This is a genomic window from Paraglaciecola sp. 2405UD69-4 (assembly GCF_047525415.1).
GTDB lineage: Bacteria > Pseudomonadota > Gammaproteobacteria > Enterobacterales > Alteromonadaceae > Paraglaciecola.
On record NZ_JBLIXM010000002.1, the window covers coordinates 461,371 to 692,056 of the forward strand.

At 39.7% G+C, this 230,686-nt stretch carries 184 protein-coding genes and 9 tRNA genes (2 of these 193 running past the window's edge); 81 read left to right on the top strand and 112 right to left on the bottom strand.

Going from position 1 to position 230,686, the window contains the following annotated elements; translation table 11 throughout:
* Positions 1-1,660 carry the 3' portion of a diguanylate cyclase gene (locus ACMUMK_RS08530; protein ID WP_414700707.1) on the top strand. 38 nt of this gene lie to the left of the window's left edge, so the window shows 1,660 of its 1,698 coding nt (coding positions 39-1,698); its start codon lies beyond the left edge, outside the window; the stop codon is at positions 1,658-1,660.
* A 99-nt stretch (positions 1,661-1,759) separates the two neighbouring features.
* A complete protein-coding gene (locus ACMUMK_RS08535) occupies positions 1,760-2,503 on the top strand; it encodes a hypothetical protein (RefSeq protein ID WP_414700708.1) in 744 nt (247 codons plus the stop codon).
* 127 nt (positions 2,504-2,630) lie between these two features.
* On the opposite strand, the gene ACMUMK_RS08540 is transcribed toward ACMUMK_RS08535, so the two are convergent.
* Both ACMUMK_RS08540 and ACMUMK_RS08545 read right to left on the bottom strand, forming a co-directional pair.
* The gene (locus ACMUMK_RS08540) at positions 2,631-4,334 is read right to left on the bottom strand and encodes a protein adenylyltransferase SelO (protein WP_414700709.1); all 1,704 of its coding nucleotides are present in this window, start codon (positions 4,332-4,334) and stop codon (positions 2,631-2,633) included.
* Between the two features lie 71 nt (positions 4,335-4,405).
* Complete coding sequence (locus tag ACMUMK_RS08545; protein ID WP_414700710.1) at positions 4,406-4,966, bottom strand: phosphoribosyltransferase; 561 nt, start codon at positions 4,964-4,966, stop codon at positions 4,406-4,408.
* Positions 4,967-5,049: 83 nt separating this feature from the next.
* On the opposite strand from ACMUMK_RS08545, the gene ACMUMK_RS08550 reads away from it, so the two are divergent.
* Positions 5,050-5,619 (top strand): phosphoribosyltransferase, encoded by a 570-nt coding sequence (locus ACMUMK_RS08550; protein ID WP_414700711.1) that lies wholly within the window; start codon positions 5,050-5,052, stop codon positions 5,617-5,619.
* A gap of 115 nt (positions 5,620-5,734) precedes the next feature.
* Here ACMUMK_RS08550 and ACMUMK_RS08555 read toward each other — a convergent pair whose 3' ends face one another.
* The 6 genes from ACMUMK_RS08555 to dld all read right to left on the bottom strand — a co-directional run bounded on the left by ACMUMK_RS08555 (position 5,735) and on the right by dld (position 16,710).
* Positions 5,735-6,217: an Lrp/AsnC ligand binding domain-containing protein gene (locus ACMUMK_RS08555; RefSeq protein WP_414700712.1), complete on the bottom strand. Its 483-nt coding sequence runs from the start codon at positions 6,215-6,217 to the stop codon at positions 5,735-5,737.
* Between the two features lies 1 nt (position 6,218).
* Positions 6,219-10,025, bottom strand: a complete 3,807-nt coding sequence (putA, locus tag ACMUMK_RS08560; RefSeq protein WP_414700713.1) for a bifunctional proline dehydrogenase/L-glutamate gamma-semialdehyde dehydrogenase PutA — start codon at positions 10,023-10,025, stop codon at positions 6,219-6,221.
* A gap of 563 nt (positions 10,026-10,588) precedes the next feature.
* Positions 10,589-11,725: a molecular chaperone DnaJ gene (dnaJ, locus tag ACMUMK_RS08565; protein ID WP_414700714.1), complete on the bottom strand. Its 1,137-nt coding sequence runs from the start codon at positions 11,723-11,725 to the stop codon at positions 10,589-10,591.
* Positions 11,726-11,894: 169 nt separating this feature from the next.
* The gene (dnaK, locus tag ACMUMK_RS08570) at positions 11,895-13,826 is read right to left on the bottom strand and encodes a molecular chaperone DnaK (protein WP_414700715.1); all 1,932 of its coding nucleotides are present in this window, start codon (positions 13,824-13,826) and stop codon (positions 11,895-11,897) included.
* A 155-nt stretch (positions 13,827-13,981) separates the two neighbouring features.
* Positions 13,982-14,599 (bottom strand): nucleotide exchange factor GrpE, encoded by a 618-nt coding sequence (grpE, locus tag ACMUMK_RS08575; protein ID WP_414700716.1) that lies wholly within the window; start codon positions 14,597-14,599, stop codon positions 13,982-13,984.
* A 407-nt stretch (positions 14,600-15,006) separates the two neighbouring features.
* Positions 15,007-16,710 (bottom strand): D-lactate dehydrogenase, encoded by a 1,704-nt coding sequence (gene dld / locus ACMUMK_RS08580; RefSeq protein WP_414700717.1) that lies wholly within the window; start codon positions 16,708-16,710, stop codon positions 15,007-15,009.
* Between the two features lie 525 nt (positions 16,711-17,235).
* On the opposite strand from dld, the gene ACMUMK_RS08585 reads away from it, so the two are divergent.
* The gene (locus ACMUMK_RS08585; protein WP_414700718.1) at positions 17,236-18,138 is read left to right on the top strand and encodes an alpha/beta hydrolase family esterase; all 903 of its coding nucleotides are present in this window, start codon (positions 17,236-17,238) and stop codon (positions 18,136-18,138) included.
* Between the two features lie 68 nt (positions 18,139-18,206).
* Positions 18,207-19,991 (top strand): cation:proton antiporter, encoded by a 1,785-nt coding sequence (locus ACMUMK_RS08590; RefSeq protein WP_414700719.1) that lies wholly within the window; start codon positions 18,207-18,209, stop codon positions 19,989-19,991.
* A 6-nt stretch (positions 19,992-19,997) separates the two neighbouring features.
* On the opposite strand, the gene ACMUMK_RS08595 is transcribed toward ACMUMK_RS08590, so the two are convergent.
* From ACMUMK_RS08595 to topA, 3 genes are all read right to left on the bottom strand, one after another.
* Positions 19,998-20,699, bottom strand: coding sequence for a hypothetical protein (locus ACMUMK_RS08595; RefSeq protein ID WP_414700720.1), 702 nt, complete (start codon positions 20,697-20,699; stop codon positions 19,998-20,000).
* Positions 20,700-20,784: 85 nt separating this feature from the next.
* Positions 20,785-21,354 carry a DUF2058 domain-containing protein gene (locus tag ACMUMK_RS08600; RefSeq protein WP_414700721.1) on the bottom strand — a complete coding sequence of 190 codons (570 nt, stop codon included), beginning with the start codon at positions 21,352-21,354 and terminating at the stop codon, positions 20,785-20,787.
* A gap of 81 nt (positions 21,355-21,435) precedes the next feature.
* A complete protein-coding gene (gene topA / locus ACMUMK_RS08605; RefSeq protein WP_414700722.1) occupies positions 21,436-24,078 on the bottom strand; it encodes a type I DNA topoisomerase in 2,643 nt (880 codons plus the stop codon).
* A gap of 289 nt (positions 24,079-24,367) precedes the next feature.
* Here topA and astB point away from each other — a divergent pair, with 289 nt between their 5' ends.
* On the top strand, positions 24,368-25,708 hold the full coding sequence (gene astB / locus ACMUMK_RS08610; protein WP_414700723.1) for an N-succinylarginine dihydrolase: 1,341 nt from the start codon (positions 24,368-24,370) through the stop codon (positions 25,706-25,708).
* Positions 25,709-25,790: 82 nt separating this feature from the next.
* On the opposite strand, the gene ACMUMK_RS08615 is transcribed toward astB, so the two are convergent.
* Positions 25,791-27,977 carry an Ig-like domain-containing protein gene (locus ACMUMK_RS08615; RefSeq protein ID WP_414700724.1) on the bottom strand — a complete coding sequence of 729 codons (2,187 nt, stop codon included), beginning with the start codon at positions 27,975-27,977 and terminating at the stop codon, positions 25,791-25,793.
* 190 nt (positions 27,978-28,167) lie between these two features.
* Here ACMUMK_RS08615 and ACMUMK_RS08620 point away from each other — a divergent pair, with 190 nt between their 5' ends.
* The gene (locus ACMUMK_RS08620) at positions 28,168-29,541 is read left to right on the top strand and encodes a dicarboxylate/amino acid:cation symporter (RefSeq protein ID WP_414700725.1); all 1,374 of its coding nucleotides are present in this window, start codon (positions 28,168-28,170) and stop codon (positions 29,539-29,541) included.
* A 48-nt stretch (positions 29,542-29,589) separates the two neighbouring features.
* Here the strand turns inward: ACMUMK_RS08620 and ACMUMK_RS08625 are convergent, their stop codons facing one another.
* From ACMUMK_RS08625 to dnaQ, 8 genes are all read right to left on the bottom strand, one after another.
* The gene (locus ACMUMK_RS08625; protein WP_414700726.1) at positions 29,590-30,825 is read right to left on the bottom strand and encodes a lipoprotein-releasing ABC transporter permease subunit; all 1,236 of its coding nucleotides are present in this window, start codon (positions 30,823-30,825) and stop codon (positions 29,590-29,592) included.
* Positions 30,825-31,517: a lipoprotein-releasing ABC transporter ATP-binding protein LolD gene (gene lolD / locus ACMUMK_RS08630; protein WP_414700727.1), complete on the bottom strand. Its 693-nt coding sequence runs from the start codon at positions 31,515-31,517 to the stop codon at positions 30,825-30,827. Before lolD ends, ACMUMK_RS08625 begins: the two co-directional genes overlap by 1 nt.
* A 15-nt stretch (positions 31,518-31,532) precedes the next feature.
* Complete coding sequence (locus ACMUMK_RS08635; RefSeq protein ID WP_414700728.1) at positions 31,533-32,597, bottom strand: CNNM domain-containing protein; 1,065 nt, start codon at positions 32,595-32,597, stop codon at positions 31,533-31,535.
* Between the two features lie 169 nt (positions 32,598-32,766).
* Positions 32,767-32,843, bottom strand: a tRNA-Asp gene (locus tag ACMUMK_RS08640).
* A 29-nt stretch (positions 32,844-32,872) separates the two neighbouring features.
* Positions 32,873-32,949 (bottom strand) — tRNA-Asp (locus ACMUMK_RS08645).
* 72 nt (positions 32,950-33,021) lie between these two features.
* Positions 33,022-33,098: transfer RNA gene (locus ACMUMK_RS08650), tRNA-Asp, on the bottom strand.
* A gap of 189 nt (positions 33,099-33,287) precedes the next feature.
* Positions 33,288-34,808 (bottom strand): TIGR03503 family protein, encoded by a 1,521-nt coding sequence (locus ACMUMK_RS08655; protein ID WP_414700729.1) that lies wholly within the window; start codon positions 34,806-34,808, stop codon positions 33,288-33,290.
* Positions 34,809-34,836: 28 nt separating this feature from the next.
* On the bottom strand, positions 34,837-35,544 hold the full coding sequence (gene dnaQ, locus ACMUMK_RS08660; RefSeq protein WP_414700730.1) for a DNA polymerase III subunit epsilon: 708 nt from the start codon (positions 35,542-35,544) through the stop codon (positions 34,837-34,839).
* A gap of 112 nt (positions 35,545-35,656) precedes the next feature.
* Between dnaQ and rnhA the strand changes: the two genes are divergently transcribed.
* Positions 35,657-36,118, top strand: a complete 462-nt coding sequence (gene rnhA, locus ACMUMK_RS08665) for a ribonuclease HI (RefSeq protein WP_414700731.1) — start codon at positions 35,657-35,659, stop codon at positions 36,116-36,118.
* Positions 36,119-36,151: 33 nt separating this feature from the next.
* Here rnhA and ACMUMK_RS08670 read toward each other — a convergent pair whose 3' ends face one another.
* From ACMUMK_RS08670 to ACMUMK_RS08745, 16 genes are all read right to left on the bottom strand, one after another.
* Complete coding sequence (locus tag ACMUMK_RS08670; RefSeq protein WP_414700732.1) at positions 36,152-36,505, bottom strand: VOC family protein; 354 nt, start codon at positions 36,503-36,505, stop codon at positions 36,152-36,154.
* 131 nt (positions 36,506-36,636) lie between these two features.
* The gene (locus ACMUMK_RS08675) at positions 36,637-38,682 is read right to left on the bottom strand and encodes a methyl-accepting chemotaxis protein (protein ID WP_414700733.1); all 2,046 of its coding nucleotides are present in this window, start codon (positions 38,680-38,682) and stop codon (positions 36,637-36,639) included.
* Positions 38,683-38,897: 215 nt separating this feature from the next.
* Positions 38,898-40,124 (bottom strand): alginate export family protein, encoded by a 1,227-nt coding sequence (locus ACMUMK_RS08680; protein WP_414700734.1) that lies wholly within the window; start codon positions 40,122-40,124, stop codon positions 38,898-38,900.
* Positions 40,125-40,248: 124 nt separating this feature from the next.
* Positions 40,249-41,109: an ABC transporter ATP-binding protein gene (locus tag ACMUMK_RS08685; protein ID WP_414700735.1), complete on the bottom strand. Its 861-nt coding sequence runs from the start codon at positions 41,107-41,109 to the stop codon at positions 40,249-40,251.
* 35 nt (positions 41,110-41,144) lie between these two features.
* The gene (locus ACMUMK_RS08690) at positions 41,145-42,110 is read right to left on the bottom strand and encodes an ABC transporter permease (RefSeq protein ID WP_414701392.1); all 966 of its coding nucleotides are present in this window, start codon (positions 42,108-42,110) and stop codon (positions 41,145-41,147) included.
* A gap of 74 nt (positions 42,111-42,184) precedes the next feature.
* Entirely contained in the window at positions 42,185-43,606 is a 1,422-nt protein-coding gene (locus ACMUMK_RS08695; RefSeq protein ID WP_414700736.1) for a CmpA/NrtA family ABC transporter substrate-binding protein, read from the bottom strand.
* Positions 43,607-43,943: 337 nt separating this feature from the next.
* Complete coding sequence (locus ACMUMK_RS08700; RefSeq protein ID WP_414700737.1) at positions 43,944-45,650, bottom strand: protein kinase domain-containing protein; 1,707 nt, start codon at positions 45,648-45,650, stop codon at positions 43,944-43,946.
* Positions 45,651-45,744: 94 nt separating this feature from the next.
* Positions 45,745-47,211, bottom strand: coding sequence for a NarK family nitrate/nitrite MFS transporter (locus ACMUMK_RS08705; protein WP_414700738.1), 1,467 nt, complete (start codon positions 47,209-47,211; stop codon positions 45,745-45,747).
* Between the two features lie 293 nt (positions 47,212-47,504).
* Positions 47,505-48,602 (bottom strand): CmpA/NrtA family ABC transporter substrate-binding protein, encoded by a 1,098-nt coding sequence (locus ACMUMK_RS08710; protein WP_414700739.1) that lies wholly within the window; start codon positions 48,600-48,602, stop codon positions 47,505-47,507.
* A gap of 15 nt (positions 48,603-48,617) precedes the next feature.
* Positions 48,618-49,235, bottom strand: a complete 618-nt coding sequence (locus ACMUMK_RS08715; protein ID WP_414700740.1) for an ANTAR domain-containing response regulator — start codon at positions 49,233-49,235, stop codon at positions 48,618-48,620.
* Positions 49,236-49,588: 353 nt separating this feature from the next.
* On the bottom strand, positions 49,589-50,251 hold the full coding sequence (locus tag ACMUMK_RS08720) for an SDR family oxidoreductase (protein ID WP_414700741.1): 663 nt from the start codon (positions 50,249-50,251) through the stop codon (positions 49,589-49,591).
* A gap of 3 nt (positions 50,252-50,254) precedes the next feature.
* Positions 50,255-51,016 carry a 3-deoxy-manno-octulosonate cytidylyltransferase gene (kdsB, locus tag ACMUMK_RS08725; protein WP_414700742.1) on the bottom strand — a complete coding sequence of 254 codons (762 nt, stop codon included), beginning with the start codon at positions 51,014-51,016 and terminating at the stop codon, positions 50,255-50,257.
* A 47-nt stretch (positions 51,017-51,063) separates the two neighbouring features.
* Complete coding sequence (locus ACMUMK_RS08730; protein WP_414700743.1) at positions 51,064-51,261, bottom strand: Trm112 family protein; 198 nt, start codon at positions 51,259-51,261, stop codon at positions 51,064-51,066.
* Between the two features lie 10 nt (positions 51,262-51,271).
* Positions 51,272-52,282, bottom strand: coding sequence for a tetraacyldisaccharide 4'-kinase (gene lpxK / locus ACMUMK_RS08735; RefSeq protein WP_414700744.1), 1,011 nt, complete (start codon positions 52,280-52,282; stop codon positions 51,272-51,274).
* Entirely contained in the window at positions 52,279-54,051 is a 1,773-nt protein-coding gene (msbA, locus tag ACMUMK_RS08740) for a lipid A export permease/ATP-binding protein MsbA (protein WP_414700745.1), read from the bottom strand. The genes lpxK and msbA overlap by 4 nt, the downstream gene beginning before the upstream one ends.
* A 235-nt stretch (positions 54,052-54,286) precedes the next feature.
* Entirely contained in the window at positions 54,287-56,554 is a 2,268-nt protein-coding gene (locus ACMUMK_RS08745) for a DNA internalization-related competence protein ComEC/Rec2 (RefSeq protein WP_414700746.1), read from the bottom strand.
* A 51-nt stretch (positions 56,555-56,605) separates the two neighbouring features.
* On the opposite strand from ACMUMK_RS08745, the gene ACMUMK_RS08750 reads away from it, so the two are divergent.
* Positions 56,606-57,136 (top strand): DUF2062 domain-containing protein, encoded by a 531-nt coding sequence (locus ACMUMK_RS08750; RefSeq protein WP_414701393.1) that lies wholly within the window; start codon positions 56,606-56,608, stop codon positions 57,134-57,136.
* Positions 57,137-57,195: 59 nt separating this feature from the next.
* Here the strand turns inward: ACMUMK_RS08750 and ACMUMK_RS08755 are convergent, their stop codons facing one another.
* The 4 genes from ACMUMK_RS08755 to ACMUMK_RS08770 form a co-directional block, all read right to left on the bottom strand.
* The gene (locus ACMUMK_RS08755) at positions 57,196-58,491 is read right to left on the bottom strand and encodes an ATP-binding protein (RefSeq protein ID WP_414700747.1); all 1,296 of its coding nucleotides are present in this window, start codon (positions 58,489-58,491) and stop codon (positions 57,196-57,198) included.
* Positions 58,492-58,497: 6 nt separating this feature from the next.
* Positions 58,498-59,076 (bottom strand): chemotaxis protein CheC, encoded by a 579-nt coding sequence (locus tag ACMUMK_RS08760; RefSeq protein ID WP_414700748.1) that lies wholly within the window; start codon positions 59,074-59,076, stop codon positions 58,498-58,500.
* Positions 59,073-59,438 carry a response regulator gene (locus ACMUMK_RS08765; protein WP_414700749.1) on the bottom strand — a complete coding sequence of 122 codons (366 nt, stop codon included), beginning with the start codon at positions 59,436-59,438 and terminating at the stop codon, positions 59,073-59,075. The genes ACMUMK_RS08760 and ACMUMK_RS08765 overlap by 4 nt, the downstream gene beginning before the upstream one ends.
* A 391-nt stretch (positions 59,439-59,829) precedes the next feature.
* Positions 59,830-60,921, bottom strand: a complete 1,092-nt coding sequence (locus tag ACMUMK_RS08770; protein WP_414700750.1) for a M20 family metallopeptidase — start codon at positions 60,919-60,921, stop codon at positions 59,830-59,832.
* A 421-nt stretch (positions 60,922-61,342) separates the two neighbouring features.
* On the opposite strand from ACMUMK_RS08770, the gene ACMUMK_RS08775 reads away from it, so the two are divergent.
* The 3 genes from ACMUMK_RS08775 (at position 61,343) to ACMUMK_RS08785 (ending at position 66,487) form a co-directional block, all read left to right on the top strand.
* On the top strand, positions 61,343-62,275 hold the full coding sequence (locus ACMUMK_RS08775; protein WP_414700751.1) for an ATP-grasp domain-containing protein: 933 nt from the start codon (positions 61,343-61,345) through the stop codon (positions 62,273-62,275).
* Complete coding sequence (locus ACMUMK_RS08780) at positions 62,275-63,726, top strand: ATP-grasp domain-containing protein (RefSeq protein ID WP_414700752.1); 1,452 nt, start codon at positions 62,275-62,277, stop codon at positions 63,724-63,726. The genes ACMUMK_RS08775 and ACMUMK_RS08780 overlap by 1 nt, the downstream gene beginning before the upstream one ends.
* A 91-nt stretch (positions 63,727-63,817) precedes the next feature.
* Entirely contained in the window at positions 63,818-66,487 is a 2,670-nt protein-coding gene (locus tag ACMUMK_RS08785; protein WP_414700753.1) for a M14 family zinc carboxypeptidase, read from the top strand.
* Between the two features lie 101 nt (positions 66,488-66,588).
* Here the strand turns inward: ACMUMK_RS08785 and ACMUMK_RS08790 are convergent, their stop codons facing one another.
* The gene (locus ACMUMK_RS08790; RefSeq protein WP_414700754.1) at positions 66,589-67,989 is read right to left on the bottom strand and encodes an amidohydrolase family protein; all 1,401 of its coding nucleotides are present in this window, start codon (positions 67,987-67,989) and stop codon (positions 66,589-66,591) included.
* 532 nt (positions 67,990-68,521) lie between these two features.
* On the opposite strand from ACMUMK_RS08790, the gene ACMUMK_RS08795 reads away from it, so the two are divergent.
* The 4 genes from ACMUMK_RS08795 to ACMUMK_RS08810 all read left to right on the top strand — a co-directional run bounded on the left by ACMUMK_RS08795 (position 68,522) and on the right by ACMUMK_RS08810 (position 72,289).
* Complete coding sequence (locus ACMUMK_RS08795) at positions 68,522-69,568, top strand: ABC transporter substrate-binding protein (RefSeq protein WP_414700755.1); 1,047 nt, start codon at positions 68,522-68,524, stop codon at positions 69,566-69,568.
* A 2-nt stretch (positions 69,569-69,570) separates the two neighbouring features.
* Entirely contained in the window at positions 69,571-70,377 is an 807-nt protein-coding gene (locus ACMUMK_RS08800; RefSeq protein ID WP_414700756.1) for an ABC transporter ATP-binding protein, read from the top strand.
* Entirely contained in the window at positions 70,370-71,149 is a 780-nt protein-coding gene (locus tag ACMUMK_RS08805; RefSeq protein ID WP_414700757.1) for an ABC transporter permease, read from the top strand. Before ACMUMK_RS08800 ends, ACMUMK_RS08805 begins: the two co-directional genes overlap by 8 nt.
* A gap of 126 nt (positions 71,150-71,275) precedes the next feature.
* Complete coding sequence (locus ACMUMK_RS08810) at positions 71,276-72,289, top strand: isopenicillin N synthase family dioxygenase (RefSeq protein WP_414700758.1); 1,014 nt, start codon at positions 71,276-71,278, stop codon at positions 72,287-72,289.
* 49 nt (positions 72,290-72,338) lie between these two features.
* On the opposite strand, the gene ACMUMK_RS08815 is transcribed toward ACMUMK_RS08810, so the two are convergent.
* Complete coding sequence (locus tag ACMUMK_RS08815; RefSeq protein ID WP_414700759.1) at positions 72,339-73,178, bottom strand: GntR family transcriptional regulator; 840 nt, start codon at positions 73,176-73,178, stop codon at positions 72,339-72,341.
* A gap of 394 nt (positions 73,179-73,572) precedes the next feature.
* On the opposite strand from ACMUMK_RS08815, the gene ACMUMK_RS08820 reads away from it, so the two are divergent.
* The 8 genes from ACMUMK_RS08820 to ACMUMK_RS08855 all read left to right on the top strand — a co-directional run bounded on the left by ACMUMK_RS08820 (position 73,573) and on the right by ACMUMK_RS08855 (position 84,713).
* Complete coding sequence (locus ACMUMK_RS08820) at positions 73,573-76,527, top strand: TonB-dependent receptor (RefSeq protein WP_414700760.1); 2,955 nt, start codon at positions 73,573-73,575, stop codon at positions 76,525-76,527.
* Between the two features lie 261 nt (positions 76,528-76,788).
* Positions 76,789-77,886: a polysaccharide lyase family 7 protein gene (locus tag ACMUMK_RS08825; RefSeq protein ID WP_414700761.1), complete on the top strand. Its 1,098-nt coding sequence runs from the start codon at positions 76,789-76,791 to the stop codon at positions 77,884-77,886.
* A gap of 138 nt (positions 77,887-78,024) precedes the next feature.
* Positions 78,025-80,307, top strand: coding sequence for a polysaccharide lyase 6 family protein (locus ACMUMK_RS08830; RefSeq protein WP_414700762.1), 2,283 nt, complete (start codon positions 78,025-78,027; stop codon positions 80,305-80,307).
* Positions 80,308-80,424: 117 nt separating this feature from the next.
* Complete coding sequence (locus tag ACMUMK_RS08835) at positions 80,425-81,189, top strand: SDR family NAD(P)-dependent oxidoreductase (protein WP_414700763.1); 765 nt, start codon at positions 80,425-80,427, stop codon at positions 81,187-81,189.
* 74 nt (positions 81,190-81,263) lie between these two features.
* Positions 81,264-81,698: an RbsD/FucU domain-containing protein gene (locus ACMUMK_RS08840; RefSeq protein WP_414700764.1), complete on the top strand. Its 435-nt coding sequence runs from the start codon at positions 81,264-81,266 to the stop codon at positions 81,696-81,698.
* Between the two features lie 86 nt (positions 81,699-81,784).
* On the top strand, positions 81,785-83,023 hold the full coding sequence (locus tag ACMUMK_RS08845; protein ID WP_414700765.1) for an Nramp family divalent metal transporter: 1,239 nt from the start codon (positions 81,785-81,787) through the stop codon (positions 83,021-83,023).
* A gap of 14 nt (positions 83,024-83,037) precedes the next feature.
* Positions 83,038-83,526, top strand: coding sequence for a gluconokinase (locus tag ACMUMK_RS08850; RefSeq protein WP_414700766.1), 489 nt, complete (start codon positions 83,038-83,040; stop codon positions 83,524-83,526).
* Positions 83,527-83,630: 104 nt separating this feature from the next.
* The gene (locus tag ACMUMK_RS08855) at positions 83,631-84,713 is read left to right on the top strand and encodes a polysaccharide lyase family 7 protein (protein ID WP_414700767.1); all 1,083 of its coding nucleotides are present in this window, start codon (positions 83,631-83,633) and stop codon (positions 84,711-84,713) included.
* Positions 84,714-84,824: 111 nt separating this feature from the next.
* On the opposite strand, the gene ACMUMK_RS08860 is transcribed toward ACMUMK_RS08855, so the two are convergent.
* Both ACMUMK_RS08860 and ACMUMK_RS08865 read right to left on the bottom strand, forming a co-directional pair.
* Positions 84,825-85,901 (bottom strand): class I mannose-6-phosphate isomerase, encoded by a 1,077-nt coding sequence (locus ACMUMK_RS08860; RefSeq protein ID WP_414700768.1) that lies wholly within the window; start codon positions 85,899-85,901, stop codon positions 84,825-84,827.
* 112 nt (positions 85,902-86,013) lie between these two features.
* Positions 86,014-87,255, bottom strand: coding sequence for an Nramp family divalent metal transporter (locus tag ACMUMK_RS08865; protein ID WP_414700769.1), 1,242 nt, complete (start codon positions 87,253-87,255; stop codon positions 86,014-86,016).
* A gap of 745 nt (positions 87,256-88,000) precedes the next feature.
* On the opposite strand from ACMUMK_RS08865, the gene ACMUMK_RS08870 reads away from it, so the two are divergent.
* The 3 genes from ACMUMK_RS08870 (at position 88,001) to ACMUMK_RS08880 (ending at position 96,198) form a co-directional block, all read left to right on the top strand.
* Positions 88,001-91,045 (top strand): TonB-dependent receptor, encoded by a 3,045-nt coding sequence (locus ACMUMK_RS08870; RefSeq protein ID WP_414700770.1) that lies wholly within the window; start codon positions 88,001-88,003, stop codon positions 91,043-91,045.
* A 265-nt stretch (positions 91,046-91,310) separates the two neighbouring features.
* Positions 91,311-93,557: a heparinase II/III family protein gene (locus tag ACMUMK_RS08875; RefSeq protein WP_414700771.1), complete on the top strand. Its 2,247-nt coding sequence runs from the start codon at positions 91,311-91,313 to the stop codon at positions 93,555-93,557.
* A 277-nt stretch (positions 93,558-93,834) separates the two neighbouring features.
* Entirely contained in the window at positions 93,835-96,198 is a 2,364-nt protein-coding gene (locus ACMUMK_RS08880) for a TonB-dependent receptor (protein WP_414700772.1), read from the top strand.
* Positions 96,199-96,266: 68 nt separating this feature from the next.
* On the opposite strand, the gene ACMUMK_RS08885 is transcribed toward ACMUMK_RS08880, so the two are convergent.
* Both ACMUMK_RS08885 and ACMUMK_RS08890 read right to left on the bottom strand, forming a co-directional pair.
* Positions 96,267-99,311, bottom strand: a complete 3,045-nt coding sequence (locus tag ACMUMK_RS08885; RefSeq protein ID WP_414700773.1) for an efflux RND transporter permease subunit — start codon at positions 99,309-99,311, stop codon at positions 96,267-96,269.
* On the bottom strand, positions 99,311-100,357 hold the full coding sequence (locus tag ACMUMK_RS08890; protein WP_414700774.1) for an efflux RND transporter periplasmic adaptor subunit: 1,047 nt from the start codon (positions 100,355-100,357) through the stop codon (positions 99,311-99,313). The genes ACMUMK_RS08885 and ACMUMK_RS08890 overlap by 1 nt, the downstream gene beginning before the upstream one ends.
* Positions 100,358-100,494: 137 nt before the next feature.
* Between ACMUMK_RS08890 and ACMUMK_RS08895 the strand changes: the two genes are divergently transcribed.
* Positions 100,495-101,064 (top strand): TetR/AcrR family transcriptional regulator, encoded by a 570-nt coding sequence (locus tag ACMUMK_RS08895; RefSeq protein WP_414700775.1) that lies wholly within the window; start codon positions 100,495-100,497, stop codon positions 101,062-101,064.
* Between the two features lie 188 nt (positions 101,065-101,252).
* Positions 101,253-102,119: an MYG1 family protein gene (locus tag ACMUMK_RS08900; protein ID WP_414700776.1), complete on the top strand. Its 867-nt coding sequence runs from the start codon at positions 101,253-101,255 to the stop codon at positions 102,117-102,119.
* Between the two features lie 72 nt (positions 102,120-102,191).
* On the opposite strand, the gene ACMUMK_RS08905 is transcribed toward ACMUMK_RS08900, so the two are convergent.
* The 7 genes from ACMUMK_RS08905 to ACMUMK_RS08935 form a co-directional block, all read right to left on the bottom strand.
* Entirely contained in the window at positions 102,192-103,889 is a 1,698-nt protein-coding gene (locus ACMUMK_RS08905; RefSeq protein ID WP_414700777.1) for an alkaline phosphatase D family protein, read from the bottom strand.
* Between the two features lie 110 nt (positions 103,890-103,999).
* On the bottom strand, positions 104,000-104,419 hold the full coding sequence (locus ACMUMK_RS08910; RefSeq protein WP_414700778.1) for a DUF1801 domain-containing protein: 420 nt from the start codon (positions 104,417-104,419) through the stop codon (positions 104,000-104,002).
* Positions 104,412-105,038, bottom strand: coding sequence for a PolC-type DNA polymerase III (locus tag ACMUMK_RS08915; RefSeq protein WP_414700779.1), 627 nt, complete (start codon positions 105,036-105,038; stop codon positions 104,412-104,414). Before ACMUMK_RS08915 ends, ACMUMK_RS08910 begins: the two co-directional genes overlap by 8 nt.
* A 30-nt stretch (positions 105,039-105,068) precedes the next feature.
* Positions 105,069-107,342 (bottom strand): diguanylate cyclase, encoded by a 2,274-nt coding sequence (locus ACMUMK_RS08920; protein WP_414700780.1) that lies wholly within the window; start codon positions 107,340-107,342, stop codon positions 105,069-105,071.
* Between the two features lie 276 nt (positions 107,343-107,618).
* Entirely contained in the window at positions 107,619-109,007 is a 1,389-nt protein-coding gene (locus ACMUMK_RS08925; RefSeq protein WP_414700781.1) for an MFS transporter, read from the bottom strand.
* Between the two features lie 187 nt (positions 109,008-109,194).
* Positions 109,195-109,668, bottom strand: coding sequence for a DUF6491 family protein (locus ACMUMK_RS08930; protein WP_414700782.1), 474 nt, complete (start codon positions 109,666-109,668; stop codon positions 109,195-109,197).
* 147 nt (positions 109,669-109,815) lie between these two features.
* On the bottom strand, positions 109,816-110,067 hold the full coding sequence (locus ACMUMK_RS08935; RefSeq protein WP_414700783.1) for a YdcH family protein: 252 nt from the start codon (positions 110,065-110,067) through the stop codon (positions 109,816-109,818).
* Between the two features lie 292 nt (positions 110,068-110,359).
* Here ACMUMK_RS08935 and ACMUMK_RS08940 point away from each other — a divergent pair, with 292 nt between their 5' ends.
* From ACMUMK_RS08940 to ACMUMK_RS08950, 3 genes are read left to right on the top strand one after another with little or no spacing between them, the layout of a single operon-like run.
* Positions 110,360-112,879 carry a DUF1592 domain-containing protein gene (locus ACMUMK_RS08940; RefSeq protein WP_414700784.1) on the top strand — a complete coding sequence of 840 codons (2,520 nt, stop codon included), beginning with the start codon at positions 110,360-110,362 and terminating at the stop codon, positions 112,877-112,879.
* Positions 112,848-114,218, top strand: coding sequence for a DUF1552 domain-containing protein (locus tag ACMUMK_RS08945; RefSeq protein WP_414700785.1), 1,371 nt, complete (start codon positions 112,848-112,850; stop codon positions 114,216-114,218). The genes ACMUMK_RS08940 and ACMUMK_RS08945 overlap by 32 nt, the downstream gene beginning before the upstream one ends.
* A gap of 10 nt (positions 114,219-114,228) precedes the next feature.
* On the top strand, positions 114,229-115,341 hold the full coding sequence (locus ACMUMK_RS08950; RefSeq protein ID WP_414700786.1) for an ankyrin repeat domain-containing protein: 1,113 nt from the start codon (positions 114,229-114,231) through the stop codon (positions 115,339-115,341).
* A 41-nt stretch (positions 115,342-115,382) separates the two neighbouring features.
* Here ACMUMK_RS08950 and ACMUMK_RS08955 read toward each other — a convergent pair whose 3' ends face one another.
* The 5 genes from ACMUMK_RS08955 to ACMUMK_RS08975 all read right to left on the bottom strand — a co-directional run bounded on the left by ACMUMK_RS08955 (position 115,383) and on the right by ACMUMK_RS08975 (position 121,790).
* Positions 115,383-116,285: a chemotaxis protein gene (locus tag ACMUMK_RS08955; RefSeq protein WP_414700787.1), complete on the bottom strand. Its 903-nt coding sequence runs from the start codon at positions 116,283-116,285 to the stop codon at positions 115,383-115,385.
* 178 nt (positions 116,286-116,463) lie between these two features.
* The gene (locus ACMUMK_RS08960; protein ID WP_414700788.1) at positions 116,464-118,326 is read right to left on the bottom strand and encodes a methyltransferase domain-containing protein; all 1,863 of its coding nucleotides are present in this window, start codon (positions 118,324-118,326) and stop codon (positions 116,464-116,466) included.
* A 128-nt stretch (positions 118,327-118,454) separates the two neighbouring features.
* Positions 118,455-120,068, bottom strand: coding sequence for an FAD-binding domain-containing protein (locus ACMUMK_RS08965; protein ID WP_414700789.1), 1,614 nt, complete (start codon positions 120,066-120,068; stop codon positions 118,455-118,457).
* Positions 120,069-120,262: 194 nt separating this feature from the next.
* Positions 120,263-121,366, bottom strand: a complete 1,104-nt coding sequence (locus ACMUMK_RS08970; protein ID WP_414700790.1) for a metalloprotease — start codon at positions 121,364-121,366, stop codon at positions 120,263-120,265.
* Positions 121,367-121,424: 58 nt separating this feature from the next.
* Positions 121,425-121,790, bottom strand: a complete 366-nt coding sequence (locus ACMUMK_RS08975) for a tetratricopeptide repeat protein (RefSeq protein WP_414701394.1) — start codon at positions 121,788-121,790, stop codon at positions 121,425-121,427.
* A gap of 391 nt (positions 121,791-122,181) precedes the next feature.
* Between ACMUMK_RS08975 and ACMUMK_RS08980 the strand changes: the two genes are divergently transcribed.
* Positions 122,182-122,652, top strand: a complete 471-nt coding sequence (locus tag ACMUMK_RS08980) for an FKBP-type peptidyl-prolyl cis-trans isomerase (RefSeq protein ID WP_414700791.1) — start codon at positions 122,182-122,184, stop codon at positions 122,650-122,652.
* 227 nt (positions 122,653-122,879) lie between these two features.
* A complete protein-coding gene (locus ACMUMK_RS08985) occupies positions 122,880-123,416 on the top strand; it encodes a DUF4136 domain-containing protein (RefSeq protein ID WP_414700792.1) in 537 nt (178 codons plus the stop codon).
* 267 nt (positions 123,417-123,683) lie between these two features.
* Here the strand turns inward: ACMUMK_RS08985 and ACMUMK_RS08990 are convergent.
* The 7 genes from ACMUMK_RS08990 to uvrY all read right to left on the bottom strand — a co-directional run bounded on the left by ACMUMK_RS08990 (position 123,684) and on the right by uvrY (position 127,547).
* Positions 123,684-123,770 (bottom strand) — tRNA-Leu (locus ACMUMK_RS08990).
* 109 nt (positions 123,771-123,879) lie between these two features.
* A tRNA-Leu gene (locus ACMUMK_RS08995) sits at positions 123,880-123,966 on the bottom strand.
* 49 nt (positions 123,967-124,015) lie between these two features.
* Positions 124,016-124,089: transfer RNA gene (locus ACMUMK_RS09000), tRNA-Cys, on the bottom strand.
* A 58-nt stretch (positions 124,090-124,147) separates the two neighbouring features.
* Positions 124,148-124,222, bottom strand: a tRNA-Gly gene (locus ACMUMK_RS09005).
* A 193-nt stretch (positions 124,223-124,415) separates the two neighbouring features.
* Positions 124,416-124,979 (bottom strand): CDP-diacylglycerol--glycerol-3-phosphate 3-phosphatidyltransferase, encoded by a 564-nt coding sequence (gene pgsA, locus ACMUMK_RS09010; protein ID WP_414700793.1) that lies wholly within the window; start codon positions 124,977-124,979, stop codon positions 124,416-124,418.
* A gap of 83 nt (positions 124,980-125,062) precedes the next feature.
* Positions 125,063-126,889, bottom strand: a complete 1,827-nt coding sequence (uvrC, locus tag ACMUMK_RS09015; RefSeq protein ID WP_414700794.1) for an excinuclease ABC subunit UvrC — start codon at positions 126,887-126,889, stop codon at positions 125,063-125,065.
* Between the two features lie 13 nt (positions 126,890-126,902).
* A complete protein-coding gene (gene uvrY / locus ACMUMK_RS09020; RefSeq protein WP_414700795.1) occupies positions 126,903-127,547 on the bottom strand; it encodes a UvrY/SirA/GacA family response regulator transcription factor in 645 nt (214 codons plus the stop codon).
* A 560-nt stretch (positions 127,548-128,107) separates the two neighbouring features.
* On the opposite strand from uvrY, the gene ACMUMK_RS09025 reads away from it, so the two are divergent.
* The 9 genes from ACMUMK_RS09025 to ACMUMK_RS09065 all read left to right on the top strand — a co-directional run bounded on the left by ACMUMK_RS09025 (position 128,108) and on the right by ACMUMK_RS09065 (position 138,098).
* A complete protein-coding gene (locus ACMUMK_RS09025) occupies positions 128,108-128,599 on the top strand; it encodes a flavin reductase family protein (protein ID WP_414700796.1) in 492 nt (163 codons plus the stop codon).
* Positions 128,600-129,284: 685 nt separating this feature from the next.
* On the top strand, positions 129,285-130,628 hold the full coding sequence (locus ACMUMK_RS09030) for a hypothetical protein (RefSeq protein ID WP_414700797.1): 1,344 nt from the start codon (positions 129,285-129,287) through the stop codon (positions 130,626-130,628).
* Between the two features lie 93 nt (positions 130,629-130,721).
* Positions 130,722-132,029: an ABC transporter substrate-binding protein gene (locus tag ACMUMK_RS09035; RefSeq protein ID WP_414700798.1), complete on the top strand. Its 1,308-nt coding sequence runs from the start codon at positions 130,722-130,724 to the stop codon at positions 132,027-132,029.
* A gap of 84 nt (positions 132,030-132,113) precedes the next feature.
* Entirely contained in the window at positions 132,114-132,986 is an 873-nt protein-coding gene (locus ACMUMK_RS09040) for a carbohydrate ABC transporter permease (RefSeq protein WP_414700799.1), read from the top strand.
* 3 nt (positions 132,987-132,989) lie between these two features.
* Entirely contained in the window at positions 132,990-133,820 is an 831-nt protein-coding gene (locus ACMUMK_RS09045) for a carbohydrate ABC transporter permease (protein ID WP_414700800.1), read from the top strand.
* Between the two features lie 11 nt (positions 133,821-133,831).
* On the top strand, positions 133,832-134,851 hold the full coding sequence (locus tag ACMUMK_RS09050) for an ABC transporter ATP-binding protein (RefSeq protein ID WP_414700801.1): 1,020 nt from the start codon (positions 133,832-133,834) through the stop codon (positions 134,849-134,851).
* A 72-nt stretch (positions 134,852-134,923) separates the two neighbouring features.
* Positions 134,924-136,390 carry a mannitol dehydrogenase family protein gene (locus tag ACMUMK_RS09055; RefSeq protein ID WP_414700802.1) on the top strand — a complete coding sequence of 489 codons (1,467 nt, stop codon included), beginning with the start codon at positions 134,924-134,926 and terminating at the stop codon, positions 136,388-136,390.
* Positions 136,391-136,427: 37 nt separating this feature from the next.
* The gene (locus ACMUMK_RS09060) at positions 136,428-137,129 is read left to right on the top strand and encodes an HAD family hydrolase (RefSeq protein WP_414700803.1); all 702 of its coding nucleotides are present in this window, start codon (positions 136,428-136,430) and stop codon (positions 137,127-137,129) included.
* A 9-nt stretch (positions 137,130-137,138) separates the two neighbouring features.
* Entirely contained in the window at positions 137,139-138,098 is a 960-nt protein-coding gene (locus tag ACMUMK_RS09065; protein WP_414700804.1) for a sugar-binding transcriptional regulator, read from the top strand.
* A gap of 66 nt (positions 138,099-138,164) precedes the next feature.
* Here ACMUMK_RS09065 and ACMUMK_RS09070 read toward each other — a convergent pair whose 3' ends face one another.
* The gene (locus ACMUMK_RS09070; protein ID WP_414700805.1) at positions 138,165-139,124 is read right to left on the bottom strand and encodes a carbohydrate kinase family protein; all 960 of its coding nucleotides are present in this window, start codon (positions 139,122-139,124) and stop codon (positions 138,165-138,167) included.
* A gap of 690 nt (positions 139,125-139,814) precedes the next feature.
* Positions 139,815-139,906, bottom strand: a tRNA-Ser gene (locus ACMUMK_RS09075).
* Positions 139,907-140,173: 267 nt separating this feature from the next.
* On the opposite strand from ACMUMK_RS09075, the gene ACMUMK_RS09080 reads away from it, so the two are divergent.
* From ACMUMK_RS09080 to ACMUMK_RS09105, 6 genes are all read left to right on the top strand, one after another.
* Complete coding sequence (locus ACMUMK_RS09080) at positions 140,174-140,842, top strand: Bax inhibitor-1/YccA family protein (RefSeq protein WP_414700806.1); 669 nt, start codon at positions 140,174-140,176, stop codon at positions 140,840-140,842.
* Positions 140,843-140,896: 54 nt separating this feature from the next.
* Positions 140,897-141,304, top strand: coding sequence for a sulfurtransferase complex subunit TusD (tusD, locus tag ACMUMK_RS09085; RefSeq protein WP_414700807.1), 408 nt, complete (start codon positions 140,897-140,899; stop codon positions 141,302-141,304).
* A complete protein-coding gene (gene tusC / locus ACMUMK_RS09090) occupies positions 141,301-141,669 on the top strand; it encodes a sulfurtransferase complex subunit TusC (RefSeq protein ID WP_414700808.1) in 369 nt (122 codons plus the stop codon). The genes tusD and tusC overlap by 4 nt, the downstream gene beginning before the upstream one ends.
* The gene (gene tusB, locus ACMUMK_RS09095; protein WP_414700809.1) at positions 141,669-141,953 is read left to right on the top strand and encodes a sulfurtransferase complex subunit TusB; all 285 of its coding nucleotides are present in this window, start codon (positions 141,669-141,671) and stop codon (positions 141,951-141,953) included. Before tusC ends, tusB begins: the two co-directional genes overlap by 1 nt.
* A 4-nt stretch (positions 141,954-141,957) precedes the next feature.
* The gene (locus ACMUMK_RS09100) at positions 141,958-142,296 is read left to right on the top strand and encodes a TusE/DsrC/DsvC family sulfur relay protein (protein WP_414700810.1); all 339 of its coding nucleotides are present in this window, start codon (positions 141,958-141,960) and stop codon (positions 142,294-142,296) included.
* Positions 142,297-142,377: 81 nt separating this feature from the next.
* On the top strand, positions 142,378-144,360 hold the full coding sequence (locus ACMUMK_RS09105) for an alpha/beta hydrolase family protein (protein ID WP_414700811.1): 1,983 nt from the start codon (positions 142,378-142,380) through the stop codon (positions 144,358-144,360).
* Positions 144,361-144,940: 580 nt separating this feature from the next.
* Here the strand turns inward: ACMUMK_RS09105 and ACMUMK_RS09110 are convergent.
* The 7 genes from ACMUMK_RS09110 to lrp form a co-directional block, all read right to left on the bottom strand.
* Complete coding sequence (locus ACMUMK_RS09110) at positions 144,941-147,775, bottom strand: TonB-dependent receptor plug domain-containing protein (protein ID WP_414700812.1); 2,835 nt, start codon at positions 147,773-147,775, stop codon at positions 144,941-144,943.
* An 837-nt stretch (positions 147,776-148,612) separates the two neighbouring features.
* The gene (serS, locus tag ACMUMK_RS09115; protein ID WP_414700813.1) at positions 148,613-149,902 is read right to left on the bottom strand and encodes a serine--tRNA ligase; all 1,290 of its coding nucleotides are present in this window, start codon (positions 149,900-149,902) and stop codon (positions 148,613-148,615) included.
* Positions 149,903-149,912: 10 nt separating this feature from the next.
* Positions 149,913-150,293, bottom strand: a complete 381-nt coding sequence (gene crcB, locus ACMUMK_RS09120; RefSeq protein ID WP_133469549.1) for a fluoride efflux transporter CrcB — start codon at positions 150,291-150,293, stop codon at positions 149,913-149,915.
* Between the two features lies 1 nt (position 150,294).
* Positions 150,295-151,644: a replication-associated recombination protein A gene (locus ACMUMK_RS09125; protein WP_414700814.1), complete on the bottom strand. Its 1,350-nt coding sequence runs from the start codon at positions 151,642-151,644 to the stop codon at positions 150,295-150,297.
* Positions 151,641-152,276, bottom strand: a complete 636-nt coding sequence (gene lolA, locus ACMUMK_RS09130) for an outer membrane lipoprotein chaperone LolA (protein WP_414700815.1) — start codon at positions 152,274-152,276, stop codon at positions 151,641-151,643. Before lolA ends, ACMUMK_RS09125 begins: the two co-directional genes overlap by 4 nt.
* 33 nt (positions 152,277-152,309) lie before the next feature.
* Positions 152,310-154,727 (bottom strand): DNA translocase FtsK 4TM domain-containing protein, encoded by a 2,418-nt coding sequence (locus ACMUMK_RS09135; protein ID WP_414700816.1) that lies wholly within the window; start codon positions 154,725-154,727, stop codon positions 152,310-152,312.
* A gap of 110 nt (positions 154,728-154,837) precedes the next feature.
* On the bottom strand, positions 154,838-155,323 hold the full coding sequence (gene lrp, locus ACMUMK_RS09140) for a leucine-responsive transcriptional regulator Lrp (RefSeq protein ID WP_414700817.1): 486 nt from the start codon (positions 155,321-155,323) through the stop codon (positions 154,838-154,840).
* A 140-nt stretch (positions 155,324-155,463) separates the two neighbouring features.
* On the opposite strand from lrp, the gene ald reads away from it, so the two are divergent.
* Positions 155,464-156,597, top strand: a complete 1,134-nt coding sequence (gene ald / locus ACMUMK_RS09145) for an alanine dehydrogenase (protein WP_414700818.1) — start codon at positions 155,464-155,466, stop codon at positions 156,595-156,597.
* A 5-nt stretch (positions 156,598-156,602) separates the two neighbouring features.
* Here ald and pyrF read toward each other — a convergent pair whose 3' ends face one another.
* The 9 genes from pyrF to gyrA form a co-directional block, all read right to left on the bottom strand.
* Complete coding sequence (gene pyrF, locus ACMUMK_RS09150; protein ID WP_414700819.1) at positions 156,603-157,310, bottom strand: orotidine-5'-phosphate decarboxylase; 708 nt, start codon at positions 157,308-157,310, stop codon at positions 156,603-156,605.
* On the bottom strand, positions 157,300-158,469 hold the full coding sequence (lapB, locus tag ACMUMK_RS09155) for a lipopolysaccharide assembly protein LapB (RefSeq protein WP_414700820.1): 1,170 nt from the start codon (positions 158,467-158,469) through the stop codon (positions 157,300-157,302). Before lapB ends, pyrF begins: the two co-directional genes overlap by 11 nt.
* Positions 158,469-158,741: a LapA family protein gene (locus ACMUMK_RS09160; RefSeq protein WP_414700821.1), complete on the bottom strand. Its 273-nt coding sequence runs from the start codon at positions 158,739-158,741 to the stop codon at positions 158,469-158,471. Before ACMUMK_RS09160 ends, lapB begins: the two co-directional genes overlap by 1 nt.
* Before the next feature lie 165 nt (positions 158,742-158,906).
* Positions 158,907-159,197 carry an integration host factor subunit beta gene (gene ihfB, locus ACMUMK_RS09165; protein ID WP_414700822.1) on the bottom strand — a complete coding sequence of 97 codons (291 nt, stop codon included), beginning with the start codon at positions 159,195-159,197 and terminating at the stop codon, positions 158,907-158,909.
* A 104-nt stretch (positions 159,198-159,301) separates the two neighbouring features.
* Positions 159,302-160,969, bottom strand: a complete 1,668-nt coding sequence (gene rpsA, locus ACMUMK_RS09170) for a 30S ribosomal protein S1 (RefSeq protein ID WP_133469539.1) — start codon at positions 160,967-160,969, stop codon at positions 159,302-159,304.
* A 102-nt stretch (positions 160,970-161,071) separates the two neighbouring features.
* Positions 161,072-161,770 (bottom strand): (d)CMP kinase, encoded by a 699-nt coding sequence (gene cmk, locus ACMUMK_RS09175; protein WP_414700823.1) that lies wholly within the window; start codon positions 161,768-161,770, stop codon positions 161,072-161,074.
* Between the two features lie 140 nt (positions 161,771-161,910).
* Positions 161,911-163,191 (bottom strand): 3-phosphoshikimate 1-carboxyvinyltransferase, encoded by a 1,281-nt coding sequence (aroA, locus tag ACMUMK_RS09180; protein WP_414700824.1) that lies wholly within the window; start codon positions 163,189-163,191, stop codon positions 161,911-161,913.
* Positions 163,191-164,273, bottom strand: coding sequence for a 3-phosphoserine/phosphohydroxythreonine transaminase (serC, locus tag ACMUMK_RS09185; protein ID WP_414700825.1), 1,083 nt, complete (start codon positions 164,271-164,273; stop codon positions 163,191-163,193). Before serC ends, aroA begins: the two co-directional genes overlap by 1 nt.
* A gap of 132 nt (positions 164,274-164,405) precedes the next feature.
* Positions 164,406-167,093 carry a DNA topoisomerase (ATP-hydrolyzing) subunit A gene (gene gyrA, locus ACMUMK_RS09190; RefSeq protein WP_414700826.1) on the bottom strand — a complete coding sequence of 896 codons (2,688 nt, stop codon included), beginning with the start codon at positions 167,091-167,093 and terminating at the stop codon, positions 164,406-164,408.
* A gap of 284 nt (positions 167,094-167,377) precedes the next feature.
* Here gyrA and ubiG point away from each other — a divergent pair, with 284 nt between their 5' ends.
* The 5 genes from ubiG (at position 167,378) to yfaE (ending at position 172,982) form a co-directional block, all read left to right on the top strand.
* Complete coding sequence (gene ubiG / locus ACMUMK_RS09195) at positions 167,378-168,094, top strand: bifunctional 2-polyprenyl-6-hydroxyphenol methylase/3-demethylubiquinol 3-O-methyltransferase UbiG (RefSeq protein ID WP_414700827.1); 717 nt, start codon at positions 167,378-167,380, stop codon at positions 168,092-168,094.
* Positions 168,095-168,751 (top strand): HAD family hydrolase, encoded by a 657-nt coding sequence (locus ACMUMK_RS09200; RefSeq protein WP_414700828.1) that lies wholly within the window; start codon positions 168,095-168,097, stop codon positions 168,749-168,751.
* A 446-nt stretch (positions 168,752-169,197) separates the two neighbouring features.
* The gene (nrdA, locus tag ACMUMK_RS09205) at positions 169,198-171,513 is read left to right on the top strand and encodes a class 1a ribonucleoside-diphosphate reductase subunit alpha (RefSeq protein ID WP_414700829.1); all 2,316 of its coding nucleotides are present in this window, start codon (positions 169,198-169,200) and stop codon (positions 171,511-171,513) included.
* Between the two features lie 63 nt (positions 171,514-171,576).
* Entirely contained in the window at positions 171,577-172,707 is a 1,131-nt protein-coding gene (gene nrdB / locus ACMUMK_RS09210) for a class Ia ribonucleoside-diphosphate reductase subunit beta (RefSeq protein ID WP_414700830.1), read from the top strand.
* A gap of 5 nt (positions 172,708-172,712) precedes the next feature.
* Positions 172,713-172,982 carry a class I ribonucleotide reductase maintenance protein YfaE gene (gene yfaE, locus ACMUMK_RS09215; protein WP_414700831.1) on the top strand — a complete coding sequence of 90 codons (270 nt, stop codon included), beginning with the start codon at positions 172,713-172,715 and terminating at the stop codon, positions 172,980-172,982.
* Positions 172,983-173,110: 128 nt separating this feature from the next.
* Here the strand turns inward: yfaE and ACMUMK_RS09220 are convergent, their stop codons facing one another.
* The 3 genes from ACMUMK_RS09220 to dapA all read right to left on the bottom strand — a co-directional run bounded on the left by ACMUMK_RS09220 (position 173,111) and on the right by dapA (position 176,495).
* Positions 173,111-174,211, bottom strand: a complete 1,101-nt coding sequence (locus ACMUMK_RS09220; protein WP_414700832.1) for a phosphoribosylaminoimidazolesuccinocarboxamide synthase — start codon at positions 174,209-174,211, stop codon at positions 173,111-173,113.
* 286 nt (positions 174,212-174,497) lie between these two features.
* Positions 174,498-175,604, bottom strand: coding sequence for an outer membrane protein assembly factor BamC (gene bamC, locus ACMUMK_RS09225; RefSeq protein WP_414700833.1), 1,107 nt, complete (start codon positions 175,602-175,604; stop codon positions 174,498-174,500).
* Positions 175,605-175,613: 9 nt separating this feature from the next.
* Positions 175,614-176,495 (bottom strand): 4-hydroxy-tetrahydrodipicolinate synthase, encoded by an 882-nt coding sequence (gene dapA, locus ACMUMK_RS09230; RefSeq protein WP_414700834.1) that lies wholly within the window; start codon positions 176,493-176,495, stop codon positions 175,614-175,616.
* A gap of 156 nt (positions 176,496-176,651) precedes the next feature.
* On the opposite strand from dapA, the gene ACMUMK_RS09235 reads away from it, so the two are divergent.
* Both ACMUMK_RS09235 and bcp read left to right on the top strand, forming a co-directional pair.
* The gene (locus tag ACMUMK_RS09235) at positions 176,652-177,188 is read left to right on the top strand and encodes a glycine cleavage system protein R (protein WP_414700835.1); all 537 of its coding nucleotides are present in this window, start codon (positions 176,652-176,654) and stop codon (positions 177,186-177,188) included.
* 39 nt (positions 177,189-177,227) lie between these two features.
* Positions 177,228-177,692 carry a thioredoxin-dependent thiol peroxidase gene (bcp, locus tag ACMUMK_RS09240; protein WP_414700836.1) on the top strand — a complete coding sequence of 155 codons (465 nt, stop codon included), beginning with the start codon at positions 177,228-177,230 and terminating at the stop codon, positions 177,690-177,692.
* 22 nt (positions 177,693-177,714) lie between these two features.
* Here the strand turns inward: bcp and ACMUMK_RS09245 are convergent, their stop codons facing one another.
* Positions 177,715-178,794 carry an AI-2E family transporter gene (locus ACMUMK_RS09245; RefSeq protein ID WP_414700837.1) on the bottom strand — a complete coding sequence of 360 codons (1,080 nt, stop codon included), beginning with the start codon at positions 178,792-178,794 and terminating at the stop codon, positions 177,715-177,717.
* Positions 178,795-178,922: 128 nt separating this feature from the next.
* On the opposite strand from ACMUMK_RS09245, the gene ACMUMK_RS09250 reads away from it, so the two are divergent.
* Positions 178,923-179,495 (top strand): hypothetical protein, encoded by a 573-nt coding sequence (locus ACMUMK_RS09250; protein WP_414700838.1) that lies wholly within the window; start codon positions 178,923-178,925, stop codon positions 179,493-179,495.
* Positions 179,496-179,603: 108 nt separating this feature from the next.
* A complete protein-coding gene (locus ACMUMK_RS09255) occupies positions 179,604-181,058 on the top strand; it encodes a M48 family metalloprotease (protein WP_414700839.1) in 1,455 nt (484 codons plus the stop codon).
* On the opposite strand, the gene ACMUMK_RS09260 is transcribed toward ACMUMK_RS09255, so the two are convergent.
* Positions 181,044-181,511 carry a TlpA family protein disulfide reductase gene (locus ACMUMK_RS09260; protein ID WP_414700840.1) on the bottom strand — a complete coding sequence of 156 codons (468 nt, stop codon included), beginning with the start codon at positions 181,509-181,511 and terminating at the stop codon, positions 181,044-181,046. The two genes, ACMUMK_RS09255 and ACMUMK_RS09260, sit on opposite strands and share 15 nt — an antisense overlap.
* 76 nt (positions 181,512-181,587) lie before the next feature.
* Here ACMUMK_RS09260 and arsC point away from each other — a divergent pair, with 76 nt between their 5' ends.
* Genes arsC through ACMUMK_RS09275 form a run of 3 tightly spaced genes read left to right on the top strand, consistent with a single transcriptional unit; the run spans position 181,588 to position 182,949 of the window.
* A complete protein-coding gene (gene arsC / locus ACMUMK_RS09265; RefSeq protein ID WP_414700841.1) occupies positions 181,588-181,938 on the top strand; it encodes an arsenate reductase (glutaredoxin) in 351 nt (116 codons plus the stop codon).
* Entirely contained in the window at positions 181,935-182,528 is a 594-nt protein-coding gene (wrbA, locus tag ACMUMK_RS09270; protein ID WP_414700842.1) for an NAD(P)H:quinone oxidoreductase, read from the top strand. Before arsC ends, wrbA begins: the two co-directional genes overlap by 4 nt.
* Position 182,529: 1 nt before the next feature.
* Positions 182,530-182,949, top strand: a complete 420-nt coding sequence (locus tag ACMUMK_RS09275) for a DUF2069 domain-containing protein (RefSeq protein WP_414700843.1) — start codon at positions 182,530-182,532, stop codon at positions 182,947-182,949.
* Positions 182,950-182,987: 38 nt separating this feature from the next.
* On the opposite strand, the gene hda is transcribed toward ACMUMK_RS09275, so the two are convergent.
* Together hda and ACMUMK_RS09285 are read right to left on the bottom strand one after the other, a co-directional pair.
* Entirely contained in the window at positions 182,988-183,707 is a 720-nt protein-coding gene (gene hda / locus ACMUMK_RS09280; protein ID WP_414700844.1) for a DnaA regulatory inactivator Hda, read from the bottom strand.
* A complete protein-coding gene (locus tag ACMUMK_RS09285) occupies positions 183,695-184,780 on the bottom strand; it encodes a DUF2066 domain-containing protein (protein ID WP_414700845.1) in 1,086 nt (361 codons plus the stop codon). Before ACMUMK_RS09285 ends, hda begins: the two co-directional genes overlap by 13 nt.
* Before the next feature lie 183 nt (positions 184,781-184,963).
* On the opposite strand from ACMUMK_RS09285, the gene purM reads away from it, so the two are divergent.
* The 4 genes from purM to fadE all read left to right on the top strand — a co-directional run bounded on the left by purM (position 184,964) and on the right by fadE (position 190,005).
* A complete protein-coding gene (gene purM, locus ACMUMK_RS09290) occupies positions 184,964-186,001 on the top strand; it encodes a phosphoribosylformylglycinamidine cyclo-ligase (RefSeq protein ID WP_414700846.1) in 1,038 nt (345 codons plus the stop codon).
* Complete coding sequence (gene purN, locus ACMUMK_RS09295) at positions 186,002-186,658, top strand: phosphoribosylglycinamide formyltransferase (protein ID WP_414700847.1); 657 nt, start codon at positions 186,002-186,004, stop codon at positions 186,656-186,658.
* Positions 186,645-187,370, top strand: coding sequence for a DUF3108 domain-containing protein (locus ACMUMK_RS09300; protein ID WP_414700848.1), 726 nt, complete (start codon positions 186,645-186,647; stop codon positions 187,368-187,370). The genes purN and ACMUMK_RS09300 overlap by 14 nt, the downstream gene beginning before the upstream one ends.
* Before the next feature lie 169 nt (positions 187,371-187,539).
* The gene (gene fadE / locus ACMUMK_RS09305) at positions 187,540-190,005 is read left to right on the top strand and encodes an acyl-CoA dehydrogenase FadE (protein ID WP_414700849.1); all 2,466 of its coding nucleotides are present in this window, start codon (positions 187,540-187,542) and stop codon (positions 190,003-190,005) included.
* 93 nt (positions 190,006-190,098) lie between these two features.
* Here fadE and sohB read toward each other — a convergent pair whose 3' ends face one another.
* A complete protein-coding gene (gene sohB / locus ACMUMK_RS09310) occupies positions 190,099-191,136 on the bottom strand; it encodes a protease SohB (RefSeq protein ID WP_414700850.1) in 1,038 nt (345 codons plus the stop codon).
* Positions 191,137-191,359: 223 nt separating this feature from the next.
* Between sohB and ACMUMK_RS09315 the strand changes: the two genes are divergently transcribed.
* Positions 191,360-192,103, top strand: coding sequence for a YciK family oxidoreductase (locus ACMUMK_RS09315; RefSeq protein WP_414700851.1), 744 nt, complete (start codon positions 191,360-191,362; stop codon positions 192,101-192,103).
* 80 nt (positions 192,104-192,183) lie between these two features.
* On the opposite strand, the gene glnS is transcribed toward ACMUMK_RS09315, so the two are convergent.
* Complete coding sequence (gene glnS / locus ACMUMK_RS09320) at positions 192,184-193,845, bottom strand: glutamine--tRNA ligase (RefSeq protein ID WP_414700852.1); 1,662 nt, start codon at positions 193,843-193,845, stop codon at positions 192,184-192,186.
* Positions 193,846-193,947: 102 nt separating this feature from the next.
* Positions 193,948-194,628 carry a rhomboid family intramembrane serine protease gene (locus ACMUMK_RS09325; protein ID WP_414700853.1) on the bottom strand — a complete coding sequence of 227 codons (681 nt, stop codon included), beginning with the start codon at positions 194,626-194,628 and terminating at the stop codon, positions 193,948-193,950.
* A gap of 330 nt (positions 194,629-194,958) precedes the next feature.
* Between ACMUMK_RS09325 and ACMUMK_RS09330 the strand changes: the two genes are divergently transcribed.
* Positions 194,959-196,470, top strand: coding sequence for an amidase (locus ACMUMK_RS09330; protein ID WP_414700854.1), 1,512 nt, complete (start codon positions 194,959-194,961; stop codon positions 196,468-196,470).
* Here ACMUMK_RS09330 and ACMUMK_RS09335 read toward each other — a convergent pair.
* From ACMUMK_RS09335 to ACMUMK_RS09355, 5 genes are read right to left on the bottom strand one after another with little or no spacing between them, the layout of a single operon-like run.
* Complete coding sequence (locus ACMUMK_RS09335) at positions 196,456-197,049, bottom strand: nucleotidyltransferase family protein (protein ID WP_414700855.1); 594 nt, start codon at positions 197,047-197,049, stop codon at positions 196,456-196,458. The two genes, ACMUMK_RS09330 and ACMUMK_RS09335, sit on opposite strands and share 15 nt — an antisense overlap.
* Complete coding sequence (locus ACMUMK_RS09340) at positions 197,039-198,064, bottom strand: XdhC family protein (RefSeq protein WP_414700856.1); 1,026 nt, start codon at positions 198,062-198,064, stop codon at positions 197,039-197,041. Before ACMUMK_RS09340 ends, ACMUMK_RS09335 begins: the two co-directional genes overlap by 11 nt.
* A gap of 10 nt (positions 198,065-198,074) precedes the next feature.
* Entirely contained in the window at positions 198,075-199,211 is a 1,137-nt protein-coding gene (locus ACMUMK_RS09345) for an RDD family protein (protein ID WP_414700857.1), read from the bottom strand.
* A gap of 17 nt (positions 199,212-199,228) precedes the next feature.
* Entirely contained in the window at positions 199,229-200,410 is a 1,182-nt protein-coding gene (locus ACMUMK_RS09350) for a vWA domain-containing protein (RefSeq protein ID WP_414700858.1), read from the bottom strand.
* Complete coding sequence (locus tag ACMUMK_RS09355) at positions 200,410-201,246, bottom strand: AAA family ATPase (RefSeq protein WP_414700859.1); 837 nt, start codon at positions 201,244-201,246, stop codon at positions 200,410-200,412. Before ACMUMK_RS09355 ends, ACMUMK_RS09350 begins: the two co-directional genes overlap by 1 nt.
* A 331-nt stretch (positions 201,247-201,577) precedes the next feature.
* Between ACMUMK_RS09355 and cysK the strand changes: the two genes are divergently transcribed.
* From cysK to rrtA, 3 genes are all read left to right on the top strand, one after another.
* A complete protein-coding gene (gene cysK, locus ACMUMK_RS09360) occupies positions 201,578-202,543 on the top strand; it encodes a cysteine synthase A (protein ID WP_414700860.1) in 966 nt (321 codons plus the stop codon).
* A 120-nt stretch (positions 202,544-202,663) separates the two neighbouring features.
* Positions 202,664-203,107, top strand: coding sequence for a hypothetical protein (locus tag ACMUMK_RS09365; RefSeq protein ID WP_414700861.1), 444 nt, complete (start codon positions 202,664-202,666; stop codon positions 203,105-203,107).
* Between the two features lie 133 nt (positions 203,108-203,240).
* Positions 203,241-203,852, top strand: a complete 612-nt coding sequence (rrtA, locus tag ACMUMK_RS09370; protein ID WP_414700862.1) for a rhombosortase — start codon at positions 203,241-203,243, stop codon at positions 203,850-203,852.
* Here rrtA and ACMUMK_RS09375 read toward each other — a convergent pair whose 3' ends face one another.
* The 4 genes from ACMUMK_RS09375 to ACMUMK_RS09390 form a co-directional block, all read right to left on the bottom strand.
* Positions 203,853-205,079 carry an alginate lyase family protein gene (locus tag ACMUMK_RS09375; RefSeq protein ID WP_414700863.1) on the bottom strand — a complete coding sequence of 409 codons (1,227 nt, stop codon included), beginning with the start codon at positions 205,077-205,079 and terminating at the stop codon, positions 203,853-203,855.
* A gap of 79 nt (positions 205,080-205,158) precedes the next feature.
* Positions 205,159-207,663, bottom strand: a complete 2,505-nt coding sequence (locus ACMUMK_RS09380) for a prolyl oligopeptidase family serine peptidase (protein WP_414700864.1) — start codon at positions 207,661-207,663, stop codon at positions 205,159-205,161.
* A gap of 274 nt (positions 207,664-207,937) precedes the next feature.
* Positions 207,938-208,702, bottom strand: coding sequence for an SDR family oxidoreductase (locus ACMUMK_RS09385; RefSeq protein WP_414700865.1), 765 nt, complete (start codon positions 208,700-208,702; stop codon positions 207,938-207,940).
* 32 nt (positions 208,703-208,734) lie between these two features.
* Positions 208,735-210,552, bottom strand: a complete 1,818-nt coding sequence (locus ACMUMK_RS09390) for an acyl-CoA dehydrogenase (RefSeq protein WP_414700866.1) — start codon at positions 210,550-210,552, stop codon at positions 208,735-208,737.
* Positions 210,553-210,710: 158 nt separating this feature from the next.
* Here ACMUMK_RS09390 and ACMUMK_RS09395 point away from each other — a divergent pair, with 158 nt between their 5' ends.
* On the top strand, positions 210,711-211,685 hold the full coding sequence (locus ACMUMK_RS09395; RefSeq protein WP_414701395.1) for a GlxA family transcriptional regulator: 975 nt from the start codon (positions 210,711-210,713) through the stop codon (positions 211,683-211,685).
* A 289-nt stretch (positions 211,686-211,974) separates the two neighbouring features.
* Positions 211,975-212,283: an isoamylase early set domain-containing protein gene (locus ACMUMK_RS09400; RefSeq protein WP_414700867.1), complete on the top strand. Its 309-nt coding sequence runs from the start codon at positions 211,975-211,977 to the stop codon at positions 212,281-212,283.
* 62 nt (positions 212,284-212,345) lie between these two features.
* On the opposite strand, the gene ACMUMK_RS09405 is transcribed toward ACMUMK_RS09400, so the two are convergent.
* Complete coding sequence (locus tag ACMUMK_RS09405; protein WP_414700868.1) at positions 212,346-213,272, bottom strand: electron transfer flavoprotein subunit alpha/FixB family protein; 927 nt, start codon at positions 213,270-213,272, stop codon at positions 212,346-212,348.
* Positions 213,272-214,021, bottom strand: a complete 750-nt coding sequence (locus ACMUMK_RS09410) for an electron transfer flavoprotein subunit beta/FixA family protein (protein ID WP_414700869.1) — start codon at positions 214,019-214,021, stop codon at positions 213,272-213,274. Before ACMUMK_RS09410 ends, ACMUMK_RS09405 begins: the two co-directional genes overlap by 1 nt.
* Before the next feature lie 431 nt (positions 214,022-214,452).
* Between ACMUMK_RS09410 and ACMUMK_RS09415 the strand changes: the two genes are divergently transcribed.
* From ACMUMK_RS09415 to ACMUMK_RS09445, 7 genes are all read left to right on the top strand, one after another.
* The gene (locus ACMUMK_RS09415; protein ID WP_414701396.1) at positions 214,453-216,090 is read left to right on the top strand and encodes an electron transfer flavoprotein-ubiquinone oxidoreductase; all 1,638 of its coding nucleotides are present in this window, start codon (positions 214,453-214,455) and stop codon (positions 216,088-216,090) included.
* Positions 216,091-216,223: 133 nt separating this feature from the next.
* A complete protein-coding gene (locus ACMUMK_RS09420) occupies positions 216,224-217,003 on the top strand; it encodes an alpha/beta fold hydrolase (RefSeq protein ID WP_414700870.1) in 780 nt (259 codons plus the stop codon).
* 75 nt (positions 217,004-217,078) lie between these two features.
* A complete protein-coding gene (locus tag ACMUMK_RS09425; RefSeq protein WP_414700871.1) occupies positions 217,079-217,852 on the top strand; it encodes a substrate-binding periplasmic protein in 774 nt (257 codons plus the stop codon).
* Positions 217,853-217,955: 103 nt separating this feature from the next.
* Positions 217,956-218,165, top strand: a complete 210-nt coding sequence (locus tag ACMUMK_RS09430; RefSeq protein WP_414700872.1) for a DUF2788 domain-containing protein — start codon at positions 217,956-217,958, stop codon at positions 218,163-218,165.
* 57 nt (positions 218,166-218,222) lie between these two features.
* Positions 218,223-218,747 (top strand): flavodoxin FldA, encoded by a 525-nt coding sequence (gene fldA, locus ACMUMK_RS09435; protein ID WP_414700873.1) that lies wholly within the window; start codon positions 218,223-218,225, stop codon positions 218,745-218,747.
* A gap of 126 nt (positions 218,748-218,873) precedes the next feature.
* Positions 218,874-219,293: a ferric iron uptake transcriptional regulator gene (fur, locus tag ACMUMK_RS09440; protein ID WP_414700874.1), complete on the top strand. Its 420-nt coding sequence runs from the start codon at positions 218,874-218,876 to the stop codon at positions 219,291-219,293.
* Positions 219,294-219,367: 74 nt separating this feature from the next.
* Entirely contained in the window at positions 219,368-220,375 is a 1,008-nt protein-coding gene (locus tag ACMUMK_RS09445; protein ID WP_414701397.1) for an LLM class flavin-dependent oxidoreductase, read from the top strand.
* On the opposite strand, the gene ACMUMK_RS09450 is transcribed toward ACMUMK_RS09445, so the two are convergent.
* From ACMUMK_RS09450 to ACMUMK_RS09470, 5 genes are all read right to left on the bottom strand, one after another.
* On the bottom strand, positions 220,365-220,706 hold the full coding sequence (locus ACMUMK_RS09450; protein WP_414700875.1) for a 5-carboxymethyl-2-hydroxymuconate Delta-isomerase: 342 nt from the start codon (positions 220,704-220,706) through the stop codon (positions 220,365-220,367). The two genes, ACMUMK_RS09445 and ACMUMK_RS09450, sit on opposite strands and share 11 nt — an antisense overlap.
* 66 nt (positions 220,707-220,772) lie before the next feature.
* Positions 220,773-221,138 carry a response regulator gene (locus tag ACMUMK_RS09455; protein ID WP_414700876.1) on the bottom strand — a complete coding sequence of 122 codons (366 nt, stop codon included), beginning with the start codon at positions 221,136-221,138 and terminating at the stop codon, positions 220,773-220,775.
* Positions 221,139-221,179: 41 nt separating this feature from the next.
* A complete protein-coding gene (locus ACMUMK_RS09460; RefSeq protein ID WP_414700877.1) occupies positions 221,180-222,673 on the bottom strand; it encodes a PAS domain-containing sensor histidine kinase in 1,494 nt (497 codons plus the stop codon).
* 133 nt (positions 222,674-222,806) lie between these two features.
* Entirely contained in the window at positions 222,807-223,694 is an 888-nt protein-coding gene (locus tag ACMUMK_RS09465; protein ID WP_414700878.1) for an alpha/beta hydrolase, read from the bottom strand.
* A 246-nt stretch (positions 223,695-223,940) separates the two neighbouring features.
* A complete protein-coding gene (locus ACMUMK_RS09470; protein WP_414700879.1) occupies positions 223,941-225,182 on the bottom strand; it encodes a hypothetical protein in 1,242 nt (413 codons plus the stop codon).
* Positions 225,183-225,425: 243 nt separating this feature from the next.
* On the opposite strand from ACMUMK_RS09470, the gene ACMUMK_RS09475 reads away from it, so the two are divergent.
* The gene (locus ACMUMK_RS09475) at positions 225,426-225,935 is read left to right on the top strand and encodes a prepilin-type N-terminal cleavage/methylation domain-containing protein (RefSeq protein WP_414700880.1); all 510 of its coding nucleotides are present in this window, start codon (positions 225,426-225,428) and stop codon (positions 225,933-225,935) included.
* A gap of 467 nt (positions 225,936-226,402) precedes the next feature.
* On the opposite strand, the gene ACMUMK_RS09480 is transcribed toward ACMUMK_RS09475, so the two are convergent.
* The 3 genes from ACMUMK_RS09480 to ACMUMK_RS09490 all read right to left on the bottom strand — a co-directional run.
* A tRNA-Pro gene (locus tag ACMUMK_RS09480) sits at positions 226,403-226,479 on the bottom strand.
* Positions 226,480-226,669: 190 nt separating this feature from the next.
* Positions 226,670-228,637, bottom strand: a complete 1,968-nt coding sequence (locus tag ACMUMK_RS09485) for a phytase (protein WP_414700881.1) — start codon at positions 228,635-228,637, stop codon at positions 226,670-226,672.
* Between the two features lie 248 nt (positions 228,638-228,885).
* Positions 228,886-230,686, bottom strand: partial view of a TonB-dependent receptor gene (locus ACMUMK_RS09490; protein WP_414700882.1) — the 3' portion only. 890 nt of this gene lie beyond the right edge of the window; the window shows 1,801 of its 2,691 coding nt (coding positions 891-2,691); its start codon lies off the right edge, out of view; the stop codon is at positions 228,886-228,888.

Genomic DNA, 230,686 nt, shown 5'->3' on the forward strand with positions numbered 1-230,686 from the left:
AGCCACTGGGGTTTGCTGGGGACAGGACTCAAATCAAGCACTATTAGACAAAGCTTACGAAATCAGAAACCAAGATAGAGAAGAATATAACCGCTTACTTGCTGTACTAGAGTTAAAAGACCTAACAACTTTAGAGCAAGACTTTTTAACTTACCTTCAAGCCCGAAAAGCATTAATTTCTGGTGATGATAAAAAAGCAATTGCGTTAGCCGAGCAGTCTGCACGTAGCAATGATGTGAGAATATCTATTATTTCATCGCAGCTTTTATCGAATATCTACAATTTAAATTTCGAATTAGAACAAGCATTTAACTATATTTTTTATGCCCTAGCTTTATCAAAAGATTACGATGACTTAGAGGTTGTAGCTACAGTATATGCAGGGGCAGCAAACCTTTATGCAGAAATAGAAGACTATAACACTGCCACTGAGTTTGCCGAAAAAACATTAGCGACATCCAACACTCCCACTCAACAGTGCTTTATATATGCAACTGTAGGTTCAGGTAATCGGCAAATTAATGAAGAAGTGCTAGAAAAAGGAATTGAAGCCTGCACCCAAGCGAATCAAAATCTATTTATCTACCTTTTGTATTTGAATCATGCAGAATATTTATTAGAAAACGAAGATCCCCAGCTTGCTTATCAATTCATTAAGGAGCATTTTGAAAAAATTGAATCCAGCGGCTTCGAAAGTTATACCTATGCAGCACGTATGCTAATTGGAAGATCAGCAAGACGAGCTGGTTATCTAGATGAAGCCGAAAAGGAATTAATGCAATGCTTAAAATCTAGCGAAGACGACGACAGTGTCCAAGTTTCGCTACGAGAGCTAGGGCTTATTTATCTCGCTCGAGAAGAATTCGAAAAAGCTGCCAATTACTTCAGCCGTTTAGACAGGGTTTCAACACGGGTAACAGATAACAAATTAAAAAATCAATTAGCCTATCAAGCAGCTAAATTTAAAAGTTTAGATAGACAACACCAAATAGGTAATTTGATTCGTACAAATGAACTCAATGAGCTCAGGGCAAGCCTAGACGATAACAAAATTAAACTTTTAGCTATCTCTATTGTGTTGATCACCCTACTTGCCATCATTTCTACCATTATCATTTATAAGCAATTAGTGCGCTTTAGGCAGGAATCATTTAGGGACGGATTAACAAATATAGGTAACCGCCGTTGGTTTGATCAACACATAAAACAGCTCTCTACTACTCATAAGATTAATCAAATCTATTGCTTAGTGGTGTTTGATTTAGACAACTTTAAAACCATTAACGACAAATATGGGCATGCAGTCGGTGACGTCGTTTTAAAAAGAGTATGCGACGTAGTAAAAAATCAGATCCGCAATAGCGACCCTTTCGCTAGAATTGGCGGCGAAGAATTTGCGCTCATATTAGAAAATGCCACTGAAGACGATGTAATAACTAGGATAGAAAAATGCAGAACGGCCATAGAAAACATCCAATTTAAAGGTGAAATAAGTGAGCTTAAAATATCCGCAAGCTTTGGTATTTGCTTTAATTTTCAAGCAGACAATAATGTTGACATCATGTTTAAACTAGCAGACGAAGCTATGTACCAAAGCAAGCAAAATGGGCGTAATCAAGTAACTATTTACGACCCCACTATTTCTGCCCTCAAACCTTAAACATCAGGTTTGATAAATAGTAGAGATTCACTTTTTACCACCATTAGAATCACCTTAACCCATATAAACCTAACAATAACCATATGAAAGGACACTTAAATGAAAAAAGTATTGATAATTATTGCTCTGATAGCATGTATAGCTGCGGCTGGAGTTTGGTACCTAATAAGCGGCGCTGGAGGCATAATTAAGGCCCAGATAGAAGAACAAGGTAGTAAGTACCTAGATACCAAAGTGACAGTGTTTAATGTCGAGCTTGTACTCTCTGAAGGACGTATGACAATTACTGATTTAGACGTTGAAAACCCGGAAGGCTTTAGTGACGAAGATGCTTTTAGTATAGAGACTATCACACTTGATCTTGGGACAGTTACCAGCGAACCATACACAGTACAGACTGTTACTATCAAGGCTCCAGAAATGCTATACGAAATGGATGCGTCAGGTAAAGGTAACTTAATTTTACTTAAAGATAATATTCAAAAAAGTTTACCCACTTCAAGCAGTGAACCCAGCACCAGTGACTCAGCGTCGCCACTTGTCATCGTTGAAAACGTCACTGTTAGCGACCTTAAGTTAAAACTTAATTTTGAGAAAGTAGATATGGGGGATTTAACCCCTGAACAAAAAACATACGAAATCACCTTACCTACTTTTAACGCCGGTTCTATCGGAAAACCCAATGGAATACCAGCTGATCAAGTTGGCCTAGCAATCGCTGATGCAATGCTTGATAACGTGATCGCAAAAGCTAAAAAAGAAGCAAAAGATGCTTTAAAAGACCAAGCAAAAGACAAGCTTTTGGAAAAAGCCAGTGACAAACTAAAGGGTTTATTTAACTAAAGGCATATTAATTTGCAGCTTAGCCAACCAAAACGACTAAGCTGCATTTATTTTCTAATACGACACAAGTTATACTTTTCAACATAGTTAATTTTTCATTATTCACTGAAAGTCTTTTACCTTACCCTCAAGAAGAACAACTATAATGGGATACCCCTCCAGCATCGAAAAACCTTTGTGGCTTTAAAGCATAGTATTTCGTTTCTATATCGGTGCCTTTCTCTTCATAAGGCTGAGTCAAGACTTGCTGCAACTCGTGAATCAGTGAAAAGTCACCTTGACTAGCTCCTTGATATGCAGGCACAACTAACCATTCACGCCAAGTATATTTAGGGTTTACCTGTTGCATTGCCTGTGACTTTTGTTGGTTATCACTACCCACATTGAGTAAACCACGCCAATTTTGTAGCCAGGTGTTCCATTGCTCAGACAAGGCACTAGTCAAAGGGCCATAAAAACTTGTGGTTAATGTCTCTAGATCCTCTGGAATTTTGGATAATTCGCGGAAGAAAATGGTGTAATCCACAAAAGTCTGCTTCATCAAACTCAAGAGCTCTCTAAACAATTCAGCGTCAAATGAATCTAGACCAAGCTTAGATGCCCACATTTTTTGCATTTTATCTTCCATTATTACATCAAACTCAAGATTGATTTGCTTAAGTATTTCTAGTCCATTAGGCATTGATACCAGCAAGGGCTCTAAGGCTTTACAGAACATGTCAAAGTTAGTTTTAGCTGCCGCCCCTTGATTAAAAAATGAGAAATGTTGGCCACCGCCTGTCCAAGGTTGATAGTAAGGTTCAAAGCACTCTACAAAACCAAAAGGACCATAATCCAATGTATATCCACCACAGGCACAATTGTCACTGTTAAAATTTCCCTGACAATATCCTACACGCATCCAATGACATATTAGGCTAGTTAATCGCTCTCTAAATCCTGTAGCTAGTTGCAAGACTTGTTCTTCGAAGGGCAACGTTTGATTAACCTCTTGTGCATATTCACGCTGTATTAGATGGCTAACAATCATACTTAACTCTTCTAAGGCTTCAGTGTGTGTGTCAAAGCGTACTCGCCGTGCAAACAGTTCTAGTTGCCCAACACGCAAAAATGAAGGTGCCACGCGGGTAGAGATAGCAACAGGATTAGATCCATTGATGTCAGGGTTACTTGCATAGGACCCTTCTGAATACCAAGGCCTGTTCACATGCTCTGATTGTGAAACATACAAACACAATGAGCGTGATGTAGGCACACCTAATCCATGCATATGTTCCTGGGCCAAAAACTCTCTGATACTAGAGCGCAATACCGCTCTACCATCGCCACCACGACAATAAGGTGTTGGTCCCGCTCCTTTTAGTTGCATTTCCCAGCGATTCCCACCAATAACCCCTTCAAGCACCGAGATAGCACGACCATCACCATAACCGTTACCCGTTCTAAATGGACATTGTTGAATACATTCAGTGCCGTAAATTGATAGGGCGTAACCTGTAGCCCACCCCACTCTTCGCATAGGCTCAGGAGCATGTGAAATATCCCCCGAAAACAATTTCACAAAGTCTTGGTTAGTCACCAATGAATTATCCAAACCTAACTCATCAAAAAAAGTTTGGCTGTGAATCACATACTGAGGATCAGCAATTGGGGTGGGTTTAACTGGTACGTAATGACCAGAAAATACTTGTCTTGGCCTATAATCATCACCAGTTTCAGTGGCATCTGGATCACATTTCAGAGTATCCATTAATGAATAATCCGTTAGTTTTGCCAACTCCTCTACACTAGTTATGATGTTAGGTACATTACTATCTTGCTGGGTAGCCATGCTGTTAGATAAGCCTTATTTCTAATTTTATTTTTAAAAAACCTAGGTTTAACCTAGAGTCTGGTGCATACCTAAATTAACTCTGCAACATAGGGTTTGTACTTATTAATTTCATCCAGAGACAGACCTTTAAGTTCATAGGGGAACACCAACCAATTTTCTGTTTCATGTAAGCAAAAGTCTGGTGTTAAATCAGTACGCTGATAACTTGGGCGCCTGAATAAAGCTGCGACTTTTACCTGTTTAGGGAAGTTACGTTTTAGTTGCCGCTTTAGCCTTTGAACTGTAGCTTCGATACTATTACCAGAGCTAAATACATCATCTACTATTAACAATGAATCTTCTTCATTTAAGTTTTCTATTAGATATTGGGTACCGTGAACACGAATGTTACTAGGATCTTCTAACATAGACTCATAACTCGGCAAGCCTCTATAGGATGTACGAATAGAGATATGATCTGTCTCTACCCCGAGCGTTTGCAAACACTCCTGAACATAAATACCTACTGCACTGCCACCACGCCAAAGCCCAACAATAAAAGTCGGACGATATCCCTGTTCAAATATTTGAACACCCAATCGGAACGAGTCCTCAATTAAGGTATTCTCATCAAGAAAAACTTTTTTCATAGTGTTATCAACTTTCTTGTTGCCGCCGTTGATCATATTATACGGCGTATATTGTATTTATTTCGACTCATTATAAGACTGTCATGGAAAAAACTTATTTAACAGGCGAACAATTACTCGCAGACTCATTTAAGCTTGCTAAGCAGGTTTTTGACAGTGGCTACCGACCAAGCTTTATTATCGCAGTTTGGCGAGGTGGTGTGCCAATTGGTATCGCGGTACAAGAATTTTTAAGCTACCACGGTATAGAAACGGACAACATAGCCATACGTACCTCATCTTATGCCCCAGATATTGACAAACAAGCTCGAGAAGTAAAGGTTCATGACCTGAACTACTTAATTAAAAACGTACAAGACACAGATAGACTGCTGATTGTTGATGACGTTTTTGATACGGGGCGTTCAATCGAAGCTATTATCAAAAACCTCGAAGAAAAAACACGTTTAAATATGCCCAAAGACATTCGCGTGGCTGTACCTTTTTACAAGCCTACGCGCCGTGAAGTAGACCGCATCCCGGACTATTACATACATGAAACCACTGCATGGTTAAAGTATCCTCACTCGTTAGAGGGGCTAACAAAAGAAGAAATGGCGCAGCACCGTCCTGCTCTATACGACATAATAAAAGACCACCTACCTAAACCTTGAATGCGTGGCAATGTAGTAGCCACTGCCCCCAAAGCTTACACCCTGTGAAAATCTTGGCACGGGGCGTTAAGTATGGGACAACACTCAGTGTGGTTTCTAAAATTTGTTGGCAAGGCTAGTCGTGACTAACGGGTACTATGTGAGTAGATTTAATCTCTTCCATCACCACATAGGTAAATGTTTGCGTCACACCTTTTATATCTGCAAACTTTCCACCTAAAAATTTTCTATAGGTTTCCATATCCTGAACACGAATTTTCAGTAAGTAGTCAAACCCTCCCGCCACCAATGAGCACTCTATTACCTCTTCTAACTGCCGTACCTGCTGGTTGAATTGATTGAGAGCATGAGTGCTAGAGTTTTCAACTGAAACTTGCATATAGGCTGTTAATTTAGCATTAAGTTTTTTGGCATTTAAATGGGCAACATATTTATCTATATATCCATTTTTTTCTAAGCGTTTGACCCTTTCTAAACAAGGGGTTGGACTTAGATTAACCTTATTCGCCAATTCTACATTTGATATGCGGCAATTATTTTGCAGCATATCAAGTATCTTATGGTCTATACGATCAAGCTCCATTGAATATTTTTTCATATTAACTTTCTTTTAAATTTAACAACATGGCGTTACCGCCAGTGGCAACGATATTGTTAGTTTTAGTTTTTTCGATAGCATAGGGCAATAAAGCAAACTGACTTAGTACATGATTAATAACAGGAACAATCGCTCCAGATCTTGTTGCTAAGACAGGCCACAAGCCCTCCGCTTGATTACATGCGACTAGTGCAATACTGTCGTGTTGTAACCAGTTAACTAAGTCCGCTGGCGAGTTGGCCACATGTAATATTTCAAAGGGCAATATGCTGTGTATTAGGGTGACTAAGTTTGCTACTTGTTCATGGCTTGCCTGATCTCGCCCAATAACAACTGCAGCATTACCAGCAACTAAGCTACTAACTAGTTGCAATACAGTGTGACCGTTTGCCATAGACTCTGCATCCGCTATTACTAGGGCAACCCCTCTGGCATGTAAACTTAATTCGTTTATTTCACCGGTAGGCCCGGGTAATTCAGTCATTTGGCCAAATAAGGTATGTGCTTGACTTAGCCGACTTTGACAAATGGCAATATTAGCCTTTTCTACTCGCCCTTTTTCCCTAAAAATATCTATTATCTTTGTGAGATATTCACATCGTTTTGCAACAGCCATGAGATCCCACTTTTGTTGTAACCCTGTTACAGCACTAAGATAACTTTGGCTTTGTTTTGGTAATGACTGTGAACTCTCAGCAGTTAAAAGTTGGTTTCCACCAATATCAATACTCTGCCATAATGCAGTAAAACGAAGTAAATAATGGGGCCCGCCAGCTTTAAAGCCTGTCCCAGATAAACCATGTCCACCAAATGGATTAACCCCTACTACAGCACCGACTATGTTACGATTTATGTAGGTATTGCCCACCTTAGTTTGCGCAAACACCTCATCAGCAAACTGCTTAATTCGACTGTGTACCCCCAAAGTAAGCCCATAACCTGTGTTATTCACGTCTTCTATAACTTGCTTGATATTCGCGGCTTTGTAGCGAATAACATGTAATATTGGCCCAAAGACTTCACGTTTAAGTTGGCTTATGTGCTGTATCTCAAATACTTGAGGCGCGATAAACGCTCCATTTGTGCAATCTTCACTTAAAGCAGCTTGAGTGATTAACCTTGCTTCTTTTTGCATTTTCTCATTATGATCTTGCAGAGTTTGAAGCGCTTTTGTATCAATTACAGGACCTAAATCACTACTAAGCTTCCAAGGGTAACCTACCTTTAAGGTTGCTATTGCTCCTTCGAGCATACTCAACATATTATCCGCTATATCCTCTTGTAAATATAAAACCCTCAGAGCTGAACACCTTTGCCCTGCGCTTAAAAATGCAGATTGAATGACACTGTCTACCACTTGTTCTGGTAACGCAGTTGAGTCAACTATCATTACATTTTGGCCACCGGTTTCTGCAATAAATGGCGGCATACTGGTGCCTCTTTTTACAAGATCAGCTTGAATGCGTTTTGCTGTTTCTGTTGAACCAGTAAAGGCAACACCGGATACAAGCGGACTGGCTAATAGCTTAGGACCAATATCAGCACCTGTGCCCGTTAACAACTGTAGAACTTCAACGGGTACGCCGGCTTGATGTAACAGCTCTACTGCAAATGTAGCGACTAGTGGGGTTTGTTCAGCCGGCTTTGCAATAACACTATTACCGGTAACCAAAGCTGCAACTACTTGACCGATAAAGATAGCTAAAGGAAAATTCCAAGGGCTAATACATACAAACACACCTTTACCTTCGCCTAAACCTATATGACTGCCATGTGTAGATTTCAGTAATCTTGCCTGCAAAGCGTAGTATCGACAAAAATCTACGGCTTCACGTACCTCAGATATCCCATCACCCAAAGTTCTGCCGGCTTCATAACTAATTAGAGTCGTGAGTGTATGTGTATACTTTTCTAATAAATCTGCTGTTTTATCTAAACAACTAGCCCTATGTTCAAGGCTTAACCCTACCCAGCCCTCTTGGGCTTTTGCGGCACTTTCTAATGCCGTAGCTATGTCTTCTGCGCTAGCATCTGTGCACTGACCTACCTTTAAATTGTAATCTGCAGGTGAAAAGATACTGTAACTAGGCTCTGTCCTTTTAACACCGTTAACAATTGGACCCGCACACCAATTTTGTTGTAATGCAGTGCGTAAGTGCTCTTGTAAATCAGAGAATACCAGTGGGTCATCTAAATCAAGGCCTGTGGAGTTATCCCTATGCTCGCCATGATCAACAAACAAGTCTTTAGACACGGGAATTTGGGTGTTGCGGTTACCCGGCATTTTTTCAATCAACGCTTCTACACCTTGTACCAAGTTTTTAGCTGGGACCTTGCCATCCAAAAACTGGTTCACAAAAGATCCATTTGCACCGTTTTCTAATAAGCGTCTTACCAAATAGGGTAAAAGATCCTTGTGAACGCCAACAGGAGCATACACCCTCAAAGGTAAGTCAATTCCAGTAGACTTAGCCACTTGAGCATATAGCAGCTCTCCCATACCATGAAGCCTTTGAAACTCAAAATCAGTTAGTCCTTTAGTTCCTGCAAGCTGCATTATTAGTGTCATCGTATAGGCATTGTGGGTGGCGAATTGAGGATAAATATATTGCTTATTTGCCAGTAATTTACCTGCACAAACCTGATAACTGAGATCGGTATTCACTTTTCGAGTAAATACAGGAAATTCATCAAACCCCATTTCTTGGGCATGTTTTATTTCAGCATCCCAATAGGCACCTTTAACTAAGCGCACCATTAGCTTTCTTTCTGTTAATTTCGCAAGTTCTACTAACCAATCAACTACATACAGAGCTCTTTTTTGATAGGCTTGTAACACAAACCCTAAACCATCCCATCCTTGCAACTCAGGGGCAAACGCTAAACCTTGAAACACATCTAGTTCTATATCTAATCGGGCAGCTTCTTCTGCATCTATGGTGAAACTAATACCTAACTCTTTGGCGCGGATAGCCAGTTTCAATACACTGGGTAATAACTCTTTTAACACTAATTCTTGATGACTAAATTCGTATCTAGGGTGCAATGCACTTAATTTAACTGAGATACCATCTGCCCCATAAATATCGGCTTCTTTATTTTTGGCGCCAATACGTTCAATAGCGTGTAGATATGACTTATAGTACTTTTCGGCATCTTGGTAGGTTCTAGCCCCCTCGCCTAACATATCAAAGGAAAAACGTGTCCCTTTTGGGTTGCCTTTACGTCCTCTTTTAGCTGCTTCGTCTATATCTCTGCCAAGGACATATTGTTGCCCCATAAATTTCATAGCCTCTAAGGTGGCGCGGCGTACAACAGGCTCACCAACTCTGCCTATAAATTTACGAAACCAACTACTCGACTCACTTGTTTGCTCAGTAGTTTTATTTAGAATTTTACGGGTTAAAGCAAGACCTGTACTGGCAGCGTTGACTAGTAACTCTTTGGAGTTACCAATATGTTTGTCCCATTCTCCCATATGAATTTTTTCAGCAATTAGCTTATCAACCGTATAGCTATCTGGCACCCGCAAAAGTGCCTCAGCCAAACACATAAGCACGACACCTTCTTGGCTTGATAAACTATACTCTTGCAAAAACACATCGAATAAACCTTGATTGTCTGGATCAGCTCGACATTCTTCTACAAACTTCAAAGCAGTTGCTTCAACTTGTGCTTGGGATTTAGGATCAAGGGGATTCTGCAATAGCAAGTTTTCTACGCTTTGTTCTTCCTCTGTCACGACATTTTGACGAACGGTTTGTCTAATACTGGCTAATCTTGTTGTGGTATCTGTTGCGTTTTGCATGGGCGTTACTCTGCAAGGGTTAAATAAATCCATGGTTTGAATGCCGATATTTTAGACACGAATAAATTTATATGACTCCAAAAATAGCATTAAAACAAGTTTTTATTCTATTTTTTTAATAACACTCAAGATAATTCACTACAAAATCACATTTAGATTATTATCTGTATTTTCAACATGCCAAAGTAGTAAGTATGTATTTCAGTTAAAAGTAAGTATTACATAATCAGAGAATTGAGATACTTAACGACTGTAAACAGCCCCAAAAGTTAAACATTGCGACATATGTTAATAACCGAGAGTCTAAAAAACCTAAGGTGGTTATAGCTTTCGTTAAAAGTACAAGTACAGACCCATGGCTACTTGTAAGTCTTTTCGCATTTTTCTACTTGCTCTAAGACTGCTAATTTAAAAACGAGGGAATGATCACATTGAGTAGGTTTAGTTGTTGATTGCATTACACTCTCCCAATTAAATTTGAAATGAGTCAACACAATTAAGGATGGGTCAAGCTCAATAAAAAAGCCGCTAAAAAGCGGCTTTTTTATTAATAAACAATTTACTTAGTGGGTTAAATCATCAAAGAACTTTTTAACACCATCAAAGAAACCACTTTCTTTCGGGCGGTTTTTAGCGACATCTTTGCCTGTGCCCATAGACTCTTCTAATTCGTTGAGTAGCTCTTTTTGACGAGAACTTAAGTTTACCGGGGTTTCGATAACCACTTTACAAATTAGATCACCTACACTGCCACTGCGTACTGATTTAACGCCTTTGCCCCGTAAGCGGAACATTTTACCGGTTTGGGTTTCAGCTGTGACTTTAAGTTTTACTTTGCCTTCCAAGGTAGGAACTTCAATTTCTCCACCAAGGGCTGCCCGTGTAAAGCTTAAAGGGACTTCACAGTATAAATTATTACCTTCGCGGCTAAATATCTTGTGTTCACGAACATGAACTTGCACATATAAGTCACCTGGTGGTGCGCCTGTCTCTCCGGCTTCGCCTTCACCTGTTAAGCGAATTCTGTCACCTGTATCCACTCCAGCGGGCACTTTAACAGATAAGGTCTTAGTTTTTTGAACTCTACCTTCACCATGACATGCATTACAGGGATCTGAAATAATTTGCCCTTTTCCTGAACACGTTGGACAGGTTTGCTGTACGGCAAAAAAGCCTTGGCGCATTTGAACTTGGCCCTGACCATGACAGGTAGGACAAGTAGTAGGTTTAGAGCCTTTTTTAGCGCCTGAACCATCACAAACTTCACAGCCTACTAAAGTAGGAACACGGATTTCAACACTTTTACCTTTCACCGCTTCTTCTAAAGAAAGCTCTAGGTTATAGCGTAGGTCTGACCCTTGACGAGCTCGAGATTGACGTCCACCGCCCCCTCTTCCGCCGCCAAAAATATCACCAAAAACGTCACCAAAAATGTCACCAAAGTCGCCACCTTGAGCACCGCCACCACGATTTGGATCAACACCAGCATGACCATATTGATCGTAGGCTGCACGTTTTTGCGAATCAGTCAGCATTTCGTGTGCTTCTTGCACTTCTTTAAATTTTTCTTCCATTGCTTTATCGCCCTGGGTTCTATCAGGGTGATACTTCATGGCTAGACGTTTGTACGCCTTTTTTATTTCGCGTTCGGTGGCACTTTTGCTCACACCTAACACTTCATAATAATCTCGCTTCGACATCTCGATTCGGTATCCTGCGGTCTATGTAAGTGCACAAATTAGCTAAAACACTAACTTGTATGACTCCAACTTTTGATAATTCTTAAAACAAACAAGGCGCAAGCAATGTTACTTGCTGCGCCGAGTTAATCTGCCGAGTGAACTCGGCAGTCAGTATGTCTAACAACAATTACTTTTTGTCGTCTTCTTTAACTTCTTCAAACTCAGCATCAACTACATCATCATCTTTTGATGCGGCACCGGCATCTGTTGCTTCAGGGCCTGCATCAGCGCCTTCTGCAGCAGCTTTAGCTTGTGCTACTTCCATCAATTTTGCTGAAGCTTGAATTAGCTCTTGAGTTTTAGCATCGATGGCTTCTTTATCACCTTCTTTTACTGCTTCTTCAAGGGCTACAACTGCAGCTTCAATTTGAGTTTTATCTTCTTCACTTAACGCGTCGCCAGCTTCTTCAACTTGCTTACGTGTTCCGTGGATCATGCCGTCAGCTTGGTTACGAGCTTGCACAAGTTCTTCAAATTTCGCATCCGCATCTTTGTTTGCTTCAGCGTCTTGAACCATTTGCTCTACTTCTTCCTCACTTAAGCCTGAAGAAGCTTGGATCGTAATCTTTTGCTCTTTACCTGTATCTTTATCTTTAGCAGATACATGTAAGATACCATCGGCATCGATATCAAAAGTTACTTCGATTTGCGGCGCGCCACGTTGTGCAGGGCGAATACCTTCTAGATTAAATTGACCTAGAGATTTATTGCCTTGGGCTTGCTTACGCTCACCTTGAAGCACATGAATCGTTACCGCTGACTGGTTATCTTCTGCTGTAGAGAAAGTCTGTGACTTTTTAGTAGGCACAGTGGTGTTTTTCTCAATTAGCGCAGTCATCACTCCGCCCATAGTTTCGATGCCTAGCGAAAGAGGCGTTACGTCTAGTAACAATACGTCTTTAACATCACCAGACAATACACCACCTTGAATTGCAGCACCTACGGCAACCGCTTCGTCAGGGTTAACATCTTTACGTGGCTCTTTACCGAAGAATTCAGTCACGTACTTTTGCACTAATGGCATACGAGTTTGACCACCTACTAAGATGATGTCGTTTACATCACCTACAGATAAATCTGCATCGGCTAGTGCTTGTTTAAGAGGCTCTAACGTTGCCTTAACCATAGACTCAACTAGTGACTCAAGTTTTGCACGAGTAAGCTTGATAGTAAGGTGTTTAGGACCTGACGCATCAGCTGTGATGTAAGGCAGATTAACTTCAGTCTGTTGTGAAGAAGACAACTCAATCTTAGCTTTTTCACCGGCTTCTTTTAGACGTTGCATTGCTAATGGATCTTTACGTAAATCCATGCCCGAGTCTTTCTTGAACTCTTCAACTAAGTAATTAATAACTTGGTTATCGAAATCTTCACCACCTAAGTGAGTATCACCATTTGTCGCTAATACTTCAAAGGTATGCTCGCCGTCTGCTTCGTCGATTTCGATGATAGAGATATCAAACGTACCACCACCTAAGTCATATACTGCAACAACACTGTCGCCTTTCTTTTTGTCCATGCCGTATGCAAGTGCAGCGGCAGTTGGCTCGTTAATAATACGCTTAACTTCAAGACCAGCAATACGACCAGCGTCTTTAGTAGCTTGACGTTGCGAGTCATTGAAGTACGCAGGTACAGTAATAACGGCAGCATCAACAGTTTCGCCTAAATAATCTTCGGCAGTTTTTTTCATTTTCTTCAACACTTCAGCAGAAATTTGCGGAGGTGCCATTTTTTCGCCTTTAGCTTCAACCCATGCATCACCGTTATCAGCCTTAACAATTTTAAAAGGCATGATATCAATGTCACGTTGTACTTCTTTGTCTTCAAAGCGACGCCCGATTAGACGCTTAATTGCAAACAAAGTGTTTTGTGGGTTAGTTACAGCCTGACGCTTAGCTGGTTGACCAACTAAAGTTTCGCCGTCTTGGGTGTAAGCAATAATAGAGGGAGTTGTACGATCCCCTTCTGCATTTTCTAATACTTTGGCTTTGTCGCCATCTAGTACTGCTATACATGAATTAGTAGTACCTAAATCTATTCCAATGATTCTACCCATTAGTTTTTCTCCAAAAAATTGTTCTTAAAAGCTTGTACACTTTGTGGGGTTATTATTGTGCTTTTCAACATCTTAAATAAAAAAACCTTCACAAAACTGCAATTATTTTCAGCAACTGGCCTGTGGTGAGATAAAGTTCCCACCTAAAGCACCAATTAAGCTTGAGTATCTACACCACCTTCTGGTGCTCGAGTCACCATAACCATGGCAGGTCTTAACAAGCGGCCGTTAATTTCATAACCTTTTTGCATCACTGCCATAACCGTATTAGGTGGCAACTCTGCATTTTCTTGCATTGACATGGCTTGGTGCTGTTCTGGATTGAAAGGTTGACCTTGAGGATCAATCACCGTCATTCCAAATTTTTCTATTGTGCTAACAAAAGACTTAAGCGTTAATTCAACACCATCAACAACAGGTTTAATTGCTTCATCTTCTGGATTAGCAACCTGTAGAGCACGTTCTAAATTGTCAGCTACTGGCAGTAACTCACCGGCAAATTTTTCTAATGCAAACTTACGAGCCTTATCAATTTCGCCTTGAGCACGCTTACGAGCATTATCTGCTTCGGCCATAGCACGGATAACTGAATCCTTTTGCTCTGCAACCTTAGCTTCTGCTGCTGCAACTGCAGCCTCTAACTCAACAATACGTTGTTGCTCTGGGGTTAATTCAACAACTTCTTCGTCAGACACTTGCTCAGCGGCTTGTTGCTCTGCTTCAACATTCGCTTCTACTTCTTCACCTTGCTGAGGTGTTTGTTCATTTGACATGCTTAGCTCCGTATACTGTTTTCTTTAAGCAAATTGATAACTGCACAATTAATGGGGTTATATTTACAAGCTTCAAGGCAGATAATTGATGTTTTTTTGATTTATATACAAAACAAGCAGTTGTAGAGACTATATGAGCTTAAATAGCCATAAAATAAGCAAAAATGTTTACTCGGAATTATGAGTCAAGATATCTAGTTATTTAAGCTAATTGATGGAATGACTTAAAAAATGAAAATCTGCAAAATGAATTGGATTCTGTAAGCACTAGGCTAGAAATTCTAGAAGCCATTATCACCGATAAAAACTATCAATTTAATGAACAGATATCTGAATTTAAATAAGGTAAATATGACGCAAAAACCTTTTGTAATCACAGTAACCTGCCATTACAAAAGGTGGTTAAGTTAACCGCAGCAAGCGCAATTACGTTTAGTTTTTTCCATTTTACCAATACCTGGATTGAAGGTATTGGTTGGATCTAATTTTCTATAAAATTTTTGTAACTCACTCTCTGCATCGTAAAGGTGGCCAACATTATGCTCTGCTGGATATTTTGCGCCCCGAGAATCAAGTAAAGCTAACATTTGCTTTTTAACTTGTTTAGCATCCGCTCCCTTTTTAAGCACATAGTCTTGATGAAACACATGACAAAAAAAGTGGCCATAATAAAGGCTTTTGTCTATATGCTGCGAAATGTTCTCTGGAAACTCTTCAACCCAATCAAAATCATTACGGCGAAGTGCAATATCCAGCGCTAGAATATCCCCTACCTCCTTAGACTTAATTGTTTGATAACGAATAGCCGCGCCTGCAGCTGCAAAACGATGTAAAAAGGCTCTGCTAGACTCATCATCATCACACTCAAAATAAGCACCTGAGTTAGGATTATTAGTAAAGAATGTTTTCAGATACTCTTGGGCTTCAGCAATACCTGCATCACTCATTTTAAGTATAAGATGGTGTTCATATTGCTGGTTGTACTGCAACATTCTCTTTGGCAAATGACTGGGAAACAAATGACTTATGCCTTGCATAACTCTGTCGGTTAGGTACTTTGGAACAAAAATAACCTTATTAAGCACTGCATCGATACGACCTTTAATCGCAAACATTTTAGGCAAAGAGTCAGTCCCTAGGTGCAAAATACTTAAAAAGGTATCCTTTCCATATTTATTAGCAATATCAAAACAATCTCTATGTAGATACTCCCCCACTTCAGGAAGGTTTTTAAAGTTAGATAGCATGTCTTTGCGAATTGTACTTAAGGTATGCGGATCGTTTGTACCTATATAAAAAGTTTGTTCTTTTTTCGCAACGCTAAAGGTATCTAACCTCACACCAAAGACAGCAACCTTTCCAGCACAGCCACTAGACTCATAAAGTCTTTTAGGATCTGCATTAAAACGGCTAGGCGTATCAGCATCTACATCCCGAATAAGTTCAACATAGTCTGTTGCTGACGCTTTTTTATCAGTTGCTAACTGTTTACTATCAAAATTTCCAGATTCTAGGTTTTCTAATATCTCTTCAGGCTCAGTACCTAACTCAATACCTAAATGATTAACTAGGGTTAATTCACCTTTTTCATTAACCCATGCAAATAATGATAATTCAGTGTACGCAGGGCCACGTTTTACAAGGGCCCCTCCCGAATTATTAGCCACTCCCCCCACTATAGTTGCTCCTAATGAAGAGGAGCCGATTACAGAGTGCGGTGCTCTATTTAATGGTTTAAGTGTTTTCTCTAGGGTATGTAAACTAGTGCCAGGAAAACCTAAAACTTGCTCACCTGCACCTAAAATAAATAACTTGTTCATAGCCAGTGTATTGATCACTATGACTTCACGGTCGTAATCATAACCACTAGGAGTAGAACCTTCGGTTAGGCCTGTTTTGGCCCCTTGTAGAATAATAATACAATCAGCATTAACACACGCTTGTAATGTTCTCCAAAACTCAACTAAGGTTTGTGGAAATGCAACAGCAAGGGCTGAACCTTCCCCAGAGCGCCACCCTTTTCGATAATATTCGGTACTACGTTTTCCAACTGCAATATGTTCCCCAGCTAGTATGGCCTGTAATTCATTAATAAGCGGGTGGTGCGACATAAAATACTCCTAACCTTGCCATTTAATCTACACAAAAAGGTAACTTGAATAACTCTAAACTAGATGTTTTGAACACTCTTACCTTTCGCCATAAAAGACACGTCAACTTATATTTTCGATAACGGACTGCAGCGAATCAAAATCACCACAAGACTAAACCAAGCTATGCTGCCTCATAAAGTCTAGAAGTACACCAAAGTAACTTGCCCAAATTAAGATACAATGAACTTAACAAAACTCTCTGATAATGCATTATTGCTTGTTACATTTGAGATAGCTAAAAACTGTAATTTATAAAATTGTAAAAGACTATAAATGGATATAGGTCAAAGGTTAGTTGGTTTTCGCTTAAATTTTATTTAAAAACCCTTGAAGAGAACCAAAATTCGAATTTATACACATCAAGAAATAAATGAAGCGACACTAGATTTTTTTATGGAATCTAATACAAATGAATATGTCTAGTAAAATCTTGCCGCATTCTACATAATCAGATTAAGACGTCTTGTATGGTTAATTAAATAAGTGAAAATTAATAAGGTTTGTTGCTTACTTTTTATTGTATTTAATCTTTGTTCAGCAAACTCTATTCTGGCAAAAGAGGCATTACAAAAACTTATAGTTGCAGCTGATGAGCGCTACTTTAAAATTTTTGTTCCTGAAGAATACAATCAAGATAAATCATATCCATTAGTACTTAATTTTCATGGTACAAGCAGTGACCCCTTCAGCCAAGAAGCCTTAACAGAGTTCGAGAAATCAGCTCAAAAAGAGCAATTTATAGTGGCCTCCCCTTTAGCTTTATTTACTCGAAAAAAAGGCGGACCAATTACTTGGAATGTAGATTATGAGCTTGGCCCAGATGATGTGTTATTTGCATCTAATTTAATCGAACACATTAGCAACGTATATAATATCGATGCTAGTAGAGTATATGCTGCAGGTTTCTCAGGTGGAGCCAGAATGTCTAGCAGACTAGCCTGTGACATACCTCAAAAAATTGCGGCAATAGCACCTGTCGCTGGGTTAAGGTTTCCTGATAACTGCCAGCCTAATCAAGCTATCCCTGTAATAAGCTTTCATGGTGAAAAAGACACCATAAATCACTATATACTTCAAAAAAACTCTCCTGTTTACTGGAAAATGGGAATACCTGAATCACTAGATAAATGGGTCAAAAATAATCATTGTAAACAATTCGACATAGACATTTATTCAGAAACTGTAGAAAAACACCGATATACTGGCTGTGATGCCGGTGCCGATATACTATTCTACAAATCATCAATAGCTGGTCATACTTGGCCAGGTTCATCACAAGCAGATAAATTCGTAAAATTCGGTTTAGGTATAACTGAAAAGAAATTAAATGCTACTAACTTGATTTGGAAGTTTTTTACTGAGCACCCAAAACCCAAACAGCGCTGATATATAGAATGTAACATTTTTATTGACGCTCTCTATGAGTGTCTAAAGAACTTAATTAAGGACTTAGTTTGAGCGACCCAATTATTTCATTAGTAGCAGTAGGCCTCATCTCCATTGCCTGTCAATTTTTTGCTTACAAAATTAAATTACCCGCCATTTTACCACTATTGATAACCGGTATTTTAGTCGGTCCGGTTTTTGGTTTTTTAGATGCGGACCAATTATTAGGTGACTTACTTTTCCCAATCGTTTCTCTATCGGTGGCAATTATTCTATTTGAAGGCTCTTTAACGCTTAAACTTAACGATTTGAGTGGTCATGGCACTATGGTTCGTAACCTTTGTACCATTGGAGCACTCATTACTTGGGTTGTTGCTGCTCCTGTTGCACATTATGCATTAGACATGTCTTGGGAAATGGCTTTTTTATTTGGTGCGATAGTAACTGTTACTGGGCCCACTGTTATTGTTCCTATGCTGCGTACGGTAAGACCCAGTTCAAAGATATCTAATATTTTACGCTGGGAAGGGATCATAATAGACCCAATTGGGGCTCTGTTAGCAGTATTAGTTTTTGAATACATCATTTCTACCCAAGACGCCTTAGCACACACCTTATTTGCTTTTACTAAAACAATCGCGGTAGGCACAATATTCGGTGTGCTGTCTGGTTATTTTATGGGATTAATTTTACGAAATAATTGGCTACCCCATTATCTTGTAAATACCGCCGTCTTGACCTTAATGCTTGGCGTATTTGAAGCATCGAACCTTATCGCTCATGAATCTGGGCTTTTAACCGTCACCATAATGGGAATGTGGTTAGCCAATATGAAGCGAGTTGAAGTAGAAGGTATTTTAGAGTTTAAAGAAACCCTAAGTGTGCTGTTAATTTCCGGGTTATTTATACTGTTAGCATCGCGGATTGAGCTCAATGCCATACTTAATTTAGGCTGGGGCTCGGTTGTAGTTTTATTGTTTATAATGTTTGTTGCTAGACCAATATCTGTGCTCGTTTCTTCAATTGGTAGTAAGTTTTCTTGGCAAGAATTAGCACTGTTAAGTTGGATTGCCCCGAGGGGAATAGTGGCAGCAGCAGTATCCGCATTGTTTGCATTGAAACTTGAAGCCTTAAATTATGCCCAAGTTGAATTATTGGTTCCTATGGTATTTTTGGTCATCATAATTACAGTAGTTATCCAAAGTTTAACTTCTGTGAGAGTAGCCGCTTATTTAGGACAAAGAGCCTCTGCCCCCCATGGCTTTCTAATATTTGGAGGCGGTGCTTTTTCAAGACTTTTTGCGAAGGAATTAATTAAACAACAAGTGGTTGTTAGTGTTGCTGATACAAACTGGGAGTCCATTAGTAATGCACGCATGGAAGGTATACCTACCTACTTTGGAAACCCAATGTCAGATCATGCATCTAGAAATATGGACCTTTCCATCTTTGGTAAAGTCCTCATTTTATCTCCTTATAAGCAACTCAACCCATTAATCAGCTATCACTTCGAACACCAAATTGGGAAAGGAGCTGTTTTATCATTAAATACTAATGATAAGAATAAATTAGCTAGTCATAAGGTTTCCGAGTCTCACACTAAAGAAGCAGGCTTATTCTCGGAAGACAGTACATACGGAAAACTAACTGGCTATGTTGCTAAAGGAGCGACAATCAAAACCACTCGAATGTCTGACGAATTTACTTTTGAAGATTATGAGAAAGAGTATGGCGACAGGTTACTATTATTGTGTGCAATTGAGCCCAAAGGACGGGTACATATGTATACATCATTACAAAAAGTTAAAGTGAGGTCAGACTGGCGAGTAGTAAGCTTAATAAAGTCCAATTAAAAACAATTAATTCCTAAAACTATCAAGCTCCAATTCATTAACTGCAATCAATTGGGTAGTTAATTCAGGTATTAGGTTTTTATGCTTTTTGTGAATGTAAGGATAAAACTCATGGTTTTCAATGGCAGGTTCCAGCCTTATCATTTTATAACCATCATTTTGGTTACTTAACGCTTTGAAGAGGGTTGTCGAGCCAACAAGTAAGTCGATCCTTTCTGCCATTATCATTGCTACAGATTGATCTAAATTATCAATTGGATAAATATTAAAATTATATTTTTTTGACGCCGACTCAATGAACTTAATTCCTTTTCTATATCCCAATAGATATTCTTGAGGAATACTCGCCCAACCATCGACAATAAATTCTTTTCCTGGCTTTACGTAAAAATAAACAGAGTGTTCAAAACATGGTACCTCTAACTGCAATAAATTTGCATACTCACTAGTAAGGCCTCTCATTCTTGCAACATCACCACTGGTTACTCCTTCATTTGACATCACCAATGAACGAGCGGCAGGCATTAACTTAACTCTCAGTCTGTAGCCTATATTATCAAGAGCAAGAGACAGCTTCTGTTCACAAACTATTCGTGCATGATTGTTTTCAATTGCAGCAGAAAAAGTAATAAGTTCTGTGGCGGTGACGGGGTATATGACACTCCCCATCAAAAACAAAATAATGATTTTCATTTTATTAGTCAGCATACTCTACGACTTCCCTGTTATTAAGCAAAATAATGTTGTGTTTAGCTTTAGCCGTATTCTAGTTATATTATAGTCGCTATAAAATCTACCAATTTAAATCATCAGGAATTTCATAATCAGCATACCAGTCATCTTGTTCACTATCTTTCTGGTCTTGCTCGCTTATAGTGTCCGCACGATACACAACTACTTTCTCGTCTCGTTCCGCTATTTTGTTAGCGACCGGCATAGGGACCAATTCATAACCATCATTAAGTTTAACAATGGCTAACTTACCTTGAGTAATTTGTTTATGAGTATCTGGACTAACGTACATACGCTTTATTAGAGTACCGTCAGTAAAATTACACACCAATTCTTCACTACTTTTCCCTGCAAATTTTGGCTGCTTGTTTACTTCAATTAATTGCTTAATTTGCGCTAAGATTGCTTTTTTATCAGCCTCTTGCTTTGCCTTTTGATTAAGCTCACGATCTTTAGCTTTCTTAGCTTCTATTACTTTTGCCGCAGATAACTTAGCTTCATTAGTTTCAACAATTTGCTTGTTGTTTTTTTGTGCTTTAGCTTGCTTATGTTTTTGCTGACGGACTTGTTTTGCTTTTTTCTTATCAGCTAAACCAGCCTTTAATAATTGTTCTTGAAGAGATAGCGCCATTGTAAAATACCATGTTAATTAACATTACGGCAGCTATAAGCTGCCGTAATCTAGTTTGTGTTTTAGCCCAGATTATTCCTACTATTTTTTGGGCTTTTTACGTTTATCTTCTGCTTTCCATTTCCCGTCTGTAAACCAAGCAGACCAACCCGTAGCCTTACCTTCTTCATTTTCAGACATCACATATTGCTGCTTAGTCTTTCGGCTATAGCGGACAATTGTTGGGTTACCATCAGGATCTTTATCTGGTGCATCTGCCAAATAATAAAACTTAGGTGAGATACGATCTCTAAATCTAGCCAACTCAGCTACTTGTGGTGCTCGAGTTTCCCTTGACTTAGGAAAGTTATGAGCAGCTAAAAATATTCCTGAGGCACCATCACGTAAAACAAAATGCGCATCGGATTTAACACAAGGCAATTCTGGTAAATCTGTTGGATCTTCTTTAGGTGGAGCAGCTTCACCATTTCTAAGTAACTTACGAGTATTTTTACATTCCTCGTTAGTACATCCAAAGTACTTACCAAAACGGCCGCTTTTTAATTCCATGTCTGATTGGCACTTATCACACTCTAAAATTGGGCCTTCATACCCTTTAATTTTAAAGGTTCCCGACTCTACATATACCCCTTCGCAAGTAGGCGTGTTACCACAGACATGAAGCTTTCTGGTTTCATCCACCAAATAGCTATCCATAGCAGTACCGCATAAATGACAGCGGCGCTTTGAACGCAACGCTTCTGTTTCTAATTCTTCTTCATCATCCACCTTAACCACTTCGTCACCAGAGGTAAGGTTCATGGTACCAGTACAGCGTTCTTTAGGTGGTAAACTGTACCCAGAGCATCCTAAAAACACCCCTGTGCTTGCGGTACGAACATTCATTGGACGACCACATTTATTACACTCAATATCAGTAGGAACAGCTTGGTTTAATCTCATTCCTCCTTCTTCTGGAGGTTTTTCAGCTATGTGTAGCTTTTGTTCAAAGTCTTGATAAAAGTCATTTAACACGCCTTTCCACGGTGCATTTCCATCAGCGATTTCATCTAGTTGCTGTTCCATATTGGCGGTAAAATCATAACTGATTAAATCATCAAAGTTTTCCAACAACCTATCGTTAACAATCTCACCCATTTTTTCAGCATAAAAGCGTTTATTTTCTATTCTTGCGTACCCTCTATCTTGAATAGTAGAGATAATACTAGCGTAAGTAGACGGGCGGCCAATGCCTCTTTTTTCTAACTCTTTAACCAAAGAAGCTTCATTAAATCGCGCGACAGGTTTAGTAAAATGCTGTTTTGGATCGAGTTTATTAAGGGTTAACGTTTCGCCTTCTTTTACGTCAGGTAGAAGTAAATCTTCTTCCCCTTTTTTACGCTGTGGATTTTGAACTTTTGTCCAACCATCAAACTTTAATACTCGACCTTTAGCTGTTAATTCAAACTCTCCAGCTTTGACTCGTATCGTACTTGCATCATATTTTGCAGGTGTCATTTGACATGCTACAAACTGACGCCAAATTAATTCATAAAGGCGCTGTGCGTCTCGCTCAATATCACCTAATGACTCAGATTTCACCAAGACATTAGAAGGACGAATGGCTTCATGGGCCTCTTGGGCACCTTCTTTACTGCCATATTTAAGTGGGTTCTCTGGCAAATATTTGTTACCAAAGTTTTCAGTAATATACTCACGACAACTATCGACAGCATCTTTACTTAAATTAGTTGAGTCAGTACGCATGTAGGTGATATGCCCAGCTTCGTATAGTCGCTGCGCCATCATCATGGTTTTCTTCACTCCAAAGCCTAACCTAGTGCTTGCGGCTTGCTGCAAAGTAGAGGTTATAAAAGGCGCTGAAGGTCTGCTTTGAGTTGGCCTAGACTCACGGCTAACCACTTGATAGTCTGCCGTCTCTAAGAACTTAACTGCAGTATCTGTTTGCGCTTTATTGACAGGCTTAAATGCCGCGCCATTTTCTTTCACTACCTGCATTTTTAGTTTGGCTTTTTGAGCCGTATCTAAATCAGCATGGACATCCCAGAACTCCTCTGGAACAAAGGCTTTTATTTCTCTTTCCCTTTCAACTACAAGTCTTACTGCTACAGACTGAACACGACCAGCTGATAGCCCTCTCGCGACCTTTTTCCATAACAAAGGCGAAACCATAAAACCTACAACACGGTCTAAAAATCGACGAGCTTGTTGCGCATTAACTCGCTCTATATTTAGCTCGCCTGGAGCCGCAAATGCCTCTTGAATCGCATTTTGAGTAATTTCATTAAAGACGACACGCTGAAACTCCTTACCAGGCTCATCAATTAATTCCCTAAGGTGCCAAGCGATAGCTTCCCCTTCCCTATCCAAATCCGTTGCGAGGTATACAGTGTCTGCATTTTTAGCTAATTTTTTTAACTCATTAACGACTTTTTCTTTTCCTTCAAGAACATCGTAATGAGCTTTCCAATCATTTTTGGGATCTATTCCCATACGATCAACAAGCTTTTTGTATTCGTAATCTCTTAAATAGTTTTCACGTTTCTTTTCTGAAAGAAGCTTTAGTTCTTTGGCAGTTTTTTTGGGCGAGACTTTCCCGACTGCCTTATGAGGAAGGTCCCTTACGTGACCGACACTAGATTTAACAATAAAATTTTTGCCGAGATATTTATTAATTGTTTTTGCCTTTGCCGGTGATTCGACAATGACCAGTGATTTTGCCATAAATTGTTATTAACCTTTGAATTTTATAGGTTTTTACTAATAAGAGGAGCTTAAACAAGTCCCTGTCTCTTTTATTTGCTTTTTTACATATATCGACAAAATGAATAGAAAACAAGTTCTTCTTCATACTTATTTATTAATGGGTTTTGTAAACGCCAGAATACTGTTCAGTTTTTAGCCGCACGGATTGGCAGCGTAAACAAAAGCAGTATAATGCCCCGCTAAAAGCATTAAGTTAACTAAAACCTTAATATAATTCCTCAGGTAACCAAGCTGACAAGAGATACATATGAAACAATTTGAAGCAAATTTTGATGGTCTAGTTGGCCCAACTCACAATTATGCAGGCTTATCGATTGGAAACGTCGCTTCCATAAGTAATGCAAGTTCTGCTAGCAGCCCTAAACAGGCCGCTAAGCAAGGATTAAAAAAAATGAAGGCCCTAGCTGACCTTGGCATGGTTCAAGGTGTCCTAGCACCACAGGAGCGTCCTGATGTGCATTCACTAAGACGTTTGGGCTTCACTGGCAGTGATGCAAACGTTTTAGCTACTTCAGCAAAGCAGGCGCCGGCTATTTTTCAAGCATGTTGTTCAGCTTCAAGTATGTGGACAGCAAATGCCGCTACAGTGTCTCCTAGCGCGGATACTAACGATAAAAAAATCCATTTTACACCTGCAAATTTAACCAATAAATACCATAGATCCCTTGAACCTCAAGTCACTGGTAATATCTTAAAAGCTACATTTAACGATAGCCGTTACTTTGCGCATCATACACACTTACCCGATAACGAGCACTTTGGAGATGAAGGCGCAGCCAATCACACTCGACTGTGCTCTGACTATGGTGATTCGGGTATAGAATTGTTTGTATACGGCCGCCATGCATTTGATCGCACTAAACCAGCACCTAAAAAGTACCCTGCAAGACAAACACTAGAAGCGAGCCAAGCAGTAGCAAGGTTACATGGTTTATCAGAGGGAAAAGTTGTTTACATTCAACAAGACCCTGATGTTATAGACCAAGGTGTTTTTCATAATGATGTTATCGCAGTAGGCAATCAAAATGTGTTGTTTTATCATGAACAAGCTTTCCTAGACTCAGCAGCAGCCATGCAAGAAGTTAAAGAAAAGTTTGGCGAAAGTGTCTTGCATTTAATTTGCGTAAAATCAGACGAGGTGAGTGTTGAAGACGCCATAAAAAGCTACTTATTTAACACCCAAATCATTACGTTAGGCAATGGAGAAATGGCTATCATTGCGCCAAGCAACTGTGCAGAAAATACCAATGTAGCCAATTACCTTGCAAATATTGCCGACCAAAATACTCCCATCAAGCATGTTAGGTACTTTGACGTAAAAGAAAGTATGCGTAATGGTGGCGGCCCAGCTTGTCTGAGGTTACGAGTAGCAATGACTTCACAGGAGCATGAGGCCTTAAATCAACACACCTTAATGAATGATGCTCAATTTGAGCGTTTAAACACTTGGGTTGATAACCATTACCGAGATAGATTAGACGTTAAAGACTTAGCAGACCCACAGCTTTTAATTGAGTCAAGAACCGCTTTGGATGAACTTACCCAATTATTAAAGTTAGGATCGGTTTACCCTTTCCAACAAGTTTAGAGATAAGCGCCAAACACAAAAAAGCTCGGTTTATCCGAGCTTTTTTATATTGTGAAGTGACTAATTAGTAATAGGGCTAGATTTAATTAACATCATTACAATTAACACCCGTACCATAAGGGCTACTAGGAGGTGGTGACGCTTCATCAGTCAAATCCGAAGCAGCTACGCTTAAGCTGAAGTTTTGCGTTTCTGACGCTTCACTACCTGCTGACTCACCATTTACGGCAATAGTAATATCTGCCCACTCACCGAACTGTTTAGCATAACTAACATCAATCAATGCTTGGCCATTTTCATCAGTTAGGCCACTCGCAGGAATCGATGCTACGTTACCAGGAGTGAGCTGACCGTCGCCATTGGTATCTTCACCTTCGTCTAAAATACCATTTCCATTGATGTCTTCATTGGCGCAAGTAGCAGTTGTAACTGAATACCATAGGCTTTGATCGTCATCAAACAACCAATAACCTTTGCGGTATACACCGCCTGACGCAAAGGTTTGAGGGGTTGCAGAAAAAGACAAATCTACGTTTTCAACTGGGTTAGAGTTGGGATCAGTAACAAAGATTGAAAACTCTTTCGAATACGAAGAATCAGTAGGAATATCAATTAAACGCCCAGTACCAATTGAGATATCAAAAGCACGATTACCGACAGTTAAACTTACAAACTCAGAGACTTCTGGTGATGAACCATCTACAGTGGCATAAACCTTAACTGCCTCAAAAGTACTTACCGCATTCGATGTATAAACAGTGGTAGCGATACCACTATTATCAGTTGTTGCCTGATTCACGGAGATATTTCCGCCACTTACATCATCAACTAAAAAGTTAATCACTTGACCTTTTACTAGGTTACCCTCTTCGTCTCTTACTACTGCAGTGATAGTGCTGGTTTGTCCATCAGGACCAACTGAATCTGGGCTTGCATCAACTATGATACTACTTGCTTCAGCTGCAATGAATTCAACTTCCGTTGAAGCGCTCACTTGATTACCGTCACTATCGACTCCAGTTGCAGATAGTGAAGAAAACCCCGCATTGTCAGAGCCAAGGGTAACAGTTACTTGCCCTGATTCATCAGTTACCGAATCGGAAGCTAATATAGTGCCCCTTGACGTAGTAAAAGATATGGTTCCGCCTTCATAAGGCACACTATCTTTTAACCAAGTCAGAGTAAGCGTGACTTGCTCATTTAAGGTTACTTCCCGTGCAGGAAGAGCGGTAAAAGAAAAGTCATCTTCTTGAATAATAATGTCAAAACTACCAGAAGCATTTAAAGCTGTAGCTGAGATGGTGTCTGTACCTGAAACATTCCCAGAATATTGCACTGAAGCTTGCCCACTGCTATTTGTAGTAACAGATGTGCTTCCGAGCGTCCCATTTAGTGCACTGATTGCGACCTGCTCATTTTCAATTCCAGTACCATCAGAGTCAACCACACTTATAGTAACAGTAACTGGAGCATCTATAATTGCTGATGATGCGGCATCAACATTTACCTCGGTGCCCACCACATCAATTTCAATAGACTCTGAAAAAATAGAAGATTGGGCTGATACTAAAATTGTGCGATTTTCTTGATTATTTTGAGTCGTAAGGGTTGCTCTAGCCGTACCATCTGCTTCAGTGGTGCCTTGAGTGATTTGTAAACTCGCCCCAGAGTCAGCTGAAAAAGTAACGTCAATCCCTTCAAGTAACACGTTATTTGCATCTTTAACTAGTGCAATTAACTCAATTTCATCAGAACCACTTGACGCTAGTTGGATAGCACTTGCGTACAAGTCTAGTGATGCCGGTTGTTCACTTATTTGTGTTGTACCAGTTGAATTAAAAGTTGTAGTAGCAGTTTCACCAGAATCAAGAAGCGCTGTAATTTGTCCTGCACCTGAGCTTTCACCGACTAAAATTTCAATTGTGGCTATACCGCTACTGTTAGTAGAAGCAGTACCTGCATCATTTCCAAACTCAGCTAACCCCTCAGGCTGAAAAGAATATGTAATTAAGCTATCAGAAACAGGATCACCGTTCGAATCAGTAACTATGGCAGTCAATGTTAAAGGTGTCCCTTCAGCCAACTCTGATGAAGAAGCGCCATCAGCATCAGTTAACGCTAACTGAATACTCGTTGTCACTATAACATCTGTATCCGTATCGGTATCAGTGGTGCTGTCATCGTCTCTAGAGAGACTCCCACCACCCCCACATGAAAATAGGCTCACTAATGCCAAGATACTAAAAAGAGTTTTAAAACGTAAAATCATATACCTTTCCTATCCAATTATAAGGTTTGAGTTTGTTACAGATGTACTTTAACTATTCAGCTTAGCGAACAAACTTGGTAATCTATTGTTGATTACTTTACTAAAGCTAATTAAATGGCTCGTTTTTCAATGTTTACCGTAAACATTTAATCACAGCGTCAACTAACAAAAACAAAAGCTTAGGATTTTCATGACCAAATCTAATCATGTATCACCACAAAAACCTGTTAATCCCAAAATGGGACTCACCGCTCGTATCTTTATCGGCATGATCGCCGGAATAATTATCGGAGCATTACTAAATCGGTTATTTGATGATAGCGGAGATTTTTCATTTAGTGTATTGGGTGTGCACGTTTCTACGTATGCACTTTTAGTGGACGGTATATTTAATGTCATAGGTTCAATATTTATTGCCAGTCTAAAGATGCTTGTTGTGCCTTTAGTGTTTGTATCCTTGGTATGCGGTACTTCTAGTCTTTCAGACCCATCAAAATTAGGGCGTTTGGGCGGAAAGTCAATCATGCTATACATAGGTACTACTGCTGTAGCCATTAGCTTAGCCGTAGGGTTTGCATTGTTAATCTCTCCAGGTGAAGGCCTTAATTTACAAACTAATGCTACCTACGTTGCTAAAGAAGCGCCTTCTTTAGGACAAGTCATTATCAACATGATGCCTACCAATCCCATCAATGCAATGGCTCAAGGTAACATGTTACAAATTATTGTATTTGCTGTTTTATTCGGTATAGCAATGACAATGACTGGCGAGACAGGTAAACGCCTAACATCTGTATTTGATGATTTGAGTGTGGTGATAATGAAACTAGTCACCATATTAATGAACTTAGCGCCATATGGTGTGTTTGTATTGATGGCTAAACTATTTGCAACCATAGGATTTGATACCATAGCAAGTTTGTTAAAATACTTCTTATTGGTATTGTTTGTACTAATGGTTCATGCCTTCGTCTCCTACCCTATAATTTTGAAAGTATTCAGTGGACTTAACCCAGTTATTTTAATTCGCAAAATGCGCGACGCTGCTATTTTTGCATTCAGTACATCTAGTAGTAGCGCAACCTTACCTATCACTATGGAAACAGCCACTAAAAAACTAGGCGTGAAATCATCGGTTGCCTCTTTTACTGTGCCGCTAGGTTCAACTATTAACATGGATGGCACCGCAATTATGCAAGGCGTGGCAACTGTATTTATTGCCCAAGTTTACGCAGTTGACTTAACACTTAGTGATTACATGATGGTAATTTTAACCGCGACATTAGCTTCAGTTGGCACAGCTGGTGTACCTGGTGTTGGCTTAATAATGCTAGCAATGGTGTTACAACAAGTTAACTTACCAGTAGAAGGTATCGCTCTTATAATTGGCGTTGACCGCTTACTAGACATGACCAGAACTTCAGTAAATGTCACTGGAGATTGTATGGTCGCGTGTATAGTTGCTAAGAGTGAAAATGAAATGGACTTGGATACTTATAATGATCCTGATGCTGGAGTTAAAGATGAAGAAGTACACTTTGAAAAATCAAAAGAAGCAAGCTAGCTGATATATCACTAAAAAACTCAAAAAAGGCTTCTAGTAGAAGCCTTTTTAATGCCCTAAAACTTTAGCTGGATCTATTCTAGAAGCTTTTACAGCTGGGTATACAGTTGCCAAGATACTCATACCAATCGCAATAGCAGCAGTCAGATAAACATCAGTCCATTGAAGTTTGGAAGGTAAAAAATCAATAAAGTAAACATCTCCTGATAGAAACTGCACCCCAAGTAGGCTCTCTATAAACAAAGAGATTTCAGCTAAGTACATAGAACAAAGTGTCCCAAGTACCACCCCGCACAGAGTTCCGATAAGACCGTTAAAGGTGCCTTGCATCATGAAAACTAAGATAATTAAACTATTATCAGCTCCAATACTTTTAAGCATAGCAATTTCACTTTGTTTTTCATTAACAGCCATCACCAAACTAGAAACAATATTAAAAGACGCTACCGCAATGACTAAGGATAATGCTATGTAGACTACTGCTCGAACTAATTGAATGTCTTGATACAAATTCCCATCTGTAATGGTCCAATTAGACATATAGACCTCTGATTTTAATTGAAATCCGAGTTTTTGGGTGAGTGCAGCAGCATTAAAAGGATCATCAAAGCGCACACGTATACCTTGTGCACCTTTACTAATATGCTGTGCTTCAGCAGCCAAAGCCATATGCATAAAACCAGTATGATTGTTTAACTCCCCGCCTAAATCTAAACTCCCAATCACGCTTAATGTTAATGACTTAGGTGCACTTAAACTTAAATCATCAGTAAGTTGAGGTAATAATATTTGAACTTTATCCCCTACTTTGAGGTTTAACTTTTCTAATAACCCTTTTCCTAATAAGGTGCCATAAGGGTCATTCTTAAATTCCCCCCATTGTTTAGCTGTCACCAATTTAGGTAAAAAACTATCTTCTGTGTAGATTGGGTCTAAACCAGTCATATCTACAGCTTTCATAGTATTGCCTTTTTGCAACATGCCCGTTGCTTTCACGTAAGGCTCAACAAAAGTGACGTTAGCATCGCCTTGTAGCAATTCTACTTCTTGTTGCCACTCTTCAATACCTTGGCGATAAACTGACTTGAATTCGGCGTGGGGAATGATTGATAAGAGCCGCTCTTTTAGTTCCTTTTCGAAGCCATTCATTACAGACAACAACAAGATTAGTACAAAGCAACCTAGCCCAATACCAAATGTTGATGAGGTTGATATAAAAGAAATAAAACCATTTTGACGCTTATTCGAACGAAAACGCCAAGCCAACAAACAAATTAAGCGCATCAGGCTTTACTCGTGTTACTGGCTGTTAAACAGCCCTCGACTAAGTTTAGCGATCTGTCTAAGCGGTTTGCGAGTTTTATATCATGGGTTACAACGACAAAACTTGTTTGCATCTGAGCCCTTAAATCACTTAACAACTGGTAAATACTTTCGCCAGTTTTTTGATCTAAATTTCCAGTAGGCTCATCAGCCAATATTAATTTAGGCTCAGTCACTAAGGCTCTCGCTATTGCGACTCTCTGCCTCTCTCCCCCAGATAGCTCTGCCGGTTTATGACCTTTCCTATTAGCCAACCCCACTTTATCCAACATAGTCAAAGCCCGCTGGTTTGCAGTTTTAATAGGTACCTTTCCAATCATTAGTGGCATTGCTACGTTTTCTAGGGCACTAAACTCCGGTAGAAGATGATGAAACTGATATACGAAACCTAGAGACTGATTGCGAAACAGAGCTTGCTGACGAGAGGTAAACTCATAAATGTTGTTACCCTCAAAAAAAACACTTCCTTCACTTGGCTTATCTAGTGCGCCAAGTAAATGTAACAAAGTACTTTTACCGGAACCTGAACTCCCTACAATTGCTACTTGCTCAGCTTTGTTAATTGAAAAATTAAGATTGTTTAATACTGTCACCTTATTGTCAGCATCCTTGTACTCTTTACTTAACCCTACACAAGATAGCAACTCACCCATAACTTACATCTAATCCTAATCTATGTTTTTATTATTGAACTTTTTTAGTCGTTTTCTTTCTCGTCTTTTAGACAGAATTTTTGCTAATTTTCGCATACTAACGACTTGGTCTTTCTCGTCAATAATGTCAATACCAAACAAACTCTCTACTAAATCCTCTACTGTTAAAATTCCTTCTAACCCACCATATTCATCCACCAATAGCAGCATATTACTGCGCTTTGAATGTAACAACTCAAACCCTTTCGCCAATGGCATACTACTTAAAATAGTAACCATCTCATGTGTATAGGTTTTGACTAATTTGTCACCATATCCTTTTGAAAATGCCAATAGCAAATCAGACTTAAGTACGTAACCACTAATGCTTTCAGGCTCATTGTTCTCAAAAATAGGGATACGAGAAAAGGTTACATCACCATGCTTTTCAATAAACTCAGCAACTGTCATAGTCTCAGGTATCGAAAACACCACAGTTCTATGAGTCATAGCTTCACGCACTTTTATATGTTTAAGGTTTAAGAGGTTTTGCATAACTGTGGCTTCAGTAGCCGCTATCTGCCCCTCTTCTTGAGAAAGTGCAGCCATAGCCGATAATTCATCTCGGCTTAAGCCCTTTAAGGGGGACTCATCATGCATTCTAGAAGTTAACAGATTTGCTAACCTTACCAGCGGCCATAATATTAAAATCAAGTACTTCAAAAAATAAGCAGTTATTGGCGCAAGTTGTCTCCAATAAGTTGCTCCCAAGGTTTTAGGGATGATCTCTGAAAAAACTAAAATAAGTAGGGTCAACACTGCAGAAGCCACACCTAAATAAGCATCACCAAACACGACCGCAGCCTGGGCTCCCGCTCCTGCAGCTCCCATGGTATGTGCAATTGTATTTAAACTCAAAATTGCAGCTAGAGGTTGGTTGATATCTGAAACCTGAGTCCGCAGTAAACTCCCAACTGTTCCATTTTCTTTTTCTAACACAGATATATACGCAGAAGACACACTTAGAATAACGGCCTCAGCAACCGAACAAATAAAAGAAAATCCTAGTGCGATAAATATATAAAGTAACAACAAAAACATCGTGATGAGTTCTCAGAGACAGACTGCAAAGGCAGCAAATTTAGGAGATAGAGCTTACCAAAACATTGATATTCAAGCTAGATTTCAATACATAAGACTTGTATCAATTTATGCTCTAAGAAGTAAATTAAATATGAGAAAACTTTGATAGGTTTGACTGCAAGTTTAATGGCGGAGTGGACGAGACTCGAACTCGCGACCCCCGGCGTGACAGGCCGGTATTCTAACCAACTGAACTACCACTCCGCATATAAACTGCTTTTTTGTTTTGATGTTGGCGGAGTGGACGAGACTCGAACTCGCGACCCCCGGCGTGACAGGCCGGTATTCTAACCAACTGAACTACCACTCCAGCCGTAATCAAAACATTATTGTCTAATATTGTTTACAACAATAAAAAACAAAAATTAAGATAAATTGAAGTTGGCGGAGTGGACGAGACTCGAACTCGCGACCCCCGGCGTGACAGGCCGGTATTCTAACCAACTGAACTACCACTCCACAATTTTCAATATTATCAAACGGTTAGATAAGAAATAAAGGATATCCCTCCTCAACCGCGGCGCAGATAATACGGGTTCACATCATACTAGTCAATAGCTTTTTTAAAGGAAATTCTCATTAAATACCCGTTTGCTGCAGGATTGAGCAATTTGGCTAATTCTGCAGCGGGAATACCATCTAAAAGGACTAAATACTTAAATCTTTAAAGCCTTCGTTTTCTTGTTTCTGTTTTTCTTTTGGCTTTTCCGTAACCACTTCTTTAACTTTAGGCTTTCGTTTAAAAATTCTTGCAAATATTCCAGGAGGCTTTTCTATTACCTCTTCTTTATTATCGCTCTTACCTTTCTCATCTTCATTCGTGTCTGGTTTCGACTTTTTGAACTTTCCTAAGAAAGCTTTAAATGAGAAGTTAGGCCTTTTACCTAAAATAAACCAATAAATTAATCCACCGCCAATTATTATTACAATAGCGTTTATACCAAAAATTAACGCATACAAAGTAGATTTGGACATTTTCTGTTCTTCTGCTCTGGGCTCTAACTCTACATCCCCAGGTTCCACCCCGAGGGTTTTATCAGTATCTATTGGTGCAGCCACTACTTCTGGCTCAGGCTCCTCAGATAAAAAAGTATACTCAGGCACATCTAAAATAAACTCTCTACCATCAAGGGTATTACCGAAGGCCGTGAGCTTTACCCTATATACTCCATAATCATAATTAACAATTAAATACTCTCTGATTTCAGTAGACACATCAGTAATAGAAAAATTTTGAATATCACCATTCGGAAATCGCACTTTTCCATCAATAAGTAAAGAAGACATATCAACATGCTCGCGCACTGCATCAACCTTTAACTTATGATATCCATCGCCACCACCGTCTATTTCGACATCGACTTTTATTGGGTTAGCGAATAACTTTATGGGTGGGTCAATTTGCTCTCTGGAGTACATGGGAGTGGATACCTTAAACACGGGCACCCAATCACCATCTGCAATGGCTAAGTTAAACTGGCCGGTAAACACCCCATCTAAGGGTACCTCGTCCATTCCCCTGCCATCATCTTCGAAGGTAGCGACAGTTTCAATTTTTGAGCCAAAATTATTGGCGTCAGGAGCGTTAGTACTTGATAGCGTAATAGTTAACTCAACTACATCTCGAAATGCAGCATAGTCAATTGGTACACCATCATTAGTTAAATAGGCGGTTTGCTTAAGGATTTCTCCTGAAAATAAAATATCTGGTAGAGGATCGGCATGTAAGGCTAAGTCGCTAATAACCATAACACGACTACCTTCTTGTATCTGACCTACTGCTTGCCAAGGCCCAGGAGTAGGATTCTTCAAACTAATCATATCGTAAGTCGAAGTATCAAACCAAAATATGTCTTGGTCATTAGCATTAGATTGAAAAATCTTTGAGCCATCAGGACGGACAAGCACAATAGGCGCTGAGCCATATTCTCTAAAGAAGATCATGGTGACTTCTTTTACTTCATAATCAATACGAAATCGATTTTGCAGTAACTCAATATTATTGTGAAATTCATCCCCTAAAGGAACAAGAGGCGGACTTTTTTCCTCAGTTTGGTTTGAGTCTTTTAACTCAAGATCGGTAGCCTGTGGATCATTAGCTGCAAAACTAGATAAAGTTACTAAGGTAAGTAAACATTGTAGGTAAGCGGTTAACGCCCTTTTTGACATCAGTTTTCAACTCATAAGAAAATGGCTATTATTGGCGCCATAAACTGACACCCCCTTCTTTCACAACAAGATCTAATCTAGTTTCATGTTGTTCTAGTTCATCGGCCGTAGCCTTGATAATCTTTAACGGTTTTCTATCTACAGGTAAACGCCTTATTACTTCTACTTGTACCCCAGAGTCACTATTAGACTTTCCACTTAAATTAAGATCAGTTTGGCCCCCTGTCATCATTAGATAAACATCAGCTAAAATTTCTGAATCCAGTAAAGCCCCATGTTTCTCCCTGTGGGAGTTATCTATGCCGTAACGTTTACATAAGGCATCAAGATTATTTTTTTGCCCTGGATGGATTTTTCTAGCTAAATCTAAGGTATCTAAAACCGTGCAAATTTGAGAAGTATTTTTTATTGAACTGCCTAGCAACTTACCAAATTCGTGGTCCATAAAGCCAATATCAAAGGGTGCGTTATGAATGACTAATTCTGCACCTTCTATGAAGTCGATGAAGTCTTTTGCAATATGACTAAATAAAGGTTTATCTGCTAAATACTCATTGGTAATACCGTGAACTTCGATAGCTTCCTGTTCAACCACACGCTCCGGATTAATGTAAACATGAAAGGTTCTTCCCGTTAGCTTACGATTTATCATTTCTACGCATCCAATTTCTATGATGCGATGTCCTTGCTTAGGATCTATACCTGTGGTTTCTGTATCTAATACTATTTGACGCATTTAACACTCTTATGCTGGAGTAGGTTGTTTTAGTTTTTGCTATTATACTGGGCAAAATTATTAAATTCTTAGAATTTATACTATTTCTATTCACTTAAACCAATAGGTACTCATGAAACAAGTAGATATTTATACTGACGGTTCCTGCCTAGGTAATCCTGGACCTGGAGGCTATGGCGCTGTGTTAATTTTTGACAAACACCGAAAAGAACTGAGCCAAGGTTTCACACATACCACAAACAATAGAATGGAACTATTAGCGACGATAGAAGCTCTCGCGAAACTTAGTGAGCCGTGTTCAGTCAAGCTCACCACAGACAGTCAATACGTAAAAAATGGTATTAACCAATGGATTAAAAATTGGCGCAAAAATGGCTGGCGAACTGCAGCCAAAAAACCTGTTAAAAACGTGGACTTATGGAAACGCCTAGATGAGCAAGTAAACCGCCATTCGGTATCTTGGTTTTGGGTAAAAGGACATTCAGGACATCCAGAAAATGAAGCCTGCGATCAACTTGCTAGAAATGCAGCTGAAGGGAAAAAGCTAATAGAGGACACAGGCTTTACTGAATAATAATCCCTAAAATGTAGCGATAAATACTCTTGTTTATTTATCGCTCCACACAGCATATTCATTATCATTTTTATCGCAAAAATGAAAACGACGACCTCCCGGAAATTCAAATGTGGGAGTTTTTATTTTTCCACCTGCTGCAATAATCGCTTCTTCCGTTTTGACTAAGTTATCGCTATATAAGACAACTAACACACTACCATTTTCTGTTGATACGCTTTTCTCAGAGACATACAAGCCACCATCGATACCGGCACCACTTATAGCCGCATAATCATCACCATAATCAACAAACTCCCAACCAAATACTTTTCTAAAAAATGCTTTACTAGAGGCTAATGCCTTAACCGGAATTTCTATGTAATTAATTTTATGATGTTGACTCACAGTAACCACCTCAAAAATATAAACTGTTAAATTTAGTATAGGCTAGGTCTGTAAGATAATTTAATATTTATGGACTAGCAACAAACATTAAATGTCCTAAAAACAAATAAGTTTTTAGCTAGTTAAACCTACTAATTAATGTCCTGCTGTTGTTTTCCGTACTTCCATTCGCTGGGCCGAATAAACCTAGCTGTATCTTCAATTTTATATACATTAATTACATCCAAAAGGGACATAGTCACTTCAGATAACTTACTCGCTGACTGCCCTATGTCTTTTGCACCTTGTAAGTTTTCATTAGACATAACTTCAATATTACTAACATTGCGACTAACTTCTTGCACCACTGAAACCTGTTCACTGGTATTTGCACTTATCATAGTACTCATAGATTCTACAGTTTGCATGCTCTCCAAAATATGACTAAACGACTGATCGATAGCTTTGGACAGGTTAACCGCTTCATTAGACTTTTCTCTACCTTCTCTGATCCCTTGCATCGCCTCATTTGAATCATTTTGCAAAGAGGAAATTATGGTAGATATCTCCTCAGTAGAACTATGCACTCGTTGAGCTAACGCTCTAACTTCGTCTGCAACAACAGCAAAGCCTCGGCCATGCTCGCCAGCTCTTGCCGCTTCGATGGCAGCATTTAGCGCAAGTAAATTTGTTTGCTGCGCCACAGATTGAATAACCTCTAAAACGGTGGAGATATTCACAACGCCTTCATTTACTGCACTTATAATTTCATTTAAATTTTCTACCTCGCTAGCCACACCCTGAATACTTTGTAACGCTTCAGATACTGCCACTCGCCCTGAATCACAATCTTTTACTACTGTTGAAACTGACTCATTTGACTCATCAATTTGTTTACCTACTCCTTCCATATTGACAGATATTTCTTCCACTGCAGCAGAGGCACTAGAGGTGGCTAGTTGCTGCTTTTCAATATTAATATCAGTATCAACAACAGAAACAACTGTGTCATGGGTTGAAGAGACTGCTTCATAAGCAGTATCGGCAATTTTGACGAAATCAGTTCGAATCTGCTCTAACAACTCATTAAAACGACGAGCAGATTGTCCTAAGTGGTCTTCAGATAATATGGGAATGCGTTTTGTTAAATCATGATCTATTTGTACCTGATGCAAAGCATCTTTAATTGCAATAGCTTGCCTGCCCATAGTCCTGACAGTGACAAATACTAAATAAGTAAGAAACAACACGGCTAACAGCAGCAAAATTTTTAAAATAATTGAAAAGATTGAATCTGAATAGATGCGTGCTACTTCCTCATGTAAGGCGGCAATACTTGCAGCTTCCAACTTTTTTAACTCTCCAATGCGTGCTGTAGCAGCTTGAAACCATGCCTCAGGTGCCACATTAAAAGCCCCTTTTATTGCCTCAGAGATAACTTTCTCTCGCAACTGAATAATATCACTATTGGCTTTACTATCTTCAAATTGGGAGTATCTCAATAACCAGCTTGCTTCATCTGGCATAGATTTTCTGTATGAATCTTGGTAGGCATTTTGCTGAGCAATTAAAGAATAGGCTCTTTGTTTATTACTTTCTGAAAATGATTGGTTTGCTAATATATTAGTTAATACAGCTCTTTCAATACCCGACCTTTCTTTGACCTGCATAAGGTTATACGAAGAGATAAGACCTTGTACTAAAATGCTTTCATCAACAAACTCAATTAATGATAAAGGTTGATTAATAAGGTCACCATTGAGTTCAGTATAAAACCCTAAGGCTTGTGGCAAACTAATATCTAAACTATCAATGCGTTGACGCATCTGGCTAACTTTTTGTAATCGAACAATTACCGATTTAATATTATTATTTAACGTCTCACCTAAACTATCGTTATTCTCAGCCGTAAATACCTGATAATCATTAAACCTTTGATCAACTAAAGCTCGTTGCGACACTAATTCGACCTTAAATTTAGCACCTTTTGAGCCTATGTAGCCGGCAGACATTCCTCGTTCTTTTTGTAATTCGTGTACTAAAGATGCTGCATTATCAGCCAAGGTTAATAATTGAGCGCCATTAGCGGCATTGTTTACCCTGTGAGCATCGGTAAGCAGTTTGGTTAAAACAAGCACAGTTAACAACAAAGATGGAATGAGAATTAAAACTGAAACATATCGAGATATGAACTGCATAAATTAGCCTTTCTTTTAGTGATAGTAACAAGGTTTACAACAACTTATAGGACTTTACTTAACTTTTCTAACTTAAGGTAAAATTTTTATAAAATAAAAGCATTTAATTAATGAAACTAAATAAAAAGCAAAAAAAAGACCGATATAAACATATCGATCTTTTTACATAAAACCTTAACCCTTATATTTATTTTTAAATAAATATTATGGGCGGCTTAAAACTTAACAGTTACCCAAGCCCATAACTTATCTGCATCAACTTTGGTATCTCCAGCAGAATAAGCAGCGTATTTAATAGCCGCAGTATAGTGCTTTCCAAAGTTTTTCACATAAGATACGTTTAATTCAGTACCTAAATCATCTATACCTGAATCTGCCGAGTCATCTGCATCAAAAACGTGATAGGTAGCCGTCCAACCGCCACCAAAAGCTTTCCCTTTTAAGGTAAAGCTTGTATCCACTAAACCTTGGGTAGGGGTTGCTAAAAATTGATCTGACCAACCATTAAATTTATGTAGCGTTGCTAAAGGAGTCGAAAAGCCATAAGCCCCATCATCAGATCCTAACACTTCATAACCAAGTTTAGCTGTGATCCCACTTATTACAGCACCAGCCTCAAGATTTAAATATGAAGCATCATATTCAGTAGTAGCAGACTCACTAGTTTGAGTCGCGTATTCTGCACGATAAATAATCTTAGTATCACCAGCTTTAGTTGCACCAGCAAAACTAACACCGTAAGTGTCTAACCCATTATCTGTGTCATTATCGACTTCTAATAGGTAACTGTAACCTGTTAATGTACCAACCGAAGTTTTATAGGAAGCGTTAATGAAATGGTCTTTTGCATCTAAATCAGCATCTTCACCAAAAATACGATTACGTTGCGTAACATAGGCATATTGTAAGGTTAAGTCTTTACTAGGTGTAACCTTTACAGATGCCGCATCAAAGGTTTGTCTATCTTGACGCCAGCCAACATGACCAACAAAACGATGCCCATCCAAAGCTATCACTTGCCGCCCTATTTTTGCAGTTACTGTGTCGTTTTTATATTGAATGTAACCTTGATCCAATTCAGTGTGCTCTGGATCTGCAATAACAGAATACACACCAGGATTATAGCCACTTGGCCCAACAGTGTAATCGCCCTGCCCTAACACTATACGTGTATCTTCTACTTCAACTTTTGCTGAAAAACCGTTTAAATCACCGGTAGTGTATGACAATAGAGTACGTAAAGTTAATGCACTTGCATCTTTTACATCATTATCTTGGTCAACACTTTCATATCTCAGGTTTAAATTTGCGTTTGCCTTACCAGACGTTAGCGCTTCAGCGAAACTGTCTGCATGTGCTGCAAAGCTAGATGAACCAACAAGTACCAACCCTAAAGCTGCACTAATTGCATTTTTTTGAAGATTTAAATTTAAGTTTTTCATGTGTTTCTCTCTAATTTTAGTCGTAGTTAAAGAGCTCACCGAATTTCTTCGGCGACTCATATCGCTATTTTTATAATTAAATAAATGTGTTTGGACGCCATATTAAGGAATATGACTATATTGCCTAAGCTACGCTAGAGCCTTGTTTTTTAGCATTATTTTGCTTCGCCAATTTCTTACGATGCTCATCGACCGACTCAACCTTACGCTGCTTTTCATACAAGAATTTCAGCACTTCATGTCGATAATGGTTGTATTCTGGGTTGTCAGCTAACTCAATACGATTTCTTGGTCTAGCCAGCTCAATAGGAAGTATTTCACCTATTGTTGCTGCCGGCCCATTGGTCATCATGACTATTCTGTCCGATAACAACACGGCTTCATCAACATCATGGGTAATCATGATGACTGTATTACCTAACTCAGCATGAATTTCCATAACCGAGTCTTGTAAATGAGCTCGTGTCAACGCATCTAATGCACCAAAAGGTTCATCCATTAACAAGACTTTTGGCTCCATGGCTAAAGCACGAGCAATCCCAACTCTTTGCTTCATACCACCAGAAATTTCAGCTGGTAACTTATCAGCAGCATGACTCATATGAACCAGCTCTAAATTGTGTTCAACCCATTCCTTCATTTCTCTCTTCGAACGCCCATTGGGAGTTTGCTTTACGGCCAGCTCAACATTTTTATATGCACTTAACCAAGGTAATAATGAATGATTTTGGAACACTACAGCCCTTTCTGGACCCGGCTCATTCACTTCTTGGTTATCTAATATCACGCCTCCACAAGTAGCCTGATACAAGCCTGCGACTATGTTCAATACTGTTGACTTACCACAGCCCGAGTGCCCAATAAGTGAAATAAACTCACCTTTATCTATCCTTAAATTGACGTTTTGTAGCGCCGTAAAAGGGCCTTTAGGAGTTGGGAAATCTATACCTACTTGGGTAAGTTCTAAATGATGTTTATTGTTCATTATCTTTCCTTTAATCGTCTGTAAGTGGCTTAGATTTAACGCAAAACTGCGTTCTTATCCCAACTAACTTGCTTTTGTAGTATCAGCATTAGTCTGTCTAAAATGAACCCAATCACACCTATGGTTAACACTGCTACCATAATTCGAGCCAGTGATTCTGAACTGCCATTTTGAAACTCATCCCAAACAAACTTACCTAGGCCTGGGTTTTGCGCCAGCATTTCTGCTGCTATCAGCACCATCCAGCCTATGCCCAAAGACAATCGTAAACCTGTAAAAATCGCAGGTATCGAGGAAGGAAGTACAATTTTTGTTACATGGGAAAAAGCATTTAAACGTAACACTTTACTCACGTTAATTAGGTCGGTTTCTATACTAGATACACCAACAGCTGTATTAATTAAGGTTGGCCATAAACAACATAATGAAACTGTCACCGCTGAGGTAATAAAGGATTTAGAAAACATCGGATCAGAGGTCACGTATACTGCACTCACAACCATAGTTACTAAAGGTAACCATGCCAGAGGAGACACTGGTTTAAACAACTGTATTAGCGGGTTAATTGCCGTATAAGCATTTTTACTCAAACCACAAACTATACCAATTGGAATAGCAATCACTGAAGCAACTAAGAAACCAACTAAGACTGTGTATAAACTAGTCCAAATCTGCTGAAAGAACGTAGGTGCACCAGTAAATGTTCTAATCTTAGGCTGATAGCTTGGATCTTGAGCCATCCTCGCAGCGTTACGCTCTTCTTGACGGGTGTAAAATTGCTCCGCCTTGTCCATTTGAGCATTATGCTCGGACACTAAAGTAGTCGCTTGTTGCCATACGGCAGCTGGTCCAGGGAACTGGCCCAATGAAGTATCAATATTTTTTGCCATGACACTCCACAACCCTAGAAAGATAACTATACCTATCAAAGGTAACGCCGTAGCCCTCAAAATATCATTAAGAGAAGGTATGCGAATTTGTTTTACTTGACTAAAAATCATGGGAACCGCTTGTTGTTTAAACATGTGAACACTCCTCGCAGATGGAGACCAGCTCCATCTGCAATTAAAAGTACTTAGAGCTTACTGTCGTTTTTAAGACCGATAGTAAATTTATCTAAATATGCGTTGGGTTGCGTACCGTCATAAACGATATTGTCTATGAAGTGCTTCTGCGCAGGTTTGAAACCAGTTTCTGTAGCAAACTCAGGGAATTCAGAAGCTTTAGCTTTACCTTCTGCAATCAAAGACTTGGCAGCTTGAGCATAGATATCAGGACGATAGACTTTCTTCGCTATCTCTTTGTACCAATCATCAGATTTTGGCTCCGCAATTTGTCCCCATCTACGCATCTGGGTTAAATACCAAATTGCATCACTATAAAATGGATAGGTTGCGTTATAGCGGAAGAATACATTAAAGTCAGGAACAGAACGCTTGTCACCTTTTTCATATTCAAAAGTACCTGTCATGCTGTTTGCAATCACATCGTAATCTGCACCAACATACTGGCTCTTAGACAATATTTTTACAGCTTCTGGGCGGTTAGCATTGTTGTTTTCATCTAACCACATAGCAGCTCTGATCATAGCCTTAACGACACGAATGTGAGTGTTTGGATATTTTTCTGCCCAAGCTTTACTTACACCAAATACTTTTTCTGGGTTGTCTTTCCAAATTTCGTAATCGGTTACTACAGGTACACCAATACCTTTAAATACAGCTTGTTGGTTCCACGGTTCACCTACGCAATATCCGTAAATGGTTCCTGCTTCCATAGTAGCTGGCATTTGTGGTGGTGGTGTAACAGACAACAAAGCGTCAGCATTTAGCAATCCAGTCGTGTCAGTACTGATCCCTTTTACGGCACCTTCCTGTGGAGCATAATATCCAGGATGGATGCCGCCAGCGGCTAACCAGTAACGCAACTCATAGTTATGGGTAGATACAGGGAACACCATTCCCATCTTGAATGGTTTACCTTTACTCTTAAAATCGTCTACAACAGGTTTTAAAGAATCAGCTTTAATTGGATGAACTGGCTGACCATCTTCATGGGGAACATGCTTTTTCATTTCTTTCCAAATATCATTGGAAACAGTGATTGCATTACCGTTTAAGTCCATACTAAATGCAGTAATTATGTCTGCTTTAGTACCGTAACCTATAGTCGCCCCTAAAGGTTGACCAGCAAGCATATGTGCACCGTCTAATTGACCATCGATGACCCGGTCTAGTAGAACTTTCCAGTTGGCCTGTGCTTCGATAGTGACGTATAAACCTTCGTCTTCGAAATAGCCTTTTTCATACGCAACCGCTAGCGGCGCCATATCAGTTAACTTAATGAAACCAAACTTCAACTCTTCTTTCTCAGGCCAGCCTAGTTTTTCTGCATGTGCATTTGCAATTAAAGACCCTGTTAAGACAGCAGAAACTGCACTCACACTAAGTACTTTAACCGCGGTTTTTAACGAACTTAACAATTTAAGGTTTGTCATTATTGACTCCGGATTTTTTCCAAAAAAAAACCCGCAAAGACTCCAGGACACGGAAAGTCTTTGCGGGCTACATTGCCATGTAAACGTGTTTGCATCATCGCAAACAGATTACAGATAAATTTTGTTAGAGCGCTTAACGCTTCTAGTTATAAAACGGTCAACATTTTAAATATTATAATACCGCTTGTTCGAAAACCTTTTTGCATCTTTGATGCCAACTTGTTAAACCTATAAATATCAATAACTTAAGAAAATATCATTTTTAACCTAATTTTCTTTATTTACCAAAAAAGTGCAGTAGCGCACTAGTGAAGTGCTCTACTTGAGGTATAAAGGATTAAAACACTAGCAATATAATGATGGCAATAAACTGTGCGATACAAAGGATTTTATAAAACAACAGTGGATCTCGTTCAAGTAAAGGCTGCTCTCTAGCAGCCCGCAGCATGCCAGGGTTAGGCTGAGATAAGTCTGTCAGAAACTCCGAATAAGCTTGATATCTCATTTGCGGATTGGGCTGTAACCCCTTACGTAACGTTAAGTCTAACCAAATGGGTAAGTCTGTACGAAATTTACTAAGTGACTGATAATGCCACTCGCCATAAGACGCTGGAATATAATCTTGGTATTTAAAGGCTTTAAAAGGCAATTGACCGGCTAACATTTCATAAACCACGGTAACAACAGAAAACATATCACTTAGGTGAGAACTGTCATGCTTGAGTAAATATTCAGGTGCAATATAGTGAACCGCGCCAACCACTACTTTTTCTTCTGGTAATGAGTTAGTTTCTGCTAGTGCCTTTACCAATACTGTACCAAAATCAATTAATTTCACTTCACCTTGATGCGTTATCATCACGTTCTCTGGCTTTACATCTCTGTGCACCATATCTTTACGTTGCAACACCCGTAATGCTGTAATTAATTGACTAGCGATTTTACGCACCTGCTCTAGCGTTGGCTCAGGATTGTCTAACATCCATTGCCGCAGTGTCTGGCCTTCAATATATTCACAAATATGATACATAAACTTGGCATTTTCACGACGCCTATAAATTCCCATAATATTAGGGTGTTTTAGGTGCTGCCCGACCCATTCTTCTCTTAGGAAACCACTCAAAAAAACAGGATCATCTACAAAATTTTGCGAGGGAATTTTCAAACCATAAATCTTTCCATCTTCTTCATTTAACACCTTGTATAAACTGCTGCGAGTTCCATTAAATAATGTTTGAAGTACTCTGTAACCTTCTAACTTCATACCAACATCTAATGCTGGAGGCATAGCTAAACGGGTAATTTGTTTAGTGTGTTCATCAAGATCAGCCAAAGGTAGAGCTGTAACCTTCACTAATAAACAGGTTAAATTATCATTACTCCCTAGTTTTAATGCCTCATTAACTATTAGGGCAGCAAGCTCTTCTAAAGAGCCTTGCGCCTCTAACAAACCTTTGAGGGTTTTACTGGGAATAAACTCGTGCACCCCATCAGAGGTAAACACAAAGATATCATTTTGCTGTAACTCAATACTTGTAAAATCAACATCTAATCGAGCGTCAATACCTATGGCTCGGGTCAATACATTTTGTCCACCTTGCCGAGAAAAATGATCCTTAGTTAGTTGTTCAAGCTCTCCATTTTGAAAACGTGTAATTCGGCTGTCTCCAGCATGCACAACGAACCCAGAAGTCGATTTAAATACCATACCTGTAAAAGTCGTAATCATCTGACTATGACCGCCATGCTCATAATCATGCTGACCATGGCACCAGCGATTTAATCCATGTAGCACCTTTGCTGCTGCACGTTTTACTGTCCACGTAACTGGCGTTTGATAGTAATCCTGAATAAAGTTTGTGACACAGGTAATGGCTGCTTCTCGGCCTCTTGTGCATACACTAACACCGTCAGCTATTGCTGCTACTCCACCTTTAGAGTCGATGTCATGATCTTTAGGTAGGTAAGCGGCAAAAGCGTCTTGGTTTTCGTCCTTCACTCCCTGACTTGAAAACCCACCAAACTCTAAATGTAATTTATCCATGGCCAACCTATAAGGTGAATCAAATGTAGAAAACAAAAAAGGATAACCATTAACTGTTATCCTTTTTAAAAATTTAACTTAATAACTTGAGTAATTATGTAACGTCAATTAACTCGACACTACCATCTTCACGTACTTCAGTCATGGCTCCTTTAGGCTCTTGCATAAACAATAGCGTAATAAATCCTACTACTGCCGTACCCGCGATAACCATAAAGAATGTAGAGGTATCTACCAAAGAGTAAACAGTTAGATAGACAACTGCACCGACATTACCATACGCACCTGTCATACCAGCAATTTGCCCTGTTAATCTGCGCTTAATTAAAGGTACAGCTGCAAACACAGCACCCTCCCCTGACTGCACAAAAAAAGAACACGCCATAACAGCAACAACTGCAAGCCAAATTGGCCAAGTGGCATCTATTAGGCTTAAGCTTGCATATCCTAATGCTAAGCCAGCAGTTAAAATAAGTAGGGTTTTCTTACGACCAAACTTATCAGATAACCACCCACCACCTGGGCGAGACATTAAATTCATAAATGCATACATGCCTGCCAATAGTCCTGCGGTGGCCATACTCAACTCAAAAGTCTCAGCAAAAAAAGCAGGTAACATAGACACAACGGCTAGCTCAGAACCGAATGTCGCAAAGTACAATATGTTTAACACAGCAACTTGTTTAAATTGATATTGATGAACCTCAGGCACTGGATTTACAAAAATATCTTTATTCACTTTGTAGGTAACATAGGAGTCGTACAGGTATAAAGACGCAAGGGCAATATATAAAACCAAAGCCACATTTTCTGACAATAAAGACACACCTTGTGGAGATAATTTCCAATTTAATAAGGCCAAAGCCAAATACATAGGTGTCTTCATGAGTAATAAAAGATAAAAGTCTTTAACACTTGTGACTTCCATGCCACCTAGGTTTTTAGGTCTAAAATAAGTAGAACCTTTTGGGGTATCAGTTGTATTCTTAAAATAAACAAAACTAAACACTAAGCTCATTAATCCAGTAAGGGCAACCGCATAACGCCAGCCATCTTCGCCACCAAAAAGCACAGCAAGTGTAGGTAAGGTAAACGCAGCTGCAGCAGAACCAAAGTTCCCCCAACCACCGTAAACACCTTCAGCTGTACCCAGTTCTTTAGGCGGGAACCACTCACTTACCATTCTGATACCAACAACAAAACCAGCCCCAATACAACCTAGGGCGAATCGAGCAATAAGAAGCTGTGTAAAGCTGTCCGCTAATGCGAAAGCAAAACAAGGAATAGAGCAAATAGCCAAAAGGCTAGAGTAAATTATACGAGGGCCAAATTTATCAGTTAATGCTCCAATAATAACGCGAGCAGGAATAGTTAATGCTACGTTGATGATCAACAAGGTTTTCCACTCACTAAGTGTTAACCCCACGCCGTCTACTATGGCGCCTTTTAAAGGTGCCATATTAAACCAAACCATAAAGGTTATAAAAAATGCCATCCATGAAAGGTGGAGGGTTTTCATTTTGCCTGTAAATGACAAAAGATTAAATTTTTCAGCGCTCATTGCTTTCTCTCGCTAATTGAAATTAGAAACAAAAAAGCCCATAAAAACAACATGTAAACATGTTATTTATATGGGCTACGTTGCCTAATCGTAGAAGCTTACTTCTACAAAATGGATTAATAATTAAAGACTGACAACATTCAATTGTTCAGTTTGAAAATACAAAGGCAATATTTGTACCAAATAACAATTACCATATATTTCATGAGGTTATAAAAAACCAACCTTAATATCACAAAAAGAATATAACCAGAACTGTGCGAACGCACCAAAAATGCACAATAGCACCTTGGTTATAACCCTTGACCTTCAATATCTTTGAGATGCTCTCGCATTTGCTGATACAAATCAGGCCTAAATACATGTTTAACAAAATCATTAGGAACCTTAACTGAAGCTAATTGACCAGCCTTTTCCATTTGGCTTATCAGCCATTCCCCTCTTATATATTCAGGTACATTTATCGAGCCATTATTGGACTTTGAAAACTGATTGTAAGACGGTATTGCTCTTGGGGGTAAATCAATATGAGTTAAGCAACTGCCTATTAAAGACGGCGCAATTACTTCTGTTGGCGCATCTAGATACTGCTCTGAGCTTAATAATCTTGCAGCCTCAAACCTGTTAGGTATGGTTTCTAACCAATTACAGGCTTGTTTCAATGCTGCTGTGAGTGCAAGAACTGTATTAGGATTTTTCAGCTGCCAACTTTCTAATAGCCCTAATACCTTTTCTGGTGAATCCTGCCAAATATCAAAAGAGGTTAAAGCTGTTAAACCTATGCCTGCTCGCACAGCTTTTGCATTCCATGGGCCACCGACACAACACCCATCTATTTCTCCACTTTCTAAATAACCAACCATATTTATGGGCGGCACTATTGTGATATCGACATCTTGCTCTGTGATATTCGCTGACGCTAGCCAATCTTTTAGTTGATAATAATGACAGCTATACGGAAAAACCGTACCAAATTTAAGTCTTGGCCTATTCTGTTCTTTCCTGACGCGTATGACCTTTTGAAGTAAATAAGCAGCTAGGGGTAAAGTTACATCAGCCAACCCATTTTCTTTAAGCACTTCTTGATGCAGTTTTTCAGATAAGGTTATAGCATTACCATTTAAGCTAAGCACTAATGGAGTTATGACTCTTGTGGGAGCACAACGCAAGCCTAACGAACTGGCAAGTGGCATAGGAGCCAACATTTGCGCCGCATCTAATAGACCTGCATGCAGTTTATCCCTGAGAGTTGACCAAGAGTTTTGTTTTTGTAATCTAACATCTAATCCCCACTGTTCAAAGAACCCCATATATTTAGCTACAATGAGAGGAGCAGAGTCAGTAAGGGGAATAAATCCAACCGTTAGTTTAGTTTGTTCGGGTGTAATCATTATAAAGTGATAGCCTTAAAAATTATTAAGCAATGAGATGAGAGTTTTGGCAACAACATCTAACGTTTGCCCTGAGTTCATTGCGGTCTTGCGCATGGCTTTAAATGCTTCATCTTCAGATAAGTTCTTTTTCTTCATTAACAAACGCTTAGCCTGATCAACTGTATTTCGAGAAGCAAGCTGTTGTTTAGTGTCTGTTAGTTCTGTTTTAATTTTTTGATACGCTTTGAATCGTGCGACTGCTGCATCTAGAATAGGCTTCACCCGTTCAGGGTTTAAATCTCCTACCACATACGCACTCACCCCAGATTCAATAGATTGATTAATTGTGTTGGTATCTTCTTCCGCTGAAAACATGACAACTGGTTTAGGGTTATAGTGTGAAATAGCACTGACGCTATCGAGTATATCTCGACTGGGGGATTCAATATCGATAACGATAATATCTGGTTGAATCTCATCTACCTTTTTTAACAAGGCTATATCTGGACTCGCCAAATGGGTAATTTTGTATCTAGAGTTGTTTAAAACACAGGTAAGAGAGTCTGCTCGCTGTTGATCATCATCTATCAGCAAGATTCGTAACTCAGGTGTAACCACCTCTTTATCGGAAGATAAAACACTTTGTTGCAAGTTAAGACCCCAATAAGAACGGGAAATATATTATGCGTAGTGTTTTGCAATTCGTACGCCAATATAAAAACTTAGCAACCCCTTTGTTTTATAGGGATAATAATAAATACACGCAATGGAAAATAAACTAAAAAAGTGCAAACGCACCAAAACAAAGCGACTTGAATCATTTTTTTAACAATTAAGTAAATTTTAAGGGACTAAAACATCTAAGATAGACGCAATCAGCATCCAGTATTAAAGAATACATAGACGCTGAACATGGAATAAAGTCGTGTTTTAATTCTGCTTGAAGTCCATATACAGCATATTTATCAATAACTTAGGGTATTATTGAGTATAAGTAGCATTGCCTACCAAGGAAGGATTTCACCATTTGAATGCCAGAAAGTGCCTGTATTAGTAAGGTTTAGTTCATTCATGCGATTGACCAAGCGCTTAGCGGCCTCGGCTGCAGAAATATCACCATTATGATTAACCATATCAGTTTGTACGTAACCAGGATGTAAAATCGCCACCGCCGTACCTAAGGGCTTCAAGTCGTGAGCTAAAGACACACCTGCAATATTAAGTGCAGCTTTTGACATACGGTATCCATACCTACCACCAGATGAGTTGTCTGCCATAGAGCCCATACGACTGGTAATTAACCCCACCTTTGCACCTGGATTAAACTGCTCTTTTAATGTTTGGGTAACCAATAAGGGGGCTAAACTATTCACTTTAAACTGATATTCAATAGAACTTGCCGACATACTCTGCAAGCTTTCATCAGCTAATACTCCGGCATTATTAATCAAAATATCAATACCAACACCTTTAAGTTTTTTTAGAGAGTTTTGTATGGCATCAGCGCTACTAAGATCCATATTTTCAATAACAATTGCACCAGTTTGCTTTAAAGCATCGCTGTTTTTTCTACAAAGTCCATAAACCTGAAAACCATTGGCAATGTATTGCTTTACTAGCTCTAACCCAATACCTCTATTGGCTCCAGTTATTACAGCGCTTGGCATAATTTAAACCTTATCAATAGTTTGTAACAGACGTTTTAAGTCTTCTGGCGTATCTATACCCGTGGGAGGGGTAACTCTTGCTTCTTCTACATGTATTTTTTTACCATGCCATAACACCCTAAGCTGCTCTAGGGATTCAATTTGCTCTAAACCGGAAGGAGACATATTTACATATTGATTAATAAAGCCTGCACGATACGCATAAATACCTATGTGCCTAAAGTAAAAATCACCTATCTCATCAATAGAATCGGAGTCTAAAAATCTAGCCCTATCATAAGGGATAGTCGAACGTGAAAAATAGAGGGCATAACCTAACTTATCCGTCAGCACTTTTACGGTATTAGGATTAAAAGCATCTTCTATATCTGTAATTTTGACGGCTAACGTTGCCATTTCTGCCAGTTGATGCTGGTGTAAATTTTCTGCAACTTGCTGGATGTTTTCAGCAGGAATAAAGGGCTCATCGCCCTGCACGTTAACAATTATTTCATGGGACAACATTTTTTGCCTCTCAACCACCTCGGCTAACCTTTCAGTGCCAGACTCGTGGTGATCTCCAGTCATGCAGTATTGGCCACCAAAAGATTCAACGGCATTCGCTATCCTTACGTCATCCGTAGCAACAACTATATTCGCTGCCCCCGATTCGATTGCACGGTCGTAAACATGTTGAACCATAGGCTTACCTTTTATATTTATCAAAGGTTTACCGGGAAACCTGCTAGACGCATATCTAGCAGGAATGATGACGCTAAATTCCATAGATTTGACTCACTACCTAAGTGTTGAACAACAATGATAACTAAGAGTTATTTTAAGAGAGTTTCCAATTCATCACTAGACACCTCTTTAGCTTCTGACTCAAGCAATACAGGTATATGTTCACGAATTGGGAAAACCAATCTATCAAACTTACAAATCAATTGGTTGTTTTTTGCTTGATATATCAACTTACCTTTACATGCTGGGCAGGCTAATATCTCTAACAGTCTTTTATCAAAAGCCATAGGGGTTCCTTTACTTTGAGTATCTCTTCTTATCATTTAAAATTTGTTTTACTTGCTGTAATAACTTCATATCAAATTGCTGAGGCAAGTGGGCATTAACGGGAAGATACCAACAATCTTTATGGGCGAAGGAGCGACATTTAACCGCATCTTTTTCGGTCATTAGTACAGTACCTTCAGGTATATCTTTCACTGTAAAACTATGGTGATCAACAAAACTCTTTGTAGATTTAAGCTTTACACCCTTTTTAGTTAACAATGTAAAAAATCGCTCAGGGTTACCGATGCCAGCAATAGCCGTCACTTCTTGTTTAAGGTCGTGTATCGATAAACTTTTATTAGGATGGCTAACATTTACTAAACGCCCAGACTCTAAAGCCATTAAGTATTCGCCATTGCTGGCTACACCGCCATTTTTTATTACAAAGTCTGCTGTAGACAAGCGCCACTTTCCTTCTCGAAGCGGACCAGAAGGCAATAAATAACCGTTACCACAAAGCCGCTGCCCATCCATGACAATAATTTCAATATCTCTTTGTAGAGCGTAATGTTGCAGACCATCATCACAAATAATAACGTCACATTTATGGTCAGTGACAAGCTTATTAGCCCCTCTTGCACGAATGGGATCAATAACAAGAGGACAATTTATATGTTGTCGCATCAAAACAGGCTCATCTCCAACCTGCTGTGCAGTACATGCTGCTGATACAGTATGTGGATAAGACACATCCCCTTGTGCTCCATAGCCTCGACTAAGTACTCCAGGGTGATAACCTTCTTGACGTAACCGTTTTGCCAAATAAACAACGACCGGTGTTTTGCCGTTACCGCCGACACTGATATTGCCGACCACAATGACAGGCGCAGTTACAGCCGAAGACTTTTTTATTCCTTTTTTAAAGGCTAACCTTCTTGTGGCAGATAAAACCCAAAACACCAATGAAAGTGGCGCTAGTAAAACTAATACAGGCCAATGATACCAAGTTGGTGAGTACCAAAGTTTGTCGATGAAACTCACTGTTTCTTTGACTCCTCACTAAATTGCATTTGATACAATTGAGAGTAATGGCCATTTTCAGCGATTAGACTTTGGTGATCTCCTTTTTCGATTATGTTACCGTCTTCAATCACTAAAATAGTATCAGCGTTTTCTATTGTTGATAGTCGATGTGCAACTACTATACTGGTGCGGTTTTTCTGGAGCTTTTCTAAGGCATCTTGTATCAAACGCTCTGACTCAGTGTCTAAAGCAGAGGTTGCCTCATCTAATATCAAAATAGGGGCATCAAGCAACAAGGCTCTAGCGATGGCAATTCTTTGGCGCTGACCACCGGATAACATAAACCCATTCTCACCTACCATAGTATCTAAGCCATTAGGCAACTGCTCAACAAACTCTAATATATGTGCAGTTTTAGCTGCTGCTAATATTTGCTCTCGGCTTACAGCGCCCTCAGAGCCATAGGCAATATTGTTAGCTATGGTATCGTTAAACAAAACTACATGTTGTGATACCAAGGCAAACTGTTTTCGCAAGCTTTTCAGTGGCAACTCAGGCAATGGAATATCATCAATTGAAATATCCCCAGATTGATTATTGTAAAATCGTGTCAACAAGCTTGAAATTGTAGACTTACCACTACCAGAGCGGCCAACTAAAGCGCAGGTTTCACCGGCATTTACTGTAAATGATATGTCTTTGAGAGCTGGCTTTTCTTTTCCAGGGTAGCTAAAAGTGACATTTTTAAATTCTATTTTTCCTACCACTCGTTGGACTTCTTTAGTGCCTGTGTCTTGCTCTGGTTGCTGGTCAAGTACCTCAAAGATACTCACGCAGGCTGTCATACCTTTTTGAAATTCACTGTTAACGGTCGTCAGTTGTTTTAAAGGCTTTAACAGCATAGTCATAAACACAACGACACTAACAAATACACCAGGAGTTAATGACTCTACTAAATTAGGGAAGCTTGCCACATACAAAACCACAGCAAGGGCAATAGAAGCTATCACCTGAATGGAAGATACGCTTAAAATTCTAGCTACGACTAGCTTCATATTCTGCTGACGATTATAGTTATTTTTTGTGGCAAAACGCTTAGCTTCTAAGTCTTGACCACCAAACATTAATACCACCTTGTGGCCTTTAATAACTTGTTCAACAGAAGACGTTAAATCCCCCATTACTTCTTGAATTTTCTTACTTACCTTTCTAAAGCGTTTACTCACAACAGACACAATGACGGCAACCAATGGCCCAATTAGAATAAAAATCAAAGATAGTTGCCAAGAATAATAAAACATGGCAATTAACAGGCCCACAACAAAAGCTCCGTCTCTAACAAGCGTTAAAAGAGCTTTAGCTGCCGCGACTTTTACTTGCTCTGTATCATAAGTAACTTTAGATATAAGCTGTCCGCTAGGGTTATTATCGTGGAATGCAACGGGCAAATGTGTATAACGACTAAATAGCTCTTGTCGCATTTGCATCACTACATGATTACCTATCCAGGCCACTGTGTAGGTACCGAGAAAATTACACAATCCCCGCAACACAAAAATAGGAACAATGAAAAATGCAGCTAAGCGCAAATATCCGTAATCACCATTGCCTAGGCTATCATCAACAATGGGTTTTAATTGTGCTACAACCATCACATCTATAACGGAATATCCAATCATTCCCACAACAGCTAGAAAGAATGCAAACTTAAAATTTTTAAGGTAGCCACTAAAGCGCTTAAATACACCAGAGGATAAATCTAGGTTGGAAGGTTCGTTTTTACTCATGAAAATGTAATTATCTAAACTCTATTATTTTAAAACACTCGCTAGTGTAACTGGTGGTGGGGTAAACCCCAAATAAGAATGAAAAATTATCTCAATTTTATCCTGTTGCACTTAAGTTTTGACAGTTCAATAAATTAACTTTAATGGCGTAACAATTAAAAGGCTCTAAATTTGAGATTACAGAAGTAACCTCGTAAATAAACAGAAATGGAAGCGGTATTAGCCAAAACACAGCTTAAAAGTTGGCATACCAATAGGGATAAATATCTTTTCGGTAAGTTCTTACTTGAATAGTTTCAGTTAGTGTAAATGACACTTGCCCCGTTTCAGATGTGGAGTAAATTTGCTGTTGTGGGATATTGTTTTCTTCAAATACTTGTTGATACCTTGCCACTACTTCTGGCCTTGGAAACCTCCAGCGGTTCATAAAGCCTTGGCTAAATACTACATAGCCGGGACTGACATGCTGAATGAAGTTAAGTGAAGAAGAGGTATTACTGCCATGATGTGGCGCTAGAAGAACATCAGCTTTTAAATCAGAACCATATTTTTCTATCAACACTTTCTCTATACCTTTATCTATATCACCGGGTAGCAAAACTGATTTGCTGCCACCAGATATTTTAAGGACACATGAGCTGTTATTATCACTATGTTTTTGGGGATCATCAGGCCAAAAAGCTTCAATATGTAAATCCTGCCAAATTGATTGGTAGCCTTCACGACATAGGTCGGCAGTGGTTATAACATGCAGTATACGCGTACCTTTTTCTAAGTAGGGTAAGCTCCCTGCGTGGTCATTATCACCATGGCTTATCACAAGCATATCAAGAACGCGGATCCCCTTAGCTCTCAATATGGGCAATAACACGCTGTCAGCCATATTAAAACCACTGGGGTAACTCGCACCTACATCATAAATCAGAGCTTGGTTATTTTTAGTGACTAATACAGAGGTGCCCTGCCCTACATCCAAAACATCAACTTGCCAATGACTATCTTGTCTGCTCAAAAGATAACTAAAAAAGGGAATGACCAGTACCACCAAGCATTTTTTACTTAAAACAAATGCAGGCAAAAGAAGCAATACAAATCCAACTAGCACTTGCAGCCACACTGTTAATGGCATAGCAGGTAACTCAATTGCTGCCCATGGAAAATCTAAGGTTGCATTTAAACCCTCCATGCTTTTTTCAATCAGATAATCAACCCAAGCAAACATCAGCTTAGCTAATTCCGGGTATAGCCAAATCAAGAGCGTTGCCATTAAGCATAAGGGTAAAATGCATAGCGTTACAAAGGGTACAGCAATTAAATTAACCAAAGGCGATACTATGGATACGTAAGAAAATTGCCACGCAACAATTGGTAACATTAAAAATGTTAAACAAAGTTGAACCCGCAACATACTTAAAAAAACAGTAGAAACTGAAAACTCAGCTTTTGTCACCGGCCAGCGCCAAAATACAAAACAAATAATGGAAACAGCTGAAAAACTTAGCCAAAAGCTCAACCCAAATATACTCAGCGGGAATAAAACCAGAAAGCTCGTAAAACCTATAAGAATCTGTCTTGTTGCTTTGACATTATGACTAGATAAAAACAACAAGCTTGCAATAACCAGCATCAACCAAGCTCGCAATGTTGGAAGGCTAAACCCAGCTATTGATGAATAAATGAATGTAGTAAAAAGCGTTAACACCATCGCCATAAGATGGAGGTTAATCAAGTGCAGTCTATTAAACCGGCTCACAAGCCCCGCAATAAGCCAAGAAAAAAGAAAGTAACTAACACTTGCCACCATAGCTAAGTGTAAGCCTGATATAGCTATAAGATGAGCAATACCTGATTGTTGCACTAATAACCAATCATCTTGCTCTAATAGCCCCCTATACCCTAGTGATAACGCGGCAATCCAAGAAACTTGCTCTAACTCCAAAGCAAGTAGTGAATTTAACAACGCCTGGCGAACTGTAATTTCATCTTCTACTAATTGGTTGATTTCATTATTTTTGACATAACCTGTAGCAACAATATTCTTACTAAATAACCATTGCTGATAATTAAACCCTCCCTCATTTGCTAAGCCGTGGGGTGGTTTTAACTTAACTTCCAGCCTCAGTATTTGTCCCTGTTGAACTAACCATGGAGGATTACGCCAGCTCACTCTAATATTTCGAGAAAAAGTTAATTTTTCTGCGTTTATGTGGGACAATTTAAGATTAAAACGAACATCATTATGCTGATGAACAAGGGTGGTTACCTTACCTAAAATTACAATTGGTAAAGAAGTCTGCTCTGTTGGTAGTTGCAAAGAGTATTGCCAATGACCTACACTCGCCATCCAGATAATGCCAATTAAAAAGCAAGCAAAATGAGCATATCGCTTTGCAAAAGCTAAAATGACGATAATAAGAAAAATAATGCTAAAAATGGAAGGTAAATGAGTCCAAATTAGACTTGTTATTGCTGCTGCAATAAAACTGAAAAGTTTACTGTCCATAGTAGTTGCATCATGCCTTCCATTGCTTGACTAAAATAAGTATAGAGAATAATTCTGAAAAAGTTTATTAAGCGTTTTTTGCCTAGTCCGCAGAAAATCAAAGAGCAAAAAGTACTGTCGGTATTTGGGACACTTTTACACGACCCAAATTTGTGGCACTTAAATAGACGCTCAGCTGCAGGAGCGGTTGCAGTAGGTTTATTTTTTGCTTTTATTCCATTGCCATTTCAAATGTGGTTGTCTGCTGGCATGGCCATTCCATTGCGGGTAAATTTACCATTATCTGTTGCGACAGTATGGATCACAAACCCCTTTACTATGCCTCCTATTTTTTATGGAGCCTACCTTATTGGCACTGCGGTTTTAGGCACGAAAACCCAAGAGTTTGCATTTGAATTAAGCTGGCACTGGGTTGTACAAAGTATGGAAACAATAGGACCAGCCTTTTTAGTAGGCTGCTTGATATGTTCAATCGTATCTAGCACATTAGGATTTATTAGTTTCAATTATTTATGGCGCTTGTCTGTGATTAAAGCCTGGCAACAACGCTTGAAAAAACGTCGGTCTAAAATAGTAAAATAGCCATTTAGACTACCAAGCACTCACCACGTTAAATAGGGCCCCCTTTTAGTAACACAATACTAATCTTCCTTTGCGGGGGAATTGTTTTCAATCGGAAGGCTAACGATAAACTCAGTTCCAACTCCCTCCTCACTGGTAACTGTAATGTCTCCACCATGGTTTTTAACGATATTATAAGATAGGGATAGCCCTAAACCCGTGCCACTACCAACGGCTTTTGTTGTAAAAAATGGGTCGAATATTTTAGACAGGTGTGACGCTTTAATTCCTGAACCTGTATCTCGGATACTAACCTTTTGAAACTCACCCTCACTATATACTTTAATAAAAATAGAACCACTGTCACCAACAGCATGACCAGCATTAACTAACAAATTCATAAACACCTGATTTAACTGCATTCCCATACAATAAAGAGGAGGAATATCAGCCTCATAATCCTTATGTAACACTACTTTATGCTGAAACTGGCTATTGACAATTTTCAAGGTGCTTTCAATGCCATCAACAAGACTTGAATTGCCCCATTCGGTAGCATCTGAATGTGAAAACTCTTTGAGGCTTTCTACAATCGCCTTTACTCTTTTAGCGCCATCAAGTGACTCATCTACTAAATCAACAATATCTTCTCTAATATAATCAAACTCTTGACGTTCATAAAAATCAGACTTCAACTTAACATGAATATCTTGACCGGTTTTATCAATCAACTTGCTGGAGAACTCAGTTATTTTAATCAAGGAATCAATATATTTCTGTAGTGTCTGAATATTGGAATATACAAAGCCTATTGGGCTATTTATCTCGTGAGCGACTCCCGCAGCTAATTGCCCAATTGATGCCATTTTTTCTGAATGCACCAACTGACTTTTAGCATCTTCTAGCTTCTCGATGAGCTCAGCTTGGGCTTTGTGTTCCTGTTCTAATTCTTCAGCTGCGTGGGATAAGTCATTATAATAGCTCGCTTGTGCCGTTACATCTTGAATAGTAATACAGGCGTACTGTACTTCTTGGTTACTATCTTTTAGGGGTAAGATTTCCATATTTTGAAACATCAGTGTTTCTTCACCGGTAACTGGCCGAGAGCTTAAAAAGTTAAAGATATGGGGCCGTTGCTCCCAATAAGAAAAGCTCTCATTTTTTAAAATAAACACACTGTTTATTTTTTTCTTTAAAAATTTAGCCTGCTCTGGAAACAGGTCCAAAATAGACTTACCTAATACCTCCTCTTCATTACACTCTAAACGGTTAGCAAAAAAATCATTCCAAAACACAATACGGTATTCAACGTCGACCATACAAGCTCCCATTGGCAGCTTGCGAAGTAAGCTCTCTAGTAATTCAGGTTTATGCATTCAGCCTTACCCCAGTAATGCATCTAAACTGTTTTTTAAGGCAACAATTGAATTTTCCTCTAAGCAAATCACAACTCTGGCATTAAAGCTTGAGCTTTCTATACTAAAACATACCTCTACCAATAACACTGTGCCCCACTTATAGTTGGCTTTCTCTTTTGCTATTTCGTTGAACAAAGTAGGCATATTTAAGTTTGACTTTAATTCCAGCTGGGTCGACAAGCCGCTCAAGCACGCACCCGCTAAAATATTGGTTAACTCTAGGATTAACTCTTGTGTTTGTGCCTCACACAAAGGCTTCTCATAATCCATTAAGTCACCCATTACGTCACAGCCTTCTTTACTAATTAAAGACAAGACCTCGCCTTTAATCTGCCCTAAAAATGACTGTCTTGCATACCAAGTATCTTTACTGTGGTCTAATAACTCAGCCAAACCTTCAGGGCTCGCTTCATTAATAGTAGGAATGGATAGGGTTATTTGAACATCGATAAGCTGGGCCAATGACTTTGCCGCCTGACCCATTGAGATATTCATCATTTCCTGTAGCGCGTCTCTTTGATCTTCTGTTAATAAATCACTCATATTAAACCTACTTCATGCAATGTTTGCTTTAATTCCTCGCCTTTTAAAGGTTTTTGAAGAAAGCGAAAAGCCCCAAGAGAATTTACGAGCTCTACTGATTTAGGTTGAATGTCTGCGCTGATCACGATCACAACAGTCTTTTTGTTATGCTCTTTGACATACCGAAGCACGTCAAAGCCATCTAAGATAGGCATAGTAAGGTCGAGAAATAAAATTTCAGCCAATCCTGCTTCAATGGCATCTACGGCCTCTTGTCCATTCTTAGCTTCAGATATACTAACGTCCCACTCTTCTGGAATTGCACGGCGCACGTTCTTTCGTGATAAAGCAGAGTCGTCTGCGATTGTTACAGGTATTGGCATACTGTTTTCCTGATAATAATTAAGAACTTAAAAATTGCTTCTTACTAAAAGTAGAACAAACTAACCAAAACTAAAAAAATTTAGTTATGTTTAAACATACTATGGAATATATTACTAAACTTATGGGTAAATAAAACCAACCAAAAATGTAAAGAAAATTAGCTTTAGTCATCTTAATATTTTGATGGGGTCAACAATGAGGATACACAGTACACATTTACCTTGCGGGTAAATTAAACTTTGATAAATCGAAAAGATAGCTTGAAAAATAGAGACAGCACCCAAGCGACAGATAGTTAACAACTTGGGTATATTTACGTCATCATAACAATAGTAGAGTAGCTAGATTTGGCCAGTAACTTTTAGTGCTACTCCAAAATTTCACAGGGGCTTACGCCCCATTAAAATCTAATAAAATTTTACTAACTTCATCTATGCGGCGAGTAAAACTTGCTTTGCTAGCACGTTCCAAAATAGTGTGATCGCCATCCCCAAAAGGACCAAAACCGTCTAACGTAGCGACACCAGCAGAAGATACAATATTTGCATCACTTACCCCGCCTCGCTTCTCTGTCTTTAGGGGGTATCCCAAAATACCAGCTATTTGAGCCAACAAAGTCATTTGATTAGAAGAGCTTTGCATCACATCTCTTTGTATACCACCGGACAAAGTAGCAGTTACTCCTTCTACCGCAGGGCTTGCACAAATTGCTTCTAGGCTTGCCAACAACCGCTCTTTTTCAGCCGACTGTGTGTAACGAGTCTCGACAATTATTTCTGCTTTTGGTGAAATAGTATTAGCACCTATTCCACCACTTATTTTTCCTGCATTAACTGTGGTCCCTTTCGCAAGATCTGTTAATTCTGTTAATGCAATAATCATATGCGCAGCGGCTAAATTAGCATTGCAACCATCCACATAATGGTTTCCCGCATGAGCAGCTTTACCCTCTAAATTAATAAAAAAGGTTCCTACTCCCTTCCTAGCGATAACCACCTCATGATCAACTCCTGCGGCCTCAAATACTAAACAAACATCATAATCTTTTGCCAGCTCAGCACTTAGGTGCTTACTATCGTCACTACCGCTTTCTTCATCACTTACCAATAGCATATCAATATTGGCTATTTTGCCATCTTGCTCTTTCACATGTCGCAGCGCTTCTAAAGCCACCACATTCCCCCCTTTCATATCACAAACACCTGGGCCATAAACCCAATCTTTGTCTTCTGAAAAGTCGGTAAACGTATCTGGTGGAAATACAGTATCTAGATGCCCAAGTAACAACACACGCTTTTTGCCCTCGACTACAGGTGACCTAAATAGTAGATGGTCTCCGATTTCTTCTCTTGCAAAGATCTCCGTTTCAAACCCTATTGCCTCCATCCATAGTGCAAATATTTTTCCGTTTTCATCAACCCCGGGTTTATTTTTAGTATAAGAATTTAGGTTAATAATTTGTGCAAGTTCAGTAAAGTTCACAGTCACTCCAACCATTTATTATGCGTGCAAGTTCTAGATTCGTTGCAATAGAGATACCAAGATGATTTAGCCGGTAAATCGTTACATTTATAATATCTAGGACTCAGTTATTCGAAATACAAACTACAAGCGCACCAACAAAGTACAAAATTGGATAGTTTAAATGCAGTTATGGTGCGTTTCTAATTTCAATTAAGTATAATTTCACTTAAGTTATTGAGTTACAATCAATTTGAATTGGTATCCATCACAGTGCTTTCACTTTGTTATGTTTACTAATATACAACTAAAGTCGTAACTATTCTTTGTTATTGGCGTTAAAATTGCTGGTCATCTAGTTTAAGTCCCTAAAGTAAATGATGTAATCATATTTAATTAGCACAGGGGTTGAGCCCTATTAAGTTTAACGGAGAGTTTTTTTATGCATTCAAGTACAACTTCTGGGTTAGAGCCGACAATTGGTATGTGGATGTACCAAAACAGTGGCGGTAATGAGATCCAAAGGCAAATTATTGACATCTTAAGTCAAAAAAATATAAAGACCATCCCTAGCTTAGACATGGCTAATGCAACAGCCCACGGTGGTGAAATTGTTTGTAATGGTATTTGTATGGAAGAGCTTTCAGCATTCTTCTCATACAATGCAGGGGGGCAAACAGCCTATCAAGTTTACTTATATAATGCGTTAAGTCGTTCAATTCCTACTATTAATAATTATCAAGCGTTCGCTTTAACAGAAGACAAGTTTTTAACCGCTCATATGTTAAACAGAGCAGGCATTCGTACCGCTGACTATCGTTTGATTAATCATATTGACATTCAGTTACTGAAAAATACCGTCCGTGAATGGCAAGGCCAAGTAGTATACAAGCCTACAGATGGTTGGGGCGGTAATGGTATAGTCAAGATTGAAAATGAACGTTCTTTAGATATTCTCATACCTTTTTTAAATAGAATGGACATGAAACATTTCTATTTAGAAAAATTTATCAATTATGACAAAACTGATTACCGAATAGACATAGTAGATGGTGAGTTTGTTGGTTGCTACGGACGTAGTGCACCAGAAGATGATTGGAAAACAAATATTACCAGTGGTGGCTCTGTCATATTACGTCAACCTGATGATGCTATCATTGAGTTAGCAATTAAAGCAGCAAAAGTGACAGGTTTAGAAATAGCAGGTGTAGACTTGTTATATGATTTAGATACCGAAGAATATGTAGTGCTAGAAGTAAACGGCATACCTGCATTTGCGACCCCTGAACAGGAAAAATTAGGATTAGATTTCAACTCCCTTAAAATTGAAAAAATCGTTAATTTAATCGAAAGAATAGTAGAAGAGAAACAGTAATGAAAAAAAATGCCAAGTCCCCATTACCTAAAATTGGTCTACTGTATTTAGATCATGTTTTAAGATTTTTCGACAAATCAAACTTTAAAGGATGGCCTGATAAAATTGAGGTTGTTACTTACCACTGGCGTAATGACAAACAGCGTTTCATTAACGAAGTAAAGCGCAAAAAAATAGAAATACTCATAGGTAACATTCCAGCAACCGCTTACGAAACCTTTAGAGAGATAAGTAATGCATTACCTGAAGTACAATTTATACCCTCTTTAGACACTCAGTTTTCTAACAAATCAAAGGAAAATGTCACACTGTTTTGTGAAAAATATGACATTCCTATCCCCAAAACACGGATTTACTATGAAAAGCAAGAAGCAGATGCATTCTTGCAGAAAACTCAGTATCCAAAGATTATTAAAAAATCATACGGGCCTTCTAACTATGGGGGCTATTTTGTACATAAAGTAGATAGCTATGAGGAAGCAAACACCTTACTCAAAGAGAAGAAATACTACCCTGTATATTTACAAGATTTCGTCCCTATGGCTGCTGATATTCGCGTTATGCTTATTGGGCATAAGCCTGTTTGTGCATTTTGGCGACGCCCTCCTGAAGGTGAGTGGCTAACAAATACCAGCCAAGGTGGATCAATGGATTACCAAGATGTGCCTCAAGAAGTCTTAGACTTATCTGTAAAAGTGTCTAAAGCTGCAAAAGCAGAGTATTGGGCATGTGACATAGCCGTTGGTGTTGATGGTAAATATAGGATCTTAGAATGTGCAACTGCCTTTGCTGCCTTTCCATATATACGAGATTGGATTGGCCAGTATCTAATGTGGAAGTTTTCTAAAGGTCAATTCAAACTCCCTTATATTCCTTTATATAACTGGGAAGAGCTTAGTAAAATCAGCTCTAACGTGTTACGTACCATGCGCCATATTACTTTTGGTAAACAAGTCATGCCAAGCTGTGATGGCGGTGAATTGTTTACTGAAATCAGTGACGATAACTACCCTATTTTACCTACTACCGCTGAAACATCAGAAGAGTGGCCAAGTGATATTTGGAATCGCCAAGATAATTATTTGAAAAATAAGAAAGCCGATTTACCAAAAGTAAGTCATGATGAACCTAAAGCATCGCAAGTTTTATCTGAAGATTCGGATATAAAAGTTGCCGATGAATTCGAAGAGTCACCAGAAATAGTTGAAAATGAACAAAATGTAGAAACAGTTGAGCTTACAGCCGAGGCTTTCAGTGAATTTTTTGGTAGTATTAAGGGCTTTGGTAAGCAGCAAGTTTCACTAATTTTTGAAACCTTAGACTTACCGACGATCCGTGAAACACTACAGAACGACGGTAGTGAATTTTACAAAGTAAAAAATATTGGTGAGAAGAAAGTAATAAGCATATTGGAAACATGGCAAGAATACATTCACTCATCGCCTCAATAATGATGGAACTAATAGCGGCGCATTCGTTTTGCGCCATTGAGGCTAATGGGGTATCACACCAAACATTACTCAATTATAGTTAAGAGAAAAGATGAAAAAACAGTATTTTTCGTACAAAGAAACCATGGAATTTTTGGACGATGCCGCCCGGGATTACCCAGACTTAATAAAAGTTCAAAGCATCGGTGAAACATGGGAAGGTCGCCCAATTATGTTGGCGACGATCAGTCTTGATGTACACAATGCCGATAAAAAACCAGCACTTTTATATACGGGTACCATTCATGCCCGTGAGTGGATAGGTATTGAATTAGCAAATAGCTTTATAAAATATATAATTGATAACTATCAATTTAATCCTAAATTACAAGATGCATTAACCCGAAATACGCTTTATATCGTCCCCTGTCTAAACCCAGACGGCTTTGAATACTCTCGTACCCACTTCTCATTTTGGCGTAAGAATCGTCGAGATAATGGCGATGGTACCTATGGAGTTGATCTTAACCGTAACTTTGGCGTTAGGTTTAAAGCTCGTACCGACACTTCATCAAATATTTATGGAGGTCCTAGCGCGTTTTCGGAACCTGAAACCTGTGCGATCAGAGACTTTGTTGAAGACCACAAAAACATTACCGTCTCTTTAGATTACCATTCTCAAGGAAATGTATTCTTCCCTGCTCATAAATTTGATCATGAAGCAGAGATAGACACAACAGACTTAAATACCTTATGTGCCAATATGGCATTTGAAATTGAAAAAGTAACCGGCAGAAAGTACGGGATACATAGAGGTAAGCCCCCTACTAACTTAATAAATGGTAGTGGTAGAGAGTACTATTACAGCAAAGGTATCTTAGCAACCGTTGTGGAAGTAGGAACTAAAAACATTCCTGATTACATGGAGAATATGTCTCAGAGTGTTAACGAGAATATTCCAGCTTTAGTCCATGCGTTACACTCAGCGGTTAACTATTCTGATTTAGCACCAGCAAGACCTGACAACGTCAATATGTCCCAGGTCACAGAAAATAGTATTACTTTAGAGTGGGAATACCCTGAGGGCGAAAATGTATATTTCGAAGTATATCGAAATACTCACCACAAAAGCCCATGTACCGATGACAACTTAGTAGGTATCACTAAATCTCTAAGCTTTAGTGATATCCAACTTAAAAGTGGACAACTGTATTTTTATAAAATTCGTTGTGTCTCTTTAGATACAAAAATTAAGGGCCCATATGCGCCTGAATTAAAAATAAAAACCCTACTTGCTCACGAACAATTCAGTAAAACACTGTTTCCACCGGCCACACAAATTGGTTATGTGGGGCAATACACTCAAGAAAAGAACCACGAACATTTTGGCTTAAATTCTCTTTTTATTGGGGTAAACAAGTTTCGTGGAGCATGCTATGGCGTAATTGAGTTCTCATTAGACCGATTACCCGACGATGCAGAAATCCAAGAAGCATGCTTCTCTCTTTATCCGATGAACCGTGTGAGTGCTAAATTAGAGTCTTATGGTGAATGGGGCATTTCATTTTTAGATGCCTCAAGCGTACCAAATATACGAGATTACAATGATATAGCCAACGCAACCGTGATTCATGCTGGGCAAACTATTGAATCTGATAGGGTCACACAAGGGGTATGGAGTGATTGGCAATTAAATGGTAAAGAGCGCGCAATCCTACAAGAGCAGCTAAAAACAGGAAAAGTTCTACTGCGTATAGATGGCCCAACCACACTGCCTAACGGTGCCGACTCACAAATGATGCAGTTTGATATCGGCTACGGCAGATTTGGCTCTGGTATTCATTATCGTCCTAACCTAGAAATTATTTACACCCGTCAAGCTAACAAAGTGGAGATATCACCTACTAGTGTAAACACAATAATGGCAGCAGGAAATGTGACGGGTAAGTTGCAAAGCGGCTATGACAAAGAAGGCAATAAAATTTATGGGCAACTGGCTTTTGCATTGCACTCTATGCCAGATCCTAAGCGTACCGTCATTACTAATGCCTATTTGCAATTGTCTAATCACAACTCTCTTAGCGCCAAAAAGGATATTCGCTTTACTGTGGAGCTAGCCGATTTTGAAGAGCTTAGCTTTGAAAGTATGAAGCAACGTGAGAGCATTCAATATATTGGTTACGAAGTGAGTAACGCCGAACTGCGCAACAAGAAAACCCATTATTTTGATTTTGACAGCTACAGCCGCGGTGAATTAGAGAGCCTTTATGAGAATAATGCCCAAGCATTTTTCTTAATTAGAGCTACCTCTGGCTTTAGAGATGGACAGGATGAATTAGTAGATTGGGTAAATAGCCCGACAGAAAACTTACAACCTAAATTAGTGGTTGAATATATTGAGCGTAAGAAAACGCCATTAGAGTCACCTACTAACATTCGAACTAAAATTGAAAATAATAAAGTGAAAATCCTCTGGGAAAACCCTAAAGATCCAGACTTTGTTGGTTCATTTGTAGTTCGAAATTGTTTTCACCCTCCCCGCTCTCCATTTGATGGAGTGAAGCTTTACGGTGGTCCGGATGAATACACCTATGATAGTTTCGGTAACCCTAACAAACCTAAATACTATGCAGTATTTAGTTACGACAATGTTCCAAACTTTTCTGTACCTGGGTGCGTTCACTTTAGTGTTGAACAAACAATCCCTGTTATAGAGTTAGATCCTGAAGATATCGAAACCCAACAAGGTGACGATTTGAAGAGCTACATTGATAGCCAGTAGTCTTGAAGAATGTAAACAACTGCTTGATAACATCTAATTAGATAACCCAAGCCCCTCCTCTTTTAACGATAATTCTATTCGTTAAAAGAGGAGGAATTAAGCTAAAAATCCCCGACTTTTTGTTTCAATCTAGCCAAACCTTGCAGCAAACTTGTCTGTCTATCAGCTAAATTTATCCCTTTAATATTGCCGTCATCTATCACTAACTTGCCGTTAATAAAGCAGGTCTTCACTGAAACTGGCTCTCCAGCAATAATGGGAGCAACAGATTTACTATGCATGCCCCAATACCGAAAATGGCTAATGTCAAATAATACTAAGTCAGCGGCTTTCCCCACGCTTAATGCTCCAATGGCATCTAACCCCAAGAGTTTAGCTGCATTTTGGGTTCCCCACTGTGCAACTTGAGTTGCCCTCGTTGCATTTGCACCATGGCCACTGCGATGTAACAGCCAAGCTAAATTTAACTCTTGGATCATTGAAGCGCTTTCTGAAGAGGCTGAGCCATCAACGCCCAATGTGATATTCATACCGGCTTCTCTCATAGCCACCACAGGCGCGATACCACTGCCTAAGCGACAGTTAGAGGTAGGGCAATGACTAATACTTGTGCCACTTTTAGCCAATAAATTTATATCTTGAGATGATGCTTTCACTAAATGAGCAAACCATACATCTTCACCTAGCCAATCGCACCCCTGCGCATAAGCCACAGCAGATTTCCCATACAGGTTACGGCACTGTTGCTCATCAAAATCTACTTCTAATAAATGAGAATGCATTTTCAAATCATAGTTACGAGCATAAGCTGCTAAGGTTTTTAAATCTTCCGCCTTAGTACTGTGGATTAAACTTGTAGGTGCCACCACCAAACGGCGCATCCCATTGGGTCCAGCCTGATGATAGCGGCTTCTAGTATCGTCTAAGCGGTTTAACATTTGGGAAATTGTTTCGGGGGTAATTGCAGCCTTCTGCAAACCTTTATGACTGCCTGTAGCGGTAGCCCCGCCTCGACACAATACTAAGCGCATTCCTATATCACTTGCCGCCTGCCATAGAGCATCTTCAATTTCTGGTGTTACAGAAGCGTGATACAAATAATGGTGATCACAGCATGTTGTAGCGCCAGAGCGCAGCAACTCGGCTAATCCCAAAATAGCTGCATCGTACATAAGCTGAGGATCTATATGGGGCCAAAAACGAAACGGCACCTCTGCTAACCAATGACCTAAATCAGAATTTAATCCCGCTGGAATGCCTTTCAAAACACTTTGAGCTAGATGATGGTGGGTGTTCACAAGACCAGGATACACCACACAATCACTAGCATTAACTAGAACTTCATTGGGGTGTAAAGGTAAACCCAGGCCCATTTCAACAATGATGCCTTTACTAATTCGGATATCTTTAGCGGCATTTTCCATGCTATGACTAACAGCTTCTACTGTATCTAACAATTGAGGCTCAATCGTTGCGACAGCATTTTTAATCAGGTAATTCAATCAATACTCCTTTAATTAATTTCATAGCTATACCTTGTTGGTTAGCAGTAATGCTGAATATGCATCCAAACTATATAGAATAAAAACCGCTACTCATAGCCCATTTCTTATCCATAAAACCTGAGCGCTTTTTGGGCAAAATACGTCAATCGCACAATTTTGATGCAGCATTGACTAACAGTAATTCAGCATCAGGCCATACAGTAAGCCCTATTGAGTAATATCAGGATGTGGCACATTAACTGCTAATTACCGCTTAAATATGATGTAAACATTTTCAGTAATTACATCCATAAATAAAAATTATGAGTAGAAGCGGTCAGGTTAAAACAGCCGATTATTGTTGGGTGTTTTTTCTAGGGCATTGCTCGCAACAGGTAATTAGCTTGGGCTAGTTAGTTGGGGTGTGAGCGTGTTAAATAATATTGCAACGAATAGCTCGCGTCGTTTACATCCCCACTATTAAACAAACTTTTTATCAAATGCGTTTTTTCGTCGACTCCTAACTTTTTAGTTTGTATTGAGGCTCACAATGAAGACAAACCTTATTCCTCGTTTTACCTTTGCTCTAATTCTTTTTTGTGTTTCTGCCAGAGGCGCTCAAATGGATGAAGTGACATTTCAGTTAGATTGGTTACCAGGTGGCGACAAAGCACCCTTGTATGTAGCTATCGGTAAGGGGTTCTTCAAAGAGCAAAATATCAAAGTAAAGATATCCCATGGTAAAGGCTCTTCTGATTCACTCACTAAATTAGGCGTAGGTATAGCGGATGTTGGCTATGCTGACTTGTCATCGTTACTTGCCGCTAAAGCAAGAGAGCCCCTTCCTGTATCCGCAATAATGAGCGTGTTTAGTAAAGCTCCCCATGGTTTTTTCTCACTCAAAGGCTCAGGTATAGATTCTGTAGCTGATGTAAAAGGAAAGCGAGTCGCTACCTCAGCATTTAGCTCCTCAATTGTTTTTTTACCTTTGCTTTTAGACATTAATAACATTCCAGAAGACAGCATCCGAGTGATAAAAGTCGATGCTGGAGCCCTAGGCCCCATGCTAGCTATGGGACAAACAGACGTCATCATTTCTTGGTTAACCGATACTGTAAAATACCAATCACAAGTGGCTACAGTGGGAAAAGAGCTCAATGTCATGCCTTGGTATGATGCGGGATTAGAGTTTTATTCTACTGTCATTGTAGGTACTGATAAATTTCTTGCCGCCCGACCTGATGTGGCAAAACGTTTTATTATAGCATTTCAAAAAGCTATAGAATTTACTTGGGCAAACCCAGAAGAATCAGCGGCACTCGTTAATAAACTAGTACCCGAAGTAGACACTCAAATAGCATTAGACACGATTAACAACATCCGCAGTTTAGTATACAACGACGCGAGCAAAGCCCATGGTTTAGGTATCATTAACCCGAAGCGCCTTGCAACATCTTGGTCATGGGTAGCTAAATCCCAAGGCTTTGAACTCGATGCTTTAGATCCAGAAACGGCAATAAACCGTGACATTATGAAAGCCATTGAGATATCCAGTGCCATTGCAGATACACACTCTGAAAGTCTTGAGGCCAAATAACTGTGCTGCCTCACGTTACCTTTAATGACGTTGGTCATACCTACAAGGCCAAAACAGGCCAAAACGTTTGTGCCTTAGAAAACATCAACTTTTCAATAACCCAAGGAGAGTTTGTCGCAGTCTTGGGGCCTTCAGGGTGTGGCAAGTCCACATTACTTAGACTACTAGCTGGTTTATTTACGGCAACCGAAGGCCAAGTTTCAATTTTTGATTTTCCTGTAGTAGGACCTCAGTCAAATACCGGCATAGTATTCCAAAAACCAACCTTACTTCCATGGAAAAATGTTATACAAAACGTACTCTTTCCTATTCAACATAAAGAAGGACGTATCTCTTCTAAAGCTAAGGAAGCAGCCCTAGCCATGCTAGATATGGTGGGGTTAAAAGATTTTGCTAAGCACATGCCAGAACAATTATCGGGCGGCATGCAACAAAGAGTGGGTATAGCTAGGGCGCTATTGATGGATCCTGAAATATTAATTATGGATGAGCCGTTTTCAGCATTAGATGCTCTTACTCGCGAACAAATGGGGTTCGAGCTATTAGATATTTGGCGACAAAAGCCTAAAACAGTACTGTTTATTACCCACTCAATATCAGAAGCCGTATTACTAGCTGATAAGGTTCTGGTATTAAGTCCAAGACCTGCCAAGATTCTGGCTGAAATAAAGATAGACTTACCACGACCTAGGTCTTTAATGACAATGGACACACCAGAGTTTAGTGCTTACACCCACAGTATTCGAAAACTCATTTATGCTCCTACAAAGAGTAACGACATAACAGGGCTTGGAGCGGCTAATGGATAAGTTCAAATTTAACCAGTTATTTTCTAAGATGCTCCCCACTCTAGCAATGTTAGCCATACTTCCCATTTGGGAAATATCGGTAAATGTTTTTGATATACCAAGCTTTCTTTTACCTGCGCCATCAGCGATTTATCAAGCTTTTGTCGAAGTTGAAACAAGTCGTTGGAGCTTACATATTTGGGCAACTTTACGGGTCGCCTTGTTGGGATTTTGCATATCTTTACTTATCAGCCTACCTTTGGCTATTTTGATGGTAAAATCAAGGTTTCTTGCCAAAACCTTATATCCAGTTCTCGTAATCATTCAATCTACCCCAGTGGTAGCCATTGCCCCATTAATGGTTGTGATATTAGGCGCCGGCGAAGCCCCAAGGCTCACCATTACTTGTTTGATCACATTTTTTCCACTAGTGGTATCAGCGACAACGGGTATGATGTCCACTCCTGAAGAATTATTAGAATTATCCAGATCTTTAAAGGCCTCAGCTGCTAAGGAAGTCTGGCACATTCGTTTACCTTACGCAGTGCCACATATTTTCAGTGGTATGAAAGTGGCGATAACGTTAGCCATTATTGGTGCAGTGGTCGCAGAGTTTGTTGCTGCTGAACAAGGGCTAGGATATTTTGTACAGTTTTCTACTTCGTACTTTAAAATTCCCCAAGCATTCGCTGCGTTAGTTATTCTGTCAACCTTAAGCTTATTATTGTTCAAAACTGTACAGCTAACTCAATATGTATTTTTTCGATGGAGTTTACCGAAGGATAAATTTTGATAGCCTAAACCCGTTATTTAATTAACGGTGTTAACAAAGTCACTAGCTATTAAATATGGCTTAATGAGTATAAGCGCTGCTTAGTGTCAGCATTGCTCTTGTTATTAAACTTAAAGAGAGTAAAAAATGAAAACACCCACCACAAAACAGCAAAACTATGAACTTCAAGAATTAGCAAGAGAAGCTAGTTTCAGTAAAGTATCTACAGACATGCAACAGGTGAGTATTCCTAAAATTGATTTAAGTGACTTTGAAGTACGCTTTGAATCGATTGCCACCCAATTATGGGACGCTGCCACGCAAGTTGGCTTTTTTCAATTAGTGAATCACGGCCTGCCAATAGAAAGTATTAACCAAGCATTTTCAGAAGCTCAGCAATTTTTCAACCTCGAAAAATCAATAAAATCCCAGTACCCACTCAAAAAAGGCTTAAATGCGGGTTGGGAATATATGGAACAAGTTCGCCCCTCCACTGGTGTTGCTGACCAAAAGGAGTCGTTTCAAGTAACCTTGCCCCATATGCAAGGCCTATGGCCAGCAACGAAAGAACTGCCAAACTTTCAAGAAAGTATTCTAAAAATGGAGCAACAAGCCTGGCAGTTAGGTATGCAGGTATTACAATGCTTTGCATACAAACTTGGATTTAAACGGGACTTTTTTACAAGCGCTCACGATAGATCTCAAAAGGACTATCAAAGTACGCTCCGCTTATTACATTACCTCCCCTTACCAGAAAACACTCAATTACCAGAAAACACCTGGCGTGCTGGAGCCCATACTGACTACGACTGCCTAACTATGGTTTTTCAGAAAAAAGGCCAAGCCGGATTACAGGTATGCGCGGGTAAAGATGCATCAGTTCATCAATCTTGGTGTGAAGTAGAGGCTTTAGACGAAGTAATTACTTGTAATATTGGGGATATGTTAATGCGTTGGAGTGATGACCAGCTAAAATCCACACTACACAGGGTCAGAATGCCCCACCAAGGAGAGTTTCAAAAGCCTCGCTACAGTATGGCTTTTTTCTGCCAAGCGAATAAAAATATAACCATTCAAGGGCCGAATAAAACCTATGAACCAATTAGCGCAGAAGATTACTTAAAAATGCGTATAGCAGCCAACTTCAGTGGCAAAGGTTAGGACGACACTTTAAAAAACTTAGGTAAACCTTTGTTTATTATTTATTTTTCTAAAAAACCACTCTATTACCTACAAACAGTTTACCGTTGTAACGGCTTGCGTTTCGGCGGTTACTCTGTTCACTAATAACTGAGTTGAATACATCCATCGCCCTAATAAACTCTGGGTTATTTGAAATAAACTCCATTTCATCATCAACATCACCAATATGATACATCATGGCTTTTTTGGCGCGGGAGGGATCTCGGCTTATGATGGCATCCACAATATCTGAGTGCTCACTAATCACTGAGGTATTTCGATCAATTCCAATCATAGCCTTGAGGTTTCTAACTCTGTCTATTTCAGCCCTCGAACTATCTAGCAATAACCAAGCTCCAAGAATGCCAGCATATTCAAACAAAGTACGGTGAAACAATTCATTTATCTCATAGGATGGCGAGTTGTGGTAAGTACTATTTGGATTAGTGTCATCATCATCAATCTGTTTATGCTCAGTAATGATGGCCTTCAACTGTACCTGTTCAGACATGCTAATCCCTTTATCGGCTAGGCGTTTAACACATCCACCTTCAAGGTTAGTTCGAATAAAGCATGCCTCTAAATATCTTTCTAAGCTAATCGCTGTAACGTAACTGCCACTTTTAGGGATAATCTGTACTAAGCCGTCATTCGCTAAGCGAATGAGCGCTTCTCTTACTGGTGTTTTACTAATTTCAAAAATAGAAGCAATTTCTTTTTCTACTAACGGCATATCAGGAGGCAAAGACAAATTAATAATATTGTCGCGCAATACCCAGTAAATTTGATCGACTAAACTGCCCTCCTTAGAAATACCAGACGCTATTATTTTGTCGATACTTTTAATTTCAAAGTTAATAGTGTTCATTAAATACGTTAATAGCCTCTTATTCTAAAATCACCACACCTTATATCCATATATAAGATGCTTGCAAGCAAAAGCAATGAATTTCAATCTATTGCTTACACCTCAGCCAGGTATCCCGCCCCCTGACGCAAAAGTATCACCCAAATACAAAGCCACGTAAATGCTACTTATGTGTTAGTGAAACCCACACTTTAGTAACTTTATGTTGGTAAATAAAAATTATTGTTAAAAAGTTGTTGCGATTTTAGAACAAATAAACTTAAAATGCATCTGATATATAAAAACGACAACTAATATATTAGATCTGCAGTGGCCCTACCCACGCGGAAAATTGATATATCTCCTGTATATTTTAAAAAGCAGTACAGGAAATATATAAACAAAGGAGAGAACAATGAAACTAAACAAAATTACCACTATGTTTAACCAAGATAGATACGCCAATCGCAATGCAAAATTGTTTGGTGCAACATTAGCTGCTTTACTAGCAAGCCCCGCCCTAGCTCAAGAAGCCAACGAAACAGCGGCTGAAGTTGAAGTAATCCAAGTACAAGGTATAGCAGGAAGCCTAGCTGAGTCAGCCCGTCAAAAACGCTTTGACTCTCGCATCGTGGACGCAATTGTTGCTGAAGACATAGGTAAACTTCCCGATAACAACATCGCTGAGGCCCTACAACGGATTACCGGTGTGTCAATTAGTACCGACTTTGGTGTGGGTGAATCAGTTACTATCCGTGGTATTTCTCAAAACCGCGTTGAGTTAAATGGCCGTTCTACTTCAGGTGATGGTCGTGGTGGTATTAGTTTAGATGATTTCCCTTCGAGCTTTTTGAAAACTGTCGAAGTAATCAAATCTCCTACTCCTGAAATGATTGAAGGCGCCCTAGGTGGGACCATCAACATGACAACGGTTCGCCCTCTTGAATTAGATGAGCCACTAGTCGCATTTACACTAGATGGTGAATACGCTGATAAAACTGAAAACTGGGCACCTAAGTTTAATGTATCAGCCGGCACAAATTGGGACTTAGGTGACGCTGGTACATTTGGTGCCTCCGTTGTTTTAGCCTACCAAGACCGTACATTACGCCGAGATGAGTTTATTAACCTTGTTACTCCTACAGAGCTAGACTTAGACGGTGACGGAACAAGCGATCAAGCCAATACCCCAAGTGGAAACTACTTAGTAAGAAGTCAAAATACAGTTGAACAAAAAACAGAACAACGTGAACGTACTGCATATGGTATTTCACTTCAATGGGCTCCAGAAAGTGCAGATGGCTTTATTTATTTAGATATTAACGCCACAGAATTAGACGGTGGCCAAGAAGCCTATTCGGTACTAAATGACAGTAAAGATTATAGCGACCTGATACTAGATGAAGCCTACGGAGATGCGCAAGGGCAGCTTCATAACTTTGGTTCTGGTAGTGTTTTTGTACAGCCAAAAACCTGGGCGGATTTTACTACTAATGAATCTATTTCAAATGCATTAGGCGGTGAATGGCAGTTAACTGACCAACTAAAAGTGTCAGGGGAAATTGCTTATACTAAATCAGAGTCTAGACGTACTAATTCTGAATTTAACTTACGCCCAATCTCACGTGACCAATATGAAGAAGATGGCACGATAACCGAGCATTTATTCACAATCACCATGACCCAAAATGGTGACACTGTGCCTGGCCTTGCGTTTTCTGACGAAGACGCGTTATTGAACCCTGATAACTTAGCGATTAGACAGTTTACACACCAAAGGTATAACACAGATAATGAAGAGACAGCGATTCGCCTTGATTTTCAATACGACGAACCCTTTGAAAGTTTAGACTTTATTTCATCAATTAAAGCCGGTATTCGCACCACTGATCGCGATTATGAACTTGATAGATATGACCTAAGAACTAACGGCGCTGAGCTTAAAAATCTACAAACTAGTGTCACTTTTGATGGTGTAGTTACGCCAATCTGGGTTGATGACTTCAATGCAGCATATGGTGGTTTTAAAGAAGTAAATCACTCAAACTCATTTAGCCAAAGTGGTATCACAGGCAACAATGCGCTGACTCATTACTATGTATATGACGGTGCGCAACTGGCTTACAATATCAATGGCACATACGACAGAGTTCAGCAAATGCTTGCTGGAAGTAGCCATGAGTTAACCGGCACCCTAGAAGACAACATGGTCCGCAATACGGGATCTTATGCTGCAATTCAAGAAAAAACCCAAGCCCTATATACACAGTTTCATCTAGACTTTGACCAACTAACGGCCATAGTAGGTGCCCGTTATGTAGCAACAGATTTAACCTCTAGCACATTTGACGAGACAGGCAAAAACGATTACTCAGACTTTTTACCTAGCTTAAATGCTACCTATAACTTAACAGACGAAACGCTTATACGTTTTGCTGCAGCAAAAGTCATGCGCAGAGCAGAATTTGGTGAATTAAGCCCAGCAATAAGTGTAGATAACTCCCTTGTTACTGGTACCCAAGGCTCTTATCAATTAGACCCATACCGTGTTACTCAATATGATTTATCTGCCGAGCATTACTTTGGAGATGGTGGCTTAGTGTCAGCGGCCATTTTTTATAAAGATGTGAAGTCATTTACAGTAAGCAGCAGCTCATGTGTTGCTGATAGCGACACCATAGAAGGACAAAACGTAACTGAATACGTTAACGTATGTTTACTAGATACCGCTGGTGTTAGCCAATCTAACGTAAATTATGCCACTGGTACTCAAGATCTAGCTTATGTAGAAGCACAAAGAGATGCAGGCCTAACCGGTATTGTAATTGATACAGATGTAAACGGCGGGAGTGGTGAAATTGTCGGTCTAGAACTAGCTTATCAACAACAACTTAGTTTCTTGCCTGGTGCATGGTCTGGTTTAGGCTTTAGCACAAACTACACTTACGCAGAAAGTGAACAACCTGATGGTAACCCCTTACTAGATATATCTAACCATACCTTCAATGGACAGGTTTATTGGGAGCATGAAGGGTTCCAAGTACGTTTAGCTTACAACTGGCGTGATAAATACTTAGACACTCAAGATGAAAAACGTGTTCGCCCAGTTGGTGCCCTTGCTACTGGTATTTATAACCGTACAGACCCAACAGCTGATTACTTTGACCCAACCTTGGGTAATAACTATCGCGATTCCCGTGGTCAGTTTGATTTTTCAGCTAGTTACGATGTAAACGACAATGTAACCCTAGTAGCTAATGCTGTTAATTTAACTGGCGAGCCAATTCGCCAAGTAACAGAGCTTGATAGCAACTGGAAATATAGTGAAGCAGACCGTCGCTTTACTATTGGAGTACGCGCTAAGTTTTAACGTGTGTGTGTGGGCGAAGTCTTTTACCCCAACGGGTAACTGGCTTCGTTTTTTTACCACAACTCCATCCAAAACCAATCGCCACATGAGGGGCGATTTTAACGTTATTTACTATTAGATAATAAAACCAGTTAAATGTGGGAACCTCCAAACCGTAAATAGGTGGTTATGGAGTGTGACAAAAACTTGAATCCCTACGTGACATTATGAAGCAACCCTAATCAGTCACATTTTTAATTATTAATACTATTGGGATGACATATGACTATAAAAAAACTAGCAATTACAGCAGCAGTACTAACTGCGACATTAAGCAGTTGTGGGAATACAGTAGAGCCAGATGCTTTACAAAGTGAAAAATTCACTCCAGCGGCTATGCCACCGGCAAGTGTATTTGACTTAAGCCACTGGTATCTCACTGTACCTATGGACGAGAACAATGATGCAGTGTCAGATATATACGATGTGGCTGAGTTGAAAACCTATCAACATCCAGACTTCTTTTACCTAGATGATGAAAATCAGATGGTTTTTGCAAGTCCCAATAAGGCCGCAACGGAACGCACATCCACCAATACTCGTAGTGAATTACGCTACATGATTCGTGGTGAAGACCTTACAATAAGCGAGTCAGATAAAAAGAATAACTTTGCTTTAGCAGCACATGAAAATGCCAATGAGTTTGCTTACATTGGCAGTAAGTTAGAAGCCACCCTACAAGTAGACCATGTAGCCACACGAGCCAAATACCCAAACAAACCACCTGCATACTCAGTGGTTATTGGCCAAGTACACGCACTACAAGTCGAAGACGATAAGCAAGTACCTGGTTTTGGTTGGGGTAACGAACCCTTAAAAATATCCTACAAAAAGTGGCCAAATCATAATAAAGGTTCAGTTTATTGGACCTATGAGAGAAACCTAGCAACCGATGACCCACAAAGAATCGATATTGCCTACCCTGTTTGGGGCAGCAATTGGGACGATCCAACTGACCCAGGAGAGCATGGTATAGCCTTAGGCGAAAAGTTTAGTTACACGGTTAATATTTATAACAACACTATGCACTTAGTATTTTCTAGCGAAAACCATGAAACTGTTCACCATAAAATTAACCTAGCGAACAATTTTGATGCCAATAGTGAGCTTGACTCTGCCGATTACCCCAAAGGGTATGCTAACGAAATATTGTATTTTAAAGCTGGTGCTTATAATCAATGCAGCACTAAAGATGTTGAGCTCAGTTTTCGTTATCCCGCTTGTCCAGGAACAGGCAATTGGGAAAAAGATTTAGCTAATGGAGACTATACCAAAGTCACATTTAGCAAATTAGTGGTAAGCCCTTCAGTACCTATGTAAATTAACTAAAGGGCGATATTGAATCAGCAATATTTTGTATTGGGTATCGTCAACTGCATATTAGGTGTGAGATCGTATATGGAGTTAAAAAGTCATAACTTTTTAGCCAATCAATTTATTAACTAGGAGTATAACAACATGCCAAAAGTGTCCAAACTACACTTTTATTCATTAGCATTGTGCATAGCACTATCGTCTTGTTCCCCAGCGGATACAGAAGATAAGGCGCAAACCAGCACTGACACAGCGTCTAAACACGTTAAGCTGGTTGAAAATATTGACCAATTTAATGAAGCAGTAAAATCATTAGAGCCGGGTGACGACCTTGTGCTTGCAGATGGAACCTGGACAGACGTAGAGTTTGTATTAAAGGCGAATGGAACAGCTGATGAACCAATAGAGCTAAAAGCACAAACACCTGGAAAAGTTGTCATTACCGGGCAATCTAACCTAGCTTTTTCTGGCGAGTACATTGTTATATCGGGCTTGGTGTTTAAAAATGGTTCAACCCCAACAGGTGAAGTTATTTCTTTTAGAACCTCTAATGACGACCTAGCTAACCATTCTCGTGTCACCAATGTTGTAATTGATAACTTCAGTACAGCCGACAGGCCAATGTCTGATTTGTGGGTGGCTATGTATGGTAAAAACAACCGCCTGGATCATAACTCTCTAGTTAACAAACGTAACCGTGGTGTAACCGTTGCCGTTCGCATGAATACTGAAGGTAGCCGTAAAAATAATCATTTAATCGAATACAACTACTTTGGCCCAAGGCAAGTACTTGGAGCCAATGGTGGCGAAACTTTAAGGATAGGCACCAGCCACTATTCTCGCGAATACTCTAATACCACGGCACAATTTAATTTCTTTGATCGCACCAATGGCGAGCACGAAATCATCTCTAACAAATCTAGTGGTAACGCTTTAATTAACAACGTTTTCTTTGAAACTCAAGGTACCTTGACTATGCGTCATGGCCACTTTACTAAAGTAGAAGGTAACTACTTTTTAGGAAACCGTAAACCTAACACTGGCGGCATTCGCATCATTAACGAAAGTCAATCTGTTAGTAACAACTACATGTATGGGTTAACAGGTAAACGTTTACGTGGTGCCCTAGTAATAATGAATGGCGTACCTAACTCTCCACCTAATAGATACGACCCTGTCATCGACTCGGCTATGAACAATAATATTGTTATCGATAGTGATCATATCGAATTAGGCGCAGGCTCTGATGAAGAACGTTCAGCCCCGCCCACTACATCTGAATTTAAAGGGAACATAATCTTAGGTAAAACAAATTTAAGCCCCTTTACTTTATATGATGACATGTCGGGTATTAACTTCGAAGGTAACTACCTTAATGAAGAAGCCAGTACACCAATTCAATCAGGCTTTGCAAGTACCCCATACTCGGTTACTACCAACAAATATGGTCTGAAAAGCCCAGATGAAGATCTACTTGAAGAAATAGGCTTTGGAGAAGTAAAACTACCAGTTACCAAAGAGGAAGTTGGCGCAAGTTACTATCCTAAAACAGAAACTACCATTGCTTTCCAAAGTGGAAAAACCATCAACGTACCTTCTGGCACAGATACTATTCTTACCGCACTACAAGAGAGCCAAGCTGGCGATATTTTAATGCTAGAAAATGGTGGAGATTACCTGTTAACCAAGTTTGCTGAAATTCATCACCCTTTGACAATTATGGCTGCAAAGGGTGATAAGCCAATTATTCGTTCGCAAAAACCAAATTTCATTAACATTGAAAATGGTGGCGCATTAGAAGTTGAAAACCTCTGGTTTGATGGTGCTGAGTCTCCCGATTACAAAGGGAACAACATTATTAGTACCAGCAGCAATTCTATGAACATTAACTATTTACTTTACGTGCGAAATGTAAAAGTGACTGATCTTGATGTAAATGGATATTTTTACTTTTTCAAAGCTAACGCAGGTACTTTTGCTGACACCATCGAAATTTTAGATTCTGAGTTCACAAACATTACCGGCGCAATATTACAGCTAAACCGAGAAGTAGATGACTTAGGCGTATACAGTGTCGAAAACCTAGTAATTTCGGGTAACACCTTTACCGATATCAAAGAAGAAGTGGCGACAGTATATCGTGGTGGTACCGATGAAAGCACCTTTGGTCCAATTGTTACAGTATCAAATAACACGTTAACTAACGTTGGTAAGGGCCCTACTCATAGATCCGGAGCCTCTATGTACTTCCATGGGGTCCAGAAGTTGAACATTTCCAATACCACTTGGGATAAAAGTGCGCCACTGGAGTTATTCCTTACCAATGGCGATCCCGTAACTGTTATTAAAGATGTGGTGATGAAAGATACAGGCCACATTAATGCTAACAACAATGGATATAAAATCGACAATGTTGTTTACAAATAAGGTTTAGCAAGTAGGTTTCTTGAATATAAAAATGCCTTTGTAGCCCCAGGGTAGCAAAGGCATTTCTTAAGCCAAGAAGCTCCCCCTTCCCTTCAACCGAATAGAGTCAAAGAAAACATGAACAATAAATTACAAGGCAAAAATATTCTTATTACAGCGGGTGCTCAAGGAATTGGAGAAGCAACCACTAAACTATTAATTGATAACGGTGCCAATATCGCAGTTCACTATTTTTCGAGTGCTGACACAGCCAACTCATTGGTTGAGTATGCCACTAATAAGGGCCAAAAAGCCATAGCAATAAGTGGAGATTTAACCACAGAAGCAGAAGCAAACTCTGTTGTTGCGGCAGCGGTATCTGCCCTTGGTGGCTTAGATATATTAATTAATAATGCAGGTTCACTCGTAGGACGGCGCTCTTTACATGATATGGATGCTGATTTTTGGCATAAGGTTATGGATATCAACCTTACATCCATGATGTTTGTTACCCGTGCCGCCTCACCTTATTTAGCTAAGAACGAAAACAGCAGCATAGTAAACCTTGCATCACTTGCAGGTCGCAAAGGTGGACATGCAGGATCTCTTGTTTACTCAACAAGTAAAGGCGCAATTTTGACCTTTACTCGCGCCTTAGCTTCAGAGCTAGGTGGACAAGGAACGCGTGTCAACGCCGTAGCTCCAGGCCTAATACTTGGTACTTCATTCCATAATACCCATACCACCAAAGAGTCAGCTGACGAAACAATTTCAGGCATTCCTATTAACCGTGCCGGTAATGTGGACGATGTCGCCCGCGCCGTCACTTATCTAGCCTCGGAGTATGATGGTTTTATTACTGGCGCGACCTTAGATATCAATGGTGGCGTATATAACATGTAATGGTTTTGAACATGATTAGTGGAAGCTTGCTCTTTGCTAGCCCCTCATCAGCAGTTTGCTTTAAGGAATAAAAGATGCTTAAAACGGCAGTAATACACCCCACCATAATGGAAGCCCTTGCACGCTCAGGGCACTTTTCCCAGGTAGTAATAGCTGATGGAAATTTACCAGTTGGCGCTATGAATGGCCCTAACTCAACCACAGTGCACTTGAACTTTCGACCTGGCTTATTAGATGCCCTAACTGTACTTGAGGGAATATTAGCCGTATGCCCAATTCAAGGTGCAATCGTTATGGAAAAACCACCAGAAGCAAATGCCGAAATCCATAATGCATACAAAGACTTGCTTGGAGATGTCAGCTGGGAGGAAATGGAGCGCTGGGCTTTTTATGACAAAATTCGCGACCCTGCCACAGTGTTAATTATTCAAACTGGAGAACAAAGACGATTCGCCAACCTAATTCTTACAGTGGGCGTAGTGAAAATGGCAGAAGAAAGTAACTTTTAGCGGTTACATAAATCCTTGAGACTAAAAATAGCAGGCTGGCAAATGTCCCAAACCTGCAAATGATAAAAAGTGTGTGGAGAGTAAATGTGTCAACATTAATAAGAGCAATATTGAGTTTTGGACCCGCGTTTTTGGCTATTGGTTATACCATAGGCACCGGCAGCGTTACGGCAATGATAGTTGCAGGTAGCACTTTTGGAATGCAATTGTTATGGGTATTACTATTAAGCTGTCTATTTTCTGGGGTGTTAATCTATGCCTACGGCAACTTTGCATTAATCACGGGCGAAACCGCCTTATACAGTTTTAAAAAGCATCTCAAATTTGGTAAACCCATGGCGATTCTAATTATAGTCGGGGTGAGTTTTGGGCAATGGAACTCTTTAGTAGGAATACTCGGTATCTCAGCCAATATCATTTTTGAAATGCTAGCCTTGTATTTTCCATCGATAGTAGAACATAAGTACGAGGTAGTCATTGCAATTGCGGTAATAGTAATAGGCACTATGTACGCAATTTTATTAATTGGTAGATTCTCATTATTTGAAAAAATCCTCGTGATATTCGTATCTTGTATGGGGCTGTCTTTCATCCTGTCTTTATTTGTTGTGAGCCCGTTACCTTCAGAGGTGATTCAAGGTATGGTCCCTGTTATCCCAAATGTGGATGGCGGCAAAATGATGGTAGCTGCATTTGTGGGAACCACCATGGCTGCTGCGACATTTTTATCGCGCCCATTGTTTATCCAAGGCAAAGGTTGGGGTATAGAAGATAGAGCTCAGCAAAAGAAAGACGCCATTGTTGCTGCCATTTTAGTATTTATCATTAGTGGCTCCGTTATGGCAGTTGCCGCTGGTGCCCTTTACCATGATGGCAATAAAGTTACCGATGTATTAGATATGGTAAATGCCCTTGAGCCCATCGCAGGTAAAGCAGCCTTAACTGTATTCTTTTTTGGAACATTAGCGGCGGGCTTATCATCTGTTTTTCCATGTATGTTAATTGCTCCATTACTCATTGAAGACTACCGCTCAGGTAGACTTGATACCCAATCAACCCAATTTAGAGTCATTACCGGAATTGCAGCTATTTTTGCTCTTACCATTCCGGTACTTGGCTTCAACCCAGTCAAAGGCCAAATACTCACTCAAGTCTTTAATGTATTTGTTTTACCTTTAGTGATTTTAGGCATTATTTTACTGATTAACAGAAAAGACCTAATGGCCAAACATACCGCAGGGTACTTCCTTAACTTTGTTCTTGGCCTAGCCTTACTGTTTTCAATAATAATTTCTTATAACGGCGTTTTGGCCTTAATAGGTTAATTAGGAGTAGAGCCGTGATTTTGATCGTTTTTGGTGTATCTGGTACGGGGAAGTCAACCATTGGGTATCAGTTAGCTCAGCAACTCCACCTACCCTTTTATGATGGTGATGACTTTCACCCTCAAAGTAATATACAAAAAATGAAAAATGGAAACCCCTTAAACGATCAAGATAGGCAGCCTTGGCTAGCGTCACTCGCACAACATATTTCTGACTGGGAAAATGAAAAAGGTGCGGTGTTAGCCTGTTCAGCCCTTAAAGAAGGATATCGCCAAACTCTCGCTTCTTTGTGTAAAACTAACATACAGTGGGTTTTACTTAATGGTTCTAGAGAGCTATTACTAGAAAGGTTAAATTCACGGAATGACCACTTCTTTGATCCTCAATTATTAGACTCACAACTCGATACACTTGAGCTCCCAGACTATGGCTGGACAATTGATATTCAAAAGTCACCAAGTGAAATAATAAACAAGCTATTAAAGCTACTTAGTAAAGATTAAACTCTTAAACCATCACCTTATAATTCATAAATAAAACCAATATCCAAAAACATGATTTACTGTTTATATGACCCTACAGCTTTCAAAACAATAGAGTAGAAATAATGAACCTAAAGAAAAATATAACAAGCTTATCGGCAGTGGCCTTAAGCACTATGGTATTAGCTTCTTGCAACTCCACTGACGACCAAGCCAGTCAAGCAAGCGTACCCGCAGATAAGTTTGATCTAAGCCACTGGAAAATAACTATTCCAACAGATATAAACAACGATGGAAAAGTCGACTCTATTAGCACCACAGCTATTCAAGCCTATCAACACCCCGACTACTTTTACCTCAATGAAGACAATAACTTAGTATTTGCCACACCAAATAAAGCCTTTACTACACCTAACTCCTCAAATACTCGTAGTGAGCTACATCAAGTAGTTTCAGGCCTTCAGGATAAGGGGGATAAATACGATAATAACTTTACGATTTTGGCTAATAAAGACGCAGAAAAATATGGCCAGATTGGTGGCAACTTACAAGCAACCTTGCAAGTAAACCATGTTGCTAAACGCGCTAAATACCCGAATAAAGCCCCAGCATTTTCAGTAGTAGTTGGTCAAATCCATGCCACCAAAGATCCAGAGTTTGTTGCCCAAGGAGAAGGCTATGGTTATGGGAATGAGCCTTTAAAGATCTATTTTAAAAAATGGCCAAATCACGATTATGGATCAGTATTTTGGAATTACGAACGTAACTTAGAAAAAGAAAATCCAGACAGAAAAGATATTAGCTACCCAGTATGGGGCAACTCTTGGTTAGACAGCAGCGAGCCCGGAGATAAAGGTATTGCTTTAAATGAAACCTTTAGCTACGAAGTCAATGTATATGAAAACATCATGTATTTGACATTTATCAGTGAACGCCTAGGAACAGTGAATTATCAAATTAACCTTGCTGATAATATTGATGCCTATGGCAAAGTAGATGAGCTAGATCACCCTAATGGATACACAGGAGACGGAAACTTCTTTAAAGCAGGTGCTTATGATCAATGTAGCATCAAAGATGACCCAGGATTTTGGTACCCAGCATGCTTAGGTACAGGCGATTGGGAAACCGATAAAGCAAATGGTGACTATGCACAAGTAACCTTTATGAAATTAGTGACTGGCCCTGCTAAAAAGCCTCAAAACTAATTTAAATCAAGCAAATGAAAAAGGGAAATGGTTTGAACCATTTCCCTTTTTTGATGAAAACTCTAATTTTTTACAAAGAGCTAGCGACTATTAAAGCCGCAAACTGTTTACTTAGGTATTGCCTGGATAACACTCCAAAATAGACATACCAGACTCAGATTCGTATTCAAAATCTGTAATACCTGCAGGGCAAAAGAATCGCTCCCAACGCTCTAACTTGATGACTTCGTCATTAATTTTAATAGCCCCAGATCCATTAGTGACTATGCCATAAAAGAAAGCTTCTTCTTTACGTTCAAACTTGCCGTTAATTGAAGCCCTTCTTACGGTAAAACAAGGAGTTTTGTCTGCGCCAATTAATAATTCTAAACGGTTGCCTTTAAGGTCATTCATTAGCACTGTTGGCTCACACCTAAATTCCGCATCTGTCTCTTCTGGTTTTACAGGTTCAAAGTTAAAAACATCTAGCGCGGTTTCAATCCCTTTGCCCATAAATCTCGCTTGCTCAGGGATAACATAGCCGCAACGCTCAAACTCAAACCTTACTGCTAAGTCTGATGGCTCCATAATTTCTAACATCAGAATCCCCTCTCCTAACGCATGAGGTCGGCCCCCTGGCAATAAAAATACATCTCCAGGTTTTACAGGGATACGATCAAAACAACTTTCTATTGAGGCGATATCTTGTGTTTCTATCCACTGTTTTAATTGCTCCCGGCTAGGTGGACGCTGAAAACCTGCATATATGTAGGGCTCGCTAACATCTTCTCGGGTTTCTAGAATCACGTAAGCCTCAGTTTTTCCTCTAGGCATACCAAGACGTTGCTGTGAAAACTCACGTGTAGGATGGGCTTGAAAATGTAATCGAGTCGAGCTATCTAAATATTTAACCAATGGAATATCATCCATTGAGCGCGAACTGGCGCCGTCTTTACCTAAAAAATACTCAGGATCACTTTTTAATAAATCACGAAAGGCAATGGGTTTCCCATCTGAATCTTTAACCATAGCTAAACCTTCAGATATATGCTCTCTACCCACGTTACGGGCCTCAACGGTTGAGCCAATCCAATCTTCAGGAAAACTAGAGTCTTCAGGTTTATCCTTACCTTCAATAACATCTAATAACTTACCACCTTGATAAGTACGCCATACTCGATTGGCACTAAATTTAATAATTTGACTCATGGAAAAGCTCCGTTATACATCACAGTTTTATTCAACGAAATAAAAGATAAATTGGGATAAACGAGCTCCCAATGAATAATGGGAGCACTATAAGATATTGAAGGTTACAGTATCACAATCCCTCTAAAATAGAGACAATACCAGTTAAACTCATATAACTCATCACTAGGGCAAACAAGAAAATTAACCCCAGGAATACGTTAGTAACTGCAGAGAATTTGTTGTTCCCCATCAAGTCTTTTTTATTACCTACAAAATAGATACAGGCAACTGTTGCAGGTAAAACCAACGCACCAAATGCTTGAGAGCTCACCATTACAGCAATTGGCTTGGCGTTAAAAATAGGCACAATTAAACCTAAGCATGAAATAACCAAGGTCATTAAACGATAACTTGTACGTTTCAGGTTAGGTTTACGCTCATGAAAATCATCTAACAGCCAAGGTAATAACGCCACATTTGGAAACTGTGACGAAACACCAGCAGCGATTAAGCCAATTGTAAAAATAGCAACCGCTGAAGCACCAGCTAAAGGCTCCAATAAATTAATCATTTGGGTTACATTCTGTAAGCTAATACCTTTTACATATAAAGAGCCTGCTGCCGCTGCCATAATTGAAGTGCTCACAATAAACATTAAAAAAGCTGAGAATAATGCGTCTCTGTTCTGAGCTTTTAAATCAGCTAACGTCCAACCAGCCTCTTTGACCAATATAGTTCTTAATATAAACAGCCCAGAGAAAACTGTAGTGCCAACCATAGAGGCAATAACCAAGAATGAGCTTTTATTTGCACTCGCTTCAGGGACATTAGGTACCATACCTTTGAGAATCTCCATTGCTGGAGGCATCAAAATAAAGAAATTAATCAAAAAACATAACGCCATTATTGCCACAAAAAGTGCTAATACCTTTTCGAACACTTCTGTCTTACCAATTAAGAAAATAACGTAAACAAAGCCAATAAAGAACAATGCAAAATATACTGGACTAACCCCACCTTCTACTATGCCTTTTGACCATTCGTAGCACACATCAGCTAATATCCCCATCACACCAATGACGCTACCGCATATTTGAGTAGTTAAAGCTACGATAAAAAACAAACTAACCACTGGGTGAATATGTTTTTTAAATGACTGCAATGCAGTCAAGCCAGTGACTAACGTAAATTTACCGAACAAAGAAATTAAAAAGTAAGTGATTGCACAGGATAAAAAGATGGTCCATAACAATGACATACCATAATCAGCTCCAGCCTTAGCCATTGATGTGACGCTTCCCGTGCCAACAGTGAAACCAAACAAAAATATGCCTGGTAAAAGTGATTTAAAGAAGGTTTTAAAATTATTCATTATTATAGATACCAACACTGTAGGTGATTGACGCACTTCACTCTATGTCGCGAACCACAAGGAGTAAAACGGTTTAGTAGATTGTTAATGAATTGTATAGACCGTTAACTACCTATGTCAATAAGCACTTAATACACTACAAACTGAATAATAGAATTAAAAAAATAAAGTAAGCTTTTAGTGAATTAAGATTTAGAAAAACATTACTGCATTTTAACAAACCAATATTTCAGACGGGATGCAAACAACCCAAACCAGGTCGCAATTCAACCGATCAGCTCAAAATAAAACCAGAAAAACATCCAAAAAAGCACACTTGTAAAAAAAATGTTTAAAAACAACTAATACATTAGTCCAATATAATCGTTATAAGAAAACACAGAAAATTAACCATTTATTTACATAAAACAATACTTTAAACGTTATAAAGAACCACAAAAACAATCATAAAACATTGTTTTAAAAGACATTTAATAAAATCAACCGATTCAATGCATCCTGATTGGTATGTCCAAAAATAACAGATTGGTAATACATAAGTTGTTAAAATTTCGTATTTTGGCTCGGATTAGAGGTTGACCAATATTTATTTTCATGGATAATTTGTAACAGCTTTGTAATACAGCTGTGACCAATATGTTCAACACCTGTGAATGCTGTAGCTACAAAGTACAGAAAATTAAAAACCAACTATGCGGCGTAAGGTTACCTACATTTTATTCCTACAACGCACCAGGAGACACACATGACACACAAACTATCAAAAATCACCTTGGCGATGTTATCAGCTACTGCGCTGGCCATGCCATCATTGGTTTATGCTCAAGAAGCTACAGCTGAGGTAGAATCTGCGGAAGATGTTGAAGTTATTCAGGTTTCAGGGATTCGTGCATCTCTTACCAGTGCCCTTCTAGAAAAAAGAGAAACTAACAACCTTATCGAAGTTATCGAAGCCGTAGACATTGGTAAGTTGCCAGATCAAAACTTAGCTGAAGTACTTGAAAACGTAACAGGTATTCAAATTACTAGAACAGCGGGTATCGGTACTGGTGTGCAAATTCGTGGTAGTAATGCGAACCGTGTTGAAATAAATGGTGCGTCTACAGTTGGGTCTGGAGCAGGCCGTAGTGGTATGAACTTTGAAGATTTATCAGCAGCCATTATCGCTGGTGTTGAAATAACTAAATCTCCTCAAGCTAAAACTACAGAAGGTTCTATTGGTGGTACTATCAACCTTCGTACGATTCGCCCACTAGAATTAACTGAAACTTTAGGTTCACTTAGAATCCAAGGTGAAGACAGCAGTTTAACTACTGATGGTATCCAACCAAGAATTTCCGGCGCGTACGGAGACAACTGGGAACTAGACTCAGGTAAATTTGGTGTAGTTATTAGTGGTAGTTATACAAGACAAGAAGCAACCTCTTTCCGCCCTCGTTTAGACCGTGACGGTAGCTTAGTAGAAAATGTTAATGCTGATGTAGTAAGAAGCGGAGAGTTGGAAAATCAAGTAACTAACCGCCCTGTTGCTCAAGATTTTGACTTCTTAGGTATTCAATTCTTAAACCAAGAATTAGAAAACTTCGAATACGAAACAACTAACCTTGCTGCTACATTTGAGTACGCACCAAACGACAATATGAAGTTCTTTTTCGATGCCATAATTACAGAACAAGAACGCCGTCAAGAAAGTACTCGTGTTCAAGCATCTGGTGTAAGTAGTGTTCTTAATTATACGTTACCTGACGAATTCGAAACTGTTAACTTTGGTTCTCTAGACGGTGTTCAGTTAGGTAGCATTCAAGCTGCAGTTGTTGGTTCAATTGAGCCAAATTTAGCGGTTGATGATGATGATCCTAACCTACGTTTTAATAGTGATACCGGTGCTCGTGTAACTGACACACAAATCTTTAGACTTGGCGGTGAATGGCAAGGTGACAACTTATTCGTTAGTGCAGAACTTTCAAGCGCTAGCTCGGATACAGTGACGCCTTCACTAAATACACAATTAAACTTTATTAACCCTAATCCATTGACACCTCTTGATGGCTCAAGCAATGACAACAGTGTACCTTTTGCTTATGACTTAACAGGTGGGGCGTTAACTTTTGGTGTTGATTTTGATTCAATTTATGCTCCTACAGTTGCCGAGCTTTTAGATCCTAACAATGTTGTTCTAGACCAAGTAGACATCAGCAGAAGTACTACAGATAACTCTGAGGACGCATTTAGAGTAGATTCAACTTATTTCTTAGATACTGAAATAATAACGTCAATTGATTTTGGTTATCGTTATAATAAAACCCAACATGATTCAGTAACTATATCTGACCGTATTGGTGGTTTCAGCCGCATGATTGATAGTGCAAATGGTTCACTATTCTCAGACCTTCTTGTAGCCGGACCAAGTAACTTTGGTGAAGCAGATGGTAGAGAGTTAGCGTTCCGTAACTTCTTAATTGTTGATCCTGAAAAAGCATTTAATGACCCTGACGGGGTAATCGCGACCTTAGAAGCAGCTCAATTACAGCATAGAGCTGAGCAAGAAGCGCTAGGTGTTACTTTTGACTACGCTGTTGATGTGGCAAACCTAACTCCATCGGATACTGCAATATTTTCAATTGAAGAGAAAACTCACGCAATTTATGCGCAAGCAAATTTTGAATATGAAATGATTCGCGGTAACTTTGGTGTTCGTCACATTGAAACAGACATTGAATCTCGTGCAAATAGTGTTGTAAATGGTGTTACTATCCCTACCACAAACAAAGGTGATTATAGCTATACTCTACCTCGTTTGAATCTAGTTGCTGATGTTCATGATGATGTAGTGTTACGTTTAGGTTGGGGACAAGATATCTTACGTCCAAACTTTGGTGACTTGAATACTTCGGTAACATTTGGGACCAATGAAAACTCAGCGGTTGAAATCGGTAACCCTGACCTAGAGCCAGAAGAAGTAACCTCTTTCGACCTTTCAGCAGAATGGTACTTTGCAGAAGCTGCCGTTGTTAGCATTGGCTACTTCAAGAAAGACCGTACTAACTTATTTGTTACAAGCTTAGATACTGCTGTTCTTGATGCGAATGGTTTAAGAGAGCCAGGCCCTACTTGTTCTGCTGGTATCTATAACCCATCAGTACAACCTAACGTGTTAGGTGACCCAGATACACTAGGTTTGTGTGTTGATCGTCAATCTAGTTTCAATGACTCTTCTACAGTGACGCAAACTGGTATCGAGATGGCCGTTCAATATGACTTGTCTTCATTTGAAGATCAGTTAGGTTGGGCATCAGGCTTCGGTGTTATTGCTAACTATACCGTTCAGGAATTTGATGGTGGCTCAGCAGTGTATACCTCTGCTACTCGTGGTACAGATGTATTTAACGCTATTAACGGCATCTACGATGACGCTGACTTTGTGACAGTAACATCTAAGCAAGGTTTATTAGACTTCTCTGAAAATGCATATAACTTCACAGTTTTCTATGAAAAATATGGTCTTTCAGCTCGAGTTCGTTACACATGGCGTGATGCTTTCCGTACAGAAGATACTGCAGCTGGTGCATCTCTTAACTCTACTTTAGGTTTCCCTGTTGTAACACATGACAGAGGCCAGCTTAATGCAAGCGTAAGTTATGATGTTAACGACCAGTTAAACCTAGGTATTGAAGCAGTTAACTTAACTGAATCTGATATCACACAATCTTGTGTAAACGAAGGCGCACTACTTTGTGCTCAAGGTATCACAGACCGTCGTATTACATTTGGAGCTAGCTACCGTTTCTAAGGTACCGCTTCATAAGATTCACTTCATGTGAATATAGATATAAAACTAACCCCAGCTTATGCTGGGGTTAGCTTTTTTAGAGAACCAAATACGTTAGATAACCCATTAATTAAGTTAAAGTTTTCATCAAAGATCTCACTTTAAATGGTAAGATTACAAATGTCCTATCTAATAGGTAAATCAACAATAACAATCATTACGCAGAACTACGTACCTGCAAAAAATGAGAAGATACCTTACAAATAAAAAATCGGAGCCTCTGTCAATGATCAAAACTAAAATTGCAGCCCTATTAGTAATAGGGGCAGCACTAAATATACCGCTAACAGTCCAGTCTCAAGAACACCCTAATCTAATAATGACAAAAGCTGGGATGGAAAAAGTTAGAAAGAATTTAGGGAGCGTTCCTCTCTTCGACGCCACCTTAGAAAGTGTAAAAGAAGAAGTAGATGCAGAGATAGCGTGGGGTATTGACACACCCATTCCAAAAGACTTTTCGGGTGGTTACACCCACCAAAGACACAAACTAAACTTTAAAATAGCTCAGAAAGCCGGAGCGCTGTATCAAATTCTTGAAGATGACAAATACGCCAAATATATTCGCGATATGTTATTTCAGTACGAAGCTATGTACAAAGATTTACCCCCTCACCCACAAGAACGCTCTTACGCAAGAGGCAAGTTATTTTGGCAGTGCTTGAACGACAGTAATTGGCTGGTTTACATGGCTCAAGCTTACGATGCTATTTACGATACCCTTTCAGAGCAAGAACGAGATAAGCTAGAAAACAACCTATTTAGGCCTTTTGCGGACTATATTTCTTTAGAAAACCCTAAATTTTATAACCGAGTACACAACCATAGTACTTGGGGTAATGCCGCTGTTGGCATGATAGCTTTGGTGATGGATGATGAAGAGTTACTAGACAGAGCATTATACGGAATCGAAGATGATGGACTGCCAGTAGGCGGCGTGGATAACGACGGCGGCACCATAAAAGTTGAAGGTCAAAAGAAAGGTTTTCTTGCTAACCTAGAAGACCCCTTCTCGCCTGATGGCTATTACACTGAAGGTCCTTACTATCAGCGTTATGCCATGTATCCGTTCTTAATTTTTGGTTTAGCCATGGAAAATGTCAAACCAGAAATGAATGTGTTCTCCCATAAGGACAATGTTTTGTTAAAGGGTGTGAACGCCTTACTGAGTTTGACTGATGCAGACGGAGAGTTTTTCCCTCTAAACGATGGTCAAAAAGGGATGTCTTATTACACACCTGAATTGGTTACTGCAGTTGATATTGCCTATCAATATGGGAGCCAAAACCCACAATTACTCAGTATTGTTGAAAAACAAAACGAAGTTTTGTTAGACCAATCAGGGCTTGCAGTGGCTATGGGGATCCGCGACGGTAAAGCTCAGCCCTTTGTTAAAAACTCTTTAAATCTAAGAGATGGTCAAAACGGTAAACAAGGTGGTATTGGCGTACTTAGGTACGGCAATGAAGACTTAACTTTAGTATTTAAGTATGCGGCACAGGGCTTAAGTCATGGTCATTACGATAAACTTTCTTTTTCATTATATGAGAAAGGTGATGAAGTTATTCAAGATTATGGATTAGCTCGATTCGTTAACATTGGCCAAAAAGGCGGTGGTAACTATCTTAAAGAAAACAAAACCTGGGCAAAAACAACAATTGCTCATAACACCCTGTCTCAAAATGAAGAGATGCATTTTGGCGGTAAGTACCAAGTCGCTAGCCAGCACCATTCTGAGTTATATTTTTATGATGATTCAAACAAAGATGTACAAGTAGTCAGCGCCACTGAAGAAAATGCCTACCCAGGTACTAACATGCACCGAACCATGGCACTCATTAAAACAGATGGGTTTGAAAAGCCGTTTCTACTAGACATTATGAAAGTTCAAGCGGACAAGAAAAACAAATATGACTTCCCTTTCTACTTCATGGGTCAAGTATTGAGTGATAACTTTGACTATGAATCACCAGAAACCTTAAAACCGTTAGGCAAGAAAAATGGCTACCAACATTTGTATCTTGAAGGCAAAGGCAAGCCATCAAGTGATAGCACGCAATTTTCATGGTTAGGTGAAGGCAAATACTACACGCTTACAACAGCCACAAATAAAAATGATGAGTTATTGTTCACCAGAATGGGGGCTAACGATCCTAACTTTAATTTGAGAAGAGAAGCGGCTTTGATGATCCGCAGAGACAATACAGCAGACACCAGCTTTGTATCTGTAATTGAGCCCCATGGTAGTTACAGCCCTGTATCAGAGTTTTCTGTTAATTCAAATAGCAGCATAGCTGAACTTAACCTTGTACTTGAAAGCTCAAAATACACAGCAGTCTCTATTGAAGATGTTAAAGGACATACAAATATCTTCATATTAGCAAACAAAAATGCGTCTATGTCTAAACAACATAAATTGAAAATTGATGGCAAAACCTATCGTTGGAAAGGGCCTTATTACTTCGGAGATAAGTAGTTTTTACACTTAGACTCTCCCTTTAAAACTCTAAGTATCAAGGGCCTTGATACTTAGAGTTTTTTTATTCTCCTTCCATTAAACAACAAATTTTCCCAACGTCTTAGCGGCAACTGGTCAACCACACAAACATAAAGTCCATAAGTAACAACAACTTAATATTTTTCTCTTATTCACAATAATGTCACTTTTCTGTCATGGAAACGTCTTACAAAACTTTTAGTTTTGCCTCCTTCAAGAAATACCATCACTTGGCACACACAGAGAAAACTAAAATATGAAAAATACTCAACCCCTTATTCTTAAGTTAAGTAAGTTATCTTTATTGATTAGCTCTGCACTTTGCGCTAGCAGCTATGCTCAAGAAGCAACTGAGCAACAGATAGAACAAATCACAGTAACAACTCAAAAGCGTGTGCAATCAATCCAAGACGTACCAGCAAGTATTAGTGCATATAACGGTGACTTTTTGGACGCAATAGGCATCAATGAGTTAGATACACTTTCAGAAATCACACCAGGACTTGTGATCCAAGAACAAAGCCCTAATAACCCCGGTTTTGTAATACGAGGCATCACCTCTGACAGTGGTTCATCGCAAGCTTCACCTCGCGTTTCAATCTATTATAATGGAGCAGACATATCTCGCTCGCGAGGCTCATACTTTGAAATGTTCGACATCCAAAGAGTGGAGGTTGTAAAAGGCCCTCAAGCAACATTGTTTGGTACCGCCGCTTCAGTGGGTGCCTTAAGTGTGATAACCAATAAACCAGAAGAAGACTTTTCAGCCTCAGTGACACTGGGCGCAGGAAACTATGGCTCTCAACAATTAAAAGGGTACGTAACTGGAGGCAATGAAAAGCTCCAAGGAAGATTTGCACTAAGCTACCGTAAACGTGATGGCTATATTAAAAACATTGCTGGTGATGAAAACTCTCAGTCACCAAACGGCACGCAGCAAGACGATATGCACGCCATTGAGCGTAAAGCATACCGTGCTTCATTACGGTTCTTGCCAACAGATACAATTACCGCAGACTTAACCTATACACACGAAGAAAACCAAGATTCGGGTACTTCATTTAAAAACGGTATTTATGCACCAACCGGTGGCGACACCAGCCCATTTAGCTTTGTTGAAATGTCAGGTAGCCCATACTCTTTAGAAGTGTTTGGTGCTGAAAAACTAGGCGTAGATAGAGAAACCGACGACCTAAACTTAACCCTTGAGTGGTTGATATCTGACACCTTAACGCTGACTTCAATATCAGCAACCCGAAGCTTTGATTCATTAGAAGTATTTGACGCAGACGGGACTCAAGCATGGTTTTTAGAGTTTGCAGAAGACGCAAAAGGCGATCAGTTTAGTCAAGAGATAAGGCTTTTACACACAGGTGAAAAGCTTACGACTATCGCGGGCCTAAGTTACTTTACTGAAGATGGCAGCCAAGCTGTTCCATTTAGCACAGAAGAGTCTATATACTTAAACTGCTTAGGAGCATTAGGTACAGGTATACCTTGTATCAATGACGATGGCTCAGTGAACCAATTAACTCCTGTCCTTACCGAAGGGGCGTTAACTGAAATACCCTACTCAGCTGTTTTCAGCAACTTTGGCGAAACCGATTCATTATCTGTATTTGCTGACTTCACTTATGCCGCTAGCCAAGATTTAGAACTGACTGCAGGTATTCGCTACATCAGCGAAGATAAAACCAGTGGTTATAGCTCAGTTGCGCCAGACTCACTTATCCTAACGAACATTGGTGCACCTGCGCCGCTGTTACCAGTTGTCAATACAGACGGAGTAATTTTAGAAGCCAGTGATGAATTTGACGACTGGTTACCGCGCTTTAATGTGCTTTATAAATTAAGCGACGAAACCAATATCTACGCAACTATCTCTAAAGGCCGTCGTTCAGAAGTACTAGATGTAAGCTCTACAACTGATGAAGATGGCAATGTTGTAGCAGATGTTACCTTAGTACCTGCAGAGATCATCTGGAATGCCGAAACTGGCATCAAAGGACAAGCCCTAAATCGCTCTGTGACCTACTCTGCATCTATTTTCTACCAAGATTACTCAGACTTTCAAGTTACACAGCAAGATGACGCTGGCAACTTTTTCACTGCCAATGCGGGCTCAGCTACAAACCTTGGGTTTGAATCTGAAATTAGGGCGTTACTTGGAGATAACTTCGACGTATTTGCAAACCTAGCTTACATTGACGCCACAATAGATGATGACAGCGACAATGGTGAATTGGCCGGAAACCGCTTCCGTTTACAGCCAGAATGGACAGCAAGTACCGGTGTTTCTTATACCCAAGAATTATCAGACAACTACAGTTTAACGGGCTCTTTAGTATACAGCTATCGCTCAGATATATTCTTTGAGCCTGATAATGCCCCGATTTCTGGACTAGATATTAGCGAAGACGCCATTAGCCTAGTAAACGCTCGAATTGGCATTACAGACGAAGTTAACAATTGGTCACTAAGTTTGTTTGCTAGCAACTTGTTTGACAAAGAATACCTAGTTGACGCAGGCAATACAGGGGGCAGTTTTGGTAACCCTACCTTTGTTGCTGGCCCACCTAGATTCGTTGGCGTAAACTTTTCAATGTCTTTTGGAAATTAAGTCACATTATAATAAAAAGGCTAGCATCGATTGACCTGATGCTAGCCCATTAACACACTTCCTAAAGACTAATAATCTTTCCTAAAAGGTATCCGATAAAACAAACTATAGAATACCGGAACAGCAACCAAAGTTAATAAAGTTGCGAAGGCTAAACCTCCCATAATAGTGACAGACATATCAGCAAAGAAAGGGTCAAACAATAACGGCATTACCCCTAAGATAGTGGTGATAGCAGCCAAGGCGACAGGCCGTAAACGACTCACACTTGCCTCAATCAAACCATGTAAAGGCTCTTTCCCTTCACCAATTTGCAAGTCGATTTCTTCTAGCAGCACTATGGCATTTTTAATCAACATACCAAACAAACTCAAGAAACCTAGCAAAGACATGAATCCAAATGGCATATCAGCTGTTAATAAACCAGCAACCACACCCACTATCGCCATAGGGACGATTAACCAAATGATTAGCGGTTGGCGCACTCGCCCAAACAACACCACACTAATTAAAAACATCACTAAAAATCCTAGAGGCAACCCTGCTCCTAAGGCTTTTTGGGCATCATTAGCTGTTTCATACTCACCGCCATACTCCAGAGAGTAACCAATAGGTAAATCAATATCTTCTAATTGCTGCTGTACTCTGGCGAATGCCGCGCCAGCGGTGTCATTTTCGCCTGGCTCTGCTGAAACAGTAATCGTTCTTACACGATCTCGCCTTTGAATAAGCAACTCTTCACTTTCGTATGTAATACCACTGGATACTTGTTGAAATGGAATATATCGCCTTTGGCTGCTACTCCACACCAAACTATTTTGTATATCAGACAAATCTGGATCAGTTTGTAGTCGTGTTTTTGCGATAATCGGATACAGATAATCACCAAATTGCAATCTTCCAATTTGCAAACCACTACTTGCAAACTGAATAGCTTCCGAGAAATCCAATCTAGATACGCCAGCTAAACCAGCAGTAATTTCGTCGTATTGTGGCGTTAAAATAAAGCCTTTTTCACGCCAATCATCTCTTACACTAGTGATTGAAGGATCATTAATATAGACATTTTTGGCTTGCGCCGCCAAATCTCTAAGCACAGCAGGGTCTGGACCTGAGAACCTAACTTGTAATTTAGCTGCAGCAGAGGGGCCAAACTGTATTACTTTCACGTAAAAACGCCCTTCGGGATCTACCTCTTGTAACTTTTCAACTAGCGCAGCTGATGTCGCGGGAATATCCGCTGCGTCTTCCACTCTTACTAAAAATAAACCGTAACTTTCGTTAGGCAATTCTGGACCATACAGCAAGGTAAAACGCTCAGCACCGCGGCCTACAAAAGTAGCCACAGACTTAACATTTTGTTCGCCCAAGATAAGCTTTTCACCCGCTATCATATTGACTTCCGTTTCACGAATATCTCTGTCCTGTGGACTCCAGTAATTTACGAAGAACACCGGAGCATTAGAAGGCGGGAAAAAGCCCTGCTTAATCATTCCGAAGCTGGCGTAAGCAGTAATAGTAATAACGATTAATACCACTAAACTTACCCACCTAAAACGCAGGGCTTGTTTTAAGAATGCTAAATAGCCTCTAGACATTGCAGACAATTTTGGCTCAGTAGTTACTTCTTCACCAACTTTATAAAAGTATTTCCCCAGTAAAGGTGTAAGCGTCACCGCAAATACCCAACTTAATAGCAAAGAAATTAACACCACAGCGTAAAGAGAAAACAAAAACTCACCTGTGGCATCATCAGACAAACCAATACCAGAGAAAGCCATAATACCGATAATAGTTGCGCCTAATAGTGGCCACTGGGTTCGCTTAACAATGAAGCTGGCTGCCTCCATAGCAGACTTACCTTTGGCCATTCTCATCATCATGCCCTCGGCAACCACTATGGCATTATCAACTAACATTCCCATCGCAATGACCATGGCACCTAATGAAATACGCTGTAGACGTAATTCACTTAACCACATGAGTAATACAGTTCCAAGTACGGTGATCAGCAAAGTCACGCCTACCACCACACCAGAGCGCCATCCCATAAATACACATAAGGCAAGGGTTACAACAAGTACAGATACTTCTAGGTTTACAATAAAACCATCTACCGCTTCTTCTACTATCCCTGCTTGGTCATACAAAGGCTCAACCACAATTCCAGCAGGGAGGGACTTCATCACCTCTTCGACTTTCTGATTTACCTTTTTGCCCACATCTACGATATTCACGTCAAATTTAGCAGATACGGCGAAAGTAATACCGTCCTTCCCGTTATAACGCATAACACTTTGAGGAATTTCAACAGGTTGAATACTAATATCAGCGATATCTTTTAATTTAATAGAGGCGTTATTCCCCGGTAAAACGATAGATAAATCGCCTATTTCTTGAATTCTATTGGATGAGTCAGCTAAAGATATCCTAACTTGTTTGCCTTCTATGAGTAACCTACCTCCAGTAAAGGGTTGTAAGTTATTATTTAGAAGTTGGGTAATATCAGGGAAAGACAAACCTAAACCAGCAATTTGGTATTGGTCGAATGTAGCGACAATTTCCTCTTCCAATATGCCATTCACATCTACTTTTGCCACTCCGTCTATGGTCAATAGCTCGCGGCGTATAATTCTTGCAAACTCTCTGATTTGGTAAGGGGTAAACTCTGGGGCTGTAAGCGCATAATACAGGCCATAAACATCACCAAAATCATCGATAACTAAAGGCGTGCTGGTACCGAGGGGTAAAGAAGAGCTTAAATCACGTAAACGTTTTCTTAGTTCATCCCATATTTGTGGCAACTCTGCAGTATCGTAATTAGATAACACCTCCACTCTAATTTGTGACACACCAGGTTTACTGGTTGATTTAAGGCGTTTTAATTGAGGCATTTTTTGCAAAGCTATCTCAATTTGCTCTGTTAGTTCCTTTTCAACTTTTTCAGCATTCGCCCCTGGATAATAGGTCATTATCATTGACTCTTTAATGGTAAAAGCAGGGTCTTCTAACCTGCCAATACTACCTAAAGCTATCAAGCCACCTATAATACAGACTATGGCTAGCAACCAAATATTAACCGGCTTTGTGAGTGAATAACGAGCGATATCCATTACGGTTCAGCCTTATATTCACGAACAAGTAAGCCTTCTCGCATCAAGCTAATACCGGCAGATACAATTTTATCCCCTGCCTGTAAGCCACTATTTACTAAGGCCAATTTTCCAACCAAACCGTTAACAGTAACAGCTTTTTTAACTACCTTGTTACTGTTATCATCATATAACCACACAGCAAAACCTGACTTTTCATCGCCAAATACTGCAGAAACAGGAACCGCTATGACTTTTCCTCGGGTTCCGCGCTCTTCTATTTTCACCATAGCTCTGGAGCCAGGATTAAAGATAGTTTCTTGCGCATTATCAATCCCAAATGTCACTTTATAGGTTTGTGTCACAGGATCGGGCGTAGCTTGATGCTCAACGTAATGAATAGGGTAAACTTGGTCTTCTATGCCCACAATACGAGCGGTTGCAACCACATCTCTATTACCTTTATTTAATGTCATAACGCGCTCTGGCACATCAAAAGAGAAATACAAACTCGAGCGGTCTTGAATTGTCGCTATAGAGACACCCACCTGAACATAACTGTCATTTTCAACATATCTATCAGATACAAAACCGTCGAAGGGAGCAGTTACCTTGGTATAACTTAAGTCCTGCTTGGCATTATTAAGATCTAATAAAGTCGTTTCGAACTGTGTTTTGGCATTATCGTAAGCACTTGGAGATACCCCGCCAGTTTTATATAAAGCTTCGATACGTTTTAAATCGTTTGCTGCAAGTTCATGCCTAGCTTCTCTGTCTTTGACTTTACGCTCGTAAGGCACTGGGTCAATTTGAGCTAAAACCTGCCCTTTTTTAACTTTTCGTCCTTTCACTAAATCTGTGGCAATCAAACGTCCTGCCACTTCAAACCTAAGCTCCACACTTTTAACTACAGACACAACAGCAGGAAACTCATAGATATCATTACTTGGTTTTTCAACCACAGTAAAAGTCTGCACCACAACTGGCTCTTCTTTTACCTCAACCACCTCTGATTCACTACAACTCTGACACAAGATTATCAGACCTATAAAAATCCACTGCTTCATCCTACTCTCCAAAAAATTACGCCAATTGCACATCAACTAACTGGGCGAGATATTAACACATTAACACTAAGTGTAAACTTGATTGAAAGAAGATCTTATTCTGGTAAACTAGCTAGGTTGAATTAAGGCAGAGATAAATGCTAAAGAGTACCCAAAAAATATTTGATACCGCCAAAGAATGCTTCTTTTTACACGGTTACAGTGCCGCGAGTATTGCAATGATCAGCCGATACTCCGGCGTATCTAGGGTGACTATTCATAAACAGTTTTCATCAAAAGAAGAGCTATTTAGAGCCACAATAGAAAATTATCTATTAGAGAAAGACGCTGAAATTAAAAAATATACCAATGAAGTAGGTTTATTTTGGGTAGACACTTACGAATTCTTAGCAAGACGCTGCACTGAAGTATTCGACAGCATACCCAATGCCATGATCAAGTCAGACTTGGTCTTCGCTGGCCAATCTTACTGTCAAGACTTGCTAGAACAAAGCCGCGTTAAAACAAGGCGTGCCATTCAAACACGCATACAGCAAGCGGTTGAAGATGGACAACTTAGCCTCAACAAAATAGGTTTAAATGCCGAAGCTCTAGCGACTAACATAGAGCTATTAGCAGAAGGCATAATGTTATCAAGCTCAGCAGACGATCCTAATCAAGTTGTAAAAATGACGCTGGATGTCTATGAAGTTGCCTGCACTCTTTAACCATTACCAATATAATCGAGCAATTAAATTACCAATAACAATTGTTTTTTATAAATTCACTAGGTCTCACTGCTTTTAAGGGGGAATTTCGTATAAAATCCCCTTGGTAAGTTTTAATAATAATTAACATTCAAAAAGAAACGGTATTTCCACACCGTCCTATTCCTTTCAAATTTGGCTACACAATAATGACTAACAAAACCATAGTTACCCACAGTGGTAATTTTCATGCAGATGACGTATTTAGCGTTGCGGCAATTAAAAATATTTACCCAAACTGCACCCTAGTGCGCACGCGAGACAAAGACATCATAGCCAAAGCTGACATAGTGATAGATGTAGGGGGAGAGTATGATCCTCAAACTGGTCGTTTTGATCACCACCAAAGAGGGGGAGCTGGAGCTCGTGAAAATGGTATCCCCTACTCTTCTTTTGGCTTAATTTGGCAGAAATACGGTGTTGAGCTTTGTGGCAATGATAAAGAAGTAGCAGATGCGATAGATGCAGGTTTAGTATCTACTATTGATGCCATCGACTGTGGCTACGCAGAGGGAGTATCTGAAGGTATTAGCCTCAGCCAAACTATTTCAATGTTTAACCCTACTTGGCAAGAAGACACTCCATACGACGACTGCTTTAACGAAGCCGTAGCCTTTGCCTCTCGAATATTAACGCGATTTATTGCAGCAGCCAGTGGTGGTATAAACGCCAAGTCAATCGTAGCAGAAGCCATACAAAAAGCGGCGGATCCAAGGGTTATTGTTTTAGAGAAGTACACCCCTTGGAAAAAAACAGTTCATGCATTATCAGAACAAGCTCTATTCGTTATCTATCCTTCGGATACAGGTCAATGGCGCATTCAAACCGTTCCAGTTGAGCCCGGCTCCTTTGAAAATAGAAAGTCACTACCGAAAACATGGGCAGGCCTGTCAGATGAAGCGTTACAGCAAGTGACTGGTATCTCAGATGCTATGTTTTGTCACAATGGTTTGTTCATCGCAGGTGCTAACTCCTTTGAAAGCACCATGAGGATGGCTTCCATAGCGCTACAATAAACACTCAATATTAATAAAAAAGGGAGTGCAATACTCCCTTTTTAGCTTTTACGCTTAAGTTATCTTAAAAAATCACACTGAGTAATTAACTGTATGGGTATTAGTTACCTGATACTCGGTCGATAAAATATTATCAATAAAAGTCCAGTTCGCGTTGATCCCACTTTCAGAAATCTCTAGCGCCAAGTAACCCCTTTGACGTAAATCACAATACTGTAAGTCGTCAATTAACAAAGTTAATGCCTGCGCCGTTTGCATGGCTCCCTGCTCATCTAGTTTAAGATATGTCTCTACCCCCGGAGAGGTAACCGCTGGGGTAGCAAATTCAACACCTACAATACCACCTGCCTTATCTGTTAACTGACTTGTCCATGCATTATGTGTATCACCCGCTACGACCACTAGCTTTTTACCTAGTTTTGCTGCCTCTGCGTACAGTTTTTCTCTTTCAGCAGGATAACCATCCCAAGCGTCTAGATTGTAAGGTAATACTGTATTAATTAAGCTCTGCTCTTGTGGCGTTAATGCCTCACCTGCTAGCAAGCGCGACTTAATAATAGTTAGTTTTTTGGTGAGCGCCGCCGAGTCTTGTTTGCCCAAGTTACCTAGCATTACCGCAGGAATATGCATTTTACCCATTAAAACTTGTTGCCCTAAAAGCTGCCATTTTGCTTGTGAATCCTTTAAAGAATTCGCCAACCAACTAAACTGCTCTTTACCTAACAAACTTCTATTATCATCATACAAATCAGCAATAAAACGACTAGTATCCATTTGTTTGGTTTGCTTATCCATGTAGTCAGCATAATTAAGCTGCTGGTCACGGCCAATAACCCGGGTATCTAGCATGTGCAGCGATAACAATTTACCAAAATCAAAGGTACGATAAATATGTGGCTGTAACTCACCTTTTGGCGGCCTAATAGGTAACCACTCATAATAGGCTTGGATTGCGGCTGCTCTGCGTTCAAAAAAGTCACCTTCACCCAGGTTGTGGTTTTCACCACCAGCAGACCAGGTATCGTTCATTACTTCATGGTCATCCCAAACTGCTATAAAGGGCGCTGCTGCGTGCAATGCTGCCAACCCTTCATCAGTACGGTAAATAGCATAACGATTTCTATAGTCTTTTAGGGTCAATAATTCCCCTAAGTTATCATCTGCAAATTCTCGACCTATTTCAGCGGCACGCTCTGTGGCATACCCTTTAGCATCGTATTCATAAATGTAATCACCTAAATGCAGTACGGCATCTAAGTCAGGTGTTTTAGCTGCTTCTTGGTAGGCGTTAAAATAACCTGCGGGATAGTTCGAGCAAGACACCACAACAAACTTAATCTGCTGTGGATCATTCACTGGCAGTGTCTTAGTACGACCAACTGTACTTGTTTGGGTACGTCCTTTGAAACGATAAAAGTATTCGGTGGCTGGACTAAGCTCTTGAACGTCAACTTTTACAGTGTAATCACGAGACTCTGAAGCAAGCACAACGCCAGACCGGATAATATTCGTAAAGCTTTTATCAGTTGATAACTCCCAAGCAAGGCTAGCGTTAGAGCGATTATCCTTAGGTAATGCCCTAGTCCAAAGTATCACAGCATCTTTTAATGGATCGCCACTGGCAACACCATGGCTAAAATCAATATCACTTAAGGTATCAGTGCTAGAACTAGAGATTGCACACCCTGTCATGCTAGTAGATAACGCAATACCACCTATGGTTGTGGCTGATAAGGATAAAAAGTGACGACGAGATAGAGATTGCGACATGTAAACCTGTCCAAATAGAAAATATTTGCAGGTATCATAAAGACGCTATATGACATATTTATAACGAAAACATTTAAATTTAAAAGCTGGCCTAATTGTAGATAAATCAGTTATTGAGGGTATTTTGTCGCCATTTCATCAAAAGATAGTTCAATAATATCCCTCAATACGCCTTGGTCTACATCAGACAATTTATTGATATATAGGCAAGATTTTCCGGTTTTGAATTTTCCTAAGCCTAATAATTTAGCTTCTAGGGAGCTAAATCCAACCATAATATATAATGCTAAGTTTTGTTTACGAGGTGAAAAGCCAGCACGTAACGATTGATGCTTTTTGCCATCAGCTGTTTGATAAGTATACGCACCAAACCCTATTATGCTTTCCCCCCACATGACTGCTTTTTGCTGTGTCACCTCAGTAAATATATCAAGTAACACTAAAGCATCTGCAGACCTTTGCTTATGTTCTATAGAGTCAATAAAGGTTAGTACGCTTGCGTCTGTAGCTCGGGTTTTATTTTCAGCCATAACAAGGTCTTTGATTATCTATGACTCTAGCAATTTTCTGTTTAGGTGTTTTCATCAGAGTCTGAATTAGGGAAAAAGGCACAGCAGGGAGCGCAAATTGTTGTTCTATATCTGCCAGCATGACTAACCAAAACTTAGCCGTCATTTCAGCATCGTATAAAGCCCTATGAAACTCACCTTGGGATTCAATCCCCCTATAATGAATTAAAGAGGACAATTTGTGATTAGGTGCGTCTTGATATATACGCCGTGCCATCAACATAGAGCAAGCAAATTCTCCAGAATAAGGCTGAGAAATGGCAGCTAACTCTGCATCTAAAAAACGCTTATCAAATGAGGCATTATGGGCAACTAGGTTATAGTCGCCGATGAATTCAGAAAACTGCTGCATCACCTCGGCACAAGGTGGCGCATCTTTAAGCATGTGGTTATAGATACCTGTGTAATTCTCTATAAATCCAGTAATAGGCTTTCCCGGATTCATCAACCCCTGAAATCTATCAACCACTACTCCTTGATTAATCTTTACTGCTCCAATCTCTATTGCCCTATCACCATAGTCAGGCGACAAGCCAGTCGTCTCAAAATCAAGAACAACTACAGTGTTAGCATCACTCATATTCTGGGCCTTCAATGCCAAAACTTAGGCTTACTTAATTAATGATTCACTCCACAGAGTAACCTGGTTACGCCCAGAGGCTTTAGACTTATACAAGGCATCATCTGCTTGAGCAATAAGCTCTGTAGGAGAGCGAGCGTTAAATTTGATAGATGAAACACCTAAACTACTTGTGACTTTAACATCTTCAAACTTAGTGTTTTCGATATTAACACGTATGGTTTCTCCAATACGCATAGCTTGCTTTTGCGACGCATTCGGTAAAACCACACAAAACTCTTCACCACCATAGCGGGCTACTATATCGTTTTGGCGTACTGTGTTTTGAATGGCATTTGCCACACCTCGCAACACAACATCACCTGTGCTATGGCCGTAGGTATCATTTACCTTTTTAAAGTGATCTATATCTACCATGACCACACAATATTCATTCATAGGCTCAGGGCCAGCAAAATCTCGATTAATAAGCTCAAACAATATACGACGATTATAACAATTAGTAAGGGGATCTCTGGCAGCCAAATAGTCTAGCTCCCTGTTTAGTTTTTTAGAGTCAGTAAATCTTCGATAAACCAATAACACTAAACCTAAACAAACCACCAACAACAATAACAAAGCAACTGTCGCATATCTGTTTTTGGTAAGCTCTAAGTCCGAAATAACTTTCGCTTGACCAACAATTTCTATTTCGTTGTTTTTTCTCTCCAACTCCAGTTTATCAAGCTTGGCTTTTTCCCTTAAGGCCTTCAATTCCACTTCCATTTTATGTGAATACAAGCTCGCCTTAACGATTGCGACATGGTTATCTTCATCTTCTTTATTGATTTCCATAATCAAGTCATTTTCTAGCTGCGAATATTCAAGGGCATGAGCGATATTCCCTCTAGCCTTTTCAGCATCTACCAGCACACGATATGCATACAAAATTTGGTATTTTTCATTGATTTGGGTGGCTAGTTCAACGGAGCGCTTAAGTAACTTAATAGCCTCTTCTACATCTGTGTCAATCAAAAGTGCAGCGATTGGCGTTTGTGCTTTTATTTGATAGATCTTGCTTCCGATTTCTTTGGCTAAAGCTAAAGAGCTAGAGTAATAGCTTAAAGCGTTTGCCTCATCCCCTTCGTCACGATAGGTATTACCAATAATTCTTAGCGTAAGGGCTTGGTTACTTTTGGCATTGGTAGACCTGTATATTTGCAGTGCTTTTAATGCTCTGCTTCTTGCAAGTTCAAATTTTTCACTATCTAAATCTATTACCGCCAACTCTCTGTACGCAGACGCTAAGGTATTTAAGTCAACCTCACCTTCAGGAAAATCAACGGTGACTTCATAAAAAGATCTAGCTTGCTCAAATTGCTTCAATTTAGTGTAAATTAAGCCTACCTGATTAGACGTTTTAGCCATTCCCACAATATCATTTACTTGGGTGTAATATTGGTTGGCCTGTAGAAAATGCTTTAAAGATGCCTCATAGCGACTAATATTCCGATAAATGATACCGGCGCCAATTAAAGCTTTTGCTCGCCCCTCTGGATCATCTAATAACTGATGTAACTCTAAACCTCTTAATGAATACTCTAAGGCAACCATAAAGTTACCAAGGTGGCGCTCAGCTTCAGCTAGAGTATTTAAGGTCCGAGCCATTAACCTTTCATCCCCAAGTTCAGTGAATATCGTCAGTGTTTTTCTATAATAATCGGCTGTTTTCTCTTTGTCTTTTAAGCGCTTATAAGATTGTGCTAGCTGTTTATAAGTAGTACCAAGGCGTTTTTTTACTTTATCATCTTCACGAGTTAAGTAGGTTACCGCCTCTGTATAAGCTGTAATTGCCTCCTTGTAGCCCTTTAATCTATAGTAACTATCTCCCCTCACTATTAACGAACGAGCAATAAACAACTCATTGTTATAGTCTTTTACTAAAGGAAGAAGATTGTCGGTGAGCGCTAAAGCATCTTTATAGCGTTTAGCTTTAACTAGCATTTCTCCGTATCCAAGTAGCGACTCTAGTTTTTCTTGTGGATCGTCAACACTGCTATACATATCCGATGCTTCTAAAAAGTATTCAGACGCCAATGCATAATCTTTAGCGTCTTCCGCAAGTTCAGCCAAGAAAAAATAAACCTGCGCCGCTAACATGTCGTTCTTTGATTTTTTGGCCAGACCAACGGCTTTATTTGCCAGCTGCTCACTTAGTTTAGGTTCGCGCTTTTCAAGGGCCTCGGCTTTTTTAAAGAGGTCAGCGGCAGACAGATTGGAATATTCAGCAGGTAAATCATTAGCTTGAACTTGAACAGCAGACATAAAAGTCACTGCAACTACAAAAATCAAGGAATGTAAGACTTGGCTAAAAAAGGAGGAGAATTGACTTAGAGTAAACTTGATATGTTTAGTGGTAATTAACTGTGTCCATTGGTTAATAAAGCAATAACGCATATTTTTGTTGTCCAAAATCTAAAGGTGTAACGGCACAAACCGCGAAAGTTCTACATAATCTAGTAGTACCATTGTAGATCTAAAACCAACAAACCAAGTAAATTTAAGGTTAATAAATAGCAACAAAGTTATTTACACTGATACCTAACCCTTAGACTTTCCTCGCAGTGCCGATAAAACACAAGCCACAATAACAAAGCCAGTAGACATCAATAAAGCTTTATCAAAGGTATAAATTAGCGCAGGGTTTTGCTCTGCACTGAACTGTGCGTCTCCAATATAAATATGCACCATTAAATTAACTATACTCATACCTAAAAGATTACCTATAGTCCGAGACAAGTTTAACGAAGCAGATGCCACCCCCACCTCATCTTTACGCACCGCTCCCATAATGGCATTGTTATTAGGTGTAGAAAACAGGCCAAACCCGACACCAATTAATAATAAAGATGTAGCAATGTAAGCCATACTGGTATTGGTATCCATCATGCTAAGTATCACTAAACCTACTCCAACAATGACACACCCTAATGTGGCTACCAACCGAGGTTGGAACCTATCAGCAAGCTTGCCAGATACAGGAGCTAAAATAGCCATAGACAGGGCCTGCAACAAAATAACTTGCCCAGCATGAGCAGGGCTAAAGCCTTTCACATACTGTAAATACAAACTCATTAAAAATACTAAAGGAAAATTACTGGCATACATCAATAAAGATGTAGACAAAGACATAGAGAAAACACGACTATCTCGGAACATCTGTACTCTAATTAACGGCTTACTACTACGACTTTGATGTAACACAAATAAACTTAAACACACAACTGACACCACAAGCATAACTACACCTAAAACTTGCGGTAAAATACTCAGGCCATAAACTAAAGAGCTGGCAAACAGCGCAAAAATACCTGTTCCCCACCAATCAAACTTAGTTTTACCTTCATTTTTCCATTCGCCACTCAGACGCATTTTAATCAACACCAATAGAGCAATGACGATAGGAACTTGAAACAAAAATACCGAACGCCATCCCCATAACTCCGTTAACCAACCTCCAACTGCTGGCGCTATCGTCAACCCAATATAGATACATGCCGAAGCCATACCCAGGGCTGCGCCCCGCTTATGAGATGGAGTAACAGACGTAATGATGGCTATACCCGTGGCAAAAATCATAGACGAGGCGATACCCTGAACAAAGCGCCAAAATAAAACCCACTCAATAGAGCCACCTAAACCACACATAAAAGATGAAAAGGCATTTAGCGCTAAACCGTAAGTATAAACACGCTTACGGCCGTAGTTATCAGCCAACTTTCCAGCTGGCAACATAAACACCACACTACTCAAAATAAACAAGGTAGGTAGCCAAGAGACCATTTTTGCATTGGCTTGTAAATCTGCAGCCATATCTGGGATTGCTATATTTACAGACGCCATACCTAAGGGCCCAATAATTGAACCTAAGCACACTATAATCAGAGCAAATTTAGCTAAAACAGATTTTTCGACAGCAGACTCAGACAAAACGCACAACACTTAAAATTAGATGAAGATAAAATAGATCATATCGAAGCGACACAGTTTGTATATAAGAATCAGAGTTTTATTTGCAACGCAAAACAAAATAAAAATGAATTTACATCAGTAGCTTAGTAAAGGTCGTGGCTAGGCGCCTCATTAAAATACAACGCCCCCTAGCCGTGCTGAAAAACTAGTCAGTTTTCTGCTCGTCAGCATCTTGCTGCTTTTTAGCCTCATCTCTAATGCTTTCTATGGTCTTTTCAGCATGATTAAATGCGTCCATAGCTTGATCCTTGGTATCAAATTCAAAGATACTCCTAATTGGACAAGCCTCATCGGAGGTTATGATTTTATCATTTCTGCCACCGCATACTTCAAAAAAGTCTCCCTTAAAACCAGCCCTAAAACTTGTCAATAAAGAGTTACAATTCATAAAGGTGGTAGCCAAATAATAACGCTTTTTGCCAGAGCTACTTATACTAATTACATCATCATCTAATGTGCCATAGCCACTAATATTGCGCTGACGAACACAGGCTCTACCATCTTGCTCTGTTTCAGTACGTAGCACTTCATCATAACTGGGCAAATCAACATTTAAACTTGAGCATGACACTAGGCTCACCGCACCTAATAACACTAAACTACAATTGAATATTTTCATTATCAAACCAACCGTAAAACGACATTAAGCCATAGAAAATCAGGTTACACTCAGAATAAACAGACCAGCGCCTGCTTTTCTTAAAGTTATGGTAAAACAAAATCCAAAAAGTTCAGATTATTAAACACGGGCCTCAAGGCCCTAATGTTAAAGCTCCTGCTCAGCCCTTTTCACATAATTAAACAGTACATCTTTCAAATGTACTCTCCGGTTTTTTAACGAGTCTAAATAATCGTCTGCCACAGCCTCATGGTTTTTCTCTATATGATGTACCTCACTCTCTATTTCATGGTACTCATCAAATAACTTAGCAAAATGCCCATCATTCATTTTTAAATGACGAATAGTATGATGATGATCTGGAAAGTCCTTAAGTAACGTATGTTTTTGTAATTCCATAATTGATAAATCCCCTCTCAACAGTATTAATTTCAGTAGTAAGTCTAGGAGCTTATTTTGAATAACTATTGATCTACATCAGGTTAATTGCACTCCATTTAATCTCTGTATTCCAACCCCTAGAGCAAACCTAAAACCCATAATTCTTTCCCTAAAAAGTTTTTATTTTTCATTGGGTTAATTTCCTGACCAACTAGACCACCCTTGGCATAAAAGCTGCTGAATGGGGCATTTAACCTTAAGTTCCTGTTTATCCTTTGTAATGACTTGAGATTGCTTAATGAGAGTGCAAATGACCTTGCGTACGCCCCACAATAGATTTTTATTCCACCTACAAACAGGCTTTATAGGGGTGCTCTGGTTTATGGTGTTTTCCCAAAGTGCAGCTGCCAACTCACCACCTTTTCCAGCCAAATTTACACAAGAGCAAGCAGCCGAGTTAATAAATGACCGCTGTGAAAATTGCCACAACGATTATATTTTTGATGGTAATTGGTCCGTAGAAGACGTTGACGTTAGTGATATAGCGTTGGGCAAAAATCAAAGGCTTTGGGAAGCCATGCTTAAATCTGTGTCTATGGGAGACATGCCTCCAGCAGATAAAAAGCAGCTTACCCCAGCACAAAAAGCATCCTTTTTACATTGGCTAGAGTCATCACTCAATAGCTATAGCAAACACCATCCAAATCCCGGCCGAGCCACTATTCGCCGTTTAAATCGTAGCGAATATGCCAACTCAGTAAGAGATTTATTAGCACTAGACATAGATATCACGCAATCTTTGCCGGGAGACGATTCTGGCTATGGCTTTGATAACAATGCCGATGTCCTTGGAGTCTCTACCACACTACTCGAAAGGTACTTGTCGGTAGCGGGTAAACTGAGTAAGTTGGCAACAGGTGTAGCTGGCGCTGTTGCCACTAAAACGAACTACCTCATTCCTAAAGATGGGCCAGTTAAAAATAGTGGAGTCCAGTCTTTTGACCTTAGAGCCAATGACCAACTCCCCTTAGACTCCCGTGGTGGAGGTAGCTTTGACTTTTATGCACCCAAAGCGGGGACCTATGAAATTGCAGGTTTTCTAAATGCTAATACCGCTAACGAAGTAGACAGACTAGAGAATCTCCGCCACAGCCATAAAATCATATTAACAGCAGGTAAACACAATATCGGCTTGAGTTTTCGTAAACAACTCGCCTTATCTGAAGAGGTACCTAAAGTCCGCAAAGGTACCAGTTATGTTGTACTGCCAACCAAAGAACCAAGCTTACTAGAGTTAGATTTTATAATTGATGGAGCCCGCGTACAAACCATTCAAGTGCCTTCTTATTATATGTCGGCACGATTTTCTCAAGCGGCATTTTTACGAGATGTCCTTGAAGTTGAAGTGATTGGTCCATTACAAACTAATGAAGACAACAGCAACACTCCTAAGGCAAATGATATAACTGCAAGCACCCGTAAGATTTTTGTTTGCTATCCCGTTGTTACAGCAGATTCAAGGCCTTCAGCCCCCCTAAATGCCGAAGAGTTAGCATGCGCTAAAACCATTATGACAAACCTTGCGACTCAAGCCTATCGAAGGCCTGTCAGTGCAGTGGACACTCAGCCGTTACTTGAGGTATTTCAGCGAGCAAGAGCAGATTTAGACTTTAAAGGCAGCATAGCCACCAGCATACAAGCACTGCTGGTATCCCCAAGCTTTTTATATATACAAGAGCCAAGACCTGTGAATATTGAGCCAGGTCAAGTATATAAACTTAATGACTTTGAATTTGCTGCAAGGTTAGCACTATTTTTATGGAGTAGCTTACCAGACAAAGAACTAAGCGATTTAGCGGCAAAAGGTGCATTAAGAGAGCCACAAATATTAAGCTCGCAAATTAAGCGCATGCTCAACTCGCCAAAAGCTCAAGCACTTACCGATAACTTTGCGGGCCAGTGGCTTTATTTACGTAACCTCCCCCATCACTTCCCTGATGTATTTGAGTTTCCGCAATTTAATGTGCCACTTAAACAAGCCATTGGCCGAGAAACTGAATTGTTTTTTACCCGTATTTTAAAAGACAACGCATCTATCTTTGACTTTCTCAACGCTAATTACAGTTACCTTAACGAGCAACTCGCAACCCACTATGGCATTAGTGGTGTCAAAGGCAGCGCCTTTAGAAAAGTATCATTAGATCAACAAACAAACCGTGGTGGCCTCTTAGGCCAAGCGAGTATTTTAACCCTAACATCCAACCCAAATCATACTTCGCCCGTTAAGCGTGGCAAATGGATTTTAGATAATTTACTAGCAGCTAGTCCGCCACCTCCCCCACCCGATGTGCCCGCATTAGTCGCCGAACACAATGGCATTGCCCTGTCAGCGAGAGAACAATTAGCTAAACACAGAGCCGATCCAGTGTGTGCCGCATGTCATGTGCGCATGGACCCTCTTGGGTTAGCGTTAGAAAAATACGATGCAGTAGGCGCTTTCAGACATACCTATGCTAATCAAGAAATTGATGTCACCGCACAAATGCCAGATGGCAGTAAGTTTGAAGGGTTAAATGGCTTACATTCCATTTTATGGGACCGCAGAGAGCGCTTTGCTCAAGCCTTTACAGACAGATTGCTAACCTATGCCCTAGGTCGAGGATTAGAGCCATACGACCAACCAATAGTTAGAAAAATAACCCAACAAGCAAGAACCCAAGACTACCGTATTCACAGCATTATTGAAGCTGTGGTTAGCAGTACCCCTTTTAATTATAAAAAAGCACCAGAGGCTAATAATGAAAATCAGCAAATCGTTAAAGCACACTAATACCATCAATAATGGTAATAGCCCCTATCGACGTGTTTTTTTAAAAGGAATAGGTGCCGCTATCGCCCTACCAGTAATGGAGTCTCTGTTACCCTCAGCTATGGCAAAATCTATCGAACAGCGCCCCAAGCGAATGACAGTGTTTTATTCACCAAACGGTATGCGAATGACACATTACACGCCAACAAGTATAGGGAAAAACTACAAGGCTACTCCCATTTTAATGCCACTTGAAAAGGTACGTGATAAATACACTGTTATCTCTGGGTTAGGCCATTATCAAGCCAGTGCCTTTGGCGCACCGCCAGCTGGCCATGGTAGAAGTTGCCCTGCATTTTTAACAGGGGCACATGCCAAAGCAACTGAAGGTGCTGACATATACTGCGGAGTTTCCGTAGATCAAATAGCGGCAAAATATTTTGCAAAAGACACACAACTAGCCTCATTAGAATTAGGTATAGAGCCACCAAGCTTACTAGGCAGTTGCGATATAAATTACAGTTGCACCTATACCAATACTATATCTTGGAAAAACCCAACCCAAGCATTACCCGCTATGGTTGCTCCAAGCGATGTATTCGAACACCTATTCGGTGATGGCAATCAAATTGACGAGCCAACCCGCCAAATGAGATTGGCACATAAAACTAGTATTTTGGACTTTATCAATCATGAAGCCAAAAGAGTGAACCAAAGGCTCGGAGTAAATGATCGCCATAAGATGGAGCAGTATTTAGAGTCTATTCGCGATGTTGAACGGCGCATTACTAAAGCCAGAGAAACCACCATCGAAATGAACTTAGAGGGGTTTAGTGTCCCAGCGAATATCCCCACAGATTACGAAGAGCATGTAAAAATCATGCTAGATCTACAAATGCTAGCACTGCAAACCGATATGACCCGCGTCAGTACTTTTATGCTTGGCCGCGAGTTAAGTAATCATGCTTACAACAACCTTGGAGTTCGTGATGGTCACCACGCGTTGAGCCATCACGCTAATGATCCACAAAAAATCGACAAGCTTATTAAAGTAAATACCTACCATATGCAGTTATTTGCCGACTACCTTGAAAAAATGGCCAGTGTTCCCGACGGCGAATCAAACCTACTAGACAACACCTTTGTAGTTCGTGGCGCCTGCATAGGTGAGTCTAATGACCATGACCATATGGACTTACCCATTATCCTTGCAGGCGGTGGCTTAGAGGGCAACCGGCATTTAGCTGCCCAAAAACATACGCCCATGTGTAACCTTTTATTATCTGTGTTGCAGCAAATGGGGATACCCACAGAAAGCTTCGGCGACAGCACTGAGCCACTTACCGGCTTAATTAGCTAAGGTTTATTGTATGACATTCCCTAACTTAACCATAAGTACAAGCATTAACAGCGAATTGTTAGCAACCAGCATAAAGTTGGGCATAGCGGCTTTACTTCTCACCTGCCTAGTTAGCTGCAAAGATAACGCTAAACCTAGCTTATCTAACGCAAACCAAAATCAGCAAGTACAGCAGCAACTATTACTAAACAGCAAACAGGCGATTTTAGACTTAGACCATACTCTGCTATCCAGTTTAATGACAAAAATCGATGTTAATCAGCCTCTACCAGACGGCTCAAGTCTGCTAGACTGGGCCGTTGAAACCCAAAGTCCTAAACTGGTGAACTTACTGCTTGAAAACGGCGCAACAGTAGATATCACCAATGGCAATCGCTTCAAGCCTATCATACAAGCTTGCAGATACGGTAATAGCGAGATCATCAATGCCCTTCTAGATAAAGGCGCAAACCCTAAAGCAACAATAGAAGATGGCACTAGTGCCTTTCAACTTTGTGCAGGCTCAGCTACAAGTATTGATTTAGCCAGAATAGCCAACTTGGGAGTAGACATAGACGCCCAAAACGCCCAAGGGCAAACACCAATAATGTGGGCCGCTAACAATGGCAAGGTCGAAAACCTAACCTACTTAGTGAATCAAGGCGTAAACATCAATCATCAAACCAAACTAGGGTACAGCCCACTATTTTTTGCCATTAAAAGTCAGAACCTAAACACTATTCAAGCAGCGATAAAGCATGGTGCCGACCTATTTGCCACAGCCAAAGACGGCACAACTGCGGCACAACTTGCGGTATATGTTGCAAACTTCGAATTCTTACATTGGTATATCAGCAACCTAGACTCTCTTATGGACCAAGAGCAGGCCCAAGCAGTATTAAGCGCTTTTGACCGCGACGGTTACCAACTGTTACATGCTGCAGTTAAAGCTAACCAGCCCGAATTAGTGACAAAATTAATAGCCCTAGGGGCGAACCCTAACACCATTAGCGAACCGTCTAAGCTGAAATGGCGCTATGAAGCCAACTTTAAAACAGAATCCTATATTCCACCCCAGCTTACGCCACTAGAGATAGCCAAACAGCAGAAGTTAGTAAAAATCATAGAAATTTTAGAAGGGTAAACAAAAAACATAGCCAACGAAGATTATAAAGCTAACAGCCCCTACTGGGCAGTTTGCTCATTAATAAACTCCACTCCCTGCAACATAGCGAGTACCAGCTCTTTGGCTTCGAATTTTGTTAATGCGGTATTTGCGCCCACTTGATGGGCCTGACTCACACTGATAGAACTAGACAAAGAAGTGTGCAGAATAATATAAGTTGCCGCCAAGGCTGGGGAATTTCGAACTTCAAAAGTAAGCTCATAACCATCTAATCCCGGCATTTCAATATCAGACACCAACAAGTTAACTGGGTGGCCACTTCGCGCTTGCTGACGCATATACTCTAAGGCTTTATGGCCATCATCAGTAACATGAAAGGGAACATGTAACAGCTCTAACACATCGGTAAGCTGTCGCCTTGCGGTCAACGAATCATCAACAACCAAGATATTCATGGGCTTGAGCTTTTCTCGTTGTAAATCTGTCACCACAGCAAGGGCCGCTTGAGGGTCTGGCGGGAACACCTTATTGAGTATTAACTCAACATCTATCAATTGAATAAACTCATTAGCCACTTCAACTGTGCCGGTTATAAACACCCCAGCACCTAACCTTTTATCCGGTTGTTTAATCTCCCGCCAGTTAGTCTCAACTATTTTATCAATCTTACTAACTACAAAACCCACCACTTTTCGTTGGCAATCAGTGACAACTATATAAGAATCACTCAGCTCGCTTTCTGGGATAGGACCAAACCCAATCACCTCAGCCATATCAATCACAGCAATTGTTTTATCCCGTACGTTCAAAATACCTTTCACGCCCGCCACAGACTGCACCATAGAAGTCACAGGTTTATAAGGCACCAGCTCTAGAATTTTTAATGTACCCAAAGCTAGTTGACGCCCATTCTTAAGGCGAAACAATAAAAGCCCCTGTGAATAGTTAGCTTTAGAAGCCACAACTCTCTCCGAAAAATAAAATCAATACAGTAAAAATCGACCAAAACACAATAAACCTAAGTGTATCCTCAGATTTTTAGTTTGCACATAACAAAAACAGCAAACATTGATGGCAATCAGGCCACAGATTTTTTGGCTTTAACACTCTTTGGTAAATATAGAGCCTAATTAAAAAACATCACCATTCTGCCAACTGTTGCATGTCTTTTAATCTACCTCTTTGTAACACCAGAGCCTCAAATAGATCATCGATTGACTGGTTGTTTGAATTTAGCCCAGGCAAGGCTATGTTAGCTTCTGCAAAAAAGCGTTTGCTTTGCTTGTCTTGTTGCCATGACCCTGTTGAAGGTTCTGAGACCGCAGAATTAGACTGATTAAGGCCAAGGTTATAACTTGCTGGTTGCTCCCTTATCTCTAATGTTTGCTTTGGTTGCAACCAAGCTTGTTGCCACCAGCTTTGAATTCGTTCTTTGGCTTCTTTTAATTTTTGCTCAGTTGGTAGGCGATCGCTTTTTTGATTATTGATTTTGCTATCGGTTGGCAATAGGTTCCAAAGATCGTTATTTGGCCAGCGGGCAAATGGCATACTGTGATCAATGTCATAGTTTCTTTTAAGTGATTTAGCAGACCAAACGCACTGAGCGAGCTCAGGACATTGCTGCTTAACTTTCTCAAACCTAGTTCTTACTTCACTAGTGCTGCGTTTGGGCTCTAACCAATTTAATGCTTGATGCAAATAATATTGATTTTCTGGTGCGGCATATTGCTGGTTGCCGGTATAACTTGCCATGGTTTTCACCCATTCACTTACCAGTACTGGCTCTATCCAACAAGCGTAACGATTAAAGGCTAACCAAGTAGACTCTGGCAATGAAAACTCGCCCCATTGTTCTAAAGTTTGCAGGTCTAGAAACAAGCTGTCTTTAGCTCTGACTGTTTTATTGTCTACTTCAAATATAGTCTGGTCACTATTGGGCAAGGTTATATAGCGACAAGGCATTGTTTTAATATTGGTAACAGCCGCCGAGAGTGTTTTATGCAGTGCTATGGCATCATCACCTAAAAACATATTACCTATACGGTAATCTGCCGCGGTGCGGTGGGTTAATTTATGCCAACCTTCTGCTTTCATAAACCCCATGTTTGGGCTTTTGTTTGGTGTTTGATATAACTGGTGGGTATCAATAAGCCCTTTATATTGATGACACCAATACAAAGCCACTAACCCCACGGGTAATATTACCCTGTCACCGCTTGGACTAGATTCGCGCCGCAACACTGCGCCGGGGTGTCCATCGGCAATCCGCAATAACACTCTTAGTAGTGCCAACTTATGGGTGGCAGCCTTACCATCATTAATGGCAACGTGACGAATAAAAGGAAACGCACCAGTCCCGTCATCAGGTAATTGCAATACTAAGGTTTGCCAATAAACAGCATCACGACCCAGTTTATCTTTATCTGTCGTGCCCACTAAACTTGAAAACAGCCCAAGGTTTTGAGCTAGGTGCTCTACCTCTTCTACGCTCACAGCAAACATACTGCGTTCTTGCTGCTCCTTTGGTGTCATACCAAACTTAAGAGAGATGACAATTTTACCGCCTGGCTTAAGTAGGTTAGTTAGCTTACGTAGGGCGCGGCTGCGCTGTGAAGGTGGCACATGCATCCAAACGGCACTTAGTAAGATCAAGTCAAAACTAAGCTCTAACTTGGTTGTTTTGTCTAGGGAAGGTAAAGAATCTTGAAGCCAATGGACATTTTGACCCTTTGTGGTTTGCTGCCCAACTTGCAACAAAGCATGTGATGGTTCCACTCCATATACTTGGGCGATGCTACCTTGAGGTTGATTTTCAGCCACAAGCTCTGCTATTCGCTTTACATCACGGCCAGCGCCGGCACCCACATCTAAAATCGCCAAATTTGGCTTGTCTAAAATAGCCGGTAGCTGATGTATCCAGCTATTATGGACCTCTTCAAACGTAAGCGATAAGTACTGCTCAGACACATCTTTAGCTCGCTTATTGTAATACTCAGACGACATTATATTCCCTTAGTCATACCGCTATTAGAACTACCAGACACGAATATGTTTTATAACTCCTCCTGATAGTAAAAGAATAAAGGTTCTGGGGTAAAGGTAATTATGCCTTTACAGACTCATTAGCTAATTTAAAAGAGTTTTAATTGCGGTGTGTCTTGAATGCTAGTTTTAGCTTTTGGTTTGCTTTGACCTTTGGATGTGTTGCGTTTTCGCGAGCCGTGCTTTTTAAATACCTGCTTAGCATTTTGCCTGCCACTTACTGACTTTGAGATACCGTACAGAGCGTCTTTCATTATTTTTGATTCTTGTTTAAAGTCGATTATTGGGTTTGTATATTCTGGGGCTAGGTTTTCGTGATTAAGAGCCATGATTTGTTCAGCTTTCAAAGAACGCAGCTCGGGTATCATACTACGCACAAAGTGGCACTTTGGGTCGTGATCATGCAGCTGTTTTTGCGGCGAGTAAATTCTAATAGCGTTGATCCCTGTGATACCTGCTTGCATTTGAATTTGCGATACATGGATACCAGGTACGTAATCAACCATTAATTTGGATAATTCATACATAACCGTTTGCCATGGCAACCTTAACGCATTGCAGGCAAAGCTGGTGATCATAGCGCGGGATCTAAAATTCAACCATCCGTGTTTTTGATAATAACGCATAGCCGCATCTATAGCCGGAAATCCAGTCTCACCATACAACCATGCCTGTAGGCGTTTATTGTGCTCTACTTCGTCCAACTCATGGGTGATATATGGCACACCTTCTCTAAATGCTTTGTTTACGGCTTGAAATTCCATCTCTACTTCGCTTTCAAGCTTTTGTACAAAGTGAGCATGCCAAAAAAGCCGTGAGATGAAGTTTCGTAAACTAGATATCCATTGCTGATGATTTTCCTCTGGCGTTGCTCGCTGCGCTTCAACTAAATGCTGTAACCTATTATCGCATTCTTGAAGTACTGTTCTTAACGATAACGCCCCCCAAGCCAACTGAGTAGAAAGTCTAGAGCAGGCACTGGGAGCTTTGTTCATGCTACTTATTCCCCCTCGGTACTTTTTACCGCGTACCCATAAAAAGTCTTTTAATATTGACCTAGCATACCTCTCACTTACGCTTGAGTATTCCGATGGGGCTTGGTGTAGCTTAAGGGGGGGATGATTCTGCTGAAGATGATGGTTAAACACTTGCTTAAGTTCATCAGGAAAACTAACAAGTAACTTATCTTTAGGAACGCCAAGCACAGATTTAGATATGTAGCCCTTAAAATGCTTATCCCAATAGTCTCTGTCTATGGGACCACGAACCACACCATTATTGGTGAATTCATACCATTTTATGTTGTTATTACCACACCAAAGGCTAAAGGTTTTATCACGCTCAAAAGTATGATTTAAGCCCGTTTCTTCATGGGAATACACCTCACTCACCACATATCCAAGTTCGCTAATTAGAGCACTAATTTGCTGTACAGCCTCTATAGGCGACAACTTAAACACCAACAAGCCACTGCCAAAGTGATTCAAGTTTTGACTTAAAGCACTAGCCCCTGTTTGTAGCGCGTGAGTGTGAAAATCGCCCCAATCTGGACCATTAAGGAGTAAAGGCTCTTGTAAAAATACCGGAAGAACAATTTTGTTACGGGCCAAGGCTTGAGTTAACGCTTGGTTATCAAAAAGTCTCACATCTCTTTTAACCCACCAAATGGCCACATTTTTTGGTGTATGGGCGCGTATGCTCATAGAAATAATTGGATGTCCGGTATCAAAGCGTTAATGAAACAGCAAAAGAAAGTTAATGGGTGATATACGCTTAACAGCAAATTTTGGATTACTTAAAAGCAATCAATCAAAGCTTTAAACACTGCTATTGATCAGAGTTTTATATTGATGGGATTTAGCTTATCGGGCCTAAAGGCTAGGCCCGTTTAAGAAGGTTAACTGCCTAATATTTTAAGGGGTAAAGACAAGGCATCGTTACCCGTTTGGCCTACTAACCAAATAATTGCGCTTAAACCGCCTATAGTTACCACATACCATACAACAGAAACTAACTGCGCATAGCGGTTAAGGGGTAAAAGTTCACTTAAATGCCTACGTTTATATTCGAAGAATATTTCGAGGCTACCAATGGCAAGTAAAAAGCCTAATAAAGCTAAACCAAAGTAATAACTAATAAACACACCTAAAACGGCGCCTAAAATACAAGCAATAATGCCCACCCAAGAGTTAACCGAAAACGCGATACTTTTTAGTACATGGCCGCCGTCTAAGGGTAATACTGGCAGCATATTAAATAAATTTAGCAAAGCATTAAACACCGCCAAACCAGCGAGTATTTCTATATCTGTCACCCAATAGGCTAAAAGGCAAACCACAGACAAAATCAAGCCGAAAAATGGCCCCATTATTGAAATCACTATGTCTTGCCAACGGGTATTAATTTTATCGTCACTAAGGGCAAGGCCGCCCACAAAAGGCACTAAGTAAATGCCTTTGGTTTTTAAACCAAAGTACTTCATAGCCTTAATATGACCGTATTCATGAAACACCAAACAAAGGATAAGGGCAATGGCAAACTCAATAGAAAAAAGCCAACTATAAGCCGCTAAGCTACCAGCGGCGAATAGCACCTTAATTACCTTGGCACTTTTTAGCAGCTTTAACCCCAAGCTCGCCATACCAATAAAACTAAACTTCATTGGCTGTTTTTTACCTTGGGTAACCTGCCTTTGCTCTATATCTTTTTCGGTAAGGGTACCTTCTTCTATTTGCTGGTCATTTACCACCAAGGTAAATTGCAACTTAAAAGGCTGCCAGTTAAGTCCACCACTCAAGTCAACTTGGATATCACCCTGCTCACTTTGTAATGTAAATTGATGGGAAAAAGGAGTTCCCTCTAGGGCGTCATCGTTATTTGCAGCGGCACTCGCATCAATTTGCGACACGCATTGTTCACCCCAAAAAAGTTGCTGCCAACCCGCCATAGAACCCTCTAACTTAAGGGGTTTACCTAAACACTCTACTTCTAATAAATGCACTATATAATCTCAATAAAACTTGCTAAGGCAATATTACTCTATTTTTGAAAGGCCAAGCTTAAAGTAATCTTATAAGAAGTGCGTCTATCTCAGACTTAAGCTCCTTATCTTGAATCTTACTCGCACTCACTTTTGCTGCTTTAAGGCTTTGAATTGCTGCTTCTTTATCACCTAGCTGTAGTTGTAAGCTCCCCATAGAAAACCCAATAGATGACATATGATCTTTAGAGTTAATGGCTTGTGCCTTTTCCAAAGCTTTTTGATAGCCCACCACTGCCTCGGCCAAGTCTTCAGTAAAGTCAGCTAGTGTCTCCCACTGCTCTGGATGATCTTTAGGGGTATTCTCGTTTGCAACACAAATCGCTTTTAGTTCAGCAAAATATCTATCAAACTCTTTCTGATTATCTCTATCAGCCGCAGCCATAAGCTTTTCAGACAGACCATAAACGGCCTTGTATATTTTGGTATTAATTTTCACGTAATTTACCTAAGAAAATGAATCTACTAATGATTGGGGCAATCATACGGTAATCGGATGAGGTGTACTAACATGCAACTAAGTTTTAGGCTCAAAAGGCAAAATTTTACTAAGCAATGACTTTTATCAACACCTTAAGATTAGGTATCCAACAATAACTAAACACTAATAAAGAAAAGCCCCACCTTTAAAACTGAGTATCTTAAGCATCATAAGTAATTAGTGTATTATCCTCTCATGAGTCATATCTAACTATATTATTTTAATAGCCAACCAAAAGTGTTGATATTGATGTTCGTGAGCTTAGTTAGTCAGCATATTTTTTATAGGAATTTTCATGAAGTTTATCTTAATTATTGTCGTTATTGCTTTAGCAGTCCTTTATTTCAATAGAAGTGCCGCTAATAAAAAGTTGGCTATTGAGAACAAAGCTGCGGCTAAGGAGTTTTTAGCCATAAACAAAACCGTTGTTGGGGTGCAAGAAACCCCTTCTGGCTTGCAATATGAGGTGCTAAATAAAGGTGATGGTAATACGTACCCCACTAGCAGCTCTAAGGTTAAAGTGCATTACCACGGCACTTTGTTAGACGGAACTGTATTCGATAGCTCAGTAGAGCGTAATTCACCTATTAGCTTCGCGTTAAATCAAGTGATTGCTGGTTGGACAGAAGGCGTTCAATTAATGGTAGTAGGTGATAAATTTAAGTTTTTTATCCCTGCCAACTTAGGCTATGGCGATAGAGCTACAGGTAAAATTACAGCAGGCTCTTTATTAATTTTTGAAGTAGAGCTGTTAGACATTCAGTAAAACGTTATCTTTTAATCAAATCATTTAATAACAAACAAAGGCGAACTTAAGTGTTAACTAAGTTTGCCTTTTTTTATAGCACACTAGTGCTAGATCCCTTTTAAACCTTGGTATTAACAGGCCTTTAAAAATCGAGGATCAACCATATACAAGTAATAGTGCTCTTAATTTGCACCTTTACCGTATACATTATATTAAACCCTTAAATGACTCAGGATCCGACTTTGATGAAACACACATTTTTATTGTTAATGGTATCTGTAATTTGTTTGGGCTGTAGTACTACTAGGCAGATTGATTACGATAAGACTGTTAGTTTCTCAAACATAAATAGTTTTTCTTTAGACCAGCCAATAGAATCACCAGACCAACTCCGTTCTACTTTAATTAGCAACAGCATAGAGCAAAACCTCATATCTAAAGGACTTAACAAGACTGAAACAGCCCAAGGCGATATAGATGTAAGTTATTTTGCTGTTACCTCTACCGAGCCAAACAGAAGTAGCTTCTCTATTGGACTTGGTACCGGTATTGGAGGCCGCTCTGGCGGAATATCCCTTGGTAGCATTTTAAGCCTCCCATTGGGTAAACAAGAGATAATTTATCAAAGCCTGAGAATTGATATACAGCAAGGTGACAAGATTATTTGGAGTGGTATAGACGAGATTGAAATAGACTCGGGTAATAGCGTAGAACTGCAAACAAAGATTGGGGAGTTAGTAGAGAGCATTTTAAGATCATTTCCCCCTACTCCTAAGTCGTAACGGCACATCAAGTAAATTTAGCAGCATAAATGCCGACCTATGCGATAATAGTAACGCCCTTGTAGGTTGGGCTTTAGCCCATCAAAAATAACCAAGTAATTGTCTGGAGTAATCATTTACATCGCTTGCGATGATCCGAAAGGGAAATATTATATTGGAGTGTATTTTATCCCTGGACCACATGCATAGCATCGGTTTGAGTGCGGCAATACATAAAGGTTAATAGTTTTGACTAACTTAATATACTTGAGGGATTGTAACGTAAAATGGTGCCCGGGGCCGGACTTGAACCGGCACGATCTTACGATCGAGGGATTTTAAATCCCTTGTGTCTACCAATTTCACCACCCGGGCATCGGGGGTACTTACTTGATTAAGTAAGCTGGTTTTGCTTACAACTAAAACATACGTCCAAAAGACTAGATTAGTTGTATTAAACAATAAATTATTAAGAAGTACAAAATGGTGCCCGGGGCCGGACTTGAACCGGCACGTCCTTACGAACGAGGGATTTTAAATCCCTTGTGTCTACCAATTTCACCACCCGGGCATCGGGGGTACTTACTTGATTAAGTAAGCTGGTATTGCTTAAGCGTTTATGGAGGCGGAACCCGGAGTCGAACCGAGATCCACGGATTTGCAATCCGCTGCATAGCCATTCTGCCATTCCGCCGAATCTTACCTTAAAATAAACATGTTACTTTAAGTAAAACCTTCAAAATTAAAGAAATTGGAGCGGGAAACGAGATTCGAACTCGCGACCCCAACCTTGGCAAGGTTGTGCTCTACCACTGAGCTATTCCCGCATAATTTACTTTATATTCTGTTTAGTTTTTTGATTGCCTAACTGGTAAATCGTTTGGCTCCCTAAAACTGAGGCTGCATTCTACATTCAAAGTAGAAGGAGTCAATAACAAAAATTAACTTTTTGAACTGACTGCTTATTTTTTGGCTTGTGCGTGTTAATTTTGCGCAAAAAGCTGTGAATAAGCGCTATTTCTATGATTGTTTTTGATCGTCCCATGCAGCTTTGGTGTACACAATCATTGACCAAAAAGATAACACTGCTGAAAAATATAACAAAATATAGCCAAGTGAAACCCAATAGATTTGAATTCCCATAAAATATTCCATTTCAGATAGTAAACCAATTAAGGCTAACATTTGTGCCATGGTCTTGGCTTTACCTGCAAATGATACTTTTACTAAGTCTTGCTTGCCTTGTTGCCCCATCCATTCTCGTAGTGCAGAAATATAGATTTCTCTAGACATTAGTAAGACTGCAGGAATGGTGATCAGTAGATTGTTGTAGCTGTGGGTTATGAGTAGCAAGGCTGCGGCAACAATAAGTTTGTCTGCTACTGGATCTAAAAATGCCCCAAAGGCGGTGGTTTGATTGAGTTTTCGTGCTAGGTAGCCATCAAACCAATCTGTGATGGCTGCAAACCAAAAGATAAATGCGCCAGCCTGATGTGCCCATTTCCAATCGAGAAAGTACACGATAACAAAAACAGGTATAAGCAGCACTCTGACAATTGTGATGATATTAGGAATAGTCCACATGAAACGTCTCTGTATTTCCTATGTTTATAATTATTAGATTAAAGAAAGGGCTATTAACCCATATGCGGGCGATATTTCAAAGCTCAATTATGAATATGATCATAAATAATATCTGCAAGCTCAACGCTTATACCCGGTACTTTGGATATTTCGTCTTTACTGGCTTGTAATACTCCGTGTAATCCTCCCATATATTTTAATAGACTTTGGCGACGTTTGGCTCCTACTCCAGGAATAGATTGTAACTTAGAGGTGGTTTTATCTTTTTGACGTCTGGCACGATGCCCAGTTATAGCAAAACGGTGAGACTCATCTCGAATATGCTGAATAAGGTGCAGGGCTATGCTGTCCCCTGGCATGGGAATGGTGGCGTGGCTACCAGCTAGTATTAGGGTTTCTAAACCTGCTTTACGGCTACTACCTTTTGCCACACCTATCAATAAAGGCTTTTTATCCTGCTTCCAATCTTCAAAATATTGTTCTGCTTGGGCAAGTTGGCCTTTACCACCATCAATAAACAAAATATCTGGTATTTTACTGGGGTCTTTAACATCACGATAGCGCCGCGCCAAGGCTTGTGCCATAGCGGCATAATCATCACCTGGGGTAATGCCTTCGATATTAAATTTTCGATAATCGGTTTTATAGGGGCCTTCTCTATTAAACACCACACAAGATGCAACAGTTTGTTGTCCAGATGTATGGCTAATATCAAAGCATTCCATTCTTTGTATAGGCTGTTCAAACTCTAGAATTTTCTCTAATTCTAAGTAACGGGCAAAAACTGATTTTTGGTGGCTTTGTTTCGATACCAGTGCGTTTTCTGCATTGGTATTGGCTAAGTCTAGATACCGGCGCTTTTCGTCTCGCACACCTTTAAAGAACTGTATTTTTCGGCCAGCTTTGGCACCCAGTACACTTTCAATTGAGGCTTGCTCTAAAATATCGATAGGAATAACAATTTGCTGCGGGATGACTTTATTACCCGCTAAATAAAACTGTAGTAGAAAAGATTGGAACACTTCTTCAGCGCTAGACTCTGCAGGAACTTTTGGATAAAAGCTTTTACTGCCTAACAACTTGTTATCTCGAATAAACATACCTTGAATACTGGCGATACCATTACGGTAAGCAAACCCAAAAACATCCATTTCTTGTTGGTCGCCACTGACACCTTGCTGCTCTTGAACCTTAGTCAAAGCGCCTATTTGATCACGGTAACGGGCCGCCACTTCAAACCTAAGTTCGCTACTGGCCTTTTCCATTTGCTGCACAAGTGATTCAATAACTTGTTTATTTTTACCCTTTAAAAACAAGCGGGCTAGTTGTACCTGCTGCGAATATTCTTCGTCAGATACGAGTCCTTCAACACATGGGCCGGCACAGCGCTGTAATTGATACTGTAAACACGGTCGAGTTCTAGCTCGGTAATAACTGTCTTCACATTGGCGAATTGGAAACAAACGCTGCATGGTACGCAAGCTTTCGCGCACCGCCCATGCACTTGGATAGGGTCCAAAGTACTCACCCTTTAGTTTTTTAGGGCCTCTATGATTACTTAACCTAGGATGGGTATGGTCTGATAAAAAGATAAATGGATAGGACTTGTCATCTCTAAGCAGTACGTTATATCTAGGCTTGTACTTTTTGATGTAGTTGTTTTCAAGAATGAATGCTTCTGTTTCACTGTGAACCACAGTGACGTCCATATCACAGATTTGTTTGACCAGAGAACGGGTTTTGATGCTATCTACATTTTTACGGAAGTAACTAGATACCCGCTTTTTTAAATTTTTGGCCTTACCTACATATATCACTTCTTTTTTCTGATTATACATGCGGTACACGCCCGGCTGATTTGTCAGAATTTTAAGAAAGCCTTGATAGTCGAAGGTTTGGTTTTCACTCATTAGGGCTAGTTAATTACAGGTGCTCTGCCGCTATTAACTTATGTCGCAGCGCTAAATGTGTCAGCTCTACATCCGTCCCTACACTTAGCTTTTCAAACATACGATAGCGATAGGTATTTACGGTTTTTGCACTGATATTCAAAGAAACCGCAATATCAGGCACTTTAGAGCCTTTTGTCAGCATCATGGCTATTTCTAGCTCTCTTTCTGATAATTGCTCAAAGGGATTACCATCATTGAAATTTAATTGACCAAGGGCAATTTGCTGCGCAATATCTGGGGAGACATACTTCTGCCCTGAAGCGACTTTATAAATAGCGTTGATCATTTCTTTAGGCTCGGAGTCTTTGGTTAAATAACCAAAAGCGCCCATTTGCATGACTTTACCGGGGATAGGATTTTCTTTATGGACCGACAAAACGATAACGCGAGTATTTTCTGAAAAGCGTAATATTTGCTTAGTGGCTTCTATGCCACCAATACCAGGCATATTCATATCCATTAAAACTAAATCAGGTGCGCTGTTACGACAAAACTTAACGGCTGCTTCACCAGTTGTTGCTTCACCTACTACTTCAAAATCGTTTACGTCTTCTAATATACGTCTAATGCCGGTGCGCACTAATTCGTGGTCATCGACTAATAACAGTTTAATCAAGGAAGAACTCCGTACTTCTTATTTTTATATGTTCAACTCGCTGTTACTTATTATCTGTAAAAGTGAGTACTTAAGCGGTTCCAACCAGCAATTGTGTCATTCAGTCCTTGGCCAATATTATACGCATAACATGCGTCAACTCTACACTTAATCACCCACCTATCTGTCAAACCTTCAATCTTAGCAGGTTTAGTAGGTTTTCCACCGCATCTGCACTTAGTTGGTATATGCGCTAGATGATGGGTTGAACTTGTGTCAGGTTGTTTAGTTTTAGAAGAAAACATGGTTATTACAAGCCATATTAATCGAGTGTTGTAAGGGTAAATCATTCGGCCGTAAAACCCAAAACATAAATGCCCTTTAACTTGATCTAGATTGTTTTAATTTAGAACAATCAATACTTAATAATCATAAGAGGATTTATTTTATTCATATTTATTGTATCTAAGAACCCTACCTTCCCTATTTTCAAACTGACTAAGAAGCTTTAAGCTAGCTGCTTTATCGTTTCAATGTCATTTTTTGAGACACAAACCACGTAAATAATTAGGAGAGTCTCAATGACCCAACCCGAATTCGACCCCAGAGATTTCCGAAACGCCTTGGGTAAGTTTCCTACAGGAGTCACGGTTATCACCACCAAAAATGAATTGGGTGAATTAATTGGCATTACTGCAAGTAGCTTTAACACTGTGTCTTTGAATCCACCTCTGATTTTGTGGAGCTTAGACAAAGGGGCACGCTCATTAAGTTCTTTTGGAGAAGGTCACCATTTTGCCGTTCATGTGTTAAGTGAACACCAGCAAGACTTATCAAATACTTTTGCCCAAAAAAGCGAAGACAAATTCAAAGGCTTAGATATCACCTCAGGTATTGGCGATGTGCCTTTATTGCCTGAGTTTAGTGCGCGTTTTCAATGTGTGTGTCAACACGAGTATGATGGTGGCGATCATGTAATATTGGTGGGTAAAGTACTAGATTACGAAACAGCGGACTGTAATAAACCTCTGGTATTTCATTCGGGCTCTTACGCCAAAGTAGTACACGACTAGCTCCAACCTGCTATCGGTAAAATCCATGTTTTACCGATAACAAAGCTTAGTTTCTCACGATCACAAAAAACCTCTAGCCCCTATTTGCATCTAGCAAATACCCTGCATTACATTTAGCTAGCTGTTGTGCCTAGCTTAATTTAGCTCTACCCAATTAGCTAAAAATTACCTTGTAAAGTTACCTGATTTTTAAGCCAACTTGATTTACATAATAGCAACAAAAATTACTTTTAAGGGCAATTGCACTAGCTATAAAAGTGCATTTATATATTTACTATTTCTTGGTATTTAACGCTCATAACAACCTCCCTGCTTCGTTCTACCGGCAGTACTATTAACAAATATGCCAATAAAATATTTGTGTGGTTTTCTAAAGGCATTTCAAAGCAAGCTCTCCACCCTATAAAACTCGCCATTTTCATTAACAAAATACCCAAACTTAAGTCATTGTTTTTATTCAAATTTAAAAACAAAAACCAAATATGTAAAATTTATGTAACTAAAAATGTTGATCTTAACAAAACATTCTGAGAATATGCCCAACAGCTGAGCATATGCACTAAAGAGTATTTTGGTTATAGGGAGAATTAATTGCTCACAAATGAATTGGTAATACGGAACGTAAAATTAATAAGATTTTTACCAATTTTTATTGTTTATAACGAATGAGACGCAGGACACAAACATGTTAAATAAAATGAAAAAACAGTTAGGTTTACCAGCAGCAGTTTTAGCGGTAAGCGCAGTAACACAAATACATAGTTCGGAAGCTTATGCGAAAGAGTTCTTGGACGGTCTAGCAGATATTAACTTTTTAGCGATGCAAAACTACCAAGCCATTCAAGCCAAAGAAGGCGCTTTTAGACCAGTAGATGAAGAGCAATCAGACGGTTTTGGTCGCCTTAGAGTCAACCTACAATTTAAATTTTATATAACCGATTACATTACTGCCGACGTTGATATCGCCGAAGAGCCAAATGATTTTGGTAACAATGGCGATAGAGATTTTTCTTTCCACCAAGACTTTGCTGGTATTGAGTTTGAGTTACTTGGGCTTTCTGGTAATGCCAGCGACGATTCTAACTTAACGCTACGCTTGGGTAATATAGGTGCTTCTCCTTTCCAATTTAAAGGCTTTCAAGACGGAGCAGACAACCAAGGCAATGCGCTTATAGGTAACGGTATTACCGACTACGCCACTGCCGAAAACGGTGCGCAACTTAGTTATAAAAAGACTTTTGAAGATGGCCCAATCCGCAGCTATACAGTTGCAGGTCATATGACTACGTCAAGCTTTGGTGAAGCATTCCAAGAAGACCGCGGGTACAACTACCGCTTACAAGGCGCGTTAGAATTTACAAATGGCTTTAAAGCTGGTTTAAGCTTTTTCCAAGCTAACCAAGGTGATCAATTAGATTTTCAAAATGGAATCGCAAGTCTTGATGGTGTAACGACTACAAACTATCGCTTTGGTGACGGTGAAAACTATAACTTCTCTGCTTCTGCTTCAAGTGAGCGTGATACCCACGTAGGTGCATTGCCTGGCCTTAACCAGTCTATTATCGAACTAGATTTAGCATATCAACCTAACCCGAACACTAGCGTTATCTTAATGCTTGGTAAGTCTTCTGATGATTACACCTTTGCAGATACTGCGGGTAATGCATTAGCTGGTATCACTTACTTTGGAACAGACGGCGTAGCTGATGCAGACGGTACAACCTTTGATTCCGTTAATGTTATCAATGGTGACTCTTCTGTTGAATACTATGTAGTTGAAGCACAGCACTACATTATTCCTGAAAAATTCTATTTAGCAGCTCGTTATTCTGACGCTAAAAACACCTCTGATCTTATTGAACAAACAGATAACAAGGTAGAGCGCCTACAAGTTGCTGCGGGTTACTGGTTTAACGATAAAACCTTATTGAAAGTTGAATACGTAGACCAAGACGAAGGCATTAACTCTGGTGGCCAAATTGGCGCTGGTTTTGATGGTATTACGTCAGAAATCTCAGTTAAGTTTTAAGGTTTAGTTACCTAACGCGAACGATACAAACAACACTGTCTCATTTAGAGCAACTAAATGAGACCTTAATTTTGATTATAAGGGGAATACCCGATGTTAAATAAATTAACTATGCTAGCTTGCGGCGCTTTGACTATGAGTGCAGCGGTAACCGCAGAAACGATCACAATCGCCACAGTGAATAACGGTGACATGATCACCATGAAAGAGCTAAGTGCTGATTTTGAAGCTAAAAATCCAGATATAAATTTAAAGTGGGTAACACTAGAAGAGAACATTCTACGCCAACGTGTCACCACAGACGTTGCCACTAAAGGTGGGCAATATGATGTTATGACAATAGGTACATATGAAGTTCCTATTTGGGGTAAACAAGGTTGGTTAAAACCACTAGACAAACTAGATGCCGACTATGATCAAGATGATTTGCTACCAGCAATCAGAAGCGGCCTGTCAATAGACGATAAGCTAGTAGCTGCCCCATTTTATGGTGAAAGCTCAATGGTTATGTACCGCACAGATCTTATGGAAAAAGCTGGACTAGAGATGCCTAAGGCCCCTACTTGGACCTTTATTCGTAAAGCGGCTAAAGCAATGACAGACAAAGACGCCGGGGTTTACGGTATCTGTTTACGAGGTAAAGCTGGTTGGGGTGAAAACATTGCTTTAATCACCTCTATGTCTAACTCATTTGGAGCTCGCTGGTTTGATGAAAACTGGAAGCCTCAGTTTAACACTCAGCCTTGGCAAGATACCCTGCAGTTCTATGTTGATGTAATGGAAGAGTCAGGCCCTCCTGGAGCTTCTGCTAACGGCTTTAACGAAAACCTAGCCTTATTCCAAACAGGCAAATGCGGCATGTGGATTGATGCGACAGTGGCAGGTGCATTCGTTACCAACAAAACAGACTCGGAAGTAGCAGACAAGGTAGGCTTTGCACTAGCGCCAGATAACGGCTTAGGCAAACGTGGTAACTGGTTATGGGCATGGAACTTAGCTATCCCTGCAAGTAGCAAAAAATCAGATGCTGCTATGAAATTTGTTAGCTGGGCTACCTCTAAAGAGTACACAGCCTTAGTCGCCTCTAAAAAAGGCTGGGCAAAAGTGCCTCCAGGTACACGGATATCTTTATACGAAAATCCAGAGTACTTAAAAGCAGCGCCTTTTGCGCAAATCACACTAGATTCTATTCAATCAGCCGACCCAGTTAACCCTACTGTTGAGCCAGTGCCTTATGTAGGCGTGCAATTTGTGGCTATTCCTGAATTTCAAGGAATTGGAACCGCAGTAGGTCAACAATTTAGCGCCGCACTTACCGGCAGAATGACAGTGAAACAAGCTTTAGCTAGTTCACAACGTTTGACAGAACGCGCCATGCGTAAAGCCCGCTACCCTAAATAGCAAACGGCTTATAGTCGGGTAAGTTATCCAAGCAATATCTATGGGTAACTTACCCTATATTAATAATATTAAAAGGTCTTAATTATGGCGACTACACAATCCCGCACATTGGCAAAGTTTATGTTGATGCCCTCAGTATTGTTACTACTGGGGTGGATGATCGTGCCGCTGTGTATGACATTGTACTTTTCTTTTTTGGATTACAATCTACTCATACCTGGCGAACATGAGTTCATTGGCTTTCTAAACTACGAATTTTTTCTTACCGACCCAGCCTTTACTGAGTCTTTCTTCAACACACTTTTACTTGTAGGTGGTGTGTTAACTATTACCATTTGTGGTGGCATAGGTTTAGCCATTTTGCTTGACCAAGCTATTTGGGGCCGAAATTACGTGCGTATTATGGTTTTGGCACCGTTTTTTGTGATGCCAACTGTATCAGCCCTAGTTTGGAAAAATATGTTGATGAACCCAGTTAACGGTTTGTTTGCGCACTTTTCATCTTGGTTAGGAATGAACCCTATTGATTTTTTCGCTCAAGTGCCTTTGTTGTCGATTATCATTCTTGTCTCTTGGCAGTGGTTACCCTTCGCAGCTTTGATTTTGCTAACGGCTATTCAGTCTCTTGATCGTGAGCAATTAGAAGCGGCAGATTTAGACGGCGCAGGCCCATTTAGTAAGTTTTTCTACATAGTGTTACCGCACTTATCTCGTGCCGTTACCGCTGTGATCCTTATCGAAACCATATTTTTATTGTCTATCTTCGCTGAAATTCTTGTGACAACAAGCGGCGGGCCAGGATATGCGTCAACCAATATTACTTATTTAATTTATACCCAATCGTTACTGCAATTTGATGTAGGCGGTGGGTCTGCTGGAGGCATAGTAGCGGTGATCATAGCTAACATTGTTGCCATTTTCTTAATGCGCCTTATTGGCAAAAACTTGGAGGGCTAAATCATGGCAATTATCAGTAGTCATAAATCAAAATTAATTTATACGGTTTTAGCTTGGACCATAAGTGGTTTGATATTTTTCCCTATCCTGTGGACCTTGCTTACTAGTTTTAAAACAGAAGCAGAGGCGATATCAGCGACCCCAAGTTTGTTTATGTTTGATTGGACCTTAGAAAACTACAGAGACGTATTAGAGCGCTCTCCGTATTTCACTCACTTTTGGAATTCAGTGGTGATTTCTTTAGGGTCAAGTTTGTTAGGTTTGCTTATAGCCATCCCTGCAGCTTGGTCAATGGCCTTTGTACAAACTAAGCGTACCAAAAACCTTTTGATGTGGATGTTATCTACCAAAATGTTACCTCCTGTTGGTGTGTTGATCCCTATTTACTTGTTGTTCCGTGACTTTGGGTTGCTAGATACCAAGTTAGGCTTAGTGGTTGTGATGACCTTAATCAACTTACCTATCATGGTGTGGATGCTTTACACCTACTTTCGAGAAATCCCCAGCGAAATTCTTGAAGCGTCACGTATGGACGGCGCCACCATAGTAGAAGAAGTATTTCATGTGCTTTTACCTATTGCCTTACCAGGTATTGCGTCAACCTTATTACTGAACGTGATATTGGCATGGAACGAAGCATTTTGGACCTTAATTTTAACGGCAGCCAACGCAGCGCCACTCACGGCATTTATTGCCAGTTACTCAAGCCCAGAGGGGCTATTTTACGCCAAGCTATCTGCAGCATCAGCTATGGCAATAGTTCCCATTTTAATTTTGGGTTGGTTTAGTCAAAAACAATTAGTGCGTGGATTAAGCTTCGGCGCAGTTAAGTAGGAGAATTGAAAATGGGTAGTATTACATTAAAACAAGTAACAAAAAGCTTTGGTGATGTGAACGTTATCAAGCCATTAGACTTAGAAATTAAAGACGGTGAGTTTATCGTTTTTGTAGGCCCATCAGGTTGTGGTAAATCGACTTTACTACGCATGATTGCCGGATTAGAAGATACCACCAGTGGTACCATTGAAATTGACGGACAAGATGCCACTAGTACCCCACCTGCCAAACGAGGTTTGGCTATGGTATTTCAGTCTTATGCTCTGTACCCACATATGACGGTACGTAATAATATTGCGTTCCCTCTTAAGCGTGCAAAAGTATCTCCGGAGATCATTGAGCAAAAAATTGCATCTGCGGCCAAAATACTCAACCTCGATGATTATTTAGATCGTAAGCCTGGCCAGTTATCTGGAGGTCAAAGACAACGTGTTGCTATTGGTCGTGCCATTGTACGTCAACCCTCAGCATTCTTATTTGATGAGCCTTTGTCGAATCTGGATGCTTCTCTTAGGGTTAACATGCGCCTTGAGATATCAGAGTTACATAAAAGTTTAGCCACCACCATGATTTATGTTACCCATGATCAGGTAGAAGCTATGACTATGGCAGACCGCATTGCTGTTTTTAATGGCGGCATCATTGAACAAGTTGGCACCCCATTAGAGCTATATCAAAACCCAGTGAACCGTTTTGTTGCTGGCTTTATTGGTTCACCTAAGATGAATTTTATTGACGTAAATAACGCTGAGGATGGGGCAACTTCAATTGGTGTGCGCCCAGAGCATATTCAGATATCTACAGACGAAGGTATGTGGGCGGGTAATGTAGGTGTGGTTGAGCATTTAGGTTCTGAAACATTCTTGCATGTTCATGTAGAAAAAGTTGGCACCTTAACCGTTAAAAGTGACGGCGACTGCCCCTTTACCTACGGTGATAAGGTGTTCTTGAGTGCGGCTCAAAATAAGATCTTACGCTTTGATAAAGCTGGTAACACCTTGCCTCGCCTAACAGACCAAGCAAGTTAAAGTTAACTGTACCTAAAATCAGCTTAGTGCCACTTTTATAGTGGCCAACAGCGCTAAAACGAGTAACACCTAATGCCAGTTAAATTAAATAGCCAAACCTTAACTACCTTGCCTTGCGAGGTACGTAAGCCCAAGTACACCAAAGACCAGTTGTCTGGCGGTATTGTCCATATTGGTGTGGGTAACTTTCACCGTGCCCATCAAGCTATGTACTTGCATAAGCTATTTAATACTGGAGAAGCCTTAAATTGGGCCATAAAAGGAGCTGGCACCAAGTCTTACGATATGGCCATGCGTAATAAGTTGCTCTCGCAAGATTGGCTTACCACAGTAGTTGAACTGGATGCTCAAGGCCTCACTGCAGAGGTATGTGGTTCTATGATTGATTTCATCGATAATAATGAAAACAGTTTAATTGGTGCCCTTAGCCAAGCAGATATAAAAATTGTGTCTCTTACCATCACAGAAGGGGGCTATTTTATTGATGAAAAATCAGGTGGATTCAATTTACACCACCCTGAAATACAAAAGGATATAAATAGCTTCAATAATCCATCGACAGTGTTTGGTATCTTGATTGCAGCTCTTAAGTTTAGAAGGGAACAAGGTATTAAAGCCTTTACCATTATGTCTTGTGACAATATTCCGCACAATGGCAATGTGACTAAACGGGCGGTGTTAGACATGGCAATGGCCATAGATAAAGAATTAGCACAGTGGATTGAGTCAGAGGTGACTTTTCCCAATTCTATGGTGGATTGTATTACTCCTGCAACCTCAGACAAAGAGCGAGAAAGGCTTAGCAGTTTATTTAACATTGAGGATCAAGCACCAGTGTTTTGCGAACCTTTCAGACAATGGGTACTTGAGGATAAGTTTACAAATGGTCGCCCTCCCCTAGAAAAAGTAGGCGTTGAATTTGTAGCTGATGTTGCCCCATTTGAACTTATGAAATTACGCATTTTAAATGGTGGACACGCTGCGATAGCTTACCCTGCAGCGCTACTAGGAATAGAATTGGTACATGACGTTATGGGCAATTCTGTTATCAGCGAATATCTCAAAAAGCTAGTGACAGAAGATATAATTCCTACCCTCGCACCGGTACCGGGGATAGACTTTACTGAGTATTTTAACTTGATTGAGTCTCGCTTTAGTAACCCAGAAGTACGGGATACTGTACAAAGGCTTTGTCAAGATGCCTCCAACCGTTTGCCTAAATTCATACTACCCATAATCTCTGCCAACCTTGAGCTAAACCGAGACGTCAAAGGTTTAGCTTTAGTGGTGGCCTTATGGTGCCGACTATGTGCAGCGGCTGGCGCAGCAGAGAGTAGTATTACTTTAGAGGATCAACAAGCAACGCGCTTAATAAAGCAAGCTTTACTAGCAAAAGAAAACCCAAAGGCATTTTTGCAAATGCCCGACATATTTGGAACACTGTGTGATAATGAGCGTTTTGCTGGCCACTTTGAAACTTGGTTAACAAGTCTTTGGGACCATGGAACAGCAAACACCCTAAAGCAATATTTGGACTAGCATACCAGCTATGTCTAACTAAAACGGTGGTAAGAATATGACTAATTTGAATGGGACGACTAGATATAAAAATATAGAGTTAGTTATTTTTGATTGTGACGGTGTATTAATAGACAGCGAGGTACTTAGTAAAAGGGTACTATTAAAAATGTTGGGAGAGCTAGGCGCCGACGTCTCTGGTGAATATTTTGACTTACACTTTTTAGGGCATAGTTTTGCCCATGTCACAGCTAAAGTACTCGCAGATTTCTCAGTTTCATTACCTGAAGAGTTTAAAGATGATTACCATCAAGCTTTAATGGAAACATTTACGGCAGAATTAACCACCACCCCTGAATTACAAGCATTATTGTCGCAACTATCTTTACCAAGTTGTGTTGCCACCAGTAGTAGCCCAGAAAGAGTCAAACATGCACTTAAAGTAACAGGGCTAACTGAGTCTTTTACTGACTGTGTATTTACTTGCTCTGAAGTAAAAAGAGGGAAACCGGCTCCAGATATATTTTTACATGCAGCACAAAAAATGGGAGTAAAACCTCAACATTGCTTAGTGATTGAAGATTCTGCAGCTGGGATAAAAGCCGCTCAAGCAGCCCAAATGCAAGTTATTAAATATCTTGGTGGAAGTCATTTTAATAACCAAGAGACAGTGAATAGCAACATCACGGACGATGTAGTTACAATTCAACAATGGAAACAATTATATAAGTTAGCGCCTTCGCTAACTTTAGGAAAATAAGAGGTAAACGTGGCCAAGCTATCTAATACAGAAACAAGAAAGTTAGACGATGCAGCTAGGGCTGGCTGGCTATACTACGTAGCAGGAAAGACCCAAGACGAAATAGCCAAAAAGCTTAATATTTCAAGACAATCGGCACAACGTATGGTTGCCCTATCTGTAAGTGAAGGGCTAATTAAAGTGAGGCTCGATCACCCTGTCGCCAAATGTATGGATTTAGCAGTCAAAATTAAAAGCCGTTTTGGTTTGCAATCATGTGAAGTTGTCCCAAGTGATGCTGAAGACCCCTCCTCTACCTTAGGGTTAGCACAAGCAGGGGCTAGCGAAATAGAAAGGCATTTAAAATCTGCTGAACCTAAGGTTTTAGCTATGGGCACTGGGCGAGTATTACGAGCCTGTGTAGATGAGTTATCTTCACTAGATTGTGAACAACATAAAATTGTTGCCTTACTAGGTAATATGGCATCAGATGGGTCGGCCTCACCCTATGATGTTGTAGTACGTATGGCAGAACATGTAAGTGCAAAGCATTACCCTATGCCACTACCAGTTTTACCTAGAAGCCAAGCTGAAAAAGAGCAATTACATGCTCAATATTATGTGGCTAATAACTTAAAATTAGCGGCAAATGCTGATGTAACCTTTGTAGGCGTTGGTGATTTAGGGCCCCACTCACCACTACACCTAGATGGCTTTATCACCAGCGAAGAGTTAGATGAACTTGATGCTAAAGGTGCAGTTGGTGAAATGATCAGTTGGGTTTTTGACCGAAATGGTAACTTGATTGACTGCGCCGTAAATCAAAGGGTTGCCAGTACCCCTTTAAAAGTTGGGGTTGATAAACCTGTGTATGCTATTGCCGCTGGTGAAGAAAAAGTTTTCGCTATTTTAGGCGCACTGAGATCAAAAATGATTAATGGTCTGATTACAAATGAATATACGGCAGAGCGCCTATTGAGTATTGATTAACCCACTCGTTTCACTTAGTGGGTAACCAAAAAACTAAAAAGGGACATGAATGTCCCTTTTTAATGTTTACTGCTTAATTTTAAAACTCATAGCTTCTACTTCTTCTAAAGTAGGTAATGCTGACATAGCACCAATACTAGAACAGACCAAGCCACTTACTTTACCTGCAAAAGCCACAAAATCCTCGATATCATTTTCATAAAAGTTATCACCGGCAGCTGTTTGCGACATTTTAAACAACATAGCACCGATAAATGAATCACCTGCACCTGTTGTATCAACGGCGTTTATTTCATAAGCAGGCACTATCTTTTGTTCACCATTTAATGACACTAAGCAACCGTCTGGTCCTAACGTTACCAATACTAATTTCACGCCTAAATCGTGGAAAAATTGACAACCTGTTTTCATATCTTCTTCGCCAGAAAGCAAAGTTAACTCTTCGTCACTTACTTTAACCATGTCTGCCATTTTAAAGTAGGCGTTACAAGCATCTTTAAACTCTTGATCTCTACCTCGCCATAAATCAATTCTATAATTTGGATCGAAGCAAATAATATTGCCTTTACGTTTAGCTTCTTTAGCTAGTGCCAAATAACTTTCACTCAAACTGCCACCTAATAACGCAGTCGCTGAACCTAAATGCAGAATTGAATTGTTTGTCAAAGTATCAATATCACTAGCGCTAAGTGCTAATTGCTCATCGGCTCCGCGATTAAAAGCAAATTCACGCTCGCCATTATCAGCCAAGGAAACAAAGGCAAAGGTAGTAGACATAGGTAAGGTATTTACGTGATCGGTATTCACTTGATAGTTTTGGACTTCTTGAATAAGAAACTCGCCATATGGGTCGTGACCAACGGATGCCACAAGCAATGCTTCACCACCTAATTTACCGATACAAGCAGCTACATTAGCGGGTGCGCCACCAGATTTTTTTACGTAATTTACACCGTTTACTAACCCCATATTGGTATCAGTACAAACAAAGTCAATTAACATCTCGCCAACACAAATAACGTTCATTTAGTTCTTCCACATTTATAATTTACGGCCCGCACTCATATAGCTGAAGCAGTGCTTAAAAAGACCTCTATTTGAATCTGTTTATTATAATAAAAACGAGGGCATTGAAGTAGGAATAAATCGACTATTTATGCTTAAAAATCAATATTTTCGACTTCTCAATTTACTAACAAGAATTTATTGAATATCAAAATTGAATTATTACAAATTAAGCTATAAAAACATGATGGGAAATAAGGTATTTGCCCAAGCACATAGGTGCGCTAAAACGCTCAGCAGCAAAATTTGTTGCAACAACTTAGAACAGCTTTAGCTGACCTACAAAGTAGGTGAGCCACATGGATGTGGCGAATAAAAACTTTCCAGAGGTTTTTGTATTCGGGCTATCCCTGCCCTCACCCGGTTCGCGGGCCATGCAAAGCATGTTCACCAAAAGGCGCAGGAGCAACTAAGAACAGCTTTAGCTGACCTACAAGGTAGGTGAGCCACATGGATGTGGCGAATAAAAACTTTCCAGAAGTTTTTGTATTCGGGCTATCCCTGCCCTCACCCGCTTCGCGGGCCATGCAAAGCATGTTCAAAAACTTTCCAGAAGTTTTTGTCGGACCATGTGGGTCTCTCTTTTGCTATTTATAACTCAATAAATTTTAGGCAATAAAAAACCCGCAGCAAGTGCGGGTTTCTCAAATATGGCGGATAGCGAGGGATTCGAACCCCCGGTACGTTTGACCGTACGTCTGATTTCAAGTCAGGTGCATTAAACCGAGCTCTGCCAGCTATCCGTATTGTTCTCATTCGTTGTAGTCGTGATAACAAGTTATTGCGACGTCCCCGAATTGAGGATGCGAATATTAGTGACGTTTTTAAGGCTTGTAAAGTATTAATTTCATAAAATGTTTCGTTTGATTATTGTTTGAACGGATTGAGCGTATTTACACCATTTTACAATATACTGGTAACAATATTCGCTATTAGCACTTGAAAAAGTCACCTAAACACCATACAAATACAGTTCTAATAGTTTTTTAATTTATTTCCTGGAGAATACGATGGAACACAGATCTTCCTATAGCAATACAGGTCAAGCTTCTGTATTGCAAACTAACAAAGTACTACGCAACACTTACATGTTGTTAGCCATGACACTCACCTTTAGTGCAGTGTGTGCTGGCATAACTGCTGCAATGAACATTTCTCCAGGTATTGCCATGGGAATGAACCTAGCCGCTCTAGTTATGATATTTTTCTTAAACAAAGCATCTCAAAGTTCTGCTGGCATTTGGTTTGTTTTTGCTTTTACTGGGCTACTTGGTGGTTCACTTGGTTACACACTAAATTATTACGCAGGGTTTCAAGGCGGCAGTGAGTTAATCATGCAAGCATTTGGTGCCACAGCACTAGTGTTTTTTGGTTTATCTGGCTACGTACTTACGACTAAGAAAGACTTCTCATTTATGGGTGGCTTTTTATTAGTTGGTTTAATCGTTGCTGTAGTGGCGTCTTTAGCTAACATTTTCTTAGGCATTCCAGCTTTAAGTTTAGCAGTAAGCGCAGCCATAGTATTTATCATGTCAGGTTTCATTTTATTTGATACTAGCCGTATTATTAATGGCGGTGAAACCAACTATATTCGTGCTACGGTTTCTATGTACTTGAATATATACAACTTATTTACATCTATCCTTCACCTTCTTGGTGCTTTTGGTGGTGATGATTAATTCTTAAAGAATTAAGATTTTTTAAAACGCCTCAGCTTGCTGGGGCGTTTTTTTATGGTACATTGCTTCTCTATGTCGTCTTTTACTTTATTAGTTACATCAGCTCCATTTTCAGAACAAAACGCTTATAGTGCTTATCGTTTTGCCCTTGCGGCTGTCGAAACAAAACACACTGTTGAAGGTGTGTTTTTTTACCAAGACGGCACGTTAAACGGATCCAGCTTACAATTAATTCCTTCAAATGAGTTTGATTTGTATAAGGCATGGAAAGGCCTAGCAGATACTTATAATGTCCCTTTAATGGTATGTGTGAGCGCAGCCAGTAAAAGAGGAATAACCAGCCCCGAAGACGCAGCAGAGAATGATACTGAGCACTATAGTTTAACCCCACCTTTCGAGTCTGTAGGCCTAGGAGAGCTAGCTGTACTCTTAAAAAATAGTGATAGGTTGATACAGTTTTGAACAAGCCAGCGACAGGTATCGCCATAATAAATCGGTCCGCCCCGCACGGCACCTCAAATGGCCAAGAAAGCTTAGACATGGCCTTGGCAATGAGTAATTTTGGGCAAGATGTCAGCCTGTTTTTTATAGATGACGGCGTGTTTCAACTTTTGTCAAAGCAAGCTCCGGCTAGCATTGATGCTAAGGAGTACCACAAGACATTCCCAGCATTAGAGTTTTACGATATTGAGAACATCTATGCGTGCAAACATAGTCTTCAGAGTCGTGGCCTTCAAGTGTCAGAACTATGCATAGATATAAAATTAATTGAGCCAGAAGAGTTATCTAACCTACTAACCTGCCAACAACATGTAATGAGCTTTTAATGATCTTACATAAGCTAACATCTAGCCCATTTAAAGACTTAACAATACAACACTGTTTACAACACGTAGCAGATAACGATGGCATTTTACTCACCCAAGATGCCGTATATGCAGCAATGCACCAAGACTTAGGCAAAAAGCTGCATGAATTTAGCGGCCAAGTATTTATTCTAAAAGAAGACGCTGAAGCCCGGGGAGTTCAAGTAAGCGAGCAACTTGAAACTATTAACTATAAAGGCTTCGTTGAGCTTAGCCTCAAATTTAACAAAGTAGTCAGCTGGTAACCCTATGGAATATTTTTTCGAATTTGCAGGTAACAAAATAGAAACAGATAAAGCTGGTTATTTATTGAATGTTGATGACTGGCAAGTAGAGTTAGGGCCTATTTTAGCGGCAACAGAAAACATCGATCTAACAGAAAATCATTGGGAAGTAGTCAATTTTGTTAGAGAGTTCTACTTAAAGTTTAATACTAGCCCAGCAATGCGAGCCTTAGTAAAAGCCATGAAAAATGAATTTGGTGAAGAAAAAGGCAACAGCCGCTACTTGTTTAAGTTATTCCCCAAAGGGCCAGCTAAGCAAGCAACCAAAATCGCAGGATTACCTAAACCGGCTAAATGCTTATAAAAATATATTTGAACAATAAATAAGGACCCACTACTTGTTTGGCTTGCCAGCGAGTGGTTTTTCAAGGAATTCGAAATAGTTATGAGAAAACATGTTTTATTTACCTTGCTTTTAGCCTTAAGCTTGTTTAGCTATTTAAGTACTGCTCATAGTAGCGAACTAAGTGTTGACGACTTTTTGGCCCCTCCTTCTATGCTAAACGCCAGTCTTTCTCCAAATGGCAAGTTTGTGGCAAGCACATGGAATAAAGGAGACTCACGTTTAATAGTCGTTTATGACATAGATAATCAAAAAGTTGTAGGCTCTTTTGGTGATAATATCATTAGAGCTTATAAGGTAACCTGGGCCAACAATGAGAGAATACTCGTTAATTATTTAGTGCCCCATGGAGCAGACAAACTCAGGAAAAAGGCTCAAACCGAAGAAGACTTTGATATAGACAAGTATTTTAAATACTCAAGATTAGTGTCCACAAAAATTGATGGAACTGACAGTGTGGGCTTGTTTAATGATCAAAGTGCAGCTAAGAAAAATACAAACTTAGTATCAATTACAGACTATTTGGTTAACGATGATGAACATGTATTAATGTCAACGGATATCAATACAAGACTCACTCTATTCAAGCTCAATGTAAATACAGGAAAGTCTACCAAAATAGTGAAAGGTGGGCGTTTCACTGTGGCGTTTCTAAATGACTCAGAAGCAAATATTATCTATCGATACGACTATAGAAGAGTAGCTAAAACCATAGAAATACTAGCTTACAACGCCACAGAAGATGACTGGAAGTTAATCGACACTATTTATTATGATGAAGATGAACAAAATAAAAATAGAGTGGAGCTTAAAGATCTAGCAGGAGTAAAAGATAAACAGCTCATTTATAGAAAGCTAAATGAAGAAACGGGCTACCACGAACTTATTTCGGTAGGTAAAAATGAGCAAAAAACCTTAGTCAGTATTCCAAATACCGATATAGTTGGCGTTATCACGGAAGGCGTTAATTATAATGTCATTGGCTATAAAACTGTTAAAGATGTGTATCGCTCACATTATTTCGATCAAGATTATCAAGCAGCCTACAACCAACTAAATAGTGTTTATCCATTAGAAAATTTTGAGTTTACCTATCTGTCAAAAGATAGAACCAGAGCCTTACTCGCTACATGGGGGGCATCTAATCCAATTACCTATTACGTACACGACTTAGAACACGAAAAAACCACTCATTTTAGTTACCCATTCAAAACGCTACCTAAAAACAAGTTAGCAAGCGGCCAAACAATACACTACCCTGCTCGAGATGGAGCGAGCATAACAGCCTACCTGTATCTGCCAGCTGATTTTGACGGTAGTAAACCCTACCCAGCAGTAATCATGCCTCATGGAGGCCCACAGTATAGAGACACCCTAAATTATGATGATTTTACGCAATTTATTGCCACTAGAGGTTACGTTGTAGTTAAACCAAACTTCAGAGGCTCATCTGGTTATGGTTTAGAATTTCAAAAGGCTGGATACAAACAATGGGGCAGACTCATGCAGGACGATGTTGAGGATGCCCTACACTATTTAGTTAAAAGAAACATTATTGATAAAGATGAAGTTTGCATTGTTGGAGCATCCTATGGTGGCTACTCAGCCCTTATAGCCACAGCAAAAACACCAGATCTTTTTAAATGTGCAATTAGTATAAACGGGATTTCTGATATCACTGATCTTGTAGAACATGAGCTTGATAGCAATAATTCTGATAGCCTAAAAACATTTGTTAAAACATCAATTGGCGATCCTAAAAAAGACAAAGCTTTGTTAAAAGAAAACTCTCCAGCGTTATTAATAGACAAGGTCAAAACACCAACTTTATTGATATACGGAGATAAAGATAAAATCGTCCCTTCTTCTCAAACTAAGCAAATGTACAAAGCACTTATCAAGCAGAAAAAGCCAGTGCAAATGATTAGATTAAAAGATACGGGCCATAACCCATTCAAATATAAAGAAAGTAAACGCAAAACATTTGAAGAGATGGAAAAGTTTTTGTCTAAGCACCTAGAGTAAATGCATTTAACTATTAGATCCGATGCTCCGATGACTGTCTCTTTTGTTTATCACTTTTGATTGATCACATTGAACTAGATTTTTCTGGTCTAATTAAACAGAAGTTATACCTCTAAGTTTTAACCGAAGCAATCTGGAGCGAGCTTAAATTCGGATATACGTGCTGAGTAATTAGAGCTTCGTAAGGAAAAGAATGGGCTAAGGATGGAAAAAAGATGCTAAAAAAGCCAGCGCACTCCAGCTAAGAGAAACCAAGTAACGTTTCAAAGGGTTTCAATAAATAACTATTTAAAATAGGCGGATTACAATAATAATCAAGCATAAACAGAGTGATTTTTTTGCTGAATATTTGTTAAACCTGAACGTTTATTCCGCAGCTCCAAATCTGCTTTAAGCTGAGAATATGACTTACTTGAGGGCTCGCGAAGGCTTAATGAATCTAACTATTTTTACGGATTTATATTCCCGGCGTCTGAGAATGACGAATTAAATATACCTCTTCTAATTACACTAAAAAATAATCCCTTGCTTATTGCAAGGGATTATTTTGATTTACTCTATTAATTATGTAGTCACTTTACTAAAAAGTATAACTACCACTTACATAGAACGTACGGCCGTAAGCACTAGAATAACGTGGATCATATCCAATCTGGTGTCCAGCAGCTGTATTCAAGGTTAGAGGTGGATCAACGTCTAACAAGTTCTTAATACCAAAGGACACATTCACCTTATCACTGAAGTGATATGCAGCTAAGGTGTCTACTAATATGTAAGGGTCAATTGTCAACTGAACATCATTACAAATTGATTGATCTGATGCTAAACATTCGTTGCTTTCCACATCATCATATCCACTGCGGAAACGAACGTTTGCTGTTAAATCAAAATCACCAATCGAGTAAGTATTCCGGAAATTCCAGATATATCTGAACGTAACAGCTTGATCGTCACCAACCTTACCAAGGCTATCATCCCAGATACCCACTTCACCTACTCGAAGAGACTCACTTACTAATACTAATGTACCTTCAAAGGAGGTGTTCAAAGTCCCAGAACCAATTTCATTGGATGCCTTAACTGACCAATCTATTCCAGAATTACGAGATTCACCAATATTCACTGGCGCTTGAATAATAGCTAAAACATCTTCACCGGTACCCAAATCAACTTTAGAGGTAAATAAATCAGCATAGGTAATAGGATCATTAAAAATCTGATCTTGTGTTACAGTTGCAACTTGGTCTTCCAATGTAATTGACCAATAGTCCATTCCCACGCTCCAGTTACCTGGCTCATAAACAAAACCAAACGAAAGCTGCGTTGACTTTTCTGGTTTTAGGCCTGCATAACCTTCCTGATACACGTCATATTGTAGGATATCTGTGTAACATAAATCAGCTAATGGATGAGTACTATTAGCGTCAAACGGACATGCATATGCAACAGAAGTAACACCACTTTCTAAGCGAGGATCTGCAATTTCTCGCATCGTGGGAGCTTTAAAACCAGTACCGTATGATCCACGTAGCAACCATTCATCACTAGGTCTATATGCAAAACTCAACTTATAGGTAATGTCAGATTCATCATCATTGACACTAACACCTGACTGATAGACCGGATAGCCATCAGCATCAAAAACCTGCTCATCCGTTGTATCATCAAATACTAGTGTTCTATCATTCGTTACCCCACCTATAGTGTCATAACGTAAAGCAGTAGTAAGTTCAAAATTTTCAAACAGAGGGAATACAAATTCACCAAAGATACCGTATGTAGAACGAGACAGATCGAACTGGTTTCCGGGTGCAGAAAACAATATTACAGCATCTTTGTTTGCCTGTGATAGTTCGTTAGAATAAGTTACGTCTCTATAATCAAAACCAAATGCCGCAAAGGCGTCACCATCAGCAAGTTCAAATAATGGCATTGACGCCTTACCTTCAATTGCAAACGTTGACGTATCAAATGTATTCCACAAGCCTGAAAACATAGCGTCTTGAACCAGTGCAACTTGTTCGTCACTTAGTTCATCTGGACTAGCAAATACATTAACGTCACCGCTTGTAACCAGCTCCAAGAATTCGTCTTGGAGAGGATAACCAGTAACACGTGTAATTTCACGGCTTGAAGTTCCATTGGTTACAGCAAAATCGTAACTAATATCACCGATCAATCCTTCAATCCCAGCTACCACATGAAATGTGTCGGTAGAAAACTCTTGAGTACGGTTACCACCAGGTAAAGTACGCCAGCGAGCCGTAACAGTATCGACTGCCGCGGCTTGCTCATCAGTTAAATAGGGAATAACGTTATTTTGAACTACATCTGAATCTGTTGGCAATATAAATGAGCCAGTAGGATAAGGTGCAATTCTAGATATCATTGCGAACTGTGAATAGGAAGCAGATATATAAGCTTGTGTGTCATCATTGATTTCTAACAAAGCCTGAGTAAAAAAGTTATCGCGAGTATATTCAGGTTCAATTTCTAAAGTTGAAGTGTAATCGAATACACAGGTAGTTCCAGACGCATAACTTGTGTCATGACAAGAACCTGTACTTTCTTGATATGGGTTGAAACTAACGTTACTCAGCCCTGATTCATCTGTAAAGCTGACATAAGCATTTGCAGGGATTGCATTTGCTGAACCAGCAACCGAAAGATAGGTTTGACCATTGTAATCGAACTCTAAAAATCCAGTACTAGCGAAATCACGCTGAGATGATTTTAATTGTTGTTGGCTATCGTGGCTATATGCCAACAAAATGTTAAACCCATCATCATCTAAACTACCAAACCCAGTAGAGACACTAAAATTCGAGCTTGCCCCCCCCTTTTCCTGAGGTCGATCAAAGCGTCCTGTAATAGTAGTTTCGTTCAAATCTTTCTTAAGGATAAAGTTAATTACACCTGCGATTGCATCTGAGCCATATAGAGCTGATGCACCATCGGTCAATACTTCAACGCGTTCGATTGCTGAAAGAGGAATAGCGTTAAGGTCAACTGTAGCACCAGAATCAGAAGAAGGCATACGACGACCATTTAAAAGAACTAAGGTATAAGAGCCGCCTAAGTCCCGCAATGACGCAGTTTGAACACCACCAGCACCACCACCTACTGACTGTCCAGCAGTTTGATAGCCTTGCATTGATGGTATAGTTGCCATTAGATCTGGAACACTTGTTACACCTGAGCGAACAATTTGTTCTTTCGATACAACAGTAACAGGTAACGCCCCTTCTAGAGCTGTTCTTGTAATCGCTGACCCCGTAATTGAGATTGTTTCCATTTCATCTACAGCAGCACTCGACTCATCCTGAGCAAAAGAACTTGATGAGAAAGCAGTAGATGTAACACCTACAGCTATCGCCAAACGAATCGATTTCGTCAATTTTGAATTTGTAAACATGCATGTCTCCTTGTACCGCGATATGACTAAGTGTATATACTTGTCTAGATTTATTATTGTATTAGTAATTTGAAATATTGAACTAGTCCAATAAAGACATCATTTGAAATATTGAACTAGTCCAATAAAGACACCGTTTTGTAAGTTTTCCCCCCAGTTCCTTAATAAATAATTTTTCATTTTGTTTGTTATTTGCATTTTAAGGTTGGAAACAGCTATTTTAAGCACAGTGGTAATGTGTCTATTTTGTGCATAAGTGGGTTGGATTGCTAAAAAAATTAGCAAAGTTAAAGTGCCGGCGTGTTCGCATAAAAGAAGCTAAAAACTCATTTACTTTAGGACATAAATTAACAATTTTTAGTCAGCTAAACTTGCAAACTAGCCGCTGAGGGCAATTCAAATTCTGATACTAAATCCAGTAGTTGAAGTTAATATTACCTGCAAAATATAAAAATTGGTGGCAAGGACGCCATTGTTGCAAATTCCAAACAAACACAAGTATCAACATCAACACTAATTGTTTTATGGATTGGAAATTTAATCGCAGCGCTGCCTCTTTCTGGTTACTCTTTCTTGGCTGTTGAAGAAAGAGTCACTAGCTCTCACGGACGTGAGTTAAAAACTGCATGCGACCGCCAAGGATGGCGGAAGGTAGGCTAACGCAGGACGCAGTTACCGAGATGCAGGTGAGCAAAGCAAATGCTTGATGAACGAAGTGAATTATCTCAGTGTACCAAGTCCATAAATGTAAACGCAGCGAATAAGTAAACAATGTGAATAAAAACAAAAGGCGAGCCTAAGCTCGCCTTTACCATTAGGTTAAACCTAAAATACTTATTACCCTATTTTTTGCAAACCGCCCATATAAGGTTGCAATACTTTAGGCACAGTCACCGAGCCATCAGCTTCTTGATAGTTCTCTAAAATAGCCACTAAAGTACGACCTACTGCTAAGCCAGAACCATTTAATGTATGTAATAACTCAGGTTTGTTGCCTTGTGCACCACGGAATCTTGCTTGCATTCTTCGAGCTTGGAAATCAAGCATGTTAGAACATGAAGATATTTCACGGTAGGTGTCTTGCGCGGGTAACCATACTTCTAAATCGTAGGTTTTACATGCACCGAATCCCATATCTCCGGTACATAACAGCACTTTACGATAAGGCAATTCAAGTAATTGCAGTACTTTCTCAGCTTGGCCTGTTAGCTCTTCTAAGGCATCAAATGAAGTCGAAGGCTCTACCAATTGTACTAGCTCAACTTTTTCAAATTGATGCAAACGAATTAAACCACGGGTGTCTCGACCGTAAGATCCAGCCTCACTTCGAAAACAAGGCGTGAACGCTGTCATTTTTATAGGTAATTCTTTTGCCGTGTATATTTCATCACGAGCGATATTTGCCAGCGGTACTTCAGAGGTAGGTATCAGAGATAAGCCCTGCCCTTCTTCTGTAGCTGGCTTGGTGTGAAATGCATCGCCCATAAATTTAGGGAACTGGCCTGTGCCTGTCATACTTTCTGCATTAACCAAAAGAGGGACATTGGTTTCTTCGTAGCCATGTTCTTGGGTGTGAAGGTCTAGCATAAACTGCGCTATGGCTCGGTTTAGGCGAGCTACTTGGCCGCGCATTACCACAAAACGTGATCCTGCGAGTTTAGAGCCAGCGTCAAAATCAACGCCCTTACTTAACCCAGCACCTACATCAACATGATCTTTAATTTCAAAGTCGAATTCACGGGGCGTACCCCACTTGCTGATTTCAACGTTATCGTCTTCGTCTTTACCTTCTGGTACAGAATCATCTGGCATATTTGGAATACCAGCCGCTAAGGTTTGAATTTCTTCTAGTAGCTCAGCTAGCTCTACTTTTGCAGAGTCTAGCTCGGCACCCAATTTACCTACTTCAGCTAATAACGGCTGAATGTCTTCACCAGATGCTTTGGCTTTACCAATTGATTTTGAACGTACATTACGCTCATTTTGCAACTCTTGGGTTTTAATCTGTAACGACTTACGTTTCTCTTCTAAAGCTGTAAAGGTAGCAGTATCTAATGTGTACCCTCTTCTTTGTAATTTTGCTGCTGCAACTTGAATATCACCACGTAAATATTTGGGATCTAACATCTTGTTTTATTTAACCTTTAACTATTTGAGTACCTACCCATGCTGCAAATAAACAGCACAGAATATTTAATATTATGTTGAGTACAGCTTTCAACCATAAGCCCTGTTGAAAAAGTACCAGTGTATCTACGGAAAAAGTTGAAAACGTGGTTAACGCTCCCAAAAAACCTATTCCTATTGTTGTTCGTAACAGCGTGGTTTCTAAGTGACCATGTTCAAATAATGAATATAAAAAACCGAGTAGAAAAGAGCCTACAACATTGACCAGAAGTGTACCAAAAGGAAAGCCTTTACCAAACCATTGAAGCATAAGTTGCGATAGAAAATAACGTAAACACGCACCTGTGGCGCCACCTAGGGCAATAAAAATGTAAATGGTGGTAGATTGCATATTATTTGTACCTATGTTGAGAGCTTGATGTGTCTAATTGTTTTAAGAATGCTAGCTTTTCTTGTAGTTTTTTCTCTAAGCCACGATTCGTTGGCTGATAGTATTGGGTATGTTGTTTTTCTTTAGGGAAGTAATTCTCTCCTGCAGCATAACCATTGGGCTCATCATGGGCATACCGGTACTCTTGACCATACCCTAAATCTTTCATCAGTGATGTTGGTGCATTTCTAAGGTGCTCTGGCACTGGATAATCAGGTGCATCTTTGGCATCTCGAACTGCAGCTTTAAAAGCCACGTAAACTGCGTTGCTTTTTGCAGCACTGGCACAATAAATAGTGGCTTGTGCTATTGCCCTTTCGCCTTCGGCTGGCCCCACTCGATGAAAAATATCCCAAGCATTTAAGCATATTTGCATGGCTCTTGGGTCTGCATTGCCTATATCTTCTGTGGCTATAGCTAATAGTCGCCTTGCAACATACAAAGGGTCACATCCTGCTGTCAACATTCGAGCATACCAGTACAAAGCCGCATCTGGCGCGGAGCCACGTACTGATTTATGAAAAGCGGAGATTAAGTCGTAAAACTGGTCACCATTTTTATCGTACTGAGCAACACGCTCTCCCACTGCTAGCTTTACCATATCAGCTGTTAGCGTATGGCTACCAATGGTTAAAAAGTCTGCGGTTAGCTCAAGGTAGTTAAGTAATCGCCGCGCGTCTCCGCCAGATAAATCTATGAGTAAAGACTGGGCCTTGTCTTCTATCTCAATCCCGCGTTTACCTAAACCTCTTTGGGTATCATGTAGTGCGCGGTTCATCACTTCTTTTAAATCTTGCTCATTTAAGCTTTTTAACACATATACCCTAGCCCGAGATAACAAAGCATTATTTAATTCAAAGGATGGGTTTTCAGTGGTGGCGCCTACAAAGGTAACGGTACCGTCTTCAATAAAAGGTAAAAACGCATCTTGTTGGCTCTTATTAAAACGATGTACTTCATCAACAAACAAAATAGTGCGCTGTTGATGTTGTGAGGCGTTTAACTTGGCATTTTCGATAGCTTGACGAATGTCTTTTACGCCACTGCTTACAGCCGATAAACGTTCGATATGGGCATTGCAATGGGATGCCACTAATTCAGCCAATGTGGTTTTACCTGTGCCTGGTGGCCCCCATAAAATCATGGAGTGACACTGGCCTCTTAGTAATGCCGCCCGTAATGGTTTATCCGGGCCAATAATATGTTGCTGACCAAAGTATTCATCAATTGAATTTGGCCGCATACGAGCGGCTAAGGGAGCGAAGTCCTCAGTGCCTGTTTGGCTATCAGAAAAATCAAATTCACCTGTCATGGATTTCTTTGATCATCCAATTCGTACCCTGCTGGCATGCTGAATGAAAAAGTAGACTCTTGGATTGTCTTGTTTTGTTGAATATCGGTAAAAACTAAACGACTGGTTTGTTGTTGGGTATCTCGCGTTTCAATACTGACTAAGGTTTCTCCCTCAAAAAATAACCTTAATACCTCTATGCTGCTCTTATCTGCAATGGGTTCAATAGTAAATTGCTGCCCAGATAGGGCTACCTGAAAATCTTGCCACTTATTGCTATAAGGGTCAGTTAATAAAATAAGGGGGTTATTTTCAATGGCTGAGTTTTGGTCATAAGCAACGACTTGTTCCATAAATGGGTCAATATTCCATAGGTCTTTTCCATCGGCTAACAACACACTTTCATTAGGCTCTAAAAGCTCCCAATAAAGCTTGTTAGGCTGGCTCATGGCTATTTTACCTTTGGCCTGTTGCAGAATTGTCCCCTCTGAATCTGTTACCTTTTGGCTAAAGTTCGCCTGATAGGTCCGCAAATTATATAGTTTATCTTTTAATTGTTGTTTAACGTCTGCACTGGCATTTTGTGCTAATCCATGGCCCATTAGCACCACACTTGCCACACATAACCAGGTTAAATAAATCAGTTTTTTCATCTTGGTATTTTCTCGCTATCTAATGAGTAGGTCTTAATCTCTTGGCGCAGGAGCAGCTAATACTTCCCTATTGCCATTATGACCTGGAGCAGATACGACGCCGCTTTGTTCCATTTGTTCAACTAAACGGGCCGCGCGATTGTAACCAATTCTAAATTTACGTTGTACGCTTGATACAGAAGCCCTGCGTGTTTCTGTTATAAACGCTACAGCTTCATCATAAAATGCATCAAACTCTTGATCTTCGCCTTCAGGTTGTTCTCCAGGCAGAAGTATTTCCGCACTCGCATCGCCATTAAGAATTTCATCAATGTATTGAGGCGCGCCACGTTTTTTCCAATCAGCCACTACAGCATGTACTTCATGGTCATCAACAAATGCACCATGGACTCGGGTAGGAACCCCTGTTCCTGGAGGCAAATACAACATATCACCCGCACCTAATAAGGCTTCGGCACCTTGTTGATCTAATATTGTTCTGGAGTCAATTTTTGAAGATACCTGAAACGCTATACGAGTAGGTATGTTGGCTTTAATCAAACCTGTAATCACGTCTACCGAAGGCCTTTGTGTGGCTAGTATCAAGTGTATGCCCGCGGCCCTTGCCTTTTGTGCTATTCGTGCAATTAGCTCTTCCACTTTTTTACCGACTATCATCATCATATCGGCAAATTCATCAACTACCACCACAATGGCAGGAAGCTTCTCTAAAAACGGGGCTTCAGTCTCCATACTTTCTTCGGCTTTCCATAAGGGATCTCGAATTGGCTCACCGTCTTCAATTGCTTTTAATATCTTGGCATTACAGCCTTTTAGGTTTCTCACTCCCAAAGCAGACATTAACTTATAACGACGCTCCATTTCACCAACACACCAACGCAGCGCATTAGCTGCTTCTTTCATGTCTGTGACAACTTCAGCTAATAAATGGGGGATCCCTTCATAAACAGATAGTTCTAGCATTTTCGGGTCAATCATGATCAAGCGAACATCTTCTGGGGTAGATTTGTAAAGTAAACTTAATATCATTACGTTTACGCCCACAGATTTACCAGAACCCGTAGTACCTGCCACTAATAAATGAGGCATCTTAGCTAAATCAACAAAAACAGGTTTACCTGATATATCTGCCCCTAGCACCATAGTTAATGATGACTCAGACGATTGGAAAACATCATCGGTAATCACTTCGCTTAAGCGCACCATGTCTCGTTTTTTATTAGGTAACTCAAGCCCGATTACAGATTTACCAGGTATAACTTCTACTACTCGCACCGAAATAGCCGACATCGAACGGGCTAAATCTTTAGATAAGGTAGTGATCTTACTTACTTTCACCCCAGGCGCTAACTCCATTTCAAACCGAGTAATCACTGGACCTGGGTAAACCCCTACCACTTGAGCTTCAATATTAAAATCAGCTAGTTTACTTTCGAGCAAGCGAGAAACCATTTCAAGCTCTTCAGGTGTAATGGGATTTTTTATTTTATCTGCACGCTCTAGCAAGTCAAAAGAAGGCATTGGGCCTTGGGCCTCGCCGTTTTCATCTGGCTCAGGTACATGAACAGGGGTAGCTGTCACAATGCCACCAGAGCCTGCTGCTGGTTCAAACTTAGGCTCGGTTCTAGACTTAGTAATTTTTTTCTTTAACTCACTCAGAGAAACCGGTGACTTAGTTTTTTGTTCTGGCTCTTCCAAAATGCTCTGCGGCACTTCTGGCTCATCGGTTAGCTCATCAGGTGCTGTAGCAAAGGGGTTTTCATGGGGAGTCTCTTCACCCCAAAACTGATTCTCGGTTTTTTCAAGGGCTGGATGTGTTTTTTCTGGACGCTTAAAGGTCAAAAGAGGGATAGATGTATGCTTAAGCTTAGCTGGCGCTTTGTAAATAAAACGGCTTATGAAAAGTGTAACTTCACCTATCTTGTCTACGATTGATAACCAAGATATTCCACTAACTAAAGTAAAGCCTGTACAAAAAAAGCATAGAAGCAATAAGGTGGTACCTACTAAACTAAAATAAGGTATTAAAGACGAGCTTAGAATATCTCCCACTAACCCACCAGAAGTATAGGTATGGATATCGGCAGCATTCATACTTAATAGTCCCGTTACCCCTAAAACTAAGAGGATCACACCGATTAATCGCAACCCTATTGTAAGGTAGTCAATTTCAAACAGAGTTTTAGTTTGTTGAAACAGAAACCACCCTAAAAAAGCACAACAAAAAGGAAGACAATATGCAAAGGTACCAAGACTAAAAAACAAAATGTCGGCAAACCATGCCCCAATTGGTCCAACCCAATTGTTAACATCATTTTGCAACCCTGCTTGGCTCCAGCTAGGATCAGCAGGATGAAACGAAGCCATGGCTAATAAAAGGAAGAATGCAAAGACACAACTTACAATCATCCCAACTTCCATAACTCTTTGAATACCTGTCAGTCTTGCCATTGGTTTTATATCGTTACTTTTATCATGAAATTAATGCTGTATAAGATACCAGTGTCGCTTTAAAAATCCTAGGGTGGTAGGACTCTTCGCTTAGTAATTAAGCGATTGTATTAGCGCAAACTAATTTTTACTTGGGTAGACTCTTTAACCTCTTCCATCACCACATATGTCCGAGACTCACTTACCCCGGGCAAACGTAATAATGTATCCCCAAGTAATTTACGATAGCTAGACATATCTGCCACTCGGGCTTTTAATAAATAATCAAAGTTTCCCGATACCAAGTGACATTCTTGAATATCATCATGATCTTTAACCGCAGTAGAAAATTCTTCAAAAATATCTACAGATGTTTTCACTAAGGTAATTTCCACAAAAACCAACATGGCAGCACCTAGCTTAACTGGATCAACTCTAGCATGATACCCAGTAATATAGCCTTCACCCTCAAGTCTTTTTACCCTTTCTAAACAAGGACTTGCACTCAAACCCACCTTGGTTGCCAATTCAGAATTAGTGATTCTGCCATTTTTTTGTAACTCAATTAGGATATTTCTATCTATCCTATCTAGATGCTTGGGCGTTTTGATCAACATATTTAATACGGCAAAAATTTAATTTAGCAGAATTTTATACTTTAAGCGTTTTTAATTCAAAACTTCTTGCTGAACAAGTTCCTCTATACTTGGCGCAGCAAAAAACAACTAAAAACCTTTAACCAAATGGGAGTAATAAAATGCTGATTGGTGTACCAAAAGAAATAAAAAATCACGAATATCGTGTAGGACTCACTCCTGCTGCTGTTAAAGAGTTCGTTAATAACAACCATCAAGTATGGGTCGAAAAAGATGCAGGCACAGGTATTGGTTTTACAGATGACCAATATGTTGCCGCTGGTGCTGAAATTATCGCAACGGCTGAAGAAATATTTGCTAAAGCTGAAATGATTGTAAAGGTTAAAGAGCCTCAGCCTAATGAATGTAAAATGTTGCGTCCAGGCCAAATTCTATATACATATTTACACCTAGCACCGGATCCTACTCAAACCAAATTGTTAGTAGAGTCAGGCGCAACTTGTATTGCATATGAAACAGTTACAGATGCCAAAGGAGCCCTACCACTACTTGCACCTATGAGTGAAGTTGCCGGTAGAATGGCTGTACAAGCTGGCGCACATTACCTAGAAAAAGCCCAAGGCGGCAGTGGCACCCTATTAGGTGGCGTTCCTGGTGTAGCCCCTGGTAAAGTTTTAGTTATAGGCGGTGGTGTTGTTGGTCTTAACGCTGCAAAAATGGCAATGGGTCTAGGCGCAAACGTCACAATTCTAGACAGATCCTTAAACCGCTTGCGTGAATTAGATGATATTTTTGAAGGTCGCTTGGCGACTGTATACTCAACCGCTGAAGCAATTGAGTACTACTCATCAAGAGCAGATCTTGTTGTTGGTGCTGTATTAGTACCTGGCGCTGCAGCGCCTAAATTACTAAACCGTGAACATATCAAGAATATGAAAACAGGCTCTGTGGTTGTGGATGTAGCCATTGACCAAGGTGGCTGCTTTGAAACCTCTAAAGCAACGACTCATCAAGACCCAGTTTATGTCATCGATGATGTAGTACATTATTGTGTAGCAAACATGCCAGGTGGTGTGGCTCGTACTTCTACTATGGCATTAAACAACGCCACTTTACATTATGGTTTGGCCCTAGCAAATAAGGGTGCAAAACAAGCCATGTTAGATGATGCACACTTATTGAATGGACTAAATGTTCACCAAGGTAAAGTGACATATAAAGCTGTAGTAGACGCTTTAGGTGAAGAGCTCAACCTTGAATACGTAGAGCCTAAAACTGCGTTAGAAACACTTTAAGTGATTTAGTAAATTGATTGGTTTATATCAATCAATGCTTGTAATGGGTCGGCTGCTTGGGTAATTGGCCGGCCTATTACGAGATAATCAGATCCTGCATCAATAGCATTTTTCGGTGTCATAATTCTTATTTGATCACCTTTATCAGCACCAACTGGCCTGATACCTGGAGTAACTAAGGTAAAATCTTGCGCCACTTCAGCTTTCAGCAAACTAGACTCCTGAGCTGAACATACCACACCATCTAAACCACACTTGTGGGTAAGCTTAGCTAGGTTTAATACTTGCTGCTGCGGCGTTAATGTAATTCCAATTGCATTAAGTTGTGCTTGGTCCATGCTAGTCAAGACAGTAACAGCTATAAGCAAAGGTTTTTGTGCACCATACTGCTCTAAACCCGCTCTTACTTGCTCCATCATTTTAGGGCCACCTGACGCATGAACATTAACCATCCATACACCTAAATCCGCCGCGGCCTGACAAGCCTTAGTCACAGTATTTGGAATATCATGAAATTTCAAATCGAGAAAAACATCAAAGTTTTTACTTACTAAGCTTTTAACAAATTGCTGACCAAAGTGAGTAAACATCTCTTTTCCCACTTTAAGCCGACATAATTCTGGATTTAGTTTGTCTACGAATGCTTCCGCTGCTTTAAGCTCTGCAAAATCTAGTGCAATGACAACTTTTGGATCGTTCACGCTATTCCCCATCTAAGCCTTTAATTGGTCTAACAACACCCCATTTTTTACATGAGGGACACAACCAGTGTAACTGACTGCCAGAAAAGCCACAGCTATGGCACCTATACTTAGGCCTTTGCTTTATTTGCTCTTCTACTAAATCTTTTAACAAACTCAAGCTATTGGTTGATTGGTCTTGTTGTTGTAAGTCTATATATAACCCCATTAAGGTCTTAAAGCCTTTCATTGTAGGGTGTTTTCGTAATTGCTCTAATAATACTTGGGCGGCTTTTTCGGCTTCACCATCTTTTGCCATTAGCTTCACTTTTGCCAAATAAGCCGTGGCGCATTGTTCCCAATATTCATCTAAGACTTGAATGAGTTTTTGTTCGTTATTGAGTTTTCCAGCACACTCTTCAATTAAAGGTACGGCTTCACTCAACCAATTAATATCTCGAACCGGTACTTCTGCTAGATACTCAAGCGCTCTCTCATATTGATGCTCTTGCATCGCTATTTCACCTAACATTAACCAAGGTCGAACTGCATTCTCATCAGCTGAACTAGCTTTATGAAGGTTATCTAGGGCCGCTTCTAACTGCGTGTTTTTCCAATCAATACTGGCTTGCTCACAATAAAAGTGCGCCACTCTGGTATAAAGCTCACTGCTATCACCGCCAGCTCCTATCATTCTTTCAGCTAGCTCAATGGCTCTTTGCCACTCTTTTGTAGTTTGATAAATATTAAATAATTGAGTTTGCGCGTTTAAAAAGTGACGCTCGCTATTGAGTAATTGTAAAAAGGCATTTTCGGCACGCTCTAAGAACCCGGCCAAAATGTAATCTCGCCCCAGTTCATACAAAGCGGACTCTCGTTGGGAGGGAGATATTTCTTCTTTGCTCACTAAATTCTGATGAACACGTATCGCCCTATCAAGCTCGCCTCTGTGTCTGAAGAATTTTCCCATAGCAATATGAGTTTCCACAGTATCACTGTCTAGGTCGATCATTTTAATTAAGGTATCTACGGCCTTGTCGGGCTCGTCAGATAAAAGAAAGTTTAGGCCTTTGTAATAATGTTTGGCGAGAATACTGGATTGTCGGCGTTGAGACTGCCGAGCACTGTTACGTCCCATCATCCATCCATAACCAGCAGCTACAGGTAATAGAAGGAATAGAAGCTCTAACATTACTTGACGGTTGCCTGTTGTATGAGCTTTTTATTTTTTCGTGTAAGGGCGGCTATTTTCCACTTCATCCTGAAATAAAAATAAATAAAAATGATAAAGCATGCCAAAAAACCCAAAACAAATGCAGAAACTAATACCGACGACATTTTCACTTCGGTTTCTGCGAATAAGTAGTTTACTAGCACAAGGTGGTCGTTTTGAGTGCCTACAAACCCAGCGATAACAAGCATCATCAAGATAAAAATGAGTAACACTAAACCTTTTAATCTCATTTGATGCCTCCAGGGTAGTAGTTAGAAGAAGTTTAATTTGATTTATACAACATGAGTCTGAGCGCTGTAAACAAATAGGTTTGACTAGATATCAAAATGTATAAGTAACTCTAACAAAAACGGCACCCTAATTGGAGTGCCGTTTTTAAAAAAATACTAAAAATATCAATTAGCTAAGCTTTCATTAACCCTTTCACGTAATTCCTTACCAGGTTTGAAATGAGGAACATATTTGCCCTCCAGCTGTACTGTTTCACCTGTTTTTGGGTTACGACCAACACGTGGAGCGCGATAATGTAATGAGAAACTTCCGAAACCTCTGATTTCGATACGCTCGCCTTTTTGTAAGGTTTGCGCCATTTGCTCAAGCATTTCCTTTATCGACGTCTCAACATCTTTGGCTGGGACATGGCTCACTTTATCGGCTAGTCTTTCGATAAGTTCTGATTTTGTCATTGTTAAACTTTCCCTCAATCAAAAAAACTTTCAGTACCGATAATAAGCGCGTAAGTATTTTTGTCAAAGCAATAATGCTTAAAATACGTTACGCGCTCGCCTTTTTAGTCGTTTTTAGCCGCTTTGAACGCGTCAGCGAATGCATTAGAGAAACCAACTTCTTCTTGTTGATTTACTTTATCTAGCGCTTCTTTCTCGTCAGCTTGGTCTTTTGCTTTAACAGACAAGTTAACGATACGGTTCTTACGATCAACACCCATGAACTTAGCTTCGATTTCAGAATCAACGCTAACTACTTCAGATGCATCTTCAACACGGTCACGAGACAAGTCGCCGGCACGTACATAACCTTCAACTTCTTCAGCCAACTTAACTGTTACACCTTTAGCGTCAACTGCTGTAACGGTACCAGTAACGATTGTACCTTTCTTGGTGTCAGTGATGTATTGGTTGAACGGGTCTTCTTCAATTTGCTTAACGCCAAGAGAAATACGCTCACGCTCTGGGTCAACTTGTAAAACAACAGCAGAGATTTCGTCGCCTTTCTTAAAGTCACGAACGGCTTCTTCGCCAGTTTTGTTCCAAGAGATATCAGACAAGTGAACTAGTCCATCTATGCCGCCATCAAGACCGATGAAGATACCGAAGTCAGTGATAGATTTGATCTTACCAGAAACTTTGTCACCTTTACTTTGTGCCTTAGCAAACTCTTCCCAAGGGTTAGGGATACATTGCTTAAGACCAAGAGAGATACGACGACGTTCTTCGTCAATTTCAAGAACCATAACTTCAACAACATCACCTAAGTTAACAACTTTAGATGGGTGAATGTTTTTGTTAGTCCAATCCATTTCTGAAACGTGAACTAGACCTTCAACACCGTCTTCGATTTCAACGAAACAACCGTAGTCAGTAAGGTTAGTTACAGCACCGCTTAATTTAGCGCCTTCAGGGTAACGGTTAGCAATTTCTTGCCATGGATCGTTGCCCATTTGCTTCATACCTAGAGATACACGTGACTTCTCTTTGTCAAACTTAAGAACTTTAACATTGATTTCGTCACCAACATTAACGATTTCACTTGGGTGCTTAACACGCTTCCAAGCCATATCTGTGATGTGTAGAAGACCATCTACGCCACCTAAGTCTACGAAAGCACCGTAGTCAGTAAGGTTCTTAACGATACCTTTAACTTCATGACCTTCTTCAAGGTTAGCAAGAAGTGTATCACGCTCAGCACTGCTTTCTGCTTCGATAACAGCACGACGAGAAACAACAACGTTGTTGCGTTTAGCATCTAGCTTGATAACTTTAAATTCTAATTCTTTACCTTCAAGGTGCGCAGTGTCTCTAACTGGACGTACGTCAACCAATGAACCAGGTAAGAAAGCACGAACAGTGTTAACTTCAACTGTAAAGCCACCTTTAACTTTACCGTTAATTACACCAATGATCGTTTCTTTTTCAGTGTACGCTTTTTCTAATTCTACCCAAGCTTCGTGACGTTTCGCTTTTTCGCGAGACAGGATAGTTTCACCGAAGCCATCTTCAACTGCATCCAAAGCAACATCGATAGAATCACCAACAGCAACATCAAGTCCACCATCTGCATTTCTAAACTGTTCAACTGGGATTGCACTTTCAGATTTAAGTCCAGCATCTACAAGTACGATATCTTTATCGATTGATACGATAGTACCTTTAACAATAGAGCCAGGGCGGGTTTCAAGTTCTTTTAAACTTTCTTCAAATAGATCAGCAAAATTTTCCATATAGGTTTAATTCGTTTCTTTTTTAGACATCCACGATCAATCCAGTGGGCGTGGGGTTGTTATTCATAACCAAATCGCTCCTTAACTTGGCTGGCTTGTACTTTATTTACTAGTAGATAGCTTTTCGTTTGTTAACTTCTGCTTAGCAAATAATTCAATTTTTTCAATCACTTGCTCTACACTCAACTCAGTTGAATCTAAAACAAGTGCGTCTTCGGCTGGAACTAGCGGTGCAACACTGCGATTAATATCGCGGTCATCACGAGCCCTTATGTCAGCCAAAAGGCGCGGTATGCTAACATCATGGCCCTTTGCTTTCAACTGCTTATAGCGTCTATCTGCCCGCTCTTCAGCGCTGGCCGTTAAAAATACTTTCACTTCAGCCTCTGGAAACACTACTGTTCCCATGTCTCTGCCATCAGCAACTAAGCCGGGAGATTGTTTGAAAGCACGCTGTCTGCGTAATAAGGCTTCTCGAATAGAGGGTAAAGATGCCACTTGAGATGCGACAGCTCCCACTTCTTCTGTGCGAATAGAGTCGCTTACATCTTCACCCTCTAGCATGACTTTTACGCCATTATCTGTGGTTTTAAAATGGACATCTAAGCTAGCTGCTAGGGGTAATAACCCAGCTTCATCTTGACTTGGGATCTGGTGATGAATCGAAGCAACGGCTAATACACGATAAATTGCGCCACTATCAAGAAAATGCCATCCCAGCTTTTTTGCTAGCAAAGTACTTGCTGTTCCTTTACCTGCTCCACTTGGCCCATCAATTGTGATGATCGGTTCTACGTACATGTGCTCTCCTGAGCCTATAAAATCGGGCGTAATTATACGGATAGCTAACAGATAAGCAATGACACTAAAGTGACAAATATTTTAAAGGGAATGATGAAACACTGAAGAGGTTGAGGGGCACGCCCCTCAACAGGTTTACCTTATTGGCAGATTGTCGCAAAGCGCTCAAAATAATCAGGAAAGGTTTTCGCTGTACATTTTGGATCATTAATAGTTACTGGTGTATCGCTCAAAGCAACGAGTGAGAAACACATAGCAACTCGGTGATCATTGTAGGTATCTATCTGGGCATGTATCAAGCTCTCTGGCGGTGTAATAGTTATATAATCATCACCCTCGATAACAGTGGCTCCCACCTTACGAAGCTCAGTACTCATAGCTGCTAGACGGTCAGTTTCTTTCACGCGCCAGTTATAAATATTTCGGATACTAGTATCACCTTTCGCAAACAAAGCAGCCGTTGCTATGGTCATGGCAGCATCAGGAATGTGATTCATATCCATATCTATACCTTGCAAGGGAGCACCTGTCACTTCGATATATTCGTCTTGCCAGTCAACCTTAGCCCCCATTTTTTCAAGCACTTCAGCAAACTTAATATCACCTTGAATGCTGTTTTTACCAATACCGGTCACGCGGACTGTGCCGCCTTTGATTGCCCCCGCAGCTAAAAAATATGATGCAGAAGAGGCATCACCTTCCACCATAAACTTGCCTGGAGACTGATACTGTTGTGAGCCTTTTACTACAAACTCTTGATAGTCTAAGTTTTCAACTTCAATACCAAACTTGGCCATAGTGTCTAAGGTAATATCGATATAAGGCTTAGATACCAGCTCACCGCTAATACTTATACGTGTATCATTATCAAATAAAGGGGCACTCATCAGTAAAGCTGTTAAGAATTGACTAGAAACACTGCCGTCTACAGTAATGTTACCGCCATTTAATGATGAGCCTTTTATCAATAAAGGAGGATAATCAGTGTTTTTCAGATAACTGATATCTGCACCCGCTTGACGTAATGAGTCAACTAACGCACCTATAGGCCTTTCTTCCATTCTAGGCTCACCAGTAAGCTCAAACTCACCTTTACTGGCAGCTAATGCAGCGCATAAGGGGCGCATAGCTGTACCCGCGTTACCTAAAAATAAACTAACGGGAGCATCTACAGTAAATGCACCTTGATTACCCGTAACCCAACACTCTGTTTTACAGTCAGATAAACGATAACTCACCCCTAACTTAGTCAATGCATTAAGCATGTGATGAATATCTTCACTGTCTAATAAGTTAGTAAGCTGGGTTTCACCTTTCGCCAGTGCCGCTAGTAACAGTGCTCGATTTGATAAGCTTTTAGACCCAGGGACATTAACTGTGCCTTGTACTTTATTAATGGGTGATAATAAAAGTTGCTGCATTATTTGTTTCTCCTAGCGAAATCACCCATAAAGTTAGTTAATGCAACTACACCTTCTAACGGCATTGCATTATAAATACTGGCTCGCATACCTCCGACTTTTCTATGACCTTTTAAAGCAACTAAGCCCTCTGCTTCTGCCTCTTGAAGAAACACGCCATCTAAGTCAGTGTTAGGTAAATGAAAGGTGACGTTCATTTTAGAACGAAAGTCTGGATGGACTTTATTTATGTAAAAATCACTTTCATCAATGCATTGATACAAGAGCTCAGCCTTTTGGGTATTAACGGCTGCGATTTTTTCTAAGCCACCTTGCGCCTTTAGCCACTTGAAAACTAAACCTGCTAAATACCAAGAATAAGTGGGAGGCGTATTATACATGGAGTTAAATTTAGCTATGGTTTGATAATGCATGAATGAAGGCGTTTCAGTCATGGCATAATCTAATAAGTCATCTCTGACAATCACAACCGCTAAACCAGATGGGCCAATATTCTTTTGTGCTCCAGCATAGATAACGCCAAATTTAGATATGTCTAATGGCTTTGATAATATGTTCGAAGACATATCAACGACTACAGGTACCTCACCTGTTTCTGGAACGTCACTAACTTCAATACCGTCAACGGTTTCATTAGAACAATAATGGAAATAAGCAGCTTTTGGGTTAACCATATCGGCTGTAATACTGGGAACAAAAGACAAGCCTTCTTTTACAGCTGTCTTTGAAACTAAATGACTAGATAAATACTTACTCGCTTCATCAAATGCATCTTGAGACCAAGAGCCAGTCGTTAAAAAGTCTGCAGTTTCTCCCCTGCCCCTAAGATTCATTGGTACAGCTGCAAACTGCCCTCTTCCCCCACCATGAGAAAATAGAACTTTATAGTTGTCAGGTATAGCGAGTAAATCTCTTAAGTCTTGCTCAGCTTGCTCTGCAAGGGCAATGTACTCTTTGCTTCGGTGGCTGATTTCCATTACAGAGCGGCCTAAACCTTGCCAATCTAGCATCTCTTTTTGAGCTTGTTGCATTACATCTGCTGGTAACATGGCAGGACCAGCACAAAAATTATAAATTGTCATATTCTTCCAAAACAAAGGAGACCAAAAAAAACGAGCGGCATTGGCCACTCGTTTAGATATATAAAATTAGTATGCATTAACGCTTACTAATCAGTGAGTTTCCACACTTTTAATATAAAAAGTTAGAATTGATTATTCATCTTGGTTAGGTTCTGACGAATCATCAGTTCCCTCAGTAGCACTAGTCTCAACGGTATCTGTCGTACCCTCTTCAACAAGTTCTACTTCAAGCTCTTCAATTTCATCGATACGCTGTAAGCCAACCACATGCTCACCTTCAATGGTACGAATTAATCGCACACCTTGGGTGTTACGACCAACGGTTGATACTTCTTCAACACGGGTACGAACCAAAGTACCTTGGTCACTTATTAGCATGATTTCATCTGAATCATTAACCTGTACTGCACCCACGACTTTCCCGTTTCTTTCAGAAACCTTAATGGAAACAACACCTTGAGTCGCACGACTCTTAGCTGGGTAGTCAGCTATAGGGGTACGCTTACCGAAGCCGTTTTCAGTTGCAGTTAATATTGCACCGTCTCCTTTTGGAACAATCAAGGACACAACTTTTTGACCTTCCTGTAAGCGAATACCACGTACCCCAGTAGCGGTACGTCCCATTGGGCGTAGTGCCAATAGCTCTTCACCGGTTTCTGAGTCGAGTTTAACTGCGCCTGTTTCTGAGTCACGTTGCTTCTCATTGAAGCGAACCACTTTACCCGCGTCAGAGAACAACATGATGTCGTCTTCACCATGGGTAATATCAACCCCAATCAATTCATCTCCATCATTTAAGTTAACAGCAATAATACCGTTAGCTCTTGGACGTGAGTAGGAGGTCAATGCAGTTTTCTTGACAGTACCATTAGCTGTAGCCATCAACACAAACTTGCCTTCTTCAAACTCTTGGATTGGTAAGATGGCAGTAATACGTTCCCCTTCTTCTAAAGGTAAAATATTAACAATTGGGCGACCACGAGCGTTTCGGCTTGCTAGAGGTAATTGATATACCTTCAACCAATATAAGCGACCACGGGTAGAGAAACATAAAATATGATCATGGGTATTTGCCACTAACAGTTTTTCAATGAAATCTTCATCTTTCATCTTAGTAGCTGACTTACCACGGCCACCGCGGCGCTGTGACTCATAATCATTCAGTTTTTGATACTTTACGTAACCTTCACGAGACAAAGTAACGACCACTTCTTCACGCTCAATTAAGTCTTCAATATCTATGTCGTGGGAGGCTGCGGTAATTTCGGTTCGACGGGCATCGCCGTATTCATCTCTCACTTTTTCTAGCTCTTCACGAATAACTTCCATTAAGCGCTCTGGGCTACCTAAAATATGTAGTAATTCAGCAATAAGCTCTAGTAACTCTTTGTATTCTGACAATATTTTGTCATGTTCTAGGCCTGTCAGCTTATTCAAACGTAAGTCTAGAATCGCTTGGGCTTGTTGCTCTGTTAGGTAGTATTGTCCATCTCTAATACCATATTGAGGCTCAAGCCAATCAGGTCGTGCAGCATTGTTTCCAGCACGCTCTAACATTTCAGCAACGTCACCTAAAGACCAAGCTTGGGCTGTTAAAGAGACCTTAGCTTCAGCCGGACTCTTAGACGCTTTAATTAGGGCAATAATTGGATCAATATTGACCAAAGCAATCGCTAAACCTTCAAGTATATGAGCGCGCTCTCGGGCCTTTTTAAGTTCAAATACTGTACGTCTGGTAACGACTTCACGTCTATGCAGCACAAAGGCTTTAAGAATATCCAACAAATTGAATATTCTTGGCTGGGTTTTATCCAGCGCCACCATATTAATACCAAACACTGTTTGCATTTGGGTTTGAGAATAAAGGTGGTTCAACAGAACTTCCGCTGACTCATTACGTTTAACCTCAACCACAATACGCATGCCGTCTTTATCTGACTCATCACGTAGCGCAGCTATGCCTTCGATTTTCTTTTCTTTAACTAAATCAGCTATTTTTTCGATTAAACGGGCTTTATTAACTTGGTATGGAATTTCGTTAACAATAATGGTTTCTTTACCATTATCTTCTGTTTCAATCTCTGCTCGTGCTCGCATGTAAATTTTGCCACGACCAGTACGATAGGCTTCTTCTATACCTTTTCTACCACTAATAAATGCGGCGGTAGGAAAATCCGGACCAGGTATATACTGGATTAACTCATCAATAGACAAATTAGGATTGTCTATCAATGCAATACAACCATTCACCACTTCCGTTAAGTTATGGGGTGGAATGTTAGTTGCCATCCCAACAGCAATACCTGAAGAACCATTTACTAATAAGTTAGGAATTCTGGTAGGCAATACCTCGGGGATAAACTCTGTACCATCATAGTTAGCGACAAAGTCTACGGTTTCTTTTTCAAGATCAGCTAGCAATTCATGGGCAATTTTTGCCATACGAATTTCGGTGTAACGCATCGCAGCAGCAGAATCACCATCAACCGAACCAAAGTTACCTTGGCCGTCGACCAACATATATCTAAGAGAAAAAGGCTGCGCCATACGAACAATAGTGTCATAAACAGCAGAATCACCATGTGGGTGATACTTACCAATTACATCTCCTACTACACGAGCAGACTTTTTATAAGGTTTATTGAAATCATTTTTTAGTTCATTCATAGCAAACAAAACACGGCGATGTACCGGTTTTAAGCCATCTCGAACATCAGGCAGCGCCCTGCCAACAATAACGCTCATCGCATAATCGAGATAAGAGTTTTTAAGTTCTTCTTCAATATTAATAGGAAGAATTTCTTGGGCGTGATCAGTCATATACAGCCTTGTCCCTAGTCGTAATTATTAGAATGTGTAAGAAGCAAATTTTCTGATAACTTTTGTTAGGCTAGGACTTAACATTGTTACTACGTTTATCATGCTTTTTAACACTGAATCATTTTTCATTTTGAACAAGTTATCCTACCACCTACAGATGAAAATAAATAGCCAGATGTAGCTCATATAGTGTGCAATTGGACCTCAAAACCTCATATAGGCGATTTTATTTGTTAAGATACTGGTATAAGCTAAACGCAAAATAATAAAGACAAACGCCATACATGACCCAATCGCAAAATGTTGACCCAAATGAAATTCAAAAATTTTCAGATTTAGCCTCAAGATGGTGGGACCTTTCTGGAGAATTCAAACCCCTTCACCAAATTAATCCATTAAGAACAGATTACATTAATCAGCACTGTTTAGGTTTAAATGGTAAAAAGGTATTAGACGTGGGGTGTGGTGGAGGCATTTTAGCTGAAAGCATGGCCAAACATGGTGCTGATGTTACCGGTATTGATATGGGAGAAGCCCCATTAGAAGTAGCTCGATTACATGGATTGGAGTCACAGTTAAGTGTTGATTACCAACAAACCACAGCGGAAGAATTTGCAGATAAACACCCGGCTGAATTTGATGTAGTCACCTGTATGGAAATGTTGGAGCACGTGCCTGACCCAAGCTCAGTGGTAAACGCCTGCTATAAAATGGTTAAACCTGGTGGCCACGTGTTTTTTTCTACGTTAAATAGAAATATAAAATCATATCTTTTAGCCATACTTGGCGCAGAATATATTTTAGGCCTTGTACCTAAAGGCACCCATCAACATGATAAATTCATTAAGCCTTCAGAGTTAATAGGCTGGATTGATGATACTCAGCTAGTTGTAAAACGAATGATTGGGTTACACGTTAATCCACTTACCCAAGAATATTATTTGTCGCAACAGAATGTTGACGTCAACTACATTATTCATTGCCAAAACGAGTTAAGTTAAATGCTTGCAAAACCTAATGCCCTATTATTTGATCTCGACGGAACCTTATTAGAAACAGCAAAAGACTTAGGCAATGCATTAAATCATGTATTACAGACTATGCAACGACCGTTAGTTTCCTACGAACAATACCGAAACATTGCTTCAAATGGCGCAAAAGGTATGCTGGAGCTGGGTTTTGGGGAGGAGTTGGACTCCTTAAATTTTGACGATTTGCGAGCACAATTTTTAACACATTATGAAACTAATATATGTGTAGACACTGTATTTTTTGAGGGAATAGAACCCCTGCTTAATGAGCTAAACAAACAAGACATCCCTTGGGGGATAGTGACAAACAAACCTGAGTTTTTAACACAGAAACTAGTGCAACATTTTCCACTTCTTAATGAGTGTAAAGTGATTATCAGTGGCGATAGTTTGCCAGAAAGGAAGCCCCACCCCCGTCCTTTACTCCATGCTCAAGAACAACTCGACATTCAATCACCCACAACCTGGTATGTCGGTGACGCCCAGAGAGATATCCAAGCCGCACAAGCTGCCAATATGACAAGTGTTGTTGCTGAATATGGCTACCTGCCTAGTATTCAAGAGAGTCAAACTTGGTCAGCAGACATTCATATTAGCCACCCATTGGATTTACTTACATTTATATAAACCTGGGATCCCCCTTTATAAATACAAACACGACATATAGTGGCTATTTTTGCAAGCACCCCCTATATATCGATAAATAATAAATTTACTTTTTTAGGACAAAAAAGTTTTAACAAAAAAAAATTACCTATTTTTTCTTGCATTCCGTTTACGCGCAACTCAAAAGGTGGTTTTGGGTGAGTCACTACTAACTTTTTTTGCATGGTCAATTGATGACCATAAAACCACCATATATTGGGTTGCAATCATCCAAAAACCTCACTATCTTGTGTTCCGTTCATTACACAATACCTATGTATAAAATTTACAAGCTTTCTAGTAAATACAATAAATATGAACAAGGCTAAGCATGACGTGTAAGAGAAAGGCGAACGACAATCCTTTCCTTCGTAATAAAATGCGAGCATCACTACCTTTAAAACAAATAAGTTACGGCTATCAAAAACATGAATAATAATTTATACGTCACCAAACGTAATGGCGAACGTGAACTCATTGATTTGGACAAGATCCATAAAGTGATTGAATGGGCTGCCAAGGGATTAAATAACGTTTCAGTTTCACAAGTTGAAATAAAAGCACATATACAATTTTACGACGGAATAAATACCGCCGATATACATGAAACCTTAATTCGTTCTGCCGCCGATCTTATTTCTACAGATTGTCCAGATTACCAATATCTGGCAGCTCGTTTAGCCATATTCCATTTACGTAAAAAAGCCTATGGATGCTTCGAGCCACCTAAGTTGTATGCCCATATAAAAAACATGGTAGCCAAAGGTAAGTACGATGGACACTTATTAACTGATTACACAGAAGCTGAATTCGATGAGATGAATGAATATCTTGATCATTGGCGTGATATGAACTTTAGCTATGCCGCAGTTAAACAACTTGAAGGTAAATACTTAGTTCAAAACCGTGTCACTGGTGAGATTTATGAAAGCGCTCAGTTTCTATATATATTAGTAGCAGCTTGTTTGTTCGCAAATTACGAAAAAGACACGCGTATGGACTACATCAAGCGATTTTATGATGCCACGTCTAAATTTAAAATATCCCTACCTACCCCAATAATGGCAGGTGTTAGAACTCCTACCCGTCAATTTAGCTCTTGTGTATTAATAGAAGCTGGCGACAGCCTAGATTCAATTAATGCAACAGCAAGTGCCATTGTAAAATACGTCAGTCAGCGTGCGGGTATAGGTGTCAATGCTGGACGTATCCGTGCCTTAGGCAGCCCAATTAGAGGTGGCGAAGCTTTCCACACAGGTTGTATTCCTTTCTATAAGCATTTTCAAACAGCGGTTAAGAGCTGTTCACAAGGTGGTGTACGTGGCGGAGCCGCAACCTTATTTTATCCCTTGTGGCATTTAGAAATTGAATCTTTGCTGGTACTTAAAAATAACAGAGGTGTAGAAGAAAACCGTGTGCGCCACTTAGATTACGGTGTGCAATTCAACAAATTAATGTATACACGTCTTATTAAAGATCAGCACATCACTTTGTTCAGCCCCTCTGATACCCCAGGGCTTTATGATGCATTTTTCGCTGACCAAGATGAATTCGAACGTTTATATTTACAATATGAGCAAGATGACAGTATTCGCAAAGAACAAATTAAAGCTATAGAACTCTTTAGTTTGTTTATGCAAGAGCGTGCCAGTACTGGGCGTATCTATTTACAAAACGTCGATCATTGTAATACCCATAGCCCATTCAATCCTAAATTGGCACCGGTACGTCAAAGTAACTTATGTTTAGAAATTGCTTTGCCCACTAAACCATTGCAGCATGTAAATGATGAAAATGGCGAAATCGCTTTATGTACATTATCGGCGTTTAACCTAGGTGCCATAGAAAGCTTAGATGAGTTTGCAGAGCTATCTGATCTTGCTGTACGCGCTCTTGACAACTTATTAGATTACCAAGATTACCCAGTTCCTGCTGCATACAATGCCACTATGGGTAGACGTACTTTAGGTATAGGCGTGATTAACTTTGCTTATTACCTAGCTAAAAATGGTGTTAAGTATTCTGATGGCAGTGCCAACGGCTTAGTACATAAAACCTTTGAAGCCATGCAATATAATTTGATGAAGGCGTCTTGTAATCTGGCTAAAGAAAAAGGTGCGTGTCCTAAATTTGATGAAACGACTTATTTCCAAGGCTTAATGCCAACGGATACCTATAAGAATGATTTAGATAAGATTTGTGACGAGCCATTACATTGTGATTGGGATGCCCTTAGAGCAGACATCAAAAAGTATGGCCTGCGAAATAGTACGCTTTCTGCCTTGATGCCTTCAGAAACCTCTTCGCAAATTTCAAATGCCACCAATGGAATTGAGCCTCCTAGAGGACACATTAGTGTTAAATCAAGTAAAGATGGGGTTTTGAAGCAAGTGGTACCTGAGTACGAAAGACTTAAGGACAAATACGAGCTGTTATGGGACTTACCCTCTAATGATGGATACTTAGAGTTAACAGGGATAATGCAAAAATTTGTTGATCAAACTATTTCTGCAAACACCAGTTATGATCCTAATAAATATGAAGGGGGTAAAGTTCCTATGAAATTACTCCTTAAAGACTTATTAACCAGTTACAAGCTGGGAGTGAAAACACTGTATTACCATAACACTCGTGATGGTGCAGACGATTCAACTCAGCAAGAGTTAGCAGGTCAAAAGTTTGCGCCTAAAGAAGTTGTCATTGAAGAAGACGACGACTGTGCAGGCGGGGCATGTAAAATATAAATTCAATTAGCTGCTTCGGCAGCTATTTCTTAGCATTTGAATAATAAGTGGCAACAAGACGTAATGAAATATACAACTTTTAATCAGGTAAATAACAACCCACTAACAGAGCCAATGTTCTTCGGTAACCCAGTTAATGTGGCACGTTATGATCAACAGAAGCATCAAATTTTTGAAAAGTTGATAGAAAAACAAATTAGTTTCTTTTGGCGCCCAGAAGAAGTTGACGTCAGTAAAGATAGAGTAGACTTTCAAAAATTAAGCGACTCTGAAAAGCATATTTTCATCTCTAACTTAAAGTATCAAACCTTACTTGATTCTATTCAAGGTAGAAGCCCAAACATTGCATTTTTGCCTATTATTTCTATTCCCGAATTAGAAACGTGGGTAGAAACATGGTCTTTTTTTGAAACGATTCATTCACGATCTTATACCCATATTTTACGTAACCTATTTGGCGACCCTAGCAGTATATTTAATGACATAGTTGAAAATGAAGAAATCAAAAAACGTGCAGCTGATATTTCAAAATATTATGACGATTTGATTTTTGCTATTCAATTATGGCAAACCCTTGGTGAAGGTACTCACACCATAGAAGGTACGACTCACACTATTACCATGCGAGAGCTCAAGAAAAAGCTTTACCTTTGCATGAACTCAGTTAATGCACTTGAAGCAATTCGTTTTTATGTATCCTTTGCCTGTACCTTTGCTTTCGCAGAAAGAGAGCTAATGGAAGGTAATTCAAAAATAATACGCCTCATCGCTCGTGACGAAAACTTACATCTCACCTCTACCCAACACATTATTAATTTGTGGGCCAAAGGTAAAGATGATCCAGAAATGGCAGAGATTGCAGAAGAGTGTAAAGAAGAAGCTACCGCTATATTTTTAAATGCAGTTGAGCAAGAAAAAGCATGGGCAGCGTTTTTGTTTCAACATGGTTCAATGATTGGGTTGAACAAAGAGATTTTATGTCAATATGTGGAATTTATCGCAAACCACAGGATGTCTGCTATTGGACTTGGGCAGCCATTTGACATAAAAAGCAACCCACTACCTTGGATGAACAATTACTTAAGCTCTGACAATGTACAAGTTGCACCACAAGAGTCAGAGATAAGTTCATACTTAGTGGGTCAAATTGACTCTGAAGTCAGTGCTGATGATTTTGGTGATTTCGACCTATAACCTTAATGAGTAAAAATACAAATAGTTTTATCGTTGAGGTTAAGAACCATAAGACAATTCAACATAAACCAAACAAGAGCTTATTAGAAACCATTGAGCTGCATAACATTGAGATCCAATACCACTGCCGCGAGGGATACTGCGGCGCCTGCAGAACAAAGCTGCTAAAAGGTGCCGTGGAGTATCAAACCGACCCTTTGGCTTTTATTGATGATAATGAAATATTGCCTTGTTGTTGTTTTCCCTTAAGCTCCATAGAAATTGAAATAGACTAACCCCTTTAAACGGTTAGTCCCACTAGTACTCAAAAATCACTAAATTAATGAACAGCTGTGTTACCAGCTAAGCTTGTGGCAAGCATTAGCAGCAAGTTGTAGCTGCTAAAGTTCAGAGAGGTTTGCGATTAAATTAATTGATACTTCTCTTGTAAAATCTCAATAATTTCAGCTCGTGGGTCTTTACTTAGCTTCAAAGGTTCGCCAGTGATTTTTTCAGCGATACCAATATAGGTTTGCGACACTTGCATCAACACTTCTACCGGCAGAGCATTATCTCGCGCTAAGGCTTCACGCTCAGGCATACGCTCTTTATTTAACAAAATGTCTGGATCAGGAAAATGGCTTAGTAGTAGCTGCCTGAACCCTTCTTTTGAGTTTTCTTCAACCTTACCTTGCTTATATTTTTCTGCATCCCAAATACGAGAAGAGTCTGGAGTGCCTACTTCATCCATATAGATAAGTTTATCTTTACCTTCTAGGTCTTTTACATAACCAAACTCAAACTTTGTATCGACAAATATCTGCCCGATATTCTCTAACGCTTCACTAATAACATTAAAGCCTTCAGTCAATAGCTTCTCATATAAGGTGATATCTTGCTCTTGAACAAAATTAAAGGCAGTAAAATTATCTTGAATGTTTTGACGAGTAATATTGACGTCATCAGCCTCAGGAACACCTTCAATCCCTTTTAGAACTCCTTTAGTAGAGGGTGTCATTAACAGCTTAGACAGCTTACTATCTTGAGTTAAGCCTTCTTCTAACTTAATCCCACAAAAGTCTCTCTCACCTTTATCATAGGCTCGCCACATAGAGCCAGTTATGTATTGACGACATATAGCTTCTATCATTACAGGCTTAGCTTTTTGTACTATCCAAACAAAAGGATGAGGGATATCTAAAATATGGCTATCAGCTAAACCTTGCTCTTTAAATAACCTAAACCAGTGATTAGAAATTGCATTTAGAGCGGCGCCTTTACCTGGGACACCTTGCATACCTTGCTCACCATGCCAAATACAATCAAATGCTGAAATGCGATCACTGATAACCATAATAGCCAAAGGCGTGTCTTCAGGAACTGGATAATTATGCTCTTTAATTAAACGCTGGCTATCATGCTCGGTTAACCAATAAACCGAACGGACCTTTCCACTATGTACAGGTAAATGAGTACGAATAGGTAGGTCATCGTTTACTGATAAAATCGAATCTGCAATCGACATGTTAGGTGCACTCCACAAGGTCAAAAAGAAAGAAGAAACTAAAACGCACTAAGGGCCGTTGAGCTTTGATGTATAAATTTTATTCAAACTAAACACTTTTAATGGCTTTGCAGGTTTGTCTGCCTAGTAGGCAAAATTAACAATCAGTAACAAAGAAAAAGCATTAAGAAAGAATCGCTTAGGCAGCATATGTGCCTAAAACAAATTCACCAAAGACTAAACAGCCCTCTATCTTAAAAATTATAAACCTAATGCTTAAACGAATAAACATTAGGTTGGGGATATGTTAGATATCTAAATTATCGTCAGACATGTTTTCAGAGAAAGGCCCAAAGAGATCAGTTAACTTATTAGCTGGGAATGGGTTACTCTCTTCATCCATGAAGGTAATAGAAGTCTTGCTTCCTACATCAAGTACTTTAATTCTGTACTCGTCAGCTTCAATGGGTAAATCGCCACTTTCACTTGACCAGATATTGCTCCACCAAGAACTTTCACCATCACTATAACTAGTGAACAGCATGCCGCTGGATTTATCTAAATCTTTAACGTCAAAACCTAATTTTTTAAGCACTAATTGTAAGCGAGGCCAAGCAATATCATAATCTGCATCAACAATAAATGCTGGTTCGCCATCGGCGTCAAAGCCTAGTTCAGTTTTTAAACCTTGGCGTATTTGACGAAAACGTTTTACATTTTGCACGCGAGAATTAAATTCATAATGAGCAACAACTTGATTTAATACATTCACTTCGTAACGTCTTTGGTCTTTGGGAATAAAGGTTTCTGGACTTTCAGGAGACTTCTTTTCTTTGTAGGCGACTAAATTAGCACTCAAAGATGCCGTTCTGCCATGGGGCTTTTTATCAATTTTGAATTCAAAGCGTTTACTTTCAACCCGCTGTGAGCCATTCCATGTATACCAACTGTTTTCGGTACTCTCGTCGTAAACAATCCAATCAGTAACAAGACGGAAATTTTCTTCATCCATTTCTTGAATACCAATGCCCTGCTCTTCTATAAAACTAAGCAGTTGCTTCCAAATAGTAACTTCCAAACGTTCATTGTCATTGGTTTGGTCAAACCATACTCTGGCAATTTTAGAGCCTTCTTCTATGTGCGAGCCAGCTACTACAGGCAACACCAATGAAGGAGACAAAACACTTAAGTCTTTTCCTACAGTATCTCTAGGGGCGGCTGCACCTATGTCTGGTAACTTATAACTGTCACTAAAAGTTGGAGAATCAATGTCTTCTGGGATATTAATACGTTGCCCAGGTTGTTCCTGGGTATATTCAAAGCTTCCGCTTGCCAACTCTCGTTCTTCAACTGAACTACAGGCTGCTAGTATACTTACTAACGCCACACCTGTTATTTGATACTTATAGGTCATGCATTCTCCTTAAGAAAGTACGCCAGAACTGCGCATGACATCTTCGATATGTTTTTGGCTCTCAAGTTCCGACTCAACCATAGGCAAACGCAAAAAAGCTGAATTTGTTTTACCCATTTTATAAAGCGCCCATTTGGGTAATACAGGATTAGGCTCAATAAATAGAGCTGAATGTAACCCTTCTATTTGTTTATCAATCTGTTTTGCTAGCTCAAACTCTTTGTTTTTAGCAGCATTGCACATCTCTGCCATTTGTTTTGGTGCAATGTTTGCGGTCACTGAAATCACACCATGGCCACCATTTAAAAGAAATTCACAGCCCGTTGCGTCATCACCACTTAACAATACAAAATCTTCAGGAACAAGGGCTTGGGTAGCTTTCAATCGACTGATATCACCGGTAGCATCTTTAAGACCTACAATTTTAGGATGAGATGCAAGCTCAGCGACGGTTTCTGGCAACATGTCGGCAACCGTTCGACTAGGCACGTTGTACAATAACACAGGTAAGTCAGTAGCATCTGCTACCGCTTTAAAGTGAGCCACCATACCTTTTTGTTGTGGTTTATTATAATAAGGCACCACACTCAAGAATCCTTGGATACCCGTCTCGGCCATTTGCGTACTTAAAAAGATGGCTTCTTCTGTAGAGTTGGCACCACTCCCTGCAATGACGGGAATTTTACCTTGTGCGTATTCCACGGTTTTACGCACAACTTCAATGTGTTCAGAAAAAGGTAAAGTCGCAGATTCGCCGGTCGTACCAACGGCAACAATACCGTGTGAACCATTTTCGATATGAAACTCAACAAGATGCTTTAATGAAGGGTAATCAATTTCACCATTATCAAACATAGGCGTGATCAGCGCCACAAAACTACCAGTAAACATGGTCTCTCCGTAAAAAATTAGCGCCTAATGGTAAAGACCTAGCCCATTAAAAACAAGCATTGAATAACGAAACACACACATTAGAATGGAAACTGGATCAACCTCACTAAAATCATGTATGTTATAGCCAATTTAAACAATGGAATTTGGTTAAAAATGAGTCAACAATTGATAATTACCATCTTAGGCGCAAATCAGCTAGGGGTTTTAAGCGACTTAGTCGACACTGTCTTTAGCATAGGATGTAATATTTTAGATAGCAGACAAGCTGTTTACGGCAAAGATTTCTCGCTAACTATGATTGTAGAAGGAAGCCAAAGCGCTATCACTCAAGCCGAATGCTTACTGCCACAAACCTGCCAGAAGTATAATTTATTATCAATTATGAAACGCACTGCTGAGCATTGTAAGCAGAACTTAGAGCATATAGCCGACGTGGTTGTCACTGGTTTGAGAACCCGAGGATTAATCGATCAAGCTACGCAGTTTTTTGACCAGTACAATATTTCTGTTAGCGCATTTAGGCTTAAATTCGTGTCGGACGAAGATGAAACCAACAGCGCAAGTAAACAAATGAAATGTAAAATGGTTATTTCAATTCCACATGACTCAGACGTAGCCTCTATTGAAAAGGAGTTTCAAGCTTTATTATCAGAACATGACTTACAAGGTACAATCACCTTAAATCATTAATTTTCAATATCCCAACTGCACTTTAAAGGTTATTCAAACATGCAAACGCTTAAAGCTGGTGATCCAGCACCTCAGTTTTCACTACAAGATCAAGATAATAATACGGTTTCTTTATCAGACTTTTCAGGAAAGAAAGTACTGGCATACTTTTACCCACGAGCTTCGACTCCAGGTTGTACTGTTCAAGCCTGCGCCCTAAGAGATACTAAGGCTGAGCTTGATGAACTAAATGTAGTGGTTTTAGGAATAAGCCCAGACACGCCAAAGAAACTAACAAACTTTATCAATAAGCAATCATTGAACTTCACTTTACTTGCCGATGAAGAGCATGCTGTGTGTGAAGCTTATAACGTATGGCAATTAAAAAAGTTTATGGGCAAAGAAAACATGGGAGTCGTTAGAACGTCTTTCCTTATCGATGAAAATGGCAATATCGAACATGTATTTGATAAGTTCAAAACCAAAGATCATCACCAAGTGGTATTAGACTATTTAAATAGTTAAAAAGTGCTAAACGAAAGCCAACTTAGTTGGCTTTCTGTACACTGCTACTATGCCGTTTAGGGCTAGACCAAGCAGTACTTAACGCTTTTACTAATGTTGCCAATGGAATGGCAAAAAACACCCCCCAAAAACCCCATAAGCCACCAAAAAATAATACCGCAATTATAATATAGACTGGATGTAAACTCACAGCTTCTGAAAACAATATTGGCACCAAAGCATTACCATCTAGAGCTTGAATAATGCTATAGGCAATCATCAAATACCAAAAGTCAGGGGTTACCCCCCACTGAAACAACGCCACTATGGCCACAGGGATAGTAACCACCGCAGCTCCTATATAAGGTATCAATACTGAAAACCCTACTAACACCCCTAATAATAGCGAATAACGCAGATCCATAAAGGCAAAGGTAACGGCAGAAACCGTTCCAACAATCACAATTTCAATCACTTTACCGCGAATATAATTAGCAATTTGTGAGTTCATTTCTGTACCCACTTGCTTAATCAGGCGACGCTCTTCTGGTAATAAAGACGACACATTAGCTAATAAAACAACCTTATCTTTTAGCATAAAAAACACCATTAAAGGCACTAAAATCACATAGATTAACAAGGCCCCTAACCCACCTAAAGAACTAAAAGAAGCAGATAACAACTGCTCTCCCAACGATACTATTTTTTCGTTTACACCCAACAACATATTTTGAATATGTGAGGCCTCAACAAAATCAGGATAGGTTTCTGGCAACTCCAACAACCACCTTTGGCCTTCTTCCCAAATCTGTGGCATTTCTGTGATGAGGTTAATACTTTGCTGGGTAACAACGGGAACAATTCCCACAAATGCAAGAATTGAAATACTGATAAACGTAAATAAAACCAACACAGTAACGTAACTTCGAGATAACCCTACTTTTTCTAATTGGGTCACTGGCCAGTCTAATAGATATGCAATGACAGCAGCTACAATTACGGGCATTAAGATACCGCCCCAAACTGCCAACAGTAATGATGTGATAAGCAATAACATTAGCAACATCACAGAATCTGGATCAGAAAACTTTCTTTTGTACCACCGCTCAAAAATGCTTAACATTTAGCTCTCTTCTATCCTTTAAAAACACAGTTTGATACTTCTCATTTATTGTTAATGTGTGTGAAAATGTCATTATTGCACAAAGTTCCCCTGATAAAATAATCAAATAGATAAAAGGAAGGCAATTTTTGTTACAAAATTGGACCTGCCAATTTGGCAGTATAAAATCAATCACCCAATTAAAAAAATCAATTAATTTAGGTGAAGTTCCCACTTACTATAGCTTAGTGGCTAATAAACTTTCTGAGTTAGAAGGCACCTTCACAGATGGCTTTGACAATAATATTAAGTATTTACTCAATAAAGATAACTGGCAGTTACCTAACCTTATAAATGGAAAGCCACAAGTAAGCTTGGTAAAACATATCAACACTTACTCTTTTGACCTACATTGCTTTCCAATAATTAATGATAAACCGCAAATTCAAATAAAGCCCTATGATCCTTTATCACCATTTAAAGAATTTAATCCTACTGTAGTCGGTCCACTACTTAGACTCCCCAATTTTAAAGAGTTTCTCGATGTTACTGTACGAGCGGGTGATGAAGCCGACTTGGAATTACTAAAATACACCCATATGTTAGTAGAGCAGTTAGTAGCCCTATTAAACAAGCATATTTTAGTAACAGAAAACACTGGGCCGTCAATTAAAGAGATTTATACGGACGCGGCTAAACAGTTAAATGAGCAAAATAGTTAAACCCGATATTATTGAACTAATGATATAAATAGGATTCTTAGGCACTAGAAAACGTGCTTATAACAAACATTGAAGATATTAAGCAGAGAATACGATTAGAATGAATTTATGTTAAAACCAATAATAACGACTTTGCTTTCAGCTTTATTGACCACCTTAATAGGAAGTGTCTCAGTAAAGGCTGCAAATGAAAAAAACTCACTACCTGAAATCGGCGTAGTTGCATCAAGTGCCATCACCCTAGACAAAGAAGTGTTAATAGGTGATGTACTTATGCGCCAGTTACGAGGCCAAGGCCCTGTCATCAATGACCCCTTGCTTGACGAATATATTCAAGACATAGGTAACCGTTTAGTTGCCCAAGCCGAAAACGTAAAATTTCCATACACTTTCTTTATTTTAAATAGCCCTGATATCAATGCATTTGCATTTTTTGGTGGACATATTGGCATTCATACGGGACTTATATTTAACGCTAGGACTGAGTCAGAACTTGCATCTGTTTTAGCTCATGAAGTAAGCCATGTTACTCAAAGGCATATTGCCCGTAGTATTGAGGCGAAACAAAAATCATCTCCTTTACAAATCGCCTCTTTATTAGGTTCGATCTTGATAGCAGCTGTTAACCCAGAAGCAGGAGTGGCAGCGATATCAACTACTAATGCTGCCTCAGCACAATCATCAATCAATTACACTCGACAAAATGAAAAAGAAGCCGACCGAGTGGGTATTGGTATTTTGGCTCAAGCAGGATTTGACCCTAATGGAGCAAGCAGTTTTTTTGGCATATTAGCTGAAAAAAGTCGTTTAAAGTCTACCCGTCTAGCCTTTTTACAAACTCACCCATTACCCGAGTCGAGAATAGCAGATGCCCGCTCTAGGGCTGCCTCTTATAGGCCTAGAGACATACCACCGAGCTTACATTTTCACCTTGCTAAAACTAGGATTTTAGCCAGATATTATAGTAATCCAAAAACCAATATTGCTTATTTTTCGGATCTATTAGATAAACAAGCTTATGTGTTCAAACAAGCACCATTATACGGCCTAGCCCTATCCTACTTAGCGAACGAGCAGCCCCAAAAAGCCAAAGAAATAATCGATGGCCTAGTTGCAGCTGAGCCAAATAACTTGTTCTATTTAGATACGCTTTCGGATATTGCTGTTGCGACTAAGGATTTCGACAAAGCAATTGAAAAACTGACAGTACAAAGTAGATTGACTCCCTACAACCAAGTGGTAACGCTTAATTTAGCCAATATACAAATACAGAATAAGCAACCTGAAAAAGCCATTGCCATTCTAAAGGACTATTTGTTAGTGAACCCACAAAGCATGCTTGCTTATGAGTTGATATCAGAAGCCTACAGAATGAGTGATAAAAGATTAGAAATGCATCAAGCTAAAGCAGAGTTGTACTCTTTGGTTGCCTCTTACCCAAGAGCTATAGATGAGTTACATACAGCCTATAACTTTGCTGACGATAGGCAAATAGAAAAGCAACGCATAAGAGCAAGAATAGAACAATTTAGAACAGCGCAAGAGAGATTACAAAGCCTTTAATCTATCTATGGTTTGCTTTAATTTAACTGCTGTCTGCTCTCCTTTGAGCTGACTCATCAATTTACCGTCTGGTGAAATTATATAGGTAGCAGGTAAACCAGTTGGAGCGCTGTTCCATGGAGCATTTTTTAAAGCCTTTAGCATTTGAAATTGAATATTGTGTTGTTTCTGCATAGCTAATAATTCATCATCAGACATAGCATCATAGCTGATGGCAAATAACCTAATGGTATCTCCATATTGATGATAAAACTCATTTAACTCTGGTAGCTCACGTAAACAAGGGGCGCACCACTGTGCAAAATAATTGACAACAGTCCATTCTCCTTGAGAATTATGCCACTTGTAGGTGTTACCATTTAATGTTTCAAAGTCTGGCTCTAAATATTGGTTTAATCCATAACCCGACAATAATGCAAACAATGCTATCAACACGACCAAAAGCTTTTTCAATATAAGATTTTCCTTAACAAAAACGAGCAAATTAACGGTAGAATACGACTTTTACTCTAAGCTGAAAATTAAATTTATGTCAGAACTAACGATTTTACACAACCCAAGATGCTCTAAAAGTCGACAAACATTGCAGCTATTACAAGACAAAGGCTTGTCTCCAGAGATTATCGAGTATCTTAAAACCCCTATTGATAAAGAGCAGATTAAAAATATAGTCGAGTTATTAGGGCTTTCTAGTGCCAAGGACCTGATGAGAAAAGGCGAAGACGCTTACAAAGAGCAGCAGTTGGCACTAGAAGAAGACGAAACAAAGTTAATTCAAGCTATGGTTGATACCCCAAAGTTAATTGAACGCCCTATTGTTTTAGCTAACGGAAAAGCTGCAATTGGCCGTCCTCCCGAAGCAGTTTTGGCTATTCTATGAGTGCTCCTGTTCTCGTCTTATATTACAGCCGCCATGGCTCTACGTTGACCATGGCTAAAAAAATAGCACAAGGTATCGAGCAGCAAGGACTTGAGGCTAGGCTACGCACTGTGCCTGAAGTAAGCACCAATATAGATTCACAGCAAAGCTCAGTACCTGAATCAGGCGATCCTTATGTAACCCAACAAGATCTGCTTGATTGCTGTGCATTGGCCTTAGGTAGCCCCACTCGTTTTGGAAATATGGCAGCACCACTTAAGTATTTTTTAGATGAAACCAGTGCACAGTGGTTAGCAGGGGCATTAGAGAACAAGCCCGCTTGTGTTTTTACGTCTACATCGAGTATGCATGGTGGCCAAGAAAGCACCTTACTTACTATGATGATCCCACTTTTACATCATGGAATGATAATTTGCGGCTTACCCTACTCTAACCCACAACTTCATACCACTGTGACGGGTGGCAGCCCCTATGGAGTAACCCATTTATCTCAAGGTATGCCAGCCAATAAATTAAGTGAAGAGGAACAAGCTCTTTGTATCCAACAGGGTAAAAGGCTTGCAATGTTCGCCAGTAAATTAGAGAAATAGCATGACTTTCAACACAAAATTTTTTCGTAAACTCACCCTATTCAGCTACTTTCCATTAGTTGTTTGGCTTCCTGTGTGGCACTTTTATCTCACTCCAGACAAGACTACATCAACCATATTCACCCTGTTATTCTGGATTGTCCCTATCCTATTACCTGCTAGAGGCTTGATAATTGGAAAGCCCTATACCCATGCGTGGACTAACTTTATTGTTATGTACTATCTACTTCATGGCTTAACGTCTATTTATGCCATAGAAGGAGAAAGAGTATACGCCTTTATCGAGATACTTTTATGCTGCCTACTATTTACTGGCTGTAGCGTGTATGCCCGGTTAAGAGGAAGAGAGCTAGGATTAGGTATTCGTAAATTAAAAGAAGAGTTGGCTGAGGAAAAACAAGCCTTTGAAGCTAAAAAATAACGCCTTGCATGGCTTACTTATAAAATTTTCCCAACAACCTATAGTCCCAACGTATTTTTAACAAAAGGAATAGTTAATTTACGTTGTTGCTGTAAAGATTTTTCATCAAGAATATCAAGTGATTTAATCAAAGCTGGCATATCTCTTTGCCAGTGGGTCACTAGGTATCTCGCGACATCTCGCGACATATTCAGTCCTCTGTAACTAGCCTTAACAATTAAGGCTTCTTGTCGCTGCTCATCATTCAATGAATGAACTTTAAAGCTAGTTCCCCAAGATAAACGAGAAATCAGATCAGGAAGCTGTAAGGTTAATTTTTGAGGAGCTTGATTACCTGTAATGACCAAACAAGTATCAGCTTTTTCTTTTACGCGATTAATCAAATTAAAAATAGCTTCTTGCCATTCTCGCTCACCGTCAAGGTATTCAATATCGTCTAAACAAATTAATTGATAATGCTCTAAACTTTGTAAAACATCAGGGGACAATTGCTGCTTTTCTTTAAAACTGAAATACACGCAAGTCATATTCATGCGCTCAGCTTGCTGGCAGGATGCATACAATAAATGGCTTTTACCCATACCAGTATCTGCAAACAAATACGTCAACCAATGCTCAATAGTTTTATGATTGAGCTCGTCAAACAATCCCAATAGGTGGTGGCAAATCTGTTGGTTTTCCCCGGGAATAAAGCTATCGAAGGACTCCGACTCTTTTAAGCCAACAGGCAACAATAATTGATTGGTTACTTGACCCAAAAGAACTCCCACTCGGCAACAGGCTGCCCAAATTCATCTACAACAGACTGCACATGTCTATCTAGTTTCAATACAGTTTTTAAATCTTCTTCTGCACCCAACAAAGCAAGTTCAAATGTCGCGGTTTCACCCACTTGCTTTATTAACATGCCATGACTCACCACACTCAACCCTTCTAAGAAGTCTAAAACGCTAGCATAGTCCTTTAGCGATTTTATATTATTAAATGTTAACTGTATTTTGTTTTCGTTTGGATTAATTGAGGCTAAATCAACGGCATATTTTAATGCCAAGTTGTCCGCTAAATCATCAACTAACCTTTCCACAACTATGGTGGTATCATTACCAGACACCTGCCCCGCTAATAACTTACCATCGCCGAGCATAGTCCAATCTGCTAACCAAGTAGTGTTAGCTTGTAATGGTTCATCTTCGCTCTTTTGTTGATAAATTCTGGCGGATAATACTGATTTAACACCATATCTTTCACTGGCTTGGTTCAAGTTTAAAGTAAAGCCCCCCCAAACATCGTAAACATTTAGAGCTTGCCTATCATCTAAATCCCATAAAGGCTCAGTAAAAGTAACCCCTCTAAGCTGCCCTTGTTGATGCAGTGCCGCAAACCAATCAGGGTAGTTTTCAGCAGTCACTATCTCCTTTGTGCCATTATCTGACTCTGTGACTAACCACACTAGGGTATCTGGGCGTCTTTTATCCCATATGGGAAAGCCTGCATTGCGAATTAAAGCTTCTAAGCGCTTCGGCTCAAAGTTTACATCAATAAATAACTGAGAATCTTGGCTGTCGTAGCTGTAAGAGCGGATGTAGCCAGTGGGCTTAGTAATGGCTTTTCGGATTTGATCGCTAGTCAAAATATCCTTATTACCTCTCACTTTTACCAAGACTTGCTTCATCGCCAGATTAAAAGCAGCACTTTGTGCCTTACTTGATTGATCCAAAACCGCAATTTTTGCATCGTACAAATCTTCGATAACAGCAGAATGTAATGGTTGCCAGCTACTTAAGCACCAAAATACCATTACAAAACATATAGATTTAATCTTTATTGGCATCAGGGCCAACACTCCTCAAAGCAAATTCCACAAATCAAAAAGTATTGTCTTTTATTTAGAAACAAAATTCACCTATTGTTTAGTAAATTATATCTTCTATATAAAAGAGCGATCTGTGATTGGTATTAATTAAGCAAGCTGTTAAAATCTGCGCTCTTTTTTAGGGCCAACTGAGGAACACCCGTGAGCGAGAAGAATTCATCATTAAGTTACAAAGACGCTGGAGTAGATATTGACGCAGGAAACCAGCTTGTTGAAAGAATAAAATCGGTCACAAAGAAAACTCATAGGCCTGAAGTAAAAGGTGGTTTAGGTGGGTTTGGCGCTCTATGTTCACTTCCTGAAAAATACAAAAAGCCACTTTTAGTTTCTGGAACTGACGGCGTAGGCACTAAACTTAGGCTTGCAATGGATCTAGAGCAACATTCAGGCATTGGTATTGATTTAGTGGCTATGTGTGTAAATGATCTTATCGTACAAGGTGCCGAGCCTCTATTCTTTTTAGATTATTATGCAACAGGTAAACTAAATGTTGATACCGCTACCGAGGTAGTGACGGGCATTGGTAAAGGTTGCGAATTATCTGGTTGTGCCCTTATCGGGGGAGAAACAGCAGAAATGCCTGGTATGTACCATGGCGAAGATTACGACGTAGCTGGTTTTTGTGTCGGTGTGGTTGAAGCAGATGATGTTATTGACGGTAGTCAAGTTGCCGAAGGCGATACCCTACTTGCATTAGGCTCTTCGGGACCTCACTCAAATGGTTACTCACTCATTCGTAAAATTATTGAAGTATCAAGCAGTGACACTAGTGAGTTACTAGAAGGTAAACCACTAGCAGACCATTTACTTGAACCTACCCGTATCTATGTTAAGAATGTTTTAAGCTTATTAGAACAAGTAAAAGTAAACGCTATTTCTCACATAACAGGTGGTGGTTTTTGGGAAAACATTCCAAGAGTACTTCCAGAAGGTACCAAAGCGGTTATTGATGGAGATAGTTGGCAATGGCCAGCAATTTTCAACTGGCTTCAAGATAAAGGTAATGTCACTACCCATGAAATGTACAGAACCTTCAACTGTGGTGTGGGACTTATCATTGCTCTACCTGAAGAAAAAGCCGCAGAGGCAATAAAAATTCTTGCCGATTTAGGTGAGAACGTATGGAAAATTGGTCACATCGAAAAAAGCGATTCAGAACAACAGGTAGAGATTAACTAGGTGCAAAATTCAATACCTGAAAAGTCGATAGTTGTTTTGGTATCGGGTAACGGCTCGAACCTGCAAGCAATTATCGACAGCATTTCACAGCAAAAGATACATGGTAAAGTGGTAGCTGTTTTCGCAAACAAATCAGATGCATACGGCTTAGTCCGAGCTGAAAAAGCCAATATACCAGCGATTTTTATCAACCATAAAGAATTTGCCAGCCGCGAAGAATATGACAATGAAATGATGCAGCGTATCGATAAGTATGCACCAGATTTAATTGTTCTAGCTGGCTTTATGCGAATATTAACCCCGCAATTTGTAGCGCATTATCAAGGTAAAATGCTTAACATTCACCCGTCTCTATTACCTAAATACAAAGGCTTAGATACGCACCAGCGAGCTATTGATGCTGGCGATGTAGAGCACGGAGCATCAGTTCATTTTGTTACCGCAGAACTAGATGGCGGTCCTGTTGTCTTACAATCCAAAGTACCGATCTTTGCCTCTCAAAATGCTGATGAATTAGCGCAGAGAGTGCAGCAACAAGAACGACAAATGTACCCTTTAGTGATTTCATGGTTTTGTGCAGATAGATTAAAGATGCTCAATAACCATGCAGAGTTAGATGGTCAAATATTGGATGAAATGGGTTATGCAGTTAATTAATTTAGGAAGATTGGCAGTTTTATTCTTAAGCCTAGTCTTTGTCAATCAAACCGCTTTAGCTGAACAGACGAAACTCGTAGGATTTGATGCTGAATATACGGTTAATAGGTTCGGGCGAAGTCTAGGTTTAGCTAAGCTAAGCCTAAGCACCGAAAATGAAAATTATCGGCTTAATTATTATTCTAAAGTATCTGCGTTTTTCTTATCGGATATACGCTCTGAAACAAGTTTATTTTCGGTTAACGAAGACCAGAGTTTACAACCAATCTCTTATGCTTATAGCCGCAGTGGTACAGGTAGAAATAAAAGCCTGAAACTTGATTTTGACGCCACTAATACAGCAATAATTATTAATCAGGGCGAACCAATAAACTGGCAAGGTGAGCTGGATAACCAGTTATACCGTCTTGATGTACAGTTAAGATTAGCAGCCGGAGACACTGAGCTTTCATATAATATTATTAATAGTCGCGGACAATTACGAAACTACAATTTAGAGGTAGTAGGAACTGAGCAATTAGACTTACCATTTGGGATGATTGAAGGTGTGAAAGTCGTGTTTAAGCGTGAAACATCTACCCGAGAAACCATAGCTTGGTTTTCTCCACAGCTTAATTACCAACTTGTGAAACTACAACAATTTAAAGATGGTAAAGAGCAAGGTGACATTCAATTAAAACGCTTTTCCTCAGAAGCCCTCGCCAGCCAATAACTTCATATCACGCCTTTTTTGATTTAGAAAAGGCGTGGATGGATATCCAAACAAAACTTTAACATTTTATATCTATTTCTTTACTTGTTATCTACCCTAGTACTTGATTTTGCTTTAACAAAAATATAACGTACTTAGTGTGGTCTGACCTCTAAAAAGGATATAGTAAATGCAGTTATTTATTTGGTTTTTATATGTAATAGCTTCAATAGCTATTGTTAGTTATTTTCGAATGAAATTGTTCAATGGCACAGTTGCTATATTTTGCCTCTTTGTTGTTGGAAGCATAATTGGCGTTATTGGCGAGCTTAGTTGGTTACTATTTTTAGTTGTAGCTATTCCGCTAAATATTGAGTCAATACGTAAGCAATATCTCACCGCCCCTATTTTAAAAAGCTTTCGTAAAATTATGCCAGAAATGTCTAGTACAGAAAGGGATGCAATTGACGCTGGCACGGTTTGGTGGGATGGCGAGCTCTTCAGTGGTAACCCAAATTGGCAAACCCTTCACAATATTCCTCAGGCTCGTTTGACTGCAGATGAGCAAGCTTTCATTGATGGGCCCGTAGAAGAAGTTTGTAAAATGTGCAACGACTGGGAAGTCACCCATAAAAAAGCTGACTTATCTCCTGAGGTTTGGCAATTTTTGCGAGACCATAAATTTTTCGCCATGATCATCAAAAAAGAATACGGCGGATTAGCATTTTCAGCTTATGCACAATCAAGAGTGTTACAGAAGCTATCAAGTGTCAGCGCGGTTTTATCTACCACGGTTGGTGTTCCCAACTCATTAGGGCCAGGGGAATTGCTGCAACACTATGGTACTAAAGAACAACAAGATCATTACTTACCTAAGTTAGCGACCGGCGAAGAGATCCCCTGCTTTGCATTGACAGGCCCAGAAGCAGGCTCCGATGCTGGCTCTCTTCCTGATACAGGAATCGTTTGCAAAGGACAGTGGCAAGGAGAAGAAGTAATAGGCTTAAGCTTAACATTCAATAAACGTTACATAACCCTAGCACCTGTTGCGACTGTGGTAGGCCTAGCGTTTAAAATGTTTGACCCTGACGGCCTACTTGGTGACAAGAAAGACTTAGGTATTACCTGTGCGCTACTGCCTAGAGATACCGCAGGTATGGAAATAGGTAACCGCCACTTTCCACTAAATGTACCTTTTCACAATGGCCCTATACGGGGTAACAATGTTTTTGTACCACTAGATTATATTATTGGTGGCGCAAAAATGGCCGGTCAAGGATGGCGTATGTTAGTAGAGTGTTTATCAGTTGGGCGAGTCATCACCCTGCCATCTTCGTCTGCTGGTGGAGCCAAAAGCATTGCACTTGCAACAGGTGCATATGCAAGAATTCGCCGTCAGTTCAAATTGCCAGTTGGCAAAATGGAAGGAATAGAAGAAAAACTCGGTAGTATAGGTGGTAATGCTTATCTTATGGATGCTGTTACCTCCTTCTCTACTAAAGGCGTAGATGTGGGTGAAAAACCCTCTGTAATAGGGGCGATTTGTAAATATCACCTAACTGAAAAAATGCGCCAAACCGTCATAGAGTCAATGGATATTCATGGCGGTAAAGGCGTTATGCTTGGGCCCAACAACTATTTAGGTCGAGCCTACCAAGGTGCACCTATCGCCATTACAGTTGAAGGAGCCAATATACTCACTCGCAATATGATGATTTATGGCCAAGGTGCTATGAGATGCCACCCTTACGTTTTAGACGAATTATCGGCTGCGAACAATAGCGATGACGAAATGGCATTAGAGCAGTTTGACCGCGCAGTGTTTGGTCATATTGGTTTCGCCGTAAGTAACTTCTTTCGTAGCATTTGGTTTTCGTTATCTGGCGCCCACTTAGCCAATGCACCATTTAAAGACGAAACTGCAAGATACTACCGTAGTATGCAGCGCTACAGCACCAATTTGGCATTGCTATCAGATGTGTCTATGGCTGTATTAGGCGGTGAGTTAAAGCGCCGAGAAAGACTATCAGCTCGCTTAGGTGATGTTTTAAGTTATCTTTATTTAGGTTCATGCGTACTTAAACGTTTTGATGATGAGGGTCGTCAGGCTGAAGACCTTCCGTTAGTTCATTGGGCAATGCAAGACAGTTTGTATAAGCTTGAAGTAGCCTTGGAAGAGTTATTAAATAACTTCCCATCTAAGATACTAGGCAAAACATTAAAGCTAATCATAATGCCATTTGGAAAGAGCTATAAACGCCCTTCAGACAAGTTGGAACACAAGATTGCAGGCATATTACAAACACCTTGTGAAGCTCGAGACCGCTTAGGAAAAGGCCAATTTTTAGCTAGAGATCCTGGTTGTCTATTAGGTGATTTAGAACAAACTCTAGAAAACGTGCTAGCTGCAGAGCCGATTTACAATACAGTCTGTAAAGCAGCAGGCAAATATTTACCTTTCACAGAGTTACAATTAGTGGCAGAGAAAGGCTTGGAGCTTGGGGTAATTACTGAAGAACAAGCTGAGCACTTAAAAGAAACAGAGCTAGGTCGTTTACGAACCATAAATGTTGACGATTTCGATCCTTCAGAATTGGTTCAAAGCCTTGAGAAACCAAAGCCGAAAAGAAAGCCTAGAGCAGTGAAGTCAGCGTAAACTTCTAACTTACTTATCATTAAGTAAAAAACAAAAAAGCCAGCGAATGACGTCATCATTCAGCTGGCTTTTTATTATTTGCAACCCGTTTGACTAACGAAAGCTATTCGTTCCTTTGCTCCACAATCTCATCATCAAAGACTCTAGACTAAGGCTTGCCGCCAATCCTAAACGCTCTGGAAGGCCTTTTTTCATGCTGTACTTAACAGTAAAGATATTCTTATCTTTATTAGCCTTTAAAATGTAATCATCTGATGTGTTAATTTCATCAATTAACCCAAGCTCTAATGCTCTGATACCATACCAGTATTCACCAGTGGCTACTTTGGCTATATCTAAATCTGGACGCTGTTCTTGTACAAAGTCTTTAAACATATGGTGAACATCTTCCAGCTCTTCTTTAAACTTTTCACGTCCTTCATCGTTGTTTTCACCAAACATTGTTAACGTACGCTTAAAGGCGCCAGCTGTATGTTGTTCAAACTCAATATTACTTTTCTTCAATAACTTATTAAAATTAGGTAGTTGAGCAATAACCCCAATAGAGCCAATTATGGCAAATTTAGCCGCTATGACATGATCAGCGACACAGGTCATCATATATCCGCCACTTGCTGCAACTTTATCTACTGAAATAGTTAATTTTAATTTATGGTCTTTTATTCTTTGTAATTGAGAAGCCGCTAAACCATAACCATGAACGACTCCCCCGCCACTTTCGAGCCTAACCAAGACTTCGTCCGATGGTTTTGCGACACATAAAATTGCGGTTACTTCTTCCCTTAAATACTCCACTTCATGGGCATCCATAGAGCCAGAAAAATCAATAACAAATAGTCGACCTTTATCATCTTTACTACTGTCAGATTTATTCTTTTCTTTCTTTTTAGCTTTTAGCTTTTTCTTTTCATCTTTTTGATGTTTTTTAAGCTCTTCTTTGCTTAAAAGCTCACATTGCGCCAGCTCTGTGATGTCATCAAGCTTGTCTGATAGAGAGTCAATGCTTAAATGCCCCTTACCCTGCTTTTGTTTACCTACAATTCCTACTATGCCACCTAAGGCTAATAAAATAGCCACAACTATTGTGATTGCTTTAGCGATAAACAGGCCGTATTCATATAAAAATTCCAACCGTTATTACTCCTATGACTTTGGTTCTTTTGATGTGTACTTATTATGGGGATAAATATTAAAAATAAAAGCCAAGACAAGCACTTAGTAAAACTCTAGGCGGCTGTAAACTATATGTTTACCCTAAGTTTTCAAAAAGTACCCTTATTTTTAAAACGAACACCTATCGGATGTCTGCCAATAAATGTTAACATTTTGATATTGTTACACTTAATAATTCACTATGCATAATTACCAAGCTACAAATAACTATTTAAAAAACAAAACCATTTTAGTAACCGGAGCCGGTGACGGCATTGGGAAGGAAGCTGCGCTTCATTATGGAAAATACGGCGCAACCGTCATATTACTTGGTAGAACCGTCGCCAAGCTTGAAGCCGTGTATGATGAAATAGTGAACTTAGGCGGCCCAGAGCCTGCAATAGTGCCATTAGACCTCAAGGGCGCAACTGCTCAACATTATAGGGATATGGCCAATACCATTAGTGAACAATTTGGTTGTTTAGATGGCGTATTACACAATGCTAGCCTTTTGGGGCATTTAGGGCCTTTCACACAAATAAGTGAAAATGATTGGCAAAACGTGTTTCAGGTAAACTTAACCAGTCAATTTTTGATGACTCAAGCTCTAATACCTGTATTAAAGAAAGCTCCCAAAGCCTCTGTTGTGTTTACAACCTCAAGCGTAGGAATTGCAGGACGCGCTTATTGGGGGCCATACGCCATTTCTAAATTTGCTACCCAAGGAATGATGCAAGTTTTAGCAGATGAATATGACAATAGCAGTATTCGTTTCAATAGCTTAAACCCAGGTGCAACACGAACCTTAATGCGTTCGAAAGCCTACCCTGCTGAAAACCCAGATAATCTAAAACCCCCAGCTGAAATAATGCCCTTGTATTTATACTTAATGGACAGTGAGTCAAGCCAAGAAAATGGTCAGACTTTTCACGCTCAACCTAAATAACTGCAGTTACATTTTTCACGCCTAAAACAAAAAAACCGGATAGAAATCCGGTTTTTTTATACTTTAGCTACAGGGTATCTCTAGCCAGATATTTTAGCCCATGTATCTCTCAAACCAACAGTTCTGTTAAAGACGACTTTTTCAGCTGTACTGTCTTTGTCTTTGCAGAAGTAACCAGTTCTCTCAAATTGAATAGGAGCACTCAGCTCAGCATCTAGCAAACTTGGCTCAACCACACCTTGTTTAACAACAAGTGACTCTGGGTTTATGGTAGCTAAAAAGTCTTCTTCTGCTGCTGGATTTGGAACAGTAAACAAGCGGTCATATAAACGTATTTCTGCAGGCTTACCATGGGTTGCTGAAACCCAGTGAATGACTCCTTTTACCTTACGTCCATCGGCTGGCGCTTTGCCTAAGGTATCTTTGTCATAACTACAATAGACGGTAACGATATTCCCTTGTTCGTCTTTTTCAACACGCTCAGCTTTGATTACATAAGCGTTTCTGAGACGGACTTCTTTACCTAACACTAAGCGCTTAAACTTCTTGTTAGCTTCTTCTTTAAAGTCTTCAGCTTCAATAAAAACTTCTTTACTGAAAGGCAGGTTTCTTGACCCCATAGACTCATCAGACGGGTGATTAGGCGCAGATAATACTTCGCCTTCATCTATGTAGTTTTCTATGACAAGCTTTAAAGGTTCTAATACAGCCATAGCTCTTGGTGCATCGGCGTTTAGCTCTTCTCTTAAACAAGCTTCTAACATAGACATCTCTACTATGTTATCCATTTTTGTCACACCAATTCGCTTACAAAACTCACGAACAGAGGCTGGTGTATAACCGCGGCGACGCAGACCAGCAATAGTTGGCATACGTGGATCGTCCCAACCAGCAACCTGATTACCTTCCACCAAATCAATCAACTTACGTTTACTTAACACTGTATATTCAAGATTTAAACGAGAAAACTCATACTGATGTGGAGTCACGTCAATGGTGATGTTCTCAAGCACCCAATCGTATAAGCGGCGATTATCTTGAAACTCTAAGGTACATAAAGAGTGGGTAATACCTTCTATCGCATCAGAAATACAATGGGTAAAGTCATACATAGGGTATATGCACCATTTATCACCGGTCTGGTGATGATGAGCAAATCTAACTCGATATAAAGCCGGATCCCTTAAGCACATAAACGGCGAGCTCATGTCTATTTTCGCTCTAAGCAGACATTCACCTTCTTTAAATTCACCGTTGCGCATTTTCTCAAATAATGCCAAATTTTCTGCAGCTGGAGTATCGCGATATGGACTATTAGTGCCGGCTTCCTTGAGAGTACCTCGCATTTCACGCATTTTTTCTTGGCTTGAGAAGTCAACATAGGCCAAGCCTTTGTTTATCAGCTCTACAGCAAATGAATAAAGCGCATCGAAATAATTTGAGGAATAACGAACATCCCCATCCCATTGAAAACCTAACCAAGATACATCTTCTTGGATCGAATTGACGTAATCAATATCTTCTTTTTCAGGGTTAGTATCATCAAATCTTAAATTGCAGGCACCTTGATAATCTTGGGCAATTCCAAAATTTAAACAAATAGATTTAGCGTGACCGATATGTAGATAACCATTTGGCTCTGGTGGAAAACGAGTTTGAACCTTAGTGTGTAAACCTTCTTTTAGATCTTTATCGATAATTTGACGAATAAAGTTGGTCGGACGACTATCAGTCTCGGCCATTAATGCACCCTCTATATAAAAATTGGAAAAAAACGAAGACAGATATTATACCAGTATCAAAGGTGAACATAAGACTTTTTAATTTAACAGAGCATTAAACATTCAATGTAAGGGTTTGTTGTCATAATCTGAGGTTTCTGAATCCGCTTCTTGCCATTCATTACCCCAAACATCAAAGTCGTCATCTTCATCCTGTCCTTCCCACTCATACAATTTCACTTCAGGCTTTGGATCAGTATTTCTCCACAAAAATGCAGCTAACATTCCAGCCACAGCACCAAAAAAATGATACTCATAGGATATATACTCTTCTCTTGGGAAAATACTCATTGTCATTCCCCCATACATCAAAAATGCAATCATCATAATAGCCACTGACATTTTATCCCGCCTGAATATACTCACGGTAAAAAGGTAGAAGAATAAACCATGGGTTAAACCACTTGCCCCTATATGATTGGCGTCTCGGGCAAAAAGCCATACCCCAATACCAGATACTAGCCACACTAGCGTCACAACCTTGTACCAAGACTTAGGATATCCGTAAAACAACATGGCTCCCAACACCAAAATAGCAAAACTATTGTTAAACAAGTGCTCTAGTGAGCCATGAACCAAAGGAGCGGTGACTATGCCTATTAACCCTTGCGGGTTAAGAGGTACCAGGCCCATAAAGGATAAATTCCAACCAAACAAGATTTCTGCAGATTTAATACACCATAAAAATGCAACTGCACATACCGAGTAAATAATACTTTGAGATAAACGTTTATTTTGTTTCATTCATTAGATATTGGGCAGGGAATAATTATTTAAAGAGGAGGAAGTAATTCTTCATGAATAGAAGCTTTCCATTACCTATGGGTAACAAAGATTAAACTGCTAAAAAAACAAGGGCTACACCAAACTACAAAAACACTCACTGACGATTGAAGTTGTAAATCATAAATGCTTAACTAATTGCGAAACCTAAAGTATTGATTACTTGATACATCCTAACAATAAAAATTAAACAACAGGAAGTAAAACGTGCCTATCAAATCAGCTAGTAACAAGGGTCTTACATACACGACATTAAGATTACTTACATCTATAACCGCTAGTATTTTTTTTATGGGCACTACTCACGCTCAAGTCAAAGAAACCATCGATTTTTCTTTCACAGAAACCACAATAGAAGATATTCACTTTGCATTGAGTTCAAAAACTATTAGCTGTGAAGCTATTACACAGGGGTTCATTGACCGTATTAATAAGTATGATCAAATTAGTAATCTCAATGCAGTTATCTATATCAATCCCAATGCTGCAAACAAAGCAAAACAAATAGACAAAGAACTAAAACAAGGTACCGAACTAAAACCTCTGCAATGTATTCCTGTTATCCTAAAAGATAACTTCGATACTGCAGATATGCCCACCGAAGCAGGCTCTATTGCATTACAGGGCTCTATACCGCCAGACGATGCATTTATGGTTAAAAAACTTAGGGAAGCTGGCGCCATCATAATTGCAAAATCCAACATGGGTGAATGGGCATTCAGTCCAAACAATACCATCAGCTCAACCCATGGTGAAACACGCAATGCCTATGATTTAGGTCGGGTACCTGCTGGCTCAAGTGGCGGCACTGCGTCGGCAATTGCAGCAAATTTTGGGGTAATTGGTATAGGATCTGACACAGGTAACTCAATCCGTGGGCCTTCTTCTCACCTTGCTTTAGTGGGCATGCGCTCAACCATTGGAGCTACCAGCCGTGACGGGATCATTCCTTTATTGCTTAACCGTGATGTGGGCGGCCCTATGCTGCGAACGGTTAAAGATACAGCAAAAGTATTTAATGTGGTGGCAGGATTTGACCCTGCTGACCCAACCACTCAAGCCTACTTAAAACATCAAGTTACAGACTACAGCAGTAATTTAAGTAAAGACGGCTTGCAAGGCATAAGACTGGGCGTACTCAGAGAGATAGTTGATGATACAACAGCAGACCAAGAAGTACTCAAGGTCTATGAACAAGCACTTAAAGACTTAGCTGCGCAGGGAGCGGTTATTGTTGACCCTATTACTATTCCAAATTTTGCTGCGCTAACTAAGGCCACTGGGTTTTGTAGTCGTTTTCGATACGATCTGAACAACTACTTAAACACCCTTACTAACAACCAAGATATAAAAACACTGCAAGATGTTGTAGATCAAAAGAAGCATCGCCCTGAAAATGCCGGTTCTTTAAAATGGGGGCTGAGTGTTCCAGCAAATGTGACTCCAGCACAGCAAACTCCACCTTGTGTTGATGTCGAAGGCGACCCCAGAAGAAAGACCTTATTAGATGCAGTTGTTAGTACTATGGACTCTCTAAAGTTAGATGCCATTGTATATCCTACTTGGAGCAACCCACCTAGGAAAATCGGCGATTCACAGAGCCCTAGTGGTAACAACAGTGGCAAAGTAGCTCCCCATACAGGTCAACCGGCTATTACCGTACCTATGGGCTATGTTAGACATGGATTACCTGTAGGTTTACAGATTTTAGGTAGGCCCTTTAGCGAAGATAAGTTATTTCAATATGCCTATGCATACGAACAAGCTACCTTGCACCGCAAAGCTCCGTTATTGTTTCCCTAAAAATTCTAGCAAGTCAGCTTGAGTATCAATATCAATAGAAGCCGAGGGCATTGCCACTTTAATTATCTGTTCGAGATTATTTAAGAGAATGCTTTTGGCTCCCCTATCCCCCTGTAACTGCCTTAACAGCGGAAAATACGATTTGGGGAATATTGCAGGCGCCCCCACTTTGCCTTGATATTGAGCTGCGATAATTTTATGGGGGTACTGAAAAGATTGCGCTACGAAGGCTTTTATCGACTCTGGTTTTATAGCCACCTGGTCTGCCAAACCTACCATAAGGTGGGTGGTCTCGGGAGATAACACTTCCATCGATTCTGATAAAGAGCTCCCCATACCTTGTGCCCAAGACTTTACAATATGAGTCGTAACCTTATCAGCCAGTGTTTTTTTAATAGCATGAGCATTAGCACCTAACACAACCACTGTATTATCTATGCCATCTAACCATTGACCTTGCTGCTGATAACTTAAGAGGCTATGGCACACCATAGCGTGGCCATAAATATCCGCTAGTTGTTTAATACCAGAAAACCGCTTACTTTGCCCAGCGGCTAACAATAGTAATTCAATTTTCACAGACAATGTCCGCAGTAAGTACCTTACTAATAGACCTAGCATCTTTCTGCTCAAGGGCAGCATGAACCTCTGCTAACATAGACAAAGCAATAGACTCTGGTAACTCCCCACCTAACCTTAACCCCACTGGATTAGCTAATGGTTTAGATAGCGCTTGGCGGCTCATATCTATCTGTTCTAATACTCTATCTGTACGATGTATTGGCCCTAATAACCCAACATACTTAGCACTGCTGCCTTGTAACACTTTTAATGCTTGAGCATCTAGTTTTATATTATGAGTAAGTATTAACGCTGCATCGATTTGCAAGTACCACAAGCTGGAAGAGAATGCTTCTATGGGTTCTCTTATAATTTGACTGGCTTTTGAAAAATACTCAGATTTTGCATAACCGACCCTTGGATCAATTAACAATACTTCCCACCCCAGTTCAGCAGCTATTGCGACTACGGGTCTAGCATCAACACCTGCACCGAACACAGCGATAAGTGGAGCAGGCCCTAGCCACTGCCTAAAAAACTGTTTCCCCTCAAGGGTGATTATTCCAGGTTTAGTATTCCCCATATCTGGCGTATTCACTTGCAGTTGATTACATGGAATGTGTTCATCTATTTGTTGCTGATAGCAGACTTTTTTGCGGCTAATAATTGCATTATTTAGCTCATCTAACTTTAGATAATCGTTATTTTTGTTAACAGGCTGCAGTAGAATTTTCACCATACCACCACACCCAATACCTAACTGCCATGCTAAATCTTCTTCCTCGCGCATGTCGTATTCAACTGTGCGGTTTTTATGATTATCCCAACAGCGCCTAGCTTGGCGCATAATGTCCGATTCTAAACAGCCGCCACTTAACAACCCATAATATTGGCCCATGTCATTAATAAGCATCATTGCACCGGGTTTACGATAAGAAGAGCCGTCGGTTTCAATAATAGTCGCTAAGACCCATGCATGCTGGTCACGCTTATTTGACCAATAACTTAATAACTGGTTAATTCTGTTAGCCATAAATAGTAATTTATTCTTGTTGGTTTTCTGAAGTGTCTAGAGTGACTTTGGGATAACGTAAATCGATGACTAATGTCTCAGAGATTTTATCTTGAATGGCCTGACGATTAGGATCCCAAAATATCTGTAAAAAACCTAATAAACCTGTGGCAAGCCCTGCGCCGTAGCCACCATATCGCCCAAAACTTTCCCATAAATTTAAGCCACTGCCATCAAGTTGTAGTACCTTAATACCCACAACCTTTTTACCAGGTGTTTGACCATTCCACCAGGCAGTAAAAATACTAAAATAAAAGGCTGCCCACCCAAAACCTAACCCTAAATCTTCGGCAATTGTTTGAGCCCATGCAATTAATCCTGGTGGGGTGTTAGGGGTGTCTGTATTGATAACTTGGTTAAGGTTATTCTTAGACGTCTCAGCCAACAAGGGTTCGATGCTTTCTGATTCGGATAGTGTAATTTCCTTTGCTGGTTGAGTTTTTAACTCTTCCAATAATTGCTGAGCTTTGGCTTCTGTCATGTGTTCACTTACTGTTAAATCAGTGAAAACCTCGAGGATTCCTTGACGATCTTCAGCGCTAAGGTTTAATTGATCAACATCCTCTAATAATAACTGACCTAAGGTTAACCAGCAATTATAAACAGGAGTACATTGGTTGTTATCGATTTTATTGTTAACACTTTTTACTTGGATCAAATATTTTGCCGTTAATGCTGAAATCTCAATGCCTTTAATTGCTTCGCCACTTTTATCAGTATCCACCGTATCACTAACATCATCAAACACAGCTAGGGCAATGAAAAAAAGCAATAAAGTGACTAAAAATCGCAAAAATATACGCACCATATTAAAACGTTTCTTTGTTTTTAGACGATTACCCGCTCTAAAAAATGTAGCTGCAGCCACAATCGCTAATATCAAACTACTTACTTGCGTTAATAACATGACTAAAAATAGATCAATCGATAAAGCTATACCGCGTTTTACAGGGCTGGCGAGCCGTGCACCTAATAAACTGTCAGCGACAAAAAACGCATATGGCGTAACAATTTGCCGAGTTTCCTTGGAGGTATTAGGGGTGTTTGCTTGGTCCTCACAATGGGTGGCTTGTGACTCTTGTGAGCTATTATTGTTATTATTATCCATTAGCTTATCCCGCTAGTTCATAATTTTTTTGTTAAATGCTTTATGCCCTCCCCTATACCGTCAAGAGTTAAGGGGAACATCCTGCCTGCCATCAGGTCTTTTATTATGCTGATAGAAGCATAATAATTCCAATACTGACTTAACTGTGGATTAAGCCATATTGCACGTTCAAAATGATTAAGTAAACGTTGCACCCAAACACTTCCAGGCTCTTCATTCCAGTGTTCAACACTTCCACCTGGGTAGGTAATTTCATATGGCCCCATAGTGGCGTCGCCTACAAAAATCAATTTGTAATCAGCACCATATTTATGAATGATATTTGCGATGGGGATCACTTCACTACTGCGGCGCTTGTTGTCTGTCCACACACCTTCGTACACACAATTATGAAAATAAAAATACTCTAGGTATTTGAATTCAGTGTGCACCGCTGAAAACAACTCTTCACATTCTTTTATGTGAGCATCCATAGAGCCTCCCACATCAAAAAACATAAGTACTTTAACAGCATTGTGCCTTTCTTGTACCATGCGAAGATCTAACATACCGGCATTTTTGGCTGTGGCACCTATAGTGGTTGGCATATCTAGCTCTTCAGAAGCACCAGTTCGCGCGAATTTCCGTAATTTGCGCAAGGCAACTTTAATATTTCGAGTACCTAACTCTACATCACCAGAAAGATTCTTAAACTCTCGCTTGTCCCATACTTTTGCCGCTGAAAAATTACGATTACCTTGCTGCCCAATTCTTACGCCTTCAGGGTTATAGCCATTGGCTCCAAAAGGTGAAGTGCCTCCTGTACCAATCCATTTATTGCCCCCTTGGTGCCGCTTTTCTTGCTCAGCTAAACGTTCTTTTAAGGTTTTCATTAGTTCATCAAGGCCACCTAAAGCTTTGACTTTCTCTTTTTCTTCGTCACTGAAATAGCGGTTTAACGCATCTTTCAACCATTCTTCTGGAATATCTTTTCCAAATAGATCAATGCTTTGTACCCCTTCAAAATAATCAGCAAAGGCTCTATCAAACTTATCGAACTGAGTTTCATCTTTCACCATGACCATTTTTGATAAAAAATAAAAGTCTTCGATACTGGCGAACACAACACCTTTTTCGAGAGCTTGAATCAAATCAAGAAGCTCCCTAAGACTTACTTTTAAACGGTATTCTCGAAGTTTAAAAAAGAAATCAACTAACATTAACGGCGCGCCATAAAGACCAGTTTTTCAAACAAATGAATATCTTGTTCATTTTTTAATAATGCGCCATACAAAGGAGGAATTCTCTGTTTACCATCTTTATTTTGTAGTGCTCCAATTGGAATATCTTCGGCAACCAGCAGCTTGAGCCAATCAATCAACTCTGAGGTAGATGGCTTTTTACGTAACCCAGGCACATCTCGTAAATCAAAAAATGATTGCAATGCTTGATTAAGTAGTGATTTTTTAATATCTGGGAAATGAACATCTACAATTTTTCGCATTTCATCAGCATCAGGGAATTGAATGTAATGGAAAAAGCAACGACGAAGAAAAGCATCGGGAAGCTCTTTTTCGTTATTTGAAGTAATGATCACTATAGGCCTTTGCTTAGCCTTAATTACTTGTTGGGTTTCGTAAACAAAGAACTCCATCTTGTCTATTTCAAGCAATAAATCATTTGGAAATTCGATATCCGCTTTATCAATTTCATCTATCAACAATATGCTACGTTTTTCTGACTCAAAAGCCTGCCACAATTTTCCCTTAACTATGTAATTGCCAATGTCATGTACTTTTTCATCTCCTAATTGAGAGTCTCTAAGCCTAGACACAGCATCATACTCATATAAACCTTGTTGCGCCTTAGTGGTTGATTTAATGTGCCATTGAATTAAATCAGCATCCAAGCTTTTAGCCAACTCCTCTGCCAACATAGTTTTACCCGTGCCCGGCTCCCCTTTAATAAGTAAGGGCTTTTCTAATGTAATCGCGGCATTAACGGCTAATTGTAACTCACGACCGACTATATATTTATCTGTTCCACTAAAAGACATTTAGACCTCAATCTGCATTAACAAAAGATTAACCATAAGATATAGCGAAAAAGCACTTTAATTTAATTGCTTAGACCTAATCTACTGTATAGGTTAACGACAATACTAAATAATATAAAACACATTAAGCTCTCGTATAAATCAATAAAATTGATTGTGGAACTAGCTGTTTTTTATATAAATAAAAATTAATTTTAGTAGTGTGAATAAAATCAGCTATTACGCGGTCTACTAACTAAGAGTATTTGACCCTACAATAACAAACACTTCATTGGTAGCTATCCTATTTGGAAATCTGCCAACATCAACAGAAAATAGGCAAGGAAATTTTATGCAAATTTATGACGACAATTCATTAGCAATCGGCAAAACCCCCTTAGTTAAACTTAACCGTGTTACCGGTGGGAATGTGTTTGCAAAGATCGAATCTAGAAATCCAAGCTTTAGCGTTAAATGTCGTATAGGCGCTAACATGATTTGGGATGCAGAGAAAAAAGGCATTTTAAAACCAGGTTGTGAAATAGTTGAAGCTACAAGTGGAAACACAGGTATCGCTTTAGCCTTTGTTGCTGCGTCTCGTGGCTATAAAATCACCCTAACTATGCCTAGCTCAATGAGTTTAGAACGTCGTAAACTGTTAAAAGCTATGGGTGCTAACCTAGTGTTAACAGAAGCGCCTAAAGGCATGAAAGGCGCAATTAATGCTGCCGAAGAAATTGTTGCATCTGATCCAGCTAAATATATTCCAATGCACCAGTTCGAAAACCCAGCAAACCCAGAAATTCATGAAAAAACCACAGGTCCAGAAATCTGGAACGATACAGATGGCGAAATAGATATTTTTGTAGCAGGTGTTGGTACAGGCGGAACAATCTCTGGTGTAAGCCGTTATATCAAAAATACAGAAGGTAAAGCGATTACTACAGTAGCTGTTGAGCCAACAGATTCCCCGGTTATTACACAAGCCAAAGCAGGTGAAGAATTAACGCCTGGCCCACACAAAATCCAAGGTATTGGCGCTGGTTTTATCCCAGGCAACCTAGACTTAGACTTAGTTGATGCTGTAGAGCAAGTTACCAATGAAGAAGCTATCGAAATGGCTCATAGGTTAATGAAAGAAGAAGGTATTTTAGTTGGTATTTCTTCTGGTGCCGCTGTTGTAGCTGCTAAGCGCTGGGCTGAGAAACCAGAAAACGCAGATAAGAATGTTGTGGCAATCTTAGCGAGTGCTTCTGAGCGTTACCTAAGTAGCCCAATGTTTGCAGGTGAGTTTTCTGACGCAGAAAACATTCAGTAAAAATCTTAGATTAAAATAGTTACCAAAAAGGGAAGTGTAAACTTCCCTTTTTTTTGGGCCTAGTTCAAAAAGAATGTATAGTTACCATCATTAAAAATGATATTTGATAGATGTGTCAGTATGTTTAAAAAAGTGTATGCGGTCTTACTCGCTGTAATTGTGCTCAGTGCTTGTAACCCAGGAGAAACAAAAAAAGGAGGGGGTAAATTCGGTATGCTAGATAGCAATATTCCTGAGTCTACCGCTATTGAGTTCTTCGATCACATTTACCACGATAAAAATATCGAAGGAGCATTAAAGCTCAGCACACCTAAAATGCAGCGATTGTTAAGGTCCTACCATACCAATAAAGGGGTGCAAAAACATATATTCAACATGCGTTTTGATAAAGTAGCTATTCAACCCAGCACCCGTAGTGCCGGAAGAAACGAATATGCAAAAGACGCAAAAATAGCATTGTTTTTTGAAGGTGAATTAAACGGAGATATTTTTAAAGACATGCGTGTTGTCGAATTGCTTAGAATCGACGACCAATGGAGAGTAGATGTTGTGAGTTTAGAGTAACTAAGTCATTTGAATTTACTCTGTCCCACATTTATTTCCAATATCATTTTTACGCACCTAAAACTTCGTCAAGCTCTCTAAATACAATGGGAATTTAGGTTTTAGCACACTTGCCACAGCCTAGAAAACAAAAATGTTAAACTTACCTTATCAAAAACAACATATGCTGGGACCCATTATAGTGGTCCTGATTAGCATCACTTTGGCACTGATTGCCCCCATAACCAGCGAGTTACTTGCTTACAAATATGATGAGATAGCATCGGGTCAATGGTGGCGCTTACTTAGCGGCCATTTTTTACATACCAACACCTATCACTTACTTTTAAACTTGCTTGGCACCATATTATTATGGGCCTTGCATGGTCACTACACTAAGACCAGTGAGTATCTGGGTATATTGCTACTTTTAAGTTTAAGTACATCTATAGGTTTGTTTTTTTTCGCACCGCAACTGAAATGGTATGTAGGTCTGTCTGGTATTTTACATGGCTTATTTATCCTAGGCGCATACCTTGATATAAAACACCACCTCAAAACTGGTTGGGTAATGCTTGGGGGTATTTTAATAAAAGTACTCAACGAGCAAATGTATGGAGCTAGCGACGAAGTAGCCCAATTAATTGATGCTAACGTCGCTATCGATGCCCACCTATTTGGAGCGTTATCCGGATTACTGCTTATTTGTGGGTTTATGCTCAAAAACAAGCTTAATCAATTAAAGGACAGCTCCCCGCCGCTGTAACTATTCTGAAAGAATATTTGGATGTAATAATATAAAGCGGCTGTAACTATCCGCTTTATCGTTTTTAATATTCGATACCAGCTCATTAAAAAGGGCTTTTTGTGGCTCGCCGTCACTATATTGGTTATACCTATATAGAACATCAATTAAGTCTGTTGCTTTAATTGGAGACTTTCCATGACGCCAAGGTTCGCCTTTAGCTGCTGGTATTAAATAATCTACAGCTGTTGTTAAAACACTGGTTTCAGCAGAAGGATACTGCCACAGATTAATGTCCACCTTGTTTGCTATCTTTGCAATACTGGTTAAAGCCTCTAGGTTAAAGCAGCTGTAGAAAAATGGCCGAGTTCGGGCCAATTCATGATGTTGGGCACCTTGCTCATCGAACTGTTGCATCATATGACTTTGGGTGTGCTCCAGGGCCTGACGTAAACTTGAGGTATCACCTAAGTACCAAGACAGAGCCGTTACTTGAAAATAATACCATGAGCCGTGGTTATTCGTTTGTTTGGCACCTGCTTTCCCAATTTTACTAGTGGTTAACCAACTTAAATATTCCGATAGCCATTGATTCATGTCTTCATTATCTTTTGCACTCCACCAAGGTGAAGCACTAAACAAAGTGATAGAGTCTAACATTTTTTCGGGTATGAGCCTGCCATCTAAAATTCCCGATCGCCTTCTTTTGTCAATGCCAGGTACACTTTGAGCAAATTCCAAATGAGGGTTCATTTTAGTATCATCCTCTAAGAACCAACGCTTAATAAAGCTCACTCCTTTTTGGGCGTACTTCTCATCGCCAGACAAGAAATAAGCTAAAGCTAAGATATGTACACTCTTAGACATACCTCCTAAGCGCTTGCGGTCTACCTGATCAGTTTGTGTATCAGGATTGGTTACTCCGTCTCGCCTTACCCAAGGTAAACCATCTGATTTACTGTTATCAGGCCACCAATAACGGCTAATACTTAAGTAATCATGGCGGTTATTTGATGGTGGCAATATAGTTTTATCAACAACAGAATATCCATCTAATAATAGTGCTTCATCAGCCTGTTGTATCAAACGAGTATAAGCCCTTTGAATATCCACAGGAGCCTTAGCTTCTTGTATGGCTGTTTTTACAAAATTAAGATCTGCTTGTTCGAGCACAACCAAAGGCCCAGCAATCAAGGTAAAACTGGAAATACTGAATATTATTCCCATTACTGCGGTATAAAAGTGCATGTTATCCCCTTAAAAAAATATCACGCTAACACCAAAAAAAGGAGGCTAATATTGCCTCCTTTCCCAAGATTTTTTAAAACTACAAGTTAGTTTCAAATAACTTATAAATGCGACGGTATTCGTCTAACCATGAACTAGGTTGCACAAATCCGTGAGATTCAACAGGGTAAATCGCCGTTTCAAAATTCTGTTTTTCAAGTTCAATAAAACGTTGCACTAACCTAACTACATCAACGAAAAACACATTACTATCTACCATAGGTGCGTTGATCAAAAGCGGCTTTTGTAACCCCTCAGCAAAATAAATAGGCGAGCTTCTTTCATAGGCTATGGGGTCAATATCTGGAGTATTCAAAATATTAGAGGTGTACCCATGATTGTAATGAGCCCAGTCAGAAACCGGTCTAAGTGCAGCTCCCGCTTTAAACAACTCTGGTGACTTAAACATAGCCATAAACGTCATAAAGCCGCCATATGAACCACCATATGTGCCGACTCGGTTGGCATCGACATGCTGATTTTCGGCCAACCAGTTTACGCCATCCTGTAAATCTTGAATTTCAGGTGTTCCCATTTGACGATAAATAGCGGTGCGCCAATCCCGACCATAACCAGCAGATGCACGATAATCCATATCGAGTACCACATACCCCTGCTGCGCTAACATATTGTGGAACATATACTCTCTAAAATAAGCAGACCAACCCAAATGCGCATTCTGCAGATACCCAGCACCATGACTAAAGACTACGGCTTTTCTTTTCTCATCAAACTCATAATTTGCATTTTTAGGAGCATATACTCTGGAGAAGATTGGTTGCTCTGTGTGACTAGATGGAATTGGAACAATATCTGGCGCTATCCAGTCAATATCTAAAAATGCTTGGCTAATAGTATGAGTAATTTGCTTAGCATTCTCATCACCAATATTTTTAACATACAACTCTGGAGGACGAGTCAACGTAGAGTGAGTCAAAAGAAGTGACTGCTCATCTGGACTTAGTTGATAGTCTGTCATTCCATTTAAATTTGTTAATTCTTGCACCGCCAAGCTTTGTATCGCCACTCTGTATATCTCATAAATACCAGGGTGTTTTTTGTTTGCTTTAAAATACATAAAGCTATCATCTTGACTGAGGGTTAAGTTGTTAACTTCAAACTGCCCAGACACAAGTGCCCTAGCCTCTCCGTTAAGAGGTTTTAAATATAAATTAGCGTAGCCTGACTCTTCCGATAAATAATAAAGCGCTTTGCTTTTATGTAACCAACCAAAACTATTAAAATCATAATTAACCCAAGCATCGTCATGTAATCTATGTTGGTTTTTTAACTTGGCTGTAGCTAAATCCACACTTGTTAGCCACCTGTCTTTGTTGTCCCAAGCTTCTAGCATGATTGCAACATTGTCGCCATCACTATGCCATTGAATAGCACTTTGAGACCAAGACCAGTCACGTAACAACACTATATCCCTAGGAAGGCGATTAATGGAGTATTCTTGACCTTTTGCTGCGGCGTTTTCTCGTTTAACTGATGCTAAAACATCCTCGTTGAATCCTGGCAAGTCACTATAACTCAATGCTCTTTTGGTGTGCTTCTCAATGTTTAACAACCACAATTTTTCATTCTTTGGTGTCACATCTGCCACACGAGGACGGACTTTATCAGCTGAGATTCTGCCATCTTCATTGATATAGTTAGGCATAATATCGCCATCATCACGCCACTCTGAGTGCTTAGTCTCAGCTACAATTAACCATTTGCCATTTGGCGACAAACTCGCTTCCACTGTTTCGTTACCTTTAGCAAAATAGAAACTAGGTGGCGCTAAGGAACTGTTAGTTTTCTCTAACAGACTTTGTTGCTGAAATTTTTGTTCTTGATGATTACGCTTTAACGCTACTACCTTTATCAGTTTTTGTTGTTGCTCAGCTATGTAATCTTGAGGGGCGGTAACCCCTATAGGCTCATCAGCGAATGACCAAGTAACTAATAACTCGTAAAAACCAGTAAATGGGTCAATAGCATAAAAGCTATCGCCACTTTGAAAACTTAGGCGTCCGTCATTTAAGAATTTTAAGTTATAGGGCTTCTTATTGTCTTTGGTGAGTTGCTTAAGAGTCTTAGTTTCTAAGTCTTTAATAAACACATTTCCCTCAAACACCCATGCAGCCATTTTGTTATGCTGATCTAACACTCTACGTTGATAAGCGTCTTGGTGTTTGGTACTAATGTTTACTTTTTTGCCATTGGTCTCATCACCAAGATCTTTAATCCATAGGTCCCGTAAAGGTGATCCTAAGCGCTTTTGTTCATAATAAACACCTGCGCTGTCATCTGCCCAATAAGGTCGAATTGGTTGACGCCCCATCCAATCTGGATCTGCCATAATCTGTTGTAACGACAAGGATTGCTCAGCAATATTGGAGTCAGTTGGGGTGTGAGTAGTAAGTGTTTCATAAGAGGGAGAGAGCTTTACACTGGTTGACTCATCTGGTTTGTTTACTGCCTGTGTAGCAGAGCAAGAAACGAATAACAAAGTAACACTGGCGACCAGTAGGCCTTGAGTACGCAGTTTGAACATTCAATAAACCTTTGATGTTGAATACTATTTTTTAAGTATTAAACCGTAAACACTATGCAATAAGCAATCTTAGCGAGTACATAAACTAGGTATATTTTGTTACAAATTACACAATAGCATTAGCGACTCATGCTCATAGCTATATAAATTATTTTAGGAGTAAAATCTTTTAGAAGGTTTTACCGATATGTGGCCAAACGAATAACGCTACAGTCAGTAGCAAAGCATAAACGGCAGCCAATAGCCGCCGTTTATTGGTTAATAACGCCCAAGACTAGCTTAAATAGCCACCGTCAACTACAACTGTTGTCCCTGTAGTATAACTAGATGCATCAGATACTAAGTACAGAACGGTTCCAGCCATCTCATCAGGCTGTGCAGTCCGTCCCAAGGGTATTTGCATCAATGCGGTTTTTAAAATTTTGTCATTTCCCGTTAAAGCAGACGCAAACTTAGTTTCAGTTAACCCTGGCAATAGCGCATTCACTCTAATATTTAAAGGACCACATTCTTTAGCAAACGCTTTGGTCATGCTAATAACGGCGGCTTTGGTGATAGAGTAAATCCCCTGTCCCATTCCCGGAGAAATACCATTGACAGAAGCGGTATTTAAGATCACACCTGCACCTTGCTTTTTCATCATTTTTCCTGCGGCTGTTGACATAAAGAAGTACCCGCGGATATTTACATCTACCGTTTTATTGTATGCCGCCAAATCAGTATCTAGAATATGGCCGAAATAAGGGTTAGCTGCGGCATTATTTACCAAAATATCTAAACGTCCATATTGCTCACTAATGTCAGCAAAAATTTTATCTATCTGAGCCATTTCGCCTACATGACAAGCCATTGCGACAGCATCTCCGCCGTCTTCTCGAATACTCTTTGCCACAGCCTCACAGCCTTCAATCTTTCGACTAGAGACAATAACTCGAGCACCATAACTCGCCAATAACCTAGCAATAGACTCACCTATGCCTCGACTTGCACCAGTCACTAATGCAATCTTCCCAGTTAAATCAAATATATCTTTTTTCATTATTTGTCCTGTTTCTGCCTATTATTCATTTGTTAAAACCAGTCGGCTTGCATACCACTGCAGCTATCATCCATGTCATTGAGAAGTGAAATATCTCTTTGAACCAGTGGTAGCTCCCAACGTAGAAAGTATTTTGCAGCTTGAACTTTGCCATTATAAAAATCTAAATCTTGCTGATTGACTTGGTCGCCATTAGCTAAGGCAGCTATGCCCGCTTCTGCAACATTTGCTTGTCGTATCCACATCCAACTCATCACAATTTGGCCAAATATATTCATAAAACAGCTGGCATTAGCTAATAAGACTGGCTGCTGTTCAGATTGCAACCCTCCACCTAGTTTAGGTATTAAATGCTGCATTTGCTGAAGATATGGTTGCAAAATAGCGACCAGCTGTTTGCTTACATCTCCTGATACTGATTGAAAATCCTCTTGCATACGCCCTTGCAATAAAGTGAGCCCGGCACCCTTTGCCTGCCACAATTTGCGGGTGAGTAAATCTAATGCTTGAATACCATTGGTACCTTCGTGAATAGGATTTAAACGGTTATCTCGCCAACACTGCTCAACTGGGTATTCACGGGTATATCCAGAGCCACCCAAAATCTGAATGGCGAGATCATTAGCTTTAGGGCCAAATTCTGAGGGCCAAGCTTTGACGATTGGGGTAAGTAAATCGAGTAATTCAGAGGCCTGCTGTTTTGCATTTTCATCAAGCAGTGTATGCGCATCATCTACTAATCGAGCGGCATAAAAGCATAACGCCATACCTCCCTCAACATAGGACTTTTGCGCTAACAGCATACGTTTAACATCACCATGTTGAATAATAGTTGCTGGTGCATCAGTAGGTTTATTGTTAGGTGCCACTCGGCCCTGAGTTCGCTCTTTAGCGTATTCTAAAGAGTATTGATAACCACTGTATCCGATCATAGCGGCGCCAAACCCTACACCTAGGCGAGCTTCATTCATCATTAGAAACATATAGCGCAGGCCCTGGTGTTCTTCGCCAATCAAATACCCGTGGCAATCGTCTTTTTCACCAAAACTTAAGGCAGTTGAAGTCGTCCCTCTATATCCCATTTTGTGAATTAGGCCTGCTAAGGCAACATCATTTCGCTGGGCTACATGCCCAGACTCATCTAAACGATATTTAGGCACCGCGAACAGGGAAATTCCTTTAACGCCAGCAGGTGCGCCTTGGATTTTAGCAAGCACCAAATGCACAATATTGTCAGATAACTCGTGATCGCCACCTGAGATAAAAATTTTGTTTCCTTTTAAGCGATAATTGCCATCAGGGTGTTTTTGAGCAGAAGTATGAATATCAGCCAATGAAGACCCTGCATGGGGCTCTGTTAAGGCCATAGTGCCAGTAAACTCACCGCTTAACATGCGAGGCAAAAAGGCATTTTTAACAGACTCTGACGCAAAATTACGAATAACATTAGCAGCGGCCACAGTTAAAAAGGGGTATCCAGTGCTTGAAGGGTTAGCAGCCATAAAATAACCCGCACAGGCAGTCATAATAGACTCAGGAAGCTGCATGCCTCCTTCATCAAAATCAAACCGCCCAGCAATTAATCCTGATTCAACATATGCATCAAAAGCTTCTTTCACTTCAGGGATCATGGTGACCTTTTCACCATCAAAAGTAGGCTCATTAGCATCCGCTTTGGCATTGTGTGTAGCAAACTTTTCTGAGGCTATTTTTTCAGCAATATCCATAACTGCGTCAAATGTTTCACGATTATGCTCATTAAAGCGCTCTCGCTTACATAACCCATCTGTTTCTAATAATTCATATAACTGAAAAGATAACTCTCTTCGTTTTACCAACTCATGGCTCATTTATGTCCCCTTGTTTGTTAGCAAACTGGTGAATTTACAATAAGCCAAGAGTCGCAAAATTATGACTTGGCTATTATTGTCACATATGACATATTAATGGCCATTTGAGACAGATATCAACGCTCATTATTCAAGACTAATCAAGAGATTTATTGAAGGTGTTTAAAGTAACTATTTTAGGGTTCGACCAAGCCTATGCCAGTGCTATCACAGGTGCATTAGATTTATTTGCTTTAGCCGGAGTTACTTGGCAACGCATGTCAGGGGAGGCACCAACCCCATTCTTTGATGTGCAAATAGCCTCAATAAAAAAACGACCGGTAAAGTGCATTAATCAAATATCAATTAATAGCCATATCGCTATTGAGGATGTAGCTACAACAGACCTATTACTTGTGCCTACTATTGGCGGTGAGTTACTCAATGTACTTAAAAACAACCGTGCTCTTTTGCCCCACATTCAAAAACACTTCGCCAATAAGGCAGATATTGCAAGTAATTGCAGTGGCGCTTTTCTATTAGCCGAAGCTGGTATTTTAAAACACAAGATGGCAACTACACATTGGGGATATGCCCAGCAGTTTAGGCAAAGGTACCCTGAGGTAAACCTATGCCCAGAAAAAATGATCACTTCAGACCAACAAATTTACTGTTCTGGTGGCGGTATGGCTTGGTTCGATTTAGCCCTACTACTAATCGAAAGGTACTGCGGCCATGATATTGCAACCACTACAGCTAAAGCCCATGTAATTGATATTGGCAGGGGTGAACAGGCTGCATATGCCACTCTTAGAGCCAAAAAATATCATCAAGATCCAGATATTTTGTTTGTGCAAGAATGGCTAGAACAGCACTTTAGTGAGGCTGTAACTGTTAACCAATTGGCCACTTTAGTCAATCTAGGCACTCGCACATTTAACCGCCGTTTTAAAAAAGCAACGGATCACACACCATTAAACTATATTCAGACCCTAAGGATTGAAGCTGCTAAACGATTTCTTGAAACCACACAAGATAGTATTGAGAGGATCATAAATCAGGTGGGATACGAAGACTTAAGCTCATTTACAAGACTTTTCAAAAAACATGCAGGGTTATCCCCTAGTCAGTATGCTAAAAAGTTCAAACGTTAAAAACCTAAGGTTTACCCATTTAAATTTGCATATTTTTTGCACTATAATAATTATAAATATCAAACGTTGCGCTATACACTAGTGAGAAGCGTGAAGATATTTGATAAATATTAGTTAAGCATTTGAATTTTAATAATTTTATGAGAAGAGACTAATACTTTATTTTATAGAAAAGTGAAAAAACAGTTGCACCAACAAAAAAATACCGCACCAAGACAAAGCAACTGAAGATAACTTTAATTTGGTTTAAATTTTACACATTTAATTTTGTTACTTCAGGAGATGAAAAATGGCATTTAAAAAACAATATTTAAAATCTAAAGCAGTATGTAAGGTAACATTTAAGTTATCTAAAGAAGAAGCTAAGTCTGCTGATTCTGTTTGCTTAGTTGGTGATTTTAACGACTGGGATACAAGTTCAACCCCAATGAAAAAACTTAAGAATGGTTCCTTTACAACAACTGTTAATTTACCTAAAGATTCAAACTATGAGTTTAGATACTTATTAGATGACACAGCCTGGGAAAACGACTGGGAAGCCGATGCTTATATTCCTTCCCCTGTATCTTTTGAAGATAACTCAGTTGTCACTGTATAGCTAAAATGCAAAAAGCGATGTGAGCTTAGCCCACATCGCTTTTTATTTGCTACTAAAAATATTTAAAGTGCAGCTTCTAGCTCAGGCAAGACATCAAACAAATCCCCCACTAGGCCATAATCGGCCACTTGAAAAATTGGCGCTTCTTCATCTTTGTTAATAGCTACAATTACTTTTGAATCTTTCATGCCAGCTAAATGTTGAATAGCACCAGATATCCCCACTGCAATATATAGGTCCGGCGCTACTATTTTTCCGGTTTGCCCAACTTGCATATCATTAGGAACAAAACCCGCATCCACAGCGGCACGAGAAGCCCCCATAGCCGCACCGAGTTTATCTGCAATCCCTTCTAGCAATGCAAAGTTGTCTCCATTTTGCATACCTCTACCACCGGAAATAATCACATTCGCAGCCGTAAGCTCAGGCCTTTCTGACTCAGTCAATTCTGCTGATACAAAAGCTGACTTTTCTAGCGCTTTGACTATCGCGCAAGCTTCAATCACACCATTTCCACCTTCAGATGCAGCGTCAAAAGCCGCAGTCCTAACAGTTATAACTTTAATCGCTTCAGAAGACTGAACAGTAGCAATCGCATTACCTGCATAAATAGGTCTTACAAAGGTATCTGCACTCTCTACCTTAATAATGTCCGATATTTGTGACATATCTAGTAACGCAGCTACCCTGGGCATAAAGTTCTTACCGGTAGTCGTTGCTGCAGCTAAAACATGACTTGCACTAGCTCCAATCTCAGCGACTAGCTCTGCAATATTCTCTGCCATTTGATGTGCATAAACACTGTTATCGGCAACTATAACCTTGCTGACTCCTGCAATTTTAGCCGCTTGTGACGCCACTTGCTCGCACCCATGCCCTGCAACTAATAAATGTATATCACCACCAATTTGAGATGCTGCTTGAACCAGCTTATGTGTTTCAGTTTTAAGCTGCTCATTGTCATGTTCTGCAAATACTAAAATAGTCATTAGATCACCTTCGCTTCATTCTTTAATTTATCTACTAGTTCAGCAACATCAGCTACCTTTATCCCGCCTTGACGTTGGGCTGGCGCTTCTACCTTCAAGACCTTAACACCCGATGACAAATCAACACCAAAATCAGCAGCAAGTTTAACGGCTAAGGGTTTACGTTTTGCCTTCATAATATTTGGTAAGGATGCATACCTAGGCTCATTGAGCCTTAAATCAGTTGTCACTACAGCAGGTAAAGTCAACTCAACAGTTTGCAAGCCACCATCTATTTCTCTTGTTACATTCAACTTTCCATCTGACACTGCAACCTCTGAAGCAAATGTACCTTGCGGCATACCAGTCAAAGCGGCCAGCATTTGCCCTGTTTGGTTATTGTCAGAATCAATCGATTGTTTACCTAAAATGACTAAATCTGGGCTTTCTTCCTCAACAACTTTCTGCAGTAATTTAGCAACTTGAAGTGAGCCAAGTGTCTCTGCTGTATCAATTTGTATTCCCCTATCAGCGCCAAGGGCTAAGGCTGTGCGGATTTGCTCTTGGCAGGCTTTATCGCCAATTGATACCACTACAATTTCTGAAGCCACTCCCTTTTCCTTGAGACGTACAGCTTCCTCAACCGCTATTTCGCAGAACGGGTTAATAGACATTTTAACGTTTGTTAGATCTACTGCGCTGTTATCGGGCTTTACTCTTACCTTAACGTTGTAATCAATGGCTCGTTTTACCGGCACTAATATTTTCATTTTGACCTCTTTATCAGGATGTCAGTATTAAGTGAGTGGTCATACCTCCCACACTAGGATGTTGTTAATTTACTTTGAACACATCTTTACGTCAAATTAACCTAAAAGCACCAAAAATTTAGTATTTAGATAACATAGTTGCAGGTATTATAACCTTACTAGTAAGATATAAAACTTGATTTAACGACAAAGAACAGATCTCAAAAAAAACATATAAGCGATTGTTTTATATAAATAAAAATTAACACCAGATTTAACAAACCAAGTAATTAAACTAAGGTTTTTAGATATTTTATTTAAGTAGCTTTACTGAGTTCTAACTCAAATTTGTAACAAAAATTCAGTAAATACTGCTTATAGTTAAGAGCTTTAAGTATTTTTTTAATGAATAGACCAATATAAAAGAGGACATATAAGTGGAACGAGAATCGATGGAGTTTGACGTAGTTATAGTCGGTGCCGGCCCTGCAGGTTTGTCTACAGCATGCCGATTGATGCAATTAGCCCAACAACAGCAACTAGAGTTGATGGTGTGTGTTGTTGAAAAAGGCTCTGAAGTCGGAGCGCATATTTTATCAGGCGCGATATTTGAGCCTCGAGCATTAAATGAATTATTTCCAGACTGGAAAGAAAAAGGAGCCCCATTAAATACCCCGGTAACCCAAGACGATATTTATTGGTTAAATAATGAAAACAAAGGCACATCCATTCCAGCATTTATGTCGCCCAAAACTATGCACAACCAAGGAAATTACATAACCAGTATGGGAAACATGTGCCGCTGGTTAGCCAAGCAGGCAGAAGAGCTTGGCGTAGAGATATTTCCAGGCTTTGCTGCATCTGAGGTTTACTACAATGAAGACGGTAGTGTAGGCGGTGTAATTACCGGCGATATGGGGCTTGATGAAGATGGCAATCCAAAAGACTCATTTATGCCAGGCATGGAGTTAAAAGCAAAATACACTGTGTTTGCTGAAGGCTGCCGTGGGCATTTAGGTAAACAACTAATTGAAAAGTTTAAGCTAGATGAAGGCCGTTCACCTCAGCATTACGGGATTGGTTTTAAAGAAATTTGGGATATCGACCCTGCCAAACATCAAGAAGGGTTAGTTGTTCATACAGCAGGCTGGCCATTAAGCGATGCAACTGGTGGCTCCTATTTATATCATGGCGAAAACAACCAAGTTTTTGTGGGCCTGATCATAGATTTAAATTATGAGAATCCACATTTAAGTCCTTTTGATGAGTTTCAAAGACTCAAACATCATCCCGTCTTCAAGCAATATTTAGAAGGTGGCAAACGGGTTTCATATGGTGCAAGAGCAATTGCAAAAGGTGGCTTTAATTCACTTCCTAAAATGACATTTCCAGGTGGATTGTTGGTCGGTTGCGAAGCTGGCACCTTAAACTTCGCTAAAATAAAAGGCAACCATACCGCAATGAAGTCTGGCCTATTGGCAGCAGAAACGTTAATAGAAGCTCTAAGCCAAGCAGACGCAAAAGAGCACCAAGACTTAATAGCCTTTGAAGATAACTTTAAAAATTCTTGGCTTTATGATGAGTTGTATAGCTCCCGCAACTTTGGTCCTGTGTTACACAAATTGGGGACTTTTGTTGGAGGTGCATATAATACGATTGATCAAAATTGGTTTGGTGGACGCCTACCCTTTAACTTTAGAGATGAAAAAGCCGATCACAGCTTGATGTTAGCAGTCGATAAAGCACCTAAAATCGAATACCAAAAACCAGACGGTATTCTTAGTTTTGACAAGCTATCTTCAGTATTTTTATCAAATACCAATCACGAAGAAGGCCAACCATGCCATTTAAAATTAAAAGACCCAAACATACCTATCACTATTAATTTGTCTAAGTTTAACGAGCCTGCACAAAGATACTGTCCTGCGGGAGTTTATGAATTTGTAGAAAACGAAGCCGGTGAAAAACAGTTTCAAATAAATTCACAAAACTGTATACACTGCAAAACTTGTGACATTAAAGATCCGAGTCAAAACATAACCTGGGTAGTGCCAGAGGGGGCTGGAGGGCCCAACTACCCTAATATGTAATATTTAAAGCCGTAATTAAACCAACAGGTAAGCATAAAAGTGTCATTTTATTTGTTGGTTTGATTGCTTTTAAGTTAGCCGATAATTATGCTTCTTGGCCATTATCAATAGAAGTAGAATATAAAGCTAGCTTATGTCCAACGTTAATTATCTAATCCACTCAGACGACGCAAACAAACCTTGGATTATTCTAATTCATGGCTTATTTGGAAGTTTAGATAACTTGTCTGGCCTACGAAGACTTTTCTGTGAACACTTTCAAGTGCTGTCAATTGACCTGCCTGATCATGGAAAATCTGGGTTTACACAAGCCTTTAGCTTTAAGAACTATGCCCAACTAATAAGCCAAACCCTTACCGATTTAGAAATACACAAGGCTATTTTTGTAGGCCACTCACTAGGTGGCAAAATAGCTATGCAAATTGCACTAGACAACAGCAATTTAGTGGAACGTTTAGTCATTATTGATATTGCCCCCGTTGAGTACCGTCCTCGTCATAACCAAGTGCTAGCTGGTTTAAATGCAGTAGATTTAGCTAATCTAGAAAGCCGCAAACAAGCAGAACAAACCTTAGGAGAATATATTCAGGAAGCAGGTGTAAGACAGTTTTTGCTCAAAAGCTTATATAATCAAGAAGATAAATGGTTTTGGCGTTTTAATCTGGAACTACTGCAGCGGGATTATAAAAAGCTATCAGGAGCAATTACAGCAGACCACTCGTACGATAAACCTGTTTTGTTTATTAAAGGTCAATTATCAGACTATTTGCTTGCTGAGCATAAAAATGACACATTAAAATTATTTCCAAAGAGTCAATCAAAAATGATTACCGGTGTGGGTCATTGGTTACATGCTGAAAAACCAAAAGTTTGTTACGAGATGATAATGTCTTTTGCTCTTGCACAAAAATAGAGCATCAGTAAAATGGCAGCGCCACAAACATTAATATTAAAATAGCAACTAACGTAAATGATTATCAGGCTACTTATGCAAAACACAAAATATTTATTGCCTTGTATTTACATTTTGTTATTTTTTGCCTGTAAAAATGTATTTGCATCAAACACCTACCTATTTGCAGTAAACACGCCAAGTGCTCCACCTTATTTGTATATAGATCCTAAGTCTAATACTTATATTGGTTTAATAAATGATGTTGCCCAAGAGGTGACTCGTATCCATAAGGTCAAGTTTAAGTTTATAGATTCACACCGCAATCGTAACGAAGCTTTGATTTACTCAGGTAAAGTCGACGCATTTTTACTCAGTAGAGTGTGGTTGCAACATCCAGAAAAAATTATCGCTACCATTCCTCTATTCAGTCACAGAATGTTTTTATACCAGATGAAGCCATTTAACGACTCTTTCACCTTAGCAGATATCAGAGAGCAAAGTGTTTGTACACGAGAAAGCTATGTTTACCCTAGCCTTACTGAAATGGCCGAAAGTGGCATTATCAGCCGAGTAGACTCTAGATCTCAATTGTCTGTAATGAGTATGCTAGTTGCAGGTCGGTGTGATTACGCAATAATGAACGAATTTAATGCAATAAAAGTATTTAATTCACCTAGTTTCGAAGGCCATAAAATTTTTAGGTCTCCAGCGCCAAGTGACGAAACCCACACAGAAATAATTCTAAGGCCAGAACTTACAGAATTAAAAAATCAGTTTGATCAAACTATCGCAGCTATGCAAAAAGACGGCAGTCTACAGAAGTCCCTGCAGCATCATGTAGAGTCTAAATTTCCTTACAATAAATAACTCAATAAAGCTTTTGTAAAAGGCTGAATCATTTTCATAAAAAATGACTCTGTGCTAGTATGCGCCCGAAAAATCCGATAGTAAGCAGGAACGAGTTAGACTTATGCTAAGCGAGTATTACGAACAGATAGAAGCTTTTGCCCTAGACGTTACCCTCATAGGACTGTTTTTACTGATGGCGTATGTCGTACATGACGTATTAAAGAAAAATAACGTGCCTACAATAGGCAAAGTTGTAGTGTATTTCGTGTTATTTTTAGGAGCTCTAGGCTTTATTTTTAAAGGTGTGATGCAATGGGTTATCGAAAACTAATCAAGCACACAACCGACTTAACATATTGATAAGATTGACGTAGAGGAAAAACGACTGATGGCAAGTGTAGGTCTCTTTTTTGGTAGTGACACAGGTAATACTGAACATATTGCAAAAATGATCCAAAAAGAATTGGGTAAAAACTTAATTGATGTTCATGACATAGCAAAAAGTAGCAAAGAAGACATTGCTGAATTTGACCTTCTGCTTTTTGGTATACCAACTTGGTATTACGGAGAAGCCCAATGTGATTGGGATGACTTTTTCCCTGAGCTTGAGCAAATTGATTTTGAAGATAAATTAGTAGCCATATTTGGATGTGGTGACCAAGAAGATTACGCAGAGTACTTTCTTGATGCTATGGGTATGGTTAGAGATATTGTTGAAGCCAAAGGCGCGATTTTGGTAGGGCAATGGTCTACAGAAGGTTATGACTTTGAAGCTTCCAAAGGTATGACTGATGAAAATCATTTTGTAGGTTTAGGCATAGATGAAGACAGACAGCCTGAATTAACCGAGCAAAGAGTAAAAGCTTGGTGTAAGCAAATTCATGAAGAGCTATGTTTGGCTGAATTAGGCTAATACTTGAAAGAGTAATAGCTCTATTTTAACGATATTGTTAAATACTTAACACAAATGATCAGGAATGCCTTTTAAATCAAAATAGGTTACCTATAATGTCAACATATTCTATACGTAAGTAGACTCATGGAACAAAATAAAGAACTCAAAAAAGCAGGCTTAAAGATAACTCTTCCTCGTTTAAAGATATTAGAAATTTTACAACTTCCTCAGAACCAACATATTAGTGCTGAAGACGTCTATAAAATATTAATTGAACAAGGTGAAGAAATCGGTCTAGCTACCGTTTATCGCGTACTTAACCAATTTGACGATGCCGGGATTTTAAACCGCCACCATTTCGAAGGTGGAAAGTCAGTATTTGAAATTAGCCACAAAGAACATCATGATCACCTAGTATGCTTAAAATGCGGCAAGGTGATAGAGTTCGAAGATGAGATAATCGAAAAACGCCAAAAAGACGTTGCCGAACGTCATAATATGAAACTAACGCATCATAGTTTATATCTTTATGGTGAATGTAAAGAAGAGTGTGACGAAGATTAAGATTCAAATAACGCCACTTTTCAGTGGCGTTTTTTTTAATTAATTTCTTACACCATACCCAGCAAACCTTCGATATGATCCCTTTCTCAATTCTTGACCTTGCTCCCATTACAGAAGGCAGTACTGCTAGAGTAGCCCTGCAGAACTCTCAGAAACTTGCCGTTGCGGCCGAAGAAAAAGGGTTTCATCGAGTTTGGCTGGCAGAACATCATGGTATGCGAGGCGTTGCAAGCTCAGCCACAGCAGTCGTTTTAGGACACATAGGTGCGGCAACTCAGCATATTAGAATAGGCTCTGGTGGCATTATGCTACCTAACCATTCGCCTCTGGTGATTGCAGAACAATTTGGTACTCTAGCATCACTATTTCCGGATAGGGTAGACCTTGGCCTAGGCAGAGCGCCTGGTACCGATATGGCCACTGCTAAAGCTTTACGTCGTAATACTGCTACTCAGCTAGATACCTATAGAGGTGATGTACTTGAATTGCAGAGTTATTTATCAAGCCCAAAGCCAAAGCAAACCATCATCGCAATACCTGGAGTAGATAGCCAAGTCCCCCTATGGATGCTAGGTTCAAGTCTTTACAGTGCGAAACTAGCTGCTGACTTAGGGCTTCCCTACTCTTTTGCATCTCATTTTGCCCCAGAGCAATTACTAGACGCACTCTCTTTATACCGAGCAGGATTTACGCCTTCTAAGCAATGCAAACACCCTTATGTTATGGCTGGAGTTATGGCCGTTATTGCAGACACAGATGAAGAAGCGAATTATTTATTTACCTCGGTTCAACAACAATTTATAAACATGAACAGAGGCATAAATAGCCCATTTGTAAAGCCAATTGACCACATATCTGAAATCTGTACGCCACCGGAGAAAGCTATGCTAGCGCATATTTTACGGTATGCAATGGTAGGTTCTAAACAAACGGTGACTGATAAATTACAGCAGTTTATAAAAGCAACTGAAATAGATGAATTGATAGTGTCTACACCCATATTCGACATACAGGCGAGACTAAAAAGCGTTAACTTACTTTCAGAGGTAGGTTTAATGCAAAAGTTTATTGCTAATAAGTGAAATCCACAAAACTTGCTCGGTGAATATCGACAATTTCTACAGAAACAAACACGCTACTCAAGTCTAAGGTTTTTAACTGCTCAAGAACCGCATTGGAAATTTCAATTTTTTGCTCGTCAGTACGCCCACTTAAAATATGGGCCGATACATGTAAAAAGTCTTTTGATACATGGTGTAATCTAAATTGAGGTCGTGGCTCAACTCTAATTTTAATGGCTTCAGGGGGAAAATGGCCACTGTTTTTGGCTCCTGCAAAAACTTTATCCATGATAGTTTCAGCATCTATTTGCTCTGTTAACGAACCACTATGTTCAATTACAAAATTTGGCATTTATTTAACTCCTATAAGTTTATAGCCGGTTATTTTTCTATCATACCGCAACTCATAAGATTATCACTAAAATAGCGCTGCAATGTCTTCTACTTCCAAGGGTTTAGTTAAGTATTTTTTAACACTTTTATATTCCAAACATTTTTCTTTTTCCTCAGGCTGACACGAAGATGTAAGCATAATCACAGGAGCAGTACTCAACTGGTTTAACTCATACTCTTTTAAAAACTCATGGCCATTCATTCTTGGCATATTGATATCTAAAAAAATAAAAAGAGGCGGGACTTTAAGGTTTTTAAGTATGTCGATAGCTTCCACACCATCGAACGCTTGTAATACTTCGATGTTTTCATCGAATTTATTAAACATGTATTTCGCTATAAATTGATCAACTTCACTATCTTCAACAATTAGTACTGATGAATTTTCCACTAAAATTACCCCATAACAACTAATAATATGACGAATTTTTATCAGACACTTTTCAAAAAAGTGACTTTAAATACAGTACAGTTATTTATGTGATTAAACTCAATCTCACCTCCAATTACATCAACACTTTTTTTGACCATATATAATCCTAAACCAGACCCAAATGACGTTTTAGGATGAAACCTTTTAAACATTTGAAATAGCTGTTCTTGATATTCTTTGGCAATCCCTAAGCCGTTATCAATTACAGTTAAGACAAAGTGACTACCTTGAGTGTAGAAAGAAACCTTTATGAATGACAACTTTTTTGTAAGATCTTGATATTTAACAGCATTAGAAAGTAAATTTTCAATAATTAAAATCAAACGGTTCTTTTTAGTAAACACATCTTCGCTACACTGAACGTCAACTTCCAGGCTTATCCGCTCGAAGTTTTCCATATGTTTCAACTTAGTGATTGCGTCATTAATAATACTCTCAATATTGACCGCTACTGAGGTTTCTTTTTCATTCTTACTAAGTGTTAAAGTGAGAATATCTTTAACCAATTCTTCTAATTGTTGTAGTGATTTTTGTATATATTCGATATTGACTAAGGCGTTGGTTGTTTCACCGTTTTGCACCGCCTCTTTTAACATATCGAGTAACCTAATAGAAGAGACTAATGGGGAGCGTAAATCATGAGACGTCCGATAAGAGAACTCCTCTAACTCTGCATTGGCTTGGGAGATTTTTTGCTCTGACTTTTTCCTTTCAGAAATATCTCTCACAATGCCACTGTATAGTTTTCGCCCATGTATATTAACTTCACTTACCGACAAATCTAGTGGAAATATACTGCCATTTTTGCGCCTTCCTTGTACTTCTCGTCCTATACCTATTATCTGTTTTTTACCGGTTTGTTGGTAATTTTCAAGGTATTGGTCATGCTCCTCATGATACGGATTAGGCATCAGCATTTTTACGTTCTGCCCCACTACCTCTTCAAACTGATAGCCAAATATCACCTCACACGCTTTGTTGTAGTGTTCTATTTTACCTAAGTGATCAATTGTTATTAAGCCATCAACGGTATTATCAACAATAGCCTGTAGCTTTGCTTGGTTTTCAACTAGTGCTTGTTCAGCGGCTTTTCGGTCAGATATATCTCTTATAGTGCCCACAAACATAGTCTCGCCCTCTATGTTCATAGCATTTACACCAAGCTCCATAGAAAAAATGCTGCCATCTTTTCTTTTGGCCTCTACTTCTCTACCTTTACCAATAATTTGCTTTTCACCTGTCGTGAAATAATTATGCAAATAGCCATCATGCTCTTTATGATAGGGGTCTGGCATAAGTATTTTTACATTTTTACCTATGACTTCTTCCGGAGAATATCCAAAAATCCGCACTGCTGATGGGTTAAAGCTCTGAATAATCCCTTTACCATTAATGGTAATAATTCCATCAATAACGGTATTCAATACCGCCTCCAACCTAGAGGTTTGCGCTGTATGGTCCTTTGGGGAAGAAGTTATATTAGAAGAGTTCATAGGTAATAAAGTCCACTTTACGGCTGGAATGATTTAATAATAACGAGTTTGAGGGCCATTAATTCATAACAAAAATGGATAACTAATTACCCTACTGACCTCCCCTAGGGTAATCAGAGGAAACCCCGCCGATTCATTTGCTCAAGCCCACGATCCAATCAGTTGTTAAGTTCAAAACCTCAGCCTTTTGAGATTTTTTGGGGTTTAATACGTGAAAGATATGATCGGCTCCATCAAGATAGTAAACATCTTCAGTTACTGCCATACTCGCTCTAAGAATTTCATTCTCGTGGCGTGGTAAATAGTCTTCAGTGCCTCGTATTGCAAGCAAATGCCCTTTAAACTGATTCAAATTCCGAATGGGGTTATACCCCAACATCCCAATCACGTGCTGACGAGTCAAGGTTAAGTCTGCCCATGTTTCATTAAGTACGCTTTCACCCTCATCAATCGCTTCTCTAACGGCAGCATAATAATTGGGAAGAGTAACAATTTCATTTGGGTTTAAAGCAGTAGACCACAACACTATCCCTTCGAACGTATTTGGATGGCGGCTAACTAACTCCATAGCCGTAGCGCCTCCAAGGCTAAAACCGACTACCACCAATGGCTGTTCAGGGTACTGCTCCTTTAAATATTCTAAAGCAGACTCTGTGTCCTCCATTCTGCTTTTAAATGTACTGGTTAATCTAAAGTTACTTTTTACACGCTCTGCTTCTCCCTGAACGTCAAATCTCAATGAAGCGATACAATTACCTTTTAATTGTTCAGATAAGTCTTTATACAAATTACCCAGTTCATCTTTTTTGCCAACCCACCCATGGATCAACAAAACTGCAGACTTAGCCTTACAACTTGGATGCTCTATGGCTGCCGATGAGCCGGAGCTTAAAACAAAATATTCAGTGCCATCAGAAGAAGGCTCTAAAGCCGAATTTATTGTGGCTTTGGGCACGGCAAAACTTGAAAAAGCCATACCTAACCCAAGGCCTGCTAACAAAACTTTATGAAATTTAGTCATTTTCATCGTTACCTTTTTATTTTTATTATTTAACTTTAGTTCTGAATAATGTGTACAAAAAACACTTCGAATAAATAGATTAGGTGAAGATCAACCTCATCAGCTCGTCTATGGCACAGTCTACATAAATAGCCTTTTTCACTATGAAAACACACTAGATGTGATTCGCTACTTTACCCATAACAGAAGTAACTCACATAATGCCAAATGAGCTACCCTGTATCTAAAGCTTATGGAGTAAATCAGCTATTTAGTAAACCCTGTCAGAACAAATTTTTGTACTCTTCTGCCAGTATTTACCTCAGATGTATATAAATTACCCTCGCTATCTACCACTACACTATGTAACCAAGTAAATTGCCCAGGATAACGGCCTGGCCTACCAAAACTTCCTAAAACCTCGTAGGTATCATGCCACAGAACCCAAATACGACCATTCATCATATCTGCAACATACATGTACTTATTATCAGGCGAAAAATCTACATCGGTAGCGCTGCCTACTCCACCCGTTTCTTTGGCTATAACTAGCTCTCGTACGTATTCCGCCTTACCAGACTCATTTACTTTAAAAACTTGAAGCCTGTTGTTTTTTCTATCACAAACATAAATTCTGCCGTCGTCTGACTGCACCACGCAGTGCACTATATCGCCAAAATTTTCTGCTGTAACACTATTTTGACCTGCCGTCGCCATAGCCTGAGACACATCAAAAGCTCCTTCACGGGTACCACCACCAGGAAGCTGTCCATATGCCCCCCAAAGTTGATCGAAGTCGCCTTCTTTAGTATCAAAAGCTGTGATTCGTTTGTTTATGTAGCCATCAGCAATAAGTAAACGATTGGATTTTGTATCGTGGAATATATCAGCGGGGTTACCTAAAGCATCTTCACTTAAATTACCATGAGTTTCACCACGGCGGCCAAATTGGCGTATAAATTCCCCTTCTTGGGTAAAGTTCAGAACCACATGATCACCCTTACCATTGCCACCTAACCAAACAGTATTTTGATCGTCCACATATAAGCCATGCACTGTTTGTGGCCACTGATTTTGCCCATCGATAACAGGGGCTTTATCTGGACCACCCCAGGCATTCAGTAAATCGCCATCTGGAGAAAACTGCAGCACATGGGGAGCAGCCTCGCAACATAATCCTGATTTATTGGTCAAACCTAAATCAATTCTGCTTAATGAATTAGGTCGATGTAATATCCATACATTGTCACTTTTATCTAAAGCTAAACCTGGCACTTGTCCGATTAACCAAGTAGACGGCATTTTAGGCCAACTCGTATCTACAGAAAATTGAGGAACAGGGTGGCTACTCCCAGAAATAGGATATCGTTCAATGTCAGTTAATTGTTTACGCTCTATATCGTTAGCTTCAGGGGCGCTAGCCGATACATTAGGTGCCAATAACGAAAATAGACAAAGCCCTAGCACACTAACGTGTGTTTTTACTGGAATACGTTGAAAACTAAACATTGTTAAACACCTCTAATTATCAATTAATTAACGCCGAAAGAGCAAACAAGAATATGACAAGTAGAATTGAATTACACCACAACAAAAATTTTCTGCGCCGAGTTGCCATAAAAAAAGGCAGAATTGCATAAAAGTTACATTGTTTACTTTGGTAAACACATAAATATGACTTTAGTTGAATAGACGATTTTAGCGATTTAGGATACAGTCAAATTTAGAGTTTTCAGCATAAGTTGTACGTCATTGATTAATTTAAATGCCAAAGGGTTCACCCTTATAGAGTTGATAGTTGTTATAATAATTCTAGGAATATTATCAGTTATTGCTGCTCCAAAATTTATTGATTTGAGTACTGATGCCAAATTAGCCAGCTTAGAAGCACTATCTGCTAGTGCTGACTCAGCCGCAACCTTAGTATACGCGAAGGCTCTAATCCAGGGTGAAGTTACAAATGCTGAAGGAAACGTTGACATAGATGGTGATGGGATTGACGACATAGAGACCGTATACGGTTATCCCAGTGCCAATAGAACTACTGGATTAGCCAACGTGCTAGAACTAGGTGAAGATTGGGCATACGGGGATACTTTTGGTGGAGGGCAGTTATTCATTTCGCCATCCCAGATAGTAGGTTTCAGTGGCATTACCAACAACAACATCCCCTTACGTAGTCCCAATTGTTATTTTACATATACACCACCGAGCTCATTAGGTGATGTGCCAACTTATAGCTTCATTACAACTGGCTGTTAAAGCATTTGAGTTAGCTACTACAACAAACATTTTAGTTACCCTCTCCACTTTAAACAGCATGGTAAATATTGCTATGCTGCATCTACACCCCAATTACCCTAATAGCATAAAAGACAAGGTACACTTTAATTCATTAGGAGCAAGAGAAGTGGCACAACTGGTTTTGAAATCATTAAAAGAAGCAGAGCATCCTTTATCTCAATATATTCGAAAAGCCCCTCGGCACCATTTAAAATATAAATATGACTGACTAATGCTCTAAGAAGGTATTGACCTAACAGCTATATTTGAAAAGAGGAAAACTTAATTCGTAAACCCTATATTGCACACTTGCGCCAAGCTTTAATGTTAAACTTTTTTTCAGGCAACATTTTAAATCCAAAGTGATCGCTTCGCGTTCATGTCTTCGGGTCATATAGGTTCTATTTTAATTGAGTATTACAGAAATGTGGGGAAGAAGAGTTAATTGGTCGGTGTGAGAGGATTTGAACCTCCGACCCCTGACACCCCATGACAGTGCGCTACCAAGCTGCGCTACACACCGACCGAAGCTGCGCAGTTTACTTAATTTTCATCACTTTGCAACGGCAAATATCGAATGTAAGGTTAACTGATTATAGATTGACCACGTTTTGGCTATATTTACCATTTAACAAAAAGTACTGGGGTATTTCATTAGTACAACAACTAGCGCCTAGTTAAAATTAGCCCCGTATTTACCGGGCATTTTTACGTTACTTTTCTAACCAGAGTTTCAATAATTGTTTAATTTGCGCCCCATCAACAAGCTTAAAGTTTTGAGGAGCATTTGCTAATCGATTACGGCCATCTTGCACAACTAGCAAGCCGTCTGGCAGGTCTGCACCTAAACTTACTGAAGTTAGCTCTAGACCATCGGTCTCAGATACACCATCTATGTTTGTAGCTAAGTCCATATCTATTTTAAAGCTTCCCAGATACCGGTTGTTTTCGTCCAATGCAAATATACCAAAGCTGTTGTTGCCTTGACTCGATGCAACCAAGTAACGTTTTCCAGACATTTGATAAATACCCATACCTTCAACATCAGCGACAAACGTACTAGATGTGGTGGCAATTAACCTTGGTAGCGCTTTGGTTGGGCGGGCACTAACTTGCCATATCCCTGTTGACTCTTCGCCGTAATATAGTTGCTGATTGATATCGTCGGCAACACAGCCTTCAGGTTGGCTAGGTACTAAAAACTCCCTCACTAATTTACCGCTCACCCTATTCTCTTCAGGTATTAATAAGTACTGTTGAAAGCGTCCATCCGTATCATTAACAAAGACGTGGTATTCATCGTCTTGCTGATACATGCATAACCCGTAAACATCTGCCAAATCAGTTTGAATATCAGACAAAAAAGCCAGTTCACCAGTTTCTGGTTGCACTGAGAATAAGCTTATACTGCTAGTTGTTCGATTACTAGCCGCTGCAATATCAATAGTTTGCGGCCCTAGTTTAAAGCCATAACGAAGATCTACATTATTAACGCGACCAACATTAAGCTTTTGTATTAAGTTTCCTTTTAGGTCGTAAACCATCATGCCTTGCTTTTTGTTGGTTCCTAAAACAAGGCTATGCTCTGGTTGCAAAGAGTTTATCCATATTGCTGGATCATCGGCTGCATCACCGTAGGCTTCCATGGGCTCTGTTTGTGCAAATGCCTTTACACTGGCAAATGGAGACTCAGGTAAGTCTCGAATAGCGGCTTTATCGTTTACAGTTACTGCAGAGTACGCTGTGTACTCATCATCAAATACACCTAACAATAGCTCCGATGGCATTGCCAACCCATTGGTAACTTCAGGTTTTGTAGTACTGGTTAGTGAGATAAATTGCGACGTTTGCTTGTCAGCCCCCGAAATATGCCATACACCTTGTTGTTCAGGCGTACTCAACAGTATGTCACCGTTTTCTAAGACATCTACATGGGTAACTTCGCCTTCTAGCTCTCCAAATGGTTTAACTGCTGCCACCAACTCACGTACAAGCTCTGCTTCAGGATCTGCAGGGTATTGCCAAAGGCCAATATTTTCCTCAACCAAATATAGAATCCCAGCTGCGTCATCCACTGCACAACTTTTACTGTGTAGGGTGCCAGTAAATGTATGAACAGCCACATCAACCATTGCTGAGCTACCACCGTCTACCACTATACGTTGCTCAACTGTTCCTTGAGCGTCCGCAATAAATAAAGACAGGTGCCCTTGTGGCATTTGATACCAACACAGCGCTTCAACTTCTCCCGCTGGGGTGGCTAGGGTAGATATAAGTGACAACTCATTGCTTTGCCAATCAAGCCCTAACACTAATAGGTCTTGGGTGTTGTTGTCTTTGGTGGTAATTACCCCAAGACTCTTGCCTTTAATTTGAATATCATCTCGCCAATCTAAGGTTTCAATATTACCTGCAAACCTACTAAGAACCTTTCCATGCTTATCTACAAATAAAAGGCCTTGCGTTTCACTGGTCAACAACCAATATTGTTCAGCATCATGATAAATGGGCAAAGCCGACTTGCCGGCATTTACCTCAAAGCCATCAACTAACAAGGGCTGACTTTGGGCTAAAGATATAGCTTGTTGCTGTGCACTTGTTTTGTCAGAGCCAGAGCTAAGTGGAGTTTGGCAAGCACTAAGAGCTACAAGTGCTAGCAAACATAAATAAACTAATTTCATTTTCAATCCTTGCGCAAACTGTGGTGATAAAACAAATGTCAGAGTGTCTGAACCATTAGGCTATCCGCACAGCATCTCCAAAGGAGACCATAAAGGTTATAAATTTAAAAAACATAGGTATTCCAGAGCATCAAAAAATAATTGAAAAACAGCTGCTCTGGTTTTTCCTAATGCATCAATTCAAAATAGAATTATTGGTGGCAAAAAACCTGATCAATAGTACTTAAAGGTTTTGCCACCAGGCTGTGCTATAACATCCAACTAAAACCAAGTTCAAAGGTTCTGCCATATTCTTCGTACTGGGCATTTACACTTGGTGTATCAAAGTAGTTATAAAAGCCTTCATCTGTAAGATTGATTGCATTGAAATATAAATACATATTTTGTTTGAAAAAATACTTACTGGTAAAGTCTAACTGCTGATGGGCATCTTCCATGCGTATCAAATCCCCATCAATCTCTTCTAAGTTTTCACTCTTATAGGTCATGGTTAATCGTAAACTCATTAAGTTACTTTCGTAACCTACGGTAAGATTACCAATTTTATCCGATTGATTTGGTAAAGAAGTCTCAAACCGCTCACCATCTAACAAGGTAACAGCATCAGAGCTAGAAAAAGTACCATTGGCAGATAACAACAAACCATTTTCAAATGCTTTTACCCAAGAAAGTTCAAGGCCGCTAACACTTGCAGACTCACCATTAATTGGCTGCATGACTTCATCAAAGCCGTCCCATTCTGGTAAGTCAGACACGTCGGCAGTTATTACAAAGTTATCTATATTTTTATAAAAATAACCAGCAGAAAGCACACCTATGTCACCAGGATAATACTCCAGCGTTAAATCAAAGTTGTCTGATTCAAACGGTTTCAATTCAGGATTGCCAACTTCAGCCTCACGCTCAGTAACAAATTCACCATCATCTTCTTCAGTTTTTGACTCAATAATTTGAAAGGCAGCTGCATCTTCAAATTTTGGACGGGATAGTGTTTGAGTGAAAGCTGCCCGAGCAATAAGTTTATCTGTAAACTCGTAACGTAGATTCAAGCTAGGTAACAAGTGGTTGTAGCTTCTTTCTCCCTCCCATGGAGTATTAATCACTTCTTCAACGTCAGTCTGCTCGTTTTCTACTAACTCAACACGCATCCCAGATGTGCTGAAATCGGTGGCCTCATAACGAACCCCAGCTACCAGAGTTAAGTTCTTCCATTCATAACGCCCCATAAGATAAGCAGCGAAAATATCTTCATTACTGACATAAGACGCACCGTTAGACTCAACCTCTGAATCAAGTTCCGCTAGTTCAAGATCAGCGCCATTCTCATTAAAGTAGCTACGCAAGCCTGCACGATCTAAACCTGGTCCAAATTCACCTAATCCCCAATCTGGTTGATTAGCAGCAAACATAGTGGCATCAATATCATCAAAATCACCATCATAAATGGCAATATCAGCCGTTGCTGTTTTTTCACGGGCTCGGTATTTTGCCCCAAATTTCACATCTAAAGAGCCACTTGGCATATCAAAAAAGCGAGTGAAGTCAGCTTTAGCCATTGTTTCTGTGTCTTCTGCAAAGGTTTTCTCAAGACTCACTTCATCTAACTCGTAATTACCTAAGTCCATAGCAGCGGCATCTTGGGTAATTTGAGGAATTTGCCCCAGCATGTCTGACTCAATAGCCATATTTTCACCTACAAAGGTGTAATACAGGCCTGCTGGATCTTTCTCATCGGCTTTGGAGTAGCCTAATTGATATTCAACTAACCAATCATTTAAAGTGTGTTCACCACCTGCAGAAATAGACAAGATGGTTTGTGTTTCTTCACGGTCTTTACTACCCCGTTCAATTTCAGAGTCTTCGCCGTCAAAAGTAAAGGTATTTGCCATACGATATTCATCATCAGCAAAACGGCTATACAAAGTACGTAAGTAGTAACGGTTATTAAAGTCTGGTCTAAAATCTAGGTTTACAGCCGCGCCAATTCGCTCCCTTGAGATACTGTAGTAACGTTGCTCTATTTCATCATCACCATTTGACTCAATATTG

What these genes read in the sequence shown, in the direction of transcription:
- ACMUMK_RS08980 (WP_414700791.1), top strand. Translation starts at nt 122,182, where the DNA reads ATGAAGTTTATCTTAATTATTGTCGTTATTGCTTTAGCAGTCCTTTAT.
- lolA (WP_414700815.1), bottom strand. Translation starts at nt 152,276, where the DNA reads ATGAAAAAACTGATTTATTTAACCTGGTTATGTGTGGCAAGTGTGGTG.
- ACMUMK_RS08675 (WP_414700733.1), bottom strand. Translation starts at nt 38,682, where the DNA reads ATGCAGTTCATATCTCGATATGTTTCAGTTTTAATTCTCATTCCATCT.
- ACMUMK_RS09460 (WP_414700877.1), bottom strand. Translation starts at nt 222,673, where the DNA reads ATGAACTCTTCTAATATAACTTCTTCCCCAAAGGACCATACAGCGCAA.
- ACMUMK_RS08780 (WP_414700752.1), top strand. Translation starts at nt 62,275, where the DNA reads ATGAAAAAAAATGCCAAGTCCCCATTACCTAAAATTGGTCTACTGTAT.
- yfaE (WP_414700831.1), top strand. Translation starts at nt 172,713, where the DNA reads ATGAGTAAAAATACAAATAGTTTTATCGTTGAGGTTAAGAACCATAAG.
- ACMUMK_RS08905 (WP_414700777.1), bottom strand. Translation starts at nt 103,889, where the DNA reads ATGTCGCAATCTCTATCTCGTCGTCACTTTTTATCCTTATCAGCCACA.
- ACMUMK_RS09245 (WP_414700837.1), bottom strand. Translation starts at nt 178,794, where the DNA reads ATGTTAAGCATTTTTGAGCGGTGGTACAAAAGAAAGTTTTCTGATCCA.
- ACMUMK_RS09355 (WP_414700859.1), bottom strand. Translation starts at nt 201,246, where the DNA reads ATGTCTTTTAGTGGAACAGATAAATATATAGTCGGTCGTGAGTTACAA.
- ACMUMK_RS09100 (WP_414700810.1), top strand. Translation starts at nt 141,958, where the DNA reads ATGGAATATTTTTTCGAATTTGCAGGTAACAAAATAGAAACAGATAAA.
- ACMUMK_RS08625 (WP_414700726.1), bottom strand. Translation starts at nt 30,825, where the DNA reads ATGCGCTTAATTTGTTTGTTGGCTTGGCGTTTTCGTTCGAATAAGCGT.
- ACMUMK_RS09110 (WP_414700812.1), bottom strand. Translation starts at nt 147,775, where the DNA reads ATGTTTACAAATTCAAAATTGACGAAATCGATTCGTTTGGCGATAGCT.
- dnaK (WP_414700715.1), bottom strand. Translation starts at nt 13,826, where the DNA reads ATGGGTAGAATCATTGGAATAGATTTAGGTACTACTAATTCATGTATA.
- ACMUMK_RS08895 (WP_414700775.1), top strand. Translation starts at nt 100,495, where the DNA reads ATGCTAAAGAGTACCCAAAAAATATTTGATACCGCCAAAGAATGCTTC.
- fldA (WP_414700873.1), top strand. Translation starts at nt 218,223, where the DNA reads ATGGCAAGTGTAGGTCTCTTTTTTGGTAGTGACACAGGTAATACTGAA.
- msbA (WP_414700745.1), bottom strand. Translation starts at nt 54,051, where the DNA reads ATGAGTAAAAACGAACCTTCCAACCTAGATTTATCCTCTGGTGTATTT.
- ACMUMK_RS08695 (WP_414700736.1), bottom strand. Translation starts at nt 43,606, where the DNA reads ATGACAAACCTTAAATTGTTAAGTTCGTTAAAAACCGCGGTTAAAGTA.
- ACMUMK_RS09445 (WP_414701397.1), top strand. Translation starts at nt 219,368, where the DNA reads ATGATCCCTTTCTCAATTCTTGACCTTGCTCCCATTACAGAAGGCAGT.
- ACMUMK_RS09330 (WP_414700854.1), top strand. Translation starts at nt 194,959, where the DNA reads ATGGGCACTACTCACGCTCAAGTCAAAGAAACCATCGATTTTTCTTTC.
- ACMUMK_RS08960 (WP_414700788.1), bottom strand. Translation starts at nt 118,326, where the DNA reads ATGTCGTCTGAGTATTACAATAAGCGAGCTAAAGATGTGTCTGAGCAG.
- topA (WP_414700722.1), bottom strand. Translation starts at nt 24,078, where the DNA reads ATGGCAAAATCACTGGTCATTGTCGAATCACCGGCAAAGGCAAAAACA.
- ACMUMK_RS09420 (WP_414700870.1), top strand. Translation starts at nt 216,224, where the DNA reads ATGTCCAACGTTAATTATCTAATCCACTCAGACGACGCAAACAAACCT.
- ACMUMK_RS09025 (WP_414700796.1), top strand. Translation starts at nt 128,108, where the DNA reads ATGACCCAACCCGAATTCGACCCCAGAGATTTCCGAAACGCCTTGGGT.
- nrdB (WP_414700830.1), top strand. Translation starts at nt 171,577, where the DNA reads ATGAAATATACAACTTTTAATCAGGTAAATAACAACCCACTAACAGAG.
- putA (WP_414700713.1), bottom strand. Translation starts at nt 10,025, where the DNA reads ATGCAAAACGCAACAGATACCACAACAAGATTAGCCAGTATTAGACAA.
- arsC (WP_414700841.1), top strand. Translation starts at nt 181,588, where the DNA reads ATGTCAGAACTAACGATTTTACACAACCCAAGATGCTCTAAAAGTCGA.
- ACMUMK_RS09285 (WP_414700845.1), bottom strand. Translation starts at nt 184,780, where the DNA reads ATGCCAATAAAGATTAAATCTATATGTTTTGTAATGGTATTTTGGTGC.
- fur (WP_414700874.1), top strand. Translation starts at nt 218,874, where the DNA reads ATGGAACAAAATAAAGAACTCAAAAAAGCAGGCTTAAAGATAACTCTT.
- ACMUMK_RS08595 (WP_414700720.1), bottom strand. Translation starts at nt 20,699, where the DNA reads ATGCTGACTAATAAAATGAAAATCATTATTTTGTTTTTGATGGGGAGT.
- ACMUMK_RS09450 (WP_414700875.1), bottom strand. Translation starts at nt 220,706, where the DNA reads ATGCCAAATTTTGTAATTGAACATAGTGGTTCGTTAACAGAGCAAATA.
- ACMUMK_RS08975 (WP_414701394.1), bottom strand. Translation starts at nt 121,790, where the DNA reads ATGGCTGCGGCTGATAGAGATAATCAGAAAGAGTTTGATAGATATTTT.
- ACMUMK_RS09050 (WP_414700801.1), top strand. Translation starts at nt 133,832, where the DNA reads ATGGGTAGTATTACATTAAAACAAGTAACAAAAAGCTTTGGTGATGTG.
- ACMUMK_RS09365 (WP_414700861.1), top strand. Translation starts at nt 202,664, where the DNA reads ATGTTTAAAAAAGTGTATGCGGTCTTACTCGCTGTAATTGTGCTCAGT.
- ACMUMK_RS09400 (WP_414700867.1), top strand. Translation starts at nt 211,975, where the DNA reads ATGGCATTTAAAAAACAATATTTAAAATCTAAAGCAGTATGTAAGGTA.
- ACMUMK_RS08835 (WP_414700763.1), top strand. Translation starts at nt 80,425, where the DNA reads ATGAACAATAAATTACAAGGCAAAAATATTCTTATTACAGCGGGTGCT.
- dnaQ (WP_414700730.1), bottom strand. Translation starts at nt 35,544, where the DNA reads ATGCGTCAAATAGTATTAGATACAGAAACCACAGGTATAGATCCTAAG.
- ACMUMK_RS08855 (WP_414700767.1), top strand. Translation starts at nt 83,631, where the DNA reads ATGAACCTAAAGAAAAATATAACAAGCTTATCGGCAGTGGCCTTAAGC.
- crcB (WP_133469549.1), bottom strand. Translation starts at nt 150,293, where the DNA reads ATGCAATCTACCACCATTTACATTTTTATTGCCCTAGGTGGCGCCACA.
- ACMUMK_RS08535 (WP_414700708.1), top strand. Translation starts at nt 1,760, where the DNA reads ATGAAAAAAGTATTGATAATTATTGCTCTGATAGCATGTATAGCTGCG.
- cmk (WP_414700823.1), bottom strand. Translation starts at nt 161,770, where the DNA reads ATGTACGTAGAACCGATCATCACAATTGATGGGCCAAGTGGAGCAGGT.
- serC (WP_414700825.1), bottom strand. Translation starts at nt 164,273, where the DNA reads ATGACAATTTATAATTTTTGTGCTGGTCCTGCCATGTTACCAGCAGAT.
- bamC (WP_414700833.1), bottom strand. Translation starts at nt 175,604, where the DNA reads ATGACCTATAAGTATCAAATAACAGGTGTGGCGTTAGTAAGTATACTA.
- ACMUMK_RS08760 (WP_414700748.1), bottom strand. Translation starts at nt 59,076, where the DNA reads ATGAGTGATTTATTAACAGAAGATCAAAGAGACGCGCTACAGGAAATG.
- ACMUMK_RS08820 (WP_414700760.1), top strand. Translation starts at nt 73,573, where the DNA reads ATGAAACTAAACAAAATTACCACTATGTTTAACCAAGATAGATACGCC.
- ACMUMK_RS08965 (WP_414700789.1), bottom strand. Translation starts at nt 120,068, where the DNA reads ATGAGCATACGCGCCCATACACCAAAAAATGTGGCCATTTGGTGGGTT.
- ACMUMK_RS09410 (WP_414700869.1), bottom strand. Translation starts at nt 214,021, where the DNA reads ATGAAAATATTAGTGCCGGTAAAACGAGCCATTGATTACAACGTTAAG.
- ACMUMK_RS08915 (WP_414700779.1), bottom strand. Translation starts at nt 105,038, where the DNA reads ATGAGTGATGCTAACACTGTAGTTGTTCTTGATTTTGAGACGACTGGC.
- rnhA (WP_414700731.1), top strand. Translation starts at nt 35,657, where the DNA reads ATGAAACAAGTAGATATTTATACTGACGGTTCCTGCCTAGGTAATCCT.
- ACMUMK_RS09045 (WP_414700800.1), top strand. Translation starts at nt 132,990, where the DNA reads ATGGCAATTATCAGTAGTCATAAATCAAAATTAATTTATACGGTTTTA.
- ACMUMK_RS09465 (WP_414700878.1), bottom strand. Translation starts at nt 223,694, where the DNA reads ATGACTAAATTTCATAAAGTTTTGTTAGCAGGCCTTGGGTTAGGTATG.
- ACMUMK_RS08655 (WP_414700729.1), bottom strand. Translation starts at nt 34,808, where the DNA reads ATGTCAAAAAGGGCGTTAACCGCTTACCTACAATGTTTACTTACCTTA.
- ACMUMK_RS09200 (WP_414700828.1), top strand. Translation starts at nt 168,095, where the DNA reads ATGCTTGCAAAACCTAATGCCCTATTATTTGATCTCGACGGAACCTTA.
- cysK (WP_414700860.1), top strand. Translation starts at nt 201,578, where the DNA reads ATGCAAATTTATGACGACAATTCATTAGCAATCGGCAAAACCCCCTTA.
- ACMUMK_RS08685 (WP_414700735.1), bottom strand. Translation starts at nt 41,109, where the DNA reads ATGAACAATAAACATCATTTAGAACTTACCCAAGTAGGTATAGATTTC.
- ACMUMK_RS08985 (WP_414700792.1), top strand. Translation starts at nt 122,880, where the DNA reads ATGAAACACACATTTTTATTGTTAATGGTATCTGTAATTTGTTTGGGC.
- ACMUMK_RS08755 (WP_414700747.1), bottom strand. Translation starts at nt 58,491, where the DNA reads ATGCATAAACCTGAATTACTAGAGAGCTTACTTCGCAAGCTGCCAATG.
- ubiG (WP_414700827.1), top strand. Translation starts at nt 167,378, where the DNA reads ATGACCCAATCGCAAAATGTTGACCCAAATGAAATTCAAAAATTTTCA.
- dapA (WP_414700834.1), bottom strand. Translation starts at nt 176,495, where the DNA reads ATGTTTACTGGTAGTTTTGTGGCGCTGATCACGCCTATGTTTGATAAT.
- ACMUMK_RS08920 (WP_414700780.1), bottom strand. Translation starts at nt 107,342, where the DNA reads ATGTCTGCTGTTCAAGTTCAAGCTAATGATTTACCTGCTGAATATTCC.
- uvrC (WP_414700794.1), bottom strand. Translation starts at nt 126,889, where the DNA reads ATGAGTGAAAACCAAACCTTCGACTATCAAGGCTTTCTTAAAATTCTG.
- ACMUMK_RS09380 (WP_414700864.1), bottom strand. Translation starts at nt 207,663, where the DNA reads ATGTTCAAACTGCGTACTCAAGGCCTACTGGTCGCCAGTGTTACTTTG.
- astB (WP_414700723.1), top strand. Translation starts at nt 24,368, where the DNA reads ATGAAACAATTTGAAGCAAATTTTGATGGTCTAGTTGGCCCAACTCAC.
- ACMUMK_RS08545 (WP_414700710.1), bottom strand. Translation starts at nt 4,966, where the DNA reads ATGAAAAAAGTTTTTCTTGATGAGAATACCTTAATTGAGGACTCGTTC.
- ACMUMK_RS08935 (WP_414700783.1), bottom strand. Translation starts at nt 110,067, where the DNA reads ATGGAATTACAAAAACATACGTTACTTAAGGACTTTCCAGATCATCAT.
- ACMUMK_RS09485 (WP_414700881.1), bottom strand. Translation starts at nt 228,637, where the DNA reads ATGAAATTAGTTTATTTATGTTTGCTAGCACTTGTAGCTCTTAGTGCT.
- pgsA (WP_414700793.1), bottom strand. Translation starts at nt 124,979, where the DNA reads ATGTGGACTATTCCTAATATCATCACAATTGTCAGAGTGCTGCTTATA.
- fadE (WP_414700849.1), top strand. Translation starts at nt 187,540, where the DNA reads ATGCAGTTATTTATTTGGTTTTTATATGTAATAGCTTCAATAGCTATT.
- ACMUMK_RS08680 (WP_414700734.1), bottom strand. Translation starts at nt 40,124, where the DNA reads ATGAAAAACTTAAATTTAAATCTTCAAAAAAATGCAATTAGTGCAGCT.
- ACMUMK_RS09390 (WP_414700866.1), bottom strand. Translation starts at nt 210,552, where the DNA reads ATGAGCCATGAGTTGGTAAAACGAAGAGAGTTATCTTTTCAGTTATAT.
- rrtA (WP_414700862.1), top strand. Translation starts at nt 203,241, where the DNA reads ATGTTAAACTTACCTTATCAAAAACAACATATGCTGGGACCCATTATA.
- ACMUMK_RS08700 (WP_414700737.1), bottom strand. Translation starts at nt 45,650, where the DNA reads ATGGATAAATTACATTTAGAGTTTGGTGGGTTTTCAAGTCAGGGAGTG.
- ACMUMK_RS08810 (WP_414700758.1), top strand. Translation starts at nt 71,276, where the DNA reads ATGAAAACACCCACCACAAAACAGCAAAACTATGAACTTCAAGAATTA.
- ACMUMK_RS09300 (WP_414700848.1), top strand. Translation starts at nt 186,645, where the DNA reads ATGCAGTTAATTAATTTAGGAAGATTGGCAGTTTTATTCTTAAGCCTA.
- ACMUMK_RS08945 (WP_414700785.1), top strand. Translation starts at nt 112,848, where the DNA reads ATGAAAATCAGCAAATCGTTAAAGCACACTAATACCATCAATAATGGT.
- ACMUMK_RS09375 (WP_414700863.1), bottom strand. Translation starts at nt 205,079, where the DNA reads ATGCACTTTTATACCGCAGTAATGGGAATAATATTCAGTATTTCCAGT.
- grpE (WP_414700716.1), bottom strand. Translation starts at nt 14,599, where the DNA reads ATGTCAAATGAACAAACACCTCAGCAAGGTGAAGAAGTAGAAGCGAAT.
- ACMUMK_RS08825 (WP_414700761.1), top strand. Translation starts at nt 76,789, where the DNA reads ATGACTATAAAAAAACTAGCAATTACAGCAGCAGTACTAACTGCGACA.
- ACMUMK_RS09255 (WP_414700839.1), top strand. Translation starts at nt 179,604, where the DNA reads ATGTTAAAACCAATAATAACGACTTTGCTTTCAGCTTTATTGACCACC.
- ACMUMK_RS08785 (WP_414700753.1), top strand. Translation starts at nt 63,818, where the DNA reads ATGAAAAAACAGTATTTTTCGTACAAAGAAACCATGGAATTTTTGGAC.
- ACMUMK_RS09325 (WP_414700853.1), bottom strand. Translation starts at nt 194,628, where the DNA reads ATGAAACAAAATAAACGTTTATCTCAAAGTATTATTTACTCGGTATGT.
- ACMUMK_RS08890 (WP_414700774.1), bottom strand. Translation starts at nt 100,357, where the DNA reads ATGAAGCAGTGGATTTTTATAGGTCTGATAATCTTGTGTCAGAGTTGT.
- ACMUMK_RS09425 (WP_414700871.1), top strand. Translation starts at nt 217,079, where the DNA reads ATGCAAAACACAAAATATTTATTGCCTTGTATTTACATTTTGTTATTT.
- ACMUMK_RS09405 (WP_414700868.1), bottom strand. Translation starts at nt 213,272, where the DNA reads ATGACTATTTTAGTATTTGCAGAACATGACAATGAGCAGCTTAAAACT.
- bcp (WP_414700836.1), top strand. Translation starts at nt 177,228, where the DNA reads ATGCAAACGCTTAAAGCTGGTGATCCAGCACCTCAGTTTTCACTACAA.
- ACMUMK_RS08830 (WP_414700762.1), top strand. Translation starts at nt 78,025, where the DNA reads ATGCCAAAAGTGTCCAAACTACACTTTTATTCATTAGCATTGTGCATA.
- serS (WP_414700813.1), bottom strand. Translation starts at nt 149,902, where the DNA reads ATGTTAGATCCCAAATATTTACGTGGTGATATTCAAGTTGCAGCAGCA.
- pyrF (WP_414700819.1), bottom strand. Translation starts at nt 157,310, where the DNA reads ATGGGGAATAGCGTGAACGATCCAAAAGTTGTCATTGCACTAGATTTT.
- ACMUMK_RS08720 (WP_414700741.1), bottom strand. Translation starts at nt 50,251, where the DNA reads ATGCCAAGCGCTGTAATAACTGGAGCCAATAGAGGTATTGGGTTAGAG.
- glnS (WP_414700852.1), bottom strand. Translation starts at nt 193,845, where the DNA reads ATGGCCGAGACTGATAGTCGTCCGACCAACTTTATTCGTCAAATTATC.
- kdsB (WP_414700742.1), bottom strand. Translation starts at nt 51,016, where the DNA reads ATGGAATTTAGCGTCATCATTCCTGCTAGATATGCGTCTAGCAGGTTT.
- ACMUMK_RS08930 (WP_414700782.1), bottom strand. Translation starts at nt 109,668, where the DNA reads ATGAAAATATTCAATTGTAGTTTAGTGTTATTAGGTGCGGTGAGCCTA.
- rpsA (WP_133469539.1), bottom strand. Translation starts at nt 160,969, where the DNA reads ATGGAAAATTTTGCTGATCTATTTGAAGAAAGTTTAAAAGAACTTGAA.
- gyrA (WP_414700826.1), bottom strand. Translation starts at nt 167,093, where the DNA reads ATGACTGATCACGCCCAAGAAATTCTTCCTATTAATATTGAAGAAGAA.
- ACMUMK_RS09220 (WP_414700832.1), bottom strand. Translation starts at nt 174,211, where the DNA reads ATGTCGATTGCAGATTCGATTTTATCAGTAAACGATGACCTACCTATT.
- ACMUMK_RS09080 (WP_414700806.1), top strand. Translation starts at nt 140,174, where the DNA reads ATGGAACACAGATCTTCCTATAGCAATACAGGTCAAGCTTCTGTATTG.
- ACMUMK_RS08885 (WP_414700773.1), bottom strand. Translation starts at nt 99,311, where the DNA reads ATGGATATCGCTCGTTATTCACTCACAAAGCCGGTTAATATTTGGTTG.
- ald (WP_414700818.1), top strand. Translation starts at nt 155,464, where the DNA reads ATGCTGATTGGTGTACCAAAAGAAATAAAAAATCACGAATATCGTGTA.
- ACMUMK_RS08730 (WP_414700743.1), bottom strand. Translation starts at nt 51,261, where the DNA reads ATGGCTTTTGATAAAAGACTGTTAGAGATATTAGCCTGCCCAGCATGT.
- ACMUMK_RS09430 (WP_414700872.1), top strand. Translation starts at nt 217,956, where the DNA reads ATGCTAAGCGAGTATTACGAACAGATAGAAGCTTTTGCCCTAGACGTT.
- ACMUMK_RS08615 (WP_414700724.1), bottom strand. Translation starts at nt 27,977, where the DNA reads ATGATTTTACGTTTTAAAACTCTTTTTAGTATCTTGGCATTAGTGAGC.
- ACMUMK_RS08550 (WP_414700711.1), top strand. Translation starts at nt 5,050, where the DNA reads ATGGAAAAAACTTATTTAACAGGCGAACAATTACTCGCAGACTCATTT.
- ACMUMK_RS08600 (WP_414700721.1), bottom strand. Translation starts at nt 21,354, where the DNA reads ATGGCGCTATCTCTTCAAGAACAATTATTAAAGGCTGGTTTAGCTGAT.
- ACMUMK_RS08950 (WP_414700786.1), top strand. Translation starts at nt 114,229, where the DNA reads ATGACATTCCCTAACTTAACCATAAGTACAAGCATTAACAGCGAATTG.
- ACMUMK_RS08900 (WP_414700776.1), top strand. Translation starts at nt 101,253, where the DNA reads ATGACTAACAAAACCATAGTTACCCACAGTGGTAATTTTCATGCAGAT.
- ACMUMK_RS08775 (WP_414700751.1), top strand. Translation starts at nt 61,343, where the DNA reads ATGCATTCAAGTACAACTTCTGGGTTAGAGCCGACAATTGGTATGTGG.
- dnaJ (WP_414700714.1), bottom strand. Translation starts at nt 11,725, where the DNA reads ATGTCGAAGCGAGATTATTATGAAGTGTTAGGTGTGAGCAAAAGTGCC.
- ACMUMK_RS09070 (WP_414700805.1), bottom strand. Translation starts at nt 139,124, where the DNA reads ATGAACGTTATTTGTGTTGGCGAGATGTTAATTGACTTTGTTTGTACT.
- ACMUMK_RS08705 (WP_414700738.1), bottom strand. Translation starts at nt 47,211, where the DNA reads ATGAGCGCTGAAAAATTTAATCTTTTGTCATTTACAGGCAAAATGAAA.
- tusB (WP_414700809.1), top strand. Translation starts at nt 141,669, where the DNA reads ATGATCTTACATAAGCTAACATCTAGCCCATTTAAAGACTTAACAATA.
- ACMUMK_RS09340 (WP_414700856.1), bottom strand. Translation starts at nt 198,064, where the DNA reads ATGGCTAACAGAATTAACCAGTTATTAAGTTATTGGTCAAATAAGCGT.
- ACMUMK_RS08875 (WP_414700771.1), top strand. Translation starts at nt 91,311, where the DNA reads ATGATCAAAACTAAAATTGCAGCCCTATTAGTAATAGGGGCAGCACTA.
- ihfB (WP_414700822.1), bottom strand. Translation starts at nt 159,197, where the DNA reads ATGACAAAATCAGAACTTATCGAAAGACTAGCCGATAAAGTGAGCCAT.
- lrp (WP_414700817.1), bottom strand. Translation starts at nt 155,323, where the DNA reads ATGTTGATCAAAACGCCCAAGCATCTAGATAGGATAGATAGAAATATC.
- ACMUMK_RS09040 (WP_414700799.1), top strand. Translation starts at nt 132,114, where the DNA reads ATGGCGACTACACAATCCCGCACATTGGCAAAGTTTATGTTGATGCCC.
- ACMUMK_RS08870 (WP_414700770.1), top strand. Translation starts at nt 88,001, where the DNA reads ATGACACACAAACTATCAAAAATCACCTTGGCGATGTTATCAGCTACT.
- ACMUMK_RS08795 (WP_414700755.1), top strand. Translation starts at nt 68,522, where the DNA reads ATGAAGACAAACCTTATTCCTCGTTTTACCTTTGCTCTAATTCTTTTT.
- ACMUMK_RS09125 (WP_414700814.1), bottom strand. Translation starts at nt 151,644, where the DNA reads ATGACAGGTGAATTTGATTTTTCTGATAGCCAAACAGGCACTGAGGAC.
- ACMUMK_RS08805 (WP_414700757.1), top strand. Translation starts at nt 70,370, where the DNA reads ATGGATAAGTTCAAATTTAACCAGTTATTTTCTAAGATGCTCCCCACT.
- ACMUMK_RS08860 (WP_414700768.1), bottom strand. Translation starts at nt 85,901, where the DNA reads ATGAGTCAAATTATTAAATTTAGTGCCAATCGAGTATGGCGTACTTAT.
- ACMUMK_RS08690 (WP_414701392.1), bottom strand. Translation starts at nt 42,110, where the DNA reads ATGATTTTTAGTCAAGTAAAACAAATTCGCATACCTTCTCTTAATGAT.
- ACMUMK_RS09035 (WP_414700798.1), top strand. Translation starts at nt 130,722, where the DNA reads ATGTTAAATAAATTAACTATGCTAGCTTGCGGCGCTTTGACTATGAGT.
- ACMUMK_RS09030 (WP_414700797.1), top strand. Translation starts at nt 129,285, where the DNA reads ATGTTAAATAAAATGAAAAAACAGTTAGGTTTACCAGCAGCAGTTTTA.
- ACMUMK_RS08620 (WP_414700725.1), top strand. Translation starts at nt 28,168, where the DNA reads ATGACCAAATCTAATCATGTATCACCACAAAAACCTGTTAATCCCAAA.
- ACMUMK_RS09350 (WP_414700858.1), bottom strand. Translation starts at nt 200,410, where the DNA reads ATGTTAGTTGATTTCTTTTTTAAACTTCGAGAATACCGTTTAAAAGTA.
- lapB (WP_414700820.1), bottom strand. Translation starts at nt 158,469, where the DNA reads ATGTTAGAGCTTCTATTCCTTCTATTACCTGTAGCTGCTGGTTATGGA.
- ACMUMK_RS08635 (WP_414700728.1), bottom strand. Translation starts at nt 32,597, where the DNA reads ATGTTTTTGTTGTTACTTTATATATTTATCGCACTAGGATTTTCTTTT.
- ACMUMK_RS08815 (WP_414700759.1), bottom strand. Translation starts at nt 73,178, where the DNA reads ATGAACACTATTAACTTTGAAATTAAAAGTATCGACAAAATAATAGCG.
- ACMUMK_RS08555 (WP_414700712.1), bottom strand. Translation starts at nt 6,217, where the DNA reads ATGAAAAAATATTCAATGGAGCTTGATCGTATAGACCATAAGATACTT.
- ACMUMK_RS09315 (WP_414700851.1), top strand. Translation starts at nt 191,360, where the DNA reads ATGCATAATTACCAAGCTACAAATAACTATTTAAAAAACAAAACCATT.
- ACMUMK_RS09060 (WP_414700803.1), top strand. Translation starts at nt 136,428, where the DNA reads ATGACTAATTTGAATGGGACGACTAGATATAAAAATATAGAGTTAGTT.
- ACMUMK_RS08540 (WP_414700709.1), bottom strand. Translation starts at nt 4,334, where the DNA reads ATGGCTACCCAGCAAGATAGTAATGTACCTAACATCATAACTAGTGTA.
- lolD (WP_414700727.1), bottom strand. Translation starts at nt 31,517, where the DNA reads ATGGGTGAGTTGCTATCTTGTGTAGGGTTAAGTAAAGAGTACAAGGAT.
- ACMUMK_RS09415 (WP_414701396.1), top strand. Translation starts at nt 214,453, where the DNA reads ATGGAGTTTGACGTAGTTATAGTCGGTGCCGGCCCTGCAGGTTTGTCT.
- ACMUMK_RS09275 (WP_414700843.1), top strand. Translation starts at nt 182,530, where the DNA reads ATGACTTTCAACACAAAATTTTTTCGTAAACTCACCCTATTCAGCTAC.
- ACMUMK_RS09345 (WP_414700857.1), bottom strand. Translation starts at nt 199,211, where the DNA reads ATGGATAATAATAACAATAATAGCTCACAAGAGTCACAAGCCACCCAT.
- aroA (WP_414700824.1), bottom strand. Translation starts at nt 163,191, where the DNA reads ATGCAGCAACTTTTATTATCACCCATTAATAAAGTACAAGGCACAGTT.
- ACMUMK_RS08865 (WP_414700769.1), bottom strand. Translation starts at nt 87,255, where the DNA reads ATGAATAATTTTAAAACCTTCTTTAAATCACTTTTACCAGGCATATTT.
- ACMUMK_RS08710 (WP_414700739.1), bottom strand. Translation starts at nt 48,602, where the DNA reads ATGATTACACCCGAACAAACTAAACTAACGGTTGGATTTATTCCCCTT.
- ACMUMK_RS08745 (WP_414700746.1), bottom strand. Translation starts at nt 56,554, where the DNA reads ATGGACAGTAAACTTTTCAGTTTTATTGCAGCAGCAATAACAAGTCTA.
- ACMUMK_RS08880 (WP_414700772.1), top strand. Translation starts at nt 93,835, where the DNA reads ATGAAAAATACTCAACCCCTTATTCTTAAGTTAAGTAAGTTATCTTTA.
- ACMUMK_RS08940 (WP_414700784.1), top strand. Translation starts at nt 110,360, where the DNA reads ATGACCTTGCGTACGCCCCACAATAGATTTTTATTCCACCTACAAACA.
- ACMUMK_RS09160 (WP_414700821.1), bottom strand. Translation starts at nt 158,741, where the DNA reads ATGAGATTAAAAGGTTTAGTGTTACTCATTTTTATCTTGATGATGCTT.
- ACMUMK_RS09135 (WP_414700816.1), bottom strand. Translation starts at nt 154,727, where the DNA reads ATGGCAAGACTGACAGGTATTCAAAGAGTTATGGAAGTTGGGATGATT.
- ACMUMK_RS08910 (WP_414700778.1), bottom strand. Translation starts at nt 104,419, where the DNA reads ATGGCTGAAAATAAAACCCGAGCTACAGACGCAAGCGTACTAACCTTT.
- ACMUMK_RS09470 (WP_414700879.1), bottom strand. Translation starts at nt 225,182, where the DNA reads ATGTTTAGTTTTCAACGTATTCCAGTAAAAACACACGTTAGTGTGCTA.
- ACMUMK_RS09055 (WP_414700802.1), top strand. Translation starts at nt 134,924, where the DNA reads ATGCCAGTTAAATTAAATAGCCAAACCTTAACTACCTTGCCTTGCGAG.
- ACMUMK_RS08765 (WP_414700749.1), bottom strand. Translation starts at nt 59,438, where the DNA reads ATGCCAATACCTGTAACAATCGCAGACGACTCTGCTTTATCACGAAAG.
- tusD (WP_414700807.1), top strand. Translation starts at nt 140,897, where the DNA reads ATGGTACATTGCTTCTCTATGTCGTCTTTTACTTTATTAGTTACATCA.
- ACMUMK_RS09235 (WP_414700835.1), top strand. Translation starts at nt 176,652, where the DNA reads ATGAGTCAACAATTGATAATTACCATCTTAGGCGCAAATCAGCTAGGG.
- ACMUMK_RS08840 (WP_414700764.1), top strand. Translation starts at nt 81,264, where the DNA reads ATGCTTAAAACGGCAGTAATACACCCCACCATAATGGAAGCCCTTGCA.
- ACMUMK_RS09105 (WP_414700811.1), top strand. Translation starts at nt 142,378, where the DNA reads ATGAGAAAACATGTTTTATTTACCTTGCTTTTAGCCTTAAGCTTGTTT.
- ACMUMK_RS09385 (WP_414700865.1), bottom strand. Translation starts at nt 208,702, where the DNA reads ATGAAAAAAGATATATTTGATTTAACTGGGAAGATTGCATTAGTGACT.
- wrbA (WP_414700842.1), top strand. Translation starts at nt 181,935, where the DNA reads ATGAGTGCTCCTGTTCTCGTCTTATATTACAGCCGCCATGGCTCTACG.
- dld (WP_414700717.1), bottom strand. Translation starts at nt 16,710, where the DNA reads ATGTCGCACCACCCGCTTATTAATGAATTACAGGCCATACTAGCTGGG.
- nrdA (WP_414700829.1), top strand. Translation starts at nt 169,198, where the DNA reads ATGAATAATAATTTATACGTCACCAAACGTAATGGCGAACGTGAACTC.